This window comes from Sporosarcina sp. FSL K6-5500, from assembly GCF_038005665.1.
Lineage (GTDB): Bacteria > Bacillota > Bacilli > Bacillales_A > Planococcaceae > Sporosarcina > Sporosarcina psychrophila.
In genome coordinates this window covers 807,398-1,038,083 of sequence record NZ_JBBOTP010000001.1, presented here as the reverse complement: position 1 = coordinate 1,038,083, position 230,686 = coordinate 807,398, and the positions used below count along the sequence as shown (strand labels likewise).

Here is a 230,686-nt window from a genome sequence, read left to right as displayed (position 1 = left end):
TACACGTTTTGTATCATATTAAATCTATTTTTATTATGATAGATTCTTTATGTCGCACTATTTAATTAAGTGTGAATAAACGGGTAAAGGGGAGATGGGATTTGAAGAGGGGTAATTTCACTAAATTTTTCAGTGCATTTTTAGCTCTTGCAATGGTGCTTTCACTACTAACGCCATTCACAGCATCGGCAAATGCAGAAAAGGCAAAACCATTCAAGCCGAATAATCACAGCGAAAGCATTATGCAACAGAAAGCAGCTATCGCCGAACAATTAAATCTGTTGGATGGTGGTTCCAAGTTACACAAAGACTTACAAGGGTTAACTGGAAATGGACAAGTCGCAGTTATTGTTCATTTATCCGAAAAGCCAGTTGCACTTGAACAGGGGATTAAAGAGTTAGCGGGGAAAACATTCACTTCTGCAGAAGCAACGGCAGTGAAAAAGAAAGTGAAAACGCAACAGACAGCTATGAAAAAAGAGATGCAAGTGAAAAACATTAATTTTACTGAGAAATTCGCGTACGATACTGTACTAAATGGTTTTTCTGCGACTGTACAAGCAGGAGATCTTGAAAAGTTACTAGCTATTAAAGGTGTTACATTAATTGAACCGGATACTGAAGTGCATGCATTTGAAGCTCCAGTTTCATCTGGAACAGTAGATGCGAATATGAACACCAGCATTTCATTCCTAGGAATTGAAAGGCTTTGGGCTGAAGGAATTGAAGGACAAGGGATTAAAGTCGCTGTACTTGATACAGGAATTGATAAAGATCACCCTGACTTTGCTGGTATTTATAAAGGCGGAAAGAACTTCATTCCAAATTCTGCTACTTATACAAGAACCCGTGCAGATAATGATGCATCGGAAACGTCACCTGTTGAACGACCAGCAGGAACGCCTGAATTTAGCGCAACTGGAAGCGCTTTCTATACATCACATGGTACGCACGTGGCAGGAACAATTGCTGCAATCGGGGCGAATCCGTACGGAGTTAAAGGGATTGCACCGAAAGTAGATCTTTACGCATACCGCGTTCTGGGAGCTTACGGTAGCGGATCTACTTCGGGAATCATCGCGGCAATTGAAGAGTCAGTTAAACAAAAGATGGATGTTATCAATCTTTCCCTTGGTGGGGGAGCAAATTCTGAAACTGACGGAGGTTCATTTGCCATCAATAATGCGATGATGGCCGGAACGATTTCCGTAATCGCAACAGGAAACTCGGGTCCGAAACGTGGAACGATGGGTACACCGTCGACAGCACGTCTTGGAATTGCAGTTGGCAACACAACGAATCCTGAAGCAAATTTTGACAGCAACGTACATGTAACAGTCGGAGACTACCAATTATCAAAAACCATCAACTTAATGGGAACTACATTTGGAGCAGATTTAACAACACAATTGGCGGGTGAATATGAAGTCCTAGCAGTGCCTGGAATGGGTACTAAAGCTGACTATAACGGACTAGACGCTAACGGGAAAGTAGCACTTGTCTCACGAGGAGATATCGCATTCGTCGACAAAATTGCCGTCGCCAAAGAAGCAGGCGCAATTGCAATTCTTATCCATAACTTTGCAGGCGGTTCAAATGCACCGAACGCTTCTGGAACATTCTTAGGAGATGCATTTGAATTCATTCCAGCTTATGATTTGTCACAAACAGACGGAGATGCAATTCGTGCAGCTCTTAAAGGCGGTCAAGGAACTGTAACGTTCAGTAATTTCAATAAAACAATGACAATTGGTGATAATGTCAACGATTCCAGTTCACGTGGACCGTCGACTCCAAACTTTGATATCAAACCAGACGTTAGTGCGCCTGGAACGAATATCATGTCAACAATTCCAATGTACAAAGCAGATTTTCCAGCTGCAAGTTATGAAGAAGCTTTCACACGTAAAACTGGTACATCAATGGCAACACCGCATATTGCAGGAATTGCAGCACTTGTTAAGCAAGCAAATCCAGGTTGGAGTGCTTTTGACGTGAAAGTCGCGCTATCCAACAGTGCAAAAATTTTAGACACGACCAAATACGATGTCATGTCTCAAGGAGCAGGACGTGTGCAAGCTTATGCAGCAGCACATCCGACTATCCTTGCATATGCAATGGATGAGGCAGTGTTGGATACAAGCGGTGAAATTGTCGACAATATTAAAGGGACAGTCACTTTCGGTCCTCAATCAATCAAAGAAAAAAACATTTCCGTTACAAAAGACATTCTTGTAAAAGATATGAAAGGTAACGGAGGAAATTATAATGTAACCGTCGATGTTACGAAATCATTCGAAGATGCAAAAGTGACCGTCGACAAATCAGCATTCACATTGAATGGTGAGCAATTGTTAACAGTTACATTAACGGCTTCGAAAAAAGCAAACGCACCACCAGGTTCCGAAATTCTGGGCTATATTCACATTAACGGTGAAGGCACTGAAGTTTCATTACCATTCGCAGCGGAGTTTGGCGGAGCACCGGCATCTGCATTTGAAAACTTCGCAATCACGGAAACAGATCTTTCATTCAACAATGACGGTATAAAAGACTCGGCTGTTCTGTCATTTAAACTGACAGGCGATGTCACAACAAATTACATCGAACTATGGGATATCATGGATCCTGAAGGTGGAGAATATGGAGACGGCTATATCGGCTACTTACATGCAGGTACTTCGCTCGCAGCCGGTTCTTACACGCTTAACGTGGCAGGAAATTACAAACCTTGGACTGAAGGTGCAGCTCAAACAACAATTCCTGATGGACTCTACACAATTGACTTCACTGGACAAACAGTTTCAGGCGAACCAGCAATTCTTAGTGGCTACGTTGGTCCGGTCGTCGTGAAATCTGAAGCCGGTACAATTGAAGGAGCACTTAAAGGTACAGCTGCAACAGGTAAAATCATTGACAAGTATATTGACTACCAAGCTGAACTTGTAAACTATGATTTAGGTTATGACGTAAATACGAAACTCAAAGCAAGTTACGAAGTGATGGAAAACGACACGGTGAAATCGTCCGGTCCTGTTAAATTAGCACAAGACGGATCATTTACAATCGACGTTGGTACGTTAACAAAAGATAACAGTGTCAAAGTGAAATATGTTGACGCTGCAGGCAATGCCGCAGAAAAAGTACTAGTCGATGATGGAACCGGCGTCAAGTATTCTGTGGATAAAGAAGAACTAGCACTGCAAGTAGGCGGTACAGAAAACCTAACAGTAACTGAAACAACAACAAAAGCGGACGGAACAAAAGAAGACAAAAATGTCACAGCAGAAGCAACATTCGTGTCTGCTGATGAAAAAATTGTAACAGTTAAAAATGGTGCAGTAACAGCAGTCGCCGCAGGTAAAACAGCAATCACAGTAAGCTACAAAGAATTCACAGCAACAATCGCAGTCGAAGTGGCAGCGAAAGATGGTCAAGACCAAGTTACGTATTCTGTAAGCAAAACGAATCTTACAATAGGCGTTGGTCAACAAGAACAACTCTTCGTCACACAAAAAACGACAAAGGCTGATGGTTCAGTCGTTGAAAAAGACGTAACAGGAACAGTGAATTATGATGTCGTCAACAGCGATATTGCAAAATTCGAGAAAGGTCTCATCACAGCACTTGCGGCAGGTAAAACGCAAGCACGCGTCATGGTTCCAGGACAAGAAGATATGTACGCTTACCTTGAAGTGACAGCAGCACCGCAAGATCAGGTTACTTATTCAGTTAGTAAAAAGAACCTAACAATCGGTGTTGGCCAATCAGAACAATTTTACGTCACCCAAACGACGACAAAAGCGGATGGCACAGTCACTGAAAAAGATCTCACAGGAAATGGCAGCTACAATGCAGTCAACAATAAAGTTGCTACAGTCAAAAAAGGACTCGTAACAGCACTTGCAGAAGGCCAAACACAAGTGCGCGTCATGATTCCAAACGAGGAAGCCATCTACGTTTACGTTGAAGTAGTGAAACTTCCTCAGGATATCATTACGTACAAAGTGAATAAAACAAATGTGAAAATGAATGTCGGCGACCAATTACAGTTGAAAGTGACAGAAACAACGCTGACTCCGAAAGGACAAACGAGCAAAAAAGACGTCACAGCAACAACTTCATTCAAAGTCGTCAACAATAAAATTGCAAAAGTTCAAAAAGGTCTAGTCACAGCGATTACAGGAGGTCAAACACAAGTACTTGTCACAATCCCAGATCAGGATCCAATCCTTGTCTACCTGAACGTGAAAGGCGACGTACTAACTTATTCAGTGGATAAAAACAGCGTCGCACTTAAAGCAGGCGCAACTGAACAATTAACAGTAATAGAAAAAATAACAAAAGCTGACGGCTCTGTCAATGAGAAAAACGTGACAGCAGATTCTAAATTTAAATCTGCGAATTCTAAAGTCGTCACATTAAGTAAAGGGTTAGTCACAGCAGTCGGATCAGGAGAAACGGTCATTACAGTTTCACACCCGAACTTCACAACGACAGTCACAGCGATTGTCGAACAAGACGTAATAATCACAACAGAATTGATCACAAACCCAGCAGCACTTGAATTGGTAGTCGGGGAATCTTCTCGCATTTCAGTTCAATCGATTGAAACGAAAAATGGTGAGGCGACATCGACAGACGTGACAGAAATTGCTGCATATAGCGGGTTCGATTCAACTGTCATCGATGTTCAGCAAGGCCAAATCATTGCAGTCGGCGCTGGAGAAACAACAATCACAGCTTCTTATGGCAATGACGTTGCAACCATTTTCGTCAAAGTCGAAATGGTTTCAGTACCGGAAGCGCCTGAGGTACCTGAGTCACCAGGAGCTCAGAAATATAGTGTTTCTGAAGCAGAAATTGCAGCTTATGTGAACGATAAACAGGCAAAAGAAATCTTCATTGCACTACCTGAAAATGGAGAGGAAATCGCAATCGAATTCAACTCAACAATCCTAAATACAATCGTTAATGCTAAGAAAGGCTTAGTCGTCACTAGAGGCGAAACGTCATTCTTCTTCTCGAAAAAAGCAGTCGAGAAACTTATGCAACAAGCTGGCGGTGATGCTACAATCACGTTAAGCGAAGCAAATGCATCTTCTATTGCAGATGCAATTTCAGAAAACTTTATCGTTAATCTTGAGGGCGGTACTGGCGATAATCGATTTGCGTTGAATCAATTCAATGAAAAAATCGAAATCGTTCTCCCGATAGACGCGTCTAAAGTGATCAAGAACAACAAAATAGCGGTACGAGATCTACATTCAACTAATACGATAAAAGCGAAATACAACAATGGAGTACTTGAATTCACAGCGACTGGTCCAGGTAGTTTCGTTGTGATCAATACTTCCACAGCGAACCGCGCAGGTAACTTTGTTGCTATCAGCTATTAATTTAAAAAAGGAGCTCATTGAGTTTGATATGCTCCCCCATTAGGTAGATAGATTAAAAATAAAAGCTGGACTAAAGATTTTTTTAGTTCAGCTTTTATTTCACTTAATAAAAAACAATTTAACTTCTTCCTATTACAATCTAAAAACTCTATCATGAGACGAGTTTTAGACCTATTGCAGCACCTAAGACCATGCCTATAAAAATAAGTCTTCTCCAATCTTTTGATTCACCATATAAAAGCATACCTAAAATTGCTCCACCAGACGCACCAATTCCTGTCCAAATTGCATAAGCCGTACCCATAGGAAGTGTTTTCATTGAATAAGCAAGAAACACAAAACTAGCTCCAAACGCGAGAGTTAGAAATAGCACCGATTGCCAATTACGGTCTTTATGCAATTTACTTATCATTACAACACCAAACATTTCAAATAAACCTGCAACAATCAAAGAAACCCACGCCATTAAGATTCAGCTCCTTCTTTATCGCTATCTTGAGTCACTAATTTCAAACCAACGACTCCACCTAATAAAACCAAAATTAAAAGCACTTTTGCTAATTTAAATGGTTCATCAAAAAATATGATGTCGGAAAAAACTGTTCCTGCTGTACCTAGTCCAACAAAAACCGCATAGACAGTTCCAACAGGTAGTTTTTTTCCAGCCATAATCATTAAATAAAAACTAACGATAATAGCAATAATTGTTCCAGTCCAAGTCCAAAAGTCATTTGCATGTTTTAATCCAATAACCCAAAAAACTTCGAAAAAAGCAGCGATTATTACTTTAACCCAATCTGTATTCATTTAACTAACACCTCCGTTTATCTTTATTCAGCAGAAGACTCTCACCTCCAAAGGTGGAAGATGAATGCGGTTTTGTTTTCCTGTTCAGCGGGTATGCAATCGCCCGCTGAACAAAGATAAAGCCTCCGGCGGATGTCACAGATTTTGAAAGGAGTCAATCGAGCAAGCTCGATTCAAAATCTGGACGCAATTACGCCGAGGCGTAATTGATATTCTTCCCCAAAAAACAAAAAAAGCCCAAGAGATAACTGTTAAAAAACAGTTCCTCCCAGGCTTTTATCCTTCCGTGACACAGCATAGCTGTGAGTTTTCTCTCGGACCAGACCAACATTGACAGTTGCGGAACCCTAGAAAACATTCAAAGTATGTAATTACCTTGTATTATACACACTTTTAAATCGTAGTCAATTGTACAACATTATAAACAAGACATGATTTTAATTTACCTCATGTACAATCACTTGTCCTTAATGGTCCAAAGTAGGCTGCTTTTTTTATCCATTTTATTTGAAGATTAAGCGCTATAAAAAAGGGTATTAAATAGTATAAGGAGAATTACTACTAAACAAAGGACAATAACCGAAAAAAAGGAAGTGCACCCATGACAAGCTGGAATACAGAAGCGATCGAATTACTTGAAAGGAAACCGAAGCAACAAAATTGGGGAGCAAGAAGAGCCGCAAAAGATAAGAAATATAAATCATCCTCCCAATTAGTGGATGATTACATCGTACTCGATTTTGAAACGACGGGTTTGCGTGCTGGCGCTGATAAAATCATTCAAATTGGTGCCATTAGGTATGTAAATCATGAAGTGAAAGACATGTTTAATACGTTCATCAACCCCTTCCGTCATATCCCAGAGACAGTTACACGACTTACAGGCATTTCAAACGAAACAGTTGAATTGGCACCGAGTATCAATCAAAAAATTGAAGAACTACTCGAATTCATCGGAGATTTACCAATCATTGCTCACAATGCATCGTTTGATATGGGTTTCCTTTATGCACTCGACAACATCGATGGCATAAGCATTCCCGAGTATATCGTCATCGATACCGTCAAACTAGCTAGAAAAAAAATCACCGAAGCCCCCAACCATAAACTAACCACATTGACAGAATTTCTACAGCTCGAACACGATGCCCATGATGCCATCGGAGATTGTGTGGCAACAGCAGCCATTTATCAATATTGCGTGAAAAAGCATTTTTAAAATAAACTCGCATAATCTACTAAGTCGGCTCTGACTGGCGGCGGATTTTTGTTAAGGTAAGAACAGGAAATTAAATGAATGGAAAGGGGGAAATTAAAGTGAGGAAAAATGTGTGGGCCATCTGTACAGCATTAGTTATAAGTTTAGTTTACGGCACAATTGTAGGCGAGGCAGAGGTGAAAAAGCCGACACATTACATAGGACTTCATGATCGATTATTGGACTTTAAAGACGTCCAGGTCATCGATAACGATATGAAGATCCCACTTAGCGAAATCACAAAAGTACTCTACATCCCAGTAGAAAAAGAAGAAGGCATCACTTATCTTCGAAAAAGAGGCACCGTTATCAGCTATGATGCTTCAACAAAATTGACATCGAAAGACGGTGTGGAACTCAGTTGGACTCCAATCGTCGACGTCAACGGCACGCTTTTCATTAGCGCAAAATACATCGCAAAAGTGACGGGATTCAAAGTAGAATACATCCAAAAAATGAAAACGTTGCGTATTTATCGTGATGACTACGAGCATATGAGCCATGCAGATTACGAAAAACATGTTAAACAATTGTTGGATAAAAAACAGCCGGCCAAACCACCAGTTAAGCCAGAAAAGCCTGGAGCGAAATCCGAAACAACGATCTACTTGACCTTTGATGACGGTCCCAATAAATTCACAACAATCAACAACGCAACACTGAAAAAATATAACATCCACGGTACATTCTTCTTCCTAGGAAAACACATGAAAAAAAACGAGGACATCGTTAAAACAGTAGCTGCCGATGGTAACTACATTGGAACGCACAGCATGACACACGACAAAGACAAAGTATATAAATCCACAAAATCATTCATCGATGAAATGACCGAAGGAACCAAACTCATCAACAAAATGACCGGCAACGATGCTAAACTACTCCGTGTTCCATACGGCAGCAAACCGCACGTCACACCGGCCATGAAAAAAGAGCTCAACCAATACAACTACAAAATGTGGGACTGGGACGTCGACTCCAATGACTGGAAATACACCGACAAAGAAGCTGATAAAATCGTTAAAAACGTCCGTGACGGTGTCGATAAAGCCAATAAATCCGGCGACCGTAACATCATCGTCCTGCTACACGACCGCAGTCAAACAGCAAAAGCCCTACCAGAAATCATCGAATGGCTACAAAAAGAAGGCTATACCATCAAAACATACGAACCCGAGCACCACATCATCCAAAACTTCCTGAGCGACACCACATTATAACCAAAAAACCGCCTCTTGCAGGCGGTTTTTATGTGCGATCATATCTCTCACGCAACCGAGCATATCCACAGGCAATCGATTATATCTCCCACGCAACCGAGCATATCCTCAGGCAATCGATCATATCTCTCGCGCAACCGAGCATATCCACAGGCAAGCGATCATATCTCTCACGCAACCGATCATATCTCCCATTCAATCGAGCATATCCTCGGGCAAGCGATTATATCTCCCGCGTCCCCGAGCATATCCTCATGCAATCGATCATATCTCTCGCGTAACCAAGCATATCCTCATGCAATCGATCATATCTCCCGCAGAACCGAGCATATCCTCAGGCAATCGATTATATCTCTCACGCAACCGAGCATATCCTCATGCAATCGATCATATCTCCCATTCAACCGAGCATATCCTCAGGCAACCGATCATATCTCTCGCGCAATCGATCATATCTCCCGTGCAACCAAGCATATCCCCAGGCAAGCAATCATATCTCCCGCAGAACCGAGCATATCTCAGCGCGAGCAATCCAAAAATAATTAGAAAGGAAGCTTTTGGCCACGGCCAAAAGCAGATTTAAGTCAAACGCATAGATCTAAAATCATACCACCCGCCAAAGCGGGAAACCGATCATATAGGATGTTGAACCAATCATATAACCTGTTCAACCAAGCATATACCTATGCTACCGATCATATCTCCAATTGAACCGGGCATAACCCTGAGCAACCAATCATAAACCCCACAGAACCGAGCATATCCTAAGCCCAACCAATCATATCCAGCGCCCGACCAGCCAACGGTAAATCAATACACCGCCCACCAAAAAGAGCAAGTGCTCAAATCTCAAATATATACCCAAAAACCCTATCAAATATCAATCATGCCACTGTTTAACAAATACATAATTCGGCTTTGGCGAAAAGTATATAAAACCACCAAAAATTCTGATATCATTTTTAAGAGGTGATAAAAAATTGATTTATAAACAAAGAGCAATGCCGAAAATACTAATTGGATTAAGTGCATTAATGCCCCGATTACAGCCGTCACATGCCGAAATGCTTAGAGTCAGAGAGGACTTTCGAATACGAAAAGCAGGCTATGGTGGGGAGCAACACTTTGACAAGCATCTACTAGAATTCAAACCCCATTATCCACACGCTATCTTGCACGACGTCTGCTTGAAACAGAACGGCGTTTATTTTCAGATGGATTCGGTACTTATTACGCCAGCTTTCATTCTTATTATCGAAGTGAAAAACATTGCTGGGAAAATTATCGTGAAATCAAACCCCACACAGTTCATCCAAGAATCCCCGACAGGTGAACGAAAAGTGTTGAGCAACCCCATCGCTGAGCTCAATCGCAAGCAATTATTTCTCAATGAATGGCTCAAGCAAAGGAAGATCGATATCCCGATTAGCGGACTTGTTACTTTCGCATTCACCAATGAGTTAATCTTCGAAAACGTTCCCGAAACTAAAATCACATTCACCAATGAAACTCCGACTTATTTGTATTCCTTATCCATCGATAAAGAAATCATAAGCAAAGATACTATACAGAAATTAGCATTTGAATTAAGAAATAACCATCAAGAATATGATCCTTTCCCGTTAACCAAATTGATGAATATATCCCCAATTGATATTTTACCCGGAGTCATTTGTCCGGCATGCAACACTAGAGGGATGAGGTGGAAGCCAAGAAAATGGGCATGTCCAACGTGTAATCATACTGGACCTGACTGTCATATTGCGGCGCTTGCAGATTGGAGATGTCTCATGGGCAACCGAATAACCAACAGGGAATTCAGGAGTTTCATGTTGCTAAATGACAGACAAGTAACAACGAGATTCCTTGCCCGATCCGGACTATCACACGAAGGAAAGGGGAAAGGTAGTTTTTATATCATGAATGAAAATACAAATAAGCATGAGTCGGCGCTTCATGAACTTTGAAGCGCTTTTCTACGAATAAAACTAGTAATCCGTCCAATGAAAACAACATTTAAACTAGTAACCAATTATAACTAGCGCCAAACCAAGCATATCCCCGGCCAAGCAATCATATCTCCCATCCAACCGATCATATCCCCAGCCAAGCAATCATATCTCCCATGCAACCGAGCATATCCCAAGCCAAGCGATCATATCTCCCATCCAACCGAGCATATCCCAAGCCAAGCGATCATATCTCCCATCCAACCGAGCATATCCCAAGCCAAGCGATCATATCTCCCAAGCAACCGAGCATATCCCAAACCAAGCAATCAAATCTCCCATGCAACCGAGCATATCCCAAGCCAAGCGATCAAATCTCCCAAGCAACCGAGCATATCCCAAACTAAGCAATCAAATCTCCCATGCAACCGAGCATATCCCAAGCCAGGCGATCATATCCCACATACAACCGATCATATTCCAAGCCAAGCAATCATATCTCCCAAACAACCGAGCATATCCCAAGTCAACCGATCATATCTCCCATCCAACCAATCATATCCCCACATCCCACACCCAAAAGAAACTTCGCCTCCCTAAACACCTCCATCTCCAGTATAATAAACTCACAGAACTATCCAACATCAAAGGGGGAACCACCAATGGACTACCTTTACAACCCAAATCCATCCATACGCCATACCGCCTTCGCAAAAAACGGCATGGTCGCAACCTCACAGCCACTCGCCGCACAAGCAGGCATTGAAATTATGCGCAGGGGAGGCAACGCAATCGATGCGGCAATCGCGACCGCGGCTGCACTTACCGTCGTCGAACCAACATCAAACGGTATCGGCGGCGACGCATTCGCCCTCGTTTGGGTCAACAACAAACTGCATGGCCTCAACGCTTCCGGCCCGGCACCGCAATCTCTCACAATCGACGCCGTAAAAGCGCAAGGCCACGACAAAATGCCAGTCTATGGCTTGACGCCAATCACCGTCCCAGGAGTACCCGCAGCATGGGCGGAACTCGCACGTAAATTTGGCAATCTACCATTGAAAGAATCACTCGAACCAGCCATCCGCTACGCCGAAGAAGGCTACCCGCTCACACCAATTCTCGGTAAATACTGGAACGCCGCCTACAAAAAATACCGCACTTCATTCACAACAGAAGAATTCGACGCATGGTTCACCACATTCGCGCCCGACGGCAGAGCACCAGAAATCGGTGAACTTTGGAAATCACCAGATCACGCCGCCACACTACAATCCATTGGGGAGTCAAATGGAGAATCCTTCTACACGGGGGAACTAGCCGACAAAATCGACACCTTCATGCAACAACACGGTGGCTTTCTCACAAAATCTGATCTGGCAAACTACCAGCCGGAATGGGTAGAACCCATCTCTACAAACTACCGCGGCTACGACGTTCACGAAATTCCGCCAAATGGCCAAGGCATGATCGCACTAATGGCACTCAACATCCTATCGGAAATGAACAGCCCAGTGCCGCACGACACACAATCACTTCATGAACAAATTGAGTCTATGAAGCTTGCATTCACAGACGGACAAGCATTCATCACGGAACCAACCGATATGCCAATTAAACCCGAACACCTTCTATCCAAAACGTACGCACAACAACGCGCCGCCAAAATCACAGCAACCGCAACATGTCCAGAACCGTATGAACTTCCAAAAGGCGGCACAGTTTACCTGGCAACGGCAGATGGGGAAGGCAACATGGTATCCTTCATCCAGTCAAATTACATGGGCTTTGGCTCGGGTATCGTCATTCCTGGCACAGGAATCGCACTCCAAAACCGTGGCGCCGACTTCTCGCTAGATCCAAATCACCCAAATGCACTAAAACCGGGCAAACGAACATTTCACACCATCATTCCAGGCTTCCTCACCAAAAACGGACAAGCCATCGGGCCATTTGGTGTCATGGGCGGATACATGCAACCGCAAGGCCATTTCCAAGTAGCCATCAACACAATCGATTATAAATTAAATCCACAAGCAGCCCTCGACGCACCGCGCTGGCAGTGGATAAAAGACAATCTAGTCCACGTCGAACCGGGCTTCCCGAACCATCTTGCCCAAGCACTGACAAGACTTGGTCACCAAATCCAGCCAACCCTTGACTCAGGCTCATTTGGTCGTGGCCAAATCATCTGGCGAAATCCTAAAACCGGCGTCCTATCAGGCGGCACCGAATCCCGAACCGACGGAGCAATCGCCGTCTGGTAAAATATTTCATCGAACCCGCATAAGAATTACTTAGGCGGCTACTACCGCGCTTTAAAAGGTGTATACTTAAGCATCATCAAACCCGTCACATAAGAAATAACGTTGCGAAGTACCCAATAAACGTTGTTTACTTCTAGTAAAAAGTTGCCATCTTACCCTACAGTATTTCCAACAACCAATCATCACCAAATCACCAACTAAAGGAGGGGACTGCCCCATGTGGAGAATCTACGCACTCCTCACTACCGCAATGCTTATCTGGGGATTTAACCTGCCACTCCTCAAATATCTGCTCATATATGTCGGACCAGTTACCATGACAACATTCCGTATCCTGCTCGCAGGCATCACGGTATTCATCATTCTGGCAGCGTTCAAAATGCTTCGCCTGCCAACAAAAAATGAATGGAAATACATCATAGGAGGCGCGATGCTCAATGTCGTTCTCCATCATTATTTCCTGAACATGGGACTTGTTCGCACGACCGGCACAAACGCGGGACTGATACTCGGAACAGGCCCAGTCCTGACGGCGATCTCCGTCGCACTTATCATGCGGAATTACCCGTCTAAAGTGCAATGGCTTGGTTTCTTAGTCGGCCTAGGCGGCGTCAGTTCCGTCGTTTTAGCAGGCGGGGGAATTGGCGGTCTCGCGCTCGGTGATAGCTTCATCTTCATTTCAATCGCCGCTCAAGTACTGTCATTCCTAGTCATCGCAAAAGCAGCAAAAACACTGGATCCACGTATCATGACCGCTTATATGATGGTAGTCGGCAGCGCGGTACTACTCATCATTAGCCTGATTCAAGAACCCGGTGAAATCAAAGCATTTGCCACCGTACCACCCATGTTTTGGCTCGGTTTCGCAGCAAGCGCCATCATCGGCACAGCTGTCGGACACATGCTCTACAACTACGCAGTCGGAAAAGTCGGCCCAGCCAAAGCCGCCATCTTCATCAACTTCAACACCATGTTCTCCCTAATCGGCTCAGCACTATTCCTTGGCGAAATCATCACCTATCGCCATCTCATCGGCCTAGCCCTCATCATTGCCGGCGTTATACTAGGATCCGGCGCCGCAGAAGATCTATGGAAAAAACGTCGTGCACGCAAAGTTGAGAAGATTGATAAAAACGTTGTCTAGTCTCCTAAACCCGCCGTTTACATTCTAGATTAAGAGACCTTTCTTTTGAATAAACAATCACCACCCAATCAGCCATCCGGACCACCGGATGGCTTCCTTTATGCCCTTCAACTCTAAAAGTAGAAGTCAAAAGCTAATTAGAAAAGGGCAGTCCCGAATAAAATAAAGAAGTTCACAACGTATCCGAAAGACTAAGCAACCAATCAACGAAACTAAACAACACATCGATCCAACTAAACAACGTACCGATCCAACTAAACAACGTACCGATCCAACTAAACAACGTACCGATCCAACTAAGCAACATACCGATCCAACTAAGCAACATATCAAACAAACTAAGCAACATACCGATCCAACAAAACAACATACCAATCAAACTAAACAACACATCCCAAAAAGTAAGCAACATAACAACTAAACCAAACAAACACTCCCGCCAAACCCCTTGCCACCTCACCAAAAACCTGCTATTCTACGACTGAACAAAGAATATTCAGACCACCGAAAGGAGTGAATCCCTATCTACACAAAACGCCAACCGCCGGACGATCTCATACCCCTTAAACGATTGCTCGCCCGGCTCCCTGACAACCACCAGCAGTACAAAACAATCAGCAACAAACTATACCAGACGAAATCCGGCTATTCCGGCGAACTTAAAGTCGACCGTATCCTCAACGAAATCGACTTCCCCAAAGGTTCCGCCATCATGAAAAACATAACCGTGGACATCAACCCCAATTTCCGCGTCCAGCTAGACACTCTAATCCTAACCCCAAAACGCGCAATCCTATTGGAAATCAAAAATTACGCTGGCACCGTCCTGTTCGACGAAGCATCCGGAAAAACTACCAAAATCTCTGGCGACGGCGCAATCGAAAAATTCGACTGCATCATTCATCAGCTAGACCGCGCTACGTACGCCGTCGAAAAATGGCTCAACCAAAAACAAATCGATTTACCCGTAGAACCAATCCTAGTAATGGCAAATCAGCGGACCGAAATCCCCAAAATGCCCGTATCCACACCGCTCAAATTCGCCAAACAGCTACCCAGATATATCCGAGGACTCCCGGACATTCCAGACGAACTCACGCCGCGCCAAATCGCAACAATTGCCAACCAACTTTACACAAACCAAGTCAAATGGAAACGCATTCCCGCTAGCGAAAAACACAACATCTCACTATTCGAGTTAAAAAAAGGTGTCCTTTGTCCAGACTGTAACACCATCATGCCAAGAACCCAAGGCCGCACATGGATTTGCAACCCTTGCGGAAAACCCAACAAAGGTGCACTCGAACAAGCCGTCGCCGACTGGTACCTGCTCATCAGCCCAACACTCACAAACAAACAGCTCCGCCAATTTCTCAAATTAAACTCAAAATCCGCCGCCAGCATCATATTCCGCCAGCTGCGACTCAACCGAAAAGGCACACCACCAAGAACCATCTACACCTGGGACTACAAATTTCCCATGCATAAATAACAACAAAAAAAAGCCGCCCTCTCCACCGGGCGGCTACCTTTATATACAAATCAAACCCAAAACTCCACAACGTATCCAAGAAAGTAAACAACGCCCCCGCCAAACTAAACAACATTCCCGTCCAACAAGACAACATCAAACGAAAACTAAACAACGCTATCGAAAAACTAAGAAACATCCTCCAAATATAGAAAGGGAAGTTCAATAAAAGATAAAATACAATAGCGATTCAAGAACATACGTATGGTACAATAAGAGAACAATAGAATAGGTAGCTCAAGGGTGGTCAGCCCACTCCCGTATAGTTAAGGAAGGCAGACTAAAATCGCCGCGTCCTGCGGCAATGTCTGCATGACCCACATCCTGTGGGCCCGGGGTGGTGCCAATGTCAGTATTCGAGGCGCTAATGTTCGCAGTAGCTTTTGCAACATTAATCGTGTTAATACTCTCATTTGACCATAAAAATAAAAAATAACCCATCCTTGAGTTAGAGGCTCAGATGGGTTACTACTCCAGATGGGCTGATCCCCTTATAGGGAACCTAGCTATTGCTGACCGTTTGACGCTCGACACGTCAAGCGGTCCTTTTTATTCTTTACTAGATCTACTCTCAATATACAGTATGCTGCAGAAGACTTCAAGAACCAGAACCAAGAAATAACTTGAAAAGCAGAAGAAAGGGAAGTCTTTAGCGGGCAAAAAGACGGTTGGAAAAAGTCTTGGCCAATCAAATCCAAGAGTTCACAACGAATCAAACAAATATCACAACACTCCAATCCAACTAAACAACATCCCGCCGAAACATCGCAACACTCCAATCAAACTAAACAACATCCCGTCGAAACATCACAACACTCCGATCCAACTAAACAACATCCCGCCGAAACATCACAACATTCCCATCCAACCAAACAACACCCCCTCAACACCAAACAACACCCAAAAATCATCCCCCCACATCCCGCATATACTACTACCCACCAATCAAAAAGGGGGAACCACCATGTCACTCACCATCAACCCGCGCGTCCAACAAATAGAACCATCCGGCATCCGCAAAATCTCAAACCAGCTCATAAACTACCCCGATGCCATCAATCTAACCATCGGCCAACCCGACTTTCCAACACCCGAACCCATCAAAAAAGCCGCCCACAAAGCAATCGACGACAACAAAACTACCTACTCACACAACGCCGGTCTCCTCGAACTCCGGCAAGTCGTATCCACCTTCTTCACCAATAAATACAGCTTCACCTACAACCCACAAACCGAAATCATCATCACAACCGGCGCCAGCCAAGCAATGGACACTGTATTCCGCACGATTCTCGATAATGGAGACGAGGTCATCGTACCCGCACCCATCTACACCGGCTACGAACCGCTCATCACACTCGCCGGCGCCACACCCATCTATCTCGACACAACAACAACCAACTTCATCCCGGATCCAACCCAACTAGAAAAGCTCATCACGCCCAAAACAAAAGCAATCGTCTTCAACTATCCATCCAATCCAACCGGCGTCACCATCCCACGCGAAACGATGGACGAACTCGCCGCAACACTCGCCAATCACGACATCTTCATCATCTCGGACGAAATCTACAGCGAAAACAGTTACCAAGGAGAACACCGCTCTTTCGCTGAGTACCCTGATCTGAAAGACAAACTATTCCTCATCCATGGCCTGTCCAAATCCCATTCCATGACAGGCTGGCGCATCGGTTTCCTGCTCGCCGCCGAAAAATGGATGCAACAAGCCGTCAAAGTGCACGCCTATAACACCATCTGCGCAGGCGTCCCATCCCAACACGCAGCGATCTGCGCACTAACCGAATGCCAACACACGCCTGCGGCAATGAACCCGGACTATATCCTACGCCGCGACTACATCTACACCCGGCTCTCTAACATGGGCCTTCCGACAGTTAAACCGGGTGGCGCATTCTACATCTTTCCTTCTATTAAAGAGTTCAACCTAACATCCGAACAATTCGCCCATACTTTGCTCGATGAAGCCCGAATCGCCGTCGTACCAGGCACCGCCTTCACACCATTCGGCGAAGGCCACATACGAATTTCCTACGCCTACGCATTCGACCAACTCGAAATCGCCATGGACCGACTCGAAACCTGGATAACCAACTGGCGCAACAAAGAACGCCACATAGTTCCAAATCCACCGTTATTGTAATCAATAAAAAGTACCATTCTTGAAACAATCACCGAATAAAGGTATAATGTCTTTAGAAACGCATAACATAAAAAAGACCGAGTGCGCTAACACTCGGCCTAGCAACTGCAAACCGCAAGAAGAGCGGTTGATCCGGTTTTAGACAGAAATAACCGTCATACCTTATCAGCGGGGGACGGTTATTTCTTTTTTACGAAGAAAATGATCAATGTGACTACAATTGTAAAGGCTGCTAACATTACAGTGCAAAGCTGAATTAGCAAATTTATCGATTCGTAAGTCGACATTGGCATCACCTCCATTCTCATGGAAGTGACCAACCGCCCACACTTCATATGCAATTACCAACTCTATCATAACACAAAAAGAACGTTTGTTCTATCCTGCGACAACAAAAATCCATCAATCGATTACTAAGAAATCAATAAAAACAAGCCCCTCGCCACCAGCAAGGGGCTTTAAACTTTTTCAACCAAACAACAAACCTCTCAATACCCCCGCAAAACATAGTATAATAATAGAAAAAGGAGGCACTACCATGAAAAAACACATCCCAACCCTACTACTCTCAGCAACTCTACTAATCGCATTCCAACCAGCCGCACAAGCTGCCACATTTACAGACGTGCCAACCGCACACTGGGCACACAAAGCCATCAACAACATCTCCACCCGCGGCCTCATCAACGGCTATCCAGACGGAACCTACCGCGTCAATGAGCCCGTCACCCGAGCCCAAGCCGCAAAAGTCGTCGCGCTAGCCATCAACGCCAAACCGACAGCCGCATTCAAACCAAGTTTCCAAGACGTCAGCCCAGCCCATGGCGCATACGACCACATCCGCGCACTCACCGAACGTGGCATCTTCACCGACGGGGACAAATTCCGCCCGAACGAGCCACTCACCCGTGCGCAAATGGCCAAAATACTCACACTAGGCTATAAAATAATCGTAGACGACAATGACCTTATCAAATTCCAAGACGTCATTAAGCTCAACCAAAACTACGGTTACATCACAACACTCGCCGAACTCGGCATCACAACAACACCGCCAGGCGGTATGTACAAGCCAAACGATATCGTCACCCGCGCGCACATGGCGGCATTCATCGACCGCACCACCAAATTCGAACTTGAACGCGAAAAAGGCGTCATCTACTATGACAAAGCCCGCAGCATGTATATGGACAAATCCAAGCCTGATCCAATGCCGCCAGTAATAGACGATCAAGACAACTCCCTCAAAACCGTTGAACTTGTCAACAAACAGCGGAAACAGCTAGGCGTAAAAGAACTCATTCTCGACGCTGACCTCTCAGCAATCGCTAAAGCCAAAGCACAAGACATGGCGAAAAATAACTACTTCGACCACAAATCACCAACATATGGCACTGTCGATGAAATGCTGAAGAAGTTCAACTACAAATGGACCGCATACGGTGAAAATATCGCAAGAGGCTACATCGCACCCGAATCAGTCGTCAAAGAATGGATGATCTCGCCAACTCACCGCGCCAATATCGCAAACAACAACTTCACACACGTCGGTACTGGTTATGCAACCGACGACAAAGGAAAACCGTACTGGGTCCAACTCTATACACAAAAATAAAAATACACTAACCAAACAACATTTCCACCAAACTAAACAACAAAATACCAAATCCAACCATCTTACAAACTTCAAAACTGGGTATAGGTTATAATAAAAGAGAACATACCCGTGAAAGGGGACTCACCACATTGAAAAAAATCCAAACAGCATTCATCGCCATCATAACCCTGTTCCTATTTACACCAATCGCCCAAGCAAGTACACTCGACGACGTCAAATTCTTCGTCGAGACCTACTACTATGGTGACGTCCCTAAAAACCTCAACACCATGAAAAACGTAGACGAAATCGTCAACTCACTCGACGAATACTCGCGCTACATGTCCGCCGGGGAATACCGTACCTATCTATCGGCCGTTGCTGTGGATGAACACCAACCATCGTCAATCCAAAACGTAGCAGCAACAACACCGACTAAATCACCAGCAAAACCAGAGCACCCAATCACATCATCCATGCTCTACGGCAACATCGGTTACATAAAAATCGCCACGTTTTCCGCCGACCTGGGCAAGCAAGTGGAAGCACACTGGACGAAGCTCAAAAAAAATGGAGCAACCGGACTCATCGTCGACCTGCGCTATAACGGCGGTGGCTACGTCGACAGTGCCGAACAGCTTCTCGGCTTTTACCAAGGCGTGACAAACGCTTACTACCTATCTACACGCGAAGGCAACAAAATGATTAAACCGATACCAACCAAAACGAAATTCCCGAAACAATCATATGTGCTCGTCAATCGCTATTCCGCATCTGCATCTGAAATCGTCGCTGCGTCCCTCATCGATCAGCAAGCCGCTACCATAGTAGGTGAGACGACGAAAGGGAAGGGCAGTGTCCAATCCTTCTTTGAATTCAATGACGGTAGTGCACTCAAACTGACAATCGGGCACTTCACGGGACCCAAAGGAACGCTTGTCCATAAAAAGGGTATCCAACCTAGCATCAAAACCGAATCGAACAAAGAACTGATAGACATCCATCAGCGGCTCCTCAACGAGTCATTCAGCAACAAGCACTACAAAAAAATCGACAATCTCGACAATGTACCAACGACTAAAAAAATGACTATCCAATTTACACAGCCAATGAACTTTAACAACGCACAGACGTCCAATAATATAGAACTAGTTAAAGTAGGCGGCGTAGCCGTCCCAATCACCATCAACCAAAAGGCCAATAACACAATTGAAATTGTTCCTAACAAAAACCTGCAACCCGGCGCTTCCTATGAACTCATCATCCACCCGGGTTTGAAAAATACCAATGGTCGCACGGTTAAACAAGGCACATACGTCCCAATAACCGTCAAAAGCGCCAGCTGATGTACGCTAGCGCCTAGCAACCTAAACACCGAATGTGTTATAATCAACGAGCTGTCCGGTGCCAGTTACTGACACCATTTAGCACATTCACATTGTGACAGCAGTTGGCTTCACATTGAACCGCCATCAAGAACTCCTAGAAAAGAGGAAAATTACTATGAAATCCACTATGAATAAAAATATATGCGTCATCGGACTAGGCTACATAGGCCTACCAACAGCAGTAATGTTCGCCAACAGTGGCGTCCGCGTACACGGCATGGACGTTAACGAAAAAGCAGTTAACATGATCGCAAACAAACAACTTCATATAGAAGAGAACGGACTTCAAGAGCGTCTGGAAGAAGCAATCGACAAAGGGTACTTCACGGTTTCAACGCAACCTGTCGAAGCAGACGTCTACATCGTGGCCGTCCCATCGCCAATCAATCCAGACAACACAGCAAACTTGGAGTACATCCGTAAAGCAACAGCGTCAATCGTTCCTTACCTAAAAAAAGGGGCACTGGTTATTCTCGAATCAACTGTGCCACCAAAAACAGTAGAAAACGTTATGTTGCCTGAGCTTCGCAAGTCAAACCTAGAACTAGGCGTAGAACTATTCGTCTCACACTCACCAGAGCGCGTTATTCCAGGCAAGATCTTCGAAGAACTCATTAACAACGACCGCATCGTCGGCGGCATCACGCCTGAATCCGCTGAGATGACAAAAGAGCTATACCAAACATTCGTCCAAGGGGAAATCCACCTAACTGACGCAACAACAGCGGAACTCGTCAAAGTAATGGAAAACACGTATCGCGACGTTAACATCGCGTTTGCCAATGAACTCGCAAAAATCGCTGAAACAATCGACGTCGACATATGGGAAGCTATCCGCTTTGCCAACTTCCACCCGCGCGTTAACATCCATACGCCAGGACCTGGTGTAGGCGGACATTGTATCGCAGTAGATCCTTGGTTCTTGGTGGAATTAAGCCCGGAAAACTCCGACATCATTAAGAAGTCACGCCTGACGAACAACGGCATGCCGAAATTCACAGCGCAAAAAGCACAAGCACTTCTTGAACAGCATGGCATTCAGGGCGGTAACGTCGCAGTACTAGGTCTTGCATTCAAAGCCGACGTTGACGATTTACGAGAAAGCCCTTCGACGGTAGTTATTAAAGAACTACAAAACTTGAATCTGCAAGTAACGTCATTCGATCCACATATCAAAGAACTGCAACACCCGACACAACGCGCATCACTAGGCGAAGCGCTTCAAGACGTCGACCTGATTATCCTGACGACGGATCATACGGAATTTAAAAACCTCAATCCGGAAACAGTGAACACTGGCGACACCAAGCCACTCGTACTCGATACAAAAAACGCACTCAACCGTGACAAGTGGGAACAAGCCGGATTCCGTTTCTTTAAGCTCGGCGATGGCAAGAACAAAGGACTTTCTTCTATATGAAAGAGACCATTCTTGGCGTTCAAGTCAATACCGAAAACTACGACGAGTTAATACCGAAAGTCTTCCGCAACATCGAAGACAAGAAGAAATCACTCGTCGTAGCCATCAACCCGGAAAAGTTGATGAAAGCAAAAGAAGACCCGGGACTAAAAGCGCTTCTTAACAGAGCGGAGTTCCAAATCCCGGACGGCATTGGCGTTATCATTGCGTCTAAATTAAAAAAAGGCAGTATCTCGTCACGCATTACTGGAATTGACATGATGGACCGCATTGTTAGGGAAGCAGCACGTACTGGACGTGCGGTTTTCCTATATGGGGCGAAACCAGGTGTTGCTGATAAGGCGGCGCAACAACTAAAACAAACCTATCCAAATCTTATCGTGGCGGGAACACAGGACGGCTATGAATCAGACACTAGTAAAGTCTTAGAAACTATCAATAAGGCCAAGCCCGATATCCTATTCGTTGCGATGGGTTCTCCAAAACAAGAGCAATGGATTGAACAACACCGGGACAACCTATACCCAATGTTGTACCAAGGCGTTGGTGGTTCATTCGACGTCCTTGCAGGTAACGTCAAGCGAGCACCCGCCGCATTTCAAAGAATGGGAGCGGAGTGGCTGTATCGTCTATTGAAAGAGCCTAGTCGCCTCAAAAGGCAAATGAATCTACCAAAATTCTTATTTGAAGTTTTCAAACAAAAAAGAAGTTGACACTCTTGTATTCTTTTAAAAGAGGTGCTAGAATACTAAAGTGTAAGGATAATTTCCTCTATAACATATATAACAAACGCCATGCAGATCGAAATTGGTTGGTTGACCACACAAAAAAACTCGAACAGTTCCCATCTGTTCGAGTTTTTTTGTGTCCGAAAAGCGAAAGACGTCGTCTTAGATGCGGCAGGCATAAGACAGAACTACGTCGTGGCGTACTTGGCCACAGAGTAGGGCTGACTTATGACCCGAGCATCTGACGCCTGAAGTCTAGACATGCTTGAAAGGTGGAAGCGCCTGCTCAGCCCCGACAAGCGCTGGAGGGTTTGAAAGCAATGGCGCATTTTGCCATTGATTCAAAACTGAAGCGACTCGAGGGGCTAGGCGCTGGAACTAGACACCATAGAAAAGCGAAAGGCGCCATTCAAGTCCCTGGTGCCAGTACTGCTACCCAAAGTTCCCAAGCATCGGATTTCTAGAACTAGATCCCGAAAATGTGTAGGACACTTTTTTTAGGAACCATGAATGACAATCCTCCCCGTTTGGAAAGAAAACCATTTTCCGCCATAAATTCAAAACAGAAGAAATTAAAAGGATTTGAAGTTTATGTGGACCAAGAAAATCATATAAGTCCCACTTAAACACGCATAGGTAAGCCGAAAAGACTTAAGACTACGCAAGGAATTCCAAATACATAATCAGCAGTAACTAGACACTAACAATTGAAATGGTTCTGTAACTTGGAAGCAAAATCCGTAAAATACTTGATATATATCAGATATGCGATAGAATGGTAGAAGCGGCTCAGGAATCTAGTATTGTTTCCCAAAGGGATTTACTATATTACTAACTTGTAATTGACATCCTTGTCGTAATTATCTATACTTTAATCTGTAATGACTTCTATCTTTCATTTTGCCGTGGAAGTAGTTGACACAAATTTATTTTCTATCTAAGAGGAGGAAATTATTCAATGGCTAACCAACCATCTAAGTACAGCAAATTTTTAGTAGGGGCTGCATCAGCAGCACTAGTAGCATCCGCAGTAGCACCAATCGCAAGCGCGGCAGATTTCAAAGATACGAAAGGTAACACGCACGAAGAAGCGATCAACGCTCTTTCTGATGCAGGCGTTATCTCTGGATACCAAGACGGTACATTCTTACCAAACAAAACGTTGACTCGTTCTGACGTTGTGAAATTGATGGGTAAATGGCTTGTATCTGAAGGGTCAGTAGTACCAACAGATTACAAAACAAACCCACGTTTCGCAGATCTTAAGTCTACATCTAACGATGAGCTTCTGAAATTTGCTGCAGTTGTTAAAGACAACGGCGTATTCGTAGGAACTCCAGACGGTAAACTAGATCCTACTGGAAACATCACTCGTGAAAACATGGCAGTCGTTCTTGTTCGCGCATTTGACCGTGTTCATGAAATCGATCTTACAACTTATGTTGCAGGACAAGATTTCAAAAAAGACGTTACTGATCTAGGAAAAGCGAAAGCTGAAGCACGTCCAGCAATCGACGTTCTTGATTTCTTCAACATCACGAACCCGGCTGCACCAGCGTTCAATCCTAAGGAAACAACTACTCGTGGACAGTTCGCTACATTCCTTTACAAAACAACAAAAACGGACTTCTCTGATGTTACATCTGGAATTGTAGGATCTGCAGATATTAAAGCTGTTAACGCTACAACTGTTGAAGTTGCTTTCAAAGAGAAAGTTGAAAACCTTAACTCTCTTAACTTCAAAATCGACGGTTTAACAGTTTCTAACGCTGCTGTTAAACAATCTGATGACAAAGTAGTAGTTCTTACAACTGCTGTTCAAAAAGGCGGAGAGAAATACACAGTAACATTGAATGAAAAAGCTATTGGTTCATTCAGCGGTATTTCTTCAGTAATTCCTACGAAAATCGATATTACTACACAGTCTGTTCAAGGTAAAGTTGGAGCACAAGCAATCCTTTCTGCTGATGTAGGCGTTAAACAAGCAGGTATTCCTGTAACGTTCAACGTGAAAGCAAACACAATCGGAACACTTAACAAAGACCAAGTGTTTGAAACACTAACAAATGCAGACGGTATTGCAACATTCTCTTATACACAATACGCAGCGGGTACTGACTCAGTTGTTGCTTATCCAACTGGTGCACCAACTGTACGTAGCCTTGGGTATGTTTTCTGGGGCGTTGACACTATCCTTGCAGTTGAAGAAGTTACTACAGGATCAACAATTAACAATGGCGCTAACAAAACGTACAAAGTTACATTTAAAAATGCTACTACTGGAAACCCAGCTACAGGTCAAAATCTAAATGTTTCTTTCTTAGAGAACTTGAATGTAACAGCTGATAAGATTTCTAACGCTACTGTAAATGGTGTACAGCCAGTTCAGTTAAGCAATAACTCAGCTCCAGTTGCAACACAGATTACAACTGACTCAAAAGGTGAAGCTACATTTACTGTTTCAGGAACAAACACTGAAGTTACACCTATCGTATTTGAAGCAAATAACACTGTTGTTAACGGTAATGTAGTTAAGGACTTCAAATATGAAGCTTCAGACCTACAAGCAAAAGCTGCTAAAGTGAAATTCGCTGCAGTACAAGCAGATTACGTAATTGATGTAGCTCGTGATGGTGGAGAGACTGCAGCGTTGAATTCTTCTAACGGACGTAAGTACAACGTTGTTGTAAAAGACAAAGATGGTAAACTTGCTGCTAATGAAGTAGTCAACGTAGCGTTCAACGAAGACCTTGACCGTGTAATTGCTACAAATACAGAAGCGAAATTCATTAAAGTGAATTCTGACGATACTCAACAATATCACCCAACTAGCGCTGTAGGCGATACAGCGAAACAAATCTCTGTTAAAACAAACGCTAAAGGTGAAGCTTCGTTCGTAATCGGAAGCGATAAAGACAACGACTACGCGACACCAGTTGCTTGGATCGATGTTAACACTCCGAATGCTGTTGAAGGTAAATTGGATGAAGGAGAGCCGAAAACACTCGCTGCAATCTCTTACTTCAAACCGGCATATCTTGATGGCGCAGCATTGAAAGTTTACAAGGACGGCAAAGCAACAACTAGCGATTTCAAAGGTAGCGAATCTGCTACATTCAAAGCTTCTCTTGTGAACCAAAGTAATAAAACAGTGGCGAACACATCTATCAACAAAGTATCATACACAATCTTCAATACTGGTGCGAACGATGTGATTGTTGGAAATCAAATTATCTCTCCAAACCGTAGCTATACAGTTACGTATGAGACTCCGAACACTGACTTGGTTGTAAGACCGACTCAAGACAAAAACGCATCAGTGCGTGTAGTTGCAACAGGTATCGCAAAAGATACTGATGGCAAAGACTACGCATTCACAGCGAAAGAAGCAACAGCTACATTCGCAGCAACAAAAGCAGTTTCTGCACTTTACACTGGCGATGTTGAATCTTACAATTCGAAAGACGAAGAACTTGTATTCGTAGGTAAAGACCCAGTATCATACACTGGTTCAGGCTATGTTTACAAAGGTGTTGGGAACACTCCAATCGCAACAGCTGAAGACTTCATCAAAGAATTGAAAAAAGGTAAAGTAACTGTTACTCGCGAAGTCAAAGACGGCGTGACAACGTTCTATATCGTTGAACAAGTTAGTGGTACTACAGGACCTAAAGATACAGCGGTAGTTGTACCTGAACCAACACTGACAGCTAAAACAGTAGCTCGTACAGTGGTAGTTGGTGCTGATGCATTAACATTTACTGCAAGTGAACTTGCAACAAGTAATAAAGACCTAGTATTGTCACTTGTTGGCACAGCTACTTCTGATAATGCAACTGTAGCATCTGCAACAGTTACAGATAACAAACTTGTTATTACTCCAGGAACAACTGTAGGAACTGCGGAAGTTACAGTAAATGTGACTGACGGTAAATTGACTACAACTGCAACTGTGACTGTTAAAGTTGAAGCAGTAAATACAAATGTAACTCTATCATCACTAACGGGTGCTTATGAAATCCAAGATAATACTGACGTTGATAAATATGGCGTTGTATTAGAACTTAGTAAGCTTCCAGCTGCACTTCAAAATGCTACTTCTTACACAATCGATATCGGTGGCGTGAAGTACGAATTGACTAAAAACAGATTCAATGCTAACGTATTCAGCGGTCAAGTAGACAGCACTAAGCATACAAAAGCTCAAGTTGAAGCTGGTATCATCACTAAGAACTAAGTATCAAGTATAAATAGCAATAAATGTATAAGAGATAGTTGAAAAACTATCTCTTATATACTATATATAATAAAAAAACAGATGAGGTGTAACAACAAGATGACAAAAAAACCATTTAAAGTATTCTCAAAGACTGCAATCGCGGCAGCACTTGCAACTTCAGCGTTAGTTCCAACAGCTGTATTCGCAGCAGAAGAAAATGTAAATCTAAGTGTTTCTGATTATATCGTTGAACACGAAGGCCAATTATACTCAGTTGATACAGCTACGTTCCTTGAAATGAAAGCTGGAAAAGTAGCTCCAACACCTAAGTTTGTTAAAACTGCAGCTGGCAAAGTATATGATCTAAACGATTATCTTGAAGCTAAATCATCAAACATCGGTGCTACAATGCAAGATGCTCTTGAATTACTAGCGGCTGATTCATCATTAGAAAAAGACGTTACATACGGTAACGTTGAAATTGGTGAAGATGGTAAGGTGAATTATATTCCTGCACCATCAACTGACCTTAAAGTGGAAACTGTAAAGGCGATTAACGGTAATCAAGTTACTGTTACATTAACAGGTGTAGAAGGTGAAGTACCTGCATCAGCAGTTAAAGTATCAGACTCTAACGGTGCTGTATATGCAGTAACGTCTGTAGTAGCAGGTGCTACTGAAGGCGAATACCTAGTAAACCTTGGTACTGCAGTAGATGGTAAAGGTACATTAACAGTAGAAGTTAACGGTACTTCTGCAACTAAAGATTTTGATACAACACTTGCAGGTTTAACACTTGATATCTCTACTGATGAGGCAGACAGCGAGTTAACTGCTGATGGAGCAGACAATGCTGTTATCACGATTAAAGCATTAAAAGACGGAGTTCTTGATGAAACTTTCACAGGTTCTGTTAAGTTCCAATCGTTAAAAGGTGCTAAATTCGCAAAAGAAGAAGTTGCATTTGACAAAGGAATTGCCCAAGTTCAAGTAACATCAATCTCTTCACCAACTGCAATTGTTGATACAATTATCGCAACAATTTCAAGTGCAGACAATGCTGAATTTGTTGGTACACAAGCACGTATTAACATCAGCTATGTTCCTAAAGATGCAAACGAAGATGTTCAGAAAAAAGTATTCATTAACTATGCGGAATCAGATCGTGCAAGTGATGTATACGTTAAATTTAATGATAAAGTAGACTTCGACGTACTTCTTGCAGATTGGAAAGCAGACAAAGTTAAGTTTTCAATTTCAAACAAAAAAACTGATGGCTCACCTAATAATGTTGCTTCTACTGATATTCTAGATTTAGTAAAAGTAAACGATAATACAATCAAACTTGCACTTGCAAATGAAAATGCTCTTACGGATAACTCTGAAGTTAAAGTTGAAGTAATAGACGGTCGTACAAACGGAATTGTGCAAGATAGCGACATTAGCTTTAACCTTGTTGACAATACAGCACCTAAAGCTGTAGCAGTAAAAGCTGTAGACTACAAAACATTAGTTGCAGAATTCACTGAACCGGTTAACGACGAAGGTCTTGATGCAGTAATCAAAGCGTCAACTGCAGGTAACTGGGTATTAAACGGTCATAAACTAGATGCAGATAAAGATATCTTAAGCATTGAAGTGGGTAACATTATCAATGAAGATGGCGATGTATCTGCTTATGATACTGTTAAACGTCTGGACAACCGTCATTTCGTAACAATTAAACTTGTTGATAAAGATAGTGACGATGCTACTAAGGTTGGCGTAGAGCACTATAAAGCTACGGGTAAAAAGAATCTTCTTCAAGCATATAACATTTCTGATTATGCAGCATTGACTGATGCAACGGGTCAAAACAAAGCAACTACACAAGAATTCGAATTCGTAACACCAGCAGTACCTGCAGCACCAACTGTAAAAGTTACACAAGATTCACCAGAGCAATTTAAAGTTGCATTCTCAGCAGCTGTTGAGAAAAAATCTGGTGCTGGTGCAGACCTTACATTTGCTGACTTTACAATTGAATACCAAAATGGTTTTGAAGTAGATGGCACAACACCTAAATACAACGTAATGACTAGCTCACAAGTTGAAATCTTTAAAGATACTAACTCAGAGTACTACATCGAATTACTGCAAGACTGGACTCAGATTCACGAAACTGCAAACGAAAAAATTAATTACTACACACCTGGCTACAACAATGTACGTATTACATTAAATGCTAATGCTGCTAAGAGTACTCGTACGGGTGTAGTTATTGAAACTAAACACGAAGAACTACTGGAGTTGAAATTGGATGATGTATCACCTACATTCGTTTCAGCTGAACAAGTAGAATCAATAACTGGAGTTCCACAACAAGAAGTTGCAGTTGTAATGAGCGAACCAGTTAAATTCCCTACAGTTGGAACACCACCTGTATTAGTAAATGATGAAGGCGATACAGCATCAGAGCAACAAGAAGCATCAACTGGAGTGCCAGTTCCAACATTCTCATTCGTAAGCGCGGATCAGAAAACAACGATTGATGGTACACTGAAAACAAATAGTCTATCAGTAGATGACAAATCATTTACAATTGAACCAGATTCTCCACTAGCGGCAGGTGAATGGACAGTTTATATCCGTTCGATTTCTGATGACATTGGAAATACATCTGACACGATTAAACGCCAAGTTACAATTCTACCAACTGAAGATGAAGTAGGAGAAGCAAAAGTTATATGGGCACAGGCTATTGACAACACAGATACTAAAGTGAATAGCAAACTAGAGCTTCAAGACGTAGTATTCATTCAATATGGTACTGAGATGTCACTAGATGCATTGAAATCAAACATCTATACAATCAATGGTAAAGAACTTCCGGAAGGTGTAAGTATTACATCTACAGAGGAAAATTACAGTGGCGATTTAACTGGTACTCGCGTTATGATTACACTTCCACATACATTCCTTGGAGAGGTAGCAGAAACGTATGTAGGAACAGTTGCTACACCACATAACCTTAACATCAACAAACGTTTGACAGATGATAAAGGGAATACGATTCAAGGTAAAACAGAACTTGTAATGTCTTATGACTTTGATGGTTCAGAAACTGTTGGAGATATCCCAGCATTGAATCTTTTGATTACTGGTGATACTCCAGTTGCACTTGCAACGCAAAACTTGGCAGACGCTAAGCTTGCAATCGAAAATTTAGACCTAGAGTGGGATACTGATCAAACAACAACAGTTACAAATGCACAAACAGCAATTAATGCTTTAACATTACCAGCGGGCGTAACTGCAGTGGCTACTACTAACGGTGCTAATGTAGTTGTAACTATTACAAACAGTGCTGGTACAGAGACAATCACGTTGACTCCTTAACAAAAATAAACGAAACGTTGCTTTATAAGCTAGTCGTTTACTAGTGAAATAAGCGGGACTGATGTTTCATGTCTAACTTCAAGACTCTTAACAGGTTAGTAGTTTGACATGAGGCGCAGTTCTAACTGTTACAATCCAATTGATAGGTGAAATTCCTATCCTTGCTAAACAGTCTATATGCAAGTGCCTAATCCTCCTGGGTCCAGTGATGCGCTGATAATTACGCAAAAGGGACTAAGTCAGGTGAAGTCGTACTCGAAACGTTAATCGAGGCGGGGCTCTTTAAAAGACAACTATGGTCAGGTAGACGAATCCATGTAGGCAGGGTGAGGTAGTGGGTGTCGCGAAATTGCTAGGAGTTCGGCACTCATCCTTATATCTGAAATGATGTAAGGGGATTAGTATAATTGACTGTTAAACTGATCATTCTCACTCCTGAATAGTGGAGACCTAAGGTTGTCAAAATGAGGGATGGATGTAACGGAACGTTTGAAGTCTTGTCGGAAGAGGTGTCTCAGCACCCATGATGCCGGGAAGATGGCAGCAGGTTCATAGTAGTGTTGATTGTCAGCCGTTTGTACTTGCATGGTAACATGTAGGGAGGGTAAAACTGACAGGAGCGAAGGAACTTAGTCTGTGGTAGTTATTCTATGATGCTTATTTCCCTAAAATAATGCATATTCTAACTGCTAAAGAGACCAATTTCCATCAGCAGTCACATATAACAGAATAATGTTTTACCATTGACAGCACGCCGTATGCGGTCAAAGCCGCGTGTACGGTGTAGGCCCGGAGCGAAAGCTACATGCTTGTTTAGGTGTGTGGTATAAGACGGGAATAGCGTAGTAACAGCAACAATTACAAATGATGTAGCGTCAAATTACATCGACAATGGAGATAAAGCAGCTTACAAAGTATCAGGTACCGCTACGGCAAATTCTACAGTAGCGATTACATTAACTGATAAGGATGGACTCGTTATAACAACAAGTGCAACAGCTACTGCTGCGGGTACGTATACTGTGGATGTTGATACAACAAGCAGTGATAATGCGGGTGCGGCTTTAGCAGAAGGTAATGTGACGATTTCAGCAACAGCGAGTCTTGCTGGTAGTACTACAAGTACCCCTGTTACACTAGAAGTTATTAAAGATATAACATCACCAGAAGTTGCTACTAAACTTCCGGTAGCTGGAACTAATGCGGTAACAGCAGCACTAGTGTTCTCTGAAGCGATTGATTTAACTAGTCGTAATGCGGTTAAAACAGCTGTTGAAACAGCCTATACAGTTGTTGGTAATGCTGTAGTAGTAATAGAATGGGCTGCTGATAACAAAACCTTGAATGTTACAGTTACAAATAATACGGGTTCAGTAACTTCAACGGTAATTGCAAGTATTGGAATTAAAGATTTAGCTGGTCATACTGCTCCAGCTATTGTACAATAATCGTAATAATCGGTGCCAGTCACTCATACAACTTGGATACTATTCTGAATGTAGATAATTGATACCGAAAAAAGGTAGAGGGCTTCGGCTCTCTGCTAATTCTGAAAAGAATAAATACTATATAAGCTAGTTTACTAGTGACGGTAGTGGAAATAAGACCTCATGGATATGACTTTAATTAGTTTGCTTCCATGGGGTCTTTTTCTTGACTGAAAATTGAATGGTTTTTTGATTGATGAAATTCGATTGTTGAATATGTCCGGGTACTATGATAGGATATTTGTAGGGGAAATAAGCGATAGAAGAAACAACGACTGACGGCACGCCGTATGCGGTCAAAGCCGCGTGTACGGTGTAGGCCCGGAACGAAAGCCACAAGGGTTAGAGGTTTGTGGTATAAGACGGGAATAGCAATCAAGTATTACAAGCTGATTATATTGCAGCTAATAAGGTACCTGGTGTAGTTGCGGCAGATGTTGTAGGTGATCCGACAGCAGATGGTACAGTGAATAATGGGAAGATTAATGTATCATGGCAATCGTATGATACTGCTAACCCAAGTCTTGCACCGTTTACGGGTGTCACGTATACAGTTGAAGTGACGGACGCAGGAAATAATGTGGTTGCAACTGAATCAGGAATTACAGGAACAAGTATTGAAATTGATGGTTTGGATGATGCGGCAACTTACACAGTCGAGGTCATTGCAAACTTTAATACTACTACTACTTCACTAGTTGAAACAAAAAACGTTACAACTGTTTCGATGGAAAAAGCTAATCCTTGGTTTGGCGGTGGTTCTAATCTTGCCACTAGTTTAACTATCGGCAGCACGAATATATCGGATGGTTTTACTTTCACTTATAGTGATGATTCTGTGGCTGAAATCAGCGTCAATGTATCTGGGTACACAACTAGGGAAGAAGTTGTAGAAAAGTTGAATGAAGCACTTGTGGCTGCAAATGCAGATCATCTTGTTAAAGTCGAATATGATGCTAGTTTTATTAATCCTAAAGGGGTTACGTGGGAGCATGCTATCTTCATTTATGCTACTAAGAAAGGTAGTGATGTTACAATAGGTATTCCTGGACCTGGATCAGCGTTCCCTTCTTGGACAGGCGGTGCCAAAGAAGGTACATCAGTAGATGGTAAATATGATGAAAATAACCCTGAGTGGAATGGTTGGGGTTCACGTCTGTAAGAGTGGGAGATAATTTCCTTGTGCACTTGGGTTGACACCGTTTCTTTTATCTAAACAAATGAACAATAACCAAGTGTGTTTCGGAATGGTTGGTTCCTAAGTAGAAGTAAAAAAATAAAATCCTTCGTAGCGCTAACTTTAAATAGTTAGCGCTACGGAGGATTTTTTGTTCGATGAAATTCAATTGTTGTATAAGTCGGTTTACTATGATGCTTGTAGGGGAAATAAACAGTAGAAGAAACAACCCTTGACGGTACGCTGTATGCGATGAAAGCCGCGTGTACGGTATAGCCCGGGAACGAACCACATAAGGGATTGATGTGTGATATAAGACGGTAATAGCGCAACACCAGTAGATTTGGCTACAGCAGCTGTAGTGAAAGCGGAAGGAAGTAAAACGCAAGTTGATATTGATGCAGCGCAAGATCTGATTGCTCCTTTTTGGATGTTTCCCGATCGTTCTAGCCGTTACCTGCAATTATCTATAAAAAGAATGTGAGATTAGATGCAACGTAGCTTAATAATGGTCTGTAGAAGCGTTTGAGGGGTGTTGTTGTGTAGAAGATGGGGTGATTCTTCAAGTGATTTCCAAAAGGATGAATTTTCAACGGTGCGATGTTTAGTTTTTGTATAGAAAAGTGTGTTATGATATTATCAGGGAAATAAGAGGTAGAAGAAACAAAATCACCATTGACGGCACGCCGTATGCGGTGAAAGCCGCGTGTACGGTGTAGGCCCGGAACGAAAGCTGCAATCGCGGTATAAGACGGGAATAGCTTTATATCAAAAACAGACAGCACGACAGAAAATGATCCTGCAACACTCGGACTCACAGGTACTTCAGTTACTTCAAGTAATACAAATGTAGCAACAGCAACGATAACTAATGGGAAAATTACTATAACTTCAGTAGGTCCAGGTACAGCAACGATTACAGTTAAAGAAGATGCGAAAACAGCAACAATTGAAGTAACAGTAGCAACAGGTGGAGCAATCTCAGTTAATACAATTACAAAATACGATTCTTCAGCAGAAGATGCTGGCGTAGTAATTGCTCAAATTGCGGCATTGTCTCCAGGTCCGGTAACGCCGGCAGATGTACAAGCAGCGCGTAATGTATTTAACGATTTGACATTGGCCCAACAGGAATTGGTGACGAATTTAAATGACCTTGTCACAGCTGAAAATAGTGCATCAAAAATAGCGGCGGATAAAGCAACTGTTGATGTAACATACGCAACAGGAGAAACTTCTACCGCTGTGAAAAGCAATGTAACATTAAAATCAGCCGTCACGCAAGGTTCAACAGTTACATGGACATCTAGTAACTCAGCAATCGCAGGTAACGGTACAGTCACTCGTCCGATTTTTTCTGCCGGTGATGCAACTGGCGATGTAACAGCGACGATTAAACACGGAACTGTCCAGGATACAAAAGTATTCACGGGTGTGAACGTTCTTAAGAAAAGTTTTACGACTCCAACACCAGATGAAAAGGACCATACGTTTACACTTGTTCCTGATGGTTATGGATTAACTGATTTTACAGTAGGAGATTCAATCAAACTTCACAGTAGTGGAGTTAAAAATGGAATAACTTTTGAGTTAAGTTATGACAATACAACAGGCATAGTTACGGTGACGGCGATATCGGGTACTGTAACTGGACCGGGCACTTTAGGGATTGATATTATTAAAGATGGTAAGACATCCGTGAAAAAAATTGAGTTCGAACAGGGTTCAGATTCGTCATATAATCACCTTGTATTTACGGTGCATGATTTTAGCGGTAACTAATAGCTAAGTTAGACATCCTTCTGACGATTTGAAGTTAAGTGGAAAAGACTGAGGGCTTAGGCTCTCTGCTGATTCTGAAATGAAGAAGTGCTATACAACTAGTTTGCTAGCAAGTGTAGTGGAAATAGACCTCATGGATATGACTTTAATTAGTTTGCTTCCATGGGGTCTTTTTCTTGGCTTAAAATTGAATGATGAAATTCGATTGTTGTATATGTCTTTGTACAATGATATGCTGGTTGTAGGGGAAATAAGCGATAGAAGAAACAACCACTGATGGCACGCCGTATGCGGTCAAAGCCGCTTGTACGGTGTAGGCCCGGAGCGAAAGCCATGAGGGATATATGTGTGGTATAAGACGGGAATAGCATTGCAGATAATATTTTCAGCTTTGAATTATTACCATCCGTAAACGATTCTACTCTGGATAAAACAGTGAATACGACTAAGTTCGGTAATTATGATGTATTGGTACTTGCTGCAGGTCCATCAGCTCCAAGTCCAGTACCAGCTAGTGAACAAAATAAAAATACTGTCGCTGGCGTTTCTAATCATGCACCAGATGGTGATTTCAACTTCAAGTTAACGCAAAATGCAGGTGGTTTAGATACATCAAACTTTATGGTCTTCCATAATGACAAGAATGGTACTTACGGTGTTCACATCAATGAAGACGGATCTTCAATGAATGGTAACTATGTTGTTGATGTAACTAGTAAAACAACAGCATTTAAGCAACAATTTGTATATGGAACAGTAGGAAACGATGTAACATATGCAATTACTGCTCAAGACAGTGACCTAACAACAGCTGACTTATCAGCTGCTGATGTAACAGTAAAATGGAGTACGATGAAGCAAGATAATGTATCAAGTTCTAAAGTATTTATCCTACCAACAGGAACGACACTTGATGCAGCTAGTCATACTGCGCTTGCTGGTACTATAGATACTAATGGAGCAGATAATGAGTTTGTTGGAACAACAGGTTCAAACGATAGTACGGGCACTGCATTAGCTGATGGAACTTACGATGTATATGTTCAAAACCTTGATTCTGGTGGTTCTGTACTAGAAACATTAAAAGTCACTATCCATCTTGATGGTGAAGCAGGAGCACCAGTAAGCACAGATGCAACAGTAACATCAGGAGATTACACAGTAAGCAATAGTGGTACTGCTACTGAAACAATCACTGATGTTCCAGCATCAACTTCAAAAGCTGATTTCTTAGCTGCGATTACTCTTGGAGATGCAAGTGCAACGATCGACAATTCAGACTTAAGCGATCCAGTTGAAACTGGTGAAACAGTAGTTGTGACAGCAGAAGATGGAACAACTATTGTGACTTATACAATCACGGTAGATCCTGCACTAAGCGCAGATGCAACATTAGTATCAACAATTGGAACGGTTGATAACACGGCTGAAACAATTGTAGATGTACCAAGTGCAACAATTTTAGCAGAATTTATATCTGCTATCACTAAAGCTGCAGGTGCATCATTTAATGTATATGAAGCAGATGGTACAACAGTAGCAACGGATCTACAGGATGGTTACAAAGTAATCGTTACTGCAGCAGATGGTACTACTAAAAAAACGTACACAGTAACAGTAACTCCTTAATAAAACTAAACGAAACGTTACTATATAAGCTAGTTTACTAGTGAAAGTAGTGGAAATTTGACCTCATGGATATGACTTTAATTAGTTCCCTTCCATGGGGTCCGTTTCTAACTATCGTGCTGGATTCGTCAGGGAAGTTCTGACGCGTGTTGAACAGTTCCAGATTGCTCACGAGCCTAATCCTCCTGCATCCGGTGAGAGCCTATCTGCTCGAAGGGGTGAAGTCAGGTGAAGTCGTACCCGGTGGTCCCGGGGCGGGGTTCTTTAAAAGATGACTATGGCTAGGGCGACGAATCCATGTAGGCAGGGTGATGCGGTCAGGTGTGCGAAATTGCTAGGAGTTCATACCTGATTCTCTGTTTCTAAATAAACAATTGGTGATTCGACTAATTTGAACTGTTAAACGAATCATGCCCACATCTGGATAGTGGAAGCCTACGGTCATCAAAACAAGGGAACAGCACGATGGAACGTTTGAAATCTTACTAGAAGAGGTGAGTTAGCACCAGTGAAACTAGTAAGATGGCAGCGGGTTCATAGTAGTGTCGATCGCTAGCCGTTTGGACCTGTATGGTAACATACGGGGAGGATAAAACTAGCAGGAGCGAAGGAACCCAGTCAGTGGTATTCTTCTCGATTATTAACTTGCTATTCAGATGACAAGTGATTTGCTAGGGGAATAAAAAAACAACCACTGACGGCACGCCGTATGCGATGAAAGTCGCCTGTACGGTGTAGGCCCGAAACGAAAGCCGCTTCTGTGGTATAAGACGGGAATAGCATACAAAATATAGTATTCCCTGGTCCAGGAATAACTGTAAAAGGTGGAGACACTATTACTATCGTTTCTTCTGGTGATCCAGCAAACACTATTTGGATTGCACCAGTGGGTCAAACGACAGTACCGATAATAGCTAATGGAACAACTATAACAACTGCAATGGGTACAGCAACGAGTATTACTGCACCAAGCATTGGTGATGAGTATTTTGTTTATGTATCTGATGCTGCAGGTAATATCTCTGCTGCATCAAGAGCATCAATTTCTACAGATAGTACGGCTCCAGTAGTAACCATAGCAAGTGCATCGATTGCAACGGGTGTCATCCGTGGTGAATCTGATGAAAATGGTGCAACTGTTGAGGTATTCTCTGATGAGGCTCTTACAACTAAAATACCAGGTTTAGGTTCAGTTGTTTCAGATGTATTGACTTGGACTGCGTCATCTAACACATTGTCTGAAGCAATTTATTATGTTGTAGTAACTGATACAGTAGGAAATGAAACTATAAAAACAATACTGGCTTCTTAAATTCAGTCACTCACGCAACTCGGATACTATTCCGATAATGATGATTGATACCGAGGAAAGGTAGAGGTCTTCGGCTCTCTGCTGATTCTAAGAAGAATAGTCAACTGTCTTTCGGGTAGGTTGGTTCCCAAGTAGAAGTAGTACAATAAAATCCTTTGTAGCGGTCACTTTAAGTAGTGATCGTTGCGGAGGATTTTTTGATTGATGAAATTCGATTGTTGTATATGTCCGTGTACAATGATAGGTTATTTGTAGGGGAAATAAGCAGTAGAAGAAACAACCACTGATGGCACGCCGTATGCGGTCAAAGCCGCGTGTACGGTGTAGGCCCGGAACGAAAGCTACAAGTGTTTTTGTAGTATAAGACGGGAATAGTGATCACGATCTTATTGAGCTTACTGAGAAAGAGTATTATGATGTAGATCATAACGGATATATTGATCACATCAAGCTGACGTATAATAACTTAATTGATAATACTACTGTTTCAACAGGGGACTTTACAATTGGTACAGGTAACGATGGTCTACAGCAAATGGAAGAAATCCTAGCTGCTGAAGTGAATGATCATGAAATTATACTGACTGTTAAAGAAGTGTCAGGAACAAAAGAAACTTACACGGATGACACGATTGCATATGATGCTGCTGCGTTTAAAGGCGTAAACAACCAAGTAGTCTCTGTACAAAATGCGGTTACCATGACAGACAAAGCAAACCCAATTCTTATAGCTGCGTCTACCAGTGACAGCAATTGGAGTGAGATTACTGACATTTTGACAGTAACTTACAGTGAGGCTATTAATGCTTCAGCGAGAGGTAATTATGAAGATGGATTTGAATTTTGGTCAGGTGACATAGGGGCTGCGTTAGGGATTGAATTGAAATCTATGCCATTCAATATGATTTCTAATCCGTCTTCTGCAGCAAAGGTTGAGGGAATTGTTGTTTCGGATACTTTAACCTTAACTATTTTTGCGCATCATTTTATTGCTCAAGATGATGTACAACCGTTTGGTATTAAACCAGACCAGGTAATCCCTGTTATTGATCAAGAGAAGAATACGATTACAGATAATGCAGATAACAATATAGTTCATTCTATAGGTCATACAGTAACAATCACGACTAGTAATCATTAAAATCTGTCCCTGTGTTAGAAGTAGTTCTACACTATTCCGACAATTAACTACAATTCACTTATTTTCGAAAGTTTTGGGTAAGAGATTATAGAATAAATTATTACAATTCTATTCAATAGAATAGATTGCTTGAATATGGGATAGCCTTGTGGAGAGAGATCTCTGCGGGGCTTTTCTTTTGGCTTGAAGTAATTTGTTTGAAATAATTATAAAAATACAGGTTATTTTATCAGAATTTTTGTTTAACCTTCCATACAATGTACCTATTTGGTATAATGAGTAATGGGGAAATAGGATTGTAATTTATGAATAAAACTACCACTGATGGATCGCCGTGTGCGATAAAAGTCGCCTGCACGGTGAAGGCTCAACCGAAAGCCAATATTGGTATAAGATGAGAATAGCGAATTTGGAAAATTAGATTTAGAAAGCGGTTATGGTGGATATTTTATGGGTGGATCGATTGAATTATACAACAATCCTAAAAGTCATACGAACATAGTTCACCTTTCTTATAATGACACTTCTCAACCACAACTTATTTCAGGTATGAAACTGGTTGAAAGGGGAATTTATTTTGTATATTTAAGTGATCAAAAGTGGCAGGATCTACCTGATTCTGTACCAATGGATTTTGATCGAGTTTTATTTTTATTGGAAGAAGGTGAAGGTGTAACTGAGAGTAGTAAGAATGTAACCTTTACAATTAATAGTTTTCTTACTCCCCCATCTACATTCAGGGAAATAACAATTAGCCGTGCAAGTGATGTTGTTATGATTGATGGTGCTACCGAAACGGAAACTAGTAACCCAGAAGTTATTGCGAATGAAACAACTATTGGTATAGAAAATATTATTATAGACGAGAATATTTCGTTTGAATTTGATAGAGAGGCAAGAATCGGAGACCGCATTGCTCTACGCATCCCTTCATTGGAGTCAAATGATAATCTTACAGTTTATCTTTATGCTGAGAAAACTGAAAGAAGCTGGAAGCTGAAGCTACTTACTAAATCAATATTTGGTTCTGCCTCTAATGTTGGGGTAAATTAAATTTCTCTTCGCCTAAACTATAGATGCATAGCAAGGAAGAAATTTTAAATGATATGTTTATCCTACAATTGATACCATTCTACATGGACTACACCGAGTTATTGGGTGTTGTCCTTTTTTTCATTCAGTCATCTTAATATAGCAATCAACCCCTCAAGTGCAAATAAGAAGAAAGTGCGTAGGTTGGAAAACATGTAAATAATTTAGGGTGCCAGTTTCTCGCACAATTCAGACGACTCACTGCTATTATGTTTGGAGACTGACTACAAGTAAGTGTATGAAATTGGGGGAAATCCTCTTGCGTCCTTTGAAACTAAAACCAAGTGCCAGGAACTCACGCAATTCAAGCGCTATCCTGAAAATGGTGTCTGATACAACGAAATAACAAGGAGAGGTGGGGGGCTTCGGTTCTCTGCGGATTCTGAAATGAATAGCCAACTGTCTTTCGGGGATGGTTGGCTGTTTTTTTCTATGTGATGTCGTTTAGAGGATGAATGAATTGATTTTCCAATGACTTAATAGTGGAAATGTTATACAATGAAGAAGGGGAAATAAGCAAACAAAACTACCGCTGACGGATCGCCGTGTGCGGTGAAAGCCGCCTGCATGGTGAAGGCTCGAATCGAAAGCTACATACAATTTTTGTGGTATAAGACGAGAATAGTAATAATCAAATGACGATTACAATGGTACAGGGCGCTAGTATAGAATTGTTTCATGACTTAAGTGGTGATTTAGATACTCACTATATCGCCACTGGTGGCAATAACTATAATAAAAAATATATTGGAGATTTAGTAAATGTTCAGGTTAATGGACAATCTGGTCAATTTAGGTACGATCCATTGACTGATTCCTTTGAAGTGTTAGATGCTGAACAAATTAAACACGGAACAGTTGAAGTAACATCGTCTGACTTAGATTTAGTATCTGTTGTGGGGGATGATGATAATACTAGATTAGTACTTGATCCTACAAACGAAGCTGAAGCATCATCTGATGTAAATATTGTGTTTACTTTAAAACAAGGCAATCAAACTATAGGTTCGGTGGAAATTCCTGTTACATTTATTAGTTCTCAGCCTTCTCAATAAATCATGAAAGTAGTCTAATCATTTCGATTCCTCTATAACAGAAAGTGTGAAAATATAGTGTATATGACATTAGTACAGTTGGACAATAATAATTTGCATCAATTTGAGCACTTGATCTTTTTTCCTGCTCACAAGGAGAAAGTTAAAAGAGCTATCTTCAATCATTGGATTAGTTGCGATTTTGGAAGGTACAGCAGCTGCTATAGTTCTCTCAGAAGGAAATGGTAATTTATTTTACCTAAGAGTACTTCCACAATTTCAAAACATGGGGATAGAAAAGGAATTAATTACACGTTTGGAGCAATGGTACAAACAGCGAGGATGTAAATCTCTATCATTAACCTATGAAAGCGATTCTCCTCATGAAGTGTCTTTTTCTAAACAAATAGTGGAACTAGGATGGAAGGAGCCTAAATTGCTAATTCATCTTTTTATTGGGCAAGCAGATAAGTTAGAACAAGATGAATGGTTTCATAGAGACTTCACTGCAAGTAATCAAGAGTTGTTCTATTGGGGAGAACTAACAGAAGAAGAAAAGAAGTACCTTCAACTCCAAAAAGATATAATGTATTCAGATGTGTACGATCCTTTCTATAATAATGAGAAGATTTCTTATAAATATAGCTTCGGTTTAAGAGAGAATGATTATGTAGTTGGTTGGATTATTAGTGAAGAGATTTCACAGAATATGATATTTGTTCGCACAGTTTATACACCTGAACAGTTTGGAGCCAGGCGAGCAAGTCTGTCCTTATTAAATAGGTGTTTTGGAACAATATACTCTGAGAAAGAGTATCCTTTTGTGATGTTTGCAGTCGATAGTTCGAATACAACCGCTCGTAGAATTGTCGAAAAGCGATTTAAAAGTGGAATCATTCGAGAAAAACTGTATTTTAATACTCAGAAAATGATTGATTAAAAAGTTAGAAGAAGTTTTCTATTCAGTTAGATTAGCTATCTGAATTAAAATCGGGAAAATAAGTTTAGAGGATACTGACGGATCGCCGTGTGCGGTGAAAGCCGCCTGCACGGTGAAGGCTCGAATTGAAAGCCATAATAAAAATGGTATAATACAAGAATAGCGAATTACCAATAACTCGAATTCTTGATTGTGCAACTGCAGAAATTATGGATTCAAAGCTTGATAATATTATACTCAATAGGTCTGAAGGAAAGAATAAATTGGTATAATTGTAATCCATCTGAGGATGGTGCTGAATTATTAGAGATTTAGGAGACTGAAGTTTCTGTTTCGCTGGCAGAATAACAACCCCTATCTAAATACAGATGGGCAAATTTTTACAAACTAGAACACTGTCCAACTAAAAGCAGGCGAGAATGTCGATAAAATGACTATTCTCGTCTTTTATCTATCTATAATTACATAAATTATTGTCAAAATTATTGTTCAATTACTTATATTAATGGCTAAAGTCTTCATGTATAATTAACGTGGGGAAATAAGGAAGTAGAAATAATAAAATACTGCTGACGGATCTCCGTATGCGGTCAAAGCCGCGTGTACGGTGTAGGCCCAGAACGAAAACCACACAAGGGATTGATGTGTGGTATAAGACGGGAATAGCTCAGCAATCACAAGCGTTAGCGTAACACCAGGAACTGCAAATGTTGTACAAGGTGGAACTTCACAGTTATCTTCAACGGTAGCAGTAGTGGGTGGAGCAGCACAAACAGTAAACTGGTCATCTGGTGGTACAGTATATGGTGTAACAGTAGATACAACTGGTTTAGTAACAGTAGCGTCTTTTACACCACCAGGAAATTATACGATTACAGCAACATCAACATTTGACAGTACTAAAACAGCAACTGCAACTATTACTGTAAACTAATGAATTTCGGGTACTTAACATCAGGTGCCAGTCACTCACACAACTCAGACACAACTCTGAGGGCTGAGTATGAGACCAAAGAATGTAGTCCTTTGATCCTTTATGGGTCAAGGGACTTTTTCTTTTGCCTTCCATTTTCTACTTCTACTATAGCCTATTTAAAATCAACTAAACGGGAATCATGAAACTGTGAAAAATGTAATAGTATTGCATTATAATGATTTGATTCGTAATGAAATAGTTAATTTAGTGTCAAGGCTACTTCCATTCCGTTTCTACTTCACTTTCATTAATATATTATATTCCTGAATACAAATAGAAATGCCTTACTTCCATCGCGGTGGTAGGGCTTATTTTAATTTCAGGAGGAGATTAGTATGAATATATACAAACCACAAGCACAACAAATGGAATTGTTAATGGTGAAGGAAGAGGAGAAAAGAGTGCCTGCTAAACGAGTGGATATTGTATCGTTGCGGTTAGTGAAGGAAACGAGTCTGTTGTACAAGGATCGTGCGATTCGTAGTCCAGAAGACGGTTACAACTTGTTTAAGCAGTTTCTAGGTGAGTTGGACAGGGAGTATCTTGTCGTGATGTGTTTGGATGTGAAGAATCAGCCGACAGCAATAAATGTCTGTCACATTGGTAGTTTGAATGCTAGTATCGTTCACCCAAGGGAGGTCATGAAAGCTGGAATTCTTTCCAATGCGGCTTCGATTTTAATTTGTCACAATCATCCTTCGGGACAGCCAGAACCAAGTCAAGAGGACATTGACGTCACTAACCGATTAGCAGAGGCAGGCAGAATTATGGGCATTGAGTTAATCGATCATCTCATCATCGGAGATGGTCGCTATGTTTCACTCAAGGACAAGGGGTACATCTAATGGATGAGCTAACGAGAGAACTGGAGTGGTTCTTGGATACGCTAAAAGTGCGCTTCAATGTGGAGCTGTCTGCTAATGATGTCAGTGTAGAAGCAACCGAGTTAGGATTGTCAGAGGTTGAAAGTTCCTTTGTTCCGGGGGAGCTATTCGAGGTGGTTCCTGAAACGCTACTTTATGAAATCATCGTTGTAGATGATGAAGCTAAAGATGAATGGATTGGCGCAGTTGCTTTTTATCCTAACCGACCGGATTGGTGTTTACAGGTAATTACGAAAAATGGTGAGTTGATTCTCCGAAATATACTTCCACTTATCCAATGATACTCACGACATTACTAAGTGAATTCGGTTGGAAACTGACGACATTTCTTTCGACGTTCAAGTCATACAAGCAGGATTGTTGTCACTAAAGGAATATCAGCGTTTTTAGTAAGCAACAGCCCACTTCTTTATTATATGACTGTCGCTAGTGGCCGCGGTCTTGGTTAATTTGAAAGGAGGGATGTATATGTGGTGGGAATTACTGAAAATTGTTCTTGTTGCCGTTATTACAGTGACAATTGACTACTTAATGAATGAAAATCAGTTGGTCATCCGACGATTTGCGTGGTTTTAATTTGAAAGGTACGTCAATGGAATATCTTGCGGAGGGGATGGGAACGATTGATGTTTCTTCTCCCTCTTTTTTTAATTTCTAGAGGCATTCAATGTTTTGTGCATCTTAGGCTACTAGAGGTAAGGAAATCGAGGGAATCTCCATTTTTGATGGTACAGAAAGGATGGGACATATGGAGTCAAAATGGAATACACTGGAACGGTTTAAACGCTGGCTAGTGGAAGAAGGAAAGGCAGAAGCCACCATTGCTAGTTACGTTAATGATGTGAACCAGTTCAATCGCTACTTAGCGGCGAAGAATGTCGATGCAGGAGTATTCCTCACACGCTTTTACTTCACCACTTACTTGAAGGAGTTAGCGGTGGCAAAGATGGCAAACTCTACGATCAACAAGAAGGTCAATTCATTAAAAGTGTACAATGACTGGTTGTTTCAGGAAAAGATTGTGGAGAATGTGTTCATTAGCATTAAGAAAGATAGGGTGAAAATTGCGGCTGGAAGTGAGGCTGAGGTGAGCGTGCTAACGGACGACCAAGTTGAGAATTTTCTGTTTCATTTAGAGAAGGAGAGTCAACGCAACAAGTTGATTGGCTACCTGTTAACATTCACCGGTCTTAGGGTTTCAGAAATTGTCCACATTCAGCGAACAGACGTGGATCAACTCACTGGACAGCTGACGGTGAGGGGCAAAGGGGGCAAGCTAAGAGTCATTCCACTGCGGAAGGATGTGCTCGAAGCGATGCAACACTACCTACAAGACGAACGAGCCAGCAGCAAATTCAGCAACAGTCCTTCCCTCCTCGTCAGCCAACGAGCGGAAAAACTCCATAGGGATGCAGTTAGAAGATTACTTGAATCGACGGGCAAGAATTTAGGCTTTCATATTCACCCTCACATGATGCGGCATACATTTTGCACTCGCTTACTGCGTAACGGAGTAGATATCACCACAGTGAGTAAGTTAGCTGGGCATTCTAACCTAAATATGACAGTAAAATACTATATAAATATATCAAAAGATGAAAAACAATCGGCAGTAGATAGGCTGTAAGCAAGTAGCATCTACTGACAAATAATATAGAAAGTGAGCTGATACCCATGAGGATTAAGAACGGAACATTTTACATGACAAGAGCCATTAATGAGGAACTTAACCAAGAACATCTCCACTTCATTATTAAATACCTATTCGAGCATTCCGAACAACTAACCGATTACCTACAAATCTTTGAATTCTACACAGTAAATGACCAACAATGGCTACTGCAGCGACAAGAAGAACCCCATCGAGAAACAGTCATACCTGTACAATTAATCGCCACTGAACCCATCAATAGAAAAGTGTGGGTAATGGAACAAGGCGATGAAGGAATCATGATCCTATTCCCCGAGGATTACTAGACCGCCACTATCATATGAAACAAGACTCATAACCATGTTGGAGGGTTATGAGTCTTGTTGTTGTCGATGCTGCTCAATCAGTTCATCTAAGAAAGCTGAAATGTTAGGGATTGTCCCTTCTTTTTTTAATTGTTGTACATAGTCCATCTGTTCTTTCTGTAAATGAGCAGTAAATTTCACACGATTAGCTTTGTAGGTGTCAGCAACTTCTTTTTTTGGTCGACCTCTTTTGTCTGTGTACCCTGCATTTTTTAGTCGACCTAAAATAGTGGTGATTTGTTGTTCTTGAAAGTGAATTCTAGCTTGAAGCTGTCTTTGGAGATTCGGCTTGTCGGTTGCTGCAAGTTGTTGCCTGAAGTCTTGTAGGTTTAGTTTCACGTCTTGCAGTGCTTGTTGCTGTTGTTGGATATACCGCTTATTCTTTTGTATCGCTTGTTCCTTTGCTTGCGTTAATCGTTCTTTAAATGAAAGTTGTGTCCCCATCATTCATCGCTCCTAAATTAGAATAATAGGTTGTTTGTGTATTTTTTGTCGACTGAAAATAGTCAAAAGATCCACTGGAATCGACGGCAGGGCGATAAAGGAATATGCTAAAATGAAGCTACATAAGGAGTGACTGGAATGACTAAAAAAGAAGAAGAATCGAAGAAAATAAGTGTAGCAGCCATTGCAATAGAGTTAGAAGAGGAAAGTTATTTAAAATCAAAACCCAATAAAAAAGGGGAACTTAAGCCGGAATTCAGTGCTCGTACATATCAAAGAAACTTTAAAGCCTTGTTAGATTCATTAAATGTAGAAAAAGGACGATTTAAAAATAAAAGGAATCAGTACATGGTGAACAAAGGACAAGTACCTATGTTCAAAGCAATGCTAAGGGAATCTACAATTAAAGGAAGCTACTTTCATTATGCAATGAAAAAGCGTGAAAAAGAAGCATCGATAGAAGAAATTATCACAACTTACCATCGTATGAAGGGAATCCTCACAAGGGGATTAGATGAACCAATTTTAAAACATTTTTTAAAACTTATCGATAAAGCTGTTGGTTATTCATTCGCAGTCGAGCAACAGAGAATTCAAAAAGAATTAGCTGACTTTATGTCAACTATCGAATCTTTTGAATACCGTCAAAAAGTAAGGGAATTAAAGAAGTTTAGAAAACATTTTTTTGAACTAACCGAGGAATCGAAGAAGAGTATTGAGGAAGAATTAGCACAAGAGGAAAAGACGGAATCACCAAAAAATCAATAAAAAATTAAACATATATTACTAATCTAAGAACAGCGTGAGCCCTTGAGCTTACGCTGTTTTCTTATACGCCTAAATGATATTACTCATTGTCCATGACAAAAAAACTTTATAAATGTCGTCGAGATAATAAGCCTGATTTTTGTATGCTAAGAACCGAAGAACAAACAACGAAAGAAAGGAGTAAGGACATGCAGTTAAAACGACAAGCCAAGATGCCAGAAGTTCAATCCAGAGGAGGAACAGACATGACAAAAAAACTTTATAAATGTCGTCGAGATAATAAGCCGGATTTTTGTATGCTAAGAACTGAAGAACAAACAACGAAAGAAAGGAGTAAGGACATGCATGTAAAACAACAAGACAAGATGCGAGAAATTCAGTTCATGGGAGGAACTAACATGACAACAGAAAATCCTAAAGCAGCGGATTACTACACAATTAATTTGAAAATGGATTCTGATATACATGGATTAGGAGGGCATGAAGATTATTTTGCTCTATTTGATTGCTTCAAGTTTGAAGCAACTTTGCTGGGAACTGATAATCCTTTTGAAGGGTTGCCTAATCTACTACCATCTTTACACAAGACATTTCCAAACTTTTATTTAATAGATGCGAAGTCGAAGGATGGAAAGATTAGCCTCACGTATGAAGCAGGCGCAATGGATCCTTATTATTCGGTAGGTGAATTCTTTTCAGATGAATTTGCGACCAAACATGAGGTTTTATTGCAACTCATTCAAGAAAATCAACTAACAAATGTGGAAATTGAAACTTATCTTAGTCATACCTATTAAATAAGTTAGAAAATTCTTGAAAACCAAGTGATAACTACAATTAAATTAACAAACACAAAAGAAGGAGTGGTATTAATTGGAGACAACAATTAAAAAGTCAATCAAATTAAAAATGGGGAAGCCGCGCTTGCCGATAGGTAAACATTCTCTGGAAATAAAAGAATTGTCGGAGATTGAAGATGCAGTAAGCAAGTACGGCAATCCATGTCAAACAATCGAAATTTGTTTAGTTGGAAAAGTACTAGGTAGGGACATGGAAGTATGGCGGAAACTTTGGATTCACAGCAGCCCAAGCTCCCTCTTCCAACAGTTGGCTTTTGCCACTGGAATTGAAGTAGATGAAGATGAAGAAGGCAAAATTGACCTAGAAGATGCCATTGGCAAGTCAGTCATTGTCGAAGTGGAACAACAAGGGAATTTAGTGAATATTGTTGGGTTTATATCAACAAAGAGAGTTGCTGAAAGTATATTCAGGAGAATCTGAATCAGGACAGGGAGTAAATAGGTAGAGCTTTTACTTCCCTATCTACACTCCGAAAAGGAGGCATCCATCATGGGTGACAACATGATGTTCAAATTGAAATCAATTAACAAGGGAGAGAATAACATGCCAACAAAAGAAAATCCGTTTATCCAACATCCAAGCGAAATATTTAGGAATATACCACCTTCAAGTAGGTATGAAGTGATTTTGAAAACAGCATCGGATGTAATTAATAACACCGCCCGTCCTGTAATGTACGAAATTACAATGGAAGCTTCTTCATTAGTTGACGAGAAAGCAATTACAATACTACCTGAGATTCAAAAGTTTATGCATTCTGAGTTTGATGGCAGCTATTTGGTGAAATCAGACATCGTAAATGAAATTTTAACTGTAACGTATTGCATAGATAATCATAATTACCCCGATTCACTGTCAGTCTTAATTTCAAATGAATTACGTCCGATTCATAATGAATTAACAAAGTTGATTGAAGCTAACTTGCTGACAAATGTTAAAATAATTTGCAATATTGCATCGTTTAAAAAGGAGCTAATCAACCATGAGTAAAGTAACTAATCATAAGAAATCCATTAAAAAGAATCCACGTTTTAAGGATGGGAAACCATCTTCAATAAGTATAGATACAGTCATTGAAAACCAGCAGTCTACCATTGTCCCTACCACATTAGTTGAAACGGAGGAAATTAAATTGAATGAAACTCAAAGACTAGAACTAGAAACATTTGAACAGGAGCCAAACATGGCAACAGAAACAGACATGGAGGGACAGGCTGACCTTGAAGCCACATCTGACGGTTTGCCACAAAATTCAGAGCCAGAACCACCAACTTTGCCACTGAATTCTACAACAAAGCTGCCAGAGTTGGTTGAAGATGAGCTAGAGTCCGTGTCAGAATCAGAACTAGAACCCAAAGTTACTTCAGCAAAAGATGAGCCAATACCTGATGAAGTAAGCGTGTCAAAAGTATATAACACATTAGCTCAATCTTATGTGGAGGAGAAACTTAGTTCAATTGAACAAGATGATTCCCTACTAGATACTGCCATTGCTACGACATATAACATAACGAAAAGCCGACAAATGAATGCGGCGTTAACTGTCGTGAATCATAAGACTGGCAAGCGAAATAAAATTGGTAAAGATGTCTGTGATGAACTTGAGCTAACAGAGGGTAGCCTAGTTGATGTGTTCGTCAAGGATCAGAGTGTGCTCATCTGCAAGTCAACAAATGGGCAGGGACATACGCTAAGCAAAGGTAACATTATCTACAATAAAGAACTTGTAGAAATGATTACAGAAGCGTGTCAATTAGACTTCGAAGGACGTTCATCGAATAGCTTAACTCAAGTCAAATACGTGCAATCGCAAGGACGTAAAGTGGCAGTAATTAGCTAAGTATCATAGATGGACGATCTTAGGTGAAAAATAATAGTGAAAAGAACGAAAGTGGAGTATCTGATAAGATACTCCCTTCGATAATGGAAGGGGAAATAACAATGAATAACGAAACAACTAGCGTAGCAGAAATAACAGAACCATCATTAAATGCAAATGTATCACTTCCATCATCTTACATTAGTAAACGATATGGCGATTACCTTGCAGAAGAGGGTAAACTGTACTTTTTTAAAGAAAATCCTAAAGGTTCATCCAAAGAATTCCAGATTTATATCGGTGAACTCACAAGTGTGAAGGAATGCTGTGAAACGATAGAAACGGGGGCGATTCAATTAATACTAGAGTACTGGTATAAAGGGAGACAAAAGGAGGTAACGATTTCACGCGAACAGCTTCAAAAAAGAGAATTTGTAAAGCTGATGGGTGCCGGTGTAGACGCTGCCGAATCCAAGGTTAACCATGTGTTGTGTTTCTTGGATAAACAAGAGAAAGAAGATGCCCCTTTGACTTATATACATAAGGGTCTTGGCTGGGGGAAATACAACAATCAGTTCATTTTTAAGCACCACAACATTTTGGGCTCATCGGAAGTTGAGTCAACTTATAAGGGTCAATTTAACATCCAACCCAAAGGAACATTTGAAGCATGGCAAACGATTGTGGAGAAGCATATTTTGGGGCATACCTCACTGGAGTTTGCATTGGTGTTTGGCTTTAGTGCTACGTTAAATGCATACTTTTCAGAGTTTACAAGTATGGATACGCTTGTTGTGCATATTTTTGGTGACTCCTCTACTGGAAAAACAACAGCAACCCGTGTAGCCACATCGAGTTTTGGAAAACCAACAACTACAGACAACGGATTGGTACTGACCTGGAATAGTACAGCGAATGCTTTACTCAACCAATTAAAAGGAGTTCGCGGTATTCCGATAGGCTTAGATGAAGCCTCGATGAATGGTATGAAGGATTTCAGTAGAATGATCTATCAATTAGCAGGTGGTGAGGAAATGCGTCGGTTGAATGCTGACATCGAACTTCGAGAAAAAGGTACATGGTCCGGTGGATTCATCTCCAATGCAGAACATTCGCTTCAACATAAATCAAACCAAAACACTGGTCTGAAAGTGAGACTACCCGAGTATGGAAATGTTCGATGGACGAAATCTGCCGAGCATGCAGATGTCGTTAACCGAGGTTTTGAGCAAAACTACGGTCATGCAGGACCAATGTTTGTTGAATACTTGTTAAAGCAAGATCAAGAACAGCTGATGCAACGTTTAAAAGTTCATGAAAATGAACTACTAGATGTTATGACGGAACAAGATCAATTCACAAACCGATTAGCTAGTAAATTTTCGACACTACTTTTAACTGCAACGCTTATGAATGAATTATTTTCATTCCAAGTAGATGTAGATGCCATCCGTGATTTCATCGTTGAGCATGAGCAAGGTCAAGTGGAGGACCGAGATATCGGTAAACGAGCTATTGCTGCTCTTGTTCCACAGATTATCGAATACTACGCTTATTTTGATGCTAGAAACGTTGAACGTAAGACGTCTCAATGTTACGGGTCTATTCAAGAAAAGTCTGCTTATACAGAGGTAGCGATACTTAAGCATAAATTTGAAGAATGGCTAAGTGAAGCCGGGTTTTCAGATAGCTCCGTTGTCCTTCGTGCCTTTAAGGATTGTGAAGTTTTAGATTGTGAAGCTGGAAAAAATACTCGTAAACGCAAATTACCTGATGGGTCAGAGCAGAATGTAGTCTCAACACAGTCGGTCTATGTATTGAAACTAGAAAAGCATTCCCTTTCCAATCACACTCAACCAGTTGAGGTAAGTAGAACTTCTGGACGCCGACCTGTTCAGTCCGTTAAAAGCAATGCCGCAGCTGCTGATATCTTTAAACCTACTTCTGAAATTAAATGATTGTAAAGGTGTCCAAATCTGAAAAAATGGAGATAGGTAGCCAAGTAGAGCATGACTTGGCTACCTATCTAGTCGCAACAAAGAAGATTATGAAAATATATTATAAATAGGAGTAATGATAATAAAGGAGCTGATACAAATGGTAGTCACAAAACTGTTAACAACCTGCAATGAAGAGCTGGAGCAGCACCTCATACAAAAAGAAATGAGTCCAGAAACTATTCGTAGCTATAAGGGTCACAATGATATGGTAATATACTATTTTAATACCAAAAACAACTGTCCAACATTTGTCGATGATCTTTCGACAGAGGACTTGGAAGGCTATCTTCACCATTTGAAGCATGAAAAAGGGTACAAACCAGCGAGTCTGAATGTAGTGTTGAATGCGGTTCGTCGTTTGTACCAGTACGCAATACGTAAAAAGTATGTTCTCGCTAATCCGACAGCTGACATTGCACAAGCGAAGGTGCAGCGAGAGGAACGTCCCTTCCTCAATGCAGCGGAGATTAACGAGTTGTTGAAAGCCATCGATCACAAACTGATTAGATTGCTTGTCCGTACACTTGCCTACACGGGACTCCGAATCAGTGAATGCATTGACCTAACATTGAAGGATGTAGACTTTGAGCAGAAAGTGATTCGTGTCATTAATGGAAAGGGGGGTAAAAATAGATCGATTCCTTTGTCTGAGGAGCTTGCGGTTGATCTTAAGGCGTATGTCGACAACCAACGTCCAAAAGTAGCTAGTGAAAACTTCTTTGCTTTAAAGAAAACAGGCACAATTTCTGACCAATACGTCAACCGAGAATTAAAGGTAGCCGTGAAAAAGCTAGGATGGACTAAACACGTGACTTGCCATACGCTTCGCCATAGCTTCGCTTCGATACTTGTGAAGAACAATGCGAATATACCGACGGTTGCTAAATTACTAGGTCACGCTGATTATCGAACAGTTACCAGCATCTATATTCATGTTGAAACCGATGATTTAGCAGATGCCGTCAATCAAATTACATTAGTTTAAGGGGGAAGAATAATGACCAATCAAGCTGTATTGAACGTTTTAGAGGATGATCGTGTCCAAGAAATACTCACGGGGTTAGTGTCAGGCAGGACGCGTGAAGAATTGTCCAATGAATTTAATCATAAGACGTATAAAACATTGGATATTTACATGCGCCGAAAAGGGTTTACTTGGGATGCAGACCAGCAAAACTATGCATTGAAACAAGAGGACACAGCATCGCAATCAAGTCATGTGGACATGTCAAAAGCAAGTCGTATTCTTCAGCTGTTGAAGGACAATGCCGGCAATGCTAAAATCGTCGCCACCCAGCTAGGCTTCTCCGATCATAAGGAGTTGGCCACCTACATGTTAGGGCGAGGGTATTCGTGGGATAGCGAAGAAAATACCTATATGAAGAAGGTGAAACTAGAAGCATCAGTTGAACCTGTAACGATTGCAGAGACTGAACCTACACAGAATGCTGAACCAGCAGTAACTACTGAAGAAATGCACTTACTAGCCGAATACCTTCCGATTCTGAGAATGCTCAAACAAAATGAAGCTAAACTAGTCGACATCCTTAAGCCATACGGAACACTCGGCAGCATCCCTCGTTACATGATCCCGGGCATTGCCAAGACAAAGACTGTGCAGATGGTCCATTCATTGGATCAAATGGTCGTGGAGTTCGCAAATGAAAAGAGCATGACACAACGAGATGTATTTGAAGTGGCACTCATCGACTTCTTCAAAAACTACGGGTACCAACAACAAATGGAACAGTTACTGAGATAATCTTTTTAGCAGCTTCAGAAAACAAACAGAAACCACCGTCCTCGTGAAAATCCCGGGGCATTCCACGCTGAAATCACAAAACCCCCATGCCACAAATCCAATGGTCCCAAGGGTTTGTGGCGAAAACCCCGCGATTCCCTACAAAAAAAGAGAAGAGACACTAAGGCGGAAGCCAAAAAAGATGAAGTGTACAGGTAATTCGTTTGGGATATGTTCTGTTAACCAAACACAGTCACTTGTTACTTAGTCAATCCCTTGGTAGTACTAGCTTTATCTATCGCTGTTGAAAGCATTGCATTGATTTATATTGTTGCTGAAGGTAAACGGAATACTTAGAATCCTATTGAGAAAAATGGTATACTATAAAGAAGATGAGTGAGGTGAATTGCATGAGCAAAAAAGCATTAATGCGTATCCCATTAGAAAAGTTAATGGACCTGAAAATTGACTATGCGTTCAAACAATTGTTTGGTAGCGAGAAGAATAAGGCGATTACAATCGTATTTCTAAACGCTATTCTTAAACGAACTGGTCGTGATACCATTAAGGAAGTTACCTTTAAGAATATTGAAATTGGTGGAGAACACGATGGTGACAAACAATCTCGATTAGACATCTTAGTGACTACACAAGATGACCACCATATAAATGTAGAAATTCAATTCACAAATAAATATGATATGATTAAACGTTCATTATATTATTGGGCACAAATCCATAATGATCAGCTTGAGAGCGGTATTAGTTATATTCACTTAAACCCTACAATCACCGTGAATATTTTAAACTTCAACTTATTTCCAAAGACAGATTTATTTCATACAACCTTTCATCTTTATGAAGATGAAGAAAAGTTTAGGCTAGATGACCAACTAGAACTTCATTTTATAGAAATCCCAAAATTACTGAAGCAATGGAAAGCCCAACTTTTAAATCCATGGGACGATGTATTGGCACGCTGGTTATTATTACTGGGTATTGTTGACCATCGAAATGGTCGTGTCTATGAAGAACTTTATAAGGAATTGGAGGAGATCGCTATGGGTGACGAACATCTACAAAATGCCTTTGCAAGTTGGCAAGAAATAAGTGTTTCACCAGAAAGTCTTCCTGCTTATCGTGCCCGGTTAAAGCAAGTTCTAGATGATGAAGCGATGGTAATAGAAGCCAAGTATAGAGAAGAAGCTGCATTGGTACATGGAAAAGAATTAGGTAGTCAAGAAACAAATATAAAAACAGCACGTAACTTTTTAGGAATGGGCATAGATATTGAAACAGTTGCTAAAGGAACAGGTTTATCGTTAGAGGAAGTAAAAGCCATTAAAGAGAAAATGAACTTATCTTAACATGATATGAAGAAGCTAATTTACACAAAATAAGTAGATTAGCTCTTTTATCTGGGGATGTAAATGATGTAATTTTGATGGTGTCTTAGCATGATTGAAAAAAGAACAGGTAGATAAATAGTGTGAAATATTGATGTTAAACTAATGATTGTCATGATGACTCGTATTCAGAATAGGAAAAGGTATTTGATGAAAAATGGTGGCAATCTTGAAGAAAGTCAGCTATATTACGTGATCTATTCAGTATGATTTTCAGGTTTACATGGCAGTGCAACATGTCCAGCAACAATGTTTTTCTTTTGATTCAGCAAGGTTTCATGAAGTTCGATTTCCTCATTTACTTTTACAAAACCAGTTGTGGCAGTTCTCTTAATGTCTCTCCACTTTTTTTGCTGGGAATCGTGGGGTTTTTGGCGCAATCCCTTGTGCCGCATCGGTTTGTGTGAGTGGGGGTTTTGGGAATGGCGAGGAGTTTTCCCGGGGTTTCCCGTTCGTGTGTCGGGAATGATTGGGGTTTATTATTCAGGAAGCAATTGAGTTCCTTCATTAAAGTAGTAGTATATTGAAATGGATGTAGCAAGGTATGTATAAGTATGCCATGACGTAGTGACATATCTACTGGGTTAGCTTTCTATCTTCAAAAACGATGAGGGTCTTGTTGGGATGGCAGCCTGTTGCAAACCTTATGGAAACCTTTGCCTTGAGCAACTGTTATTGATTCCGTCTTGGTTTCCAACTTACTGCAACTTCTCCACTTGATTCGCTCCTGAGCAACAATTGGAATAGACTTTGGGCTGCAAGGAACGTTGAGTTCATTGGGTTTCCGGACTTCCAGTTTTCTCCTTGTTTCAAGTTGCTTTTAGGCGATTAACCCTACATCAATTCAAGTAACATTCAATAAAGATCTTACAGCTGCACAAGCTGCTAAAGAGAACTTCTCACTATCTAAAGGTACTGTTGAAGCAGTGACTGTAGCTGGTAAAGTAGCAACAATCTCAGTAAAAGGTTTAACTTATGGTAACGCAACTACTGTAACTGTTGCTAACCCAGCACACACAGCAACTGTTACTGTTCCACAAGTAAGTGAACTTTTCACACTTGACATCACAACAGATGCAAAAGACGATACAATCAAATCTGATGGTTCAACAAAAACACAAATTACAGTAACATTGAAAGATAAATTAACTGGTAAAACAGTTACTGACAAAGACGGAATCATTCAGTTCTCAGCTACACGCGGTGGACTTGGACAAACAACGTCAGCACTTCAAAACGGTGTAGCAACAGTACAATTGACATCAGAAGCATCAGCTGTTTCACACACATCAACCGTTACAGCTACTGTATCTAACGTACCAGGCGCAGCTGAATTTGAAGGACTTTCAGGCCAAAAAGCAGTTATCTTCTCACCAGAAGGATCTGGAACAGAAGGCCAAGTGAAGTTTGTAACAGCGACATCTGCTGACTCTTCACAAGGTGATCGCTTGTTCGTTGTATTCTCTGATGCGATTAAAGCAGCAGACTACAAAAAAGCAATAGCAGATAAAGCGACAATCAAAGGAGCACCAACTTCACTTGAATATGGTATCCAAGTGAATGGTAGAAATGTAGCTGTTTCTGATGTTGTTAATAAAACAGCAAACACTTTAGAATTCATCCTAGATACAGATGTTGTTGGAAATGCAACAACAGCTAATTATAAACGTATTGAAGCAGGATGGGCTGGAGTAACTACTCAGAAAAACTACCTACGCGACAACGTTGAGCACAAAGTTTCATTCGGAGCGAATGTTGGCAATCTAGTATTAGCTAACGATGGAACGAACCTTAAATTTATTTTAACTGACACATCAAAACCAGGTGTTCTAGGCGTATCAGCAAAAGATCAATTGGAGTTCTCTGTTCGTTTCACGGAATCAATGGATGAAACTACAATTGAGGAACTTGTTGGATCTAAAAACCCGAACTTCCTACTAGACGGTCGTGAAGTATTAGTTATACCAGCAGCGAGTGTTACACCAGGTGATGTGGCTGCTGCAAAAGCTGCTAACCAAGTGATCTTAACTAGCTTGCAAGTTGGAAACTATTCATTCGAAGATAAAGATGGCAAACCTACAAACGTATTTGCTAATGCTGTTAAAGCTGTAGATACACGTAATGTTACGACATTCAAAGTACACAAAGATTTCGCTTTAGCTGGTGGCGTACACCAAATTCAAATTGCAAAAGTTGGAGACTGGGCACAAGACGTTCACCCTGCTCAAAACTTAATCGCAACTGATACATTCGACTTTAACGTTGCTGTGGATGGCTCAATTCCAGCTGCAACAATTGAAGTTCAATCAGCAGAACAATGGTTAGTTAAGTTTGACAAACCAGTTTACACAACAGGTTCGAAAACAGCTAAAGATGTATTTGCACTTAAATCAGCTGACACAACAGATACATTTGTTTTCGATACTGATTATATCGTTTCAACTATTGATAAAGATGGTCTTACAGGTACTCAACTTGCTCCTGGTGCTTCAATTAGTGGTGCTCAATATTTCTTAATCGAGTTTAAAAATGACTGGACAGATAAATACAAAACAGCTGCAAATCCACTTAAGACATATTTCGCATCTACTAAGAACCCATATGTAGTGACACTAGATCACTTAGAGTCTGCAATTGGCAATAAAGTAGGCAAGAAAGAACTTGATGTAAGTCTTTCTTATGATGGTGAATCACCAAAAATTGCTAATGCAACACAAGTAAAAACACCACAAGGTGCGTTCACATCTGGTGTACGTGTTGTTATGAGCGAGCCTGTTAAAAATGTTGTTCCAGCATCAAACAATGAGGGTCTAACACCTTCACAGACGCAAGCTTTAGGTACGGGAGTTCCAGAACCAACATATGAGTTTGTAAAAGGCGATAAAGTTGTGAAAGCAACAGCAAGTCTTTCTTCATATGACAACAAAGCATTCACATTATCACCAGATGGTGGAGCTACTTTAGAAGCTGGCGAATGGACGCTCTTCATCCGTTCAATTTCTGATGACATCGGTAACACTTCTGCGACAGAATCTCATAAAGTAACAATCGTTGCAGCAGACCAAGCAGTAACAGGCACACGTCTTGCATGGGCAGCATTTGATGATGAAGCTGGTACAGGCAAATTGCTTAACAATGCTTCAGCAGACTTTGACGTAGTCTATGCTAAATTCACGAAAGTGATGAAAGCAGACGGATCAAATGGTGTATCTCGTACACAAAACTATGTGTTCATGGGTCAACCACTTCCAGAAGGTTCAACTGTTCAAAAAGGTATCACAGGCGTTACAAATGATTGGGATGGTGTTACAATCCTAATGCCTAAAGGTACTTGGAATGGTACGGATTCTGGAAAAGACTTCACAAACACATTAAACATTGCAAGCAACTTTGTATCTGCTGAAAATGAAGCACTTTCTGGCAAGTACGCAGTTGAATTGACTGATACTGATTTAACTACAGCTGTAGTTAACGGTATTTTCGAAGCAGTTTATACAGATGCTGGCGAAACAAGCAAACCAAGCCAAGCAACATTTGGTAGTCTTGCACAAGTTACAGGTGCTTCAGCTTCAGATGCTAGTGCTAATGGTAAGATTGATACAGTTACACTTAAATTGAACGCTAAGCACGGAGTAATTGCTGCAGGTATAGAAGTTCTTGTGAATGGTAAAACATTCGTAACTACTGCAGCATTAGCAAATGCTGGTTCAATTACACTAACTTCAAAAAATACTGCAACTGATCAGATTGATGGTACAACAACGAACGGTCTGAAAATCACTGGTAAAGATGGTTCAATCATCGTTAATACTGGTTCAGTTAAAGACCAAGTAGCTCCAGTTATCACAAAGGCAGTAGTAAATGCAGCTGGTGATCAGATTACAGTAACATTCTCTGAAAACATTCAATCTGCTGTAGTTGCAAATACTAACTTAACAGTAACTGGTACTGGTACATTAGCAACTGCTGGTGCAGTTGAAGTAGGGGATAATTATCTTGTGTTCAATGTGTCACCTACTAAATTTGTAGATGGTGATAAAATTGATGTTACAGTTGGTCAAACAGTAATTAAAGATGTAGCTGGAAATAATGCAGCTGCTATTGATGGTGCTGTTACTACTAATGATGTTAAAGTAACAGGAATCACTGTTGGTGGTGGTGGTGCATCAACTACTGGTGTGACAGCTACTTCTGCAGTACAAGGTGCTCCAGGTGTTGCGACTGTAACTCCTGTAACTGCTGTTCAAGGTATAAATACAATTACATTTACAGGTGCTGGATTTGTCCTTAATGATACAGTGACAATTGATGGACAAGTTTTAACTTTACCAGCTGGTCCTTACGCTGATGGTACAGCAGTTGCTACTGCTGTGAATACTTTAGTAGGTGCAAATCCTATATTAAATGCTAAGTATTCTACTGGAGTTGCTGCTGGTGTTCTTACTTTAACTCAAAAAGTTGGTCAAGAATCTCTAACGGCAACAACTGTTGCTACTAATGCAGCTGTTGGAAATACTGCAGTTGCTGCTAATCCTACACCTGGAGTAATAGGGGTAACAGGCGTTGTTGGAACAGCATCTACTGCTACATTCAAAATCGCTACTGGTGCAACTAAATCAGGTAATATTAAAGTAACTGTTAAGAAAACAGTTGGTGGTGTTGTAACACCTGTTGCAACTGACGTGTCAGTTGCTGTAACAGCTGGTATGACTAAAGAACAAGTTGCAGCTGCAATTGGAGCTATTGCTGGTCTTGATACAGCACTAATTAATACAACTCAAGTTGGTGTAACTGACGAGGTATTAATTACTGAAGTAACTCCATTCTCAGTAGCTACTTATACAGTGACTGTAACTAACTAATCAATAAACGAAACGTTACTTCATAAGTTCATAGAACGAAAGAAGTGAAGACAACCTCAAGAATGACTCCTAGTCTTCTTGGGGTTTTTCTTTAACTGTCTTGTCGAATTGAGAAGTGCAATTCTTATCCGGAATAACAGCCTTTTAATTTCCGTGCCTAATCCTCCTGCATCCAGTGAGAGCCTATCTGCTCGAAGGGGTGAAGTCAGGTGAAGTCGTACCCGGTAGGTGTTCCGGGGCGGGGCTCTTTAAAAGGTGACTATGGCTAGGACGACGAATCCATGTAGGCAGGGTGAGCTAGTAAATATTGCGTAATCGCTGTTAGTTCAGTATTTATCCTCACATTTGAAATAATGTGCAGGCGATCCGTATAATTTAGGCTGTTAAACGGATCGTTCTCACACCTGGATAGTGGAAGCCTAAGGTCATCAAAAGTAGGGATAGACAAGATGGAACGTTTGAAGTCTTTTCGGAAGAGGTTGGATAGAACCAGTGAAGCCGAAAAGATGGCTGCGGGTTCATAGTAGTGTCGATCGCTAGCCGTTTGGACTTGTATGGTAACATACGAGAAGGATAAAACTAGCAGGAGCGAAGGAACCCAGTCAGTGGTAGGTCTTATAGAAACTTATTTCCCTAAAATAAGTGCAATAGAAACGGTAGCCGGTTCAGGTGAAAACTTGTGACCGGCTATTTTTTACCTATTGGTAAGGACATCGCTGACGGATCGCCGTGTGCGGTGAAAGCCGCCTGCATGGTGAAGGCTCGTTCGAAAGCTACATGAGTGATTGTGTAGTATAAGACGGGAATAGCGCAATTTTTGCTACGGGAGTGACATTATCAGCATCTTCAAATGTTACGACAGGTAGTATTGGATCACCAGGAACAGCGGCAGTTAAAGTCGTCACAGTACCTCATGGAACGAGTCTGGCAGGATCTGCAACATTAAGTTTTAATGACGGAGATGGGATAGACGAAGACATTCCCGTTACGATAACTGGTCAGAATTCAAATTCAAGTTCTAGTCCAGACGGTGTCGTTATCAAAGATGCTTTATCGAATAAAGCTACAATCAATGCTAAATATATAATTGGAGCAGGAACTTTTAATGCCGATGAGATTTCAATCACACAAAGAAACAATACAGGTGATGTAACAATATCTGTAACGCTAAATCCAGTATCTCCTGTACTATCTATGGGAAGTCGTACTACTGGTGTTGCTGCAGTACTAGGGATAAAGGATAAAGATAAGTTTACTGTCACGAATGTAGCTACATCAAACGGTTCGATCATTGTCAGAATTAGTGATGACACAGGACTAGGTAACACAGATGTAACAGTATCCGGAATTGCAACTACAGATACAAAAGCTCAGATTGCTACGAAAATAGCGAATGCTTTAACTGCAAATTCAGCAATCGGAACTAAATATACGGTTACTGCATCCGGTGATGATGTTGAATTAGAAAAACAGTTGCCGGGTGCGAATAGTGTGACAGTAGGTTTGCAAAATTAAGCGATTCCTATGTGGATAAATTTCATTCCAAAGATTGAAAAGTCCTGTCTTAACTTGGTACAAACAGAAAAGGTCCTCTTTAACATCCGGTGCCAGTCACTCACACAACTCAGACACAATTCTGAGGGCTGAGTATGACACCAAAGAATATAGTCCTTTGATCCTTTAATGGGTCAAGGGGCTTTTTCTTTTACTTTCCATTCTCTATTTCTACTATAGCCTATTTAAAACCGACTAAACGGGAATCATGAAACTGTGAAGAATGTAATAGTATTGCATTATAATGTTCTGGTTCGTAATGAAATAGTTAATTTATTGTCAAGGCTACTTCCATTCCGTATCTACTGCTCTTTTATTCATATATTATATTCCTGAATACGAATAGAAATGCCTTACTTCCATCAACGGAGGTAAGGCTTATTTTAATTTCAGGAGGAGATTAGTATGAATATATACAAACCACAAGTACAACAATTGGAATTGTTGATGGTGAAGGAAGAGGAGAAGTGTGTCCCGGCTAAACGGGTGGATATAGTGTCGTTGCGGTTGGTGAAGGAAACGAGTCTGTTGTACAAGGATCGTGCGATTCGTAGTCCAGAAGATGGTTACAATTTGTTCAAGCAGTTTCTAGGTGAGTTGGACAGGGAGTATCTTGTCGTCATGTGTTTGGATGTGAAGAATCAGCCGACAGCCATCAATGTCTGTCACATTGGTAGTTTGAATGCTAGTATCGTTCACCCAAGGGAGGTCATGAAAGCTGGAATTCTTTCCAATGCGGCTTCTATTTTAATTTGTCACAATCATCCTTCGGGACAGCCAGAACCAAGTCAAGAGGACATAGACGTCACTAACCGATTAGCAGAGGCAGGCAGAATTATGGGCATCGAGTTGATCGATCATCTCATCATCGGCGATGGTCGCTATGTTTCCCTCAAGGATAAGGGGTATTTCTGATGGAAGAGCTAACGAGAGAAATGGAATGGTTCCTGACGACATTACAGCAGAGGTTTGGATTAGTTGTGACAGCTGATGTGATCGCAATTGAAGCAGTTGAACTAGGGATAGAGGAAGTAGAACATTTTTACATTCCCGATAGACTCCTAGATGATTTACCTCCAACATTACTTTGTGAAATCATGGTTACAGATGATGATGAAAATAATGAATGGGTTGGTGGAATCGTTTTTCATGAAGATTCACCTGAATGGCATCTGCAAATTGTCACGAAAAATGGGCAGCTCATTTATCGAAATTTACTTCCACTTCTCCAATGATACTCACGACATTACTAAAGATAGATGCTGAAAATCTCACGACATTTCTAATTAATAAAAGTCCTGATTGGGAGAACTTGATAAGTCTCAAGCATTCTATCTAAAAAAGATAGGATGAAACTGAATTCATTATTATATAACTGGCGTGAGCTTGGAAAGATTGGAGGAATTGAATATGTGGCCACAGGTAATAGCGGCAGTTGCGGTAGCGGTTGTAACGGCAGTAGCAAAAGAAATCATGGAGGAGAGATAATTATGGCTATCATGTGCAATTGTAGATTAGTGAAAGGTAAACCATGTCGCCTGTGTAGAACTGGTTTAGTCGTTTGGTGAAATGTTGAGCAATGGCATCCAAGCTATTGCTTTTTTTAGGAGGAGACAGAAATGCCGAGAACAATACTTGCACAATTCACAGAGTGGCTAGTGGAAGAAGGTAAAGCTGCTAAAACGATTGAAAGCTACACAACGGATGTACGTCTGTTTCAAAAATATCTAACTGATAAGGATGTAGATCTGGAAACATTGCTGACACGCTTCTTGTTTGTGCAGTACAAAGAGCATCTACAGGTGCTAGAATTGTCGGTGGCAACAATCAATAAAAAGGTGAATAGCCTAAAAGTGTACAATGACTGGTTGTTTGGCAAAGGGTTTGTTGAAGCGGTGTACATTAAGTTGAAGAAGGATAAAGTCACAGTGGCAAGCGGTTCAGAGGATGAAGTGAGCGTGCTGACAGAACAACAGGTTCAGCAGTTTCTGTTCCATCTCGAAAAGGAATCACAGCGAAATAGATTGATAGGCTACCTGCTTCTGTACACAGGCGTCCGAGTCAGTGAACTTGTAGGTATCAAACGGGCAGACATCGATCAAATAGGGGCTGTTTTGACGGTGACGGGCAAAGGAAAGCTGCGAGAAGTGCCACTCAGACAGGACGTGCTGGAGCACCTTCAAACTTACCAAAAGGGTGAGCGTGCCAACCACAAACACAACGACAGCCCTTCCCTTTTGCTCAGCCAGAGAGCACCAAAGATGCACAGGGACAGCGTTCGGAGATGGCTAGAAGCAGTCGGCAAGCAACTCGGCTTCCACATGCACCCACACATGCTACGACACACGTTTTGCACAGCCCTTCTTCGAAAAGGAGTGGAGCTGACGACTGTGTCAAAGCTTGCTGGACATGCCAATGTCAACATGACCGCCAAATACTACATTCAGACTTCAAAAGAAGAAAAGCAATTAGCAGTGGAACTATTATAATAGGAAGGAACGCTTCATTCTACATCAATATGGAGAACTTCATAGCCGTAAATAATAGTAAGAACAGTCGGCTGATGGGCTAACTGTTCTTTTTTTTGATGTGCAGTTACCAGTTCATCAAGGAACGCAGAAATATTGGAAATAGTGCCAGCAGCTTTCAATGCTTGTAGATAGGCTTACCTCGTAGCAGTCAGCATTGTCAAACTGGCTAGGCTGACTTATATAGGTAAGGTTTTATTTATCCTAATTACTTTGGAGCTGTTATACTTTTGATAGTGTGATTTACAAGAGATATTCTTTGAAAGTAGGTAGAGCACTGTGAAGTATAATTTAACTAATGTTGGCAAAGCGGCTTTCCCTGAAAAAAAGCCAGAATACCAGGTTCGTAAAACTTCTGGAATTATAAGGAGCTTGTTGGCAATACCATGGATTGATGAGACACAGTATCGGGCAATTGGTGCAAAAGAGTATTCATTTTCCAAACCAGCATTTGATATCTGGGTATTTATAGTGAAGAATTATGATAAATTCAGCGAGTACATAGAGGAAGGTAGTTCCAAGAGGGAAAAGCAAAAAATAGATGAATTCGTTTTGGAAATAATTGAATTCAAAAAGAAACTGGATGCATACTTGGGTAAAGGAAAATTGGATAACAAAGCAAAACTAGGTGACAAAGAGGAATCGGATGACATAGGGAAATGGTATGACAGTGAAAAATCGTATGACCAAAGGAAATTGGATGATGAAGAAAAATTAATTCGTCAAGAATATCAGCAACTCCCATATGGTGATTTTACAAATGTGTATATGCTGTTCAATGAAATCTATTATTCATTTCTGCAGCATAGTGATCGAATTGTTGCACGGTTGAAAATGAATTATATGGAGGAGGTCAATAAAGAAATTGACCAAGTATTAAGTCGGATATATAAATTTTCTAAACCCGATGACGTAACAATACGTGCAGAGATGTATATAGATACAATGATGAAAAACATCAAAGGTGATAGTGAGAAATATATTAAGATAATCGAATAAGTACAGCGAAACAAACGAGTGGTATCTTCCACTCGTTTTTTTATGTTCAGTACCTGTGAAAAACAGTGAAAATCAGTTTGATTTGCGCAGGCACAAATCAGAAATAAGAAACTACAATAAGAGAAGCAAGTGGAATTGCTAAGAAGTTTATACGAAAGAAGGTGAAAGAAATGTTGAAGGTCAAACAAGATGAGTCAATCACCCATACAACCCATCTAGGCGTGAAAAGCCATTTGCTGATTAAATGACATTAAGTAATTTAATTCCAAAAAAGTATAACTGTTTACAGTGTGCCTGTGAAAAACAGTGAAAATCAGTTTGATTTGCGCAGGCACAAATCAGAAAAAAGAAACTACAATAGGAGATGCAAGTGGAATGTGGCAGTTGCTACATTTCACACAATGAACCAAAAAAATTAGAAAGAAGGTATTAAGATGTTGATAAAAGAGATTGATGTATTAGATGTTCAAGAGCTAATTTGGAGTGTACCGATGAAATTTGTTTCCAAGGATCAAATTATTGAAGAATTACAACGAGATAATGGTAACTACAGATTTATCTCGATAGAAGAAGACCATGACTATGGGGAGTACTTAGTGAATCTGTCGGTGGTTTCAGCTTTCAATTTTGAAACAATCAAAGAGTTAATTACAGATTTCCAGTATAAGTTAGGTTATCTTTTTGATAAATTTACTATTCAAAATTCAATAATTGTACCATTTGTAGACGGTGAAATTTACGACTATATTTTTTGAGATGTGTTTAGCTAGCAAGAGCAAAACTATTCGAAGTATTTATGATGACCTTGTAGAAAAGGTGTTTCTTTTAACACCAATTCATAATTGGATTGAAGGGAGGTGCGTTACTATGATACGGGGGACTACATTCAATCGGTTGTTACATTGTTCATTGAACAAAAAGATCTCATAAGAGTTGCCGCTCTTATGAGATATGGAAAAGTTAAGCTCCTAAGCAGTATATCGTAGTGGAGTACAGTATGGAAAGAACTGAATCAATCAGTTACTAGAAATTACTACCAGTAAATAAAAATAATAAAATATATGCTCTGTACATTAGTGCGGAACATCGAAATGAAAGTAGGTCATCTCTATGTATAAAGAGTCGTTTCAAATTCGCTCGATCATTGAGCAGTTTTGCGAACTACTCCAACAGGTTCCAAAGTTCCCGTTCCGAATGGATCGCTTCACAATCACTGCCCATGCAGCTATCTGTGAGGAACTGCTTGAACTTTCAACAGTATACAACTACTGTTGTCGTGAATTTGGTGTTTACGAGCAAGTATTCGAAGGGATACAGCTAAATGGAATTTGTATTGACTTTACATTGCGCTGTCCCATCATCATAAAGGACTTTTATCAACTGGTGGACATACTAATCTTTTTTGAAGACAAGATGATGGTTTTCAATAAGAAATTGATTTACGACTATCAAATATAATATGTATGCTCAGCACTTAGTGTGGAACATCGAAATGGAGAGAATAACATGACGAAATTTAACCCGAATAGACGACCAAATAATACCGATAATGAGGAACCATACAATACAAACCGACGTATGAGCAATAGCGAGAGGCTCATGTCAGCACGACAAACGAATGCTGAGGGGTCGTACAGACCGGCTCGGCGGAAGAATGATGCTACCGCACAAGCCAAAACACGTAAACGTAAGAATAGAACAGGTATTCTGGAGCATGTTTTTCTCCCACTGCGTGTGTCGGGTTGCAAAGAGGGTTCAACTACCTCAAGAGGTACTAATACAATCCAGTTTGATCTACAACATATTGAGACGGGGGCAACTTTTACAACGCTAGTTTTTGAAGATATAGCGCCCGATTATATCGAAGATAAAATAATTTATAGTATTTTACCAGACGATGATCAGGACTTTAATCTGGAGGATTTAATCGACCATGGTTTTCTCGGTAAGTTACGATTCAATGAAAGAAACAATGTAACTTACATGAATATCATTGATGCGATGCCATTAGATGACCATTATGAAGAGTTGCTACAACAAACTTTGCGAAAAGAACAACAAGCAAAACGTGCGACGCAACAAAACATTCGAAGCGTTGAGGACGAAATGGAGGATTTCCTTGACCTTACTTATGATCCACCCAGCCGTAACCCAAGAAGAAAAGCAGTCGAACCATCTGATGAAGAGAAAATTCTTGACGAGGATTTAGACCTAACAGAGAAAGATTTAGAAATTGATGAGGATTTGAACCTAATAGATGAAGAATCAGATCGATTTTATGAAGATTTAGGATTAGATGAAGACGAGGATTAATAATCAATGGTTGCGACGTTTTTAGAAAATTATACCAATAAAAATATAAAGGATGGTTTAGATGAAAAACAACAAGAAAACTACTGTAAAAGCAAATGAAAACAAACAGGCAGAAGTTGTGGCAAGCGAACAGCAAGCAACAGCAACTGACCATGCAACCCATACTGGACTCGAAAAAGCACTAGTGCTGGAAACTGCAGAAGCAGAAGCCGTCTTGCAAGCAGACATCGAAGAAGTGGGCGCAGCACTGGCAACTGACCATGTAGCCAACACTGAACACGAAGCGACAACAGAAAACCAGCTCAAGGCTGACGACGCAGGGGCAGAAGCCGCCTTGCAAGCAGACATCGAAGAAGTAAACGCAGCACTGGCAACCGCAGAGACAAGCAGTGCAGCTGTCGAAACCGCAACAGGAACCCAACTCACAACCTGCACCGAAGCCGCCCTGCAAGCAGAGATTGAAGAAGTAGGCGCAGCACTGGCAGACCTGTTGTCATCAGCAGACTTCGTGTCGGGAAATTCTTCTGGCGTTGCACGACAAGCAAACTCTGTGCTAGCGATAGTGAATCATTCAAATGGCAAACGTGTCAAAGTCCATAAATCTGTAGCTCAGAAGTTAGGTATTCAAGACAGTGATTTGCTAAATGTTACTGTAAATAATAAGCAAGTCATCCTACTCCAAAGCAACGATCGTGAGGGTATTCCATTGAAGAAAGGCGACTGTCTTTATAGCAGTGAGCTAGTGAACGCCATCACAAAAGAATTTGCTTTTGACTTCACGAATCAAAGTACCCACCATTTATTGAATGTTTCGTATAAGAAGTGGAACGATCAAGTCATCGCAATCATTACTGAATAAGAACGACCGTTTATAGGGTAAATAGGGAATTAAATATATATTATAGCTATGACCATCAACTAATCCTACATTTCCGATATGCTTTCTGTGCCGGGAACGTATGGAAGGAGTGTAAGCATGAATCAACAACAAGCACCAATAGCAAAGAAAGAAACAATAGAAGAAACCTTGAACCAGGGCGAAATATTAACGTATGAAGAGTTCGAGCTTACACAGGAAGAATTGATTGCATACAAGGAACTAAAATCTGGTGAAACACTGAAGAAAGTGCTTTGTCCACCAATTTTTATCGAGCAACGTTTTCGAAACATCCACAACAATAATGTGGAAATGAGCTTGAAATTTAATGTAGATGGTCAGTATGTAACGGAAAAGCTTCCAATGGAAAGCCTTTTGAAATTAGGTAGCGTATTAGCTTCAAAAGGTTTTCCAATATCCAATCCAAACTTAGCAAGTGTCCTAGAATACCTGATAAAGCAACAAAGCACTGTTCCGCTTCAAGAGCAGTATCAGGAAGTAGGCGTTATCAAAAATTCAAACGGCGAATTGATGATTGCCTTGTCTGAAGCCATTAGTAAAAATGTAACGGGTCTAGTGTGGAATAAAGAAAATTCAGTTGCGGATGTTTCGGTGGGCGGTAGCTATGATAAGTGGCTTGAAACAATCGTAGCAGAAGTTTTAGGTGAGTCGCAATTAGAATTCATGCTGGCAGTAGCTGCGTCTGCCCCAATCGTTGGCTATTACTTTCAAACTCGTCAAGACATAGATTCACTAATGCTACAGCTTGTAGGTTCATCCACAACAGGTAAAACAACGGCTGCACAGTTAGCCATTTCCCTGTTTGGTCCACCAATCAAAGGACCCAAAACACTATTCCAATCCTTCAGTGGTACCGAAAATGCAATCCCACGTATGCTGGGTGGGAATTATGGTGTACCGTTTTTACTAGACGAGCTTTCACTAGCAACCTCTTCTGATTTAACCAAGCTACTGTATTTATTCGCAGAGAGTCGTGAAAAAGCGAGACTGAATGAACAGTCGCAATTTCAGGAACGATCGGTGTGGAGTACAACAATTATCATGACTGGAGAGCACGCTATTCTGGATCAGACGAATCGTAACTTGGGGTTGCAAGTTCGTATATTTGAATTTGCGATTGATGCATGGACCAAAGATGCTGCACATGCTAATAAGCTAAAAAAAGTGGTGAAAAATAACTATGGTCACGCAGGTATCGAATATGCGAATTACTTAGCTGAAGACTGGTCTAGAATTGATAAGAACGTTCAGAAGTGGATAACATTCTTTCAGCAGAAGATGCCAGCTAGTAAAGAAATGGATCGTGTTGGAGAAAAGTATGCCATCATCATGGCTGGATTGGATATGTTAGGCACAGCCATCAACGTACCATTCCATCTAGATGATGTAGCGGAATTCATTTTACAAAATGAAGAGCGTCTACTGGCTGACCGTGACAGTGCAGAAGCATTTTATCAAACCGTAGTTCAAGATGTTTGTGCTTCTGTTACCCAATTCCATTTTAATAATCAAATGTCCTACTCACCGGTTGTCAAAGGGTTGATTACATCTCCAAAAACAGGTGGTTACTACCGTGTGAACTATTTGAAGTCAGCTTTTTCTACATTAGTCCAGAAACAAAATATCTCGAATGAATCGACACTACTAACTGAACTAAAGAAGAAAAGTTACTTTGTGACCGAATCGGATCGAACGACAAAACGTGCAATAGTCCAAGGGGAGAAAGTTGCTACCTATGAATTTTTAATCCCTGTAAGTGACTTGAAACCATGGCTTCAATAAATTAGGAAAGGTATCAAACAAGTGGATTCACCGCAAACAAATCCCAAATAAACATATATTATTACTATAGTAATGGCAGGACAAGTAAGTACTTGTCCTACCCCAATTAATTGTTTGGAGGGAATTTTAATGACAAAACAAATTATACAGGATCTAACGCTATCTCAAGCTACGATAGCATTTATCGAGGCACTGAAAGCAAAACAGATGAGTAACGAGACAGTTCGTGGCTACTCAGTCGATTTGAAACAACTACAGGGATTCCTTGGGAAAGAAGCGAATGGACCAGTGTTCGTAGATGACATCTCAACAGAGCAACTGGAAGCCTTCCAGAAAACATTCCAAGATCGGCAATGTAAAACGGCTACAGTTAATCGCAAAATCAATAGTGTTTCGAGCTTTTTCAACTATGCCGTTAAGAAGAAGTGGGTCCCAATCAATCCAGCCAATGATATCGAGCGTGTCAAAGTACAACAAGCAGAACGTATATTTTTAACGAAAGAAGAGATGCATCGGATCGTTGAAAATATTGACCATCCAACCGTTAAGTATGTAGTCATCCTCATGTCGAATACAGGCTTACGCATTAGTGAATGTGTCCATCTAACACTGACTAACGTTGATTTGAAAAAGAAAGTGGTACATGTCATTGAGGGGAAAGGTGGAAAAAATCGCGATGTGCCGATGAATGATGAACTTGTTTTAGCGATGAAACGTTACCTCGCAGATGTTCGACCAAACACATCTTCAGTCAATTTCTTTGCGTTAAAGAAAACGGGGGCAGTTAGTCAGCAGTACGTGAATCGTGTACTGAAGGAGACTTGTAAGAATATCGGCATGAAGAAAGATGTAACGAGTCATATATTACGCCATTCCTTTGCGAGTCAATTAGTGAAAACGGACACGCATGTAGCGGTGATTCAGCGATTACTAGGTCATGCGAATATCAGAACAACTTCCGTCTATCTTCATGCCGATCAAAGTGATTTAGAGGAAGCAGTCAATACCATTAAATTCTTATAGATAATTGGAGGAATCACCATGATTGAAGATACAATGCAAGATGAAAAAGTACAGCAGGTTTTAGCCATGCTTGAAGAAGGTCAAACACGAGAAGACATTGCGGCACACTATGAGCAAGGTTGGCAAGCGGTTGATATGTATATGCGTAGAAGAGGCTTCTCATGGGGCAAACAGGAGCAAACTTACATCATCAAGCAAGAAGATGAGCCGACCAAAGCGATTGAACAAGCCAGCGTACAAAACACGAGGGCTGCACAAATTGTTCGGATGTTAGATGTAAAGCACCCAAACATTCGTCAAACTACTTCTAAGCAAGGGTTTGAAACGGTTGTTGACATGGGTGCTTACATGAAATCGCAGGGCTATGTATGGGACAATGAGTTGAATAACTATCGATATGATGAATTGAGTAGGCCTGTAGCGGTAGCAACTAACGTAAGAGAAACAACATCGACGTTACCCATAGGTGCAATGGGTCAAGAAGCACTTCTCCACTACCTTCTCCAGCATCAGCAGAAGCTAATTGATCTACTTCATTCCACTGATAATGGAAAGTTACCAACCTACACATTCAAAGGCTCAAAAGTAAGTAAAACAGTAGGAATGGCTTCGACAGTCGATGTATTACTAAGCGATTATAGCAAAGAGTTCAACGTTACACAGCGTGCAATCATTGAAACGGCATTGGCAGAATTCTTTCAAAGATATGGTTACGAAGAGCAATTACAACAGGCTGTTACTTAAAATAGAAATGGAATGAGCATGGTCCTAATCGTGCTCATTTCTTTTTAATTTCCCCGTTAGTCCCATAGTGAAATCCCGCCGCAAACCCTTGGTACGAAAGGGTTTCCCGTCAAACCCGTAGTTTTGGGAAGATGCGTCTAGCTGTGAAAAAGTTGTAGACTATAATAAATTATGACTATCAGTATCATTAGATCCAGTAGTAGTGAAACGTATTATTAGAGAATTGAATAGTAATCAATCATGAATGTGCATCTTTCAGCAATGAGAGGTATATATCTTTATTACAATAACATTGTTTCGGTATAGTCTGTTATCGAAACAAATGTTATTACTCTCTTCTCTAAATGCTACCTTTATAATAGAAGGAACTTGTTTTTTTTGTTCGTTTTTTTCTTTGTTCTGTGTCCCCCCTCTTTTTGACGGGTTTGACGGGCTTTCCATGTGCCCCATCGATTTGTGTCGGGAAATTGATTCGGGTGGAGCGGGCTTGCGGTATATTTTTGTTTTACCTATTTTATATTGCTTTCTACTGTACTCTCTAAAATTAGTATTAGCTTTCCATATACCTTTCCTAAACATCTGAAGTGTTGCCTGTCACAATTCCATGTAGGTCAAGGAATTACGTGAAATTAATAAAACGGTAGAAAGTGGTTAAGTTCAGGCGATTAACAAAACAACTGTTAAAGTTGTTCTTAGCCAAGAAGTTGACTCTGTTACTTCTGCTAACTTCGCAATTGAAGGTGCAAACGTAACTTCTGCTTCACTTGATGCAGACAAGAAAACGGTTATCCTATCTGTTTCAGGTCTTGCTTATGACCAAACATATACAGTGACTGCAAAGAATATCGTTGTTAACGGTGAAACGAAAGATTTCGGTTCGAAATCATTTACTTCACCAGCAGTAACAGATCTTTGGGAACTTCAAATCTCTACACTTGATGCTAGTCTACTAGCTGATGGTTCTGACAACACTGAAGTTACATTTAAATTAGTTGACAAAGTAACTGGAGAAGTTGATAAAACGGCTGATAACGTTGTTTTAGACTTAAACACTACTTACGGAACATTAGCTTCTAAACGTGTTACAGTTCAAGACGGAGTTGCTACAGTACTTATAACTTCTGAGTTCTCTAATGTTAATATCTCTGCAAAAATTGATGCACAAATTATTGAAGCATCTGGAGATCACAAAGACTTGATCAACCATGTTGTAGGTTCACTTCTACTTCCATTTAAAACAACTACAACTGAAAACGTTGAAACAGTAACACTTGTATCAGCGGAAGCAAACCAAGCAGACCGTGTTACACTATTCTTCGACAAAGAAATCTCGTTGAAGCACTTTGTTGCAACTAACTCTAAAGGTGAATTGCTTTATACTCAAAGTGGTGTAGCAGGTGATAAAGTTGCTAAAGACCTAGAAAACGTTAACGCATCTTTAATTAGCCATAAACTAATTAACAACAATAACGTTAAAATCACTCAAGGTTCACTACCATTTAACATCAAAGGTTTCAAACCAGTTGCAGGAAATTCTAAAGCAATTGAAGTGATTTTAGACAAAACTACTTCACTTAAAGATAATGCTGATGTGAAAATTGATGTTATTACTGTAAACTCACTGAAAAAGGAAACAAATTCGTCTTCAAACTTCACAGTAACAGACGCACGTAAACCAGAAGCAACTTCAGTAAATGCAGAAGGGCTAAACACTTTAAAAGTGAAATTCTCTGAAGCAATTGATGAAAGTACTTTCCAAATTGATGGTCAGTTCAAAGGCGTTCGTAAAGGTTCAGTAGCTATCGATGCAGCACCAGCTACTGCTGCATTAGCAAATAAAGACCAAGCATTTACGTATGAATTTGGTGAGTTCAACCCAGCAACACTTGCTGATAACCGTGATCTAGCTACAATTACGTTGACAGCACACTATTGGGAATCTGGCGACAAGAAACTGTCTGGTTTCTTTGGCGCAGGAGCACACGCTGTTCAAGCATCATCAACAAAAGACTTTGCATTTAAAACAGATCCAAACAATATTGGTTCAACACAAAACTTAAACTTTAACATTGCAGCTGATTCAGCAAAACCAACTGCAACTGTAACAGTTGAATCACCGGAGCAATTCCGTTTGAAATTCGATAAAGCAGTTACTGCAACTGAAGCTCAGGTACAAGCTTTCATCACTACATCTGACAAAGTTAAACTGCAAGTGAAAGATGCTACAACTGGTAACTATGTAGATGCTGAGAGTCTAGTTGCAAGCAAAGGTAAAGTTGCTAAAGCTACAGACCTAAAGGTTACTCAAGTAAGCTCTACTGAATTTATCATCGAGTTAACAAAAGACTGGACTGAAATTCATGATACTACTGCTACAAACAAAAACTACTATAACTATGAATACCGTCTATTGATTGCTAAAGAAACATTTACGAATATTGCAAACGGCTTACAAAATGACGAACTTCAGTTAAACCTTAATACTGCAGGTTCAGTATTAAATACACCTGATACAACAAGCCCAGTAATTGCGGGTGCTGTTCGTGTTGGAACTTCAAACGAATTGCACGTAACAATGAGCGAACCAGTTAAGTTAGTTAATGGAACAGTATTACCGGCAGCAGGAGCAAACCTTTCACGCGATAACGCTGGAGATACGATTGCTCAAGGTCAAGGTGTTCTAGCTAAAACTACAGTTCAATTCCTTGGGAAAGATAAAGATGGAAAAACTGTTACAATCAACGGTAATGTCGGTGATTATGTCGATGCTGGTAAAGGCTTAGATTCTAAATTCGCGGTCAACTGGACTGTTGGTGGTACTACTGTAACACCTCAAACAGTTGTAGACGAGGGTGGAAGCACTGAGTGGACAGTTGTTGTTCGTGCGATTTCTGATGATGTAGGTAACACTGCTGCTTCAGCAACATACAACATTACTCTTGATAAATCAGCTGCTGGAAATACTCCATTCTTCGTGGAGGTATATGCAACTGGAGCTGATGCTGGTAAACACAAAGTTGAAGGTAAAGGCAATGACACAATTGCTGCTCCAAAAGCGCTTGATACAGTCGAAATCACATTCTCTGAAGGTGTGCAATTCTCTGGAAACAGCGATGCTACTAACCCAGCGAACTATACACTAAATGGTGTAACACTTCCAACTGGAACAAGCATTTCAGTTTCTGATAAAGTTGTAGCAGCTAAAGGTTTGGAAACTGTTACAATTACATTACCGGATGGAACATTGAACATTGGTGCAACTGTTTCTAACGTAATTACAATTAATAAAAACCTTATCTCGCATGATGGTTCAAAAATCGAGCGTGATACTACTGTTCATGTGAACATGGCTGAAAATAATGCATTAGCAGCAGCTGTAAGTGTTGCGCGCCAAGATTTAGCCGGTGCAAAAGCTCTAGCAGCAACAACAGCTAGTGACTTAGCAACAGCAACTAATGCAGCAACAGCGGCAGCAACAGCAGTAACTGATACAACAGCTGAAGCAGCAACGGCAGCAACTACTGCAACTAATGCAGCAACAGCGGCAACAAATGCAACAGGTGCCCTTACTGCACTTATTGCAGGTGATGCAGATAAACAAGCTCTAGTAACTACTTATAATGCTTTAAATGCAGCAGATCCTGCTAGTAATACTGCAGAACTAGCTGCATATAACGCGGCTGCAGCTACTTTGGCAGATCCTGTACTTGTAGCATCATTAGAAGCTGCACAAGATCTAGTAACAACAACAGCTACAGCTAAAACAGCTGCAGATGCTGCTAAAGTTACAGCAGATGCTGCTGTAGTAACAGCAACGACTGCTAAAACAAATGCAGATGCTGCTGTAGTAACAGCAACGACTGCTAAAACAAATGCAGACCTAGATGTAGTAGCAAAACAAGCTGCATTAGATGCTTTATTAGTATAAGTTCGAATACCAGGTTCTAAAACAACTCAGATAATTGAGTTGTAAACTTTAACACTCGGTACTATTCACACACGACTCGGACACTAGTCTGATAATGCTGAATGACACCAAGAATATAGTCCTTTGATCCTTTATGGGTCAAGGGGCTTTTTCTTTTGCCTTCCATTCTATACTTCTACTATAGCCTATTTTAAACCGACTAAACGGGAATCATGAAACTGTGAAGAATGTAATAGTATTGCATTATAATGATCTGAGTTGTAAAGAAATAGTTAATTTAGTGACCAGGCTACTTCCATTCCGTTTCTACTTCACTTTCATTCATATATTATATTCCTGAATACAAATAGAAATGCCTTACTTCCATAAACGGAGGTAGGGCTTATTTTAATTTCAGGAGGAGATTAGTATGAATATGTACAAACCACAAGCACAACAATTGGATTTGTTGATGGTGAAGGAAGAGGAGAAACGAATGCCTGCTAAACGAGTGGATATTGTGTCGTTGCGATTAGTAAAAGAAACGAGTTTGTTGTACAAGGATCGTGCGATTCGAAGTCCAGAAGATGGTTACAACTTGTTTAAACAGTTCCTTGGGGAGTTGGATCGTGAGTATCTTGTCGTGATGTGCTTGGACGTGAAGAATCAGCCGACAGCGATCAATGTGTGTCACATTGGTAGTTTGAATGCGAGTATCGTTCACCCTAGGGAAGTGATGAAAATAGCTATTTTGTCAAATTCCGCCTCTATTCTAATTTGTCATAATCATCCATCCGGAAATCCGGTTGAATCACCAGAAGACATTGACGTCACCAAAAGATTAGCAGAAGCAGGGAGAATCATAGGGATTGAGTTGATCGATCATTTGATAGTCGGAGATGGTCGCTATGTTTCCCTCAAGGATAAGGGGTATATCTGATGGAGCTAACGAGAGAAATGGAATGGTTCTTGGATACGCTAAAAGTGCGCTTCAATGTGGAGCTGTCTTCTAATGATGTCAGTGTAGAAGCAACCGAGTTAGGATTGTCAGAGGTTGAAAGTTTCTTTGTTCCGAGTGAACTAATCGAGGTGGTTCCTGAAACGCTACTCTATGAAATTATGGTTGCAGAGGATGAAACGAATACTGAATGGGTCGGCGCAGTTGCCTTCTTTCCTAACCGACTGGATTGGTGTTTACAAGTAATCACGAAAAATGGTGAGCTGATTCTCCGAAATGTGCTTCCACTTATCCAATGATACTCACGACATAACTACGTCAATTCGATTGAAAACTAGCGACATTTCTTTCTACGTTCAATTCATACCAGCAGGATTGTTGTCGTTAAAGGAATCGTATCATTTTTAATAAGCAACAACTGACGCCATTATTATATAACTGTCGTCAGTCACTCATTTTATTAGCTTTGAAAGGAGGAGATTAACAAATGTGGATTCAATTATTACAGGCAGTTCTAATCGCAGCTGCAACGGCAGTCATCAATTATTTTGTTGAACAGCAATCACCATTGCGGTGGACTTAATGAGCCTCCTATTCATCCATTTGATAAGGCTTCATCATTTTAATGGAATTGACCAGAGAACATAATCGGAGGACATCAAACTGAACATAAAATACAGTGGAAGTCGTGATGAAATCATTCATCTTGGCTTCTATTTTTTTGAAAGGAGAATCATCTATGAATCTACACGAATCATTTTGCCGATGGTTAATGGAAGATGGAAAGAGTCCGAAGACTGTCGAATCATATGGAAATGACGTGAAGCAATTCCAGCTGTATCTAGAAGTGAAGGCATCCAATGAATCCGAACCACTTTCCCGCTTTTCATTTGTCCGCTACAAACAAGCTTTACTCGATGGCAACTTTAAGCCATCCACGATTAATAAAAAGATTAACAGTTTGAAAGTCTACAATGACTTCCTGTTTAGTCATAATCATGTGAAGGAGACGTTCATTCAATTGAAACGAGATCGTGTGCAAATTGCTTCAGGGAGTGAACGAATGGTTCAAGCCTTGAATGATAAAGAGGTAGAGAGAGTACTATTTTACATTCAGGATGAATCGAAAGTAAGCATCCGTAACCGCCTCATTGTTTATTTTCTACTCTATACAGCTGTTCGTGTGTCCGAATTGGTGGGCATTAAATTGAACGACATGGATCTTCTGAGACAAACATTGATGATTAGGGGAAAAGGGGGCAAGGTCCGGGAGATTAGCTTGCGACGCGATCTCATCGATTTAATGCAGCTGTACCGACAAGGTGAACGACAAGAAACCAAATACCAGGACAGTGATTACCTATTTGTGTCTCAACGCAGCCAGAAGATGCACCGGGACGCTGTTCGGAGGTGGTTGGCACTCATTTCAGAAGACATTGGCATCAAATTGCATCCTCATCTATTCCGCAGGACTTGTGCCACTCTATTGTTGAAAAGAGGCGTTCCAATTGTTACAGTCAGCAAAATTTTAGGGCATCATTCAGTGGACATGACTTCATCAATGTACATTCAAACGTCACGACAAGATAAGCAGGATGCGCTTGATTTATTGTAAAACAGACCATCAAAGGAGGAAAACAAATGTTTGAACACACTGACAGACGTTACGTTTCCAGTGCCATTGCAGAAGAATTACATCCAGAAATCATGGTGATCCTATGGCGATTGATTGACACGAAAAAGCATTTGAATGTTGAGCTAGATTACCAGCAAGTGTTTGAACTTACGGAAAGCAATGACAAGCAGGTAATCATCCATCGCCAGGAAGTACCACCCATGAAGTCCTTCCGAATCCTGCCATTACAAGATACCAAGCCTATCAATAGAACAGTTTGGTGCATGGACATGGGAGAGGAAGGGCAGATGATGCTTTTCCCGGAAGATTACTAATCTCTGAAGAAGGCAATGGATTGCCTGGGAACGTGAGAAATCCCGAAAATCAGGTTGCGTTCGAAAATGTGATGGAATGGTCAGAAAGCACAAGAATCGCTCGGGAAACGCCTGTAACAAGGTTTTCGGTGGACAAGAGACATGATAGAGAGAAGAAAATCCAGATAGGCTCGAAATCACTTAAAATGAAAAAGGCTCCTTAACAAATTCATAAGTAGATGTGTACGTAAACGTAGATGTACACGTCTGCAAATTAAATTGAAGGAGCGAATTAATTATGACTAGAGAAACCCTACTACTCGATGGACAGCAGAAAGTGGAATCCAAACTTGGGAAAATGATTCGTCAAAACAAAGAGAGACAAGAAAGAAAGGAAGCCCAGCAGGAAGGAGTGCTGATGCAGAATCCTACACTGGACGAAGCGGGGACATCTGAACAAGAAACAGAGGAACAGGCAGTGCAGCCACTAGCAGAGCTGCAACAAAGCAGGAAGCGAGTGAAATTTGAGGATGTGCATAATCGGGTTACGACCTACCTGAGTAAAGTGAATCATAGCAAGCTGAAAGAGTTAAAGGAGACTTATGGAATCCCAACTAGCAACTTTATAAACGAAGCACTTGAGGAACACTTCAAAAAGTATAAATTGTAAAATATAATCCCTGCATCTATCATAGGTGTAGGGATCATTTGTTGTAGCAGAAGGATAATAAATATGTATTTAAGGGGTGAAATATATGGAGATCAAAGACATAGAAGCTACTGATTTTGTTAGTTTAACCGAATTCTCTAGAAAGGTTTTCCCGGATCTCAGTAAAATAACAGCTGAACGTAAAGTGTCAAAGAATTTTAGAGACATATGTGACAAATATAATATTGATAAAGAATTATATAAACCTAATGGAAGAAAATCGTACAGGATTCCATTAATTGAGGAAAAAAGATGGTTACTGGGAGTGCGTCATATTGAATTTGCGTTAGGTCTAGACTTGAATAGGAAGCAAATAACAGCGTTTGTTGAAGATTTAATAGAAATGAAAAATGATTTAGAGAAGACTTTGATGGTAAATATTAGCCGAGATTTTAAAGAACTTAAAAACCATGACGACTATAAGATACCAGCCCTTTATTATAGTGATGGAGACATAAGTAAGCTGATTTTTAGATATAACTTTTTTGAATTAGAGGACCGAATTCAAGAAGACCTGGAGTACATATTATCGCGTGCTAAAAATGAGAGAAGGGTCGCTCATGCTGAAACTTATGTCAGAGAAGTGATGAAGCAGATGGAGTTTGTAAGTCAAGTAACAAGGCAACTAATTGAAGAGGAAAATAGTGAATTAGAATAACCGGTCATGTAAACAAAGAGCTTTCGGAATTAAGTAAGAGGCTGAAAACTACACCCAAACATATTCAGGGAGAGAAAATAATTCGAAGTTAATCAAATTATATAGGTTGGAACGCATGTTTGCGCACAGTTTTGGTGTTTTAATACCGAAGCTGTGCGTTTTTTCGAGATAGTAATTGTAATAATATTAAGGATGTAGACCGGAACGAAATGTGGTTTTAGAAACCAATGACTGATAGAATCTACAAAATTATTAAAGGGGGAACTACAAATGTCTACAAGCGCGTTAATAGAAGCTCTATTTAACAAAGATGAGCAGGAAACAATTCAAGTACCGGAAAGTTCTACTGGACCAAGTTATTTAACGAACTTAGTGCAAGAGTTCTTACTTAATACAAAAGTAGACACAGTAATACTTGAAAATACATGCATCAAATTCGGAAGTCATGTCGCTTTTGAATACGAAGCAGGTGGCGAGTATTGGTTGGGGGTGAGCAGGGCGAAAGTTAAAATTCCAAAGTACCCTCGAAACAATCGTTTTGACGCAACGGAATTAACGCATCATTTTAATGGGTGCCTGGACAATTGGTACTTGACGGAATATCAATTGTCTGAGGATACGATTGAGTTTGATCTCAAGTTCCATGATATGGATTTATACTACTCATTAAATGAAATAATCCAATCTGAAGTATTAGATCTTAGCCGTGGTTTAGATGCCTATCTGACATTGATGGGTGCTAAAGACTATGAGCTAGAAATTACAATAGATGAAATCTAACGTATTGATTTTTTTGAAGACAGAATGATGTCTTTTAAAAAAGATTGATTTAGACTATCAAATAAAAAATGGAAGTGGGTTTTCAAGATGATTAAAAGGAAAAATTCGACTAGAAAAAACATTAATAAAAAACTACTTACTCCAGACGTGAATAAGGATAAAGAAGAGGTGATGTCGGTGCCAGAGTCAGCAAGTGGAACGGAAGCATCCCCAGACATCATTGAAGCAAACGCCGAAGCAATGTCAGCAACGGGGAAACCGTCGATGCCAGAGCAAGCGGCTGAAACGGAAGCATCCTCAGACATCACTGAAGCAAACGCTGAAACAATGTCACCAACTGGAAAACCGTCGATGCCAGAGCAAGCAGTTGAAACGGAAGCATCCCCAGACATCATTGAAGCAAACGCCGAAGCAATGTCAGCAACGGGGAAACCGTCGATGCCAGAGCAAGCGGCTGAAACGGAAGCATCCTCAGGCATTACTGAAGCAGAGAGTGAAACAGTGCCATCACTGGAAAAGGCTTTGAAATCTGCCCCGATAGTGGAACAACCGCCCATTGAAGAGTTAAAGTCACTTGATTTAACTGGCTTCAAATCACCCAAAGTTACTGCTAATCAGCAAAAAACTCGTGGTGGAGCTGGAGCAATCTCCATTGTTGCTACTGAGAAAAGTGGAAAGCGTATAACGCTTAGCCATAAAATCAATAGGCATCTTGATCACCCGGGTAGCGTCCAAATTGCTTTGTCGGATGACAAAATGATAATTGCGGAAACGTTGAATTCCATCATGGGCAAATATCATTTGAAAGCATCGGGTAATAAAGCGGTTATTTATTCAACGCCTTTAGTGGAAGAGTGCATTGAGCGTTACAACTTGGACTATACAAATAAAACAACGATTACCTTTTACGAAGCTGAATATGGAATTAGTACTTCCGGTCCGTTCGTAAGCATCAAAATGAAATAACAAGTGGAATGAAGATAGGGTACTGGAGACGGTACCCCTTTAAAGGAGATGGAACACAAATCATGAGTAAACGTTATGGTAATCACCTAGCGGAAAATGGTGAGTTGTATGAGTTTAAGAAAGATCCTCAAGACCCATCTAAGGAGCAAAAATATTATATTGGTGAATTGTCACGTATTAAAGATTGCTGTATATCCATTGAAACTGGAAATGTCCAACTTACATTGGAATATTGGTATAAAAAAATACGAAGAGAGCGACCAATCTCACGTGGTCAGCTCCAAAAAAAAGAATTCACAAAGTTAATGGAGTACGGTGTAGACGCTACTGAAGGCAAGGTGAATAAAGTATTGTATTTCTTGGATAAACAAGAAAAAGAAGATGCCCCGTTGTCTTATTCACATAAGGGTCTCGGCTGGGGAAAATACGAAGATCAGCTCATTTTTAAACACCACGACATTCGTTGCCCATCAGGAGTTCAGTCAACTTATAATGGTCACTTTAACATCCAACCCAAAGGAACATTTGAAGCATGGCAAACGATTGTGGAGAAGCACATTTTGAAGCACCAAGCACTTGAATTTGCATTGGTGCTTGGATTTAGTGCTACGTTAAATGCATACTTTTCACAATTTACAAGTATGGATACGCTTGTTGTGCATATTTTTGGTGACTCCTCTACTGGAAAAACAACGGCAACTCGTGTAGCTACATCTGCTTTCGGAAGACCAACGACTACAGACGGTGGATTGGTATTGACCTGGAATAGTACAGCGAATGCTTTAATCAACCAATTAAAAGGAATTCATGGTATTCCAATCGGCTTAGATGAAGCATCGATGAATGGCATGAAGGATTTCAGTAAAATGATCTATCAATTAGCGGGTGGCGAGGAAAAGAGTCGGTTGAATGCTGACATCGAACTTCGAGAAAAAGGCACATGGTCCGGTGGATTTACTTCAAATGCAGAACATTCTTTGCACGCAAAGTCCAATCAAAATTCGGGCTTGCAAGTACGTCTTCCGGAAATTGGGAATGAACAGTGGACGGATTCAGCCGAGCATGCCGATTCCATCAAAGAAGGTTTTGAACAAAACTACGGTCAAGCTGGACCCATGTTTGCATCCCATCTTTTGAAGCAAGATAATGCAGACCTATTCGAGCGTTTAAAGGAAAAACAACAAGAACTAGTAGAGGTCATGGTAGTGCAAGATCAACTTACCAATCGATTAGCTGGTAAATTTGCTGTGATAGTATTAACCGCAACGCTCATGAACGAATTATTTTCTTTCCAAGTTGACGTAGACGCAATCCGTGACTTCATTGTCAAACATGAACAAGATAAAGTGGAAAACCGAGATATTGGGCAACGTGCCATTGCAGCGATTATACCGCAAATCATTCAGTACCAATCTTTTTTTGAAGGTAGAATGCTAGAACGTCCTGCTCATCAGTGTTATGGCTCTATTAGAGAGAAACCAGGATACACAGAGGTAGCTATATTAAAGCCGAAACTTGAGGAATGGTTAGCGTCTGCTGGTTTTACAGATAGTTCAGTGGTACTTCGTTCACTTAAAGATAAAGGTATCCTTGATAATGATTCTGGGAAAAATACAAGAAAACGTAAACTACCAGATGGAACAGAAGGAGCGAACTTTCCATCACAAGTTGTGTATGTCTTGAAATTAGACAAGGGCTTCCTTTCTAACTATAACCAGTCCGAAGAAGAGGAAAGGACACCCAGACAAAGAAAAGTCGTAAAGCAGTTACCGAAAAGTGAGTCCGATCCATTGGACATGCTTCAAGATAATTGACTATTACATCGATCGTGTAATCATTCGTCTATGCAACAAGCATTGGAATGTTCATCAAGCCCGAGAAACACACTAAAACAGCCATCATTGGAGCTTGTGATGGAATGGTCGGAAGGTGTAGGTTTCGTCCGATAAATGTCCATCACAAGCTTTCTTTAGATAACAAGTGAGCTGGAGATGAACGTCAGAAAACTCGGACAAGGGTGTGTCGCTCGACCTGACCATATGTTTAAGCGTAACGATACAATTTAGATATATATATTATATACCTGAACCAATCACATTGAAGGAGATGAACCAAATGTTACTGACAACCTGCAATGAAGAGCTGGAGCAGCACCTCATACAAAAAGAAATGAGTCCAGAAACCATCCGTAGCTATAAGGGTCACAATGATATGTTAATACACTATTTTAATACCAAAAATAACGGACCAACATTTGTGGATGATCTTTCGACAGAAGATTTGGAAGGCTATCTTCATTACTTGAAGCATGAAAAAGGATACAAACCAGCGAGTCTGAATGTGGTGTTGAATGCAATTCGTCGTTTGTACCAGTACACAATCCGTAAAAAATATGTTCCCACTAATCCGACAGCCGACATTGCACAAGCGAAGGTACAGCGAGAGGAACGTGCCTTCCTCAATGCGGCGGAGATCAACGAGTTGTTGGAAGCTATCGATCACAAACTGATTAGATTGCTTGTTCGCACGCTTGCCTACACGGGGCTTAGAATCAGAGAATGCATTGATCTAGAATTGAAGGATGTAGATTTTAAGAATAAAGTAATTCGTGTCATTAACGGTAAAGGTGGGAAGAATCGATTAATCCCACTATCGGATGAATTAGCCGTTCCGTTACAAACATACGTCAAAAATAAGCGACCAAAAGTATCTTCCAACAACTTCTTTGCCTTGAAAAGAACAGGTACAATCTCGGATCAATACGTCAATCGAGAGCTAAAAGCAGCGGTTGGAAAATTAGGTTGGACAAAGCATGTGACCTGTCATACGCTACGTCATAGCTTTGCCTCTATGCTTGTGAAGAATAACGCCAATATACCAACCGTCGCTAATTTGTTAGGACATGCCGATTACCGCACTGTTACGAGTGTTTATATCCATGTTGAAAGTGCTGAATTAGCAGATGCTGTGAATCAAATTACTTTAGTATAAGGGGGAAGATTAATGACCAATCAAGCTGTATTGAACGTCTTAGAGGATGACCGTGTCCAAGAAATACTCACAGGTTTAGTGTCAGGAAGGACACGTGAAGAATTGTCCAATGAATTTAATCATAAGACGTATAAAACATTGGATATTTACATGCGCCGAAAAGGGTTTACCTGGGATGCAGACCAGCAAAACTACGCATTGAAACAAGAGGAAACAGCATTACAATCAAGTCATGTGGACATGTCAAGAGCAAGTCGTATTCTTCAGCTGTTGAAGGATAATGCCGGGAATGCTAAAATCGTCGCTGCCCAGCTAGGCTTCTCCAATCATAAGGAGTTGGCTACCTACATGTTAGGTCGAGGGTATTCTTGGGACAGCGAAGAAAATACCTATGTGAAGAAAGCGCACCTAGAAGCATCAGTCGTTCCGGAATCTATTGCAGAGGATGAAGTTAAACTGGACGCTGAAACAGCGGTAACTACTGAAGAGATGTACTTACTTGCCGAATACCTTCCACTACTGAAAATGCTCAAACAAAATGAGTCAAAGCTTGTCGATATTCTAAAGCCATACGGATCACTCGGCAGCATCCCGCGTTACATGATTCCAGGCATTGCCAAGACAAAGACTGTGCAGATGGTCCATTCATTGGATCAGATGGTCGTGGAATTCGCAAATGAAAAGAGCATGACCCAACGAGATGTGTTTGAAGTGGCGCTCATCGATTTCTTCAAAAATTACGGGTACCAACAACAAATGGAACAATTACTGAAATAATCTTTCCAGCTGCTTCTGAAAACAAACGGAAACCACTGTCCTCAGGAAATCCCCGGGGAATTCCCTGTTGAAATCATAAAACCCCCATGCCGCAAACTGAGTAGTGCCAAGGGTTTGTGGTGAAAACCCCGCGATTCCCTACGGAAAAAGAGAAGAGACACTAAAGGGAAACCTGATGAAGATGAATTGTACAGGTAATTCAGTTGGGATATGTTCTATTAACCATACAATAGAATTCGGTAATTAGTAGATGCCTTGATAGCACAGGCTTTATCCATTACGCTTGAATGAGCAACAATGGTTCTAAATGTTACTTAGAATAAGTTGATTTGTGTAGTTTATGCAGATCAGCTTATTTTTAGATGTTCATCTAGTATGTCTGTTATCCTAGCTTGCTATGTTTGATTATAATAAATCATAGATGAAGAAATAATTGTAAGGAAATCTTATGAGTAAATTTCCTATAGTTTATTAGAATCGGATATTGGCATTTATACGATTGCTGAAGTAATGAGATTATATTCATAATACGTGACTATATTTACTGTAGAAGGTGTTAGTCATCATATTCCATTAAATTAGCTAGTTGATTGATATTTAAGCAATACAAACAGAATATAGATACAACTTTATATCGGGTGCAAACATTGATGCCGAGTCTTTGTTTAACAACAATGCTTTTCTATTGATTCAGCAAGGTTTCATGAAGTTCGATTTCCTCATTTACTTTTACAAGATCATTCGAAAAGATTTTCTATTTATGTCTCTACCTCATTTCCGCTGGGAATCGTGGGGTTTTTGGTGCAATCCCTTGTGCTGCATCGGTTTGTGTGAGTGGGAATTTGGGAGTTGGTGAGGAATTTCCCCGGGGTTTTCCCGTTCGTGTGTCGGGAATGGTATGGGCTTATTATTCAGGTGAAAATTGAGTTCCTTCATTAAAGTAGTAGCATGTTGGAATGGGGATGTCAGGGTATGTACAAGTTTACTTTGATGGAAGGGCATATCTATTGGATTAGCTCTCCATCATCAGAATCGATGCAGATCTTGTTGAGTCGGACAGCCTATTGCAATCCTCATGGAAACCTTTGCCTTGGGCAGCTTTTATTGATTTCGTCTTGGTTTCCAACTTACTGCAACTTCTCCACTTGATTCACTCCTGAACAACTGTTGGACCAGACCTCGAGGTGTGCCGGACGTTGAGTTCATTGAGTTTCCGACCATCCATTTTTATCCTTACTTCAAGTTACTTTTAGGCGATTAACAAGACAACTGTTAAAGTTGTTCTTAGCCAAGAAGTTGACTCTATTACAGCTGCTAACTTTGCAATTGAAGGTGGTAACGTAACAGCAGCATCACTTGCTGATGATAAAAAGACTGTTACTCTAGCTGTTTCTGGACTTAACTACGATACTGACTATACAGTTGTTGTTAGCGATGTTCTTGTTGGTGGAGAAACTGTGGACTTCGGTTCAAAATCATTCAAATCACCGGCAGTTACTGATCTTTGGGAACTTCAAATCAAAACAAGTGAAGATTCACTTGTAGCGAACGGTTCTGACAACCTTGAAGTTACATTCAACCTAATCAGCAAAGAAACAGGAACAATTGACAAAGACGCTGACAACATTGTACTTGACCTTAACACGACGCACGGAACACTTGCACAAAAACGTGTTACAGTTCAAGACGGTACAGCTACGGTTCTTTTAACTTCTGAGTTCTCAAATACTAACATCAATGCTAAAATTGATGCTCAAATTATCGAAGCATCTGGTGACTATAAAGAGCTAATTGGTAAAGTTGTTGCAACATTAAACGTACCATTTATTACATCAACAACTGAAAATGTTGATACATTGACACTCGTTTCAGCAGAAGCAAACCAAGCTGATCGTGTTACTTTATTCTTTGACAAGGAAGTTTCATTGAAGCACTTTGTTAAAACAAACACAAAAGGTGAATTGCTATACCTAGTTGGTGGAGTTGAATATACAGCTGAAAACATTCCAGCTAACACAGCACCAGAAAATATCAGTCACGTATTTAAAGTAGCTGGCAAAACAGTTGAACTTGCACAAGGTTCAAATACAAACTTTACAGTCCAAGGTTTCAAACCAGTAGCCGGCAACAGTAAAGCGGTTGAAGTAATCCTTGATAAAGCAACTGTTCTAAAAGATAACGCTGACGTTAAAGTGGATGTAGTAGCAGTTAACTCAATTGGTAAAGAAACAATCTCATCTGCTGACTTTAAAGTAACAGATGCACGTAAACCAGAAGCTACAGCTGTAAATGTGGAAGGTCTTAACACGCTAAAAGTGAAGTTCTCTGAAGCAATTGCTGATGCGACTTTTAAAATTGATGGGCGTTTTAATTCACCAACACACTTTACTTATGATTTTGGTGAGTTCAACCCAGTAACTCTAGTAGATAATCGTGATCTTGCTACAATTGAATTGACTAATCAATACGATGAAGATGGTATTGCTGATAATGATCCAGCTAATACTACACTTGAAGGTTACTTCTCAGCAGGTGAGCATACATTACAAATTTCTTCAACGAAGGACTTTGCATATGCAACAGATAAAAACAACTTAGGAACTACGCAAAACTTGAAGTTTAACATTGCAGCAGATTCTGCAAAACCAAATGCAACAGTAACAGTTGAATCACCAGAACAATTCCGTTTGAAATTTGACAAATCATTGTCAGTGGCTAATGCAGCTGGACTTCAAACATTGATTACAAATGGTGATATCCAACTCCAATTCTTGGATACAGACGGCGAGTATAAAGATGTTACTGGACGTACACCCGGTGAAGGTCAAGTAAATACAAATGAATATAAAATTGTTCGAGTATCAGCAAGTGAGTATGTTATCCAGCTAACAAAAGACTGGACAAAAGTTTACGATACTGATGCAACAAATAAAAACTATTATAATGACAAATTCCGTCTATTTGTTAAGAAAAATGTGTTAACTAGCGTTACAAATGGTTTGAAAAACGATGAAATTAAACTAGACTTGAACTATGCAGGTTCACCGTTAAATTCAGCTGATACAACTAGCCCAGTTATCAACACAATTGAGCGTGTAGCTGCATCTGATACATTCCATGTAACGATGAGCGAACCAGTTAAATTAGATGGACAAGTAGGTGGTAACGATACACTTGCACAAGGTCAAACTTCATTACCGGTTACAACTGTTCAGTTCCTTGGTAAAGATAAAAATGGCGCTGCTGTAACTGTGAATGGTACTGTTGTAAAGTATGCGGATAAAAATGCAGCTGACAAAGTACTTGAGGTTAAATGGGACTCTGCAAATACTCCACAAAATGTTGTTGATAAAGGCGGTAGTGAAGACTGGACAATCGTTATCCGTTCAATTTCTGACGATGTAGGTAACACAGCTGCATCGGCAACAAAAGCTTTCAAAGTTGTAAAGTCTGCTTCAACGGATACACCATTCTTTGTACAGAAATATGCAGTTGGCCATGCTAAAGCAGGAAAATACATGGTTGAAGGTGCAGGTAATGGCACTTTAGAGGATACACTTGAAATCACATTCTCTGAAGGTGTTCAATACAGCGGTCTAAGCGATGCTACAAACCCAGCGAACTATACACTTAACGGTGTAACACTTCCAGCAGGAACGAGCATTGCAATTGCAGATATCGATGCAGATACTACTAATGGATTTGAGAAAGTTGAGATTACTCTTCCAAATGGTACATTAAACATCGGTGCGAACGTATCTAACGTAATCACTATCAACAAAAACTTGGTTTCTTATGATGGTTCTAAATTAATTGGTGAAACTGAATTGGTTGTGAATGTTGATGAGAACGTTCAAGCAGCAACTGATCAGTTGGCAGTTGCAACAGACAAAGGTCTAGTTGAAGCTGGAACTTATGCAATTCCATTTGCAAACCAAACAGATCAAACTACAAAAACTGCATGGGTACAAGGCGAAGTAGATGCACTACTTGCTAACGGAACAACAGCTGTAGTAACATTCAACGCTGGTTCATACGATGTAGTTATTACATCAGGTACGGAAACTGCTAATGCTACAATTACTGTTACAGAAGTAGCACTTACTCCATCAGCTATCACGTTCGCAGATGTGGGACCAATTGCAAAACAAGTTGGTGATGCAGCATTCACAAATACAGTGACAGGTGGAGCCGGAGCTGGGGCAATCACTTATACAAGTGGAACGCCAGCAACAGCTACAGTAAACCCAACAACTGGTGAAGTAACAATTCTTGCAGTTGGATCAACTGTAATCACAGCAACAAAAGCTGCAACAGCAACTCATGCAGCGGTTACAGTTACTTATACAGTGAATGTTACTCTTTAATAAAACTAAACGAAACGTTGCTTTATAAGCTGATCTATTAATCTAGAACTAGTGAAATAAGCAGAAATTTGACCTCATGGACTATACTTTAATTAGTAATGTTCCATGGGGTTTTTTTCTAACTATCGTGCTGGATTCGTCAGGGAAGTGCTGACGCGTGTTGAACAGTTCCTTATTGCTCACGAGCCTAATCCTCCTGCATCCAGTGAGAGCCTATCTGCTCGAAGGGATGAAGTCAGGTGAAGTCGTACTCGGTGGTCCCGAGGCGGGGTTCTTTAAAAGATGACTATGGCTAGGACGACGAATCCATGTAGGCAGGGTGATGTGGTCAGGTATGCGAAATTGCTAGGAGTTCATACCTGATTCTCTGTTTCAAAATAAACAGTTGGTGATTCGACTAATTCGAACTGTTAAACGAATCATGCCCACTCTGGATAGTGGAAGCCTACGGTCATCAAAACAAGGGAACAGCACGATGGAACGTTTGATATCTTACTAGAAGAGGTGAGTTAGCACCAGTGAAGCTAGTAAGATGGCAGCGGGTTCATAGTAGTGACGATCGCTAGCCGTTTGGACTTGTATGGTAACATACGAGAAGGATAAAACTAGCAGGAGCGAAGGAACCCAGTCTGTGGTAGTCTATAAACTTATTTCCCTAAAATAAGCGTAATAATCATAGTCAGTCCAGATTATGTCTGCGACTGGCTTTTCTTATCGATTATTAACTTATTACTCAGATGACACTTGATTTGCTAGGGAAATAAAAAATCTACCGCTGACGGCACGCCGTATGCGATGAAAGTCGCCTGTACGGTGTAGGCCCGAAACGAAAGCCGCTTCTGTGGTATAAGACGGGAATAGCATACAAAATATAGTATTCCCTGGTCCAGGAACGACTGTAAAAGGTGGCGCCTCTATTACTATCGTTTCTTCTGGTGATCCAACAAACAATGTTTGGATTGCACCAGCGGGTCAAACGACAGTACCGACAGCTAATGGAACAACTATAACAAATGCAACTGGTACAGCAACGAGTATTATTGTACCAAGCATTGGTGGTACTTATCATGTTTATGTATCTGATGCTGCAGGTAATATCTCTGCTGCATCAACAGAATCAATTTCTATAGATGATGCGCATCCATCAGTAACCATAACGAGTGCATCGACTGCAACAGGTGTCATCAGTGGTATATCTGATGACAATGTTGTAACAGTTAAGGTATTCTCTGATGTGGCTCTTACAACTGAAATACCAGGTTCAGGTTCAGTTGTTTCAAGTATATTGACTTGGACTGCGTCATCTAACATATTGTCTACAGTAATTTATTATGTTGTAGTAACTGATTCAGTAGGAAATGAAACTGTAGAAACAATAATGGCTTCTTAATATTCGAGCACAGTCACTCACACAACTCAGACGCAATTCTGATGGCTGAGTATGACACCAAAGAATATAGTCCTTTGAACCTTTATGGGTCAAGGGGCTTTTTCTTTTGTTTTCCATTCTCTACTTCTACTATAACCTTTTCAAAACCGACTAAACTGGAATCATTAAACTGTGAAGAATGTAATGATTTTGCATTCTCTTTAAATGATTCTTAATGAAATAGTTAATTTAGTGTCAAGGCTGCTTCCATTCCATTTCTACTGCACTTTCATTCATATATTATATTCCTGAATACAAATAGAAATGCCTTACTTCCATCGCGGAGGTAGGGCTTATTTGATCGACTTTTCTATCTCTATAGTTATCCGAATATTTCAATATGGTAGTGACAAGTCTTACAATCTATTTTATAATATAATCAGGGAAATAAGTAAAGACAGACAACACCACTGATGGATCGCCGTGTGCGGTGAAAGCCGCCTGCATGGTGAAGGCTCGTTATAAAACTGAGAGATAGAGAAGGTATAAGACGAGAATAGCATACAAATAGGTGCAATGATTACAGGTGTAGGAACGCCTACAACAGTTTTACAATTAGGTGAGACAACTACTAGAACAGTAGCAACAACTGAAACAGGTACAAAAACGTGGTCATCAAGTAATACTGCAGTTGCAACAGTTAATGCAACTACGGGTGTAATCATAGCCGTTGCACCAGGAACGACAACGATTAGTTACACATCGGGTACCTCTATGAGTAATAGTGTGAGTGTTACGGTTTATCCAGCAGCAACAGCAACAAGTCTAACATATGCTCAATTATTACAAATGAGTGAGGTAACAACAGCACTAGTGGGTGCAGGCTTATCCGCAACAGCAACTAATAAAAACTTTACATCTGGTACACCAGGAGTAGCGACAGTTAATGATACAACAGGTCAAGTATCGGCTGCGGGAGCAGGTACTTCAATTATTACTTATGTCGGAAAAGATGCGAATGGAGTGGTGATTGAAAAAGGGACTGTAACTGTGACGGTTCATCCACAAGCAGCTGTAGGAACAGTACCAACAGTTCCAGCGCCTTTTTCAGTAATTGGATGGGGTTCTGCAGCAACTGGTTATACAGCTCCAGGAATTGGTCAATCCATCATTTGGAGCGTAACGAATGGCACAGGTTCAGCGACGCTTAACCAAAGTATGGGTGCTATAAGAGGTGTTACAGCTGGTGATGTAACTGTAACCTATAAAATAGTGGATAATGCTACAGGTATAGTGGCTTATAAGTCTACTCCAGTAATAGTTACAATTCCTAATACACCGAGAGTAAATATTTCAGCACCATATATTGATGGTGGGACGATCCCTGGAACTTATGCGATGTCAACGAATGTGAATTTGACAGTTGCGATAATAGGGGAAAATAACTCAACTGTTACATTCAGTAATCCAAGAAGTAATGATACAAGTATTGCAACTGCTACGATTACTGGTCCGAATCCTTCAGGGCATGTATATTTAAATGTAACAAAAGTTGGTCCAGGTCCAGCTTATATAACATTTGATTATACAGATAGCAATAATGTAACGGGTACAATGACTTGGACATTTAATTTTCAATAATACAAAAGGCTCAACGCAAGAATAAGTTCTTTTTAAATACCTGGTGCCAGTCACTTATACAACTCAGACACAATTCTGAGGGGTGAGTATGACACCAAAGAATATAGTCCTTTGATCCTTCATGGGTCAAGGGGCTTTTTCTTTTGCTTTCCATTCTCTACTTCTACTATAGCCTATTTAAAACCGACAAAACGGGAATCATGAAACTGTGAAAAAAGTAATGGTTTTGCATTCTAATGACCTGAATTGTAATGAAATAGTTAATTTAGTGTCAAGGCTACTTCCATTCCGTTTCTACTTCACTTTCATTCATATATTATATTCCTGAATACAAATAGAAATGCCTTACTTCCATCGCGGAGGTAGGGCTTATTTTAATTTCAGGAGGAGATTAGAATGAATCGAATTTGGAGCAGTTGGGATTTTTGGTTGTTAAGGAAAGAGGGTACATCTGATGGAGCTAACGAGAGAAATGGAATGGTTCATGCAAACGCTAAAAGAGAACTTCTACATGGAAGTGTCTGCTGAAGAAATCAGTGTAGAGGCAGTGGAGTTGGGAGTGTCTGAGGTTGAAAGTTTCTTTGTTCCGAGTGAGCTATTCGAGGTGGTTCCTGAAACGCTACTTTATGAAATCATGCTTGCAGTAGATGAAACTGAAAATGAATGGGTCGGTGCAGTTGCTTTTCACCCTAACTTGCCGGATTGGTGTTTACAGGTGGTTACGAAAAATGGTGAGCTGGTTCTTCGGAATGTGCTTCCACTCATCCAATGATACTCACGACATAACTAAGTAAATTCGATTGGAAACTGACGACAGTTCTTTATACGTTCAAGTCATACAAGCAGGATTGTTGTCACTAAAGGAATATCAGCGTTTTTAGTAAGCAACAGCTCACTTCTTTATTATATAACTGTCGTGAGTGGCCATGGTACAAGCATATTTGAAAGGTGGGATGAGTATGCAGCAACAAGTAGTAGTAGCTGTCGCTGTCGCAGCAGTAACAGCAGTCGCAAAAGAAATTATTGAGGAGAGATAGAATGATCATGTGTAATTGTAGATTGGTGAAAGGTGAACCATGTCGCCTACGCAGAATTGGTTTAGTCGTTTGGTGAAATGTTGAGCAATGGCTTCCAAGCTGTTGCTCTTTTGTGCGCTTGGCAGCGCTTTTCTCTAATGGGTGTAAGTCCCTAACATGCCGTAGTGGCGGAAATGTATAGCTGACTGGTAGTGCGGGTATCGCGAGATTCCGTGCGGAGGACCAGAAGGCGAAACTCGGAACAGATGGCATTAACCATGTTGGCTGGTAGGATAGGATAACCTTGCAAAAGGTGGGGAAGTCCAAAACCACACTATATTCTATTAGTTACGAGGACTGGATTCGGGGGAAAGAGAATTGACGTGACCCAAGGAGATCTCATCATCTCCACCTTAGGTGGTAAGGGTCTTTCAAAGCCGCAATGGACAAGAAGGATTTTACGGAAGGTGAGAAGTCAGAGCAGGGGATAGTAGTGAATAAACTTACCGGAAAAGCCATAAAGGTAAGTGACTTGTCATCTGATTGACAAGACAAGCATTGACTCAAAAGGCAGTGACTTGATGCGAAGCCGGTCTGTCCATGCAAGAAAAGCAAGTGCATTTTAGGCTCTCCATGTACTAAACAGAAGCCGACGAGGCAGATAGCCGAAGAATCGGGACCGAATAGAAAGTAGGTTGTTTAGGGGCGGAGTACTATTTCAGATACTGGTCAGTGCAAACTAGTCAACCAGTCGAAGGATTAGGAAGGTAACGGATACATGAAAGAACTAACAGAAAAGCAAGGCTTACGTGTAGGAGGAATATCCACAAAGAAACGAAAGTGGTACAGCCTTATTGATAAGATTTGGTCATACCCAAACCTGGAACAAGCCTTTTATGATGTGAAGAAAAACAGAGGAGCGCACGGTGTAGACACTATCACGATTAAGGAATATGAACTTGAACTGGAACTGGAACACAACTTAAGAGTGCTCCAACAATCATTGCGTGATAAATCGTATCGTGCGAAACCGGTAAGAAGAGTCTACATTCCAAAAGCAGATGGAACGCAACGTCCACTGGGGATTCCTACTGTCGGTGACCGTGTCTTACAGGCAGCGGTCAAGCGGAAGTTAGAACCAATCTTTGAAGAGAAATTCCTTCCATGCAGTTTCGGATTCCGACCAGACCGCAGTGCACATATGGCGATAGATGCAATCCGTAAGGATTTGATGGCGGGATACACGTTCGTTATTGATGCAGATATCAAGACCTATTTCGACTCCATTCCTCACGAGAAGTTAATTGAATTAGTTCGTGAAGAAGTAGTAGATAGTAGTGTGATAGCTTTACTTGTACAATTTCTAGAATCGGGAATAGTAGAAGATGGAATTGTTAAGGAAAGCACTAGCGGTAGCCCGCAAGGGGGTGTCATCAGTCCGTTGTTAGCTAACATCTATTTACATACACTGGATGTAATGATGACAGCGCGTGGGCATAGAATTACACGCTATGCGGATGACTTTGTCATCTGTTGTAAATCCCAAAAGGGTGCTGAAAGAGTTTTGAAATCAGTGAAGAAATTACTCGAAGAGAATTTAGGGCTGGTCGTTCATCCGACGAAAACCAAAATCGTAGATAACATGTCTGAGTCTTTCACTTTTCTTGGATACACTTTCAAAAAGGGATATTTCCATACACCCTCGAATAAAGCGGTTCAGAAACTCAAACAGAAAATTAAGGACATTACGAAAAGAAATTTAACAGTGAACATGGAAGATTTTATTAAGCGTCGTCTCAACTCTGTGATTAGGGGTTGGGGGAGGTATTTTGGGATTGGATTCTGTAAGACATTGTTTAGAAACTTAGATTCATGGATTAGGCGAAGATTGCGGATGATTCAGCTACGAAGCTGGCGGGAAATAAATAAACTCCATAAGGAGCTTAGAAGAAATGGTTGGAAAGGAGAGCTCCCCCGTCTTAGAATGACCAAATGGAGAAGTTCTCTTTCCCCGCCAGTTCATTTCGCCATTTCCAACGAAAGGTTCAGGGAACAACGATTAATTTTCTTAGTAGATATTTATCAAGACTTGCATCCCCAAAGGGGATAAACATGGAGGAGCCGTATGCGATGACCCGCACGTACGGATCTGTGAGAGGCGCATGAATTTATTCATGCGCCTACTCTATTTTGAGGAGGAGAAAGGAATGCAGAGAACAATACTTGCACAATTTACTGAGTGGCTAGTAGAAGAAGGAAAAGCTGCTAAAACGATAGAGAGCTACAAAAGAAAGAATTGTCAGTGGCAACGATCAATAAAAAGGTGAACAGCCTAAAAGTGTACAATGACTGTTTGTTTGACAAAGGCTATGTCGAAGCTGTGTACATCAAGTTGAAGAAGGACAAAGTCATGGTGGCAAATGGTTCAGAGGATGAAGTGAGCGTTCTGACAGAGCAACAAGTCCAACAGTTTTTGTTCCATCTTGAAAAGGAATCAGAACGCAATCGGTTGATGGGCTACCTGCTTCTGTACACTGGCGTTCGAGTCAGTGAACTTGTAGGCATCAAACGGGCAGACATCGATCCAGTTGAGGCTGTTTTGACGGTGACAGGCAAAGGCAAACTTCCGAGAAGTGCCGCTCAGACAGGACGTGCTAGAACAGCTGTAAAACTACCAAAAAGGAGGGCGTGTCAGCAACAAACACAGCGACAGCCCCCATCATTTGCTCAGCCAGAGAGCACCAAGAATGCACCGAGACAGCGTTCGGAGATGGCTAGAAGCAGGTGGCAAACAGCTCGGCTTCCACGTGCACCCGCACATGCTACGACACACATTTTGTACAGCCCTTCTTCGAAAAGGAGTAGAGCTGACGACCGTGTAAAAGCTCGCTGGACATGCGAACGTAAATATGACCGCCAAATACTACATTCAGACGTCAAAGGCTGAAAAGCAATTAGCGGTAGAGTTACTGTGAAATTGATTGAAAGAGGGAAAATGAAATGAAAATCATTCAATATTTAAGTGATATTGAGTTTCTAAAGGCTGACCTACCACTATCACTAAGAACAGAGATGGAACAAGACTTCCTTGGACGATATGAATCAATAAAACATGATAATACCTATTTATTAAACTTTTGCTTGCCATTAGTGCAAGCTCTTTTTGTTTTGGAAAAAGGTGATGATGTACTTGCTGAATTTAATGAACCATTTGTATTAGAATACGTATAAGCACGAAAAGATGATGAAGTGAACTACTATCTCTGTGCTTTACGGATCCATGCCAGCAGGGTATAAAGTGCGGTATCGGTGCGAACTTAAAGCTCAATGCGCTGGATAAACAACTTGACATGGAGCCTCTCCATGTCAAGTTGTGCGGGAAAGAATTGGTAGCATTCCCCAGTCGTTGCATATTCACACTCCTCACACGAGAATCTATTATATACAGCTATTCCTATCGGTTCCTAGGGTGTATAGTGGCTCTTCGTTCCGCAAAGCCAGGCTCAAACCTCCGCCTAAGTGGCTCAATTCATCTGCAATATTCATGTAGACAACGTGTCATTACGGTTAGTGAAAGAATCGAGCCTATTGTACAAGTGCCATCCGAAACCCAGAAGACTGCTAGAATCTGTTCTAGCAGCTCCTAGGTAACAGGTACAAACCAAACTTACGAAAAATAAAAAATACATTTTGTTGAAGAATTTCTTTTTTTCCTTTCTGGGTTAAACTGTATCTAGTACTGTTATTTTTAAGTGACGCAACGCTAGTGGTGGTGCACTGTGTGCTACACTACTTTTTTTCACTGATATCGAAAAACTCTTCAGTAATTGTTTTGTTACTATTTACTTACACAATGATTCATAATATAGTTAAATGGTAACGTGCATGAAAATTTAAGTTAACAATGACTATAGTTGCAGAGAGGGGAAGAATCTATGAGGAAATGGATGGTTGGTTTATTGATTTTTACAATGTTTAACATGGTGAATTCAAATTCAGCAATGGCGGCTGCGTTTCGTGATGTTTCAAAGAACCATAGTAATTACAAAGATATTGAATATTTAGCGGGTAAAGGGGTCATTAGCGGATACCCTGATGGAACCTTTAAACCAAATGAGCCTGTTACTAACCGACAGGCTGCGGCGATGCTTGTGAAAATGTTAGGTCTAAAACAAAACATTTCCAATTTATCTCCTTATAGCGATGTCGGGCCTGAAGATCCTTCCTATCGGGAGATCTATATTGCGGCACATTCAGGATTGTTTCCGTTGGGCGGATCCTTCAAACCGAATGCCCCTTTGACGAGAGAAGCATTAGCGAGGGCTGTCTCTGTGGCCTTCGAATTAGAGGGTGATTCAATGATTGTATTTAAAGATGTTGCCAAGTCACATAAGTCCTACACATATATCAATCGATTGGCGGCAAACAAAATTACGTCCGGCTATCCCGATGGTACCTTTAAGCCGAATGGTACTGTCACACGTGCTCATTTTTCTGCATTTCTTACACGTGCTACAAAACTGAATTCTGACTCTATCATGCTGGAAAACGTAGTATTGTCGAAAAAAGATGGTGCGAAGAAATTTAAAATTGGTGATGATGTTTATATACTTGACGAATATTACTATGCATCTAAAGAGGATACTGCAAGTTTTGGTAAAGATCAGCATACGTATAACCTGAAGGGGACGAACGTTGATATTTATATAACAGAATACCCGTATGCAAATCAAGCTGAAAAAAAAGCACTCGTTCAAGAACTTAATGCGAATTGGGGAAATCAGGAAAAGGTTATCTTCAAAGGAAACGGCTATGAAGAATTTATGAGAGATTGTACTTTTACCACAACTAGGTGTAAGTTTGGACTTACTCGTGTTGACGACGATTCCGTTGATTACTGGTCAATTAACTATAATAGTTCTGAAAAAATGAAAGGGATTACTAATATCTTGTCAGACATCAAAGGGACAATCGGTGAAAAAGAAAAGATGAAAGCCTATGTGGAAGCAATTGGTTTATCAAACGTAGACTACACATTTATGAGCTACTATGATGAAGAAGATAAATATACCTATCGGACAGACTTTTTATATGCTCCAACAGATGTGAATGAGGAACAGTTCTCAATTCAGATATTAGAAGGGAAAATGACAACAACTGAAATGGATCAACTACTACGTAGAGCTGAAAAGGAGGATTTCCTTACAAAAGAAATGATTGACTCCCATACCGCTTTAATCACTACAAATGATGCAGACACAAATGATAACTATAGTATTGTCAGCCACTTATATGCTCATTCGACTTATATTAACACCAAGACTGGGGAGTATGTAAAAGTTGATTCTCGTAAGTGGGTTAAACATCTAGACTATTATCACAGTAAAGAATATCGTATCAAACATAATGGAATGATAATGGAGATGTTTCCAATGACCAAGCAGGCAGCGACGGAGATTTGGAATGCTTCATAATAAATGAATCTAAACAGTGCCTGTACTACAGATAAAGTCTTCTGTTATACCTAATTGTGTGTTGCACTGTTCGTCAGACGATTTTTTAAAAATGAAGTTTGATAAAGTTGGGAACGTACGTGTAGTATAAGGTGACTCAAGGAAGGTAGATAAATTTATTCTGATTATTGCGTTTTAACTTGGCGCAAATAGAAAAAGTCCTCTTAATTTGTTGTGCACCCCAAAAGTTAGAGTCAATATCTAATTTTGGGGGTGTTTTATTATGACTAAATATAGCGATGAATTTAAGTTGATGGTTGTGAGAGATTACCCGAATAGTCCACTTGGTTTCAAACTACTAGTCCGTAAATACGAGATGAAATCATATTCGCAACTTAGAAACGGGGTGAATATATACAAGAAACACGGCGCAATTGGACTTTTTAAGAAAGAAAAACAATGAAGTTTATTCTGTTCAATTCAAGCTGGATGTACCAAGTTTTATGAAAAGGACAGGCGCTTCTCTGACTGAAACAGCTCTTCACTTCGGGCTAACAAATCCATTGATGATCGCTTCGTGGAAAAAATCATTGAGGGCGTTGCTGAAGCCCTGCACAAACCGGAAGGACGGCCAGAGTTATCTCGAAAAGCGAAAATAGCGTTATCATTCGAACTCAAAGATAACTTCCCGCTATAGGCCGTCCTTCAGGTCATAGGCATCCCTGAATCTTCTTACCATTATCGTCTGAAAGGAATGAAGACGGAGCACCCTAAGCAAGAGTTGGAAGAAAAGATTCAAACTATTTTCGAAGAGAATGATGAAAACTATGGTTACCGTCGAATTCAGTTGGAGTTGAAAAATAAAGGGATTACAGTGAACCACAAGAAAGTTCAGTGTATCATGGGGAAGCTCGGACTCAAAATGGAGAAATCCCGAAAATCTCGTCGCTATAGATCTTATCAAGGCAATGTGGAGACTGTTGCGAAGAACCCTATTTATCGCCGTTTTTATACAAATACGGCTTATCAAAAGCCGACGACAGACATTACAGAATTCAAGTGTACAGATGTTTTGAAATTTTATCTTAGTCCTATTGTGGACATGTATAACGGAGAGATTTTTTCATACGTCATTTATATCCAACACTGTACTTTGTGAAGAACCCGTTAGAAGTCGCTCTTCAAATCGTAAAATAGTCAAAATATCGAATCACTATACACTCTAATTAAGGCTGGCATCATCAGCATAGTAAATGGGTGAAGACGCTTAAACGTCACCATGTTTTCCAAAGCATGTCCCGTAAAGTAAACTGTCTTAATAATTCACCAAAGGAGATCTTCGTTGGTCTTTTGAAGCAGGAGATGTATTATGGGATAGCCCTTCGCAGATATAAGGAATTAAAATGAGATATCGAGTCTTGTATCAATTATTTATAATAATAAACGTATCATGCAAAAATTGGCTGGTATGATCCCGGGTCAATACCGTCTTAACACCACCCAATTAGCTGCGAGCTATTTATGGAAACGCACATTCGCTACACCACCTATATTAGTAAGGATGGTATTCTACTCAGCTCATCATTGTCCATAAATGAGGATAACGAAAGTGTGAAAATATATGCTCCTGAACAAAGTTACAGACCAGGGGATACTTATATTCTATATGTGACAAACGGTGTTAAAGACCGTAGTGGGAATCCGTTAAAACACTTAACGACTATGGAATTTACAATTAAGGAAGATGATAGCTCTCCTGATAAAGTCATAACGTTAAACGGCGTGAAAGAACGAAACCTTATGGCTATAGTAACCGACAAACAGTTCCTTATGCACCATACAGGTTATATAATTGATGATGGTGAAAAGCGTCTTTTAGAAAAAGATGAAACAAATATGTACTATTATGTTGATACAAGTGAAACTTCTATTTTAAACAAATCGGTAAGGCTATCTCCGAATAGATTACTCCCTAAACCTATAAGAAACATCAGTTATGGTTTTTATGTCCCCGAAAATGAAGACTATTTGCATCGCTCTATATCCCTAGTATACCTAGATAAGTTTCTAAATTCTGTTGTTTATCAAGAGGAATATAGAAAACTAACTAAGGCTAATATACAGATACCCTCCTCCGTGATAGAAATTAAAACTCCTGCAATTAATAATTATATTTTTGACTAGTTGTATTATCAACTTAGCCACCTGAATTTAGAAAAAATAGTTGTATTAAAATTGCGTGTATCATTGAAATTACCGAATTTATAATGAGAGGAAGGTTTAAGTGGCACACACATAGAATACGATTTTAAAAAGGTTTGTTTAAACAGCTCACCCCTTATGAGAGTAAAATATTGCCACTTTGCATTAAGAAGGATATTCTAACCGTGAATTGCGAAACGCTAGAAAACTGTCCTGTCCTCTTCAAAAAGTCTACCGGAGAAAATTTAAGCTAATTTCTCGGGGGAGACTTTTCTTTTTTTGTTTAGATAAGATTAATTAAACGGAAAATAGGAATAATAAGTTAACTGTGAAGAGGTGAGAAAAAGAAGACATGACAAAAAATCCTGTCTCAAAAGTTTCTTTAATACAAATTCATATAGGCAAGTAAAGCTACTTTTTAATAAGTATGATTTAGTCCATTCAATACCATTATAGCTACTAATTATGTGTTTACTGCCGAAGGAATTGGTGTTTTGCCTGTTATCCCTTGATGTGTTCGATTGGACTTTTAATGGTTGTAGATGTGATTTTAGAATAAGTGTCAGCAATTTATCGGGTGAATGATTATTCAGATTTAATTTCTGCTCTTGCTGATGAGTCTTTTCACATACAAACTGAACTCTTTTCCCTTCTCCTTTTTATGGCAAGACTGAAATGTATTAAACCGATGCTAATTTAAATTGAAACATCTGGTAAAGTTGTTCTAATCATAGAAGATATTTGAAAAATCTTCGGAAATAAACTTAGAATTCTTCCGCATCTAGGTTTGTCTAAATACCTGGTAATTGAAAATGCTAACTCATATATTCCGTTACTAATGACTTATGTAAAAAGGTGCATTTCTATTGTACTATTAAGTTGGATTATTAAATGATTACGGAAGACGAAAAGGTAGATTACTAAATGTGTTTTTGGGGGGCTTGAGATTTGAATTGGTTCATAACTACGGTCTTCGGGATAGTGTAAATAATATTAACAGATCTCAAAATTAAATCATAATAGGAGGTTCATATGTTTCAGAAACCATTTTTCTTAATTTGTATGGCATTCACATTACTATTTACGGCTAATGATTCTACCTATGCTGCTACCCCGAATGTGGAAAAGTTCGATTTTCAAATTCAACATGATGTGGATGAAGAACGATTTACATATGGGGCGGGAGCATTTGAAGAGATTACAGCGCTTCAGCCCAATGAGTCAATAACGAAGAGTGAAGTTATGCCTTCTAATAGGATACTGCAAGGAAAAGCAGTAATTCCAGAGCTTCAATCTGCAACCCAGTGGGAACCGCTTCAAACAATTACGGACCCTCAAAAAGAGTGGACAATTACATTTAATACACCCGTAAACGTAACGGAACAAAATACATATAGAGTGAAAATTTTAGATGCTGCTGGTATAGAAATCTTTACTAACATTAGAATTAATACTGCTGGAATTAAAATCAAACCATCACCTGCATACTACGAAGAAGGTGAAATATATACACTATTAATCCAAAAAGAGTTAGATAATCATAAAGAAATCCAATTAGGCAAAGCCGTCTATTTACAATTTGTCTATGAAGCACCGCCGACTGAGCAAAAGCCGGACATAACAGAAGTCACTGATGTGTATTCAGCTATTTATGTAGGGCTGAAAAATCTTGAAGATACAATTAATATCGGGGAGTACTCAAAAGATAGTAAAGTTGTTTTCGCAGAATTGAATAAAGTTTTGAAAGAGCATCCAGACATTTTCTATTACCAATATAGTGGAAGTCTTTTCTGGACGGATGGTCGATTTGAGGTTAAATATGCATATCCTAAAGAGAAGATTAGGGAAATGCGAGGTGAACTTGATTGGTCAGTTGAGAAACTGTATGAATCGACAATAAACGCAGGCATGTCTGAGTACGAAAAAGTAAAAGCAATTCATGATTATGTCGTATTACACACAGCGTATGATTATAATAACTATCTAAATAACACAATCCCGAAAGAATCCTACTCTCTGTATGGTTTAATGGTGAACCAAACAGCCGTTTGTGAAGGGTATGCAGTGACAATGGTTTATTTATTAAACCGGATAGGAATTGAAACGCTTTACGTCAGTAGTACTCCGGCAATGAATCATGCTTGGAATAAAGTTAAGATTGAAGGTGAATGGTATAACTTGGACGTCACATGGGACGACCCTGTCCCTGACCGTGAAGGGAAAGTGGGCTATGGCTATTTTTTAGTTTCTGACAAACAATTAGCTAAAACACATTCTTGGAATAATGCCAACTTGCCAACAGCGACAAACACAAAATACGAGTTCAGAACTAACATATGGACATCTGATCTTGACAATGGTTGGATTTACTATGCGAATAATAAAGATGCCATTAAGTTGTATAAAATTAAGGAAGACGGCTCAGGAGATCAAAAAATAGCCGATGTTCGGGCAAATGAATTAGTTGTCTTCAACGGCTGGATTTACTTTAGTAACTACTCTCATGGCGGTTATTTATTTAAAATGAAAATAGACGGTAGTGTACTTATACAAATTACCGATTTCCTAACAACTGATTTATCCCAAGAAGGAGGTACCCTTTACTTTACTAACAAGAATTTGAAAAAAAGTTATAAAATTATGATTAATTAATAAATTATCATCCGGTGTCAGTGAGGTCGAGATATATGGTAAATGACTCTACTCAGACAACCATGATAGATATCAAAGAATATAGTCCTTTGAACCCTTAATAGGTCAAGGGACTTTTTTTGCTTTCTATAATTTTAAAATTTCCTCTTGAACAAGGACAAAACAGAAATCATGAAACGTAGTTTGTAATGATCTTGCATTCTCTTGATATGATTCGAAATGAATTGTTTGATTTAGTCTTCAGGTAACGTCCATTACAATCTTAATTCCAACTATATATTATAATCCTGAATCAATGATTGAAGCCCTAATTTCCATTGCGATTCGAAATGAAAAGATGGTTACAACCTGTTTAAGCAGAACCTTAGGGAGTTGGATTAGGAGTATTTGTTGTCATAGATTTAGATGTAAAGAACCGGCCAACGTCTGTTAATAGTTTCCGCATAGGTAGTTTGATTGCGAGTATTGTTCATCCACGGCAGGTGATGAAGAGTGCTATCTTATCTTACTTTGAAAGGATTTTAGTTTCCACAACTATTGTGCGGCAGGTAAAGTCGGCTGAAAGTTCTCATAGTACCATTTTGTAACCGAAATCCAACCAGAGGTGGTCGGGGCAACTGATAGGCTGGGCCGCAAAGATATGAGTAGGGCTTGATGAAAGAATCAATTGCGTTCCGTGCGCGAGTATCCCTATACCTATGGTGGTGGAGAGGACCTCTGGCAAGAGCGAGCACCTACGTTATAAGGGGATGTGGAAAGCTAACAACATGGAGGGACACATTCTATATTGAAATGTTTGGCTAACTAACAGAACAAGGATGTCCTTCCTATCATATTTAGAGAAAATCAGTTAAAATTGGTAATGAAGTAAATCGTTAACGCGTTTGAAAGAAGGGCTAGAAGAATGAATAGAAAACAGACAATAGTAATAACCATCATCGCAGTAATTGTTGTAGTGCTAATTGCAGGAATCGTAACAATGAATAATAAAGAAAAGAATGGATCTGTAGATGGAGAACAAAAAGGAATTGCAGAAGGTCAGCAAGATGTAAATGAAGGAAAACTAGATGAGGCTGGGACTAGTAAGACAAACTCTGAGCAGTCTACCGAAAGTGAGCCAACGGGTAAAGGCGAAGAAAGGACTCAGGCGGAAAACAAAGGAAAAGATTCAGTAAAAGTCCAGGGATTTAAAGAAGATAACGAAACAATTGTGGGTAAAAAAGAAAAAGTACGGGGGACGGTATTAAATTCACTACCTAAAGTATCATACGAAGTGCAGGATAATACCGACACGGATACATGGGGAGTAGTACTGAAACATGACCAGCTACCAAATGGATTAAAGGAAGCTGAAAGCTACACGATAACAATTGGCGCTAAAGTATATGACTTGAAATTAAATAAATTTAATGCAAATGTATTTAATGGCCACATATCGAGTATTGAACACACAAAAGAAGAAGTGGAAGCAGGTATTGTGAAAAGAACAGATTAGTATCAATTCACTGTAACTTATTTATAATTGAGCAAGCTGTGTGAACAGTGTATAATATAAGATGATTCATAACTTAACAATAGGATCAATTGAGTGACTATAAACTACTCTTGTATTGTAGAGTATGATTGGTTGATAAGAAAGGACAAGATATTAAATGACACAGAGCGAGGTAATATTAAATACTTTATCCGAAACTACTTACGAAGTACAGGATAATACAATTACGTATACATGGGGAATTGTTATAGTGGTAGAAAACCTCCCGGCAGGTCTAAAAGATGCCCAAGGTTATACAATTACTGTTGGAGATATGGCATATGAATTGAAAATTAATAAGTTTAATCCCGACGTTTACAGTGGTCAAATTTCAAGTATCAAACATACATTGTCTGAAGTTGAATCAGGTATCCTAGCAGGGAAATAGTAGTGTTGTAAACTTAGTTTGAAGTGAATGTATATATATTGTATGATGAGTATATTCGGTAAAAAAGAATGGGGGGCTTACTAAATGTTTAATAAATCAACTACTGCAAAAACGTTGACTATGGTATTAGCAGCTGCAGCAATAATCCCAGTGGTAATCGCTGTATCACCGGTAGAAGCAAGTGCCGCGTCTGTTACTGACTACGTTATCGAAAAGGATGGCGTACTTTATGCCATAGATCTAGGGACGTATCTAGATATGAAAGCTGGGAAGGCAGAATTTTTGCAAGGCACATCTGTGAAGTACATTGAGTCATCAAATGGTAAAGTTTACACGTTACTAGACTTTCTCGATGCAAAAGCGGGAAGCGGCGGAAGTCTTAGTGGGGCTTTACAACTACTTGAACAACACGGAGAACCTGCTAGTGTTGATATCGGACAGGTTATTGTAGACAAAGATGGGAATGTAACATTGCAACAACCAGAATCGAGTGCTGCAGTTTTCGAAGTACTTAGTATCGATTGATACAATTTCATTAATAGTGGTTGTCATTCACGTAAGCTGCAATTATGAATAAATATCCTAATATGAATTTTGATAAAAAGGTGAAACAAGTTCAAAAGCGAACTTGTTTCACCTTTTATTATTTTTGACTAATATTAAAGCTCTTAAGTTCTTTTGGTGAGTGTATCTTTGCAACTTTTTCCGGAGACAGGAATTCTAAAACGGAAAGTTTGTTGAATGAGATGAAAATATTTAATTTAGACGAAAATGTTCACGTCCTTCATGAGGAACGTACAAATGAAGAACTCTTTTTATCGTTGAAGTCGATTCATCATAAGCACTATGCCCTTCCTGTCAGAAGATGTCTTGTTGTGCGTACAACCGTTACTACCTTCATGTTGATGACTTACCCATTTCAGATTCTACTCCACATGTGGCTTTGTGATGAATCCGGAACGACACAACACTGTTCGAGTCAAGGCGAATGCATTTTCATTATGACAGAAAATCATTCAGGTGATTTGGGATTTCAAAAAAGGTGATCATATGGAACGAATTCATCAATTGCATCCCACACTTTTAAAGGGATTTCCAAAAATCAAAGAACTCGATGAACTCGTTCAAACCTTCCGAAACTTATTTGCGGAAAAGAGAAGTGGGAAATTAGTAGATTGGTTAGAGATATATGAACAAATTGACTATCCTTTTATTACAAGCTTTCATCCGTGGTATCCAACAGGATATGAGTGCTGTCATATTGAGTATTCAGGAGCTATGGAGTAACGGCCAGGTAGAAGGGCATGTCGAGTGATTAAAAACAATCAAACGATTGATGTATGGATGAGCAGGATTTCAAGTACTGAAAAACAGCGTTCTTTATGAATTTTAACTATATTAAAATAATTCCTACACCTAATAAAGGAACGAAATAGATTGATTCACCAAAAGAGCGTAAGTGCCAGTAATGTATAAACCGTATTACTGTTTGGCACATTTGTATAAACATAAACAGTTGCTTTTGCTGCATTGTACTCGCTTGAACAAGCTACTGCAAAGCCATATACCTTAACGTCTTTTTTGAAGTACAAAGTAACACGGTCTGCTTGATCAGCTGAAATATCAGTTAACGTTGCACCTACTGTTTCTTCTTGTCCTGTATCAGGATTTGGACCCCTCAGAATGTTACGTTCGGCTTTTAAGATGATTAGGTTGCGGTTTGTAGCATCTACAACCTTTGCATTGATCAACACTGTTTTATCAGATGAAAGTGACTCAGATGTTAGCAATGCTGAAGTTAAACCATTTTGAAGAGGAACACGTTTTTCAGTAAAGTTACCAAAAGTTGATGTGAATGCTACATCTACATTACTTGCATCTGTAATTACATTACCTACTACATCTGTCAACTTGAAAGTAACAAGTGTGCTTTCTTTTCCGTCTGCTTTAATAGTCGTTCTATCATTCGCAGTTGTCAAAGATGTTTGGTAAAGTGAAACTGCGTTTGGCATTGTAAATTTAGAAAACAAGTCAGCTTACGTTCCGGCATTCACTTTAAGACTAGTAGCTGTCAGTGTGTATTCTTTAGCAATCTCAGCACCACTCACTTGTAGTTGTACTTCTTTTTTATGGTGCTAAATGTTGCACCTAGAATTGTCATAGCAGGTATAGAGAAGTTATCAGTAGTTGCAGAATCGACAGCTACTAATAACTTAACAGTAAGTTTTGTATCGGTAATCGAACTTACCCCCAAAAAGCTAATCTCCAACAGTGGGCATTATAATTGGTATAAAAGATCTAGAAGAATGAAATGAGCGGATATACATTTAAAAACGATGAAAACAAACAATTATTTTTTGAACATTTGTAACGGCGATGGATATAAGAAGGATCTTGAATGCTTTCGGACATTCACAATGTTTTTAATCCTGATAAGAGCATTTAGGATTAAAAGGAGGTAAGTTGATACGCTTTTGTACGACAATTTAGAAATATAAAGGAGTAGAGATTTATATACTCTGCAAAAAAATGTTAATATCTGCACCTAGTGTAAATTTTTAGTCGGATCTTTCAGCATTAAATCTATATAAATCGGTTAATTTAGATAAATTAAGTAAATGGAGTAGGGAGATATAACTTTAAAGAAGAAATTTGAACAGACTTTCTTGAATAATTAACCACTTGTGTAGTGCAAAATAGAAGTACATAGAATTGCAAAGGAAAAGTACATAACGTTGCAACACAAGTTTCAACAAAAAAAGGCTTGCCAGCCTTCCAAAATTTCTCTACTGTATTGGTGTCGAATCAAATCAGTGGAGGTTGAAAGGAATGCTGGCAATGCCTGAAATTAATTGTATCAAATTAATGAGGAATCAGAAATCATTATCTATTAATCACATATCAAAAACTCTTGGAATCAATTGGAGAACTGCTAAAAAGTATGCAGATGAAGATGATTTGCCTGTAGAAATAGAAAGAAAAAAGTCAGGAATGATGTATGAACAAAAATGGGGAGAAATTGTTGGAGATTGGCTTTGGGAAGATCAAAAGCTCAAAAGAAAAGAAAGAAGGAATAACAAAGGAATCTTTTCTGCCTTACAAGAAATGGGGTTTAGGGGGTCCTACCGGACTGTCTCATATTTTATTAAAGAATGGCGCGAAGGAAGAGAAGATGTTGAAGATGAGACTAAAGATAAAAACTACGAGCGCTTAATCCACCCTCCCGCTGAGGCACAATTAGATTTTGGATTGATGCAAGCTGTTCAAGATGGAAAATATAAAGACATCCATTGCCTAGTCATGTCTCTTCCCTTTAGCAACGCTGCTTATGTAATTCCATTACCGGCGGAAAATCAAGAGTGTCTTTTACATGGCATGAAAATGATATTCAAACAACTAGCAGGGATTCCTAAGAAAATCCGTATTGATAACATGAAAACAGCCGTCATTAAACCAAGGAACAGAAATGAGGAGGCTGTATTCACAGATGAATTTCTTCACTTTTCGAATCATTATGGATTTGAACCCCAAGCCTGTAATCCTTATTCCGGCAACGAAAAAGGAAGTGTAGAAAATAAAGTCGGCTACGTTCGATATAATTTCATAACTCCAGCACCCGTCATAGAGGATTTGGAACATCTAACCCGGCTACTTGAACAACAGCTTACAACGGATCGTCAACGCATACACTATAAAAAACAAGTACCGTTACAAGAGCTATTGGAGGAAGAGCATCAATATCTTTTGGAGTTACCTGAAGAAGAGTATCCTGTTTTCAAAGAAGAAAAAGTGAAAGCAAATAAATATGGAGAAATCACTTTAGACAAAGTAAAAGTCTATGTTCCGAAAGCTTACAATTATACAGGTTTATCTATCGTAAAATATTGGAATCGATTCAAGGTACTATCTCCACATGGAGAAGTCTTGTATGAAGATAATCGTCCGTATATGCACAAGAATCGTGAGATTCCGTGGAAATCCATCTTAAAAGCGTGGTTAAGTAAGCCGCGTTCAGTACCCTATTCTCGTTTTTCAACTTATCTTCCAGGTCGAGTATATGAATACTTTAATATCTCGAATCTTTCGATTCGTAAGGAACGCATAAATTGGGTACTAGCACTACTAGCCACTCATGATATGAATGAAATCAATAATGAGTTTTATGAGCTATTGAATGGACAAACAGACGCTTTAAAAGACCCGGAAGCACACCCTTATGACGTTGATTGGAACAAGTATGATCAGCTTCAGAAAGCACCAGAGATTGAAGGTGAGGTTCGTTGACTACAAATTTAGATACTATGTGTAAAACTTTACGTTTAGCTCATGTCAACGATATTTATTCTGGTATATCATATGAAAATCCAACTCAATTTCTAGATGATTTATTTCAAAAAGAGCTTCAGCTGCGAGAAGAAACGAAAGTCGAACGGTTAATAAAGCAGGCGAAATTTCATCAAAAGAAGTCACTTTCATCATTTCAATGGAAAGAACAGATTCATTTCCCCGCTCACATTGACTCGCATGAGCTATGTACACTAAGTTTTATAGGCCGTAATGAAAATTTAATTTTAACCGGTGCTCCTGGAACTGGAAAGTCTCATTTAGCGACCGGTATTGGATATGAGGCCTGTAAGCAAGGTTTAGAGGTTCGCTTTTATAGAGTTTCTGACTTGGGAGAAGCGCTCGAAAGAGCATGGCGAGATGGCAAGCTATCTCAGTTTAGAAGCCGCTTTAAAAATGTGGATTTAATTATATTGGATGAAATGGGTTACGTTCCATTCAATAAAGAGGGAGCAGAGCTCCTCTTTCAGCTCATCTCGGATTGGTACGAACAGAAAAGTTTAATTATCACTTCAAATTTAGAATTTAGCCAATGGAATCGTGTTTTTAGCGATTCTAGATTGACTGCTGCATTGGTAGATCGAGTGATACATCATGCTCATATTTTGAATTTTACAGGAGATAGTTTTAGAGTAACAAACGCTTTATCACGTCAGAAATAAATACTGATTTGAAGGCTGGCAGGCTTGTGTATTTTCCTTTGCAATCTTCTGCACTTTTATCTTGCAAAACACACCACTAGCAGTCGAGCTAGTATCTGAAAAACATAGCCTTATATCTTGATCCATTCTATACTATTAACAATGGATCATTTTAACAATAAAAAGGGGATGTTAGGAATTGGGGGAAATTAATTGTAAATTTAATACGCTGAAGATATTCCTTACTACTATTCTACTTATATCGATAGGTAATTCATTTTTATTAAGTAAAGCGACTGCAGAACAAGCATACTTCAATGATATAAATGAAGAAACGGTATCATTGAATTCAATTAAATCGGAGGCAGAACAGGAAATTATCAAAGGGTATCCCGATGGAACGTTTAAACCGGATATTCATATAGATGAGAGTGTAAAAGATGTAAAAACGAAGCAGGACTCAGTTAGTAAAGTGGATATTCACCAGACGAAAGGAAAGGTTCAATCTCTGAAGCCATTAGAAAGATGGGTACCGCTCCCTGCTTCCATTAGAGCACACAGGGAGGACACGGATGCACCGGCAGGATCAGTAAGGAATGTTGCGTATCAAGGGGGACGTTATTTAATTTTCGAGTATGATCATAAACACAAAATAATTGATTTAGAGACAAACAAAGTTTCTGCAGTGCTCGGGTCAGATCTTAATCCCTCTATGGGGGGAAATATGGCCTCATGGATATCAACAGATTCAAAAAAAATAGTCCTGTATGATTTGGATACAAAAAAGTTAAAAGAGATAAAATGTCCCAATAATGATACTTGTCGTACCTCCAACATTTCGAAGGACGGGAGATATGTTACGTTCTTAGCTCAGCTGCAAGTGGGTACGAAAAATGCCGCAGGAGCTACCGTAACTCAACGTTATATATATGATGTGGGAAAAAAAAATGATTCCTTTATATTATGATAGTGGTTCCAACACATCAAACCCTTGGAATGGTAAGGAGTTGGTTTACAGCGGCCATCCAAATTATGAGCTTGAATACGGAACAGTTATTATTCGGAATGGTATTAAGATTACAATGCCCTCTCCAACAACAGTACTTTCGCCCTTGGACCAAGGATTTTATGCGTATAATATAAAAACTGGAAAACAGCGCAAATTAGATGTGCCGAGTAAAATCATGAATCCGGTCAACTACCAAGTAGCGGGTCAATGGATGGTGTTGGAAAACTCCGGAGTCTATTTATATAACTTGGAAACTGGTGAGTTAAAAACGGTGGTTGAAAGAGGAATCTATGGGAAATCCGTCATCGCAAATGTATACTTCCCGTCCATCAACCACGATAGTGTTGTTTATACGAAAAAGGGTCAATACATGAAATATGATATCAAATCTGGAAAGACTAGCCAACTTCTTCAATTGAAGAATCCTCCAATAAACGAAGTAGATAATGATTTTAGCTCCAGACATAGTCTGTTGGTTGACGATGTGATTGTACTTTATGGAAGTAATGTTCCGATGACGATAATTAAACTGAAATGATAATAAAAAGATTAGATGGAAGAGAAAGTTAAACGGCAATTCCATAACTTTCTAGAATAGTGCGATTCGCCAATTCCTTTGTTGTGTATACATTGGAAGCCTTGTAGAAGTAAATCAGGTCGAAAAGAGGAAGCTAAGCATGTGAAATATGGTTTAGGGACAGAAAAAGCCAAAAAGGGTTGGATTCGACGCACATATCGGAAAGGAATAGACATCACCAAGTTGACTCAAAATGGGGTCATGAAATTTATTTTGAATTTCAATCAGCTGCTGTGTTCGAATTAACTTGACAATTTATAAATAAAAATTAAGCCTACATTCACTATTGTAGGCTTAATTTTTTCTGGTGTTGAAAACTATATTTGAAGTAGCAATCTTTAATTCCCGGCATTGTTATGTCCTCTTGGGCGAATTTAAAGTAACTGTTCAAGCTATATTTGATTATCAAACCTTTGAAAGACGTAGAAGATTTATCCCAAAGACAAATTGCACTTAAGCTTGGAATCCCGCAAAGCATAGTTGACAAAAGCTTAAAGATAAACAAGCTGCCTACATCGATTCAAAATCAAACTGTTTACAGCGAGAAAGGGTACTATGACGAAACGGAGCAAGTTTCACTAGCTTCTTAAGCTCTAGAATAAGATTCCAAATAAATTTAGCATATATTTATAGTATTTACCGTGGCTAATAATTGGAATATAGAATTTTTCTGCACTTTAGTATTTTGACCTACGGACTATAGGGCTGTTAAATGATTAATAGTAGGAATAGTGTAAAGTAATAGATAAATGGGGAGGGGGTGAAAATAATGACCCGGAAAACTAGAAGCGATTGTACTGTTGGAACTTTTGAAAAGAAACAGGGACTCCCAGCGGGAACGATTAGAAAAGACGATGGAAGCGATAAAAAGATTGGAACGATCCGAAAAGAAAGAGGTAAGTAATGAAAAGTATTTAGTTTTGGATGTCTAAATAATCGGAGTTACAGTTAGTTAAATTATAATAGGTAAATGTTAAATTAATTCATTAAGACAAATATATTTTAAAGGGAGTCCCAAAAATTGAAGAGTTTAGTTAAAGTTATCATAACAACAATTTTATTTTTATCCTTCATAGGACCGATACAAGTATTTGCAGACAATGAATTTTTCGCATATGGTATTAATGTTAAATCAAAAGAAACAGAGCCTACTAGGAAAAGCGACGATGAACTACAATTGTTTACAAGTGATGTCTGGAAGGATCTCCCTACTCATACAGATGTAGCTTTGGATAAAGAATGGGTTGTAACATTTAATCACGAAGTCAATCTAGACACTGCAAATGAGAACGTATATGTGACTAAATCTTACGAAGGGGTAAGTCAGATTCAAGATGTAAGAGTGGTTCAACACCCCTCATCTTTAAAAAAATTGTAATCCAGCCACCTACTTCTGGTTGGGAAAGTGGTCAGACTTATGATATTTCTATAAATAATAAAGTGAAATCACTCAGTGGTAAGTATCTAAATCAGCCTACTACAATGAAATTCACAGTGAAAGCAAGTGTACAAGAAACAAATAATCCGCTTTATGTTATCCAAGTAAGCGGGAAATATGGTTATATGAATAAAAGTGGAGAAATAATAATTACTCCAAAATATGTGGATGCATCTAATCATCTCTATAATGAAACCGAAGACCTTGCCGCGGTCGCGGTAGATAAAGAGAGTTGGGGCTATATCGATAAGCAAGGAAATATTAGTATTGATTTTAAGTATAAAGCTGCTGGTGAATTTTCAGAAGGGCTAGCGCAAGTTCAAAATCAAAATCGGAAAACTGGATATATAAATAAAACTGGAGATACAGTCATACCATTTCAATATGACCGAGCAAAATCATTTTCAAATGGACTTGCGCCAGTACTACTTAATGAAAAATGGGGTTATATCGATAAAGCAAATAAAGTTGTAATCGATTTTAAGTATGAAGATGCTGAAGGATTCGCAGAAGGGCTATTACCAGTAATGAAAAATGGACAATGGGGTTTCATTAACACTTCTGGAAAAACGATTATAGACTTCCAGTTCGACTTAGCTTATGGATTTGGTGAAGGTTTAGCGAGTGTTAAAAAAGGTGACCTTTGGGGATATATTGATACTACTGGAAAATTTGTTATCGAACCGCAGTATACAAATGCATATCTATTTTCAGAAGGATTAGCAAATGTAGATAAAAACGGAAAGTTTGGCTTCATAAATAAAGACAACGAGATGATTATCAAAGAACAATATGATAGGGCTATTAGTTTTCAAAATGGATTATCTAGAATTAAGCTAGGAGATAAATGGGGATATATCAACACCATGGGAGAAGTCATATATCATCCAACAAATTAAAAATAGCTCTTTAGTGACAAGTTATCTGAATACGTATTGGTCAAAACCTCCATCCTTACAGATATATTTCGTCGGGGAAGTTTGGAGGAGATTGAACAAGGAATTCGCTCAAAAAATGGAATTCGGAAGGGGGCTGGATTCGATCAGTGAATCCTACCCGGGACACTATATAATCCAACATTGTACTTTGCCGAAAATCTCGGCGACAAACCACGTAGATAACTGCCAATTCTAATATGAAAAGCCCCTCGATTGATTTCTTGATCGAGGGGCTAAATTATTTGGAGTACATCAGCATCGTGTTAATCGTGTTTGAAATGTATTGTTGCTTTTATTGTGCACTTATTTCAAATTCTTTTGTATAATTTTGCTTCAGCTGTTTTCCATCTTCAGAGACAAGTCGGTTGTTAACGACTACTTTATATTCACCTGCTGTATAATTTCCTGTTGGAGGAGCAATTTGTACTTTTTTACTTGTTGAATCTAGCGTAAGGGTATTTTGTAATTTTTCTCCGCTTACTGTTTCAATATAAATATAGTCATTATTTTTTAAAGATTTTGCATCTATCACTTTATTAAACGTTACAGTCCATACTTTGTCAGTTGGATACCCATCTTGTTCTGGCTGCTCAGTTTCATTCGTTAAGTCAAACGCAATCAGTCGATTCGGCTCATTGTTATACGAATATGTTGTTAAGTAAAGCGTTTGTTTGGAGTAATCGGTATAAACTTCGACCCCTTCTAACGACTCGATATCATGTGTCCAAAGCAACTCTCCTTCAAGTGTGTACAAATATAATTTTGAAAGATAACGAATATCGGGATTTATCCAGGTTGCCCCGACAACCGGTAGGAAATTGATTGAGTCTTCTCCTAAAATTTTGTAATTCGTTTCGTCATTCTCGGGCAATGAAATCGTCGTTTTGAGCGTTAGATCAGATGCATATTTCATGATTTTATTCTGGTCAAACCTATAAAAACTATCGTCTTGATCTACTTTATAAATATGGTTAAACTCTAAATTACCGGATATTGTTTCCCCAGACGTTAAATCGTATTTATAGAGTTTGTCATTCGCAGAAATATAAAAATACTGATTGCCTAATGCCGTCGCCGGATAATAGGTATTCAGATTCTGACTAAGTGTTGTTTCCCCCTTTGAACCGATTACCGTAATTCGACTAATACCATTTTCATAGTCGAGTGGCTCTTTTAAAAAGAGGGAACCTGTTTTTTTATCCACATTCAACATTGTGGCAAATTCACTCTCTTTTTCATAAATTAAATTTCCGTCGGAATCAAATTTACTGAAGTAATTTGTATTCCATTCTTCTTCATCAAGATGTGAATGATTTATATAAACATTGTTTTGATTGTCAAAACTTATTTTCTCAACGAAATTAATATTTGCTCCGACAATATAGTCCTCTTGGACAGTTCCATCGAAATGAACCTTTACAAATGTACCTTCATTTTCTTTTTTTATATAGACATTACCTGCAAAATCACCTGAAAAAGTAAGCCCGTTGCCTAATTGGAATGATTTTGACCATTTTATAGACCCATCCATATTGTACAAGGAAAATTCAGATTGTTCTTTATTTTGTTGTTTATATACTAATAAGTGATTGCTTTGCTCTGTTTCAATGTACCTATATCCATTTGCTTGAATCGGCGTTGCAGCCCCACGATTTCCATCTTTGTCAATACTCATTAAATCTAAATGATAGACAGATTGCGTAATAGAACCGACTTCTTCAAATGATTGGTCTCTGTTTTTTAAAAAAGTAATGGAGTCATCCTTGTTCGCAAAAAGTTTTTGAATATGCTGCTCACCGTACTCATAAGTCCATTTCACCGGCGAAACTTCCGCTGCTTGTCCAATAGAGGAAAAGATAGGTGAGAAAAATAAAATGACTGCCATAATGTAAAATAATCCAGTATATTTCTTCAAGTCGCATCTTCCTTTTCAGTTAATTATTACTAATATACAGTACTTTATTTCTAAAGTAAATAATTAGTTCAATAGTATTATATAATCATGTGTCGTATACTATTTAAAGAAAGGGAGGATTCATTTTGCATTATTTATTACTGTTCCCGACAGCAATGGCTTTATTCTTTTTCACAGGCGGATTGTATGAGATAGAGCCATATTATAGTAGCCTATTACTACTCTTTATATTGACAATTTTAACGGTCTTATATAGAATTATTCGCCAAGAAAGGTGGCATTGGAGTGCTACTTGTTTAGCAGTAATTCCCCTCCTGTATCTACCCTTTTTCCATCAACTAGAATCGACCAACGACACATGGGTTCAATTCATACGAATGGCTGCCTATGCATCGTTTTTCTTCTTATTGCTGACAGCGAATCAGAAGGTCGCCAACAATCAGATGTTACCTAATAGTTTCACTTCATTCAGCTATGTCATTTTGGTTAGTACATATATAGGGATTGCAGGCTTTTTTTCGATTTCTCATTTTTGGCTGATTTTATCGGAAGATATTTCAGGTCTAGGGATGCGTCTTGGCTCTTTCCTCCAATATCCAAATGCGTTCGCTATTCTATGCGTAGCTCTCTTTCTATTCCATGGGTTACAAGTTGTCCAACAAACGTCCCCGAAGTGGAGGTTCATCCATCTAGCGCCGCTGTTGCCTTACCTTTTGCTGATTCTGTTGACTGAATCGCGCGGGGCATTGTTAGTGTTGCTACTCGCAGTCTTGCTATCAATATTTATGTTGCAACAGAAAGATCAGTCTTTGTTTCTAATCTCCATGCTTGCTTCCGGCTTGTTGGCGATAGTACTCTATCGTTTTTCCTGGCTTTTAAATAGCTATCCCGCGGTTTACATTTTAATTACAGTCATAACAGGTAGCGTATTCAGTGTTGTAATGGGGCGATGGGGAAATTTCAACTTTCACTGGAAGTCCCAATTATTAATGCCGTTGGGGGCTACCGTTTTATTTGCTGCTGTGATTTTGGATATTTTGTTTCAAGGTTTATTATTTAAACTGTTGCCTACCGTTTTACAAAGTCGATTGGCTATGGGAAGCGGTACATTGGAAGACCGCTTTTTGTATATCAGTGATGCTTGGCGCGCATCCGATCAATTCTTGTGGTTTGGCGCAGGCGGAAATGCATGGAAATCGTTCATGTATCAAGTCCAGACTTCCCCCTATATTAGTCATGAAGTCCACAGCTCTATCATGGGAAGTTGGATGGAAGTTGGATTAATCGGCCTGTTGATAATCGGTGTTTTGTTTATATCAGCCCTTTACCAAATGTTTCGATTGCGCTCACTCCATGTCATTCCTTTTTTAGCAATCATCGTACATAGCTTTTTTGACTTCACTTTGTCCTATGGATTGCTCGTTTTTGTTCTTTTCTACTTTTTTGTGCTAGCTGTTGGTGAGCCTACCACAAAAAAGGGTAGCACAATAAACAATAAAAAATTTTTGACCTACGGTTCAACCGGACTCTTGCTTATTGTAATGACGATTGGCTCCATTTATGCATTTCGTTTTCAGCAGGCAGAACAAGCATATGTGAATGGAGAAGTGAATCAGGCATTGAGATGGAATCCATATAAAATGGAGTATAATCTTGCGTTGAAAGGTTCTATCACTGACTTAGAGAGGGGTCTTCAATATGAGCCGCATCATGCCTATGCTATCTATCAATTGGCTTCATTGTATCGGGAAGATGGAAATACACAGAAGACACTTGTACTGTATAGACAGGCAGTTAAATTGGACTCCTTCGATGCTTATAAACACGAAGGATATATCGAATATTTACTCGAAATAGGGGAAATTGAGCAGGCGAAGAAAGCCTATGCGGAGTATAAAAAGTTAGGATCACGGCCATTTCCAACCAACAACCAACGAAACTTCCACTTGACTGACAAAACGATACAGATGATGGAAGAGATTCAATAAAATAAATTAACGAATCCGAAGCCAACTGACTTATATAAAGAGCATCCTTAAGGCTGATGGTCATTCATTGGAATCAGTATATAAAAAGCAATCTTGGTAAGGGGAACCAATCCGTATATTGTAGAAATATTGAAAGATAAAAACCAGAGCTCAGCTTATTCACTTTGGCTGGGTTATTCACTGTATATTTATAATGGTTGATGAATTACGACGATTTCACCTTGCACAGGCAACCAAACAATTTGTCTTTATATCAAACGTAGGCACCCTTCATTTGTCACGCACAGTGCATCTTTAACTATGTATCAGCTTGTACGCAAAGTAGTACTGACAATAAGTCTGGTTCTTTATCAAACAGTTGTGGAAGGAAATTGGCTACGATGGATGTAGCTATTGATGGTAAGTATTGCTTGCGAACCGTCGGCTTGTTTTGAAAAGTATCATTAGATAGTATGATTGTTGTCTAGACTTCAGGTGCCAACTCCTTATGTCATAAATTTTTTCGTTACAAGGGAGTGGGAAACGCCCACTGTGCAAACCTACTTATGATTGTTGGAGCTGTACGGCACCTTCCGCTTATCTCATGAAGCGGAGTGATTGGGATTACGATATGGAAGGCGGCAAGATAAACCGCGGTCGCCCTCACTAGTGATTGGTTCGATTATCGGTTCATCTCGTTTGAAAGTAGATGATTCGTCGTAAACGAGTTTGCAACTATTACTTTTCTTTTAGTTAAAGGTCTTTAGGTCAAAAAATTCTTGTGAGCTGTGTGTTAGTCATCTGTTGATATGACTGTTACGGTCTCATCTAACCATCGATAAACTCCTTAATTTACAATGGTTATAAGTCTATTTTACGATGTTGATTGGTATGTTAGAAAACCGTTTATAAGCGCTTTCTATCGAAAGTAAAACCCTTCAACAGCTACATCATAATCCATAAAAGCATCGCTAAATAATGCCTTGTCGATGAGTCCGCGCAAGACACCTAAGTAATAACCAGGAAGATTCTTTACTATTTTGTGTTTCGTTGTTTGGACTGAGATACGTAGTGCTAGTGTTTCGAATAGCTCAGCTTTATCTTCATGAATACTAAACTTGAGCATTTGCATAGACTGGTGACGGTAGACGCCGTAAAAATTACGTGCTAATTTGCTTTCTCCGATTGTTGAAGAAAGGAAAGATTTCATCTTCCCAAATAGCGTTGTAGGCAACACTTCTGGAGGAGACATTCTTTTAAAATCTTTAGAACTTATAGCTTTAGAAAGAAATGCTTCGGTCTACAAATCCGCGGGGTGGGGCTTATTGTCAGTGGGCTTCTCAGTTTTCTCCGGACTGTTCAATTTCGACTGGTCATTAGTAGGTTTAATGACGTAAATAGTAGCGATAGCTCTGTTCCGCGCAACAATTGGATTCACGCTATCATCTTCTTTTTAGTGTTCTCTATTATACGGGTTCGCGCTTAAGTCCCGTCCGTACGTTAGAGAGAAGCCATGTTCGTTTGGCAGATCGCGTCATTTATTTTCCGAAGGTAAAGGGGGCAAGGATTTGTATTTGCCCCTTCATGATCAGTCAAAAAGGGTTATTTGAACAGTATTTTGCAAAGTATGATCTAGAGGAGCATGGTTACGTATTTCCGTCTACGCGTTGTCCAGATCGGCCGCACAGTGCATCGGATATTCGCAATAAGCTTCGTTGGACTGCCAGTCAAGCAGGGCTAAATTCTTTAATTACTCCACATATATTGCGTCACTGTACGGCAACACATTTAACGATACGCACGGTTCCGCAGCATACCATCGCTAGCATTTTAGGGCATGCTGATTTACGTTCGACAATGCGGTACCAGCACCTAGTTGTAGACCATTTACGCGATTCGTTGAATATGCTTTAAGAGATGGGCATGATAAAAGTGACAAGGGCCGATGGTTGGTCCTTTTTTCTTTGCTTACAATCAAGTAATTACTGATGATTGCGTGAGTTGATAGGTTAGGGTGGTATAATAGGCGCATAGAGAAGATAGAACAGGGTGTAAAGAACTGAACGCTTGCTGTATTCATTGGGCGTATAGTTTAAGCGCATTTCATTGGCTATACACGAGTTATTTCTTCTAAAGCTAGAGAGTTGATACAAAAAATAGATGATGAGGATTGGAAGGGGGATAGATATGAGGAGTACATTATTTAGAGTAATGGCGGTCATTTTGTTAGTGCTATCATTCGTGATGCTACCAACTATGAAGACGATTCATGCCGATGTAGCGACAAATGCTACAAATGAATTGCTTGTCAAATACTCGAGTGATTATCGCTCGTTGGCTAGTACGGAAATCCTACAAGATGTTGAGACTATGGAATCAATTGCACCACAAGTTGAGCTTTTGACATTTTCGGATGATGCGGATATGGAAGCGATTAGAATACAGTTGGAAAATAATCCGTCTATCGAATATGTAGAGCCAAACTACGAACGTCATTTACTTACTGTTCTAGATGATCCGTATACGAGTAGCCAGTGGTGGCTTCCTCATGTGAAGGCAGAAAGTATGTGGAAACATGTGGCGGCTCAAAAGAACAAAGTGGTAGTTGCAGTAATTGACTCTGGAATTGACATGAATCATGAGGATTTGAAGAATCGGATTGAACCAGGTGGATATGACTTTTTTGCGAATACTACAATGATGACGGATCTACATGGACACGGAACTAAAGTTGCAGGCGTTATTGCGGCTGAAGCGGGGAATGGGCGAGGTATTTCTGGGGTTGCAGGTCCGTTTGAAATTTCGATTTTCCCTATTAAAGTGCTAGGTAGTAGTGGCACAGGCAGTACCTCGTTAATAATCAAGGCGTTAGAGTACGCAATTGCAAAGAAAGTCGACGTCATCAATCTAAGTCTTGGAGGTGCTAATTCTTCAGCAATAGAGAATGAAGTTATTCAGCGTGCAGTCCGTGCAGGAATCGTTATCGTTGCTGCCGCTGGGAATGATGCACTAAAGGGGAATTCAGTTTTTTATCCCGCATCATATGAAAATGTCATCTCAGTTGGAGCAGTGGATGAAAATAATAGTAGGTCAAGTTTTTCAAATTACAATCAATATGTAGATCTCGTCGCACCTGGTGAACGGATACTTACGACGTTCCCGAAGCAATCGTATAATAAGGATGGAGGAACTTCTTTTTCCGCACCCATCGTTTCAGGAACTGTGGCGATGATGAAAGCGTTGAAACCACAGTTATCGCCTAGTGAGATTGAGGATTTATTGAAAACGACGGCTCAAGATTTTGGGGCACTGGGGTATGATTCTTTTTATGGACATGGTGTATTAGATATTGAGAAATTGACTGACCGGCTTGTGGGTGCACAGTTTGTAGGTGATTTCTTAGAAATGACTGTTCCAATTACGAAGGAGTTCATCGTGTCATTCAACCAAGAGCTTGTTCTTGGTAAAGACTACGCGCAGGATGTCATCGTGTCACGGAAATCTGACGGAAGTGAACGAGTTACTTTGTTCACCACAACAGTTGATCCAACAACACCCACGAACCTACTTATTGCACCGCTAACAAATTGGGACTATGGGGAATATTATTTGAATATCACTACCGGAGTACAGAGCAAGGACAATAAATCATTAAAGAATGATGTCCGAATGAAGTTTATTGTGGAATGAAATAGAAACTTAGCTATCTATTTACCTTTACTCAGTTTCCAATACGCACTAAGGAAACAAAGATAAATATTGAAGAAAAACAATGTCTTGGTCTACACTTTTCATATAAAATGCTCCTTCATTTGTAGTATAGGGAACTGATTTGGTTATCAGTATCTATTCCACAGAAGGAGCATTTTTTTGTATCATTATTCAGATCAATATACATATATAGTTTAAATCACTTCAATTTACTTCCATGCAATGCTTTTGACTACTCCTTGTAACTAACACAACTTGATTTTTAAATAGCCTAAAACTTGAAAGTTAGTCCTATTCAGAAGCTCCTACTGATATCCCTACTGGTGTTCTTTTGGCTATAACTATTCGGATTGAAATGGGGCTAGCTACCCTTATCTCACTCCTCTTCGAGCCATTCCTGATTGTTTAAGATCATATCATTGATCTGTTTTTCACTGACAACCGCGTCTTTTCGGAAGAGTAGGTCCAAATAGGCTTTATGCGTATGGAGTGTCCGCTCGATGCTGCTAGATTGTTTGGAGGCAATCATTTTTGGCTTATACAATTCGTAAATGGTTTTGCCAATCTCGATAACAAATGCATTTTCGGTTGCTTCAAGAACCGCATAGTGGAATTCCAAATCGATAACTGCCAGTTCTTCAGGGCTTAACTCCGGCTTTAGCCGCTGGGCTTGACTATGATAGACTTCCTCAATTTTTTTAATCTTTTCTTCAGACCAATTGGTACGAATGATATTAATCATAAGAATCTCGAAATGCTGACGGAATTCGATCAGCTTCTGCGTATTATTACTGTGCATGATCAAGCTGAAAATCAAGGGATTCAAGGAAAAATGGGAAGGGTTATTGGTGATGTACATGCCTTCACCGCGCTTAATCTGAATGACTCCGATCGATTCCAGTATCTTTATAGCTTCCCGGACTGGTGTCCTGCTAACGCCAAGTTGTTCGACCATTTCAGATTCTGTGGGTAGTTTATCACCATTTTTAAGTGTCCCGTCTAGTAGCTTTGCCTTTATGGCGGAGACAATCTCAGTTGATATTTTGTCAGAAGTTGTTAGTTTTTCAAAATGCATAGGGTGAATCCTCCGGTTGAGTTTACTTTCTTCTCTATAGATTATATCGGATAAACAGAGTTTCACCTAAGTTTTATCAATATCATGATTATATTAAATATTCTGTTTACACGGAATGAAGAAGGTGATATCATTTATATCTACTACATCATATGTAGTATGTAGTCATTTTGGAAGGAAGTGTCGTGTTTGGAGAAATACACAATCGCTAGTATTCCAGGAGATGGAATCGGGCCAGAAGTAATCAAGGAAGCTATCAAGGTCTTGAAGGTAGTGGAGGAGATACATGGAAATTTGCATTTTGAAATCGATTCTTATGATTGGAATTGTAAACGGTATCTTGAAACAGGGCGTATGATGCCTGAAAATGGAATAGAAATATTGACTCCATATGACGCCATTCTATTCGGTGCAGTAGGTTCACCAGAAGTCCCTGATCATATTTCCGTTTGGGAGTTAATCCTACCGATAAGAAGAGAGTTCCAACAATATATAAATTTAAGACCTATTAAATTATTAAAGGGAATTGAAAGTCCTTTAGCCAATAAAGGTATAGAAGATATTGACTTTGTCGTAGTGCGTGAAAATACGGAAGGTGAATATTCAAATAGTGGAGGTCGTTTGCATGTTGGCACTCCATATGAAGTAGTTGTGCAGAATAGTGTTTTTACAAGAATGGGAAGTGAACGTGTCATAAAATATGCTTATGAATTGGCACGAAAAAGAGGTTCTAAGCAGTTATCTGTTGCAACAAAATCTAATGCCATTAATTTCTCCATGCCGTTTTGGGATGAAGTTGCGAAAGAAGTTGGCATTGATTATAAAGAAATAGAACCTATTTTTCACCATATAGATGCATTGGTTGCCTTCTTTGTATCGAAGCCAGAAATCTTTGATGTAGTGGTGGGTAGTAACTTATTTGGGGATATCTTAACAGATTTAGGTGCAGCGATTTCAGGTGGACTTGGAATTACACCTTCAGGAAATATTAATCCAGAAAAAAAATTCCCATCTATGTTTGAAGCAATTCACGGTTCTGCACCAGATATTGCTAATAAAGGCATTGCAAATCCAATAGCACAAATTTGGAGCACTTCCTTAATGCTAGAACATCTAGGTTATCCAGAAATGGCTAAACTAATTGTCGATGGAATAGAAGCCACATTAGTAGATGGTAAGGTGAGAACACCCGATTTGGGTGGAACTGCTTCCACAATAGAGTTTGCAGATAAAATTATTGAAAACATTAGAAAGTATACATAAGGGGGGATTTTTATATGGGACAATTAGAAGCTAAAGTTATTGCCGTCACAGGAGCTGGCGGTGGAATGGGTAAAGTGGTAGTAGAAAATCTGTTAGCAGAGGGCGCCATTGTAATTGGTCTTGATATTAATACAGATTCCCTATCTTCTATTGAAAATGAAAATTTACGTATCAAAAACATAAATCTACTAGAAGAATCGAGTATTAAAGAAACTTTCAAAGAAATATACAATGAGTTTAATAAATTAGACGGTCTTGTTAACGCAGCTGGGATAGCGCAAGCAGGAAAACCAATAACAGATGTAGAATTATCGGAGTGGCATTTGTTAATGGATATTAATGCGACTGCAGTATTTTTAACAAATCGTGAAGCGGTTAGGTATATGAAGAAAACAAACAATGGATCTATTATTAATATAGGCTCCGTTTCCGTTACAAGACCACGTCCAGGATTACAAAGCTACGTTGCATCTAAAGGAGCGGTAGAAGCATTTTCCAAAGCTTTAGCACTCGAAACAGCACCATTCAATATTCGTGTTAATGTAATACACCCTGGTCCAGCTGATACACAAATGCTAGGTCAGTTTTCTTCTCAACAGGCTGGTGAAGTAGTATTAAATAAAGACATTTTTGCGGAAAGTGTTCCATTAGGTAGATTGATTAGACCAACTGATATTTCTGCAACCGTTACACATTTATTAACAGATGGGGCACAGATTATTACAGGTGCAGTTATTCATGTAGATGGCGGAAGAAGTATCTAGAAAGGAAGTTCTAAATGGAAAAAATACAAATACTAATTGATGGAACATGGGTTGGAGATGAAAACGAACAATGGATAGATGTCATTAATCCCGCCTCAAGTGAATTAATCACACAAATTGTTCGTGGAAATGAAAAACATGCAGAGCGTGCTGTACAAGCTGCAAGGAAAGCATTGAAAAGTACAGAGTGGAGAGCTTTTAAACCATTTCAAAGAGGGCAATTTTTACAAGAAACGGCAAGATATATTAGAGAGAATGCGGAAGAATTAGCGGATCTTGAATCATTGGATATAGGTAAGCCAAGTGGACAGGCAAAAGCAGATATTGAAGCTGCTGCTCGCTATTTTGAATTTTATGGTGGCTTAGCAGACAAAGTGTTCGGTGATTCTATTCCGATTGAAGAAGACTTATTAAATGTAACGGTTATTGAGCCAATCGGAGTTACACTTCATATTGTACCTTGGAATTATCCTATCCAAATTACTGCGCGCAGTGTAGCTGCTGCAATTGCTACAGGAAATGTAGTCATCGTGAAAAGTTCTGAAGATACGCCACTTACTACAAACTTTTTAGCAAAATGGTTCCATGAAAAACTTCCTAAAGGGGTATTTCAACATATTACAGGATATGGCGCAGAAATTGGATCTGCATTGACTTCTCATCCTGGTATCAATCAGATTACTTTTACAGGTTCGGTTCCAACAGGAATTGCAGTAATGAAATCAGCCGCCAACAATGTTGTACCTGTAACGCTTGAGCTAGGTGGTAAGTCACCAAACATAGTATTTAAAGATGCAGATTTAGAACGTGCAGTTCCTGCAATCGTTAATTCAATTGTGCAAAATGCAGGCCAAACCTGTTCTGCAGGATCTCGTCTATTAGTAGATGAGACAATCGCGGACGAATTACTAGAAAAACTAGTAGAAAAATTCAAAGATTTAAAAGTGGGACCACCAGCTAACAATGCAGATGTGGGACCCATTATAAATGAAAAACAATACGACCGAATTCTAGGGATTTTAGAGACTATTGATAAACAAGCGAAGATTTTAGTAGGTGGGGAAGCAGTTCAGGTTGAAGGTTATGAAAATGGCTTTTATATAAGTCCTACAATAATCGAAGCACCTAATCATAATAATTCTATTGTACAGGAAGAAGTTTTTGGGCCTGTGCTCAGTGTTGTACGTTTTAGTAATGTGGAAGAAGCCATTGAATTAGCGAATGCCACTGAATATGGCCTAGTTGCTGGTGTTTGGACTAAAGATATTGATATAGCACATTATGTAGCGTCACGCATTGAAAGCGGTCAAGTTTTCATCAATAGTTATGGAGCTGCGGGCGGTGTTCAGATGCCTTTTGGAGGATATAAGAAAAGTGGAATTGGGCGAGAAAAAAGTCATTTAGCCGTTCAAAACTATATTCAAATAAAAAATATTGCTATTCAAGTTCGACTATAAAGTATTAAGAAAAGTGGCTAGCGCCTTGAGTTTAGCCACTGGTCCAGGTTGAAAAACGTATGCTTTCTTATCTATTCAAATTGACTCTAAAAAGGAGGTTTAAAATGAAAGCTCTTAGCAAAATCAGTAGTTTAGCTGGTAAACATTTTGCGCTTATAGTAATCGTGTTTTCAGTCCTGGCTTTTATGGTTCCAAACTTGTTCTCTTCATTTGGTGCGTATATCACTATCTTACTCGGGGTCGTAATGTTCGGTATGGGACTTACGTTGAAAGCATCCGACTTTAAATTAGTATTTACCAATCCAATCCCTGTTCTAATAGGAATAGTTGCACAATTTTCTATCATGCCAACTATTGCATTTCTCATTGCTTATTCATTAAAATTACCGGCTGAACTTGCCGCTGGTTTGGTTTTACTTGGAAGTGTTCCTGGGGGTACTTCTTCAAACGTAATGGTGTATTTGGCAAAAGGAAATGTTCCTCTATCCATCACCATGACAAGTGTTTCTACATTACTGGCTCCAATTATGACGCCATTACTATTATTAATTTTTGCAGGTCAATGGTTGCCAATTGATCCAATGTCTATGTTTATGTCCATTATACAGGTGATCATTATACCGATTATATTGGGCTTATTAGTTAATAAATTCCTACCTACTGTTACTAGTAAAAGTGAATCTGTTTTACCTCTGATTTCCATTGTTGCGATTACCATTATTGTATCTGCAATTGTTGCAAACAATAAAGAAAATATTGCAACTGCAGGGATACTAGTGTTCGTAGCGGTCTTACTGCATAATGGATTTGGACTTTTATTGGGATACTATGCAGCGAAAGCTTTAAGACTATCTCGTCAAGACCAACGTGCAATATCGATTGAAGTAGGAATGCAGAACTCCGGACTTGGTGTAGCTTTAGCTGCTGCTTATTTCACGCCACTAGCTGCATTACCAAGTGCATTCGCTTCCGCATGGCAAGTAATAACCGGAACTATTCTCGCTTCCTACTGGACAAAACACGAAGTACCAAATGAACCTACCTCTACTTTAGAAGTGCAACCACTTCAAGATCCTTTCCCAGATGTAGAAGAGCTATCGAAATAATACAAAAAGAAGCGCTTGATGATTTAGTATCAAGCGCTTCTACTAATAAAAGAACTAATCATGGAAGAGATTATACGAAAAACTTCATTTGTACGGCTCCATGCAAGCGCAAATCTGAGCGCACTCACTAATTGTCTTTTTGATGATCATCTTCAGGAGGGGACGGACCTCAATTCTATCCATGTTTCGCAAGAATCCCGGAGACTCAATGAAATCAGTGAAGCATTTACCCCTCACCCAGTCATTTCCTTTCTCAGTTTAGCAAGCATGCGCTCCCGCCGTTTCTTCACTCCCGCAACTGTAATTCCGTATTGCCCAGTAAATTCAGAAAGTGTGAACCCTTCGATGAATAGGCGTTGGACGAGTTGCAGTCCGGCAAAAGTCAGCCGCCCCATAGCATTTACAAGATAATCTTTCCATTCAGCAGTAACCGGGGTTGCTATATCATTAATGATTTGAAGTGACTCTAGCGTAACGGTTCTTCACATGTCCGCATTGACACCTAGTGTCGAGCTAAGCGGCCAAGATCGGCCGTATTTAAATCAATGAGTCGACGACTAATTTGTGAGTGACCAATTGACGTAAGCCCCAAATCTCGTTGTAACGACTTTTTTGACCGAATGCCTTCTTCGATTTCACGAAGACTTTCCCACTTACATAAGTTGGCCATAATCAAGATTTGCAAAAGGGAAAAGTCAGTTAGCTTTTTCGCATCATAATTCATCAATGGACAAGCCAAAATGTTAGCTGACAATAGAGATTAATATTGGAGAAAGACTAAGTTTTCGTCTACCATTTTCATAAGGAAGCTCCTTTCTGTAGAGTAGGTAACTGATTAGTCGTCAGTTTTATTTTACAGTAGGAGCCTTTTTTCGCATTATTCAAACTCATTTTTATTAGCTAGTGACATAAAAATCATTATTTTACTGCTATGTAACGCTAGTGGGTACCGATTTTAAAGGGTACCTTAAAATTTTGCTATCTACTCTTGTTCACAAGCAGTTCTTTACTCTGTTCCTAGGCTTACTAGTATACTTAACTGATGATTGAACTCCCGCGTATAATTGTGTGTAGAAAAATACAAAGTATAGAAATCAATTGACTTAACTAATAGAAAGTAGGAAGATACGTGGCAATTATTCAAGTGTCTCAGCGTGAAGGATCCAACTACAAAACCATTCAGGTTGCAGTAGAGGCAGCTCTACCAGGAGATACAGTGGAAGTTGATGAAGGTGTTTATGATGAACATGTGACAATCGATAAGCAGCTCGTTCTTCGAAGTTCAGAAGGTGAAGCGAGCTCAGTTCGTCTAACAGGAAGTGTTCGTATCGCGACAACGGAAGAAGTGCGTATCGAATCGATCAGTATTGGTGGAGGCACTGGTCCAGTGGACTATGGTTTACATATCGAATCAGGAGATGTAACTCTTCACCACTGTCTTTACTATGAGATTCAAGGAGTTGCAATGCGAGTTGATGCAGCTGCAAAAGTATCCGCAGAGCATTCGATCTTTCAAAAAAACATACAAGGGATTGAGGTATTAGGGCGTTTGGCTTTGTTCGAATGCATAGTAGAAGACACGATCAAGTCTGCACAAATTAGTGTGCGCGCGGGAGGAGAAGTCGCGGTAACGAATTCCGGAATTTTAAGTGGGCAAGAAGAAGGCCTTTGCTTGTATGAAACGAGTCGAGCAACAATCACGAAAAGTTCATTCATCGGAAATCGCGGGGTTCAACTTCGTTTGGAACAAGACAGTTCTATGGACGTAGAAAGTACGAATTTTTATTTTGGACATGTCCAAGGAATCTATTGTGATCATTCTAAGGGTGTCCTGAAAAATTGTGTCTTTAAAAACCAAACTTTGGAGCATGTAGCATTTACGAATGGATCCCATATCGAAGTCGAGGCAAGTACGTTTGAAAATGGTGAGGCTGAAGGAATGAACGTCAGTGGTTCATCAGTTGAGCTATCCGACTCACAGTTTAAAAACCAAAAAGGAGATCAAATTTCCTGTAACGAACAAAGCAAACTCTCGATTACAAAAACACAGATCCTTTCCGGTGAGTCTAGAGGAATTGTGTCCGGAAATTCCACGTGTACACTCACCGAATCTGAAGTGAAGTACAATCAGATGACGCAACTCTCTGTGTTTACTCAAAGCGTGTTCACGATTCTGGGTTGTGAAATTGAGAGTGGAAACAATAAAGGAATTTACGTGACAAGTAGTCAAGTGACTATTTCGGATTCTCTTATTAGCCATCATAGTGGTGTACAGATTTTTGCTTCTGAACAATCGGAAGTAATTCTGTCGGCGACCGAAGTAAAGAGTGGGGATAGTGCAGGGATAACTGTGAAAGAATCCGAGTTGACGGCAGCCAATTGCATCATCTTCGGTCATAAGGGATCCAACGTTTTACTCAGTGCTGCGGCTAAAGCAGAAATTACCGATTGTAAAATATCGAGTGGCGATAAGAACGGCATACTTGCAGGTCCTGAAGTAGTTATTTCAGTAGAACGGTCAATTTTGTTCAATCATAAAAGGCCACAAATAAGAGCAACGGAATCTGCAGAAGTCTTTATAACGGAGTGTGAAATCTATGACGGTAAATCGTCAGGAATCGTCTTGAGTCAGGTGGAGCGTACTGAAGTGACGGTAACTCGAGTACATGGTCATCAAGATGATCAAATCATCTTGCAAGATTGTTCGGATGCTGTATTCACTGGGGTGCAAGTGATGAAAGGAAAGAAGGCTGGACTGAGACTCGAGCGTTCGGTTCCGGTTCTTAACGACTGTTCTGTTGAGAACAACCAAGCAGGAGATTTAGTCCGCTTTGATGACAGTGTTCCTGTGCTCACCGATACGGACTTGCAGGTTCCACCAATCACTAGTAAATTAGGCGGCAGTGCTGGACATTCCTCTACTGTAGATTCATCACCTATTGATCAGATGGATGTTTTCATGAATGGTTTGAACGGGTTTATTGGACTGGAAGATGTGAAAAACAAAATCCAGGAGTTTAAAAACGTAAGCGACATTAATCAATTCAAATTAGAGCGTGGAATGAAAGCTAATCCGATGGTAGCGCCTCATATGGTCTTTCAAGGTAATCCGGGTACTGGTAAAACGACAGTCGCTCGGCTTATAGGAAAGATTTTTAAGGAACTAGGTTTATTAAAGACAGGGCACGTAACTGAAGTGAAGCGAGAAGATCTCGTTGGAACGCATGTTGGTGAATCAGAAGAACGAACGAAAGTAATTATTAAGGAAGCGATGGGTGGCGTCCTCTTTATAGACGAAGCGTATACGCTTGCAGCAGGGGGCAATTCTAGTAATGATTTCGGAAAAAAAGTAATTGAAACGTTGCTTCCTGCAATGGAAAATTCTCGCGGTGAATTCATTGTCATCGCGGCAGGCTATACCGAAGAAATGACCCGTTTCCTAGCGTCTAATCCGGGATTGAAAGATCGTTTTACTGAAAAGATTCACTTTCAAGACTATACACCAGATGAGTTGCTTCAAATCTTCTTAAGCCAGTGTGAAGGAAGCTATGTGCTTACTCCTGCTGCCAAACAAGCAGTTTATGAGGAGTTCGTGGAACGTTATCGTATGCGCGATGAAACATTTAGTAACGCTCGAATGGCACGAATACTATACGATCAAATCGGGCTTGCTCAGTCGATGAGAATTGCGAAACTTCCGCGTGAAGAGTGGACGGAAAAGGTATTGACCACATTTGAAGAACAAGACGTTGTACAAGCGGTACAAGAGCGTGGCGTGAAGACGTACGAAGTTCCAATCGATGAAGTACTACTCGCCCATAAACGTGCAGAACTCCATCAGTTTATCGGCCTTGGTTCTGTGAAGGATGAAATAGATAAAATGATTGAATTAATGAGATACTACAAACGAGAAAATCATTCTACAGAGAAATTGATGAACCACACGCTGTTGATTGGTAAACCTGGGACAGGTAAAACCGAGGTCGGTCGTGTGCTCGCTGGTATTTATCAAGCGCTTGGATTATTAGAACGAGGCGATCTGATTGAAGTAGATCGCAGCGATTTAGTCGGTAGCCATATTGGTGAAACGGAGAAGCTGACAGCCGGGCTGATTGAACGAGCGATGGGTAGTGCGTTGTTTATTGATGAAGCGTACACACTTGCGAGTGGTGGAGAGAATGACTTCGGGAAAAAAGCAGTGGACGTGTTGCTGAAAAAAATGTCCGATCGACAAGGCGAGTTCCTATTAATTGCCGCAGGGTACGAAAAAGAAATGAATCATTTCTTAGACAGCAACCCCGGACTCCGTCGACGTTTCGGACTAACGCTCCACTTTGAAGATTATACACCAAAGGAATTAATGGAGATTACCGACCTCTATCGTAAAGGGTACGGCATAACAGATGAAGCAAAGCGTGCATTAGTTCATCACTATGAAGAGATTTATGCGCGTAGAGATAGTCATTTCGGAAATGCCGGTCTTGCTAAAAAAATAGCGAAAGAAATGACGCGTAAAGTCGATTATCGAATGGCTGTGGCGACCAATAAACAAAATAGGCCTGCGCTCGAAAAAGAAATTACGAAGGATGATTTAGTTTTGTTGGAGAGTTGAATGATTTGTTGTTTTAATACACAGGTACTGCAAAAATTTCAGGTGCCTGTGCAAGAAACTATTTTGACAATTCACTACAATTACATATTTATGAAAAGGAGATTAGATAGGTACCTAACTATCTAATCTTTATTGGGTTTTTATACTATTGGTTGAATTGTTTGTTGTATTTTGTTGCACAGGTACACAAACAATTATACTTCATCATCATGAACAAAGAGTTGAAGGACCAATAATTGAGATGCCTAGTAGATACCATGATCTAGGAAACAAAAGACAGCATCCATTTGGAAATAAGGGTGGAGTTGGCGGTGGAGAAGCGAGGCAGGAATTCAATAAATGGCGTAAAGAATATTGGAAAGCAAGATATGCCAATGAAATGATTAAAAGGGGGATAATTGAATGAAAATAGAATTGTTAAATGCAATTGATGAAGAGTTTGAAATGTGCCCTGAAGCCTTTGGAGGGCCTGTTAATATTGAGGAAGTAATACAAGCTGAAGATGAACTCAAAGTAAAATTACCAGAGGATTATAAAATTTTTCTTTTGAGGTAGGGTTCGGGAGCAGTTGGTGAAGCAATTGTTTTAGGATTGAGAGAGGCGGAATTTTTTGCTACACCTTCATTTGTAGAGAAATCTCTACAGTTTAGAAATATTCTTCCTGAAGGGCATGAGAATTTTATTGTTATTGGACTAGACGGTGCAGGAAATCCAGTAGGTTTTAATTCTTCTAATACAGAAATCATTACATTTGACTTTGATTTTGGTGGAAAAGAAATAATAGCAGGAAGTTTTGAAGAATATTTAGAAAAAGCGATTCGAGAAGAATTAAATATACATTTTTAATCAAGAGCTTATAAAAATGTTACTATTAGAAAGTATTATGAACAAAATCAACTGTGCGGATGAAAGCAATAAGCTTAGCGAGATGACAACTTTATTATTACTGGTAACAAGACAATAACTTACGAAATTAAATAGGCTTGTTGGTTTAAAAATAGAATTAGTAATGAATTACTTTATATAAACATTTGATTTTTGTGAGAAATTTAAACATGGGACGACATGGATGATGCTTTACTGAAATTCATAACTCATGAAGGTTGTACCATCAAAACATTCGTGCTGAGCCAATGGGATGTCCTTAAGTTTAGAAGTGACATTAGAACAGAACTTTTCCCAAATTAGTGTCAGGTACCAGTGCATGACGCTATTCCGTCAACTCGCTACAATTACATACTTATAAGGCGTGGACTAGGTATTTACTGCGATTTCTAATTCATTGGATTTTTTATGCAATTTCGTGAATCGTTCGTTGTTGTTTGTTGCACAGGTGCAAATTTTATGGGTAAGCCAAATCAAATTCCAAAAAAGTAGGAGGTGAATAATATGAACTTAAAAGATTTAAAAAATAGACATATAGAGTATGACTGGAAAACTATTTTTGTAGGTGTCCAAGAAAATTATTTTAGTAAAGACGTTATTTCTGACTATGCGGTAGAGTTGATGGAGATTGGTGATGAAAGTGGGTTTGTTAGTGAACTTGCATGGGGAGTATCTAGTGAAGATTTAGGTAAAGTGATGTTAGAAATAAAATCTAATTATTTCCCTCAATTAAATGAAGAAAGCACAATATTAGTAGAGGAGAATAGAAAACTCAGATTTGTTTGTTTGGCTGAAATGAGAAAAAGATGTAAAGAAGACAATGAATTATTAAATAAAATTGCAGAGTTTTATGGAAATCATCACTACCCAGAAGATATGGTGAGTTTTGTTAATTATATGCCTCAAGAAGTCCCAACTACGAAAGAAAATATGGTAAATAGGTTAGATGAATTTTTAAAATTAGAGAGTGTGAGATTTAGTTAGCTATTTTACTTGATTCTATGGGCAGAGAAAGAAGAACTTAAAAGAACAAGAGAACAAGAGAAAAAGTAAACTATGGGCATTTTTAGCTGAAACAGTGGTCAAGGACTAAACAAAGTGTTAACTAATTTACCAGTTTAGTAATCGTGTCTAATGGTTGTGTTACTACCACTTAAGACGCCGTTAATTGAAAAATTGGGACTGAGTTTTGTGAGTGGCACCGAAACTAGTCAAAGAGCATTGGCTGGCTCTAGGTCATTTACTTTCTGACGTTGAAATTGAAAATGCGTAATAGCGAGCGAAAAGGGCGCCACTTCAGTATATTGTTGTGACGCTTTTTTTGTTTGTGAAAAGCATAAATATACAGATAACATAGTCCATCAGAACATCACGATGCTTGATCGTCTAGGCAATGAAATGGAAACCATCCAAGAAGGAGTTCAAGGACTCGTTGTGATGGAAGATTCGTTGAAAGGCGAAGGGGAAACGCTGGTCCACTACAGGCTTGGCAGTAGGAACTGTAAGCAGGAAGCAAGGTTGATTTTTTTCTCATTAATGTTTGAAAGGATGTAATAAAGGTTAAAGAAGACTATAGCGAAATATTAAACTACAAAATAGGAGATGGACAGTATGAGTTTCATTTGGTTTTTAATAATTGGCGGGATTATCGGTTGGCTAGCAGGTATGATTTTGGGGAAAGATATCCCAGGTGGAATTATTGGTAATATTATCGCAGGTATTATCGGTGCATGGATTGGTGGTATGCTTCTTGGAAGTTGGGGGCCTAAAATTTCTGATTTCTACATCATCCCTGCTTTCATTGGAGCAATTATACTTGTGTTCATTGTAAGCTTAATTATGAGATCAATGCGTAAAGTTTCGTAATGGTAAATAGACCTTTCAGTTTATTTCTATACGGTTAAGTGAATCATGTGTAAACGACAATTAATGGTGACTGTGTATATAATAAAAAGCGGCCTTCCACGATCTAATCTGTGGAGGACCGCTTTTTACTCATTCTATAAAACCAAAAAAGGAAACACGTCCGTAAATGACGAATTGTTTTGTTTTTTTTACATTAGAGTTTTTTCTTGAAAAATGCTCTTTAGTAATCGGGCTTACAATCGCGAAATCTTCTCCAAAACGGATTTCTATCGGTTTGGAATCAGGCAACCTTTGCCTTCCTTTGCTTTTCTTTAACCGACGTTTACAGGTAGTTAAAAGTTGGCTGATTGGATTGAACATATAGAGACGAAATACCCTTGAAAATTCCCATACTGATTTTTCAGGTTGATGAATGAGTCGCATGATTTCAATAAGGGCAAAGGTAATCAACGTGATAAACAGCTGATTCCAAATACCTGCGGGCAAATGGCTAACCTTTAAATACTGCTTAATCCATTAGATGAGCTTGAAGTACCAGCGGTTCTTGTATGTCTCTAAAAATTTGCTTCAGTTAAATCGATACGATTCGTGAGTAGATGGAAAAACGTGCCTTCGGAATCAAAAAATTCAATGTAGCGTAACGGTTCTTCACGTGTTCGTATGAATTGTTCGTTGTTGTTCGTTGAACTGGTACCAAATCTCAAATAGAAATTGCGAAAGGCGATCATTCATGAAGAATGATCGCCTTTTTCTGATAACCTTTGACAGCATCAGAGTGCATTTTATTGGAAGTTAAGTATAACACTATTCGGTTTGTTCTGTCAATGGCGAATTAATTTTAGGTACCGATTTTTAACCTTCACACGTCTTCTTATTTTTGGAATAAATGAAAAATAATAAAAACAATGGTATAGTAATAGTCAAGGAGGAAACTTCTGGAAGATAAACATTTGAAGAGTTGCATAGAATTGATCAAATTACTGGGGGGATTTTTATGAGAATCACAGTTGTAGGAGCAGGACATGGTGGAACAACAATCGCTGCTGATTTAAAACGTAAGGGTCATCTAGTCACTTTGTTAAAGACTTCAAAGAGTTTGCATAACGAAAATTTTGATTACCTAACGAATAATAAAGGTCAAATCACCATTGTGGATGGCAAGGAAGAAAATACCGTATATCTAGATGTAGTGACGACGGATGTTGAGGCGGCAATCAAAAATGCTGAAATAATTATCATTTATGTACAAACGAATTACCATGAACAAGTTATTAAACGTATATTACCTTTCATGAATGAAGACCAAATCGTGTTGCTAGAGCCGGGCTATTTATCGACAGCTTATTTCTTGAAACATGAAAAGAAAAAGCGCTTTACAATTGTTGAAGCACAAAGCTCACCAATTGACTGTAGAATTATTGAACCTGGTAAAGTGAAGATATTGTTTAAAAATGTTAGAAATCCGGTTGCGATCTATACGGAAAAAGATAAAGCAGTTATTCAAGAAAAGTTAAATACGCTACACTATCATTTTGTTTACCTCGAATCAGTCATCGAAGCTGCTCTCCAAAACCCCAATTTAATTGTCCATACGATCGGAGGAATTATGAGTATTCCTCGAATTGAATATACTGAAGGCGACTATTGGATGTACAAAGAAGTGTTCACACCCCACGTCTGGAATATGGTAGAAAGCCTCGATAAAGAAAAAATGGATGTGCTGGAGAAAGTGGGATTGGAACGATTGTCTTACGTGGAAGCCTGCAAATTCCGTAACTTTGAAAATCCAACAATTGATGCGAAAGAAGCATTTTTAACATATGCTAAAAACAGTTCACCAGAAGGTCCATTTGTAGCGGATTCAAGATTTATAACAGAAGACGTTCCCGAAGGTCTCGTATTGCTGGAATCATTGGGGCTAATGTTAGACGTCGAAACGCCTACATGCACAGGTTTAATTAACATCGCGTCTGCTGCTCTTGCTACGGATTTTAGAGAGAATGCGAGGACTGTCGAATTACTTGGTAAAGAAAACTTGGAGAAGATAATCGGTACTTTTGTTGTTTCAGTAGATTGAAAAGCGATGCCTGTGCACCAAAGGAGTCCTCTGGCCGAAACATGGCTGGAGTTTTTTATTTCTTATACAATTTCCCACCACCTGTTGTTGTGTTGGCGATGTAATCGAACTTATTTTCTGGGTTCGGTGTTGCACTTCAAGCGATGCCTGTGCACCGCGCAATTAAGACGCTAATTAGACAATCCGATTACATATTTATAAACAGGGGATTAGATAGGTAACTGATTATCTAATCTCTATTGGCTTTTTATATAATTGTGTAAATTGTTTGTTGATTTTTTGTGTACCGATCAATAATTTTTTCTTTATACAGGCGTCTTCACAATTAAAATCTTTTTATTTTCCTCTGTAAATTAATTCTCTGTGCCAATTTAAATAAGTATGTTGCTTGTCAGTAAAATATATATTTTCTTTATTATCTATATTTAATAGCGACAGTGTCTTTTCATCAATTTCGTCAGAAATAAGTAATTCTCCTGTCGGGTTAAAACTAATATAACCTTGATCAAATAACGAATCATGGTTTGGACAGAAAAGAAGTCCGTTGTCTATCGATAGTCTTTCCACATTATTACAATCTCTCCATGGCTTAATATGACTCGCGATTAAAAAACGCCTATCTGATAGCTTGCATAATACACATTCACACGAACGACTTAACAATCTTCTTTTGAACACGCCTTGACCAATCCTAACTTTAATAATGTTATCCCTTTCAGTTTCATTTTCAATCGAAATTGAATTCACAATGTTATTAATGCTAATTCTTTCTTCTTCCAATTCGTCATCATGTACTAAGGATTCCTTTTTATGTCGAGCATTTAAGACTTCTCTAATCAACTCTAAGTCATACTGTGTTTGATAGAATTCTTGTGCTAACTCGTACATATAGTCAATAGGATTTAGTTCAATCTGCTTTAGGCTTTTCTCTATCCCTAGCCATTTTGCAAGATAATCAATAAGTGTATAGACTTCAATTTCATTTAGGTTATTCGCACTGCTTTTCCGGATTTTTGCAACTATGAAAAGTAAATTATCAATATCAGTTTCTCTTCTTAATACTCGAAGATTAAGCATTGATATTTGATAATGTAAAACATCACTTAAAATTTTTCGATTTTTTTCGAGAAATTCGCTTCTTTCTTTTGACAAGTTGACACTTTCACCGAAGTACAGGGTAGCCAATATCGATCTTCCTTCCTTTTTCGTTTTTTATTAGTAGTAAATTATTGAACTAATTTTTTATTACAAGAACAGGTGTCCCGAATTTACTTTTGCCGTTATTCTGCGTATTCATACTTAGAAATGGAATTTAATTTACTTACGTTCAGTCAAGTACTTTTTCGTACTTTATTTCCGAATATTATTTATCCAGGTTGGGGCAAGTAGAACTCTAACGATATAAGCTTTTTTAAGCAAACTAAATAAACCTAGTGAGTTTGAAGTTGTTCATTTAATAGAAGATATTAATGAGGAAAAAGAGGAATGGTAAGTACTTGTATTTATCGATGATAACGCAGAGAATCATGGTGAAATAATTAATGATTTACCAGTTCGCGGAGGAATTGATTGGATAAATGAACTAGTCCTACTGCAGTGGCGATGGGCATAGGATCTCCGGTTGCAAAGAAAGCGATTATGACAAACTTAAATGGGTTAAGCAATGTTACTTATCCAAACTCACTCCATCCATCAGTGAAGTTTCTAACATTTAACACTATTGGAAAATGTAATGTAATTCGCGAAGACAATATATTGACCACTAATATTGATGTCAAGGATTTTGTAATGATAAACTTGAACTATACAATTGGGCATGACACGCTTATAGGTTCATACACTACAATTTCACAATATGCTTCAGTTCAGGAAATGTCGTATTTGAAGAGCTCGTTGATTTCGGAACAAACGCAACAATGATCCAAGGTATTAAAGTTGGCGAAGGAGGAATTGTTGGAGCAGGTTCAGTGGTAGTAAAAGATTTACCAGCGAATTGTACAGCGGTTGGTATGCCAGCGAAACCTATTAAATTTTAAGAGAAATGAGATTTGTAAAAGTTGTAACATTATGTAGTTTAATGTATGCTCAGGATGATAGTGTTTTGAATAGTCTTAAGTTTTAATGTGCCTTAGAGGGTTAGGGATCTAAGGGATAAGCGTATTCGATGTCAAGCTGAAGCAAGCCGAGCATCAAATCGAGCGTTAGTAGAGAGATGCAGATAAACATTTCGATACCACCTCCTTTGTAACTACAATTATACATTGTAGCGTATCCAATAATAATGACGGGTAGGAGATTAGACGATAAGCTCATCGAATGTTAATAGATACAGAGTTGCCTGTCAGTCTATTTCGATGAGCCCTATTGGGGTTGAATATATGAAAAGAAGAAAAAGTACATATGATCGTAATTATCTACACTTTGACAGAAGAAAAAAATATGTAAAATGGAAAGACTATGTTTCCGATGCTAAATGGGTAAAATCACATGGATTTTATCCTTTTATTCACTTTGAGCTGAAAAGCAAAAGGATGGATTTAAACAGCCCTAATGGGAAAAAAGCATTCGAGACTAAAAGTCGTCCAATCATGTATGCGGCTCATATTGATCGATTCATCTATAAGTATTATGGTTCAATATTGAATAATGACTACAATGAATATATGAAGAAACTCGAAATAAATGAAGTGGCAACTGCCTATCGCAGCAACATGAATGGAAAAAATAACGCCCATTTTGCCAAAGATGTTTTTGAGTTTATCGCCTCACAAGATAATGCGTTTGTATATTTAGGGGACTTTAAAGGCTTTTTCGACAACTTGGATCATAAGTATTTGAAAGATAAGATTCGGAAAGTCCAAAACGTCAAAGGTTTAGGTGATGCAGAGTATGCAATTTATAAAAACCTAACGCGTTATTCCTTTATTAAACTTGCCGACATTCTGACAGCCAAAGGCGTTACTGGAAGAGAAATAAATTCGTTAGACTTGGAGTCAATCTTTGATACGTCAGAGCTTCGGGAGTTCAAGACTAACTATCTCCATGTACACAGAAAACAAAAGGGAATACCACAAGGATCGTCCATTAGCGCTGTGTATGCAAATGTTTATTTGGTTGATTTTGATTTAACAATAGAGGAATATGTTAAGGAATCTGGCGGTCTTTACCGAAGATATAGTGATGACTTTGTAATAATTCTACCATTTGAAGAACAATCCATGTTGAATCATTACGAGGATTTTATTAGTAAAGCTGTTAACAATGTTCCTGAATTGGAGTTATCCGAAGGGAAAACTGAAGAATTTATTTGGGATAAAAGTAGGGAGCATAAGCTGACTGATTTAGCGGGCGAAAAAAAAGTCATGAACTATTTAGGGTTCGCATTTGACGGTGAAAAAGTAAGAATACGCGATCGAAGCCTTTTTAAATACTATACAAGGGCTTACCGGAAAGCACAAAATGTAGCACGCTATAAAGGAACAAAGTTGGGCAAAAAATTAAAGAAAGAGTTATTAAACCACTATACTTATTTAGGGGACCACCCGAAAAAGAAAGGGAACTTCCTGACATATGCAAGAAGATCAGATGCGCTTTTTAAGGAAAGCAAGATTTTGAGTAGTGAAATTGCTAATCAAGTAAAAAGACATTGGAAGAATATTAACAAAAAAACAACTTTGAAAGCGATGCCTGTGCACCACACAATTCAGACACTAGTTAGACAATTAGAAAAGTGAATAAAAGGAGTCCTCTGGCCGAAACGTGGCTGGAGTTTTTTTATTTTCAATCCAAATTTCCACCACTACTACAAACTCCTGAAAAAATAGTTTCAGTGCTCAATGATTACGGCCTCATATTTTCTAGATGATTAATGTGAAAAACATACATTATTGATATACTTGTTGTACTAATTTAACTGATTTTCAATAAGAACTGTATTCAACAAACGGACCGCCATTTAGGTAAAGGTTTTAGGAGTGAAGAAATGAACAACTTTTATACAGCATTAACCTATGTAAGTAAAATCATTTATGAGCCCAATCACTTAACTGTAAAGTCGATACAAGAAGAAAAACAAAATTTTAAGTATGGTGCGGGTACATTTGAATTATCTTCTAGAACAGTTCGATTCAGAGTTGCGAATAGTACGCCTGCCAAAGTAGGGCAGTTTGTTGCATTTTGGGAAAAAGATGAAAACAATAAAAATCAAGCCTATTCATATGCGGAAGCACCGGATTTATTAGTCATTACTACCTTTAAAAATGAAAATGAATTCGGGCAATTTATTTTTCCGAAAGAAATTCTTTTCAAGCAGAACATTCTTAGGTCCAGTTCAACAACGGGGAAAATGGCAATAAGAATTTATCCTAGCTGGGATAGTCCAACAAGTAAACAAGCGATAAAAACTCAAGAATGGCAGTTACCCTATTTTGTTGATATGAGTAACTCGAATAACTTAGCTATAGAGAAAATACTAGAACTATATTCTTTGTAATTCTCTGCAATCAGAATGAGTAACGCAGTAAATTAATGTTATTTATACTTTGCTACGGGGGTACTTATGAAAACTCACTATTATTTAGGTTGGTTTAGCAATTTTTTTCCAGAGAATCTGGGTAGGGTGTTACAGGAGGATATAACTGATAGAAAATCGCTTGCTATGATTAGCTCGAATCCATCTATTTATGGAGATGATGGTGCTACAGAACGCTCGTGGCTTGATCAGGCTGGCATTATGTTTGATGAATATCATTTAATCAATTATCGCGTACAGAAGGAAGATGCCCAAACGTTAATTCAAAATGCTTCCGTTATTTTCTTGTTGGGTGGGAATGTTCTTAATCAAAATCGGTTTTTGACGGACTATGAATTATCGGATTCGATTAAAAAAAGCAACGCTGTTGTGATGGGAGCAAGCGCTGGAGCAATCAACATGTCCGCTAAATGGTTATGCTCGAAAAACTTTGGAGATGAAGTTGAAATGAGTTCTGTTTACGACGGAATCGGTCTTGACAATTTTTCCGTCCTGTCTCATTTTGATCTTGAAAATAACATGGCGCTGGTTCAAAGCGAACTATCTCCCTTATCGGAAAAAATGAACATTTATGCGTCTAACAAGGATTGCGCTCTACGTATAAAGGGAGACAAAATCGACATTTTTGGCAATGTATATTTAATTTCCCAATCAGAGATTCAGAAATTGGATGAGACGTTCTAGTTGAAAAGCGATGTCTGTGCACCCAAGGAGTCCTCTGGCCGAAATATGGCTGGAGGTTTTTTTATTTTCAATCCAATTTCCCACCAACTGTTGTTGTGTTGGCGATGTAATCGAACTTTTTTTCAGGGTTCGGTGTTGCACTTCAAGTCCTAGCAACACTGTAACGATATTGAATCTTTACTGCAAAATGTATGGAGTCGAGTTAAATGTTCTAATTACATATCCGGGATTGAAGCATTAACATTTCAATCCCGGATAAATTGGGAAGCCGTTTTCCAAATGAAACAGCAGCCCCTCGAGTCGCTTCAGTTTTGCCGAAAAGGCAAAGAGCGCCTTTCTCGTCAAGCCTTCCAGCGCTTTTCGGGACTAAACGGCGCCTTGCGCTTTTCTAGGTTAATGCACGTTTCAATTTCGCTAGCGATCGGTATCTTCGTTTCCTAACCCCTTCAACCGTAATTCCAATTCGTTCAGCACATTCTGTAAGCGTATACCCTTCGATGAATAGCCATTGCACAAGTTCTTGCTCGGCGGGGGACAACACGTCCAGTGCATCCGCAAGTCGATTTAGCGCTTCGTGCTGGTCAGCGATTTCCGGCACCATTATATACGCCAAGGACTCGTCTTCCATCAACGTGATATTCTTTTCAAATACGTTTTCCTTTTTTAATTCATCGAGCATGCTACCCCGTATACTTCGATAAGCAAATGGCGTGAAACTCCCTTTCGCTTCGTCAAAGCGGCTCCATGCTTGCCATAAAGCGACTCTTCCTGCCTGCCTGAAACTGTCATGGTTACGGTGAATATTCAATTTGCGAATAGATGCAGAAATCATCGGTTCATACTGCTCCAAAACATCTTCAAAAGTCATCATTTGTGCGGCCTTCCAGACCGTGCACGGTGCTTTGTATTCCCGGGTGACTACATCGTAGTGCATTTGAAATAGGGAATCCAATGGGCGTTTTGGATGTTTGGGCTAGCAATAGATGATAAAAGCGTAGATGAAAGATGATGATTTGCTAGGTGAAATTTTGAATATCTAACGATTTTTACAATTGATTATTTCAATCGTATGTTTATACTTCACAAATTTGAGTTTGCACAATGGCGTAAACTACTTTTGCCCAACTGTCTTCGTACTAGTTGTTGGGTTAGTGCGCATTGAATATGATAAAATGAAAGATACAGTAAGTCGACTGAAAAAAAGTATTATAGGGGCTGGATGTGAAATATGGACATTAATAAACTTCTTTTTCATATGACACATATCAAGAACATCCCATCTATCCTCGAAAATAAGGGGTTATTAGCTAATTCAGAGATTGGTGAGAAAAAAATTTCATACCAAGATGTAGCTAATTTGGATATTCAGTCACGTAGATCAGGAACCATTGTCCCGCTCCCGCCGCATGGAGATTTGCACGAATATGTACCTTTCTATTTTGCGGAACGCTCACCTATGCTGTATTCGATAAACAACAATGGAATAAATCAACGGGAAATCGTCTACTTTGTAACAAAAACAACCATATTACATGAGAGTGGATTGCCATATGTCTTTACTGACGGTCATGCGATTATGTTCTTAACTGAATTTTACTCCCAGTTGAATGATTTGGATAAAGTTGATTGGACAATTATGAAGGAAAAGTACTGGGCTGATACTGAGGAAGATCCCGATCGTAAACGAAGGCGACAAGCTGAATTTCTTGTCCATCGAAAAGTTCCAATGGATGTATTTCTTCGTTTTGCTGTAAAAGACGCAGCGATGCAAGAGGAACTTGAAGCACTTTTACAATTGCACCATATTGATAAACCTGTGTACATTCGACCAAATTTCTATTATTAAGGAGGTGAATGAAATGATTGTTTTAACCACTGGAAACTTACTTGAGGATCAGTCCGAAGCATATGTCAATACAGTTAATACAGTGGGTGTGATGGGAAAAGGGATTGCATTACAGTTTAAACAGGCTTTTCCCGATGTCTTCAAACAATATGCGAAAGACTGCAAGCAAGGACTTGTAGAAGTGGGAAGTATGCATGTTGTTTCTGTCGAAGGTTTGACAAATCCAAAGTATGTCATTAATTTTCCAACGAAGAGGCACTGGAGAGATCCTTCCAAAATGGACTATATCGAGTCTGGTCTAAAGGATTTAGTTAGGGTGATAAAAGAGTTAGGCATCCAGTCCATTGCGATTCCTCCTTTAGGCTGCGGAAATGGTGGCCTTGATTGGAGTGAAGTACTTCCAAAAATCGAGCAAGCCTTTATAAATGAACAGGTAAAGGTTCATTTATATGGTCCGGCAGGTGCTCCACAGCCTGAGCAAATGAGAATTGGTACGAAACCGCCACAGATGACGAAGGGGCGCGCGTTGCTTTTATCATTGATGGACAGTTATTCAGTTCCAGGTTATCGCCTTTCTCACTTAGAAATCCAAAAGTTGGCCTATTTTCTTCAAGAAATCGGGGAACCCATGAAATTACGCTTTGAAAAGAACAAGTACGGTCCCTATGCAGATAATCTGAACCATGTATTACAGAGAATGGAAGGTCACTTCATTCGTGGTTATGGCGATCGGACAAGGGAAGTAGATATTTATCCCTTGGATGATGCTTCTGAAAAAGCAGCTAAATTTCTGCAAAAAGATCAGCAATCATTGGATCGACTGAGTAGAGTAAAAGAAATCATTCATGGTTTTGAGACTCCTTATGGTATGGAATTACTTGCAACAGTTCATTGGGTAATGAAGAAAAATCCGGAAAAATCGAGGGATTTAACTTTTGTGACGGAACAAATCCAAAACTGGAATGTGCGTAAGAAGGAGTTATTCACGGCGAAACATATTGAAAAAGTTTGGCGTTATCTTAACTCGACAAATCTTGTACTATGAATTAGCGGTGGAACTGTTAAACAAAATCGGTTTGACGACTAAAAGTATTAATTTACAGATGAATAGCGCTAAAACCCCGGTTCAGACACTGCCTCTGAACCGGGGTTTTTAGGTTCCGCGCAATAACACTTGCGACTTAGTCTAGAAAATTTAGTACCTTTCCTGAATCTATAAAAAAAATATATATAATAATGTAAATACGCAGATTTGTAAAGGTTCTAGTAAAAAAAGAACTTAATTTATAGCTTGTCATTAAAGTGACTGAAGATTACGGTAATAGTTAGACAGTTGAGGAGGTGACGTATATAATAGGCAGAATGGAATAGGAGGGATAAGGTATGTCTAATACAGGAGTACTAGCGAAAATGAGCGGAAAGATGTATAACCAGTTCGGGAAACGGGTTCTATCTACCCAAATGAGGTTTGCGACATTAGAGGCGATGTTTGAAATAGACCATGAAGTACAACGTGAGCTTGATCCTAGAAAAAGGGCTGATATTCGGGATTTTATCATTGAATCTATTGAAAAAAACGACCACTTTTATTTCTCAGCATTTATCTTTTCGAGCAGAAAAGGAGTTCAACAAGTCGATGGAGGATTTGAACTGGAGTCAGGGAGTAAGGTGTATGTCCTCGATGGACAACACCGAACGTCCGCTCTGTCTTCTGCGATTAGTCACCTGAAATCCAAAAAAGAAATAGCGGAGGAATCGAATAATTATGAGGAAGCAAAGGTGGTACAAGGGCACATCGAAAGCCTTATCAATTATCCGATTGCGATGCAAGTCTACTTGGACTTAAGTCAGCAAGAAGAAAGACAACTATTTACAGATTACAATACAGAGCGAATAGACGCCCATAAAGGACTTGTCATGCAATACGATCAGCGTGATGCATATATAGAACTCACGCGACAAGTGGCAAATAGGTTGAAAAGTGGTATGGATATTGAGTTCGAGCAATCAAGACTAACTGCTCAAAACTCAGCGATTACCTCCTTAACGACAATGCGCAAATGCCTTATCGCACTATTTGAGGGAATCATAACAGTCAAATCGGGAAGTCCATATTACCGAAATTGTAAACCTAGCGAAGTACCTGGGATAGCAACACAGTTCTTTCAGTCATGGACGGGCTTGTTTCCGCGGCAAATGGCTAACCGGAAACAGTATGTTGCAGGACTTACAGGAATACAAATTGCATTGGCAAGCACTGTCTATGCACTAACAAGAGAGGAGTCAATTACTCATTTGGAAGCGATAGACATGTTGAAACTCATAAACAAGCAATGTACATGGCAGCATGATGATCCGCTCTTTGCACATATGTATGATCCTTCATCCAAAAGAATTAAAAGCCATTCAACAACAACGGCTATCAATAAAACCGTGCTAGAATTTTTGTTGGTTATCAATGAGGAAAGGGGATTAATGGAATGATTATCAGTGATGTATTTACCAAGCGCCAGACAATCGTAGTTTATACACTTCAAGAGTTGCTTAACATGCTGGAGGACAATCGCTTAACAGTACGGAAAATGAATAATCTTCAAGTTAGAAAGATTCGAAGGTATATATTCAATAATGTGCATACGAAACAAATCTACTTGCCGCCGATTGTTGCTTGGCTTGAAGAAGGGAGTCTAGATGAAGGAAAGCCAGATAAGATTTCCGTTATCGATGGAACGCAAAGGGTAATGGCTTTGTCACAATTGCGATCAGTTGTGCTTCAAACGATGAACAGTGAGGATGAAGAAGAACAGAGAAAAGCGTTGAAATTGCTTTATATGTTCGACAAGATTGAGGTGGCAGTTCAAATCTTTGAAGGTCTTTCCCGGAGCGAGGCCGATCAGATGTATGTGGATTTGAATACGAAGGGTAAAAAAGTCTCCTTATCGAAACGGATTGCCTACGACTCACGCAATGATATCAATCAAACGACGAATCGTATTTTACAAAGTAACCACTTGTTAAGGCAGGCAGGCGTAGAACAGGAAAAACATGCCGTCATGCGTCCAAAAAACAAAAATTTGATATCCCTTTCTCAACTTCGTCAGCTAGTAGCATTATTTATTACAGGGAAGGCAATTACAAGCAATTTAGCACTAGATACGGGTATGCAGCTGCAAAGTGAAGAGAATATTGAATTGATCAATACATGGTTTGAGGAACTATTCAAACTGTATCCGATCGAATCAATCGGAAATTATGAAGTGTCGATTTTAGCAAGTTTTCCTATGCTGACAGCGATTGCTACTTATGCGGTTGAAGGAATGGAAGAAAATTCTTTTAACGAAAAGAAACAAGGTATTATTGACCGGATGAGAAAGTTGAAAGCGATTTCGTGGCAAAGGGAAAGCCCAATTTGGAGAGAATTTGAAGGATCTGAAAGAGGAAGGGAAAAATATTATTACTTAGCAAATGATAAGAAAAGTATTGAAACGCTGGTCGCTTGGCTGCGCCACAAAGGAGGTGAGTAAGGTGTGAAGTTAAAGCATAACAAGGAAAACCCCGAGTCACAATAGTCTGGGCAGACTGACTCGGGGGACAGATTGGAGTATACCAACCTATGGCTAGTATACTCCCTTTTATGCAAAATCGATAGAAACAAGAAAAAAGGGGAGATGGGAGTATGCCGCATTCAACTAACTTTGTACTCGATCATGACACCATTTTGTTTTTACCTAGATATGATGAATCTGGCTGTTTGCAAGCGATTGTGAGGGATGCTAGCGGGTCTTTCGATGTAGACCTAGCTCCGACTTTACTAATCGATTATAACTTGCGCTATTACGGTTCCAGTCTAAGAGGCGCAATAGACGGGACTAATATGATTTTAGGGTATGGTCACATGAACCCAGTGATTGTAAATGAAAAGCTCAGTCTTTATTGGTTTCCAAGTAAATCACCCTATAAAGACGACTGTGAATGGTTTGCATTACATCATATTAAGGATTATTTCGATATTGGTGGGAAGAGAACAAAGATCATCTTTAGTGACGGCAGTACCCACATCATCGATATGAGTAGATCCTCATTCGATTTAAAAGTGCAAAAAGCTTATAAACTAAAGGGCAAGCTTGAATATAGGACAATGGGAACACCAATGAAAGTGTGAGAAACGAAAGAAGGAAAACGTTATAAAGGTACAACTCAAAACAGAAAATACATGGTGGGCGACAGTATATATATTTGTTGCTCATCATGTAAGTTTTAGTTGTACAGGCGTCTAACGAACCTATCGAAGTGTTCAACAAAGCCCGGCAAGTGTGAAACGAATCCATCGAAGTGTTCAACAGAGTCTAGCAAGTGTGCAACCACGCCCGCAGAGTGTCCAACCAACAGGGAAGTGTCCAACGAACCCATCGAAGCGTCCAACAAAGTCTAGCAAGTGTGCAACCATTCCCGCAAAGTGTCCAACCAAGAGGGAGGTGTGCAACGAATCCATCGAAGCAACCAACAAAGCCTAGCAAGTGTGCAACCATTCCCGCAAAGTGTCCAACCAACAGGGAAGTGTCCAACGAACCCATCGAAGCGTCCAACAAAGTCTAGCAAGTGTGCAACCACCCCCGCAAAGTGTCCAACCAAGAGGGAGGTTTCCAACAAACTCTTCGAAGTGTCCAACGAAAGCTCGGGGCTGTCCAACTAACATGGCGAAGTGTCTAACGAAAGCCGCAAAGTGTCCAACCAAAGCCCGTAGATGCCAACTATCCGCATTCTGCTCTAACCAACCTCCTCAGATTTCCGACGGGCTATGTTTTTGTTAGTGAAATTGACAGCAACGTAGAGAAAACTCGTTTGCGACTATTATTTTTCTTTAAGTACTTGTCAGATGTTGGAAGACGGTTAGTCGCCAGTTGCTCGCCTGCCAATGTGCTTGTTACCGTCTCATCTAACCCTCGCCAACCGTCTCATTTGGCAAAGGTTATGGGACTATTTTATGCTGCTAATCGGTCTGTTGGAAACGCGAATCTAGTACTTTATTTCATCGGCAGAAAAATCCCTCAACTGGCACGTCATAATCCATGAAAGCCTCGCTGAATAAAGCCTTGCCGATTAGTTCGCGCAAGACGCCAGAATAATAGCCAGGCAGATTCCGGATTTTTTTCTGTTTGGTTGTTTGAACCGCAATACGAAGGGCGTGCATGGCTAATTGCTCGAACAGTTCTCCTTTGTCTTCGTGAATACTGAATTTCAGCATTTGCAGGGACTGTTTCCGATAGACGCCGTAAAAATTACGCGCTAATTTACTTTCTCCGATTGTTGAAGAAAGAAGCGATTTCATTTTACCGAAAAGTGTAGTAGGCACAATTTCCGTAGGAGACGTTCTTTTAAGATCTTTAGTACTAATCGCTTTAGAAAGAAAAGCTTCGTTTTGCGGTTTAACAGGTTCAACCTTACTGCCAGAAGGCTTTTCGTCCCTCTCCGGGGTGTTCAATTTCGACTGGTCATTAGTAGGTTTAATGACATAAATGTTAGCGCCTAGACCGCTCATAACGGGGCGGATATAGTGAATGCGTTCGATGATTTCGAGCTTTTCTAACTTGCGGATGGCGCGTCGAACAGTTGCATTTGATTTCTTGATAGCCTTTTCGATTGTTTCGTGTTTCAAATGTGCAGCACCGTATTTAACGGAGTAACGACGAATCATATCGAGAACAGCCCGCTCTGTTTGGTTCATATCGTTCCAGTTCGTGAGTACGTGTTGCCTTGTTGCTGCGTCTAAATCGTGTTTGTTTGTGAAGTGTGCGTATTCAGATAGGTAAGTTGTCATAAAGAATATCCCCTTTATTCTTTATATAGAAGGGAATTGAGATTTAGGGGACAATGTTGTGAAAAAAGTTTTTGTGATTTTTTTAGAAGATGGCAAGCGCATTAAATGAAAAAATCCAGTGAGAGGGAATGGAGCATACTACCGCGTTGGCGGATACTACGTAGTACAATTTCTAAGAAGTTCGTACAAATTTAAAGTTCTATATGAAAGGGCTTTGTTCTTTTCGAAAACGCGTATATTAGAGTAGGACCAAACGGGGTAGTAAAAATACTTGAATAGTTTTTTAGGTACGTTGTACGTGAAGGTATTCAGAACATACAAGGAAGTCTCCAACAAAGCCCGGAAACTGTCCAACCAACTTCGCAAAGTCTCCAACCAACTCAGGAAAGTGTCCAACAAACAGGGAGGTTTCCAACAAACTCTTCGAAGTGTCCAACGAAAGCCTAGAGCTGTCCAACGAACTCGGCCAAGAGTCCAACGAAAACCTCAAAGTGTCCAACAAACTAGTCCTAGACTCACTCGTAAAAGCCCAATTGCTCATAAAAATGAGCAATTGGGCTTTTTCATACTTATTATACCTCGGCACCAATGACCACATTATCTTTCGCCACTTTAGCAAGTGCAGCTGTCGTCAACTTCCCTGGAATTCCGTCTACAACAAGTCCAAAAGCCTTTTGAAACGACTGAACCGCGGACTTTGTAGCTGGCCCGTTTAGTCCATCCACAGCAATCTTGTAACCTATTTTGACGAGCAAGCTTTGTATTTCTTTTACTTCATGATCGACAACATAATATAACGGATCAACCGCATTCGTAAACTTGTTGTTCCAACGACCAATGTGGACCTCGAAATGAAGATGGATCCCTGTACTTTTTCCAGTCGTACCTTTCACGCCGATACGTTCGCCCTGTTTGACAATCTGCCCGACTTTCACACTGATAGAATGTAGATGTGCATACACGGTTTCAAACGTCTTTCCACCGATTGCGTGGACAATCATAACCGTGTTGCCATAACCATTTGTAGACTTAGAAAAAGTAACTTTCCCAGCAGCTGCTGCAACGATCGTATTGTTTGAAGAAGTATTTCCGTAATCCACACCCCAATGCATCGTTCGCAAATGCGTAATCGGATGGATGCGGTAACCGAAAGGAGACGTGACACGACCCTCGCATGGTTTAATAAACATTAATTCCCTCCTTTCTCCAAATTAAGTTCAACTAGTACCCAGCAACGCAACGCGAGCGAGTAGTCCTACTGAAATTTCCATTGATGGGAGATGATTAAAATTCACTGCATTTTTAATGAAACCAACACATCATGGATCGCAACGAGTTTTGTTTCGAGCCGGTGCAAAAGATAGAATGATACGAATATCGGGAAACCGACTTCCTGTATGAGACTCATCCATTGTTCCATCTCATTTCCTCCTCTCTAAATACATAAAAAAACCGGTCCCCAGTCCGAAAACTGGTGAACCGGTCGTTGCTGTTTGTTAGCCGTTTACAAGTTCTGTTACATTGCGCTCAATAACCCGAGCGCTAACAACTGTTGCGAGTGGAGCGCCGTTTACTTCGAATACATTTGCAGCGATGATCTCCTGCATCGCCGCTTCGATGCTTTGCGGCGTCAAATCTGCGCGGGGTTCATCCACCGTCAAACTCACCCTTTTCCCGCTTGCTGTGTTGAAGTTCAATTGTAGTGTTTTAGCCATTTTTTATCCCTCCTTTTCCATTGTCTAGACTTCGGGCGCCACGTCGCTAGATTGACTTATGCCCGTCGCGTCTAGCGGGCGCCCTGCGCTTTTCCTAATTTGTTAATTGGTTAGTCAATCAAACTCGATGTTTCCACGAGATCCGCTCCGATGAACAACAAAGTTGAGAGCCGACCAAGTTGCTCCAGCGCTTTGTACAAGTCCTCAGCTGGTGCATTTTCTTTGATATAGCGGTACGTCTTCGATTTACGGATAATCTTTCCGTCCTCTGTCAAACCACCGTCGAAGAGAACGCGGCCCGCCGCGTGTTGAAATTCGATTGTTGCAGCCATGTAATCACCTCCTTTCACCCTCTATATAGAGTGATAGGGAAGGAAAGGGGACATTGTTTATGAAATGTTTGGTGTTTGTCGAACATTTTTATAAAGGCCTTCTTAGAGGCAACATCTCTAAAGAAAAGGCGATTTCAGATTTTACTTGGGATGCAATGAAACTCATTTATTAAACATAAAAAAACGCTAGTGTTAAGTAGCCTGTAGCGTTGTAAAGAAGTGGAAATATGTAAAATACCCTCAATAAGGAAATGGGTACATAGATTAATAACTTGCAGAAACAAAAAAAGCTCCTAATGTAGATAAGGAAACGACGACTAAATTTCAGGTATTTGGTGTATGACGCTATCCTAGTAACTCACTACAATTCCATATTTATAAGGCATGGACTAGGTTTTTACTGCAATTTCTAATTTTATTTGAGTTTTATGCAACTGCGCGAATCGTTCATTGTAGTTTGTTACACAGGTATCGATTTTATTTCACAAAGAAATTCAGCGTTGAAATAGCGGTAAAGGCGGGGGAGAGATTAGCGAAATTTCATGAATTTCACAAAACACTCTTGTTTACATTGTGGCGGGATGTTATATGAAGGAGATAGCTACAAAACAGGCTACGCAAAAGTCGCTTTACGGTGACTTCTTCGTAGCCTTTCTGTAGGTAAGAATTCCAGGTGCGCTGTGCATAAAATTATTACGACATTTCATTACAATTATATATTTATAAGGCGTGGATTAGGTATTTACTTCAATATCTATTCCTCTTTGAATTTCTGTGAAATTGAGAGAAGAGTTGTTTGTTCCACAGGTACCGATTTTCAAGCCGCTATAGCCATGTAGCATACAATCCTGCAGAGCCGCCACAGACTATTGAGTTTCCTCTATTTTTGGGAGGCTTCAATCAGCCAATCAGCCAAACTGTTTATTTGTCCTTCCACGGCAATCGGGTCGCGAAACCATGACTGGCTTTCATTCCACAGGTACGCTTTTCCATCTCGAATCGCAGGCAAGTTGCCCCAAATCGGATCAGCCTGAAGTTGCTCCAACGTCGAATCTGTCGTCAGAATCAAATAATCCCCAGTATATTCAGGCAACATCTCTAATGAAAACTCATGATATGAGCCTGTTAACATATCGTCAGGAATCGTAGAAGGTGGATTTGCGCCTAACATTTCATACATGATCCGACCTCCGCGACCGGACTTCGGTCCGAACAAAAATGCTGTGCCGTCGTATTCTTGCATGATAGACACGGTTTCCTCCTCATCGAGCGCTTCCTGTACTGCATCGTGCAATTTACCGGTTTGATTCTCAAAATTGGCAATCCATTGTTCGGCGTTATCCTTTTTATCCAACAAATCACCGAAATAACGCATTTCCTCCTGAATGGAAGTAAAGCTGTCATAAGGCATGGCAACCGTCGGCGCAATTAGCGAGTACTTGTCCACTGTCTCTGCTTGGGCAATTTGCGTAATTATTAAATCCGGTTCCAATTCAAGTAGCGCCTCTAGTGAATCCTCGACATTAGTCACACCATCGAGCATACCTTCCAAATACGGACTTTTCATTAAAAAATTTTCAGCTGCGACCGGCTGGACACCAAGTGCCACCATGGTACCTAAAAAAGCGGGCGCCGCTACACGTTGCGGATGCGTAGGTACGTCTACATCGCCCATCGCCATCTTAATTGTTCGCATTTCGACGTTGGCGGGTACCTCGTTATCTGCTTGACTCGAATTTGATGCATTATTTCCGCCCGTGCCTTGCGCTGACGGCCCGCATGCCGACGCAACCATGGTCAGACACAACAGAGCAGTCGCTAATAGATTTCTTTTGTTACTGGCCATATCATTTCCTCCATCCACTATAAAATGAGAATGATTATCATTATCATTATCATTACTATTAACATGATACATCGGTGGACGAGGTGCAACAATGGACAAATCTAACCTCTTCATTGTATTTTTTGAAACTGTATGTTGATATTTCTTACGGTATTGCCCTGGAGTTATACCTGTATGTTTCTTAAATATACGGTTAAAATACATGGTATCCGAATAACCTACATAAGTAGCTATTTGTTGTAGCGTCGCTATGGAATCACGCAGCAATTTACGCGCCAAGTCCATGCGCAACCGAACCACATAATCAAGGGGACTGCATCCCATCTGTTCTTTGAATTTCCTCGAAACATATTGTGGGGTGTAATTCAATTGCTGAGCCAACTGCTCCATGGAAATTACCCCACGATAATTCCTTGCAAAATAACGGATCACTTGCTCAACCATTGACGGCACGCGGGCATGCTCTGTCCGCTCCCGCAATGCTGCATGCGCGAAACGGATGAAATCCCCTTGGGCCTTCATCCGGCTCAATCCATCAATTTGCCCGATGTTCTTCACTGTGTCGAGCTGCCCGTTGTCCCTTCCCGTTACTTGTTGCCAGTCCTCAAACATTGTTTCAAGCATCTCCATCAAAGCAAGCGGTTCAAACGGCGATACCCCCCAACTTTTCATAAACGGATTATCAGTTTGCATCATCATATGAAACTCAAGCATTGCTGAAGCCGGCAACGAAGCTTTGTATAAAATCATATAGACATCAAGCAAGTCTTCGGATTGAACGGTTACCCGTTTCCCTTTGCCGATATGCAACAAATGATAACGCTCGGACAGCCACACGTCACCGTCCACCCACAATTCAGCACGACCATTAGCCGTAAATATAAACATACTTGCCGGCGTTACATAATCATGAATTTCATCGCCACGCCCAATTCGTTTCACCCGGACATCCAAAACTCGAACGATGACTTGATTCCACAGTTGAATTTGCTCGACTATGTTCATATCAATGCCTTGTAACTGACTGTATTTACTCTATCCATCAGATCGCTCCTCCAAATAAATTACGATTAAAATAATTATGAATCTTATTATATTTTGATGTTACAATAACGAATACTATCAGATTATGTCAAGCGACGAAAATGTCAGGTACCTGTTCGTTAATTCACTACAATTACATATTAATAAGTCGTAGATTAGGTATTTAGTATAATATCTAATCTTCTTTGGATTATTATAAAATTGTGTAAATTGTTCATTGTTGTTTGTTGCAGGTACCGATTTTACAAATAAAATAAGGGGGTTGAAGCCGCTCTAACACAGGAGTTTCTTCCAAATCTTTGTTACTATATAAGCATATGAAATAAAAGAATGGAGCTTTTAAGTGGATAACAAACGTACAGATAAATTAGAGCAATTTCAAAATGTATTCCAAGATGTTTTTGGGAAAATGAAAGCAAAACAAAACTTTTATCCTAAAACGGAATATAAATTAAGTAATGGTCATATTACGATTCTTATACATTTGCATCATGTAGAAAAATGTAGAGCAAGTGATATTACTAATTATTTAGGCATCACTTCGGGTGGATGTACTGTTTTAACAGAAACGCTTTTAAAACATAATTTAATTCAAAAAAAGCGTTCTCCGAAAGATAAACGAATTGTGGAATTGACTTTAACAGTAGAAGGTGAAAAGATTGTTGACCAAATAATTAAAAGTCGTGTTATGAGTTTTACGCAGCTACTAGTGGATTTAGAAGAAAATGAACTGGATCAAATGATTTCAGTATTTCAAAAACTGAATCAAAAATTATAAAATACATTAGAGAATTGTTGTGAAAAGTGGTACACTTTTTCTATAAGTAATTATCTTACTAGGTAAGATAATTAAGGAGGAGTATTTTGAGAATTAAAGCACGCTATAAACAATTGATTTTTGCTTTTTTAATGGCTTTAAGTATTAGTATGTTTATTTCGTTTGTATTAGTTTCAATTAATATTGGGTATGGAAGTACCTTTTTGAAAACGTGGTTAATAACATGGAGTAGAGCTTTCATATGTGCCTTTTTTGCAGCTTACTTTTTCCCACGCTATATCCAGAAAGTTATGGCCAAAATTGAATTTATCTAAGAAATATACGCTGCATGATGCTAATCAAAAAACTCGAAATCCAAAAAAGTGAGTTTTTTTAATGTATTAGATAAACTTGTAACTAAAGCTGTAGATCTCTAGTTATAGATTTAGAATAAGGTGATTACAGTTTTTCCCTATTTACTTGGAATGGATTTCTTGTGATTTTTCAACAAAAAGGAGAGTCAATATGGAAGTAGTATATTTTGCAGGTGGATGCTTATGGGGTGTACAAGCTTTTATAAAAACGTTACCTGGAGTTACGTTTACAGAAGCAGGAAGAGCTAATGGAACAAGTTATACACTTGAGGGTGATTATGATGGGTACGCCGAATGTGTAAAAACAGGATTTGATCCGACAATTGTAACGATCAGGGAATTAATGGGGTATTTATTTGAAATCATTGATCCATATAGTTTGAATAAACAAGGACAGGATGTTGGCGAGAAATACAGAACAGGCGTATATAGTGAAAAGCCTGAACACTTAAAAGAGGCAAAGGCGTTTCTTAGTGAGAGAAATGATTATGACCTCATCGTTGTTGAAGTATTACCTCTTACAAACTATGTGAGAAGTGCAGAAGAACATCAAGATAGGTTAGCTAGATGTCCAAATGATTATTGTCATATTCCAGAAGAATTATTAACTAGGTATAAGTAAGGGAGCATATTAATTTCAGATACTGTGTCGACATTCTGACTACTCGTTACTATTACATATTTATAAGGCGTGGATTAGGTATTTACTACATTATCTAATCTTTTTTTGCGTGTTTATACAATTTCGCGAATTGTTTTTTATTACACAGCTTTGCTACAAAAAAATTATAGATCCATGACGTCTTATGCCTAGACGAACGATGCTCTCATACTCTATATAGACAAACCATTCGAAAAAGGATACAACGTGATGACATTTACTTTTTCTTCACGATGGTAATGATTATGACCATAAGAACGAACCACTTCTGCCATGTTTTTTTCCAGCGATTGCCGTTAGACTTACCATTCGGTGCCAATGAGTTTACCAGTGGCGGAACGATAAGAAAGTGGAAATTTACAGTGTTAAGGGTTTTGAAAGATAAAAAAGCCTAACCCCTCTAGTCTTTGTGCAATTATGTGAATTGTACGTTATTGTTTGTTGCATCCACACATTTAATAGGCAAATATAAGCCTAAACTATTTATTTATTCCGAATTTATGATACTATAGACTTATAAGAAGCACGTGCATAAATTCTGAATTATGTCCGAGTTATTCAACATAAGGCTAACTTTCTGCACTTGAATATGGTGTTTATTAAAATGGGAAGTGGGGTTATATGGATGAAGAGAGCTTTTATTATATTGGGTAACAATAAAGACACACAAGAATTAATTGATAATCTGAGAAAGAGGGATAGTGGGACGATTACCATCGTTGATGAAGAACTTGGAAATGGGCTTTCTAGAAGAGGCGATCTTACCTATGTGAATTGGACTTATGTAGAAAGTGTCAAGGACATGGATCTCCCATTCGTCTATTACCACCACATACCACCAACGCATCGTAGGGATGGACGGAAATGGAGAAGGAGTTTAAGTAGTGTAGGGTGAATGGTGACGGTAGATTATATTTAGGTTCCTGTGCATAAAGCTATTCTAATTTTTAACTACAATTGAATCAATTTCATAATGCGTACTTTTAAAAAATCATAAAGAAACAGAATTTGAAATGATTTCTTAAAAAAACGAATGAAATAGACGATTATGCTGTTGCGGATAGTTGAAGCTGTGTAAGACGATCAACTGCAAGTTTACTGGCATTGTATGCAATATGAACCAAGTCGAAATGAACTTTGGCTTTGACTCCGGTACAATGATAAATCTGATCTAGCAGAAAAAAGCCTTTTAGATAAGCATTTACACGTTCAACGGAACTTCGTTCCTTATAAATTTCATCCCATTTCATTGACCCACGTGCTGGTGCTGTGTAACGTCTTAGATCGCCAGAAATTTTCTTTTTATAGATTTTCTGACATAAACTGTCGTTAGCTAATGGGCAGTCCTTACATTCGTTTGGCCGTGTGTATTTCAACGTTTTGTACTTCGCATCGAAGCTATCATAACGATAGGAATGTTCCCGCACGCATGTGGGTGCGAAATGCTCATCAAAGCCTATTGGCTCGGGCTCGTTCTTCTTATTATAAGCAATGATAGATTGCGCTCCATTACGATAAATCTGTTCATAAATTGGTTGGTAGTCGTAACCAGCATCCATTGTCACATGTTTTATTTTCAATAACGGAAGGCGTTCTTTAGTACCTTTTAATAATGGGATTGCAGCTTTTCCATCGTTAAGATTACCAGAGGAAAACAGAGATTGAAGAATGTATTGGCTCTTCGTCCCAACTGCCAGATGACATTTGAATCCGTACCAAAATACGTTTTTCCCTTCACTGTTCTTCTTTATTCCCCACTTTGGTTGTGTGGGAACTGAGGAACGAAGTTCCTTAAGCGGTATATCAAGTTGGTATTCAATTTTCTTTTCGTAAACCGGAAGATTCGCTTCTATTTCGGCTTTATCAATTAGCCATTGTTCACGTTCCTCTTTCTTTTTACGCCCTCGTTTTTGGGGTTCTTTTTCAACCTTATCTGATTTATATGGAGCACGATCACGTGCTTCTACATGCGTTGCATCAATGGCTATCGTTTCATCTGAGACGAAACCTTCTGATATAGCCTGAAGAAGTAGGCTTTCTTGAACAATTTCTAACGCATCAGAATCGCTAATCAATGTGATCATACGTGAATAAGAAGCTTCGGATGGGATTTCATCTGATACCAAGAATCCACAATCAACTTTAAATCGTAAGTCTGTAGAGAGACGTTTTACTAAGTCTTTAATAAAAGGAATACGCTCGGTGATTCGGATGATCAATGAATAGATCATTGCAGAGTAATTAAGCGATTGTTTAGGTCCGAATCTAGACTTTTTCATTACTACGTCAAGGATCGGATGAATCTCAATACCGGATAAAATTGAATTAAATCGATGGGTAGGTTCCAAATCAAATAAAACTTTCATGTCAAACAGGCTTTCTTGTCGTATAATAGGCATAGAGCATTTCTCCAGTCTGTTAATGTGTGTGTCAGAACTCTCATTATACAGGATTTGGGGAGGTGCTCTATTTTCTTGCCGTTTTATACTTAGAGCCGCAAGGGCTCAGAGATATGAAATTGATTCAATTACATATTTATAAGGCGAGGATTAGGTATTTACTATAATATTTAATCTTCTTTGGTTTTTCATTCAATTGAGTAAATTGTTCATCTTCTTGTTGTGATAATTACTATTATTAATCAATTTCAGTCATGGACGCAGGTATCTATCGAGAAAGGGGCATTCCTTCAGTGAATTGTGGACTTACTTCATATAATATGGGAAATATATATAGATTAATGAATTAAAAGATGTAGCTAAAATTCATACGCTAACAGCTTTTGATTATCATTCTAGGGGAATGAAACTATGAAATAAACCTTAAAAGTAACTCTGGAGTTAAATCAGAGTTACTTTTTTTAATAGAATAGTTGATGAAATTTCAGGTACCTATTTTCAAATCTAATAGAGGTTAACTTTCACTTTCGGTAAAAATTGGGGAATGAGGTTATATTTAATAGCTGAATTGGAAAGAGTGATAGTGATCGTGATTTTTAATTATCTGAACTAGAGAAAGTGGTGTCAAGATGTTGGAATTTATGAAGGATATGCTCCTTATATTAGGAAGAATAGTTACTATTATACCGTTGTTATTGTTTACCACACTATTTATGGGGAAACGTGCCATTGGTGAATTGCCGGTATTTGACTTTTTAATCGTCATTATATTAGGGGCACTTGTTGGAGCTGATATTGCTGAACCTGATATTAAACATTTGCCGACTGCTTTTGCTATCATTGCGATCGGCGTTTTTCAAAGGATTGTTACGAGATGGAAAATATCTAATCGTAAAATAGGCAGATTACTAACATTTGAACCAACCGTTGTTCTTCAAAATGGAAAATTTGTGAATGAAAACTTAAAGAAAATTCGTTATTCTATTGATAATATCCTTCAAATGCTTAGAGAAAAAGATGTATTTGATATTAACGAAGTAGAAACAGCAATTATTGAAGCAAACGGGGCATTAAGTGTATTAAAAAAACCACAAAAGAATTCGGTGACGCTAGAAGATATGAATATCATAAAACCAACGTCTACGATTTCCTTTCCTGTTATCGTAGAAGGAACACTTTACACAGACGTGTTAAGAGATGTTAATTTAGATGAAGCATGGCTAAAACAAGAATTAGACAATCAAGGTGTTAATGAGCTAAAGGATGTTTTTTTTGCCTCTATCAATCGCAATCGTGAACTGCATATTTCTTTAAAAAATGAAAAGAACTTAGCTATTCCGACTATAAAACACTGAGTGTCAGGTAGCTGCGCGCGAAACTAATCAGTTTGAATGTCAGGTACCTATGGTTTGCCCCCTATATATCGGACGCAGTTAAATACTAGCTTTGAGGTAACAAGTGCGCTTCCAAGAAGGCTTTAGGTGTCTTATACCCTAAACGTTTTTGGCTTCTCTCATCGTTAAAGTAGTTGCGGAAGGCCAGTAAGTCGATTTTAGCCTGTGCATAATTATTCAAAGGATAATGAAAATCAAATTCGGTTTTGAAGTGAGAAAAGATACTTTCAATGACCGCGTTGTCCCAACAGTTTGCTTTTCTCGACATACTTGGCGTAAAGCCAAGTTCCTTTGATTTCTTATGGTGCTGAAGTGATGTAAAGACACTTCCTTGATCGGTATGGAAGAGAATGCCTTTCATTGACTGAAGATCACGTTCGTTCATTGCCATATGAATAGTAGCTTCCACTAGCTCATAAATCGGCCTGGAACCAACAGCCAGCGCAATTAGTTCTCGATTGAACAAATCAACAATAGCTGAAATGAACAGTTTTGCGCCCTCTGCTTTGATTTCGGTGAGGTCCATAACCCATTTTAGATTCGGAGAATCTACATCAAAATTTCGATTTAATATATTTGGATAAACATGGCCAACAAGGTTTGTTCTTGTTTCTCTAGTGATTCTTGCCTTTCTTATCTTAGATGCTAAATTCAATTCATGCATTAATCTGGCCACGCGTTTATGGTTTATAATATGGCCTCTTTCTTTAAGTTCTCCTGCAATATGTTTACAACCATAAGTACCTTTGCTCTTATTATACGTTCGTTTTATAGCTTTAATATCTCGAAGATCGCGTTCTGATGGTCCTTGTTGTGGGCGCTTCATGTAATCATAATACCCACTTTTTGATACACCAAGTGTCTTGCAAAGTCTTTCAACCGAATATTCCTTTCTCAAAGAAGTTATGGCATCATATGACTTTTGTTTTCGTTCTCCTTGAGAAAGACCTGGAACTTTTTTAGAATTTCAATCTCCTCTTGTTGTTGATAATATTTCGTCTCAAAGCAACGTAGGCGTTCTAATTCAATCCTATCATCTGATAGTAAGTCTGGGTTTTTCGATTGAAGACCAGTCTCACCGTGCTGTTCAAAGGTTTTGACCCAATTAATTACTGAATTTACACTGAAGCCAATTTCTTCGGCAACAAGCCTTTTGTTTCGGTTGAACTCTATCACTTGTGTAACCGCATATAATTTTGTTTCAAATGTTGAACGACGCTTTTTTAACTTTTTCCGGATATACATAATAACCTCTCCTTTAAATAGAATAATAAGGCTTTGTATATTCTATACCCTATTTTGTCCGTTTTAAGGGGGTCGACCACTGCGCTCCGTGCTATTCTGACAATTAACTAGAATTACATATTTATAAGGCGTGGATTAGGTATTTACTATAATATCTAATCTTCTTTGTGTTTTTATACAATTGGGTGAATTATTCGTTGTTGTTTGTTGCAGATACCGAATATTAAAGTTGTCCAACCAACTAAGCCGAGTGTCCAACGAAAGCATTAAAGTGTCCACAAACGGAGAGGTTTCCAACGAACACTTCGAAGTGTCCAACAAAAGCCTTAAGGTGTCCAACCAACTGGGGTAAGTGTTCAACGAAAGCCTGAAAGTGAATGTAGTATAGAAAGTGGACATAATCCAATGAGCGTGTTTGGATAAAGAGAACAAACTAACTGAATGGAGCGTGTCCATTATGAAGAAACGAATAGATAATCAGCTGAAAGAGCATTTGGTCAAGCTGGTGGTGGAAGACGGAAGAAAACAGATTGAAATTTCACGGGAGATGGATGTGCCTGTCAGTACCTTGCGAAAGTGGGTAAGTCACCATCGAAAAGAACTGGAAGGAAAACGTAATGGGGAAGAATTTGTAACCTCTACCGAGCGGCTAAGGCAGCAACGAGCGCTTGAAAAAGAAATCCAGGAACTGAAGGAAGAGAATGAAATCTTAAAAAAAGCCATGCACATCTTTTCAAAAAACCCGCAGTGATCTATTCATTTATTGAAAAGCACCGGGAAGAATACCGCGTGAATAGGATGTGCGAAGTTCTAAAGGTTTCAAAGAGCGGCTACTATAAATGGCGTGAAAAAGTACAAAGTGCCTCGCAGAAGAAAAAAGAAGGGGCATTAAAGTTAATCAAACAAATTTTTTGCGAGAATCGGGAGGTCTATGGAAGCCCCCGAATCCAACGGATTATGAAGAAACAAGGGGTACCACTTTCAGAGAAGACTGTCTCAAACTATATGAGAGAGCTGAGTTTATGCGCTACAGTGCCTTTTCACTATACGGTGACAACTCAATCTAATCATGAACATCCGATTTATCCTAATTTGTTAAAACGAAACTTCCATGCGGATCATCCCAATCAAGTGTGGGTCGTGGATATCACCTATATCTGGACAACTCAGGGGTGGCTATACCTGGCTACGGTGATGGATTTATTCTCTCGTAAGATCATTGGTTTTAACTTAGCGAACACCTTATCCACGCAGCTGCCTCAACTGGCGCTGGAGCGTGCTTTTCATTTCCGTTCCCCAGAAGAGGGGTTGATTCACCATTCAGATCAGGGCTCCCAGTATGCGTCTGTTGCTTATACTGGACTGCTTAAAGAGAAGCAGTGCCAAATCAGCATGAGTCGTAGAGGTGACTGTTACGACAATGCGTGTATTGAATCCTTCCATGCGACAATCAAGAAGGAACTGATTTACCGAATGAAGTTCAAGACACGAAAGGAAGCAGAGACGGCAGTGTTGGATTACATCATCTCGTTTTATAACGAGAAACGCATCCATTCCACGTTAGACTATGTCTCCCCTAATTTTTTCGAGTCACAGTATCAAGAATTGAAAGAGAAAAATGTCCAGAAACCACTCACAACTTTCGTGGAAGAGCAGTTGGCTTTTTAACTGCTCTTCCACGAAAGTACAGCAAGCGCAGCGCGGTAGGCTTTTTAAAATAACTGCTCATTAATTCATGTCCACTTTCTTGACAGAATACCAAAAGTGTCCAACAAACAGTGAGGTTTCCATTGAATTCTAACTAGTCTAGATACCTGGCACTTATAATCCGCTCTCCCTAGACCGACTCATTGTATATAAAAAGTTTCTTCTCCCCAGTAATTTCTTTAAATTGATCTCCGCGGCAAGTACCCCGAATAGCACCAGGACAGCCCCTACATATCCTTTATTTGTAAGGATTTCACCTACGAAAATAAAAGCAAAGAATGCTGCAAATACAGGCTCTAATGAAAAAATCAGACCAGTACGTGTAGGTGTTGTATGTTTTTGGGCTACAGCTTGGCCAATAAATCCAACTGCACTGCACAGAATGCTTAATGCCAAAATCGCACTCCAAGACTCGACGTTGCTTGGAAGTTGTGGTTTTTCAAATAATAGTGAAAAGAGAAGTCCCCATGCACCTGCAACCCCAAGCTGTATGATCCCAATGGAGATGGCATCCACATTTTTTGTTGCTTTCCCTGTAACGATGATGTGAAGGGCATAAAATAAGGCACCTAAGATGCACAAGAAATCGCCAGCATGGATGTGGAATGCCTGGTTTAACGTTAAAAGACCGATTCCAGTAATCGAGATACACAAGCTAATTATCACTCTTTTTTTAGGTTTCTTTCGAGAAAAGAGTGCTATTAACAAAGGAACAAAGATAACCGCGAGACTAAATAAAAATCCGGCATTTGAAACTGAAGTCGTTTTTAAACCGATTACTACAGCGGAAGTGCACAAGAATAACAGCGATCCGAGTAAAAATCCATATGTGATCGTTTTACCATCAATTTTCAGAAGGCGTCGATAAAATACGAGTGCAGCTACAAGAAAAGCAATCCCAAAACGTAATGCAATTAGGTTATACTCTTGAATCGAATGGAGGCCCATCTTCATAAACAAATAGGATGCACCTCATAACATTGTCACCATGACCATCATCAAGTCCGCTTTTACTTGTGTGCCCCTACTTATTGGATTATCCATCTTACACCCTCCAGTTCCATTCATTGTGCCAAAATTCAACGAAAGTTATTGATTGTTTTTTAGTATACATGTTAAGTTTAGATAATAAAAATGAATGTTTTTAAGCTGTTAGATGAATAATATTCATGTAAAGGGAGTGGGGAAGTTGTCATTGGTCAAGTTTGAAATATTTAGCACTGTTGTAGAATCAGGGAGTCTCAAACAAGCAGCGGAGATTCATGGGTTAACTCAATCCGCCGTGAGTCATGCAATTGCCAGCCTTGAATCCGAATGGGGATTTACCATCTTAATTAGAGGACGTGCGGGGATCAAGTTGACTAGTAATGGAGAACGCGTATTAAGGCATATCCATGAAATGTTAAAGTGGAATGAACAAATGATGCAAGAAATAGCGAATATTAAGGGTCTTGAAATTGGCACCGTCCGCATTGGGACTTTTTCGAGTGTTTCCGTTCAATGGCTACCAGAAATCCTGAAAAGTTTTAATGCAGATTTACCTGCTATCGAAATCAAGTTGTTAGAGGGGGATTACGATACGCTTGAGCACTGGATTGCAACGGGTGCGGTTGATTTTGGCTTTGTCTCATTACCGACTTCGAAGTCATTTGAAGTGATTTTCTTAAAAAAAGACCGTATGTTGTGCGTTCTTCCTGACGAGCATCGCCTCGCAAACCAACAGGAGGTCAGTTTTGCAGACATTAAAGAAGAGATGCTGATTATGTCGAAGAAAGGGAGCGATAATGATTTAAAGCGGATTTTTCATGAAAACAATGTAACCCCTCATATTAAATTTGAACTTGCGGATGATCAAGCAATCATTTCGATGGTTCAAAATGGGATGGGCATTAGTATTCTTCCTGAAATGGTTTTGTACCGTGTTCCGCATAATGTTCGCATCCTGAGCTTGGAAGGAGAACATTATCGCTCCATCGGTATCGCAGCCCCATCCTTCAACACTATTTCTCCAGCCGCTCAAAAATTTATTGACTATATGAAAGCATGGTTGAACACCTCCCACCGCTAAAGTGGGGGGAGGTCAAGGTACTCATGAAAGGTCCCAATTACCTACTGCATTCTGAATTGCCTGGGTAGCTCTTATCTTAAATTGACTTAATCATATGGAATAAAGTCGGGATGTTACGTAATGACGATATGACCCCACTTTAACTATGAAATGGCGATCGAATTTTAATTTCGGGTCGAAAATAGAGTGTAATTATTTTGAGGTTTTTTCAGTTATAGCATGAATTTCAGGTGCCTGGACGAGAATAAAAAGAGTGACCGTGATAAAGATGTAATTGTGTGTGAACGATGATGCTAATAAAAGGTCCAATCCAGAATTCGTATCTGGATTGGACCTTTTTAATGTCTATTTTTTCTTTAAAACTTAAATACTATATATGTTGAATTAAAGAATCCCATTGAATCTATTGTTGCGCTCATTCAGAGAGAGTTTTAATTCGGAATGTGGATTGTAGAACGCTTGGCGTTTCGGCGATGCTTTTGTCGCGCCTGCGCTAGGTTGTTCATTATCGAGAGAAATGTGATTTTGAGATGTCTATGCCAAGATTATAAGGTGGTTACTAGTTGATACCACTTATATTCAAGAAAGATGTACTCCAGTTTGCAGATTTCATCACAGATAATGAAATACGCTTTCACACATAGACCATCTATCGCGGGAGGCATCCACAAAGCGTCGAAGCCGTATTGCTAGGAGTTCTATTTCATTCAGAGTATTAGAACTTTTCAGCGGCCTCCCAAAAGTTCTTGTAAAGCGCATAGGCCGTATTCATTTCTTCAACATCTATAGTAATGCCAATTTGGAAAAATGTGAACGTATGTCGGAGAAGTGAATAAAATTCGTTCAATATAATGGCTTTGGTTCAATTGATGCAGTTAATCTGTTCTCATACCGTACAACTTCGCATAGAGTGTTGGTAACGGTTGCGCGGATTCATCCGTAAAATAAGGAATACTTGAAAGCAGCGATTGATGAAGCGGAAATAATCGTTATTAGGCTGAGCAAAAAATTGTAATAAGAAAAATAAAGTCCAATGTGACATACCATTAATTTTTACTGGAAAATGGGAGGGAAATATGAAAACTGTAAAAAAGGTCATTATACCTGCGGCAGGTTTAGGAACTAGGTTTCTTCCTGCTACGAAGGCCATGCCGAAAGAGATGCTTCCTATAATAGATAAGCCTACTATTCAGTACATTGTTGAGGAAGCAATCGCCTCTGGAATAGAGGACATTATTATTGTAACTGGTAAAGGTAAAAGAGCGATTGAAGATCACTTTGATCATGCGTTTGAATTAGAGGCAAATTTAGTGAAGAAAGAAAAGTTTGACTTGCTTTATAAAGTAATAGCGTCATCTTCTATAGAAATTCATTATATACGACAAAAGGAACCATTGGGGCTAGGTCATGCAATTTGGTGTGCCCGGAAATTTATTGGTGATGAACCATTTGGTGTTCTTTTAGGGGATGACATTATCAAAAGTGATACCCCAGCTTTGAAACAATTAATTAATCAATTTGAAAAAACAGGTTCGAGTGTATTAGGTATACAGGAAGTTAACGAAGAAGACATACACAAATATGGTGTAATTGATCCTGTTTCCATCGAATCCAACCTGATAAAGGTAAGAAGTTTTATTGAAAAACCTTCAAGGAATGAAGCCCCATCAAATTTGGCAATAATCGGACGTTACATCCTGACTCCGGAAATATTTCAATTTTTGGATGAAAAAAAGATTGGCAAGGGTGGAGAAATCCAATTGACTGATGCTATCGAGCAGTTAAATACTATGCAGGATGTTTATGCCTTTAAGTTTGAAGGCAAAAGATTCGATGTAGGGGATAAACTTGGGTTCATCGAAACTACATTAGATTTTGCTTTGGACCGACCCGAATTGAAAGACGGAGTTCTTGAGTTGATGGGTAAATTTATCAATGAAAACAATGTGAAGATTACGCTATGATTAGGCAGTTAACTGTAAGCAATGAGCAAAATCGCTGACAGTGGACAAGCCAATATAGTAAATCAAGTGTCCTACTCAATTATGTGGAGCTTAATAAGGCGGTAAGTAAGGCTTAAAATAGTTAACCTACTTAGTGTCTGTAAATTAACATTCTCTTTTTAGGGGGCTTTCACAGCATTTGTTCTGTCAAGATTATATTGTTTTATAGCTTTGATGTGATAATTTGTCCTTGGTCATTAATACTCACTTTCCATTTAGTTCCGTTCGGAGAAACTAACTTCACGGATTGCCCTTTTTGTAGTTCTAAATCTCCATATAATGTACCGCCTGTAGTTGGCAACCAAGAGGCACCATGTTGTAATGATGATTTAGCAAATATCCGATTAATACGAAATCGTTTGTGCTCTTGCGTGTAACCGCTTAGTGTTAACTTAACTTTATACAACGTAGCTGCTCTTACCTCCGAAATAACAGTGTTTCCGACATTAAATGGGACATTTTTAGCCACTATCCATGGTCCATTTAAACTTTGTTGGTATTCAATTAACACATGGCTCGGACTTTCATTCCATCCAAAATAAATACCAAAGCAATTCAGCATTTTAATAGGCTGTTTTGAAAAGTCTAATTCGATGACAACTGGCTGAGAACTAGGCACCTCCAAGTAATTCACGCTTTGCTCATCTAGTAAGTTAAAACAATTATTTATAGTTCCTCCATAGGGGGCTTTACCCAAAAGTTGACGTACAGTATATCGGACGTGTGCATTTACTAATATATCATCTTGGTTCCCAACCAGATGTGCTTTCCCTAATGCAAGAGGGGGATATACAGGAAGGGATTCTTCATGAGGTGACGTGTAACGATTGTATTGACCAAGATCTAGAATGGATGTGGAAACTTGATTCGAGAATAGGTAATTATGATGAGAAATGGAGGAAAATTCAATGACAAGTGGAGGATCATCCATACGGTTGGTATCCCAAATCAATCCTTCAAATACATTATAGGCACCCGAGCAGCGGATTACCTTTTTTGTTTGTTTCCGGCATTGAACTTGGATATCGGTAAAGGTGTTACCAGAAATTTCATATGGTAAATCACTATTTCCGTCAATCTCTATACCGTACTGACAACCATCTATAAAAATAGAGTGGAAGGAGTTCGCATTAATCCAACACGGGGTATTTATATTTTGAAGTTTTTCTGTTTTAAAATAGAGGGCCGTATGAAAGTTTGTGATTTGTATGGAGTTTGCTTTAAAGAAGCTGATGAAATCCCATGCATTTTTACAGTATAGTTGAATGGCTATACCCTGGTATGTTGTTGTACGGTTTATAATATTTATATCGGAAATAGAAGTGTGATTATGAATCTCTATTTGTTGGGCACCAGAAAGGAAGATAACAGTTGAATTAAAGCTATTATCCATGATTTCAATCGTTCCACCCGAGATTGAAGCATCTTTTTGAAGCTCAAACACTTGGAAATCACCTTTGACAAGTAATGTAACTGTAGAATCAATTTCGAGACTTACATTTGACTTAATGACAATGGGGGAGGAAAGGATATATTGTTTCTTCCCTGTTATGACAACTTTTGAGTGATTATTAGCTATACAATTATTAATGGCTTCTTGAATGGCTGGGGAATTGTCTGCTGAATTTGGATCAGCTCCAAAACAATCAATATTAACAACATCTCTATTCTGGCAGTCTTCAGAGTCCATCATTTTAAAACACTCCTTTTCTAGTGGGGTGTTATAGAATATGCTTTTTTAAAAAAGATGCATAGGTATAAAAAAACAAACGAATGTATCGTTTGTTTTTTAAATTTGATAGGTTTTCAATGTAGAATGAATCATATTTGAAAGAGAAAAAGATTCTTCTACTTTTTGTCTTGCAGTGCTTCCCAAATCTTGTCTTAAATTCTCATTATCGTGGAGCATCATGATTTTTTCTGCGAATTCTTTTTCTGAATGATGTGAAATGAGAATCCCTGTTTCATGATCTATAATTGCTTCTTTAATGCCACCAACATCTATAGACACTATCGGCGTTCCTGTAGCCATTGCTTCAAGGACAACCATTGGAAAAACTTCTCTGAAGGATGTTAGGAGTAGCAAGTCCATATTGCAAATAAATTCATATGGATTGGAAGCCTGACCTAAAACATTTATTTTATGGCTTAACTTTAACTTTTTTATCTCTTTTTCGACAAATTCCCTCTCAGGTCCATCACCCGCAATGTGAAACGTAAAGTGGTCCATATACCTTAATTCATTGGCAATAGTTAAGAATAGTTTATGGTTTTTTTCTTTTGATAAACGAGCTAAGATTCCGATATTGAATGTTTTCTGAGCTTGCTGTGGTTGAAAAGGAAATTGATCCAAATCGACTCCATTATAAATGGTCCGAATAAGTTCTTTCCTTACTCCAAGTTGTTGTAAGTTCTCCGTTTCAAAATTGCTAACCGAGATAATTTGATCAACATGCCGATTCAACACTTTTTTAAAAAGGAAGGGAATCTTTTTTTCAAGCATTGTCACATTATGTTTGGTATAGACCAACTTGATTTCTCTGTTGGTAATTTTCTTTATTGCGATGGAATAGAGCAACATTCTTAAACTATTTGCATGAATGACATCAATGGCCTTTTGAATTACTTGTTTTCTCAGTGTCTTTAGATTACCAAGGTGATTTTTTAAGCTTAAAGGAATAAAGTTACTTTTATTATGAATTTGATTGTACATCTCTCCAGCTGCGGCTGCTGAGTAAAACGTCATGTTTTCATCCTTGAGGTGGTTTTCCAATTTACAAAAATACATCTCGGCACCACCTGTTATGAGTTTATCAGTTAGTAGTAGAACAGTGTACATTCTTTATTTACCCCCATTTGGTAAAGACACTTTGTTTTTATTGTATGCATGATAGGCATATTTACCAAAGTAAAAGTTGGATTTTACAAGGTTTAACTTTTCTTGGCTTCGTAAGAGTTTCCAATATCGATAGGCAGCTTTGAATTTATTCCTTGAGGCGGAGTTACAAACAATACGATATCTTGATAAAACCTTTTGTAAGCCATATGCTTTATGCCCTTGCCGAAGTAACAACAACCATAAGGCAGTATCCTCAGGCTGAATATCTGGCATTTCTATCTGTTTAATTTGTTGTCTATCTAACATTACAGTTAGGCAGCCAATAATTGTATTTCCAATCAGATACTTATAATCCACTACTTTTGGTGCTTTTACTTCTATATGCATATGATTACCATCTTCATTAATCAACGAATAGGAAGTAAAGGAAAAAGTAAGATTCCCCTTTTGCATAAAAGCAACTTGTTCTTCTAATTTAGTAGGTAACCATAGATCATCGCTATCAAGAAACGCTAAATAATTTCCTGTGGCCATTTTAATGGCTGCATTTCTAGCCCTAGCTGCACCACTATTTTGGGTTAAGGAAATTAGTTTAATCCGTTGATCGTTTTTTACATATTGTTTAATTACATGGATTGAGTCATCCTTCGACTTATCGTCAACAATGATCATTTCCCAATGGGGATATGATTGGGCCTGAACGGATTCAATGGTCTCTCTTATAAATGTCAAGCTGTTATAAGAGGGAGTAATAATGGAGACCAACGGAATATTATCCTCTTGGGCGTTCATCATAAAATTCAGCTCCTTTTTTATCAAATACAGAAATATATTTGAAAGCCAGTGCTAGAAAAATAAAAAATGCTTCATTAATTATGAGGGACAGGGACACCATCTGTAGTGAAAAAGCGAAGAGTGTAAGTACGATGTAGGGGCTTTGTTTATGTAGCTTAGTCCTAAAGAAGGCGATAACTAGCATCACCAGAAAAGAACAGTAAAAAAGAAATCCAATAATTCCTGATTCCACCAAGATCTCTAGATACGTATTATGAACATATAGTTTTACATTATGATCAAATGCGTAGTAATCAGAAAAGTTGAAAGCACCAATTCCAAAAAGAGGATGTGCCATAAAATAGTTTAAGGCTTGACTCCATAATTCAAATCGGCCACTTCCTCCGTCAGTAGAAAAATCAGTGATGCGACTGGTGAAAATCTGATTAAAATCTACTTGAATGAATGACCCTGCAGCATAGAGAAACGCTAGGCCTAACAAAGAAACGGTCATCATTTTTATCTTTTTAGAAAAATTCACTAAAATCATATACAAAATGACAACTAGTAGGAGAGCGACAATCCCACCTCTTGAAAAAGTAAGAAGGGAAGTAATTACACATAAGGTAAACCCGATTGAGTGTTTGAATCCCTTTAAATGCGTTAGATAATAAGAGAAGAACAATGTATTGAAAAAAATGAAAATATTTGGATCGTCAAGTAATCCAATAAGTCTTGGATAATCTCGGTCTACTAATAATCCATAAGAGATAATCTCAACACCTTTTGGTGATCCTCCTGTCACCTGCAACCCAATTAAGTACAATAACAGGCTAATGGCGTTAAAAACAATGCCAACAGTGGCAATAGAAGTTTCAATTATAGGAATCGAGGTTTGTTCCAGGATAAATCTCATGATGAAATAACAGCCAAGGATGAGAATTACGCCTAGAATGACCCGAATGCTTTCTTCTGGATACTGTGAAAAAGCACCACTTAGGCAATAGATAAAATAAAATAACAACAGTAAAACTTCATAATGATAGAGGGGACTAAAGTGAAAAAATCTGAAATAAATGCACAGGAAAAAGACCAGAAAAACCATATATATTTTCAATGAAAAACCGATAGACAAATTATATTTACCGAGTGTAATAAAAAGTAACAAAAGGAAGACTGGCCAGGTAGAGGTGTTTTTGTTAATGTGCATTATTTTCATCCTCTCGTTGTCTCCCGTTTGTTACATGGGATATTTCCTGTTGCTTTTTCTTTTTTATAAAGCCCTTGATTAAAGCTCGAGTCGACTTATCAAATAGATAAATCATCGCAGACACGGAGATGAAAGTAGTTAATATAGCCATAAAAGGGTACTTGGATAATAAATAGTGTAAAAGGATAAAACTTATAGAAAAGTAGGAACCATATGGAAGTATAACCTTGGTTAAAATCATATTTCTTGTTGGATGTGTCAGGATATACCCAACGAATGATACAATTTCCATGGCTAAAACTGCAAAGGCTGCACCGACTACTGCATAGGAAACGCTCAGATAATAGAGGGACATAACACCAATAGTAATGGTGATAAACTGTACAATAGTACGACGGTTCTGCAATCCCCGAGTCGTAAGGCCGTCTGCAATGGCAATGTTAAATCCTTGTAAGACGATAATGAAGGACAATATTTTTAAGGGTTGAACAGCAGAGGCCCATTCATCCCCGAACAAAATAGTAACTAAGAATCCAGCCAAATAGAATAAGGATATGGTCATACATACTCCAATATAGGACATGATCTTCATTTGCAAGATAGTTAAACGTGTATGTTCCTCTAGCTTTCCTTGGTTGAAAGTCTTAAATAGCAAAGGGAAAAATGCACCTGCAATAACCCCTGGTACTTGGTATAGAGCTGAAGGAATCCGGTAAGCTACCGCAAAGAGACCTACAAGCGTTAAGGGGAGTGTCTTTTCTAAAACTAATGGGCCTAATTGGGGAGTCAACATAATAAATAACCCACTTATTAAGAACGGACTAAGATTAGCTACTAACTGGTTTTGAAAAGGAGACTTCCATTTTACTTTTACATTTTTTTGAAGTAAATACAGGCTGTAAAGGCCGGCTATAAAATAAGAGAAACCGTATAAAAAGGCTGTCAAACGGACATCTACTTTTAAGGCCATGCACAAAGTGATTGAAACGATTAATACAATCGCCGAAAAGATTTTAATGGATGCGATGAACTGCATTCTTTCAGTTAATTGAAAATAAGTGATTCCTATACCTTGCATCATTAGGCCAATAACCATGGGAATCAGTAAGCTATACATCATATAAAGAATCTGTAGTTCTTGATAAAAGGTATGAATACCAACCGAAAAAACAATAATTGCTAAAAGTAAACAGACAACCCGGATCTTTATATAGGAAGAAAATGTATTGCTTAGGCTTTCCTTCTTCGATCCTTCTCGAAGGAACGTGTTACTTACTCCAAGGTCTGTAAAAAAGTTCATGATCATAGCAAGCGCAAGAGCCACACTAAATATTCCATAGTTCTTAGAGTTGAAAAAATTGGCCAATAGTATGAGCGTGGTAGCATTTAAGATATTGGCTAGAATCGTACTGTAAAATAAATGAATTATATTTCTAATTATCGAATTTTTCTTATTCACTTGTTTTTCACTCGATTTGTAGCAATACATTCGTAGATTGCATTGTTGTTGAAGGTTCTTCAAACGAGGTACTAGCAGGCTGATTTTTCTTAAGATAATATTCGTATGTATTCGCAAGACCTTCTGGTAGCGAATATACAGGTTTCCAATCTAACTTTTGGATACTCTCTTTATTACAAAGCAAGCTTTCTTTGATATCTCCACTTTTGGGTGTTTTGTAAATAGGATAGATATCATTTTGACTTAACGATTGAATAATGGCGTATAGTTGATTGATATTTGAACTAGTTGTTTTTGAAATATTGAAGATGCCACTTCCTTCGAATCTAAGGGCTTGAAGGTTGGCACTCGCAACATCCTCTACATAGATAAAGTCTCTAGTTTGTGAACCGTCGCCATAAATAATGGGCTGCTGCTTGTTTATTACTTGATTAGTGAAAATTGAAATGACCCCGCCTTCACCGCCTGCTGTTTGCCGTGGCCCATACACATTACTATAACGAAGTATTACATAGTCTAAATTGAATAATTCCTTTGCGAGTATTAAATAATCTTCAGCTGTTTTTTTCGAAACACCATAAGGGGATAAGGGTTGAATAGGGTGTGAGACTGGAATAGGCAGCACACTAGAATGTCCATAGACAGCCGCAGAAGAGGCAAATACGATCTTTTTTACGGCATACTTCTTGGAAAGTTGGATGAGGTTTATTGTACCCATGATATTGATTAGTGCATCATTCGAAATATCAGAAATGGAGTTTTGTATACTAACCTGTGCGGCTTGGTGAATCACATAGTCGGGCTTGAACGTCACTAATGCCTTTTCTAGCGACCCCTTATCTTCAATATTCCCTATAAAAACTCCAGCTTCTGAATGGACATTCTTAATAGACCCAGTGGATAGGTTATCATAAACGGCCACTTCATAATTATTATGAATTAATGTATCTACAATATGTGATCCGATAAATCCAAAGCCACCCGTTACTAGTACTCTCGGCATTTTCAAAATCCCCATTTCATCTTTTATCTAGCACCATTTCCAGTAAAGACAATTAACAATGTTAGTAACAAAATCTTGATATCCATAGCAAGCGATTTATGCTGACTATAATATAAATCGAGAGTCAACTTCTCTTCAGGGGTTAAATCGTATCCGCCATTCACTTGTGCCCACCCGGTTAATCCAGGTTTTTCAAGTAAGCGGTTTTTAAAGGTAGGGAGGAACTTATCAATTTTTTTATAGAAATATTCTCTTTCCGGTCTAGGACCAATCAGTGACATATCCCCTTTTAAAACCATAAGAAGTTGAGGTATTTCGTCAATGCGGGTTCTTCGTATAAAAACGCCGACTTTTGTAACTCTAGGATCTTCTTTATTTGCCCACTGAGGGCCATTTTTTTCGGCATCTAAACACATAGATCGTAATTTTACTACTGTAAATGTTTTTCCGTTTTGACCCAGGCGTTGTTGAAAAAAGAAGGGATTACCGGTTGAGAAAATAGGGATTAGAATACAAAATATAGCCAAAATGGGAGATAAGAGAAGTAATAAAAATAATGATGTGATAATATCCATAGAACGTTTAAAAGCGTAATAGGCTGAGATCGATTGTGGTCTTGTTAGTAATTCTTCTTGTATATTAACCTTAAACTTTGAACTCAATGGTTCGCTTCCTTTTTAATTAATTAGTACCGTACCGGTTATTCCATATTTTGCACGTTCAAATTGTTTTTTTACACTTACAATCTTTTCTAACTTGTCTTTACCTTCTTTAATCACTAAAACAATACCATCACAATATTTTGCCGCGATTTGTGCATCAGGTGTATTTTGACTGTTGGATGTGTGGAATAGGATGATATCAAAATGCTGTTTCCACTCCTTAGCGAGGATAGGAAGGGTCTCTTTGGATAACAAGGTCGATGGCTCATAAAGGACTTCACCTGTTGGTAAACAGAATAGATAGTCAGTTATCAATATCGTATTATCACTATGCTGGAGCTGTTCACCTAAAAGTAAGGATGTTAGACCAGATGAGTTATCAATCATAAACAAATTATGCAGCGAAGGTTCACGAAGATTACCATCTACTACTAACACGCGTTTTCCTTGTTCTGAAAATGCAAGGGCTAAATAGGCTGTAGCATTCACTATGCTTTTTGTTTGTGTAAGTGAAGTGACCATTAATAATGTTGGATTGACCTTGGTAAGGTTAGATTCAATATTGTTACAAATGGTATAAAACTGCTCTTTAATTTTGATATTCTTTGGCTTAAATGAATGTTTCCTCTTAAATATAATAGTCAAAGTATTCACCGCGTTTCGCTGAGTTTAAGGTGTTAAAACGTGTTTTGCGTGTTTTTTTATTTCTATGGGTGTTTAAGTTCACTCTGCCTAACAAAGGAAGACCAAGTCGGTCAAGTTCACGATCACTAAAGGCTGTATCATCAAAATGTTCCCGGATAAGCGCCAATGCTATTCCGGTAAAAAAACCTAACACGATTGAAATGGCTATAACGAATTTAGGTTTTGGAAAAAGAAGCTCAGATTCTTCAATGACATTAGGATCGATTAGAATAGTAATTTGGTTTACGTTTGCAAAGTCTTTAAACTTAGTTATTGACTGATTTGCGACAGACAGTGCAATGGCTTTAGCTAACTTTGGGTTAGAATCTTTGACGGAAATAGTAATGATTTGTGAACTATCTCTATTGGTAACGGAAACTTGCTTTAGTAACTCATAATTTGAACGAGTTAGCTTTAACTCTTTTTTTACGCCCATCATGATTTGAGGGCTTTTAATAGCATCCATATAGGAAAGTGCGAGCTGCCTGTTTTCTTGCACTTTATTTATCGAGGTTTCCTTACTATCCATACTTAAAGATCCTGCCAGAACCTGAGTAGAGTATTGATAAGCAGGTTTCATTAGAAATAGAGTCGAAGCAATAATGAGACCAGCTGTACAAATTGCAATAAGTATTATGATTAAGAATCGTTTCTTTAAAATAAGAACTAAATCTTTTATCTCTACTTTTTCATTCATCATTATTACCTCTTTTTTGAGTTAGTAGGAGAATTTACACTCCTTCACATTTATCTATCTTGTTAGTGGATGATCCGCTGGTATTGCTAAATCCACTTTCTTAGCTCTCTTAGTTAAATACCGCCCAAGACTTATGCATGGTTTTTCTACAAATAGATAAGACAATGAAGACAATAGGAAAGAACATATAAAAGAAAGCATCAAAATTACGGTGATAGATAATTTATCATAAAAGAGATAGATGAATGAGTATAAGGAGATTAGATGATACAAATAAAGACTATATGAAATTTTTCCGAGAAGTATGAGTATTCTATGCTTCAATAATGAACCAAAAGTTTCCGAAGAAACACTCATTATAAATAAGATACAGACGCCGAAAGAAACTACATAGTTTCTAAATATATAGTTATTTAAAAAATTTATTTCACCAATCAATCCTTCATACATAAAACAAGTAATCGCTAATGATAGAAGTATAAATTTCATTGGTTTTTTAATTTTCAAAGTAAACGTAATGAGTATATGGCGATATTTTGCTAGTAAAGCGCCTATTAAAAAGATAGTTACGTAGTGAAAACTTAAAAAAATACTAGTTAGTTTTACACCTGAGCCAAGCAAATATAATCCCAAAACAGAAGAAAAACATAATGCAATTAAATATACTAAGGATTTTTTGAGATTTTTCCCGATAAAAGGGAGTATTAAGAATGGAAATACTATTGAGATTCTCATTTCATGAACAAGAGACCATATAACGTTGTTATAGATGTCTGTATTGTACTGCCCGATAAAAAAAAGATGGCGTACTAATATGGCTGGCGAATCTGATACTGTCCAGGATTTACTAAACCAGTTACTAATAAATGGTAGGTTATTATGACTTATAAGCATTTTAGCTAAAATAGCAATTATGATGGCTACGAGATACGGTATATAAATTCTACAAATTCGTTTAATTATATATGTGGGATAATGGAACTTGGAATTATTTATTGATACATACAAAACAAAGCCACTCAATACAAAAAATAAAATGACAGATTCATTGCCGCTACTGAAGAACATGCGAAGAGGGGTTTCCTTAACCAAATAGACTATGAAAGGACTATTTAGTTCATACCTGTAACTCTCATAGGCAGGAAATATCATCAAATAATGTCCAATTAGTACAATAAGTGCTGCTACTCCTCTTAAAGAGTCTAATTCTCCATATCTAATCATCCTATTATCCCTCGTTTTGAACTGTATATTTTATTTTTTGTTATTTGCAGCATTTCGATTATATTAATTAGTTTCCTCCTTTCTTCATTATTTTCCAAACCATCATATAACTACCATATTATTAATTAGTTCTAGTTATCATACAAATTGTATAAAACTATTTGGAATTTATCTGTTTACCATTCGGATGGAGGCGCCAAATACTGCCACGTTTAACTTGATTCAAATAATCCAAAACAACACCCCCGACTAAATTATATTCAGACAAGCTGTGGAATATTTCATTTTGTACTAATTCATTTTGTTTGGCTTAATATATCCTCTAGTAACAGTCATCCCGAAAAAATCTCATATATAAAAGTGGCAATTGACGATGCAGAAATTATCGTTGCTGAGTCGATGGCGCATGTTGCACCCCCTGACAGCGCAGCTTTGTATAATTAATGCGGTACCATTGAATGAAGCGTATGGAATCTACAGCTGGCGATAAGGATGAAAAGTATGTTGCAAAACACATTGCTGAACGATTTGAGGGGAATGATAGATTTGTGTTTTGCTGTCAAACTGCAGGTGGATATAAGATAATGGTGATATATGTGATGGGCATACTCCAAAGAGAAGGAAGTGTTAAACGATGAATGTAGAGATGGTTATGCAGGAGCTTGAAGCCCTTGGCAAGGAACGAATGAAGAAAATGTACATGTCCAATGGTGCGCATGAGCCGCTTTTTGGCGCAGCTACAGGAGCTATGAAACCAATCGTTAAGAAAATTAAAATAAATCAGCCTTTAGCTGAAGAGCTTTATGCCACAGGGAACTATGATGCAATGTACTTTGCAGGTATTATTGCCGAACCAAATGCCATGACGGAGGCGGATTATGATCGTTGGATCGATGCGGCGTATTTTTATATGCTGTCTGATTATGTAGTGGCTGTAACTTTATCAGAGTCAGATATCGCACAAGAAGTTGCTGATAAATGGATCGCAAGTGGTGAAGAGTTGAGAATGTCGGCGGGCTGGAGTTGCTACTGTTGGCTCCTAGGGAATCGACTGGACGTTGAATTTTCAGAGGTCAAGATTTCTAGTATGCTTGAAATTGTGGAAAATACGATTCATGATTCACCAGAACGAACGAAATCCGCTATGAATAATTTTCTATACACCGTGGGGATTTCCTATTTGCCGCTCCATGAAAAGGCAATTGAGACCGCAAAGGCAATTGGAATAGTAGAAATCAAGCGGGACAAGAAAAAAAACAGTTTCCTAAATGCTTCCGAGAGCATTCAAAAAGAAGTCGATAGAGGCAAGCTTGGTTTTAAACGCAAGCATGTAAGATGTTGAAATTAATTATAGGTACCTGTTTTGAAAATACAAAAGGCCTGGAAACCGGATACTTTAAAAGTGTCAGGTTTTCGGGCTTTTTACTAAATTAGCAGCTAACAGTACTGGATCTTAATTAATTTCAGGTATCTGTGTATGAAGGAATTCAGTGAAAAACCCAAGCCGTTTTTACGTGAACTTAAATGTTGATTTAATGATGAAAGTAACGTGATTATTGTTGAGATTTACTATTTTGCACCTAACAAGTGAACCTGTTATTGGACGTTTATGAAGAAATAAAAAACCAATCGATTTAGGATATTTATTGTCTTTTTCATTGTATCCGCTTATTATCTCACATCACACAGGCACCACTATCATTACGTTTACAGCTTAAATATAGCGAGAAAATTATAAAGAAGCGTATAACATGACATACTGTTGTCGAGTTATACGCTTTATACTATTGTTGAGGTGAGTGTATGCAGATAAGTAGGCTTTTTGAAATTATATATATTTTGCTTAGTAAAAAAAATATAACAGCTAAAGAACTGGCAGAACGATTTGAGGTATCTGTACGAACGATTTACCGGGATATTGATACGCTGTCTTCAGCGGGAATACCCATCTATGCGCGTCAAGGAAAAGGCGGTGGCATTTCACTGCTAGATGGATATGTCCTTAACAAAATGGTTCTTTCAGAAAATGAACAAAATGAAATATTATACGCATTGCAAAGCCTAACCACAACACAAAATCCGGAGACCGACAGAGTGCTTTCAAAATTAAGCAGTCTGTTTAATAAAAACAAGGCCAATTGGATTGAAGTAGACTTTTCTTCTTGGGGCAGCGATAAAAATCAAGCATGTGAATTTACTATCCTCAAGAATGCCATCCTTAACCGCCAAATAATTGAATTTGACTATTTTAATGCATCCGGAGAAAAAAGCAATCGAAAGGTTGAACCTGTAAAGCTTGTCTTCAAAGTGAATGCATGGTATTTGCGAGGGTACTGTTTATCTCAGAATGCATATAGAACCTTTAAAATTTCACGTATGTTAAAGGTTCAGATGACACCGGATCAATTCATAGAAAGAGCATCAGAAGAGCTAGTTGAAGACACTCAAGAGAAGGGGGCACAGCAGTGGATAAATGTGCAATTGAAGATTTCTTCTCAAGGAGCCTACAGGGTATTTGATGAGTTTAGTGAAAAAGAAATCACGAAAAATCAAGACGGTTCTTTTACTATTGCAGCCTCGTTGCCTGAAAGCAAGTGGTTGATTGGCTATCTCCTTTCCTATGGTGCTGATGTTGAGGTCTTATCGCCTCAGAATATCTGCGATAAGATTCGAAATCGAGCAGAAGAGATACTTGGCAACTATAAAAATAAAGAATCATAACTTGACGTGATGTAGTCAGGTTATGCTCGCTATAATCGAAATAGGGTTAGCAACCTTAAAAATAATGAAAACAAGGGGATTAGAGAATGGGGATTTCAACTAATATCGTCTTCAATACGAAGGAGCTGGACAACAAGCGCGTTCTAGTCACAGGCGGGACAAAAGGAGGTATTGGTGAAGCGATTGTGGAACGTCTAACTCATGCTGGGGCAACGGTTATAACGACTGCACGCCAGACACCTGATGAGCTGAAAGGTTCAGATTTATTCATCGAGGCGGATATTAGCACAGCGGAGGGAACGACAACGATTATTAATCATGTAATAGAACATTTTGGTGGTGTGGATATTCTTGTCAACAATGTCGGGGGATCCTCTGCCCCATCAGGTGGAGTTCTTGCACAAAGCGATGCTGATTGGCAGCATGCATTCGAAACCAATTTATTTGCGGCGATTAGGTTGGACCGAGGATTTCTGCCGTTAATGCTCAAACAGAACCATGGTGTTATCGTTCATATCACATCTATTCAGCGGCTACTTCCCGGTGATAATACCATGGCATATTCGGCAGCCAAGGCAGCACTGACAAACTATAGCAAGGGATTGGCAACCGAACTTGCACCAAAAGGAATACGTGTAAATACTGTCGCACCAGGTTTTACGGAAACAAAAGGCGCACAGGGGCTTATCAAGAAAATAGCGCAAAACTCCGGCACTGATTATGATGGTGCACGGCAAGCTCTGATGGATTCCCTCGGTGGTATTCCAATTGGACGTACCGCACGCCCGGAAGAAGTAGCGGAACTTGTTGCCTTTTTGGTATCTGACCGCGCTTCCTATATTATTGGCAGCGAGCATATCATTGACGGCGGCATTATTCGCACGATCTAAAAATAGCCTCAAATACAAAGGAGAATGATTATGATTACAAAATTACCTCAATCCATCGAAACTTACTTCCAGGCAGCAAATAGTCATGAAAATAGTCTACTGGCAGACTGTTTTACTGAGGATGCTGTTGTACACGACGAAGGGAAAGATTACCACGGTCTTGCAGCAATCAAGAAATGGAACGAAGCATCCAGTAAAGAATATGACTTTACTCTAGAATTAATCTCAGCAGTTGAAGAAGGCGGACAGACCATTGTTACTACCCAAGCTTCCGGCAACTTTCCAGGGAGTCCTACAGCTATTAAATTTCATTTCACAATCAAAGATCAAAAAATTACATCGCTAAGCTGTGGATAAACTGCGTCCAGCTTGATGAAAAAATGCGGTAATACTGAAAGTTTCGGGTGCCTGATAATCTAATCTCTATTGTTTTTTTGGTGCACAGGCATCCACACAAATATGGGGAAACCTTACACTATTTTGAGGATCATAAAAGCCTAATTTCTCGATGTTAAATGAGAAATTAGGCTTTTAAAAAATGGGGATATCTTCATATTTATACGATATCTCTTGAGATAGTGAATTAATTGAACACCATACCACCATCTGATAAGATGTTTTGCCCAGTGATGTAATCAGCGTTTGATGAAGCCAAGAATGAGACAAGATTAGCTACATCTTCAGGAGTTTGTGAACGACCAAGTGCAATTCCTTCAGTGAATTTCGCAAACGCTTCTCCTTTTTTCGTTCCCATGTGTTCCATCATTTTTTCATCTAGCCTATCCCACATACCTGTCCCAACAATCCCAGGGCAATAAGAATTGACGGTGATTTTATCTTTCGCAAGTTCTTTTGCGGCAACTTGTGTTAACCCTTTAACCGCAAATTTACTTGCTGAATAAACACCTAACATTTCGAATCCTTCTTGACCAGCAATCGAACAAGCGTTAATGATTTTACCGCCAGTCCCTTGTTTCTTCATCTGATTTGCTGCCGCTTTAATGCCATAAATCGTCCCTTTAACATTAACGTCAAGCGTAAAATCAACCGCTTTCGGATCAACATGAGTAAGCGGTGCAACTTGTCCTTCTACACCTGCATTGTTAATAAATACATCAACGCTGCCGAACGTATTAACCGCATGTTGAACAAGTGCTTCTTGATCGTCGGGATTGGCTACGTTACCAACGAACGATGTAACTTCAAATCCATTATTTTTAAATTCTTTTTCGGTTTCAGTTAGAATTTGTTCGTTAACATCGCTTAACACAATTGAAAATTCTTCATTCGCTAAACGTTCAGCTAACGCTTTCCCTATACCTTGACCTGAACCTGTAATGACTGCTACTTTTTTCTTGCCCATAATAAATTCCTCCCTATTTTTTTCACGAACCATCAAAACGCTACATTCAATTGCATTCCCCAAAAACTAAAACCTCAAACGATATGGAATATAGTGTTTTTCACAATAGAGGATTCTTTAGTTAGTAGGAATTGAATTTATGTAATCTAATATATAAGGTATGGACTAGGTATTTACTTCAACATGATTCAGAGCATTGAAAGGGGGAATTGTCCCTTTAGATTTTGATGTTTGTTATAATGACGAATATGTAGCTTAAATTATGTACTAAATAGGGGAGCGGAATATGGAAAATAACGTTTTTGAACAGATGGCAAAAAGATACGACACAGAGGAAAGAATTGAATTAGCTAAAATACTAGTTAAGGAAGTAAGACCAGAATTACGAAATAGTAAATCGAAATCTTTAATAGACTATGGAAGTGGTACTGGTCTAGTTAGTTTAGAATTATCAGATTTAGTAGATTCTATTTTGCTGGTAGATTCATCAAAACAAATGTTGGAGGTTGCGAAAGCTAAAATTTCTCACAAAGGAATCCTCAACTCAAAAGTACTTTATTCAGATTTCACGCAAGAAACTACTGAACTTAAGGCAGACATCGTTTTAATGTCATTAGTCCTTCTTCATATTCCGGATACTAAAAATATTCTACAAGGATTGTTCAACATTTTAAATGATGATGGCAAGCTAATTATTATTGATTTTGACAAAAACGATGAAATATATCATCCGAAAGTTCATAACGGTTTTTCGCATGATGAACTGAAAAATAGATTATCCGAAGTTGGATTTAAATCAATTGAAATTAAGACATTTCATCATGGAAATCGTATTTTTATGAATCAAGATGCCTCAATGTTTATATCCAGTAGTATTAAGTGATTTCTTGTTTTTTCTTGAAACACAGGCACAAAATTTCCATAAAGTAAAAGAGGGATGCAACCATATCTACAAATGGTTGCATCCCTCTTTTTTTTTATTCGGAGCGTTGAGTTGACGGAATGCAGCCATTCTCAGTTACCCTTCAACTTGGCTATCAACAAATCATGGAAAGCGTCCAACCAAGTTGGAAGAGTCTGCAACCAATCCCGGAAAGTGTCCAACGAACGGGAAAGTCTCCAACGAACCAAACGAAGTGTCCAATCAATTCAGGAAAGAGTCCAACGAACGAGGAAGCCTCCAACAAACCAATCGAAGTCTCCAACCAACCCCGGAAAGTTTCCAACCAACCCCGGAAAGTTTCCAACCAATCCCAACAAGTCTGCAACCAATCCCGGAAAGTGTCCAACGAACGGGAAAGCCTCCAACGAACCAATCGAAGTGTCCAACAAACCTCGAAGAGCCTCCAACCAATCCAAGAAAGTGTCCAACGAACGGGGAAGCCTCCAACAAACCAATCGAAGTGTGCAACCAACCCCGAAGAGTCCCCAACCAATCCAGTAAAGCGTCCAACTAACTGGCAAGTCTCCAACGAAACAATCAGACTAACAAGTTATTCAATAAAATTGTTGTTGTTTTTCTTTTGAATATGTTCTACAATACAGAAGCAGTTGATAATGATAATCGTTATCAGTTAAGCGGGTGATTGTAACGGAGGTGAAATATTGAAGAAAAAGGATCTAAGCAAGATTGGGATGGGCAAAAGTTATTATGTATTTATTTTTCTTCTCGTAGGCATCATTTTGCTATCGGCTGTCTTTTCAGTATCAATTGGACAAGTTAATATTCCTTTCACGCAGGCTATGGATATATTATTGCATGCATTAACAAATGGAAGGCTTGGATCACTCGATCATGTCCAAAGCGAATCCTATTTAAATATTATTTTACAGGTGAGGATGCCACGTGTTATTTTCGCACTGCTTATCGGCATAGGGCTTGCTTTATGTGGAACGGTTATGCAAGCAGTCGTGCAAAATCCACTTGCTGACCCATACATACTTGGTATTTCATCGGGCGCATCATTAGGTGCAACTTTTGCAATTCTCGTTGGATTTGGCAGTAGCGCATTTTTGTCGCAGTTTGGCGTGGCATTCGGAGCCTTTGTTGGTGCGATGATAACATCAATGGCAGTACTTATTTTATCGAGCATCGGCGGTAAAGCAACATCTGTGAAACTCGTTTTATCAGGGGTTGTAATCGGTGCATTGTGTAGCTCGTTCGCTAGCTTAATTATCTATTTTGCCAATAATGCAGAAGGGATTAAGACCGTTACTTTTTGGTCAATGGGAAGTCTAGCTTCAGCAAGTTGGGATAAAACACCGATTTTAGCCATTGTTGTTCTGCTTGGATCAGCCCTATTTCTTTTCCAACATCGCGTGTTAAACACGATGCTTCTAGGTGACGAATCTGCTATTACACTAGGCATTAACTTAAGTGCATTCCGAAAACTTTATATGATCATCACTGCTCTTGTTACGGGAACAATGGTCGCCTATTCAGGAATGATTGGCTTTGTTGGTTTAATTATTCCGCATATCACTAGGGGGATTTTCGGAGCAGATCATAAGCGTTTAATGCTTGGAACGCTGCTTTTAGGAGGACTTTTCATGATTTGGGCCGATATTTTGTCACGAACGTTAATACATAATGTTGAATTGCCCATCGGAATCATTACCTCTGTTATTGGATCTCCATTATTTATCTACATGATTGTAAAAAGAGGCTACAACTTTGGAGGGTAGAAAATGGAATTGATTGCAAAGGGAATAGATATTACTATCGGGAAAAAAGAGATTGTGAAAAACATTTCAATCCTTGTGAAAAAACAACAATTTGTAGGGCTGATTGGACCAAATGGTTGTGGAAAATCAACGCTGTTAAAGGCTATCTATAAGAGTCTTGTTCCTCAAAAAGGAATGGTTTTTTTAGATGATGTTGATGTACTGAAAAGTTCAGAGAAAAAAATTTCACAGCGATTAGGTGTAGTGGGGCAATTTAATGAAATGAGTTTTGATTTGTCCGTTCAACAAATGGTGATGTTAGGCAGAACACCACATAAAAGAATGTTGGAGTCAGACAAACAAGAAGATTATGTGATTGTGGAGGAAGCTTTGAAAACCACAAATTTACTCGATTACAAACAGCGTGGTTTCTTATCGTTGTCTGGTGGAGAAAAGCAAAGGGTTATTTTAGCGAGAACCATTGCGCAACAGCCAAAAATCATGGTGTTAGATGAACCGACAAACCACTTAGATATACGCTATCAGCTTGAAATTTTATCATGTGTTAAAAATTTGAACATTGGTGTATTAGCAGCTCTCCATGATTTAGAAATGGCAGCACATTACTGCGACTACTTGTATGCCATAAAAGATGGAGAAATCTATGCACATGGAACCCCAGAAGAGGTTTTAACGCCAACTACAGTTGAAGCATTATATCAAATTAAATGTCAAACATATACCAATCCTGTTACAAATGGATTAGGTTTTGCATATGGCATATAGGAGGAGCACCATGAAAAGAAAATTATTGCTTGGTATCGGTTTAGCTGCACTTCTAACATTAACGGCTTGTGGAGATTCGAGTAAGGGTACTTCAAAGGAAGCCGAAGCGAAAGGGCATTACCCGTTAACGATTCAAAACTATACGAAAGCGGAAGGCGGAACAACTTGGGATAAGAAAGACCAAGTATTTGATGCAGCACCTGAAAGAATCATGGCAAATACGCGTCCGGCAGCGGAATTATTATTGCATTTAGGCTTAGGCGATAAAATCGTTGGGGTAGGGGCAAACTTCGGAGCTCCTGACAAATCAGTAGAGGAAGAATACTTGAAATTAACTATTCTAAGTGATGAATATGTCGGCAAAGAGGTGACATTAGGAACCAATCCAGATTTAGTTTTTGGTCGAGGCGGCTTGTTTGATAATGCGGATTGGGGTGTAGGTACAGTAGATACACTCAATGATATGGATATTAAAACGTACGTAATAGAGTCATCTGTTACAGGCGGAACATATGATTCTATTTATAAAGATATTGAAAACATCGGTAACATTTTTAGTGTCCAAGACAAAGCGGACAGCTTTATAAAAGAGCTTAAAGACAAACAAACATCGATTACATCAAAATTAGAAAGTATTCAAGACCATAAAACATTTGCTTATTTGCATACAAATGATCCAAATGAGATTTATGTCTATCCAGCAGGCGATGAAACATTCTTCAACGATGCCTTTAATATGGTCAAGCTAGATAACATATTCAAGGAGGATACTGCTGATGTAAGTATTGAAACGCTTATTGAGGCTGATCCAGATGTATTAATCTTACCGGAATGGGATGACGCAGACCTTGAAAAAGTGAAAGAAGGGATCTATGCAAACCCGAAATTATCAAGTATGAAGGCCATCAAAAATAAGCAGATTTATGTAGTGGATTACAATTATATGTTTGGCTATGGTTATAACACGATCGATGGAATGGAACTATTAGCAAAAGAAATTTATCCAGACTTGTTTAAGTAAAATATGAAAGGTGCCAGTTTTGAAAATACTTCAGACTTATTTTTAAAAATGGTGCGTTAATTCAGATATAAAATTACTCTAATAACTTACTTCAATTGTATAGTAATAGAATGAAGACCAAACAGGTCACGACTGTTTGGTTTTTTTGTATGTTTATTCAGGCGTTTGATTTGTTTGTCGTTACTTCACATCTATTTACTGCTGCGCATCTCTAGTGGACACCGCGCAATAATATTCACTTCCATCATTGAGATAACCCACCTTCGTATTCAAAATGAATTAATACCTAGCACTAAAAATGGGTGAATGTTATAATACTTCTAATAATTAACAAGGTGGGAGGTGAATCAATTGAAGAAGATATTCCTTTTATGTGTGACTTGCTTCAGTTTATTCCTAATCGAACCTACTATAGTTCATGGTGAAAATCCGAATGCTTCCATTAGTGAAGATGTTGGAAGATCACGAATCACTTTGTTTGGCAACGTAAAGAAGGTAGATAATGTATTGAAAGATAAAACGGAGTCTATTGATACAGTTCTTCAAGAAACAGTGAATGGTATGCAAAAAACAGAAGAAAATTCTGTTACTTCTGAAATGAAGAATACAGGGGATTTACTAAATAAGACAGTTACCGATACTGTGGGGAAAACAACCTCTGAAGTAACAAATGTGGTCAATGACACAGTGAATTCGGTCGTATATGGATTACCAACTGTTCCTGTCGTCACCCCGGTCGTTAAGGATATAAATGAAACAGTTGAGAAAACAACTTCTTCTGTTCAAACGATCGTAGAAACCACAGGGGAATTTGTTAATGAAACTCTGAAATCTACAATCGATGTTTCTGAAGATGAGGTTATTGAACCTGTTGAAACAGTGGATACCGTTCCTAAAGTTATAGAACTTCCTCTTGAAATCTTTGAGGAAGATAAAAAAATCAGTAGTGGGAATGTAAATATCTTCACTAAGTTAAAAGAGTGTAGTCGTGATGTTAGGCAAGTGCCGAAACAGGAACCTATTACGCCTTTAGCGCCTGAAATTGAGACAGATGTATTGAGTAAACAAGTTGGTACTAGTGAACTAGAGAAACATAGTGACATCGGCTTGGATAATAAGAGTGAAAGTAGTATGAATGACGAGGTTTACCTAGAAGTAGATTCTATTTTAGTGGAAAATTATGTGAATGAGCAGTCGATTGGTAAGAAAGTAAAAGTGCATGAACAGGGGAATGGTTTGATTGAACCAATTATTAATTCTAAAACTGACGTGTTAGAAAAGAAAGATGTTGATAATCCTAATCATTCAACTAAATCAAGCCAAGAGGAGGGGAGTCTACCGCCACCTATCATTATAGGAGCACCTTCGCCTACAGCCTCCTTAACTTTAGAAATGGGCGGACAAAGTGATTTGAGTTTTTATGGAATCGTTGATGTATTCACGCTAAAATCTTCAGGCGGGGGAACGTGGATACATTTGAATGAGGTTGCAATGGTTAAATGGGCACATGCTCCTCCCGGGAAACCGCCACAACAATCTCCTTTTTAAAATGTGTGATAAACATTATAAAGGGGATGAAAACAAATGAATAACATCGTGGAAATTAGGGATTTATCGGAGAGAACAAAGATTAAAGATATGATACAAAGTACAGACCAACATTATGTTGTTGGACAACTTGCGGCAAGTATTGCCCATGAAATACGAAATTCATTAACAACTATTAAAGGGTACACGCAATTAGGCAAACAGGAGGCACCAACTAAAAACTTTGATGTAGTTATGTTGGAGATCGAAAAGATCGAAGAAATAATAAATGATTTGTTACTTTTAGCTAAACCGCAAATTTCCACTTTTGAAGAATTGGATATACAAAAGGTTCTCGATAATTATATGGAAATTTAGGCACCCATGCATAAAGTGAAAGGCAACCATAACAATATTTGGTTGCCTTTTTTTTGAGTTTTTTTGTACTATTACATTGACATAAATCAACTATGCTCAGGAACCTTTCGCTATTAACTGTAGGTATGCTGTGCATGATACTATTTCGGCAATTCACTGAAATTCCATATTTATAATGTTGGTCAATTTAACCATTCTTAATTTATAAACACTGACATCATTGTATGCTTTTATTCATACTATATTTTGGGGTGAAAAAATGCCAAGAGTGAAATACCGAGATTCAGACATCGACTTACTGGCAAGGATGATGAGAGCGGAAGCTGAAGGTGAAGGTAAACAAGGAATGCTATACGTTGGCAATGTAATTGTTAATCGTCTCGTGGCAGATTGCTTGGACTTTACAGATTTAAGATCAATTGATGATGTCATTTTTCATGTGCAAGGAGGAAATTATTCTTTTGAGGCTGTTCAAAAAGGTAATTTATTTTATGAAAGAGCGAGACCTGTTGAAAAGAGATTAGCAAGACAGACATTGGATTACTGGAGAGACCACCCAGGGAAATATGCCCTTTGGTATTTTAATCCGTCTGGTCCATGCCCTCCAACTTGGTACGGTCAACCTTTTACTGGTCAGTTTAAAGAACATTGTTTTTATGAACCAGTAGCTGGAACATGTGAAAGTGTTTATATCGGTTAGGTTGACTAATGAAGATTATTAATTCTGGAGTTTAATTATAGTTTTGCTTTCTGGGAATACAAATACAACACTTTCAGTGGCTTCTTAATTCGGGGTGTGGATTGTAGAACGCTAGGCGCTTTTAGGGATACCTTTCTCCGTAAGTCAGGATTAGCTGCTTCGCATCCAGTCTTACGGCTTCGGCGACCCCTTTGCCGCGCCTGCGCTAGGGTGTTCATTATCGAGAGAAATGTAATTTTGAGATGTATATGCTGAGATTATAAGGTGATTACTGTTGATACTATTTATATTCAAGAAAGATGTACTCCAGGTTGCAGATTTCATCACAGATAATGAAATGCTCTTTCTCACATAGACCATCTAGTGAAGGCGCGACTTCGTGGTAGCCGGAGCGATAAGACTGAAAGCGATCTTCTTTCTGGCTTATCGCGGGAGGCATCCACAAAGCGCCGAAGCGGTATTAGTGGGAATTCTAAACCGTTCCAAGTACGAGGGCTTTTTCAGTGGCCTTCCAAAAGCCCTCGTAATGCGCATACGCCGTATTCATTTATTCAACATATATAGCCAACAAAACACGTTTCATTCAGTTATTGAATGAAGCGTGTTATTTTTATTGTCTAATTACGGAAGAGGGAAATCAAAACTGTTTTTCAAAATAATAACCCGTAGAAACAAGCTGACTATCTACCCGGAAATCAATGTCAATGTAGCCAAGAAAACGTTGTGGAAATGGAAATAGGAAAAGGAAAGTATTGAACGCTGGATAGTAAGAATCATACTTGGCGGTGAAAGCGCTTATTTCAGTGATGTATATACAACCGGTTTGGTATAAACGTTTTTTGTTGCTTGAAGAAAGACAATCATAGAAACATCCATGTGACATCTTAATGAGCTAATCGAATAAATGGTTCCTTATGAATTCCTGCATAGTACTCATGCGCTTATACGGTTGTTTTGCTGACAAATGATAGTTTATGGGATAATGATGATGTATGCAAAGGTAAACTAGTAGAGTGGAAGTTCCGAAAAAAGGTATTGCTAATCGATTATTGACTGATAGTCTTTTTAAAATGAATTACTTACACAGCGGAGATAAGGGGGAGCTGGGTTTTGAAAACGACATATGATCATGCATTATCTTTTGTGTCATGCAAGAAACATACATTTAAAATTGGATTTGCATTAAAGAAGATAACTGTACAAACGAATGGATTATTTTATATTACGCGCGGTAGCGCGATAGTCAGCATTAACGGGGTAAAACATCATATTGAACCAGGTACTAGCATTTTTCTGGATTCTAACGCAACAATAGAAATAGGCGTTACGATAATGAACGAAATCCACTTTTATTATTTGAAGTATAGGAATATACCTGCATCTAACCTAGATGAAACCAGCTCTTTTAACATGATAAGCTTACAAATTATCGCACAAGCAAGAGTGATATCTTTGTTAGAAAAAATTAGTGAAAAAGTTAGTGATGACCCATACATATCATGGTTAAGGAAACAGGCATTGCTTTACGAATTGCTGTATGTGATTTCTAAAAACAAAGCAATACAAGAAAAGAATAAAAATTCCCCAATTAAGCTCACAATTGATTATATGATTAAGCATTCTGAAGAACATTTAACGATAAGTGATCTTGCTCGTTTAGCATTTATGACACAGAGTTCCTTTTGCCGTGCTTTTAAACGTGAAACTGGATTAACGCCAAGTGGATACTTACGCAACTTACGAGTAGCACAAGCAAAAGATATGCTAAAAACATCCAGTTATTCGATTAAAGATGTTGCACGCACTGTTGGAATTGCAGACGAGTTATATTTTAGTCGTTTATTTAAAAATTCGGAAGGCATATCACCTAGTATTTACCGCAAGAAGTATGAACCTAGAATTGCTATTTTTAGTGATCTTTTTCTACAAGATCACTTACTTGCTCTTGGTATTAAACCTGTGGCAGCTCCTTGTTTTCCAACAGAATGTCCAACTGAAACTGGATTTCCTATATACTTGGAGAATCAATTGCAAGGGACAAAAAGATTAAATGCTGAGATTCCATTAGATTTAAAAGATGGATTGACATTGGAGCCCCATTATCTACTGAAACTAAATGATAGGAATAATAACGATAATAATAATGAAGTTCTTATTCATACAGATACGAAAATTATCCATTTTGATAGATTTCTTAACTGGAAAGATTATCAAAGGTTTATTGCGAAAGTAGTGGGGAGAGAAGTACTAGCGGAAAATGTTATAAACGATATTGGTAAAGTGGAGCAGATGGCCAAAGATAAATTAAATAAAATAACGAGAAATGGTAAATGGACAATTATGCGCATCTTGAAGGATCGTATACTGATCCATGGTGTGACGGGCCATCCCATAAGTGATTTAATTTATGAAGGTTTGGGATTCCAATGTGATGACAGGTTAAACTATTCGAGTTGTAGAAATTATTCAGTAGATGAAATGGTTGAGCTTAATCTCGAAAGAATAATTATTCTTTGGAGTGAGCAAGAGTCACTAAATGATTTATTTGAAAATCCATTATGGCTTGAATTACAAGCCGTTAAGAAAAACCATATATACATACCAGAGAGTTTTGCTTGGGATCCGTGGGGACCATCTGGTAGGAGATACATTATAAATGAATGTGTGAAGTATTTTCAGGCACGTTATTTGTGAGGACAAACTTGTCTATATCCATAGGGCAAATTTGTCTATAGATAAGTAAAGGGCAAATTGATAGTATTATAAATGAGATTGATTATCATTATCAATTATATTTATAGGGAGGTTATCAATTTGCTAAAAGAAATAAAGAGTAAATTTGAAAAGAGGATTTTTATATTCTCGATTTTAGCCATAATCATGCTCGTACTTAGTGGTTGTGGAGCTAAGGAGAATAATACGGATAGTGCCAAGGATACTTCAGCGGTAAGTGCTGATGTAGAAACTGTAGAAGCTGAAGAAGTTGAAGAAGTTCGAGAGATTCAGCATGCAATGGGTGTTACAGAAGTAAAGGGGACACCGCAACGTGTTGTAATCTTAACGAATGAAGGAACAGAAGCATTACTAGCATTAGGAATTAAACCAGTTGGTGCTGTGAGGTCATGGACTGGAGAACCTTGGTATGATCATATTAAAGACGAGATGACTGGTGTCCAGGAGCTTGGTTTTGAAAACGAGCCTAATTTTGAAGCCATTCTTGAATTAGACCCAGACTTAATTATTGGCAATAAAGTAAGGCATGAAGAAGCATACGAACAACTAAGTAAAATTGCACCAACTGTGTTTTCTGAAGATTTATCAGGTCAGTGGAAGATCAACTTTGAATTGTATGCAGACACATTAAATAAAAAAGCTGAAGGTGAGCTGGTCATGAAAGCATTCGATGATCGTGTTGCTGAGGCAAAAGAAACATTAGGCGATAAGGAAGAAATTAAAGTATCCGTCGTAAGATTCTCTGCTAAAGATGTCCGCATATACCAGAAGGACACATTTAGTGGGGTACTACTTGAACAAATGGGTGTGGGTCGCCCAGAATCTCAGGATGTAGATAATTTTATGGAAACTGTTTCCGAAGAGGCAATGGAAACGATGGATGGAGATATACTGTTTTACTGGGTTACGGAAGCAGATGTATATGAAAAGGCTAACCAATGGTTGGAAAATCCAGTATTTAAAAGCTTAAATGTCTCAAAAACAAATCAAGTATTTGAAGTAAATGAAACAATTTGGAACACAGCAGGTGGTATTAAAGCAGCAAACTTATTACTAGATGATGTAGTAGAACGATTAAAATAAAAATAATAATTCAGGATAGAAGTTTATTCAAAAGGCCCTTACACTAAGGCTAATTGTTTCAACTTCTATTTTATTAATTTCAGGTACCTATTCACTACACTACAATTATATAAAAATAGAAGGAAGATCAGACAAATCGGCGAATGTCTGGTCTTTTTATGTTAAATAAAATGTGTAAACTATTTGTTTTGTCGTCAAGCACAGTTTTCCTACGTTAATCTATTCATTCTTAGCGAAAATCTCACCAGCGATACCCATTGCCTGAACGGCTTTAGGGAAACCGACATATCCGGCACACTGGATGATGATTTCGATAATTTCATCTTTTGTGAGGCCGACGTTTAAGGCTGCTTGCAGGTGAACTTTAAATTGCTCAAAAGCTCCCTGTGTGATGAGTGAAGTGAGTGTTATGAATTCCCGTTCTTTAAGGGTAAGAATTTTTCTAGAGTAAAGATCACCAAAGCCGAAGGACACAATCATCTCCCAAAAGTCAGGTGAGATTTTTTTTATGCCTTCCATGCCCGTCCGTACTTCTTGCGAGAATAATTCCTCCATTGCATGTAAACCGTACTCATACCGCTTGTTATTTTCCATATTATTGCCTCCCCATTGTTGGTGGAATTTCATTTTCAAGAACTAATGCTTCAATTACAATCGGTTTGTTGGTTTCTTTAATCATATGTAACGCTTCTTTTATAGCGTCGGTTAAATCATAAGGGGTATGGCATGTAGTTGCTGTTAATCCCATTGATTCGGCAAATTTAGCTACGTCGAGTGGAGTTTCATAAATACCACCGATGGACGTGCCAATCATTTTTTGCATTCCTTTTTCCACCATGTCTAATCGTCCATTATTCAAAACGATGAACAGGACAGGGGAGTTATAATTGTACGCTGTCGAAAGTTCCGTACCGTGCATGAACATACATCCGTCACCAACTAAACAAATAATTGTTTTTTCGGGGGCTGATAGTTTTGCACCGATGGAATAGCCGATTCCGTTGCCCATTGCACCGAATATATCATCAAAGAAGAAAGTCCCGGGTTTGTAAATATCAAAGTATTTAATGCCGTAGAATGAATGGCTTCCATCATCTCCAAAAATAATCGCGTCATCTGGAAGCGTATTTCGCATCGCCCGTAATACTTGAACTGCGGACATGCGCTCACCTGGCTGATTATCCTGAAGTGGGCTCAATTCAATTGGTGATAAAAATGCTTCGCTGTTTGTTTCCGGTATATCCTTTAAAATCGCTGTTAGATTAGATTTTATGTCGCCAAGCACAGGAGTAGTTGGTACTTGAATTGATTTCCCGATAAAGGTTGGGTCATAATCAAAGTGGATGATATGCTCCGGATACATCGCTTCGGATAAGCCAGCGATCGACATGTCACTTAATCTTGATCCGATGATAATAAGTAGATCAACCTGCTCATTAAAGAATTCTGCTGCTTCCACGGTACCGCCCAAACCGAATGCTCCTAAAGAGAGCTTATGATTGGATGGAAATGTACCTTTTCCACCTGGTGTGGTAATGACAGGAATGTTCCAATGCTCAGCAAGATGCTGCACTTCTTCGTAGGCTTTGCTGGAATGAACGCCTTTTCCCAGAAATAGGAGGGGACGCTTGGCCGCATTCAGTGTTTCGATTACATCATCGGTTTTGAGTGAAATCATTTCATTGGAAACTGGAAATTCCAATTGGAATGGTTCGATCTCTTGCAATAAAATATCAAACGGAATGGACAGGTGCACAGGTCCTTTTACACCTGATAATGCTTTTTCAAGGGCATGCTGCAGGAACGGCTGTAGCATATCACCGCGTTCTACCCGTGCACTGAACTTGGTGACAGATTTGAACATATCCACAAGATCAGTACCGAATATGCTGGAGTCTTGTCCCATTGCTTTTCCAGTATCTTTCAGTGAAGGGTGCCCTGTGATAATTAATAGAGGGAGATTGGAGGCTTTCGCCTGACCAGCAGCTGTTAGTAGGTTGGTCCCGCCAGGTCCAGACGTACCAACTGCAACCCCGATCTTCTGATTCATTAAGGCATAGCCGGAAGCTTCGAACCCAGCAGCTGCTTCGTGTTTACTTAATACAAATTCCAGATCATGTGCTAATATCTCGAATAATATGGGGGAAATTGCCTTTCCCGGAATGCCGAAAATGTGATTAATACCCCAATATTTGAAATTTGCTACTAATACGGATGCAGTCGTTGTCATGCTGTTTGCTCCCCCTATTATCCTTATTGTACTAAATAAATTTCCTCAATCTCCTTAATTGGAAGTGGCTTGCTGAAGAAATAGCCTTGCGCTATATCACATTGGTGATTTGTCAGGAAGTCGAGCTGTTCCTTTGTTTCAACACCTTCTGCAATCACTTCCTTATGAAGGTTGTGTGCTAACGTGATAATGGCGTTTACAATAATGGCATCATTCGGATCGTTCATTAATTCACTAATGAAGGATTTGTCGATCTTAATATAATCAATCGGGAAGTTTTTAAGATAGTTCAGCGAGCTATAGCCCGTTCCAAAATCATCAATACTAATGCCGATGCCGAGCGATTTCAGCTTATTCAATACGAGAATAGAGTATTCGTACTCCATCGCCATATATTCGGTGATCTCGACTACGAAATAGTGCGGGTCGAGTGCTGTACGTTCCAGAACTTCCTCCACAAATGTAATGAGATTTCTAGTAAGAAATTGCTGTGTAGATAGGTTAACTGAAACTTTTACAGGTACCATTCCAGCATCCTGCCATTTTTTGTTTTGGGAACATGCCTCATTGATGACCCACTCTCCAATTTGGGTGATCAATCCATTTTCTTCAGCCAGTTTGATGAATTTCCCAGGAGGGAGCAGACCTAGCCTTGGATGCTGCCAGCGAATTAACGCTTCAAACCCAATCAATTTACCGGTCTGGTTATGAATTTGCGGCTGATAATGAAGTACAAATTCATTATTATCAAGTGCTTTCCTTAAATCAATCTCGAGACTATATTCGTCCATCATATCTTCTAGTAATTCAGAGGTATGTACGACATAACGATTTTTACCCCGTGATTTTGCCTGATACATCGCATTATCTGCGTATACCATGAACCTCTCCATTGAAACGGGATAGGCGGGATAAATCGCAACTCCGATACTCGCTGTCGTATGCAACTCTTTCTTGCCGACTTGAAAAGGTTCATGAAACAAATTGAGTATCTCTTCGGCCTTTTTCGTCGGATAATCAGGACTACTGAAATCTGTAAGCAGGAAGATAAATTCATCCCCACCCATTCGGGCAAGTACATCCTGTTCCCCAAGACAACCACATAAACGCTCGCTTACCTTGGTAATGAGTTCATCCCCATATGAATGACCAAAGTTATCGTTAATGACTTTAAAGCGGTCCAGATCCATGTACAAAAGAGCCATCGTCCGATTTTGGCCTGCTTTTAGTCCCTGTATGATGATTGCTAGTTCCTTATTAATATATCGTCTGTTTGGTAGGTTTGTTAAATCATCATGATAGGCTAAGTAGTTAAATTTTTCCTGCAGTCGGTAACGGTCTGAAATATCCCTGAACTGGCCGAAGGCACCAATCATTTTATCATCTTCATAAATGGGCTGGGCATCGAACAGGCAGACAACCTGGTTACCCGCGTTATCTTTAAATTTGATTTCTTCGTTTTCGATTATTTTTCCCTGTTCCAATACTGCTTTAAAATAGTCTCCCGTTATTGAAGATTCATAAATGTTTCTTCCAATAACCGATTCTCTGCTGTTATTCGATATTTTTTGGGCAAAATCATTAAACTCAGTAGTGATTCCGAACTCATCTGTAATAACAATCCCATTTCTTGTTCTGCTTAACATGATTTGATTCATAATATTAAGTTTTTTATTTTGTTTTCTTAATAAAAGTTCCCTTTCAATCGAATCAACCGCCTGGGTTAACATCGTAAGAAAAAGCGGGTTTTGAAATGCGATGGGCATCATGATGGACACACTACCAAGTAGGTTATTGTCATCAGTATAGTGAAATGCAGCCCCATAACACGCAATATTATGAAGAAACGTATGATAATGTTGTTCGCCAATTAGACTGATTGGGTGTTTTTGTTGCAATGAAAGACTGACGACACTCGTGCCTGTATCTTCCTGGGTGAACAGGCTGCTTAGTCTGATCCCAAATTGTTCGATGGTAGACTTTATAGTTTCATCTCCTTCAATTTCAAGAAGATAACCGTTTGCATCCGAAACAACAACGAGTATCGGCGTGCCCTTTAAGGAGTTCAGTAGCTTATTCGAGAAAAAACTCACAATTGATAGAATTTCACTATATGATTTTCTTTTCTCGGCAAACTCCACTTCGCTCAAAAAGTTCTTTGGCCTCGATACCTCATTCGGATCCATTCCGGACGCTTTACACATTCTTTTAGACTCAGTAATATAGTATGGTTCCGTCATATTTAAGTCCCCCTTCCAATATCCTTGTAAGAATTATATATTTCCTTGCCTCAATTAGTAGCTGGATTATTAATGAATAAGTAAAAAAAATCCTTTTCTGCCGAGGTTAAATCAATAAAAATAACCAGTAGAAAGGATTCTTATAATACCAATTTTACCGTAATTTCAGCTTAATATCAATCTGAGTATTTGCATAGCAGCTAGCTAAGTTGGGTTACTATTAAAAAGTGCTAAAGTTGTATAAAAATAGAATGATAATAAGGCTAATTAGCTATTTTGAAGTTTTCTGTATAATCATTTAGTCACGGGGTGGTGGCCTTTAAACATCGCTCTAACTATTTAGTCCTTAAAGGTTATAAGTCTAATTTGTAGTGTTGACTGGGCGGTTAGAAAACCATTCCTAATTGCTATCTATTGATAGTATACCCCTCAACTGCCACATTATAATCCATAAAAGCGTCACTGAATAATGCCTTGTCGATGAGTTCGCGCAGGACACTCGAATAATAGCCAAGGACATTCAAGATTTTTTCTGTTTGGATGATTGAATAGCAATAAGGAGGGCTTACATGGCTAATTGTCCGAATAGCTCACCTTTATCTGCATGAATACTAAACTTGAGCATTTGCATGGACTGGTGGCGGTAGACGCAGTAAAAATTACGTGCCAATTTACTTTCTCCGATTGTTGAAGAAAAGAAGGATTTCATTTTCCAAAAAGGCGTTTTAGTGAATTCGTTTAGCTATAGAAGGAAAAATTGATTTCCATAAGTACCACCCAAAAAACTTAATTTACTAGTTTTGAAATTTAGATTGTATAAAAATGCATAAAGATATATAATTATAGATAAATCATTGTAATTATAGGAGTGAATGCTATGAACAGAAAAAATATAATTATTATAGGCGCTGCAGGAAGGGATTTCCACAATTTTAATACGTTTTATCGTAATAACGAAGCATATCGTGTTGTTGCTTTTACGGCAACACAAATTCCCGATATCGATGGACGTAAATATCCAAGTGAATTAGCTGGTGAACTATATCCAGAAGGTATCTCGATTTATTCAGAAGACCAATTGCCAGCGTTAATTGAAGAGTTGGAAGTTGACGAATGCGTGTTTGCATATAGTGACGTAAGTTATGAATATGTAATGGGCATAGGTGCGATTGTGAATGCAGCGGGTGCTAACTTCACACTGCTAGGACCAAAAGGCACGCAGTTAAAAAGTAATAAACCTGTCATTTCTGTTTGCGCTGTACGAACTGGAACCGGGAAAAGTCAAACGTCACGAAAAATTATTGAAACGTTACTTGAGCATGATTTAAAAGTCATTGCAGTTAGACATCCTATGCCTTATGGCGATTTAAATGCACAGCGTGTTCAGCGCTTTGCAACAGTGGAGGACTTAAAGAAACATAATTGTACGATCGAAGAAATGGAAGAGTATGAACCACATGTGGAACGTGGAAATATCGTTTATGCTGGCGTAGATTATGCAGATATTTTAGCAGCAGCTGAAAATGATCCAGCTGGTTGTGACGTTATTTTATGGGACGGGGGAAATAATGATTTCTCGTTCTTTAAGCCTGATTTAGCCGTTACTGTCTTGGATCCACATCGCCCGGGTCATGAGTTGAAATACTATCCTGGCGAAGTTAGTTTGAGAACAGCCGATGTTGCCATTATTAATAAAGTTGATAGCGCAACAGCAGAATCCATTCAAATCGTGGAAAATAATATTAAACTCGTAAGTCCTAAAAGTAGCATTATTAAAGCTGAATCAAAGATTACAGTCGATCACCCAGAACTTATTATCGGTAAACGTGTATTAGTCGTTGAAGATGGCCCGACATTGACACACGGAGAGATGAAAATTGGTGCGGGAACAGTTGCGGCCGAACGTTTAGGTGCGAAGGAAATCATTGATGCACGTCCATTTGCAGTTGGTACAATAGCAGAAACGTTCAACAAATATCAACATATTCAAAACGTTCTCCCAGCGATGGGCTACGGCGAACAACAATTGAAAGATCTTGAAGAAACCATCAATAATGCTGACTGTGATGCAGTGATCATTGGAACACCGATGGATTTAACGCGAATTATTTCGATCAATAAACCTTGTACACGTGTACACTATGATTTAGATGAAGTGGGTAGTCCGAATTTAAGCGATATTTTAAAAGGTTTTATCCAAGAACATAAACTTGTACGGTAAACAAATTTCACTGTGCGCGACGCTGTTCTGAAAATGCACTTCAATTTCATAAACATACAATGAAAATCAGACATATTGGCGAATGTCTGATTTTTTTTGCGTTCATTTAGGTGATTCTTTCATGTTGCAGGTTTTGAATTAAATAATTGTCACTTACATGTGTTACTTTCTGAGATTTGTCTAAATACTGTTTATGACCCATTACTCGCTTGAAATATAGAGAAACTTTTCTACACCATTATACATAATCACCTAAAATACTATGTAAATTTATAGGATGTGACCTACTAGAACTTATTATTATGTCGAAAATCCATTAATATGTCATAATAATTAAATTAATATAATACTAATAGAATTGTATGCTTGTAATGGGTATATGTGAGATAGAGATAAACTATTGACATTATGTCATATACGATGAAATTTATGAAAAGGAGAGGATTGAGGAATTCAAATAAAATGGACAGCTCGACAGTAATCTCAATAAATTTACACGTCTGTTGACTAACCATCTTCTTGCATAAAGAGCAGGTAAAAAAGGCTTGAAAAAATCGCCCCACTATTCTTTCGTCCCGAAAAGCTTTAGCGCTTTGTGTACGTGTGAATTTGGAGCTCGAGGGATGAATAAGAACCATAAGCATCCCTACACATCAAGACATCTCGGTAATCGGATAGAGGTCGTTTAATTCCAAAGCAATTCCAATCATACTGTACACGAAGCGCCTAGTATTGATTCAGTTATTTGCTGGTTATTTTTGGTTAATCAACACATGTGATAAATTTAACACTTTTTACAATGAAATAACAATACACCCCAATGTTAATAATCACTTAACATTTAAAGGGATTTAAAATGGTAACCTTAATTTAAGGATTAACTCAATCCCTAAATTACACATGATTAAAGGAGGTCAGTAAATGAAGAAGCATACCAATTCATATCAAAAAATATTCGGGGCGTCATTAGCTGTAGCGGTAGCAACTGGAACACTTGCAGTAGGTGCACCATTATATATAAAAGCTGATGAGGTAAAAATTCCCACGTTTTCTGATGTAAAGGATATTGAAAGTCATCATTTCTATGACAGTGTTAGAAGTCTGGCTTCTAGAGGTATAGTAAAAGGTTTTGCCGATGGTACTTTTAAACCTAATCAGTCAGTAACTCGGGGACAAATCGCAAGCGTTTTAGCGCAAACAATTGGATTAGACACAAAAAACGTGAAAAACCCGGGATTCAAAGATTTGAAAGTGACTGACCCGCATTATGGATCAATTGCTGCCCTTGTTGAAGCAGGCATAGTAAAAGGGTATGACGATAAGACATTTAAGCCTGGTGGGTCACTGACACGTGCGCACATAGCCAAGATGATAAGTATCGGATTTAATCTAGAAGAAGCCAAGCTTACGAATAGCCCATTTAAAGATGTAAAAGTTGAACACTGGTTTGCAGATTATGTCCAAGCTTTGATCACAAATGAAATTACAACTGGCACCACACCAACTACATTTGAACCGAATGCTTTCGTTACAAGAGGGCAAATGGCTTCTTTAATCGTTCGAAGTGAAACGGCTTCCCATGTTGATCAAAATGACTCCACAGTCAAAAATACGGGAAAACTGGTTAGCGTAACAAATGAGTCAGTTGTGCTATCGACTGGAACATATGCGTTGTCCGCGGACATGAAGAAAGTTTTAAATGCTTCCAATTCGACAGCTCTTTCAGGAGCAGTGTTAGACTATACAACTAAAAATGGCGTAATCATTGAAATGGCTTCAATTGAACTTACAGCGAATGGCAATGAAACAAACGATGTTGTACTAGATGGACAAAGATCTAAATTTGCAGGAACAGTACGTGTGAATGGTGATTATGTTTCATTGAAAAACTTAACGATTGCAGGAGATTTGGAGATAGGGGCAGAGGTAGAAAATAGTTTTAAAGCGAATGAAATGACGGTTTTAGGGAAAGTAAGTATTACTGATAATACCTCACTTAAGAGAGATGGAAAAGTGTTCGGAGCAGCTGCTGTAGGAAAGAAAGAACCAAGTGTTGTATTCACGAACGCTATCATCCAATCTGTTGAATTGTCTAAGAGCAAAAAAATAATCATTGAAGTAAAAGGAAATTCAACAGTACAAGGATTCACCCTTTTATCGAACGTTCATTTAAAAGCTGATAAGGGAATTACATTGCCAAAAGTGACTGTCGAAAAAGGTGCGACGAACGTTACGCTTGATGCGTTAGTTGGAAGCCTTTCAGTGGACACGCCTAATGCATTATCGATTGATGGAACAGCCACTATCAAAAATGTTGTCGTCGAATTTAAGATTAACTTGAAGCTCTTAACAGTAGGGGAAATCGAAAAAGTTATTGTTAAACTTAAAGGTACGACAATTACATTAGGAAATAGAACAAAAGTTGCTAGTTTTGACCTGCCAGAGGGAATAACGTTAAAAGATGTTATTGTGAATTTTGATGGATCCAATAGCGGTGGTACTTCTAATGGTGGAAACACAAGCCCGAATCCGCCAATTGGCGGTGGAGAAAAAGCGTTTAACCTTTCTTTGATGCACATAAATGATATACATGCTAATACTGACAAAGCACCAAGGCTTGTTACAGCAGTGAAAGAAGTACGTACAGTTAAGCCGGATGCATTGTTATTAAATGCAGGGGATGTTTTCTCCGGTACTTTATATTTTAATGAATTTCTAGGCCAAGCAGACTTAGCATTTATGAATTTAATGAAGGTCGACGCTATGACATTTGGTAACCATGAGTTTGACCTTGGTTCATCAGCGGAAGGTCATCAAGCATTGGTCGACTTCATTAATGCAGCAAACTTCCCGTTTGTATCATCGAACGTAGATTTCTCGAAAGATCCATTATTTGATGGATTGTTCAATACGAAAATCTCAACAACACCTAAAAAAAGCAATATCTATACGGGAATTGTAAAAGAAATAAACGGTGAAAAAGTTGGTATCTTTGGACTTACAACTGCTGAAACGGCAGACATTGCAAGTCCAGGGAAAATTACATTCTCAAACTATATTGCAGATGCGAAAAAAATGGTTGCTGAATTTGAAGCAATGGGCGTAAATAAAATCGTTGCACTTACACATATTGGTTTTGATGATAATGCCGCTATGGACAATGACCAAGAACTAGCTGCTCATGTAGCTGGGATTGACGTAATTGTAGGTGGACATAGTCATACGCAATTAGACAAACCTGTAGTTGTAGACAAAGATGGAAATGGGAAAGCGAAAGATAAAACAATTATTGTACAAGCGTATCAGTATTCAGATTACCTTGGGACGTTAGATGTTGAATTTGATAAAAATGGTGTCGTAATCGGACATGCAGGTGAGTTAATTGCCACTGCTGGTAAAGCAGAAGATGCTGAAGCAGTTAAGCTCTTAAAACCTTATAAGGATCAAATCGCAGCTGTAAATGAAAAGGAAATTGGAGTAACACTTGATAGTGCACTAGTAAGTCCTAGAATAACTGATAAAGATTATGTGCCAGGCACAAGTGTACGAGCTAGTGAAACGATTCTAGGGAACTTAATTACAGATGGCATGCTAGCAAAAGCGCAAGACTATGCAAAAGACAAAAAAGTAATTATGGCATTCCAAAATGGTGGTGGAATTCGCGCTGGTATTGGAGCAGGTCCAATCACAGTAGGTGAAGTAATCACAGTACTTCCATTTGGTAACACATTAGCGACAATGGATCTAACAGGTTCCGAACTAAAAGATACATTTGAAATTAGTTTTAAAGAGTATCCAAAAGAAAGCGGTGGGTTTTTACACATAGCTGGTGCGAAAGTAGAATTCGATTCTTCGAAACCTACTGGAGAGCGTATCGTTTCAATTGCCTATAAAAATGCAGATGGTACGTATACTGAAATCCTAGATTCTGAGATGTACACAGTAGCAACAAATGCATTTACTGCTAAAGGTGGAGACGGCTATGATGTTCTTAAAAAAGCTTATGAAGCAGGCCGTGTAACGGATCTTGGACTTTCAGATTGGGAAAACTTAAGAGAACATTTAGTATCACTAAAAACAATTCCAACTGTCATTGAAGGTCGTATTGTAGATCTAGCCGGTGTTGTCGAAGAACCGGGTACTGAACTTCCTGGTGGAGATGTTGCAGGCGAGGATTTCTCTGGTACAGTTAATGCGCCAAAAGTGTACAAAGGGGATGTGAAAGTATTCATTACAGACGTAGCTTCCCTTAAAAATGCAGTTGTCAAAGGAAACTTGATCCTTACAGGTATTCCAACGGGAGATGTGTCATTTGCAAACATTACCGTTGAAGGAAATTTGGATGTTTCAGGGGTTGATGGGAAAAACTTTGACCTTGATGGTATTACTGTCGATGGAGAAACGAATTTTTAAATCTAGTAAAGAATCTTCCAGTTTCGGCTGGGAGTATTTCCATGAAAAACTTTAGAAATGACGGGAGCGGAATTATGAAGAAAAATAAGCGGAAAGTAATGAATATAGGTTTAATATTCCTATTACTACTTAGCCTGATTACTCCGATGACTACCCAAACAGCTAAAGCAGCTGAAGTAATAAATGTGTCAGATGCAATTGCGAATAATACAGGAAAAGCAACGGTTAAAGGATATGTTGTAGGATATACCACTGGAAGTAAATCGATAACAAATGATCCTAGTAAGTTTAAAGATGATTTTAATCTTGTCTTAGCAGATGGTATTGATGAATCTGATAGTGGTAAAGTAATTTCAGTTCAACTTTCAGCGGCATTTAGAGCTGAATTTGGTTTAAACTCTAATCCTAGCAATATTGGTAAGGAGCTAATTATTACAGGAAACCTAGAAACATACAATGGTTTAGCTGGTTTAAAGTCTCCGACAGAAATGAAGTTCGCAACAGGTGGAGAACCTGAAGAACCAACAGGAATTATTTCAATCTCAGAAGCCCGTGCTTCAAAAATTGGCGAAACAGTTACAATCAAAGCCGTAGTGGCAGCAAACTTAAAAAATACAATGTCAGTTCAAGATGCAACTGGCGGTATCGCAGTACGACCTGCGAGTTTGGCAGCAACAGTTGGAGATGAAGTGACACTGAAAGGTTCATTAGCAGATTACAATGGCCTTCTTCAATTGGATGCAGCTACAATCGTTGAGAAAGTCGAAAACGTTGGAGCACCAACACCTAAAGTTGTCACTGGAGCAGAAGTAAATGAAGCACATGAATCACTTCTAGTTCAAGCGAATAAAGTCACATTAACTGCGGTAGATGCGAATAATAACTTTACAGCGACTGACGGGACAACGGAATTTATTGTCCGTGATGAGAATAGTACATTAGGGTTAATTGTAGGAAGTAACTACGAATCGATTGCAGGAATCGTCCAGCAATTTGGTACGGCTTATCAAATCATTCCACGCTCACAGCAAGACATTGTTGTAGATAGTTCAATTATGCAACCTGTTACTGCGAATCCAGGGAGTGGAACGTTTGTCGGAGGGACGACTGTAACATTATCAACTAGTACGGCGAATGCACAAATTCTGTACACAGTTGATGGTAAAGATCCAATCGTTGATGGTACTGAATATGGTACGCCAATTGAAATCAAAGAAAATACAACGATTAAAGCAGTTGTAAAAGCTGAAGATGGAACTACTAGTGAAGTGAAAACATTTGACTATACAATTACGGATAGTCTTCAAATTCATGATATCCAAGGTGAGGGACATACGTCCACATTTGAAAATAAAACAGTAGAAGGTATAGAAGGAATTGTTACCTATTCTTTCGAGTTAAGCGGTTCAACATATTATACTATCCAAACACCGGACGCATTAGCGGATAATAATCCGAATACATCAGAAGCGATTCTCCTTTACAGTGGTAAAAGTGCTTGGCCAATCCAGGTGGGAGATTTAGTAGCCGTAAGCGGAAAAGTTAGCGAATATGCAATCGATGGCTATGATGATCGACAAACAACTGACATGAAAACAACGCAAATTAATGTCCGAGACGATCAAAGCGGAAAAGTAAAAGTTGTGAAGAAAAATGTAGAATTACCGGCACCAATCATCATTGACAAAAATAACTTGCCAACAGAGCATATTGATAGCGATAATTTAGCAGTATTCAACCCGGACGTAGATGCACTTGATTTCTGGGAAAGCTTAGAAGGTATGCGTGTACAAGTTGGCGATGTAAAAGCCGTAGCACCACAAGATAATGGGGACCTTGTAACCGTTCTTGAAAGCAAGAAAACGAACTCCTTACACGGTGGACTCCTATTAGAAGAAAATAACCAAAATGCGGACCGCATCCAATTTCGCTTAGAGCCAAATGGTACGGCACGTAGCTTTGAAGTTGCGACTGGTGACAAATTCAAAGGGCCAATTGTAGGTGTAGTCGGCTACTCATACCAAAACTACAAAATTTATGCTTCGTTGGATGAAATGAAAGCGAAGCATTCAAAAGGAAATGCGAAGCCAGAGGAAACAACCATTGTAAAAGCAGATGACAAGTTAACGATTGGTTCTTACAACTTGGAGAACTTCTCAAATAATAAAAAATCTACAACCGATGACAAAGCTGAAAAATTGGCAAGAGCTATTGCTACAGACATGCAAAGTCCTGATGTTGTTGGTGTAACAGAAGTACAAGACAATAATGGTCAAGATGCGGGAAACTCAGACGCGTCCGAAAGTTATGGGAGACTGATTGCCGAGATTAAAAAAGCAGGCGGCGTAAACTATGAATACGCAAATATCGACCCCGTTAACAATCAAGATGGCGGCGCACCAAATGCGAATATTCGCGTTGGATTCCTCTACAATCCAGCGCGAGTAACGTTAACGAAAGGTAATCCCGAGGGGGATGCAACAACGGCAGTCGGGTACAAAGATGGTAAGTTAACAGTAAATCCTGGCCGTATTGATCCGGCAAATGCCGCATTTAACAGTAGCCGTAAGCCTTTAGCAGCGCAGTTCGATTTCAAAGGGGAAAGTGTTATCGTCATTGCCAACCATTGGAATTCAAAAAATGGAGATACTCCATTATTTGGACAAAAACAACCACCGGTCTACGGTAGTGAAGTACAACGCCATAAAATAGCAAACATCGTAAATGATTTTGTGAAGGATGTAAAAACACAAAATCCGAAGGCGAACATAGTATCTCTTGGTGATTTTAACGACTTCCAATTCTCTGAGACCCTAAAGATTCATGAGGGTGACAATATGACAAATATGATTAACAAAGTGAACACGGCTGATCGTTACTCATACGTGTTTGGAGGTAACTCACAAGTATTGGATCACATTCTAGTTACCAATAATTTAGTTGATAAAACAGAAATAGATATCCTCCATATCAACGCGGATTTCACTGATATGGCAGGACGTGCAAGCGATCACGATCCAGTTCTTGTGCAAATTGACGTTGCAGGTAAGGATGTTATTATTCCAATCGTTGCAGAAAAAATATACAACATTAAAAATCTTAAAACGAAAAAATTAACAATTGGTAAGCCGAGCGTTTCTGTTACACTCGACGACAAGTCAGTTATTATCGATGGTATTGTGTTCACAGGTGCTTATGCAGAATTCCATGGTGTAGGATTTGCAAGCACAGCAGTAACACTTAAGCCGGTTGAGTCTGGAGCGATTATTGATTTCAAGGGTACTCATGTAAAAGAAGTCATCATTGATGGAGCGAACGTAAAAGAAGTTAGAGACGCTGAAAACATTCAAGACATTAAATTTATCAACGGTGCAAGTCAGGAAAACATTATATTCACAAATGCGAAAGGGGAACCCATAGAGGTTCCTTTTTTGCCTGCTGGAAACAATGTGCCGGTTGTCAAGAATGCTATTCCGAACCAAACAGTTAAAAGTGGAGAATCAATTACTCTTGTATTGACTGACTACTACTCTGACCCTGAGAATGATGAGCTGGTATTTGTATCTACTCTGGGTACAATTGAAGGAGATTCATTAAATCTAACACTCTCTGAAGGCGGCCATATCATAGGAGTGACAGCTTCAGACGGGACCAATTCTGTTACAACTAGTTTTTTGGTAACGGTAACTGCTGATATTGGATCGCTAACAGATATTGATCACCCTGAATGGGTGGAATTTATATGGAATCAGGTTGGTCCAGCTGATATGCAAATTGCATCTTGATGCTATATTAGTGGTTTGGAACATTAATTGGTGGAATTCCTGCAATTGCATAAAGTGAAAAAGAGAACTTAGAAATTTGTTCTTGGGCTGAATTTTTCCTTTTATATATAATCCAGTGACTTGTTATAATCACTCCTTACGTAGGTAGTTAAACAAGCAAAAGGAGATTAGACATCTACGTATTTGTCTAATCTCCTTTTGCACGATCCCCTATATCTATGAATTGATTTCCTTTATGTCGTGCACTTTTTTGCGGGGAGATAGAAAAATATTGGACTACTTCTCAGTGAAATAATTTCACCATAACTGTAAATATAAATACCAAAAAGCCCTTCAATTGATTTCATGATTGAGGGGCCATATTATTTGGCATCGATCTTTGTAGATGGGATAGTGACCGAGTAACGAAAGTGGTTAGGAAATTAATAAAGGGGCTGTTATGAAACCGAGTAAACGATTCCCCCGTATTTCTTGAAATTCACTCTACTTTCAACGCAAGAAGTGCATCATGAATTGCCACAAGCTTCTTTTCGAGCTGGTGCAAAAGAAAGAATGATACAAATATCGGAAAACCGATTTCATATATAAAACTCAACCATTGTTCCATCTCGTCAGTTCCTTTCTTTGAGTAAATAAAATACGGAAGTTCTTGTGGATACTTTAAGTGGGGGAATTACTCCTTTCATATTTACCTATAATTGGATACAATTAGAATAGGATAAGGATACAGGGGGAAATGGAAATAAAGAAGTCAAAAAGATGGACAACTACTCGAAATACTAGAAAAACCATTACATAGGGTAAGGAAGGAAGTTATTTATAATGAAAAAACATCTATTTAAAGCTACATTATCAGCGGCTATAACACTCGTTTTACTTATTTCACTCCTACCGTTACAGGTTAAAGGAGCAAGCGTGACTCCCCCTAAAAACGAGATGCGTGCAGCTTGGATTGCAACCGTTCAAAATGTGGATATGAAACCTGGCATGAATGCAGCTCAATATACTGCTTGGGTACAGAAAACATTGGATCACTTGAAAGCTAATAAATTCAATGCAGTTATTTATCAAGTAAAACCAACAAATGATGCGTTATATCCTTCAAAATTGGCGCCGTGGTCATCCTATATAACAGGGGGTAAACAAGGGAAAAGCCCTGGTTACGATCCTTTATTAATAATGATTAATGAAGCGCACAAGCGTGGTATGGAGCTACATGCATGGGTCAACCCTTACCGAGTTACAATGCCTGGCCAAACATTGGCAAGTCTTGCGCCTAGTAATGTAGCCCGCACAAATCCTGGATGGGTAGTTAAATATGGTAAGCAATATTATTTGAATCCTGGACTTCCTGAAGTACAAAATTATTTAATAGCTACAGTCAAAGAATTAGTAGCTAAATATGATATTGATGCTGTTCATATGGATGATTATTTTTATCCTTATAAAATTAAAAATGAAACATTTCCCGATCAAGCTGCATTTAAGAAATATGGATCTTCTTTCAAAAAAATAGCCGATTGGCGTCGAGATAATGTCAACCAACTTGTCAAAAAGGTTTATTCATCAATTAAAACAACTAAACCGCATGTGCAATTTGGGATTTCTCCATTTGGAGTGTGGCGCAATCAATCAATGGATCCTACTGGCAGCAGTACGCGAGCTGGTGTAACAAATTATGATGACTTATATGCAGACACAAGACAATGGATTAAAGACGGCAGCATTGATTATATTACGCCACAAATCTACTGGTCTAAAACGCTGTCAGTAGCTAAGTATTCAACTCTATTGGATTGGTGGAGTAATGAAGTAGACACCTATGCTGACAAACATCCTGTTAATCTATATATTGGTCTAGCTGATTATAAAGTTGGCGTTGACGCCGATAAAGCATGGAAAAATAAAATGGAGTTACCCAACCAAGTAATTGCTAACAGGACAAACCAAATAGCTACGGGGCAAATGCACTTTTCTTTAAAGAGCATCCAAAAAAATCAGCTTGGTTATGCAACAATCCTGAAGCAACAACTTTATAATTATACTGCTTTAACTCCAGCAACTTCTTGGAGCAACGCGGCCATTCCTGCAGAACCAACATGGGTACAAGCTAACAAGGATATAGCTGGAATGAAGTTAGTCATCCAGGATCAAACGACTACACAACCAAGAAAATATGTGATCTACCGTTTTGAAGGAAATCAAGTAGGGTCCTATGAAAATCCTCATAGCATAGTAGACGTTGTCTATAATACAAAAGGAAATACCGTATTTTTAGATAAGACAGCAAACCGCAACAAACAATACACATATGGAATTACTTCCGTATCCGCCACTGGCGTTGAGAGTGAGAATGCATATGTTGTGACGTCTGAAGAGGTTAGGCGCTAGGGAAATAATACTAATTTGACAGCTACGAATTCGTTAGTGGATTGCTTGAGTATGGATATTTACGGGTTACAGTTCGTACGCTCGTTATGTTTAAAGTACTTAACCCAAAATTGATTGAAGACGCCTTCTACTTGATCACCGTAAATGATCAGGTGGAAGGCGTCTTTTTTTGTCATGGTTTTATGGGTATTAGTAGTCTCGGGCAATTAAAATCTAGGGTCTTCGGGGAATCGCCTGGAAGTGTCCAACGAACTCAAGAAAGTTTCCAACCATTCTCGAGAACTGTCCAACGAACAGTGGAGTGTCCAACGAAGTCCTCGAAGTGTCCAACGAAGCTAGAAAAGCCTACAACCAATCGCTGAAAGTGTCCAACCATTCACGAGAACTGTCCAACGAACAATGGAGTGTCCAACGAAACCCTCGAAGTGTCCAACGAAGCTAGAAAAGCCTACAACCAACCGCTGAAAGCGTCCAACCATTCATGAGAACTGTCCAACGAACAGTGGAGTGTCCAACGAAACCCTCGAAGTGTCCAACGAAGCTAGAAAAGCCTACAACCAACCGCTGAAAGTGTCCAACCATTCACGAGAACTGTCCAACCAACGAAAAACCTCCAACAAACAGAAATCCAATTATCTACTAACCACATAAATCCCTTCATATCAAGGTGTTTTCCAATTCTTTGAAATCAGGGAAATAAACCTAAAGTAATGGTTACGGGGTAATCAACAAGGTATCTTACTGTATAAGTAATAGCTTACTAGAATGGAATTTACTAATAGCAGACAATTGTTACTCGTTTAAATGGAATGGCATATTTTGTGTGGGTTAAATGATCTAAGCTTATATCATTGTATATTGTCTTTATTTGACAGTTGGTTATCCTAGTGGTATGTATTAGTCTTATGGAAAATTCATGTAAATCATTGATAGCGCTTTTTATATAGAAGAGGGACAACAATCTACTATAGACATTTGAGGTGTATTCATTGAATATTGGCTATAAAAACATACTGGCACTAACATTGAGCTCCTCATTACTAGTAGGAGGATGTACAGGTATGGATAATTTAACCAACAATGAAAAAATTGAGGTTAAGAAACCGTCGACTGAAAACAAGAGAAATGCGTACGAAATAGAGAACTTCGTACGTGTGCAGGACTACACCGGTGAAGGTTATAAATTGCGCGACAGCAGACCAGAAACAGGAAAACTGGCTGAAGAACACCGGGGAGAAATCGAAGAAGCGGTCCAAAAGTATTTCTTAAGCACCTATAAAACAGAAGTGATTGTCCATAACATCATCGGGGCAGTCGATGGTGCAACCATATTTGTGGAGTCGGTAGGTGAACCCCATTTTTATACGTATGCAATTATACCAATCGATGTGGATAGTGAAACCGTGGAAACTGATGAAGTCTGGTCCGAAGAAGGGCAAGTTGAAAATGCGATTCAAGGCGCATTATATGCAATGATTTATGAACAAGAATTTGCAACGCTAGATGAATACTTGGATAGTATACTTCAAAAATACCCTGTTGTCGGAATACCAATAGAGGCAATAGAAAAAGTCGGAGGGTCTGGATTCTCAAGTTCAGTGTACAGAACAAGCAAGCTCGGTAACGAATTTCAAGGGATATATGATATGTATTTAGAAAACCCGGAAATTAGTAAAGAAGAAATAAAAAAGAATTTGAGTAAAGCTGATTTCAAGCCCGATCAAATGTTGATTCTCATAGAATTATTTATGAAAGAATCTGACACGGAACCCGATCAGGCGGTCTTTGATAAAATCGTTTCAGATATTAATGAGCTGGAAGGTATACCTAGAGGTGCATATACAATTATTTTGAATGATAACTTGATTGATAAAAGAAGAGGTATAGGAACAAAGGATAATACGCTGGAAAGTATGAATCCAAATGAAATTTTGAAAGAATGAGGAGGTAGAGAAAATCCCTCAAGTCTCATATTCGGTGGATGAAGAACCCTCCCTCTGATTGAAGATTAACTTTATATAGCGATAAAGATTTAGTCGAATTGACTGGTTAATCTAAGCTGAGTACTCCCTTGTATTTTGGATTTTTTAGTTCTGGCAAGATTAAATTCCATGATGAAAACCTCATACAAACCTACTAAAAAACGAAGGGTTCCATTGGAAGGAGACTACGAATTGAAACGATTACAAATGACAATCTTGATAGTTTTTTCGGTTTTGATAGTGGGCTGCACAGGCATGGAGAAATCGAGCGATAATGAGGAAACAACAACGGTGCTTCCAGATACAATTGCAGCACAAGATGAATACACACGCTCTTTCCTCGTTTCAACTGACGAAGTTGCGGAAGGGCATTATGCTTTTAAGCCATGGACAGAGGCATATACGATGTGGATATCTGTGGATGCTAAACTATCCCAAGGGTTTTATGAAAAGCGAGAAAAACACTGGGAACGATTTTCATATGCATGGCTAGATAACGAAGAAAATCTTTCCTACGGCTTGTTTGCTCAGTTTGAAGACCGACCAGATTCTGAAGAGATAGGATTAGAACACTTGTCTGACTTCTCTAAGTTTGAGGGGGAATATAGTAAAAGCGAAGATGAAAAAAATATCTATTATTATGGTGAAAGAATTTATGAGGCTGGACTAGAAAGAGAAGTGAAAATTCCGGTCTATTCACATATAGGCTTTATCAAACATAAAAACAGTGATAAAGCATTGGGGATAGTATTTGATCATCATTGTAGTGATTGGACTACAAATTGTAATGCAGATACAAAAAGCATTAAAGATCATTTTTGGGGATTGGTCAAATCAGTAAAATTTGAGGATTAAGGTAAATCATGAATTAACTAGCATGAGTAATCTAAACGGTATACTCAGGAGTTATTAGATTTATTTTGCAAATTTGCATTTCAGGAATATTGTATTCCCATCATGAAAAATACATACAAACCAACTTAGAAACGAAGTGTTCCATTGGAAGGAGACTACGAGTTGAAACGATTACAAATGACAGTCTTGATAGTTTTTACGATTTTGATAGTGGGCTGCACAGGCATGGAGAAACCGGGCGATAATGAGGAAGCAATGACGGAACTTCCAAATACAATTGCAGCACAAGATGAATATACACGTTCTTTCCTCGTTTCAACAGATGAAGTTGCAGCAGGGCATTATGCATTTAAACCGTGGACAGAAGCATATTCGATGTGGATTCCGACGGATGCAACATTGGATTCTACATTTTATGAAAAAAAGGAAAAACATTTTGAACGATTCTTATATGCATGGGAAGAAGAGGAAGAAAACATTACCTACCTATTGTATGGCCTTTTTGAAGAACGACCTGATTCTGAAAAAATAGGTTTGGATCACCTATCCTTCTACGCAAAATATGAAGGAAACTACGAACGTTTCGAAGAAGGCGATAATATTTATTACTATGCAAATGATATTTTTGAAGTTGGAGAAAACAGTATATCTGTATACGCTCATATAGGTTTTATTAAACATAAAGAAAGTGATAAATCGGTTGGAATAATATGTGAACGGAATTGCAGCGATTGGACAACGAATTGTAACGCAGATACAAAACGTATAGAAGATCATTTTTGGAAACTAGTTAAGTCAGTAATTTTTGTGGAGTAAAATAGGTAATAAATTAACTTTTCAAGTATTAGTCGAGGGGGGACAAGATGAATAAATCGAATGACGAACATCTAGATATACTCAATTCCGCTATGCCCCAAGAATAAAAAACCTCAGTCAATTTCCAAATCAAATACATCCCTTCATTTCAAGCATCTTTATATCGAGATATTATTTTAATTTTCAAAAACTTAAAATGAATCTAAAGTAATAGATTAGGAGTAGAAATCTTGATTATCTATTAAATAATAACTACTTAACTAGATTGATATCAACCAATTATTACTCCGGAAAATAGATTTTAAATAGTTAAGTGGGCTTAAAGGGCTGAGTCTAATTTGCTGAAAATTGGTGTTCTTTGACAGCGGCTTATCCAAGTGTTATTTATTAATATAATGGAAACCTATGGGAATTAATTGAAATGAATTTTTAGCAAATAAAAGAGTCAGTAAAAATCAATCGAGTAACATATTCGTCGGCTAGCGATAAAGACTTAGTAAAATTGGCTGGATAATCTAAGCGGCGTACTCCGAAGTTATAAGATTTCTTATACTAAGCCGTATTCTATCAAGATTGAATTCCATCATGAAAAACACATGCCACCAACTAAGAGGCGAATGGTTCTATTGGAAGGAGACTACAAGTTGAAACGATTACAAATGACAATCTTGATAGTTTTTTCGATATTGATAGGGGGCTGCACAGGCATGGAGAAATCGGGCGATAATGAGGAAACAAAAACGGTACTTCCAGATACAATTGCAGCTCAAGATGAATATACACGTTCTTTCCTCATTTCAACTGACGAAGTTGCGGATGGGCATTATGCCTTTAAGCCATGGACAGAGGCATATACGATGTGGATTCCGACAGATGCAACATTGGATTCTGTCTTCTATGAGAAAAGAGAAAAGCACTGGGAACGATTTTTATATGCGTGGCTAGATAACGAAGAAAATTTATCCTATGGCGTTTACGGTCAATTTGAGGACCGACCTGATTCTGAAGAGATGGGCTTAGAACATTTGTCTGACTTCTCTAAATTTGAGGGTGAATATAGTAAAAGTGAAGATGAGAATAATATTTATTACTTTGGCAAAAGAACTTCTGAGGTTGGAGAAGAAGGAGAAGAAAAAATCCCTGTCTATTCACATATAGGCTTCATAAAAGATAAAAACAGTGATAAAGCATTGGGGATATTATTCAATCACCATTGCAGTGATTGGACCACAAATTGTAATGCAGATACAAAAAGTATTGAAGAACATTTTTGGGAACTGGTCAAATCAGTAAAATTTGAGGATAAAAGCTGATCGTGTATTCACTATCCAAGTCTTGCTAGAGGGGAGGACCAGATGAATAAATTAAATGACGAACAACTAGACGTACTCGACTCCGCTATTCTTAAAGCGCGAATTGCAAAATTAGAATATGGAACTATAGATGATGGGAAATTCACTTCAATTTCAATTGAGGATATACGACGCATTTATATTGAAGAAACAGGTGCAGAACCACCAAGCGCGATTACTTTATATAAATCCAATGATTTCAAAAGAGAGGGAAGAGATAGCGGTTTCGATGGGACGGTCATTCATTTCTACGATTCAGAGAAGGGCATAAATCAAAGTTATATGATACCTCGTGGCTCTGAGCACGCAGAGAGTGGTGGAGAGGGAGACAGGCAACCGCTCGACTGGATATACAATGGGTTAGGTATTTTCACTGGGGAAGTAAATGATCAATTACAAGATGCGAAGGATTTCGAGAAATGGGCAAGTGAAGAAATAAATAAAGTAATTAAAACGGGAAATACGAGTGGAAACGATATGAGAATTCCTGAACTTAGAAAAATTGGCATTGGGCATTCACTAGGTGGTAACCACATTCAAATGCTGCATTTATTGGGGGCAGATTTTGACGGAGTCTATGCATTAAATGATGCAGCGCCGACCGTCTATCAACTTGCTGCAAATGACGCGGACTTTTTTAATGGAATTCGAAAAAAGTTCGGACAACAAATCCAGAAGGTTTCTGAACTTTACAAACTCGAGCCAAATCAACTCCGTACTTTCGCATTAAACTACTACAAATCAAAGGGCAAACACATCGAACATATTACGTCTGAAGAAGATGCGCTCTATCCCTTACATCTTACCAGAGGATTTATACGTTTTGGAAATGAACAAGTAGTCGATACGGACCCTAACATAACAGGACTTCACGATGTAATCAGTAGAATTCCGGATAAGCAGTTGCAATCATTGCAAAAGTACGTAGCGACAGCGGCACCTTACTATGAGGAGGCGGGTATGGATGGGTTATTCTACTTTGCAACGGGCATCGATAATAACTTCCTTCAAAATGTTAATGTCTTGCTGACTGGAGATCCCGAAAGTGAAGGGGCTTTAAGCCTGAAAAACATTGCGAAATTTACAATCTCCAATCCATTCAAGGCGGCAAAGAATCGGCATGCGGCTTTCAAGGGAATTGTTAACCAAATTCCTGTTATTCAAGAACGGCTGCTAACGTTGATCAAGCAGCTTCCGACGCTTATAGTGATTGCCGATGCAATGTCGGGGGAAGAGGGACAACGGATTTCCGATTATTTGAGAAGCATACAGGAGCGTGCGGAGAAGGTGGCGAATGTGTTGCTTGCAATTTCGACATTTGATATCACGACAATAAAAGGGTTCAATGATAGCTTCAAGGGAATTAAGTATGCGATTCAACAATTGGATGGTATCGTATCTGACTTTCATCTTTTATGGGAATCAGGGAAGGACCTTCTAGCAGATGTATTAGGATCATTCGATGCGCATGCATTAGAGGCTCTTATCAACGGGCTTTCCCAACCGAATCGGCGCTATGTAGGGAATGACCTCATTTATTCCGCAGGAGGGAGAGCTTCCATTATCGAGGTGAATGTATCTTCTGCGACCCGGTTGTATTGGATGGGATTGGATAACTACGAAGAAAAGAGCCATGTCATCCAGCGTATACAACGTGCTTATATCGAGAAGTTTGAACAACCTTACGAGTCCAGACGAAAAGACTTACTAACTCAAATAGGCTATATGGAAACGAATCCTCATTCATACAGTTATTTGCTTGGCGGTGGTGATCGCGAGATGATCGGTATTTCTGTTCAAGAACACATTCCGCCCATGCCGTCGCAAATTACAAATGTGATGGATGGAATTCAAAGTTTCTACGCAGCCGATATAGAAAAAGGGAAGCTGTTATTCAGTCAAATGAAGGATGCAATTATTCAACTTTTTTCTGAAGATCAGCAACTTACGGTGATGTTTGAGCTTCGCTAATGGAGGGGGAGTTGAAATTGGGACAAATCAATATGGATTATTGTTTTTTACCAAACGAAGACATGCAGCCCAGTGGTGTATATGTGAATGGTCTGCTGGGCGAAATGGAAGAATTGGCGCTTCGATTGAATCGGTTGGTTGATGCGGAATTACAGCATGCAAAAGGCACGATTGTTGAAAAAATAATAGCTGAAGTCAATGAACGCGCGATTGAACAAGTAAATGTCTGCAACTTCCAAAAATACTATGTGACGGGCGCGACCCGGGAATATAACACGATTTACAATGACCTTGCGACTCAACCAATCACAATCACTTATCGGATTAGGGAAACAGTAGAGACTACATCGATGATTCTTGCACCATAATCGCTCATCGAAACGGAAAGGAGGTGATGCCGCAAAAAAACGGGAGTCTAAATTCAGAAGTTTCTGTATTGCGATGAGAAATTGTTGTTATCCATACAGTTATTTTATACATGCACTAAAATTCAAGGAAAAGGGAGATGTTTGGAATGTCAGGAATTATTCGCGTAACACCAGCAGAACTGGATGCAATGGCATCACGCTACAATCATGAATCAGGGGAGGTTGCTTCACAAATCGGCCGTTTGGACGGAATGATTGGTGAATTGCAATCCATGTGGGAAGGGGCTTCTAGTGCAGCGTTTGCGGAGCAATATGAGCGCCTTAAGCCAAGTTTTAACGAAATGCGTGAATTATTAAGTGAAGTCGGCGTACAGTTAAGCCGTGCAGGACAAGCATTACAAGACGCGGATCAGCAAATCGCTGGTCAAATTCGCGGCTAATTGTTCAGATTCAGAAGTTGAAAATAGTGGAGCGTCATTCCCTAAAAGGAAGGCGCTTTTCCTTCATTGAGGTGGAAATTATGTATATCGAAATTACTGTAGATCTTTCAAATTACGAGGGCGATATAATCGATCTTAGATTGTCCGATTACTATACTATGAAAAAAATGATAGACATTGCTTGGCAGGCAAATTCTATTTCAATAAATCCGCGTGAAGGTCACTGGATACGGGTAGTTAATAAAGACAAGCTATTTCCAGGGCATTTGACACTGGCACATTGTGGGATTAGGACAGGTGACCGTATTGAAATCATTTGAAGGAGAAAAAAAGATGCCGACTCATGTACATACATATTTAAAAGATTTGATAGGTGTAGAGATCAATGAAGAAGAGAACAAAAGAACATTCATCTTTCAAAAAGAACGTTTCGGATTTAAAAGAAGTACTGAGATTGTCTTTTTAAAAGAAGTCAATCCTGAAATCAGAAAAGAAATTGTCATAACAGATGACGAGTTAATCATACAAGCAGACATTCCAAGTTCGTTGAAACAGTTTGATGAAATTCAAACGGAAGATGCTAAGTCAAGATGGATGTTTGCGCATCAGCTTGTAGAAAAGGTTGATGCTCATCCGTATCCCCGTCTAAATCTTATCGTTTGTCCCGAAAATATAGTGTATAGCAAAGGCATGGCCCCTGTTTTCATCTATTACGGGGTGATGGAGAGTTTGCCGCCATTTAGGAATGATGCAGAGCGCGTCTGGCTGGAAACAAGGGCGGCAGTAGCTGCGGCAGTAGATGGCTCATTCACATATGAAGAATATTTAAAGTATAACGAGGTCCTGGAGCTTAATGAGACAAGTGCGAAAGTGATGTCCATTCAGGATAGCCGAGCGTTACTCGACTATATTGAGCAACAACTTGAAAGTTTGGATATCAAAGAACAAAGCTTTGTGAAATTACCGCGTAAAAAGTGGAAAATGACTAAATGGTTATCTATCGGTCTTAGCGTGCTACTTATTCCAGCACTACTATTTGCATTTATTTATTTCATACACGAAAAGCCGAAAAACGAAGCGTACATTGATAGCCATGAATACTTTTTGCAGCGAAATTATAGTCAGGTTGTCACCGTACTAAGCCCGTACAGCATAAAGTCGATGCCTTATGTGATGCTGTATGAACTGGCTCATTCGTTCGTGACAAACGAAAAATTGGATGAAGAACAAAAAAGAAATGTGCTGTCGAATATCACATTGCAAACAGATTCGGACTACTTGAAGTATTGGATTTATCTTGGCCGGGGGGAAGCCGCGAATGCGGTTGATTTGGCTAGGTCAATGGAAGATGGTGAACTCATCACTTTTGGATTACTTAAAAGACGTGAAGAACTCCAAGCTGATCTTACGCTTACAGGCGAAGAGAAACAATATCTGTTAGAAGAAGTAGATAGAGAAGTGGAAGAGTATGAAAAATTGATGGAGCAGAATGAGGAAGACGAGGCAGAAAAAGCCGAAGCCGAAGCAGAAATAGAGAAGCAAGAAAAGGCAGCTAAAGTAGTAGAGCAAGAAAAGCTAGACAAAGTTGAGAAGCAAAAAAAGGCAGCCGAAGCAGAGAAACAAGATAAAGCAGACAAAGTAGAAAAGCAAGAGAAGGTAGATAAAGTTGAAACAGTAGATAAGGAATGAAATTCGTAAGCGAAAACTAGGAACTAAAAAAAGAAGGTGTACATGATGAAACAACTATGGGTGTTTTACGGGGAACATTATCAACGTATCGATGTGGATGAAAATTCTTTTACTTCGCTAACTATCGGGCCAGCTATCGAAAATGATATCACAATCCTGTCGTACCCATTTACATCGGGCCATTTCACAGTAGCGAAGGAAAAGGATGGTTTTACGGTTCATGATGGAGTCGATCACGTCGGTCGAATATCGGACAAAGGGAGTTTGTCGATTGAACAAAAAGAACTAATTCTTCATTTATATGTCTTAACTGCTCCCGCTTCTACAAAAACGTACTATCTCGACTATGAAAATGAAGTTTCGTTTGATAGTCGACTTGAAACGGCAACATTCAATCGGGAAGAAGTTACTTTTTCAAATGTAGAATCCGGTCATTTTTCATTGAATAAGACATTGGCTGGCTGGATTATTAAGAAAAATTACAGTTGCCCGCTCTATGTGAATGGCAAACGAGTTGACATGAATGAGCCCCTTCAAATCGGAGATGTAGTTCAGTGGGCGTTCATGGAAATGAAATTAATCGAACAAGACATTTTAGAAGTCGTTACTGCTGCCCAGTACGAAACCCGACTGTCAGAAATTGACGTACCACAGTCTGAACTCGTTACGATGTATCCCGATTACAGACGGACACCCAGAATGATCTACGACTTGCCTGAAGACAAAGTGTCACTATCCTTTCCAACGCAGGAAAGTGATGATTCAGGGCGCGGTCTTTTGCTTATTATTGCACCGCCGCTAGTTATGCTCATCGTCATGGGGCTTGTTGCCATTTTGATACCCCGTGGGATTTTCATCATCATTTCCATTTCGATGTTCCTCATGACCTTGGTCACTTCAACTGTGCAATTTTTTAAAGATCGAAAAAGACGTAAGGTAAATGAAGCGAAAAGACGCCGTGTCTACACAATCTACTTGCAAAATATGCGTCAAGAACTATATGAATTATCCAAAAAGCAAAAAGAAGTATTGGACTATCATTTTCCACCGTTTGAACAGATGAAGCAATTGACGAATCAGTTGTCGGGTAGAATTTGGGAAAAGACATTGGAAAGTCATGATTTTATGGAATTTAGACTTGGTACCGGCAATGTGCCCGCTAGTTATGACATTAAGTTGTCATCGGGGGATTTGGCGAATAGAGAAGTCGATGATTTGTTGGAACAAGCACAGCGTATGGAAACGGTCTATAAGGAAATTCCAGGTGCCCCAATCACTGCCCGTATATCGCAAGGAATTTTAGGACTTATCGGAAAAGCATCGATTATCAAGCGTGAATTACGCCAGATCGTTGGGCAGCTCGCATTTTCTCATAGTTACCATGATACACGTTTCATCTACATCTTTAACAACAAGGACTACGCAGACATTGAATGGATGAAATGGTTGCCACATTTCACACTTCCAAATATGCATGCAAAAGGATTGATTCATAATGAAGAGACGCGCGATCAGTTGCTGTCGTCACTCTATGAAATAATTCGCGAACGCGATATGGATGACATGAAAGGGAAAGTGAGATTCACACCACATCTCGTATTCATCGTTTCCAATTACTCGTTAATTGCGGAGCATGTCATTCTAGAGTACTTGGAAGGGAAAAGTAATGAGGATCTCGGCATTTCTGTCATATTTGCTGAGTCGGCACAAGAGCGTATGACTGAAAATGTTCATACGCTTGTCCGTTACGTAAATGACTGGGAAGGCGATATCCTCATCAATGCTGGAAAAGCAGTTAATACGCCATTTCAACTGGATGCCTATGATGAGAAAACGAATGAACGCTTTGCCCGAATGCTGAAGTCGCTCAATCATCAGATTGGTATGAAGAATTCGATACCGAGTTCGGTCAGTTTCCTTGAAATGTTCGGGGTGAAGGATGTTAAAGATGTTCCGATTGGAAGCAATTGGCTGACGAACGAATCTTCGAAGTCACTTGCCGTTCCAATCGGTTTAAAAGGAAAAGAGGAACTTGTTCATTTGAATCTACACGAAAAAGCGCATGGTCCTCATGGTTTGCTGGCAGGGACGACGGGTTCAGGGAAAAGTGAATTTCTTCAAACGTATATTCTATCGCTTGCCGTCAATTTCCATCCCCATGAAGTCGCTTTTCTATTGATTGACTATAAGGGTGGAGGAATGGCGCAACCGTTTAGAAATATTCCTCATCTATTAGGCACCATCACAAACATTGAAGGCAGTAAAAACTTCAGTATGCGTGCACTTACTTCTATTAATAGTGAACTGAAAAGGCGGCAGCGTTTATTCGACCAATACGTCGTCACACATATCGATGATTACACGACGCTCTATAAGGAAGGAAATGCAGCTGAACCCTTGCCGCATCTGTTCCTGATTTCAGATGAATTCGCAGAGTTGAAAAGTGAAGAACCTGAATTCATTCGCGAGCTAGTTAGTACCGCCAGAATTGGCCGAAGCCTGGGGGTCCATCTTATTTTGGCAACACAAAAACCGGGCGGTATCATCGACGAACAGATTTGGAGTAATGCCCGTTTCCGTGTCGCATTGAAAGTACAGGATGCATCGGATAGTAAAGAGATTTTGAAAAATGGCGATGCTGCCACAATTACTGTAACCGGTCGAGGCTATTTACAAGTGGGGAACAATGAAGTCTATGAATTGTTTCAATCTGCTTGGAGCGGCGCGCCGTATATGGAGGAAACATTGGAGGGCGAAGATGACATTGCGATTGTCACGGACCTTGGTCTGCATTCTCTTTCCGGTATCGAAACAAATATCAGCAAAAAAAGAAGCGGTCTAACGGAAATGGAAGCCGTAACAGCAAAAATTGCACAAACACAAGCGGATATGTCCATCCGGAAGTTAGCGAGTCCGTGGTTACCGCCGCTGGCAATGCGAATCGAAACGATGGAAGATCGTTCTGCAATACAAGTTGGCTTTCCGCTCGGGATGATTGATGAGCCAGAAAAACAAAGTCAAACACCAATTGGTTATGATTGGACGAAGGATGGCAATCTGGGTGTTTTCGGATCATCAGGGTATGGAAAGTCGTATACACTGCTGACGACAGTTCTTGGAATAGCTGATCATCTACCGCCGAGCGAAGCGAACTTTTATATTTTGGACTTCGGCAATGGATCGCTACTACCACTCCGGCAACTACCGCATACAGCTGACTATTTCACGCTGGATGAAGAGTTGAAGCGGGAAAAACTCGTTAAGTTGATGAAAGATGAGATTACGAAAAGGAAATTGGCATTCCAACAAGCGGAAGTCAGCAATATTAATATGTACAACGAATTGTCTGCGCATCGTTTGCCGCTAATCTACATGGTTGTCGATAATTACGATATCATCCGTGAAGAGATGGAAGAGCTCGAAATGCAACTGATTCAATTCGGGCGTGACGGACAGTCGCTTGGTATTTATCTGTTTATCGCTGCGACGCGCGTGCAGTCAGTTAGACAATCACTCATGAATAATTTGAAAACGAAAGTTGTTCATTATTTAATGGATGCGACAGAATCATTTACAGTCATTGGACGTGTCCCATTTGAGTTGGAGCCGTTCCCTGGCAGGGCCATTATCAAAAAAGAGGATCCACATTTCGCGCAAGTTTTCCTTCCGGCGCCGGGGACAAATGATTTCGAAGTCCTGGAAGCGATTAAAATGATTGCCCGAGAACTGAAGGAGAAATACCGTGGGCAGGAACTTCCTCAACCGATTCCGATGTTGCCGTTCGAATTGACGTCAACCATTTTCCCTTCTTATGTATCAGGGGAACAGGAAAATGGACTTGTTGCAATCGGATTGGATGAAGAAACAGTACGGCCGATAAAGATCGACTTCAGGAAAAATCGCCATTGTCTGCTAGTTGGACAAGTACAGCGAGGAAAAACAAATACATTGAAGTGGATCCTTCATACGCTGATGGAGCAAGACGTTGGCTTCATCGCGATATTTGACTCATTTGACCGGGGCTTATCCATGTTTTCTGGAGACTCGAAAGTCGACTACTTGGAAACGAAAGAACGTCTCATGGAGTGGCTAACGCAAGCTGAACAATTCTACATTCAGGCCGAAAATGCGTATCTGGAAACCGTCCAGTCAGGAAATAGGGCAGCTGAACTTGTCCCTTCTTATTTCATCATCGATGGCTATACACGGTTTTTACAAGTAGCAGATATTGGCATACAAGATCGCTTATCGAAGCTGATGAAAAAGTATTCCCACTTAGGGTTCAATGTCATTATCTCTGGAAATAATGCGGAAATCACGAAAGGCTACGACGCATTCACGAATGAATTGAAGCTGGTTCGCCAAGCGCTTATCTTCATGAAAAAATCGGAGCAGACATTATATACCGTTGCGTACGAACGCAAAGAAATGGATCTTCCGTTAGGATTTGCACATTATATTTTGAATGGCAATGCTAGTAAAATACAAATTCCGTTAAGTGAGATTGAGAGGAAGATTCTGCAATGAAAAAGAATAAGAGTTTACTGAAAATTGGTGCGGGAATTGTACTGATACTAGCTGTTCCCATTTTGTTTTTTCAACTACTAGGTGTGAATCTGTTTAACGCGGATAGTTCCAATAAACGAATTATAGCGATTGTCAATGAAGACCAAGGTATGTCCAAGGATGATGAAACCGTCGATATGGGAGAAGAGGTTGTTTCCATTCTAGCCGAAGATTCAAAGTATGAATGGAAAGTCATGAGCCGTGGTACCGCTGTTAACGGGTTAAAATCGAATCAGCATGAAGCGATTGTGTATATTCCTTCAGACTTCTCGGAAAGCATCATGTCATATGATCAGCAGAATCCTGAGCAAGCGGAATTCTCCTATGAAGTACAACGCCAAAAAGCGGGTTCAGAAAAAGAAAAAGTACTCCATGAAATTGAAACGGCCACAAACCGTGTAAACGAAAAGGTTTCGACACTCTATTGGAGTTATGTTGCACAAGAAATGGATCATATTAAAAAAGAGTTCACAACTATTCTGGGCAAGGAAACAGAATTCCTTACTGCGATGTCCGACTATTATAAACCAGGGTCCGAGAAGCTAGCGGAAGAGATGAAGAGCCAGAAAAAACAAATGGAAGGACTGCGCTCCGTAATCAGTGATGCAAATAATGGTCATAATGCCCGAATTGAAAATGCCGACTCATTCGGACAGCAAATGAACGGTTTCATCACATATGTACAGCAGTATAAAGAATTTCAACAACAGCAAAAAAATATTCTTCAACAAGTCCAAGATGACAGTCTAGCTAAGATTCATGCTGCTGCGGCAACTCAAGCGAGCCAGTTCAACGAATCGGTCCAGATGCTTGAAGAAAATAACGAAAAGTTAAACGGTGAAATTGTCAAAGTGAATGAAAAAATTGACGCGAATAAGGAGAAATTCAATGCACTGTCCGATTTGCGTAAAAACGAAGTCGATCGACAACTAGTGGACCTTCTTGTCGTCCAAGGAACTGCAATTGACCGCTATAATAACTCGATTTTAGGTAATTTAGAAAAAGGAATTGCGGCTGGAAAAGACGGATCGGCTGTAGGTGGCACAACTAATCCAACAGCTGATCAGCAACAAATGAACGCAATCAAAGAAGAAATGGACCGCAAAGCCGGTGCTAAGCTCGCAGCTGCATTGCCAGGGCTCGAAGAAGAGCAAAATAAAGTGACTGCGATTTTAGCAGCATTGACCGCGATGAAAGCGAGTGTTGCCGAAGCGACTCCCGATTCCACATTCATAAGTGAATTGGAACAGCTTGAAGGCGAGCTATCATCGATGAACACAGTCATGTCAGAAAAGGAAGCACTTTGGAGCGGTACAAAGAAAGAAGGAACGGATGATTATGTAAAAGCATCCACCGACTACAAGGATCTGGTTGGTGATTATGATGTATTGAACAAAGAATATGAATCGGTTCAACAAATTTTGAATTCAGCCCCTGCAGATACAGCGCAGATGATTTATCAAATCAAGCAAAAAGAAGCATCCCTTCTTAAGCACGATGGATTGTCGGGGGATCAACGGAATAGATTAGCAGACTTGTTTGCGAAGGGTGCTGCTAGCACGGAAACTAAAACATTGTTGAGCTATTATGCAACGCTCGAACAATTTGGATTTACCCTCGACGAACAGGGGCAAAGCACGCATAAAGATGGCGTTCTAAAAGATGAAATCTTAACCGCATTATTGAAAAACGTTGTCGAGATGAATGAAATTGAACTCGAAGGCTGGACTTCTGTAGGGGACGGTATCCCTGAAACTGAGCTCGGTATGAGTGAGTTGAGTACAACGTTTGCTGCAATCATGTCCGGTTACAAAGAAACAGTGCAAGAGCAGCATGCTGCGCTATTGAATGATTTGAGTATGATTGATGAGCAAGCAAACGTTTTACTTAGCCAGATTCAAAATACTGCAGGCGAACCTGTTGCGGCAACAAGTGAAGGCGAAGTTGCTGCTAGTCAAAGAAATGTGAGTGGTCAACTTGTTTCGCTCAGCGGCATGATGGATTCATTATCAGAGAGGCAAAAAGGTCTTGTCAATTACGCGAGTGATCTAACTGCAAAAGCGGATAATATGAAAGAAACGTCTACCGCATTCAGCGATAAGTGGGAAACGAATGTGGATGCAATGTCAGCATTTGATACGGATATTCAAGACTTTCTTGGTAACACCTATGTTGACGGGCAAGAGAATGGCTATGTGTTCAATCATTTTGTCAATCCACTCCAGGTAAAAGGAGAGGCCGCATTTGCGGATGAAGTGAGGAAAGTACCTCCTGTTATTCTACTACTCATTTTGCTTATTAGTAGCCTGTTAATTGGTTTCTTTAGTTATCAAATTAAAGAAGGTCCAATTGGCTTCCGCTTAGGATTGACTTGCATGCTGTCTTTACTCGTAGGTCTTATTATCAGTCTCTACAGCATAAACATGTATGTGCTGAATGACCAACGTGCAGTTGAATGGACAGTATTCACCATCCTTCTCCTATTGGCTAGTGCCGCGGTTATTCGGGCAGCACTTGAATTCGGGCAAACAGCAGGATGGATTGCGAGTGTCGTACTGATGTGTCTATACATTACGCCGCTTCTAATCCTTGCAGTACCTGAAATAAACATTCCAGATATTTTATCGACTGTTTATATGTCCATAAAATATGAACCTGAAACGAACTTCATATGGGGAGCGGTACTTACAGGAATCATTGCGATTGCGATGATCATGATTTCTTATTTGATCAATAAATACAAAACAAATGACACGTCTACGGCAGAACAAGCTCATGACAACTAAATCGACTTGGCTGCTACTTGTAATCCTGTTAATCGCTTGGACGGCGGGTCATAGTACCGTTCAAGCAGCTCCGGATGATGAACCCAATCTCGATTTGGAACCAGTTGTTTATGAAAAACTAAAGTTCAAGAAAAACACCGATTATTTGCATGACAGTAAAAAGGTTGAGATGAAAAACACAATCCCTGTTAAACAGTTTGATATTTACTTTGATGGTAGAAGGCAATTACCGAAGAGAAGCAATGGATCCTATCTTTTCCAAACTAAGGAACGTGGAGAGAAAAGTACTGTCGCAGCAAAAACAGCCGAACTCGGTCTCTTTACCAGTGCTGAAAAGAGTGGAAAGAAAACCAACGCTGTCAAGATCGTAGAAGAGAATACCGCTACTAATAAGCCGAGGACACTGATTTTATTGGCCATTATTGTGGCTGGGCTTGTTACCTTGTTTACGTTTTTCTTGCCAAAGCTAGTCAACACTTCTGAAGGGGATCAACGAAATTTACGGAGTGATAAAACAACAGGATAGGAGGAAAAGACTTGCTGGCTTATTACAATGAACTATTACGGAAAAAGCTGGAAGAAGTGAGGCGTCTCACCAAATGCCAATCAGACTTAGGGATAAAAAAATCGGAATTTCAATCGGATGAAAAAAAGTGTCTGGAACCAGAATTATCTACGAGTACATGGCACGGTACGCTGGCCACTGCTTTTCAAGATATTCGTGAAGCGGGAATCCATACACCTTTCCTGGAAATAACCGGAGCCCAGTTCACGAACGTGTTTACTGCAATTGCTGACAAGATTAATTCGCTTAACGCTGAAATCGTTTCTATCGAACAGACCATTGCGCGTCTTGAGGCGGAAGCTAAGGAAGAAGCAGAGGAGGCAAAAACTAGATGACTACCGAAGTGAAAATAGTGTATGCAGATGTTGAAAGTAAAATCAGTGACATGAGCAATGCAACCACATTGCTTAATCCGAAAGCGGAACCACCAATTACAGGGAATACACTGGATGTCGTGACGAAATTGACGGAGCTTTCGACTAAGCTAGAAACGTTACTAACGAGTTATCAAACGGTGCTTCTTGCTAATAGTGTAACGACTACCAATTCAGTCAAGTTTATGAGTGAATCGGATGAAAAAGTAGCATCTGTCATGCAGTGCACACTTGCAGGACCGAAGCAGGTGTCACAATGAAGGTACTGGACGTCAGCCCATTTGAAGAAGGTTTGCAGAACAATATTACTATGCTCAGCCGTTTGGAAGGTGAGATGAAAGCAATTGAAACTGCCGTTGGAGGACTCGTTGCGCTGGATGATTCCCTGAAGGGACAAGGCGGGAACGCTATCCGAGCATTTTATAACGATTGTCATATGCCGTTCTTACAGTTTTTCACGACCTTTAAATCTTCTTATGACAGCGTTCTAAGCCAAATGAAATCCGCTCTCGACACGCTGGAATCGGCTTCGAACGGTTACATCCAAGAAAGTTTTCTCGAAGCGGACGTTAAACAAGGACTGACAACAATTGACCAATTAACGCTCACTTTGACGGACGAAGCGAATGCTATCATGGATGAAGTCAGTGACATCGTCGCTCTTCCGCACTTGAATGACAGCGAAGTGCACGAAGGCGTGAAACGTGCACAAACGAAGCAGGAAAAAACGGTCACTGATCTCCATGAATTCGATGCAACGCAGACAGCCGCATTAACGCAGATTGAAGCGGATTTGCTGACAATGGAACTGTGGTTGCTTGAAATAGAAGGTATGATGAGCAATGGCCTGACCGATATAGATTTTCAACCTGAACAGTGGGCGGAGCAATCGGAAAACCAACCGCTCAAAACAGAACTGCAACACCGAGTTGACGTTATGAATGGCGTTGTCGAAGACGGTTCAGAGGATGTAACGGGAGAGGTATCAACAGCTTCTGCCAATGGCTATGTAATGATGTTGAAAGAAGCTGTCGGTTTGGCAAAAAAAGCGAACAGTACGATTACTGGAGGGCTTTCTAGTTTTGGCATGTATGTTGCAGGTAAAGACGGTGGTTTGAGTACTTCAAGACACTTAAATCTGCAAACAGGCAACTATTCATATCGCATCAATGCAACCCAA

Annotated in this window: 187 protein-coding genes, 2 pseudogenes and 1 riboswitch (1 of these 190 only partly in view); of the genes and pseudogenes, 149 read left to right on the top strand and 40 right to left on the bottom strand. The window is 39.3% G+C overall.

Annotated elements, in window-relative coordinates:
- Positions 1-101: 101 nt before the first annotated feature.
- Entirely contained in the window at positions 102-5,399 is a 5,298-nt protein-coding gene (locus MKX62_RS04450) for a S8 family serine peptidase (protein WP_340740889.1), read from the top strand.
- Positions 5,400-5,550: 151 nt separating this feature from the next.
- Here MKX62_RS04450 and MKX62_RS04445 read toward each other — a convergent pair whose 3' ends face one another.
- Entirely contained in the window at positions 5,551-5,865 is a 315-nt protein-coding gene (locus MKX62_RS04445; protein WP_067213040.1) for a DMT family transporter, read from the bottom strand.
- Entirely contained in the window at positions 5,865-6,206 is a 342-nt protein-coding gene (locus tag MKX62_RS04440) for a DMT family transporter (protein ID WP_187045909.1), read from the bottom strand. The genes MKX62_RS04445 and MKX62_RS04440 overlap by 1 nt, the downstream gene beginning before the upstream one ends.
- Before the next feature lie 263 nt (positions 6,207-6,469).
- A riboswitch (guanidine-I (ykkC/yxkD leader) is annotated at positions 6,470-6,568 on the bottom strand.
- 239 nt (positions 6,569-6,807) lie between these two features.
- Here MKX62_RS04440 and MKX62_RS04435 point away from each other — a divergent pair.
- From MKX62_RS04435 to MKX62_RS04415, 5 genes are all read left to right on the top strand, one after another.
- Positions 6,808-7,425 (top strand): 3'-5' exonuclease, encoded by a 618-nt coding sequence (locus MKX62_RS04435; RefSeq protein WP_187045908.1) that lies wholly within the window; start codon positions 6,808-6,810, stop codon positions 7,423-7,425.
- A gap of 98 nt (positions 7,426-7,523) precedes the next feature.
- A complete protein-coding gene (locus tag MKX62_RS04430) occupies positions 7,524-8,684 on the top strand; it encodes a polysaccharide deacetylase family protein (protein WP_340740888.1) in 1,161 nt (386 codons plus the stop codon).
- A 980-nt stretch (positions 8,685-9,664) separates the two neighbouring features.
- Positions 9,665-10,651 carry a nuclease-related domain-containing protein gene (locus MKX62_RS04425; protein ID WP_340740887.1) on the top strand — a complete coding sequence of 329 codons (987 nt, stop codon included), beginning with the start codon at positions 9,665-9,667 and terminating at the stop codon, positions 10,649-10,651.
- Positions 10,652-11,295: 644 nt separating this feature from the next.
- Positions 11,296-12,900 carry a gamma-glutamyltransferase family protein gene (locus MKX62_RS04420; protein ID WP_340740886.1) on the top strand — a complete coding sequence of 535 codons (1,605 nt, stop codon included), beginning with the start codon at positions 11,296-11,298 and terminating at the stop codon, positions 12,898-12,900.
- A 217-nt stretch (positions 12,901-13,117) separates the two neighbouring features.
- Entirely contained in the window at positions 13,118-14,044 is a 927-nt protein-coding gene (locus MKX62_RS04415) for a DMT family transporter (protein WP_340740885.1), read from the top strand.
- Between the two features lie 172 nt (positions 14,045-14,216).
- Here MKX62_RS04415 and MKX62_RS04410 read toward each other — a convergent pair whose 3' ends face one another.
- Positions 14,217-14,474, bottom strand: a complete 258-nt coding sequence (locus MKX62_RS04410) for a hypothetical protein (protein WP_340740884.1) — start codon at positions 14,472-14,474, stop codon at positions 14,217-14,219.
- A gap of 141 nt (positions 14,475-14,615) precedes the next feature.
- Here MKX62_RS04410 and MKX62_RS04405 point away from each other — a divergent pair, with 141 nt between their 5' ends.
- The 3 genes from MKX62_RS04405 (at position 14,616) to MKX62_RS04400 (ending at position 17,736) form a co-directional block, all read left to right on the top strand.
- Complete coding sequence (locus MKX62_RS04405) at positions 14,616-15,536, top strand: nuclease-related domain-containing protein (RefSeq protein ID WP_340740883.1); 921 nt, start codon at positions 14,616-14,618, stop codon at positions 15,534-15,536.
- Between the two features lie 385 nt (positions 15,537-15,921).
- Positions 15,922-16,011, top strand: coding sequence for a putative holin-like toxin (locus tag MKX62_RS24415; protein WP_222617995.1), 90 nt, complete (start codon positions 15,922-15,924; stop codon positions 16,009-16,011).
- A gap of 528 nt (positions 16,012-16,539) precedes the next feature.
- Positions 16,540-17,736 carry an aminotransferase class I/II-fold pyridoxal phosphate-dependent enzyme gene (locus tag MKX62_RS04400; RefSeq protein ID WP_340740882.1) on the top strand — a complete coding sequence of 399 codons (1,197 nt, stop codon included), beginning with the start codon at positions 16,540-16,542 and terminating at the stop codon, positions 17,734-17,736.
- A gap of 179 nt (positions 17,737-17,915) precedes the next feature.
- On the opposite strand, the gene MKX62_RS04395 is transcribed toward MKX62_RS04400, so the two are convergent.
- Entirely contained in the window at positions 17,916-18,023 is a 108-nt protein-coding gene (locus MKX62_RS04395) for a putative holin-like toxin (RefSeq protein WP_222617994.1), read from the bottom strand.
- Positions 18,024-18,274: 251 nt separating this feature from the next.
- On the opposite strand from MKX62_RS04395, the gene MKX62_RS04390 reads away from it, so the two are divergent.
- From MKX62_RS04390 to MKX62_RS04295, 20 genes are all read left to right on the top strand, one after another.
- Positions 18,275-19,351 (top strand): CAP and S-layer homology domain-containing protein, encoded by a 1,077-nt coding sequence (locus tag MKX62_RS04390; RefSeq protein WP_340740881.1) that lies wholly within the window; start codon positions 18,275-18,277, stop codon positions 19,349-19,351.
- A gap of 131 nt (positions 19,352-19,482) precedes the next feature.
- Positions 19,483-20,679, top strand: coding sequence for a S41 family peptidase (locus tag MKX62_RS04385; protein WP_340740880.1), 1,197 nt, complete (start codon positions 19,483-19,485; stop codon positions 20,677-20,679).
- A 169-nt stretch (positions 20,680-20,848) separates the two neighbouring features.
- Entirely contained in the window at positions 20,849-22,141 is a 1,293-nt protein-coding gene (locus MKX62_RS04380; protein ID WP_340742545.1) for a nucleotide sugar dehydrogenase, read from the top strand.
- Complete coding sequence (locus tag MKX62_RS04375) at positions 22,138-22,854, top strand: WecB/TagA/CpsF family glycosyltransferase (RefSeq protein ID WP_340740879.1); 717 nt, start codon at positions 22,138-22,140, stop codon at positions 22,852-22,854. Before MKX62_RS04380 ends, MKX62_RS04375 begins: the two co-directional genes overlap by 4 nt.
- A 973-nt stretch (positions 22,855-23,827) precedes the next feature.
- Positions 23,828-27,106, top strand: coding sequence for an S-layer homology domain-containing protein (locus MKX62_RS04370; RefSeq protein ID WP_340740878.1), 3,279 nt, complete (start codon positions 23,828-23,830; stop codon positions 27,104-27,106).
- Positions 27,107-27,205: 99 nt separating this feature from the next.
- A complete protein-coding gene (locus MKX62_RS04365; RefSeq protein WP_340740877.1) occupies positions 27,206-30,466 on the top strand; it encodes a hypothetical protein in 3,261 nt (1,086 codons plus the stop codon).
- Positions 30,467-31,488: 1,022 nt separating this feature from the next.
- Positions 31,489-31,914, top strand: a complete 426-nt coding sequence (locus MKX62_RS04360; protein WP_340740876.1) for a hypothetical protein — start codon at positions 31,489-31,491, stop codon at positions 31,912-31,914.
- Between the two features lie 505 nt (positions 31,915-32,419).
- Positions 32,420-33,115, top strand: coding sequence for a hypothetical protein (locus tag MKX62_RS04355; protein ID WP_340740875.1), 696 nt, complete (start codon positions 32,420-32,422; stop codon positions 33,113-33,115).
- A 1,068-nt stretch (positions 33,116-34,183) separates the two neighbouring features.
- Complete coding sequence (locus MKX62_RS04350; RefSeq protein ID WP_340740874.1) at positions 34,184-34,912, top strand: immunoglobulin-like domain-containing protein; 729 nt, start codon at positions 34,184-34,186, stop codon at positions 34,910-34,912.
- 435 nt (positions 34,913-35,347) lie between these two features.
- On the top strand, positions 35,348-36,541 hold the full coding sequence (locus tag MKX62_RS04345) for a hypothetical protein (RefSeq protein WP_340740873.1): 1,194 nt from the start codon (positions 35,348-35,350) through the stop codon (positions 36,539-36,541).
- An 886-nt stretch (positions 36,542-37,427) separates the two neighbouring features.
- Positions 37,428-37,853 (top strand): hypothetical protein, encoded by a 426-nt coding sequence (locus MKX62_RS04340; RefSeq protein WP_340740872.1) that lies wholly within the window; start codon positions 37,428-37,430, stop codon positions 37,851-37,853.
- Positions 37,854-38,388: 535 nt separating this feature from the next.
- Positions 38,389-38,994 carry a hypothetical protein gene (locus tag MKX62_RS04335; RefSeq protein WP_340740871.1) on the top strand — a complete coding sequence of 202 codons (606 nt, stop codon included), beginning with the start codon at positions 38,389-38,391 and terminating at the stop codon, positions 38,992-38,994.
- A gap of 450 nt (positions 38,995-39,444) precedes the next feature.
- Complete coding sequence (locus MKX62_RS04330) at positions 39,445-40,047, top strand: hypothetical protein (protein ID WP_340740870.1); 603 nt, start codon at positions 39,445-39,447, stop codon at positions 40,045-40,047.
- Positions 40,048-40,721: 674 nt separating this feature from the next.
- A complete protein-coding gene (locus MKX62_RS04325; protein WP_340740869.1) occupies positions 40,722-41,141 on the top strand; it encodes a hypothetical protein in 420 nt (139 codons plus the stop codon).
- Between the two features lie 124 nt (positions 41,142-41,265).
- The gene (locus MKX62_RS04320; RefSeq protein ID WP_340742544.1) at positions 41,266-42,060 is read left to right on the top strand and encodes a GNAT family N-acetyltransferase; all 795 of its coding nucleotides are present in this window, start codon (positions 41,266-41,268) and stop codon (positions 42,058-42,060) included.
- A 673-nt stretch (positions 42,061-42,733) separates the two neighbouring features.
- Entirely contained in the window at positions 42,734-42,994 is a 261-nt protein-coding gene (locus MKX62_RS04315) for an Ig-like domain-containing protein (RefSeq protein ID WP_340742543.1), read from the top strand.
- Between the two features lie 377 nt (positions 42,995-43,371).
- The gene (locus MKX62_RS04310) at positions 43,372-43,881 is read left to right on the top strand and encodes a JAB domain-containing protein (protein ID WP_340740868.1); all 510 of its coding nucleotides are present in this window, start codon (positions 43,372-43,374) and stop codon (positions 43,879-43,881) included.
- On the top strand, positions 43,881-44,201 hold the full coding sequence (locus MKX62_RS04305; RefSeq protein ID WP_340740867.1) for a hypothetical protein: 321 nt from the start codon (positions 43,881-43,883) through the stop codon (positions 44,199-44,201). Before MKX62_RS04310 ends, MKX62_RS04305 begins: the two co-directional genes overlap by 1 nt.
- Before the next feature lie 467 nt (positions 44,202-44,668).
- On the top strand, positions 44,669-45,547 hold the full coding sequence (locus MKX62_RS04300) for a tyrosine-type recombinase/integrase (protein WP_340740866.1): 879 nt from the start codon (positions 44,669-44,671) through the stop codon (positions 45,545-45,547).
- 47 nt (positions 45,548-45,594) lie between these two features.
- Positions 45,595-45,897, top strand: coding sequence for a DUF960 family protein (locus tag MKX62_RS04295; protein ID WP_340740865.1), 303 nt, complete (start codon positions 45,595-45,597; stop codon positions 45,895-45,897).
- A gap of 45 nt (positions 45,898-45,942) precedes the next feature.
- Here the strand turns inward: MKX62_RS04295 and MKX62_RS04290 are convergent, their stop codons facing one another.
- Positions 45,943-46,380 carry a hypothetical protein gene (locus MKX62_RS04290; RefSeq protein ID WP_340740864.1) on the bottom strand — a complete coding sequence of 146 codons (438 nt, stop codon included), beginning with the start codon at positions 46,378-46,380 and terminating at the stop codon, positions 45,943-45,945.
- A 138-nt stretch (positions 46,381-46,518) separates the two neighbouring features.
- Here MKX62_RS04290 and MKX62_RS04285 point away from each other — a divergent pair, with 138 nt between their 5' ends.
- The 35 genes from MKX62_RS04285 to MKX62_RS04115 all read left to right on the top strand — a co-directional run bounded on the left by MKX62_RS04285 (position 46,519) and on the right by MKX62_RS04115 (position 89,720).
- Positions 46,519-47,148 (top strand): hypothetical protein, encoded by a 630-nt coding sequence (locus MKX62_RS04285; protein ID WP_340740863.1) that lies wholly within the window; start codon positions 46,519-46,521, stop codon positions 47,146-47,148.
- A 188-nt stretch (positions 47,149-47,336) separates the two neighbouring features.
- Entirely contained in the window at positions 47,337-47,945 is a 609-nt protein-coding gene (locus MKX62_RS04280; protein WP_340740862.1) for a hypothetical protein, read from the top strand.
- Positions 47,946-48,021: 76 nt separating this feature from the next.
- Positions 48,022-48,429 (top strand): hypothetical protein, encoded by a 408-nt coding sequence (locus MKX62_RS04275; RefSeq protein ID WP_340740861.1) that lies wholly within the window; start codon positions 48,022-48,024, stop codon positions 48,427-48,429.
- Positions 48,430-48,498: 69 nt separating this feature from the next.
- Complete coding sequence (locus MKX62_RS04270; RefSeq protein ID WP_340740860.1) at positions 48,499-48,999, top strand: hypothetical protein; 501 nt, start codon at positions 48,499-48,501, stop codon at positions 48,997-48,999.
- A complete protein-coding gene (locus MKX62_RS04265; RefSeq protein ID WP_340740859.1) occupies positions 48,992-49,849 on the top strand; it encodes a hypothetical protein in 858 nt (285 codons plus the stop codon). The genes MKX62_RS04270 and MKX62_RS04265 overlap by 8 nt, the downstream gene beginning before the upstream one ends.
- Before the next feature lie 101 nt (positions 49,850-49,950).
- On the top strand, positions 49,951-51,786 hold the full coding sequence (locus MKX62_RS04260) for a DUF927 domain-containing protein (RefSeq protein WP_340740858.1): 1,836 nt from the start codon (positions 49,951-49,953) through the stop codon (positions 51,784-51,786).
- A gap of 139 nt (positions 51,787-51,925) precedes the next feature.
- Positions 51,926-52,813 (top strand): tyrosine-type recombinase/integrase, encoded by an 888-nt coding sequence (locus MKX62_RS04255; protein WP_340740857.1) that lies wholly within the window; start codon positions 51,926-51,928, stop codon positions 52,811-52,813.
- Positions 52,814-52,825: 12 nt separating this feature from the next.
- Positions 52,826-53,590 (top strand): hypothetical protein, encoded by a 765-nt coding sequence (locus MKX62_RS04250; protein WP_340740856.1) that lies wholly within the window; start codon positions 52,826-52,828, stop codon positions 53,588-53,590.
- A 389-nt stretch (positions 53,591-53,979) separates the two neighbouring features.
- Positions 53,980-54,936 (top strand): Rpn family recombination-promoting nuclease/putative transposase, encoded by a 957-nt coding sequence (locus MKX62_RS04245; RefSeq protein WP_340740855.1) that lies wholly within the window; start codon positions 53,980-53,982, stop codon positions 54,934-54,936.
- A gap of 965 nt (positions 54,937-55,901) precedes the next feature.
- The gene (locus MKX62_RS04240) at positions 55,902-59,837 is read left to right on the top strand and encodes a hypothetical protein (RefSeq protein ID WP_340740854.1); all 3,936 of its coding nucleotides are present in this window, start codon (positions 55,902-55,904) and stop codon (positions 59,835-59,837) included.
- 828 nt (positions 59,838-60,665) lie between these two features.
- Positions 60,666-61,352 (top strand): hypothetical protein, encoded by a 687-nt coding sequence (locus MKX62_RS04235; RefSeq protein ID WP_340740853.1) that lies wholly within the window; start codon positions 60,666-60,668, stop codon positions 61,350-61,352.
- Positions 61,353-61,796: 444 nt separating this feature from the next.
- Positions 61,797-62,306, top strand: coding sequence for a JAB domain-containing protein (locus MKX62_RS04230; RefSeq protein ID WP_340740852.1), 510 nt, complete (start codon positions 61,797-61,799; stop codon positions 62,304-62,306).
- Positions 62,306-62,626 (top strand): hypothetical protein, encoded by a 321-nt coding sequence (locus tag MKX62_RS04225; protein WP_340740851.1) that lies wholly within the window; start codon positions 62,306-62,308, stop codon positions 62,624-62,626. Before MKX62_RS04230 ends, MKX62_RS04225 begins: the two co-directional genes overlap by 1 nt.
- Positions 62,627-63,010: 384 nt before the next feature.
- A complete protein-coding gene (locus MKX62_RS04220) occupies positions 63,011-63,880 on the top strand; it encodes a tyrosine-type recombinase/integrase (protein ID WP_340740850.1) in 870 nt (289 codons plus the stop codon).
- A 318-nt stretch (positions 63,881-64,198) separates the two neighbouring features.
- Complete coding sequence (locus tag MKX62_RS04215; RefSeq protein ID WP_340740849.1) at positions 64,199-64,918, top strand: hypothetical protein; 720 nt, start codon at positions 64,199-64,201, stop codon at positions 64,916-64,918.
- Between the two features lie 434 nt (positions 64,919-65,352).
- A complete protein-coding gene (locus MKX62_RS04210; protein WP_340740848.1) occupies positions 65,353-65,673 on the top strand; it encodes a hypothetical protein in 321 nt (106 codons plus the stop codon).
- A 355-nt stretch (positions 65,674-66,028) separates the two neighbouring features.
- Positions 66,029-66,376 carry a hypothetical protein gene (locus tag MKX62_RS04205; RefSeq protein WP_340740847.1) on the top strand — a complete coding sequence of 116 codons (348 nt, stop codon included), beginning with the start codon at positions 66,029-66,031 and terminating at the stop codon, positions 66,374-66,376.
- 48 nt (positions 66,377-66,424) lie between these two features.
- A complete protein-coding gene (locus MKX62_RS04200) occupies positions 66,425-67,231 on the top strand; it encodes a hypothetical protein (protein WP_340740846.1) in 807 nt (268 codons plus the stop codon).
- Positions 67,232-67,292: 61 nt separating this feature from the next.
- Positions 67,293-68,090 carry a hypothetical protein gene (locus MKX62_RS04195; RefSeq protein WP_340740845.1) on the top strand — a complete coding sequence of 266 codons (798 nt, stop codon included), beginning with the start codon at positions 67,293-67,295 and terminating at the stop codon, positions 68,088-68,090.
- Between the two features lie 117 nt (positions 68,091-68,207).
- Positions 68,208-69,911: a DUF927 domain-containing protein gene (locus tag MKX62_RS04190; RefSeq protein WP_340740844.1), complete on the top strand. Its 1,704-nt coding sequence runs from the start codon at positions 68,208-68,210 to the stop codon at positions 69,909-69,911.
- A 129-nt stretch (positions 69,912-70,040) separates the two neighbouring features.
- Complete coding sequence (locus tag MKX62_RS04185) at positions 70,041-70,934, top strand: tyrosine-type recombinase/integrase (RefSeq protein ID WP_340740843.1); 894 nt, start codon at positions 70,041-70,043, stop codon at positions 70,932-70,934.
- An 18-nt stretch (positions 70,935-70,952) separates the two neighbouring features.
- Positions 70,953-71,678 carry a hypothetical protein gene (locus MKX62_RS04180; protein WP_340740842.1) on the top strand — a complete coding sequence of 242 codons (726 nt, stop codon included), beginning with the start codon at positions 70,953-70,955 and terminating at the stop codon, positions 71,676-71,678.
- 829 nt (positions 71,679-72,507) lie between these two features.
- On the top strand, positions 72,508-75,606 hold the full coding sequence (locus tag MKX62_RS04175) for a hypothetical protein (RefSeq protein ID WP_340740841.1): 3,099 nt from the start codon (positions 72,508-72,510) through the stop codon (positions 75,604-75,606).
- 409 nt (positions 75,607-76,015) lie between these two features.
- Complete coding sequence (locus tag MKX62_RS04170) at positions 76,016-76,525, top strand: JAB domain-containing protein (RefSeq protein WP_340740840.1); 510 nt, start codon at positions 76,016-76,018, stop codon at positions 76,523-76,525.
- Complete coding sequence (locus tag MKX62_RS04165; protein WP_340740839.1) at positions 76,525-76,842, top strand: hypothetical protein; 318 nt, start codon at positions 76,525-76,527, stop codon at positions 76,840-76,842. The genes MKX62_RS04170 and MKX62_RS04165 overlap by 1 nt, the downstream gene beginning before the upstream one ends.
- Before the next feature lie 440 nt (positions 76,843-77,282).
- Positions 77,283-78,158, top strand: a complete 876-nt coding sequence (locus tag MKX62_RS04160; RefSeq protein WP_340740838.1) for a tyrosine-type recombinase/integrase — start codon at positions 77,283-77,285, stop codon at positions 78,156-78,158.
- 26 nt (positions 78,159-78,184) lie between these two features.
- Positions 78,185-78,493, top strand: coding sequence for a DUF960 family protein (locus tag MKX62_RS04155; protein ID WP_340740837.1), 309 nt, complete (start codon positions 78,185-78,187; stop codon positions 78,491-78,493).
- Positions 78,494-78,770: 277 nt separating this feature from the next.
- Positions 78,771-79,142, top strand: a complete 372-nt coding sequence (locus MKX62_RS04150; RefSeq protein WP_340740836.1) for a ribbon-helix-helix domain-containing protein — start codon at positions 78,771-78,773, stop codon at positions 79,140-79,142.
- An 85-nt stretch (positions 79,143-79,227) separates the two neighbouring features.
- A complete protein-coding gene (locus tag MKX62_RS04145) occupies positions 79,228-79,839 on the top strand; it encodes a hypothetical protein (RefSeq protein WP_340740835.1) in 612 nt (203 codons plus the stop codon).
- 270 nt (positions 79,840-80,109) lie between these two features.
- Positions 80,110-80,619, top strand: coding sequence for a hypothetical protein (locus tag MKX62_RS04140; RefSeq protein WP_340740834.1), 510 nt, complete (start codon positions 80,110-80,112; stop codon positions 80,617-80,619).
- Positions 80,620-80,706: 87 nt separating this feature from the next.
- Positions 80,707-81,585, top strand: a complete 879-nt coding sequence (locus MKX62_RS04135; RefSeq protein ID WP_340740833.1) for a hypothetical protein — start codon at positions 80,707-80,709, stop codon at positions 81,583-81,585.
- A gap of 62 nt (positions 81,586-81,647) precedes the next feature.
- A complete protein-coding gene (locus MKX62_RS04130) occupies positions 81,648-83,399 on the top strand; it encodes a DUF927 domain-containing protein (protein WP_340740832.1) in 1,752 nt (583 codons plus the stop codon).
- 301 nt (positions 83,400-83,700) lie between these two features.
- Positions 83,701-84,576 carry a tyrosine-type recombinase/integrase gene (locus MKX62_RS04125; RefSeq protein ID WP_340740831.1) on the top strand — a complete coding sequence of 292 codons (876 nt, stop codon included), beginning with the start codon at positions 83,701-83,703 and terminating at the stop codon, positions 84,574-84,576.
- A 12-nt stretch (positions 84,577-84,588) separates the two neighbouring features.
- Positions 84,589-85,353, top strand: a complete 765-nt coding sequence (locus tag MKX62_RS04120; RefSeq protein WP_340740830.1) for a hypothetical protein — start codon at positions 84,589-84,591, stop codon at positions 85,351-85,353.
- A 1,457-nt stretch (positions 85,354-86,810) separates the two neighbouring features.
- Entirely contained in the window at positions 86,811-89,720 is a 2,910-nt protein-coding gene (locus tag MKX62_RS04115) for a hypothetical protein (RefSeq protein ID WP_340740829.1), read from the top strand.
- A gap of 1,071 nt (positions 89,721-90,791) precedes the next feature.
- Here MKX62_RS04115 and MKX62_RS04110 read toward each other — a convergent pair.
- On the bottom strand, positions 90,792-91,031 hold the full coding sequence (locus tag MKX62_RS04110) for a hypothetical protein (protein WP_340740828.1): 240 nt from the start codon (positions 91,029-91,031) through the stop codon (positions 90,792-90,794).
- 634 nt (positions 91,032-91,665) lie between these two features.
- Between MKX62_RS04110 and MKX62_RS04105 the strand changes: the two genes are divergently transcribed.
- From MKX62_RS04105 to MKX62_RS04030, 15 genes are all read left to right on the top strand, one after another.
- A complete protein-coding gene (locus MKX62_RS04105) occupies positions 91,666-92,730 on the top strand; it encodes an Ig-like domain-containing protein (protein WP_340740827.1) in 1,065 nt (354 codons plus the stop codon).
- A 454-nt stretch (positions 92,731-93,184) separates the two neighbouring features.
- Positions 93,185-93,502 (top strand): hypothetical protein, encoded by a 318-nt coding sequence (locus tag MKX62_RS04100; protein ID WP_340740826.1) that lies wholly within the window; start codon positions 93,185-93,187, stop codon positions 93,500-93,502.
- A 1,022-nt stretch (positions 93,503-94,524) separates the two neighbouring features.
- Complete coding sequence (gene ltrA, locus MKX62_RS04095) at positions 94,525-95,856, top strand: group II intron reverse transcriptase/maturase (protein WP_340740825.1); 1,332 nt, start codon at positions 94,525-94,527, stop codon at positions 95,854-95,856.
- A gap of 192 nt (positions 95,857-96,048) precedes the next feature.
- Complete coding sequence (locus tag MKX62_RS24410; RefSeq protein WP_445683519.1) at positions 96,049-96,693, top strand: tyrosine-type recombinase/integrase; 645 nt, start codon at positions 96,049-96,051, stop codon at positions 96,691-96,693.
- A gap of 53 nt (positions 96,694-96,746) precedes the next feature.
- Complete coding sequence (locus tag MKX62_RS04080; RefSeq protein ID WP_340740824.1) at positions 96,747-96,977, top strand: hypothetical protein; 231 nt, start codon at positions 96,747-96,749, stop codon at positions 96,975-96,977.
- A 704-nt stretch (positions 96,978-97,681) separates the two neighbouring features.
- Positions 97,682-99,220, top strand: coding sequence for an S-layer homology domain-containing protein (locus MKX62_RS04075; RefSeq protein WP_340740823.1), 1,539 nt, complete (start codon positions 97,682-97,684; stop codon positions 99,218-99,220).
- Positions 99,221-99,482: 262 nt separating this feature from the next.
- Positions 99,483-99,662 (top strand): transposase, encoded by a 180-nt coding sequence (locus MKX62_RS04070; protein ID WP_340740822.1) that lies wholly within the window; start codon positions 99,483-99,485, stop codon positions 99,660-99,662.
- Between the two features lie 291 nt (positions 99,663-99,953).
- Positions 99,954-100,358 carry an IS3 family transposase gene (locus MKX62_RS04065; protein WP_340740821.1) on the top strand — a complete coding sequence of 135 codons (405 nt, stop codon included), beginning with the start codon at positions 99,954-99,956 and terminating at the stop codon, positions 100,356-100,358.
- 452 nt (positions 100,359-100,810) lie between these two features.
- Positions 100,811-101,383: an Ig-like domain-containing protein gene (locus MKX62_RS04060; RefSeq protein WP_340740820.1), complete on the top strand. Its 573-nt coding sequence runs from the start codon at positions 100,811-100,813 to the stop codon at positions 101,381-101,383.
- 1,050 nt (positions 101,384-102,433) lie between these two features.
- A complete protein-coding gene (locus MKX62_RS04055) occupies positions 102,434-104,053 on the top strand; it encodes a DUF5050 domain-containing protein (protein WP_340740819.1) in 1,620 nt (539 codons plus the stop codon).
- 395 nt (positions 104,054-104,448) lie between these two features.
- Positions 104,449-104,640 (top strand): hypothetical protein, encoded by a 192-nt coding sequence (locus MKX62_RS04050; RefSeq protein WP_340742541.1) that lies wholly within the window; start codon positions 104,449-104,451, stop codon positions 104,638-104,640.
- Positions 104,641-104,957: 317 nt separating this feature from the next.
- Positions 104,958-105,548, top strand: a complete 591-nt coding sequence (locus MKX62_RS04045; RefSeq protein ID WP_340740818.1) for a hypothetical protein — start codon at positions 104,958-104,960, stop codon at positions 105,546-105,548.
- A 157-nt stretch (positions 105,549-105,705) separates the two neighbouring features.
- On the top strand, positions 105,706-105,975 hold the full coding sequence (locus tag MKX62_RS04040; protein ID WP_340740817.1) for a hypothetical protein: 270 nt from the start codon (positions 105,706-105,708) through the stop codon (positions 105,973-105,975).
- A gap of 84 nt (positions 105,976-106,059) precedes the next feature.
- A complete protein-coding gene (locus MKX62_RS04035) occupies positions 106,060-106,500 on the top strand; it encodes a hypothetical protein (RefSeq protein WP_340740816.1) in 441 nt (146 codons plus the stop codon).
- Positions 106,501-107,025: 525 nt separating this feature from the next.
- Positions 107,026-107,262 carry a hypothetical protein gene (locus MKX62_RS04030; RefSeq protein ID WP_340740815.1) on the top strand — a complete coding sequence of 79 codons (237 nt, stop codon included), beginning with the start codon at positions 107,026-107,028 and terminating at the stop codon, positions 107,260-107,262.
- 155 nt (positions 107,263-107,417) lie between these two features.
- Here the strand turns inward: MKX62_RS04030 and MKX62_RS04025 are convergent, their stop codons facing one another.
- Positions 107,418-108,005: a hypothetical protein gene (locus MKX62_RS04025; RefSeq protein WP_340740814.1), complete on the bottom strand. Its 588-nt coding sequence runs from the start codon at positions 108,003-108,005 to the stop codon at positions 107,418-107,420.
- Positions 108,006-108,079: 74 nt separating this feature from the next.
- Positions 108,080-108,229 (bottom strand): hypothetical protein, encoded by a 150-nt coding sequence (locus MKX62_RS04020; protein ID WP_340740813.1) that lies wholly within the window; start codon positions 108,227-108,229, stop codon positions 108,080-108,082.
- A 575-nt stretch (positions 108,230-108,804) separates the two neighbouring features.
- Here MKX62_RS04020 and istA point away from each other — a divergent pair.
- From istA to MKX62_RS03985, 7 genes are all read left to right on the top strand, one after another.
- Positions 108,805-110,259, top strand: a complete 1,455-nt coding sequence (gene istA, locus MKX62_RS04015) for an IS21 family transposase (RefSeq protein WP_340740812.1) — start codon at positions 108,805-108,807, stop codon at positions 110,257-110,259.
- Between the two features lie 17 nt (positions 110,260-110,276).
- Positions 110,277-110,981 carry an IS21-like element helper ATPase IstB gene (gene istB / locus MKX62_RS04010; RefSeq protein WP_445683545.1) on the top strand — a complete coding sequence of 235 codons (705 nt, stop codon included), beginning with the start codon at positions 110,277-110,279 and terminating at the stop codon, positions 110,979-110,981.
- Between the two features lie 178 nt (positions 110,982-111,159).
- A complete protein-coding gene (locus MKX62_RS04005; protein ID WP_340740810.1) occupies positions 111,160-111,927 on the top strand; it encodes an S-layer homology domain-containing protein in 768 nt (255 codons plus the stop codon).
- Positions 111,908-112,507 (top strand): hypothetical protein, encoded by a 600-nt coding sequence (locus MKX62_RS04000; RefSeq protein ID WP_340740809.1) that lies wholly within the window; start codon positions 111,908-111,910, stop codon positions 112,505-112,507. Before MKX62_RS04005 ends, MKX62_RS04000 begins: the two co-directional genes overlap by 20 nt.
- Before the next feature lie 808 nt (positions 112,508-113,315).
- Positions 113,316-113,450 carry a hypothetical protein gene (locus MKX62_RS03995; protein ID WP_340740808.1) on the top strand — a complete coding sequence of 45 codons (135 nt, stop codon included), beginning with the start codon at positions 113,316-113,318 and terminating at the stop codon, positions 113,448-113,450.
- Positions 113,451-113,567: 117 nt separating this feature from the next.
- A complete protein-coding gene (locus MKX62_RS03990) occupies positions 113,568-113,924 on the top strand; it encodes a hypothetical protein (protein ID WP_340740807.1) in 357 nt (118 codons plus the stop codon).
- Between the two features lie 104 nt (positions 113,925-114,028).
- Positions 114,029-114,883 (top strand): WG repeat-containing protein, encoded by an 855-nt coding sequence (locus tag MKX62_RS03985; protein ID WP_340740806.1) that lies wholly within the window; start codon positions 114,029-114,031, stop codon positions 114,881-114,883.
- A gap of 331 nt (positions 114,884-115,214) precedes the next feature.
- Here MKX62_RS03985 and MKX62_RS03980 read toward each other — a convergent pair whose 3' ends face one another.
- Positions 115,215-116,837 (bottom strand): hypothetical protein, encoded by a 1,623-nt coding sequence (locus tag MKX62_RS03980; protein ID WP_340740805.1) that lies wholly within the window; start codon positions 116,835-116,837, stop codon positions 115,215-115,217.
- A 125-nt stretch (positions 116,838-116,962) separates the two neighbouring features.
- On the opposite strand from MKX62_RS03980, the gene MKX62_RS03975 reads away from it, so the two are divergent.
- Positions 116,963-118,825, top strand: coding sequence for a hypothetical protein (locus MKX62_RS03975; RefSeq protein ID WP_340740804.1), 1,863 nt, complete (start codon positions 116,963-116,965; stop codon positions 118,823-118,825).
- A gap of 898 nt (positions 118,826-119,723) precedes the next feature.
- Here the strand turns inward: MKX62_RS03975 and MKX62_RS03970 are convergent.
- Entirely contained in the window at positions 119,724-120,056 is a 333-nt protein-coding gene (locus MKX62_RS03970; protein ID WP_340740803.1) for a hypothetical protein, read from the bottom strand.
- 176 nt (positions 120,057-120,232) lie between these two features.
- On the opposite strand from MKX62_RS03970, the gene MKX62_RS24405 reads away from it, so the two are divergent.
- A complete protein-coding gene (locus MKX62_RS24405) occupies positions 120,233-120,718 on the top strand; it encodes a tyrosine-type recombinase/integrase (RefSeq protein ID WP_445683518.1) in 486 nt (161 codons plus the stop codon).
- A 273-nt stretch (positions 120,719-120,991) separates the two neighbouring features.
- The gene (locus tag MKX62_RS03965; protein WP_340740802.1) at positions 120,992-122,494 is read left to right on the top strand and encodes a S8 family peptidase; all 1,503 of its coding nucleotides are present in this window, start codon (positions 120,992-120,994) and stop codon (positions 122,492-122,494) included.
- A 397-nt stretch (positions 122,495-122,891) separates the two neighbouring features.
- Here the strand turns inward: MKX62_RS03965 and MKX62_RS03960 are convergent, their stop codons facing one another.
- Positions 122,892-123,590, bottom strand: a complete 699-nt coding sequence (locus tag MKX62_RS03960) for a FadR/GntR family transcriptional regulator (protein ID WP_340740801.1) — start codon at positions 123,588-123,590, stop codon at positions 122,892-122,894.
- A gap of 189 nt (positions 123,591-123,779) precedes the next feature.
- Here MKX62_RS03960 and MKX62_RS03955 point away from each other — a divergent pair, with 189 nt between their 5' ends.
- From MKX62_RS03955 to MKX62_RS03940, 4 genes are all read left to right on the top strand, one after another.
- A complete protein-coding gene (locus MKX62_RS03955; RefSeq protein ID WP_340740800.1) occupies positions 123,780-124,853 on the top strand; it encodes a tartrate dehydrogenase in 1,074 nt (357 codons plus the stop codon).
- Positions 124,854-124,867: 14 nt separating this feature from the next.
- Entirely contained in the window at positions 124,868-125,617 is a 750-nt protein-coding gene (locus MKX62_RS03950) for an SDR family NAD(P)-dependent oxidoreductase (RefSeq protein WP_340740799.1), read from the top strand.
- A 14-nt stretch (positions 125,618-125,631) separates the two neighbouring features.
- Positions 125,632-127,074 carry an aldehyde dehydrogenase family protein gene (locus MKX62_RS03945; RefSeq protein WP_340740798.1) on the top strand — a complete coding sequence of 481 codons (1,443 nt, stop codon included), beginning with the start codon at positions 125,632-125,634 and terminating at the stop codon, positions 127,072-127,074.
- 104 nt (positions 127,075-127,178) lie between these two features.
- Entirely contained in the window at positions 127,179-128,180 is a 1,002-nt protein-coding gene (locus MKX62_RS03940) for a bile acid:sodium symporter family protein (protein WP_340740797.1), read from the top strand.
- Positions 128,181-128,682: 502 nt separating this feature from the next.
- Here the strand turns inward: MKX62_RS03940 and MKX62_RS24400 are convergent.
- Positions 128,683-128,904, bottom strand: coding sequence for a DUF4372 domain-containing protein (locus MKX62_RS24400; RefSeq protein ID WP_445683433.1), 222 nt, complete (start codon positions 128,902-128,904; stop codon positions 128,683-128,685).
- 405 nt (positions 128,905-129,309) lie between these two features.
- Between MKX62_RS24400 and MKX62_RS03935 the strand changes: the two genes are divergently transcribed.
- The 6 genes from MKX62_RS03935 to MKX62_RS03910 all read left to right on the top strand — a co-directional run bounded on the left by MKX62_RS03935 (position 129,310) and on the right by MKX62_RS03910 (position 135,543).
- A complete protein-coding gene (locus MKX62_RS03935; protein ID WP_340740796.1) occupies positions 129,310-132,792 on the top strand; it encodes a right-handed parallel beta-helix repeat-containing protein in 3,483 nt (1,160 codons plus the stop codon).
- A gap of 148 nt (positions 132,793-132,940) precedes the next feature.
- Entirely contained in the window at positions 132,941-133,198 is a 258-nt protein-coding gene (locus MKX62_RS03930; protein WP_340740795.1) for an HNH/ENDO VII family nuclease, read from the top strand.
- Complete coding sequence (locus tag MKX62_RS03925) at positions 133,195-133,347, top strand: hypothetical protein (RefSeq protein WP_340740794.1); 153 nt, start codon at positions 133,195-133,197, stop codon at positions 133,345-133,347. Before MKX62_RS03930 ends, MKX62_RS03925 begins: the two co-directional genes overlap by 4 nt.
- A 36-nt stretch (positions 133,348-133,383) precedes the next feature.
- Positions 133,384-133,638, top strand: coding sequence for a hypothetical protein (locus MKX62_RS03920; RefSeq protein ID WP_340740793.1), 255 nt, complete (start codon positions 133,384-133,386; stop codon positions 133,636-133,638).
- A 543-nt stretch (positions 133,639-134,181) separates the two neighbouring features.
- Entirely contained in the window at positions 134,182-134,661 is a 480-nt protein-coding gene (locus MKX62_RS03915) for a DUF2247 family protein (RefSeq protein WP_340740792.1), read from the top strand.
- Between the two features lie 627 nt (positions 134,662-135,288).
- Positions 135,289-135,543, top strand: a complete 255-nt coding sequence (locus tag MKX62_RS03910; RefSeq protein ID WP_340740791.1) for a GlsB/YeaQ/YmgE family stress response membrane protein — start codon at positions 135,289-135,291, stop codon at positions 135,541-135,543.
- A 129-nt stretch (positions 135,544-135,672) separates the two neighbouring features.
- Here MKX62_RS03910 and MKX62_RS03905 read toward each other — a convergent pair whose 3' ends face one another.
- Positions 135,673-135,831 carry a hypothetical protein gene (locus tag MKX62_RS03905; protein ID WP_340740790.1) on the bottom strand — a complete coding sequence of 53 codons (159 nt, stop codon included), beginning with the start codon at positions 135,829-135,831 and terminating at the stop codon, positions 135,673-135,675.
- A 706-nt stretch (positions 135,832-136,537) separates the two neighbouring features.
- Between MKX62_RS03905 and MKX62_RS03900 the strand changes: the two genes are divergently transcribed.
- Entirely contained in the window at positions 136,538-137,620 is a 1,083-nt protein-coding gene (locus tag MKX62_RS03900) for an NAD/NADP octopine/nopaline dehydrogenase family protein (RefSeq protein ID WP_340740789.1), read from the top strand.
- A 336-nt stretch (positions 137,621-137,956) separates the two neighbouring features.
- Here the strand turns inward: MKX62_RS03900 and MKX62_RS03895 are convergent, their stop codons facing one another.
- Positions 137,957-138,805 (bottom strand): HNH endonuclease, encoded by an 849-nt coding sequence (locus MKX62_RS03895; RefSeq protein ID WP_340740788.1) that lies wholly within the window; start codon positions 138,803-138,805, stop codon positions 137,957-137,959.
- A gap of 1,193 nt (positions 138,806-139,998) precedes the next feature.
- Here MKX62_RS03895 and MKX62_RS03890 point away from each other — a divergent pair.
- The 3 genes from MKX62_RS03890 (at position 139,999) to MKX62_RS03880 (ending at position 142,835) form a co-directional block, all read left to right on the top strand.
- Positions 139,999-141,354, top strand: coding sequence for a reverse transcriptase domain-containing protein (locus MKX62_RS03890; RefSeq protein ID WP_340740787.1), 1,356 nt, complete (start codon positions 139,999-140,001; stop codon positions 141,352-141,354).
- Between the two features lie 248 nt (positions 141,355-141,602).
- Complete coding sequence (locus MKX62_RS03885) at positions 141,603-142,112, top strand: MepB family protein (protein WP_340740786.1); 510 nt, start codon at positions 141,603-141,605, stop codon at positions 142,110-142,112.
- 66 nt (positions 142,113-142,178) lie between these two features.
- Positions 142,179-142,835 (top strand): Type 1 glutamine amidotransferase-like domain-containing protein, encoded by a 657-nt coding sequence (locus tag MKX62_RS03880; RefSeq protein WP_340740785.1) that lies wholly within the window; start codon positions 142,179-142,181, stop codon positions 142,833-142,835.
- Positions 142,836-143,223: 388 nt separating this feature from the next.
- Here MKX62_RS03880 and MKX62_RS03875 read toward each other — a convergent pair whose 3' ends face one another.
- The gene (locus MKX62_RS03875) at positions 143,224-143,706 is read right to left on the bottom strand and encodes a sigma-70 family RNA polymerase sigma factor (RefSeq protein ID WP_340740784.1); all 483 of its coding nucleotides are present in this window, start codon (positions 143,704-143,706) and stop codon (positions 143,224-143,226) included.
- Between the two features lie 357 nt (positions 143,707-144,063).
- Here MKX62_RS03875 and darT point away from each other — a divergent pair, with 357 nt between their 5' ends.
- From darT to MKX62_RS03850, 5 genes are all read left to right on the top strand, one after another.
- Positions 144,064-144,681, top strand: a complete 618-nt coding sequence (darT, locus tag MKX62_RS03870) for a type II toxin-antitoxin system toxin DNA ADP-ribosyl transferase DarT (RefSeq protein WP_340740783.1) — start codon at positions 144,064-144,066, stop codon at positions 144,679-144,681.
- 13 nt (positions 144,682-144,694) lie between these two features.
- Positions 144,695-145,726: a type II toxin-antitoxin system antitoxin DNA ADP-ribosyl glycohydrolase DarG gene (darG, locus tag MKX62_RS03865; RefSeq protein ID WP_340740782.1), complete on the top strand. Its 1,032-nt coding sequence runs from the start codon at positions 144,695-144,697 to the stop codon at positions 145,724-145,726.
- A gap of 338 nt (positions 145,727-146,064) precedes the next feature.
- Positions 146,065-147,165: a DNA sulfur modification protein DndB gene (locus MKX62_RS03860; RefSeq protein ID WP_338655234.1), complete on the top strand. Its 1,101-nt coding sequence runs from the start codon at positions 146,065-146,067 to the stop codon at positions 147,163-147,165.
- Positions 147,162-148,205: a DNA sulfur modification protein DndB gene (locus MKX62_RS03855; RefSeq protein WP_340740781.1), complete on the top strand. Its 1,044-nt coding sequence runs from the start codon at positions 147,162-147,164 to the stop codon at positions 148,203-148,205. Before MKX62_RS03860 ends, MKX62_RS03855 begins: the two co-directional genes overlap by 4 nt.
- 152 nt (positions 148,206-148,357) lie before the next feature.
- Positions 148,358-148,843 carry a competence protein ComK gene (locus MKX62_RS03850; RefSeq protein WP_340740780.1) on the top strand — a complete coding sequence of 162 codons (486 nt, stop codon included), beginning with the start codon at positions 148,358-148,360 and terminating at the stop codon, positions 148,841-148,843.
- An 867-nt stretch (positions 148,844-149,710) separates the two neighbouring features.
- Here the strand turns inward: MKX62_RS03850 and MKX62_RS03845 are convergent.
- From MKX62_RS03845 to MKX62_RS03820, 6 genes are all read right to left on the bottom strand, one after another.
- Entirely contained in the window at positions 149,711-150,499 is a 789-nt protein-coding gene (locus MKX62_RS03845; protein ID WP_340740779.1) for a helix-turn-helix domain-containing protein, read from the bottom strand.
- A gap of 572 nt (positions 150,500-151,071) precedes the next feature.
- Complete coding sequence (locus MKX62_RS03840; RefSeq protein ID WP_338655239.1) at positions 151,072-151,689, bottom strand: peptidoglycan DD-metalloendopeptidase family protein; 618 nt, start codon at positions 151,687-151,689, stop codon at positions 151,072-151,074.
- A 101-nt stretch (positions 151,690-151,790) separates the two neighbouring features.
- A complete protein-coding gene (locus MKX62_RS03835; protein ID WP_082786727.1) occupies positions 151,791-151,919 on the bottom strand; it encodes a YvrJ family protein in 129 nt (42 codons plus the stop codon).
- A gap of 76 nt (positions 151,920-151,995) precedes the next feature.
- Positions 151,996-152,214, bottom strand: a complete 219-nt coding sequence (locus tag MKX62_RS03830) for a DUF2922 domain-containing protein (protein ID WP_187045791.1) — start codon at positions 152,212-152,214, stop codon at positions 151,996-151,998.
- Between the two features lie 110 nt (positions 152,215-152,324).
- A complete protein-coding gene (locus MKX62_RS03825) occupies positions 152,325-152,546 on the bottom strand; it encodes a DUF1659 domain-containing protein (RefSeq protein WP_067212838.1) in 222 nt (73 codons plus the stop codon).
- 880 nt (positions 152,547-153,426) lie between these two features.
- Positions 153,427-155,397: an AraC family transcriptional regulator gene (locus tag MKX62_RS03820; RefSeq protein ID WP_340740778.1), complete on the bottom strand. Its 1,971-nt coding sequence runs from the start codon at positions 155,395-155,397 to the stop codon at positions 153,427-153,429.
- A 382-nt stretch (positions 155,398-155,779) separates the two neighbouring features.
- On the opposite strand from MKX62_RS03820, the gene MKX62_RS03815 reads away from it, so the two are divergent.
- The 4 genes from MKX62_RS03815 to MKX62_RS03800 all read left to right on the top strand — a co-directional run bounded on the left by MKX62_RS03815 (position 155,780) and on the right by MKX62_RS03800 (position 158,123).
- On the top strand, positions 155,780-156,214 hold the full coding sequence (locus MKX62_RS03815; RefSeq protein WP_067212805.1) for a MarR family winged helix-turn-helix transcriptional regulator: 435 nt from the start codon (positions 155,780-155,782) through the stop codon (positions 156,212-156,214).
- Positions 156,215-156,300: 86 nt separating this feature from the next.
- The gene (locus tag MKX62_RS03810; RefSeq protein WP_340740777.1) at positions 156,301-156,528 is read left to right on the top strand and encodes a DUF2798 domain-containing protein; all 228 of its coding nucleotides are present in this window, start codon (positions 156,301-156,303) and stop codon (positions 156,526-156,528) included.
- A 190-nt stretch (positions 156,529-156,718) separates the two neighbouring features.
- Positions 156,719-157,189 carry a peptide-methionine (S)-S-oxide reductase gene (locus MKX62_RS03805; RefSeq protein WP_340740776.1) on the top strand — a complete coding sequence of 157 codons (471 nt, stop codon included), beginning with the start codon at positions 156,719-156,721 and terminating at the stop codon, positions 157,187-157,189.
- Between the two features lie 664 nt (positions 157,190-157,853).
- On the top strand, positions 157,854-158,123 hold the full coding sequence (locus MKX62_RS03800; protein WP_340740775.1) for a hypothetical protein: 270 nt from the start codon (positions 157,854-157,856) through the stop codon (positions 158,121-158,123).
- A gap of 151 nt (positions 158,124-158,274) precedes the next feature.
- Here MKX62_RS03800 and MKX62_RS03795 read toward each other — a convergent pair whose 3' ends face one another.
- Positions 158,275-159,627 carry an IS1182 family transposase gene (locus MKX62_RS03795; protein WP_338652378.1) on the bottom strand — a complete coding sequence of 451 codons (1,353 nt, stop codon included), beginning with the start codon at positions 159,625-159,627 and terminating at the stop codon, positions 158,275-158,277.
- Between the two features lie 629 nt (positions 159,628-160,256).
- On the opposite strand from MKX62_RS03795, the gene MKX62_RS03790 reads away from it, so the two are divergent.
- Positions 160,257-160,982 carry a DUF421 domain-containing protein gene (locus tag MKX62_RS03790; RefSeq protein ID WP_340740774.1) on the top strand — a complete coding sequence of 242 codons (726 nt, stop codon included), beginning with the start codon at positions 160,257-160,259 and terminating at the stop codon, positions 160,980-160,982.
- An 85-nt stretch (positions 160,983-161,067) separates the two neighbouring features.
- On the opposite strand, the gene MKX62_RS03785 is transcribed toward MKX62_RS03790, so the two are convergent.
- On the bottom strand, positions 161,068-161,919 hold the full coding sequence (locus MKX62_RS03785; protein WP_187045316.1) for an IS3 family transposase: 852 nt from the start codon (positions 161,917-161,919) through the stop codon (positions 161,068-161,070).
- Between the two features lie 5 nt (positions 161,920-161,924).
- The gene (locus MKX62_RS03780; RefSeq protein WP_187045315.1) at positions 161,925-162,266 is read right to left on the bottom strand and encodes a transposase; all 342 of its coding nucleotides are present in this window, start codon (positions 162,264-162,266) and stop codon (positions 161,925-161,927) included.
- Between the two features lie 457 nt (positions 162,267-162,723).
- Here MKX62_RS03780 and MKX62_RS03770 point away from each other — a divergent pair.
- A pseudogene (locus MKX62_RS03770) lies at positions 162,724-163,934 on the top strand (IS3 family transposase).
- Positions 163,935-164,087: 153 nt separating this feature from the next.
- Here the strand turns inward: MKX62_RS03770 and MKX62_RS03765 are convergent.
- Positions 164,088-165,017 (bottom strand): annotated as a pseudogene (locus MKX62_RS03765) (DMT family transporter).
- A gap of 145 nt (positions 165,018-165,162) precedes the next feature.
- Between MKX62_RS03765 and MKX62_RS03760 the strand changes: the two are divergent.
- A complete protein-coding gene (locus MKX62_RS03760) occupies positions 165,163-166,041 on the top strand; it encodes a LysR family transcriptional regulator (protein ID WP_340740772.1) in 879 nt (292 codons plus the stop codon).
- A gap of 1,076 nt (positions 166,042-167,117) precedes the next feature.
- Entirely contained in the window at positions 167,118-168,005 is an 888-nt protein-coding gene (galU, locus tag MKX62_RS03755) for a UTP--glucose-1-phosphate uridylyltransferase GalU (protein WP_340740771.1), read from the top strand.
- Positions 168,006-168,207: 202 nt separating this feature from the next.
- On the opposite strand, the gene MKX62_RS03750 is transcribed toward galU, so the two are convergent.
- The 10 genes from MKX62_RS03750 to MKX62_RS03705 form a co-directional block, all read right to left on the bottom strand.
- Entirely contained in the window at positions 168,208-169,737 is a 1,530-nt protein-coding gene (locus MKX62_RS03750) for a hypothetical protein (RefSeq protein WP_340740770.1), read from the bottom strand.
- Positions 169,738-169,833: 96 nt separating this feature from the next.
- On the bottom strand, positions 169,834-170,883 hold the full coding sequence (locus tag MKX62_RS03745) for a glycosyltransferase family 4 protein (protein ID WP_340740769.1): 1,050 nt from the start codon (positions 170,881-170,883) through the stop codon (positions 169,834-169,836).
- A 3-nt stretch (positions 170,884-170,886) separates the two neighbouring features.
- A complete protein-coding gene (locus tag MKX62_RS03740) occupies positions 170,887-171,678 on the bottom strand; it encodes a glycosyltransferase family 2 protein (RefSeq protein WP_340740768.1) in 792 nt (263 codons plus the stop codon).
- Positions 171,656-172,867, bottom strand: coding sequence for an O-antigen ligase family protein (locus MKX62_RS03735; protein ID WP_445683517.1), 1,212 nt, complete (start codon positions 172,865-172,867; stop codon positions 171,656-171,658). Before MKX62_RS03735 ends, MKX62_RS03740 begins: the two co-directional genes overlap by 23 nt.
- Entirely contained in the window at positions 172,857-174,326 is a 1,470-nt protein-coding gene (locus MKX62_RS03730) for an oligosaccharide flippase family protein (protein WP_340740766.1), read from the bottom strand. The genes MKX62_RS03735 and MKX62_RS03730 overlap by 11 nt, the downstream gene beginning before the upstream one ends.
- A 7-nt stretch (positions 174,327-174,333) precedes the next feature.
- Positions 174,334-175,329, bottom strand: a complete 996-nt coding sequence (locus tag MKX62_RS03725; RefSeq protein WP_340740765.1) for an NAD-dependent epimerase/dehydratase family protein — start codon at positions 175,327-175,329, stop codon at positions 174,334-174,336.
- A gap of 23 nt (positions 175,330-175,352) precedes the next feature.
- Positions 175,353-175,904 carry a sugar transferase gene (locus MKX62_RS03720; protein WP_340742540.1) on the bottom strand — a complete coding sequence of 184 codons (552 nt, stop codon included), beginning with the start codon at positions 175,902-175,904 and terminating at the stop codon, positions 175,353-175,355.
- Positions 175,905-176,006: 102 nt separating this feature from the next.
- Positions 176,007-176,645, bottom strand: a complete 639-nt coding sequence (locus MKX62_RS03715) for a CpsD/CapB family tyrosine-protein kinase (protein WP_340740764.1) — start codon at positions 176,643-176,645, stop codon at positions 176,007-176,009.
- Complete coding sequence (locus tag MKX62_RS03710) at positions 176,620-177,372, bottom strand: YveK family protein (RefSeq protein ID WP_340740763.1); 753 nt, start codon at positions 177,370-177,372, stop codon at positions 176,620-176,622. Before MKX62_RS03710 ends, MKX62_RS03715 begins: the two co-directional genes overlap by 26 nt.
- Before the next feature lie 54 nt (positions 177,373-177,426).
- On the bottom strand, positions 177,427-178,596 hold the full coding sequence (locus tag MKX62_RS03705; RefSeq protein WP_340740762.1) for an acyltransferase family protein: 1,170 nt from the start codon (positions 178,594-178,596) through the stop codon (positions 177,427-177,429).
- A 458-nt stretch (positions 178,597-179,054) separates the two neighbouring features.
- Between MKX62_RS03705 and MKX62_RS03700 the strand changes: the two genes are divergently transcribed.
- From MKX62_RS03700 to MKX62_RS03680, 5 genes are all read left to right on the top strand, one after another.
- Entirely contained in the window at positions 179,055-179,234 is a 180-nt protein-coding gene (locus MKX62_RS03700; RefSeq protein ID WP_340740761.1) for a hypothetical protein, read from the top strand.
- A complete protein-coding gene (locus MKX62_RS03695) occupies positions 179,231-179,938 on the top strand; it encodes a DNA alkylation repair protein (RefSeq protein WP_340740760.1) in 708 nt (235 codons plus the stop codon). The genes MKX62_RS03700 and MKX62_RS03695 overlap by 4 nt, the downstream gene beginning before the upstream one ends.
- 461 nt (positions 179,939-180,399) lie before the next feature.
- Complete coding sequence (locus MKX62_RS03690) at positions 180,400-181,317, top strand: helix-turn-helix transcriptional regulator (protein WP_340740759.1); 918 nt, start codon at positions 180,400-180,402, stop codon at positions 181,315-181,317.
- An 86-nt stretch (positions 181,318-181,403) separates the two neighbouring features.
- Entirely contained in the window at positions 181,404-182,207 is an 804-nt protein-coding gene (locus tag MKX62_RS03685) for an SDR family oxidoreductase (protein WP_340740758.1), read from the top strand.
- Between the two features lie 30 nt (positions 182,208-182,237).
- Positions 182,238-182,564 carry a nuclear transport factor 2 family protein gene (locus MKX62_RS03680; protein WP_340740757.1) on the top strand — a complete coding sequence of 109 codons (327 nt, stop codon included), beginning with the start codon at positions 182,238-182,240 and terminating at the stop codon, positions 182,562-182,564.
- A gap of 226 nt (positions 182,565-182,790) precedes the next feature.
- Here MKX62_RS03680 and MKX62_RS03675 read toward each other — a convergent pair whose 3' ends face one another.
- Entirely contained in the window at positions 182,791-183,570 is a 780-nt protein-coding gene (locus MKX62_RS03675) for an acetoin reductase (RefSeq protein ID WP_340740756.1), read from the bottom strand.
- Between the two features lie 286 nt (positions 183,571-183,856).
- Here MKX62_RS03675 and MKX62_RS03670 point away from each other — a divergent pair, with 286 nt between their 5' ends.
- From MKX62_RS03670 to MKX62_RS03630, 9 genes are all read left to right on the top strand, one after another.
- Positions 183,857-184,453 (top strand): class I SAM-dependent DNA methyltransferase, encoded by a 597-nt coding sequence (locus MKX62_RS03670; RefSeq protein WP_340740755.1) that lies wholly within the window; start codon positions 183,857-183,859, stop codon positions 184,451-184,453.
- A 752-nt stretch (positions 184,454-185,205) separates the two neighbouring features.
- On the top strand, positions 185,206-186,255 hold the full coding sequence (locus tag MKX62_RS03665) for a FecCD family ABC transporter permease (RefSeq protein ID WP_187047982.1): 1,050 nt from the start codon (positions 185,206-185,208) through the stop codon (positions 186,253-186,255).
- 3 nt (positions 186,256-186,258) lie between these two features.
- Positions 186,259-187,020 carry an ABC transporter ATP-binding protein gene (locus MKX62_RS03660; protein ID WP_067212740.1) on the top strand — a complete coding sequence of 254 codons (762 nt, stop codon included), beginning with the start codon at positions 186,259-186,261 and terminating at the stop codon, positions 187,018-187,020.
- A 10-nt stretch (positions 187,021-187,030) separates the two neighbouring features.
- A complete protein-coding gene (locus MKX62_RS03655) occupies positions 187,031-188,041 on the top strand; it encodes an ABC transporter substrate-binding protein (protein ID WP_340740754.1) in 1,011 nt (336 codons plus the stop codon).
- A 351-nt stretch (positions 188,042-188,392) separates the two neighbouring features.
- Entirely contained in the window at positions 188,393-189,589 is a 1,197-nt protein-coding gene (locus MKX62_RS03650) for a hypothetical protein (RefSeq protein WP_340740753.1), read from the top strand.
- 36 nt (positions 189,590-189,625) lie between these two features.
- The gene (locus MKX62_RS03645; protein ID WP_340740752.1) at positions 189,626-189,946 is read left to right on the top strand and encodes a histidine kinase dimerization/phospho-acceptor domain-containing protein; all 321 of its coding nucleotides are present in this window, start codon (positions 189,626-189,628) and stop codon (positions 189,944-189,946) included.
- A gap of 259 nt (positions 189,947-190,205) precedes the next feature.
- The gene (locus MKX62_RS03640; RefSeq protein WP_067212729.1) at positions 190,206-190,646 is read left to right on the top strand and encodes a cell wall hydrolase; all 441 of its coding nucleotides are present in this window, start codon (positions 190,206-190,208) and stop codon (positions 190,644-190,646) included.
- Positions 190,647-191,756: 1,110 nt separating this feature from the next.
- Positions 191,757-193,340 (top strand): helix-turn-helix domain-containing protein, encoded by a 1,584-nt coding sequence (locus MKX62_RS03635; RefSeq protein WP_340740751.1) that lies wholly within the window; start codon positions 191,757-191,759, stop codon positions 193,338-193,340.
- A gap of 186 nt (positions 193,341-193,526) precedes the next feature.
- Positions 193,527-194,462 carry an ABC transporter substrate-binding protein gene (locus MKX62_RS03630; protein WP_340742539.1) on the top strand — a complete coding sequence of 312 codons (936 nt, stop codon included), beginning with the start codon at positions 193,527-193,529 and terminating at the stop codon, positions 194,460-194,462.
- A 219-nt stretch (positions 194,463-194,681) separates the two neighbouring features.
- Here MKX62_RS03630 and MKX62_RS03625 read toward each other — a convergent pair whose 3' ends face one another.
- From MKX62_RS03625 to MKX62_RS03615, 3 genes are read right to left on the bottom strand one after another with little or no spacing between them, the layout of a single operon-like run.
- Positions 194,682-195,056 (bottom strand): carboxymuconolactone decarboxylase family protein, encoded by a 375-nt coding sequence (locus MKX62_RS03625; RefSeq protein ID WP_187045753.1) that lies wholly within the window; start codon positions 195,054-195,056, stop codon positions 194,682-194,684.
- Between the two features lies 1 nt (position 195,057).
- A complete protein-coding gene (locus tag MKX62_RS03620) occupies positions 195,058-196,692 on the bottom strand; it encodes a thiamine pyrophosphate-binding protein (RefSeq protein ID WP_340740750.1) in 1,635 nt (544 codons plus the stop codon).
- A gap of 23 nt (positions 196,693-196,715) precedes the next feature.
- A complete protein-coding gene (locus MKX62_RS03615; RefSeq protein ID WP_340740749.1) occupies positions 196,716-198,932 on the bottom strand; it encodes an EAL domain-containing protein in 2,217 nt (738 codons plus the stop codon).
- 877 nt (positions 198,933-199,809) lie between these two features.
- On the opposite strand from MKX62_RS03615, the gene MKX62_RS03610 reads away from it, so the two are divergent.
- The 3 genes from MKX62_RS03610 (at position 199,810) to MKX62_RS03600 (ending at position 209,351) form a co-directional block, all read left to right on the top strand.
- Entirely contained in the window at positions 199,810-201,153 is a 1,344-nt protein-coding gene (locus tag MKX62_RS03610; protein WP_340740748.1) for a cyclic 2,3-diphosphoglycerate synthase, read from the top strand.
- 921 nt (positions 201,154-202,074) lie between these two features.
- Positions 202,075-205,566, top strand: a complete 3,492-nt coding sequence (locus MKX62_RS03605; RefSeq protein ID WP_340740747.1) for an S-layer homology domain-containing protein — start codon at positions 202,075-202,077, stop codon at positions 205,564-205,566.
- Between the two features lie 41 nt (positions 205,567-205,607).
- The gene (locus tag MKX62_RS03600) at positions 205,608-209,351 is read left to right on the top strand and encodes a DUF6359 domain-containing protein (RefSeq protein WP_340740746.1); all 3,744 of its coding nucleotides are present in this window, start codon (positions 205,608-205,610) and stop codon (positions 209,349-209,351) included.
- Positions 209,352-209,829: 478 nt separating this feature from the next.
- On the opposite strand, the gene MKX62_RS03595 is transcribed toward MKX62_RS03600, so the two are convergent.
- Positions 209,830-209,958: a YvrJ family protein gene (locus tag MKX62_RS03595; RefSeq protein WP_340740745.1), complete on the bottom strand. Its 129-nt coding sequence runs from the start codon at positions 209,956-209,958 to the stop codon at positions 209,830-209,832.
- A gap of 215 nt (positions 209,959-210,173) precedes the next feature.
- Between MKX62_RS03595 and MKX62_RS03590 the strand changes: the two genes are divergently transcribed.
- From MKX62_RS03590 to MKX62_RS03515, 16 genes are all read left to right on the top strand, one after another.
- Positions 210,174-211,742, top strand: a complete 1,569-nt coding sequence (locus MKX62_RS03590; RefSeq protein ID WP_340740744.1) for a glycoside hydrolase family 10 protein — start codon at positions 210,174-210,176, stop codon at positions 211,740-211,742.
- A gap of 1,061 nt (positions 211,743-212,803) precedes the next feature.
- Positions 212,804-213,685: a DUF1672 family protein gene (locus MKX62_RS03585; protein WP_340740743.1), complete on the top strand. Its 882-nt coding sequence runs from the start codon at positions 212,804-212,806 to the stop codon at positions 213,683-213,685.
- Between the two features lie 231 nt (positions 213,686-213,916).
- A complete protein-coding gene (locus MKX62_RS03580; protein WP_340740742.1) occupies positions 213,917-214,579 on the top strand; it encodes a hypothetical protein in 663 nt (220 codons plus the stop codon).
- 162 nt (positions 214,580-214,741) lie between these two features.
- Entirely contained in the window at positions 214,742-215,395 is a 654-nt protein-coding gene (locus MKX62_RS03575) for a hypothetical protein (RefSeq protein WP_340740741.1), read from the top strand.
- Between the two features lie 644 nt (positions 215,396-216,039).
- Positions 216,040-216,708, top strand: coding sequence for a hypothetical protein (locus MKX62_RS03570; protein WP_156476097.1), 669 nt, complete (start codon positions 216,040-216,042; stop codon positions 216,706-216,708).
- Between the two features lie 42 nt (positions 216,709-216,750).
- Positions 216,751-218,718 carry a DUF6792 domain-containing protein gene (locus MKX62_RS03565; RefSeq protein WP_340740740.1) on the top strand — a complete coding sequence of 656 codons (1,968 nt, stop codon included), beginning with the start codon at positions 216,751-216,753 and terminating at the stop codon, positions 218,716-218,718.
- A 17-nt stretch (positions 218,719-218,735) separates the two neighbouring features.
- Positions 218,736-219,086, top strand: coding sequence for a hypothetical protein (locus MKX62_RS03560; RefSeq protein WP_340740739.1), 351 nt, complete (start codon positions 218,736-218,738; stop codon positions 219,084-219,086).
- Positions 219,087-219,232: 146 nt separating this feature from the next.
- Positions 219,233-219,526: a WXG100 family type VII secretion target gene (locus MKX62_RS03555; protein ID WP_067212644.1), complete on the top strand. Its 294-nt coding sequence runs from the start codon at positions 219,233-219,235 to the stop codon at positions 219,524-219,526.
- A gap of 80 nt (positions 219,527-219,606) precedes the next feature.
- Positions 219,607-219,846 (top strand): EsaB/YukD family protein, encoded by a 240-nt coding sequence (locus MKX62_RS03550; RefSeq protein ID WP_067212643.1) that lies wholly within the window; start codon positions 219,607-219,609, stop codon positions 219,844-219,846.
- Between the two features lie 13 nt (positions 219,847-219,859).
- On the top strand, positions 219,860-221,215 hold the full coding sequence (gene essB / locus MKX62_RS03545; RefSeq protein WP_340740738.1) for a type VII secretion protein EssB: 1,356 nt from the start codon (positions 219,860-219,862) through the stop codon (positions 221,213-221,215).
- Between the two features lie 45 nt (positions 221,216-221,260).
- Positions 221,261-225,742 (top strand): type VII secretion protein EssC, encoded by a 4,482-nt coding sequence (essC, locus tag MKX62_RS03540; protein WP_340740737.1) that lies wholly within the window; start codon positions 221,261-221,263, stop codon positions 225,740-225,742.
- Positions 225,739-228,567 carry a type VII secretion protein EsaA gene (gene esaA / locus MKX62_RS03535; RefSeq protein ID WP_340740736.1) on the top strand — a complete coding sequence of 943 codons (2,829 nt, stop codon included), beginning with the start codon at positions 225,739-225,741 and terminating at the stop codon, positions 228,565-228,567. Before essC ends, esaA begins: the two co-directional genes overlap by 4 nt.
- A complete protein-coding gene (gene essA, locus MKX62_RS03530; RefSeq protein ID WP_340740735.1) occupies positions 228,557-229,093 on the top strand; it encodes a type VII secretion protein EssA in 537 nt (178 codons plus the stop codon). The genes esaA and essA overlap by 11 nt, the downstream gene beginning before the upstream one ends.
- Positions 229,094-229,104: 11 nt before the next feature.
- The gene (locus MKX62_RS03525) at positions 229,105-229,467 is read left to right on the top strand and encodes a DUF5082 domain-containing protein (RefSeq protein ID WP_340740734.1); all 363 of its coding nucleotides are present in this window, start codon (positions 229,105-229,107) and stop codon (positions 229,465-229,467) included.
- Entirely contained in the window at positions 229,464-229,766 is a 303-nt protein-coding gene (locus MKX62_RS03520; RefSeq protein WP_187045863.1) for a YwqI/YxiC family protein, read from the top strand. The genes MKX62_RS03525 and MKX62_RS03520 overlap by 4 nt, the downstream gene beginning before the upstream one ends.
- Positions 229,763-230,686, top strand: the 5' portion of a protein-coding gene (locus MKX62_RS03515; protein WP_340740733.1) for a ribonuclease YeeF family protein. It continues 654 nt past the right edge of the window; the window shows 924 of its 1,578 coding nt (coding positions 1-924); its start codon is at positions 229,763-229,765; its stop codon lies beyond the right edge, outside the window. The genes MKX62_RS03520 and MKX62_RS03515 overlap by 4 nt, the downstream gene beginning before the upstream one ends.

Bases quoted from the DNA above. Each gene is read 5' to 3' on its own strand.
- MKX62_RS03520 (WP_187045863.1), top strand. From the start codon at position 229,464: ATGACTACCGAAGTGAAAATAGTGTATGCAGATGTTGAAAGTAAAATC.
- MKX62_RS03805 (WP_340740776.1), top strand. From the start codon at position 156,719: ATGGAAGTAGTATATTTTGCAGGTGGATGCTTATGGGGTGTACAAGCT.
- MKX62_RS04245 (WP_340740855.1), top strand. From the start codon at position 53,980: ATGAGCAAAAAAGCATTAATGCGTATCCCATTAGAAAAGTTAATGGAC.
- MKX62_RS03610 (WP_340740748.1), top strand. From the start codon at position 199,810: ATGAACAGAAAAAATATAATTATTATAGGCGCTGCAGGAAGGGATTTC.
- MKX62_RS03735 (WP_445683517.1), bottom strand. From the start codon at position 172,867: ATGCACATTAACAAAAACACCTCTACCTGGCCAGTCTTCCTTTTGTTA.
- MKX62_RS03620 (WP_340740750.1), bottom strand. From the start codon at position 196,692: ATGACAACGACTGCATCCGTATTAGTAGCAAATTTCAAATATTGGGGT.
- MKX62_RS04225 (WP_340740851.1), top strand. From the start codon at position 62,306: ATGGAAGAGCTAACGAGAGAAATGGAATGGTTCCTGACGACATTACAG.
- MKX62_RS03685 (WP_340740758.1), top strand. From the start codon at position 181,404: ATGGGGATTTCAACTAATATCGTCTTCAATACGAAGGAGCTGGACAAC.
- MKX62_RS04110 (WP_340740828.1), bottom strand. From the start codon at position 91,031: ATGTTAGATGACGCAGTCCAAGTCAATATACTTGAAACAACTGAACCT.
- MKX62_RS04435 (WP_187045908.1), top strand. From the start codon at position 6,808: ATGACAAGCTGGAATACAGAAGCGATCGAATTACTTGAAAGGAAACCG.
- MKX62_RS03860 (WP_338655234.1), top strand. From the start codon at position 146,065: ATGTCTAATACAGGAGTACTAGCGAAAATGAGCGGAAAGATGTATAAC.
- MKX62_RS03595 (WP_340740745.1), bottom strand. From the start codon at position 209,958: ATGGAACAATGGTTGAGTTTTATATATGAAATCGGTTTTCCGATATTT.
- MKX62_RS04280 (WP_340740862.1), top strand. From the start codon at position 47,337: ATGCAGTTAAAACGACAAGCCAAGATGCCAGAAGTTCAATCCAGAGGA.
- MKX62_RS04300 (WP_340740866.1), top strand. From the start codon at position 44,669: ATGGAGTCAAAATGGAATACACTGGAACGGTTTAAACGCTGGCTAGTG.
- MKX62_RS04100 (WP_340740826.1), top strand. From the start codon at position 93,185: ATGGAGCTAACGAGAGAAATGGAATGGTTCATGCAAACGCTAAAAGAG.
- MKX62_RS04140 (WP_340740834.1), top strand. From the start codon at position 80,110: ATGTCTACAAGCGCGTTAATAGAAGCTCTATTTAACAAAGATGAGCAG.
- MKX62_RS04440 (WP_187045909.1), bottom strand. From the start codon at position 6,206: ATGAATACAGATTGGGTTAAAGTAATAATCGCTGCTTTTTTCGAAGTT.
- MKX62_RS03640 (WP_067212729.1), top strand. From the start codon at position 190,206: ATGCCAAGAGTGAAATACCGAGATTCAGACATCGACTTACTGGCAAGG.
- essA (WP_340740735.1), top strand. From the start codon at position 228,557: ATGACAACTAAATCGACTTGGCTGCTACTTGTAATCCTGTTAATCGCT.
- MKX62_RS03690 (WP_340740759.1), top strand. From the start codon at position 180,400: ATGCAGATAAGTAGGCTTTTTGAAATTATATATATTTTGCTTAGTAAA.
- MKX62_RS04070 (WP_340740822.1), top strand. From the start codon at position 99,483: ATGACTAAATATAGCGATGAATTTAAGTTGATGGTTGTGAGAGATTAC.
- MKX62_RS03675 (WP_340740756.1), bottom strand. From the start codon at position 183,570: ATGGGCAAGAAAAAAGTAGCAGTCATTACAGGTTCAGGTCAAGGTATA.
- MKX62_RS03995 (WP_340740808.1), top strand. From the start codon at position 113,316: ATGACCCGGAAAACTAGAAGCGATTGTACTGTTGGAACTTTTGAAAAG.
- MKX62_RS03670 (WP_340740755.1), top strand. From the start codon at position 183,857: ATGGAAAATAACGTTTTTGAACAGATGGCAAAAAGATACGACACAGAG.
- MKX62_RS03555 (WP_067212644.1), top strand. From the start codon at position 219,233: ATGTCAGGAATTATTCGCGTAACACCAGCAGAACTGGATGCAATGGCA.
- MKX62_RS03960 (WP_340740801.1), bottom strand. From the start codon at position 123,590: ATGCATTTTGAAAAACTAACAACTTCTGACAAAATATCAACTGAGATT.
- MKX62_RS04285 (WP_340740863.1), top strand. From the start codon at position 46,519: ATGACTAAAAAAGAAGAAGAATCGAAGAAAATAAGTGTAGCAGCCATT.
- MKX62_RS04390 (WP_340740881.1), top strand. From the start codon at position 18,275: ATGAAAAAACACATCCCAACCCTACTACTCTCAGCAACTCTACTAATC.
- darG (WP_340740782.1), top strand. From the start codon at position 144,695: ATGATTGTTTTAACCACTGGAAACTTACTTGAGGATCAGTCCGAAGCA.
- MKX62_RS04045 (WP_340740818.1), top strand. From the start codon at position 104,958: ATGAATAGAAAACAGACAATAGTAATAACCATCATCGCAGTAATTGTT.
- MKX62_RS04130 (WP_340740832.1), top strand. From the start codon at position 81,648: ATGAGTAAACGTTATGGTAATCACCTAGCGGAAAATGGTGAGTTGTAT.
- istA (WP_340740812.1), top strand. From the start codon at position 108,805: ATGCTGGCAATGCCTGAAATTAATTGTATCAAATTAATGAGGAATCAG.
- MKX62_RS04310 (WP_340740868.1), top strand. From the start codon at position 43,372: ATGAATATATACAAACCACAAGCACAACAAATGGAATTGTTAATGGTG.
- MKX62_RS03945 (WP_340740798.1), top strand. From the start codon at position 125,632: ATGGAAAAAATACAAATACTAATTGATGGAACATGGGTTGGAGATGAA.
- MKX62_RS24415 (WP_222617995.1), top strand. From the start codon at position 15,922: ATGTCAGTATTCGAGGCGCTAATGTTCGCAGTAGCTTTTGCAACATTA.
- MKX62_RS04305 (WP_340740867.1), top strand. From the start codon at position 43,881: ATGGATGAGCTAACGAGAGAACTGGAGTGGTTCTTGGATACGCTAAAA.
- darT (WP_340740783.1), top strand. From the start codon at position 144,064: ATGGACATTAATAAACTTCTTTTTCATATGACACATATCAAGAACATC.
- MKX62_RS03950 (WP_340740799.1), top strand. From the start codon at position 124,868: ATGGGACAATTAGAAGCTAAAGTTATTGCCGTCACAGGAGCTGGCGGT.
- MKX62_RS03825 (WP_067212838.1), bottom strand. From the start codon at position 152,546: ATGGCTGCAACAATCGAATTTCAACACGCGGCGGGCCGCGTTCTCTTC.
- MKX62_RS04255 (WP_340740857.1), top strand. From the start codon at position 51,926: ATGGTAGTCACAAAACTGTTAACAACCTGCAATGAAGAGCTGGAGCAG.
- essB (WP_340740738.1), top strand. From the start codon at position 219,860: ATGCCGACTCATGTACATACATATTTAAAAGATTTGATAGGTGTAGAG.
- MKX62_RS03940 (WP_340740797.1), top strand. From the start codon at position 127,179: ATGAAAGCTCTTAGCAAAATCAGTAGTTTAGCTGGTAAACATTTTGCG.
- MKX62_RS04120 (WP_340740830.1), top strand. From the start codon at position 84,589: ATGACCAATCAAGCTGTATTGAACGTCTTAGAGGATGACCGTGTCCAA.
- MKX62_RS04030 (WP_340740815.1), top strand. From the start codon at position 107,026: ATGGAACGAATTCATCAATTGCATCCCACACTTTTAAAGGGATTTCCA.
- MKX62_RS04180 (WP_340740842.1), top strand. From the start codon at position 70,953: ATGATTGAAGATACAATGCAAGATGAAAAAGTACAGCAGGTTTTAGCC.
- MKX62_RS04375 (WP_340740879.1), top strand. From the start codon at position 22,138: ATGAAAGAGACCATTCTTGGCGTTCAAGTCAATACCGAAAACTACGAC.
- MKX62_RS03750 (WP_340740770.1), bottom strand. From the start codon at position 169,737: ATGATGGACTCTGAAGACTGCCAGAATAGAGATGTTGTTAATATTGAT.
- MKX62_RS03795 (WP_338652378.1), bottom strand. From the start codon at position 159,627: ATGCCTATTATACGACAAGAAAGCCTGTTTGACATGAAAGTTTTATTT.
- MKX62_RS04190 (WP_340740844.1), top strand. From the start codon at position 68,208: ATGAATCAACAACAAGCACCAATAGCAAAGAAAGAAACAATAGAAGAA.
- MKX62_RS03605 (WP_340740747.1), top strand. From the start codon at position 202,075: ATGAAGAAGCATACCAATTCATATCAAAAAATATTCGGGGCGTCATTA.
- MKX62_RS04295 (WP_340740865.1), top strand. From the start codon at position 45,595: ATGAGGATTAAGAACGGAACATTTTACATGACAAGAGCCATTAATGAG.
- MKX62_RS03900 (WP_340740789.1), top strand. From the start codon at position 136,538: ATGAGAATCACAGTTGTAGGAGCAGGACATGGTGGAACAACAATCGCT.
- MKX62_RS04135 (WP_340740833.1), top strand. From the start codon at position 80,707: ATGATTAAAAGGAAAAATTCGACTAGAAAAAACATTAATAAAAAACTA.
- MKX62_RS04000 (WP_340740809.1), top strand. From the start codon at position 111,908: ATGATTCCTTTATATTATGATAGTGGTTCCAACACATCAAACCCTTGG.
- MKX62_RS03820 (WP_340740778.1), bottom strand. From the start codon at position 155,397: ATGAACATAGTCGAGCAAATTCAACTGTGGAATCAAGTCATCGTTCGA.
- MKX62_RS03700 (WP_340740761.1), top strand. From the start codon at position 179,055: ATGAAGCGTATGGAATCTACAGCTGGCGATAAGGATGAAAAGTATGTT.
- MKX62_RS03720 (WP_340742540.1), bottom strand. From the start codon at position 175,904: ATGGATATTATCACATCATTATTTTTATTACTTCTCTTATCTCCCATT.
- MKX62_RS03890 (WP_340740787.1), top strand. From the start codon at position 139,999: ATGAAAAGAAGAAAAAGTACATATGATCGTAATTATCTACACTTTGAC.
- MKX62_RS04075 (WP_340740823.1), top strand. From the start codon at position 97,682: ATGAGGAAATGGATGGTTGGTTTATTGATTTTTACAATGTTTAACATG.
- MKX62_RS04065 (WP_340740821.1), top strand. From the start codon at position 99,954: ATGAAGACGGAGCACCCTAAGCAAGAGTTGGAAGAAAAGATTCAAACT.
- MKX62_RS04325 (WP_340740869.1), top strand. From the start codon at position 40,722: ATGACGATTACAATGGTACAGGGCGCTAGTATAGAATTGTTTCATGAC.
- MKX62_RS04210 (WP_340740848.1), top strand. From the start codon at position 65,353: ATGTTGATAAAAGAGATTGATGTATTAGATGTTCAAGAGCTAATTTGG.
- MKX62_RS03585 (WP_340740743.1), top strand. From the start codon at position 212,804: ATGGATAATTTAACCAACAATGAAAAAATTGAGGTTAAGAAACCGTCG.
- MKX62_RS04335 (WP_340740871.1), top strand. From the start codon at position 38,389: ATGGAAGAAATCCTAGCTGCTGAAGTGAATGATCATGAAATTATACTG.
- MKX62_RS03660 (WP_067212740.1), top strand. From the start codon at position 186,259: ATGGAATTGATTGCAAAGGGAATAGATATTACTATCGGGAAAAAAGAG.
- MKX62_RS03550 (WP_067212643.1), top strand. From the start codon at position 219,607: ATGTATATCGAAATTACTGTAGATCTTTCAAATTACGAGGGCGATATA.
- MKX62_RS03725 (WP_340740765.1), bottom strand. From the start codon at position 175,329: ATGCCGAGAGTACTAGTAACGGGTGGCTTTGGATTTATCGGATCACAT.
- MKX62_RS03745 (WP_340740769.1), bottom strand. From the start codon at position 170,883: ATGTACACTGTTCTACTACTAACTGATAAACTCATAACAGGTGGTGCC.
- MKX62_RS04035 (WP_340740816.1), top strand. From the start codon at position 106,060: ATGTTTAATAAATCAACTACTGCAAAAACGTTGACTATGGTATTAGCA.
- MKX62_RS03780 (WP_187045315.1), bottom strand. From the start codon at position 162,266: ATGTATATCCGGAAAAAGTTAAAAAAGCGTCGTTCAACATTTGAAACA.
- MKX62_RS03830 (WP_187045791.1), bottom strand. From the start codon at position 152,214: ATGGCTAAAACACTACAATTGAACTTCAACACAGCAAGCGGGAAAAGG.
- MKX62_RS03710 (WP_340740763.1), bottom strand. From the start codon at position 177,372: ATGAATGAAAAAGTAGAGATAAAAGATTTAGTTCTTATTTTAAAGAAA.
- MKX62_RS03835 (WP_082786727.1), bottom strand. From the start codon at position 151,919: ATGGAACAATGGATGAGTCTCATACAGGAAGTCGGTTTCCCGATATTC.
- MKX62_RS04330 (WP_340740870.1), top strand. From the start codon at position 39,445: ATGGGTGGATCGATTGAATTATACAACAATCCTAAAAGTCATACGAAC.
- MKX62_RS04205 (WP_340740847.1), top strand. From the start codon at position 66,029: ATGTATAAAGAGTCGTTTCAAATTCGCTCGATCATTGAGCAGTTTTGC.
- MKX62_RS03625 (WP_187045753.1), bottom strand. From the start codon at position 195,056: ATGGAAAATAACAAGCGGTATGAGTACGGTTTACATGCAATGGAGGAA.
- MKX62_RS03855 (WP_340740781.1), top strand. From the start codon at position 147,162: ATGATTATCAGTGATGTATTTACCAAGCGCCAGACAATCGTAGTTTAT.
- MKX62_RS03790 (WP_340740774.1), top strand. From the start codon at position 160,257: ATGTTGGAATTTATGAAGGATATGCTCCTTATATTAGGAAGAATAGTT.
- MKX62_RS03630 (WP_340742539.1), top strand. From the start codon at position 193,527: ATGCTCGTACTTAGTGGTTGTGGAGCTAAGGAGAATAATACGGATAGT.
- MKX62_RS03885 (WP_340740786.1), top strand. From the start codon at position 141,603: ATGAACAACTTTTATACAGCATTAACCTATGTAAGTAAAATCATTTAT.
- MKX62_RS03705 (WP_340740762.1), bottom strand. From the start codon at position 178,596: ATGATTAGATATGGAGAATTAGACTCTTTAAGAGGAGTAGCAGCACTT.
- MKX62_RS04200 (WP_340740846.1), top strand. From the start codon at position 66,425: ATGACGAAATTTAACCCGAATAGACGACCAAATAATACCGATAATGAG.
- MKX62_RS04055 (WP_340740819.1), top strand. From the start codon at position 102,434: ATGTTTCAGAAACCATTTTTCTTAATTTGTATGGCATTCACATTACTA.
- ltrA (WP_340740825.1), top strand. From the start codon at position 94,525: ATGAAAGAACTAACAGAAAAGCAAGGCTTACGTGTAGGAGGAATATCC.
- MKX62_RS04260 (WP_340740858.1), top strand. From the start codon at position 49,951: ATGAATAACGAAACAACTAGCGTAGCAGAAATAACAGAACCATCATTA.
- MKX62_RS04040 (WP_340740817.1), top strand. From the start codon at position 105,706: ATGACACAGAGCGAGGTAATATTAAATACTTTATCCGAAACTACTTAC.
- MKX62_RS03985 (WP_340740806.1), top strand. From the start codon at position 114,029: ATGAAATTCACAGTGAAAGCAAGTGTACAAGAAACAAATAATCCGCTT.
- MKX62_RS04265 (WP_340740859.1), top strand. From the start codon at position 48,992: ATGAGTAAAGTAACTAATCATAAGAAATCCATTAAAAAGAATCCACGT.
- MKX62_RS04445 (WP_067213040.1), bottom strand. From the start codon at position 5,865: ATGGCGTGGGTTTCTTTGATTGTTGCAGGTTTATTTGAAATGTTTGGT.
- MKX62_RS04270 (WP_340740860.1), top strand. From the start codon at position 48,499: ATGGGTGACAACATGATGTTCAAATTGAAATCAATTAACAAGGGAGAG.
- MKX62_RS04165 (WP_340740839.1), top strand. From the start codon at position 76,525: ATGGAGCTAACGAGAGAAATGGAATGGTTCTTGGATACGCTAAAAGTG.
- MKX62_RS03965 (WP_340740802.1), top strand. From the start codon at position 120,992: ATGAGGAGTACATTATTTAGAGTAATGGCGGTCATTTTGTTAGTGCTA.
- MKX62_RS03850 (WP_340740780.1), top strand. From the start codon at position 148,358: ATGCCGCATTCAACTAACTTTGTACTCGATCATGACACCATTTTGTTT.
- MKX62_RS03840 (WP_338655239.1), bottom strand. From the start codon at position 151,689: ATGTTTATTAAACCATGCGAGGGTCGTGTCACGTCTCCTTTCGGTTAC.
- MKX62_RS04290 (WP_340740864.1), bottom strand. From the start codon at position 46,380: ATGGGGACACAACTTTCATTTAAAGAACGATTAACGCAAGCAAAGGAA.
- MKX62_RS04365 (WP_340740877.1), top strand. From the start codon at position 27,206: ATGACAAAAAAACCATTTAAAGTATTCTCAAAGACTGCAATCGCGGCA.
- MKX62_RS03970 (WP_340740803.1), bottom strand. From the start codon at position 120,056: ATGTCTCCTCCAGAAGTGTTGCCTACAACGCTATTTGGGAAGATGAAA.
- MKX62_RS04145 (WP_340740835.1), top strand. From the start codon at position 79,228: ATGGAGATCAAAGACATAGAAGCTACTGATTTTGTTAGTTTAACCGAA.
- istB (WP_445683545.1), top strand. From the start codon at position 110,277: ATGTGTAAAACTTTACGTTTAGCTCATGTCAACGATATTTATTCTGGT.
- MKX62_RS03925 (WP_340740794.1), top strand. From the start codon at position 133,195: ATGAAAATAGAATTGTTAAATGCAATTGATGAAGAGTTTGAAATGTGC.
- MKX62_RS03600 (WP_340740746.1), top strand. From the start codon at position 205,608: ATGAAAAACTTTAGAAATGACGGGAGCGGAATTATGAAGAAAAATAAG.
- MKX62_RS04160 (WP_340740838.1), top strand. From the start codon at position 77,283: ATGAATCTACACGAATCATTTTGCCGATGGTTAATGGAAGATGGAAAG.
- MKX62_RS03800 (WP_340740775.1), top strand. From the start codon at position 157,854: ATGAAGAGAGCTTTTATTATATTGGGTAACAATAAAGACACACAAGAA.
- MKX62_RS03665 (WP_187047982.1), top strand. From the start codon at position 185,206: ATGGGCAAAAGTTATTATGTATTTATTTTTCTTCTCGTAGGCATCATT.
- MKX62_RS03740 (WP_340740768.1), bottom strand. From the start codon at position 171,678: ATGATGAACGCCCAAGAGGATAATATTCCGTTGGTCTCCATTATTACT.
- MKX62_RS04250 (WP_340740856.1), top strand. From the start codon at position 52,826: ATGACCAATCAAGCTGTATTGAACGTTTTAGAGGATGATCGTGTCCAA.
- MKX62_RS03880 (WP_340740785.1), top strand. From the start codon at position 142,179: ATGAAAACTCACTATTATTTAGGTTGGTTTAGCAATTTTTTTCCAGAG.
- MKX62_RS04185 (WP_340740843.1), top strand. From the start codon at position 70,041: ATGACAAAACAAATTATACAGGATCTAACGCTATCTCAAGCTACGATA.
- galU (WP_340740771.1), top strand. From the start codon at position 167,118: ATGAAAACTGTAAAAAAGGTCATTATACCTGCGGCAGGTTTAGGAACT.
- MKX62_RS04080 (WP_340740824.1), top strand. From the start codon at position 96,747: ATGAAAATCATTCAATATTTAAGTGATATTGAGTTTCTAAAGGCTGAC.
- MKX62_RS03695 (WP_340740760.1), top strand. From the start codon at position 179,231: ATGAATGTAGAGATGGTTATGCAGGAGCTTGAAGCCCTTGGCAAGGAA.
- MKX62_RS04395 (WP_222617994.1), bottom strand. From the start codon at position 18,023: ATGTCGACTTACGAATCGATAAATTTGCTAATTCAGCTTTGCACTGTA.
- MKX62_RS03655 (WP_340740754.1), top strand. From the start codon at position 187,031: ATGAAAAGAAAATTATTGCTTGGTATCGGTTTAGCTGCACTTCTAACA.
- MKX62_RS04105 (WP_340740827.1), top strand. From the start codon at position 91,666: ATGATTACAGGTGTAGGAACGCCTACAACAGTTTTACAATTAGGTGAG.
- essC (WP_340740737.1), top strand. From the start codon at position 221,261: ATGAAACAACTATGGGTGTTTTACGGGGAACATTATCAACGTATCGAT.
- MKX62_RS03590 (WP_340740744.1), top strand. From the start codon at position 210,174: ATGAAAAAACATCTATTTAAAGCTACATTATCAGCGGCTATAACACTC.
- MKX62_RS03910 (WP_340740791.1), top strand. From the start codon at position 135,289: ATGAGTTTCATTTGGTTTTTAATAATTGGCGGGATTATCGGTTGGCTA.
- MKX62_RS04415 (WP_340740885.1), top strand. From the start codon at position 13,118: ATGTGGAGAATCTACGCACTCCTCACTACCGCAATGCTTATCTGGGGA.
- MKX62_RS24400 (WP_445683433.1), bottom strand. From the start codon at position 128,904: ATGAATTATGATGCGAAAAAGCTAACTGACTTTTCCCTTTTGCAAATC.
- MKX62_RS03645 (WP_340740752.1), top strand. From the start codon at position 189,626: ATGAATAACATCGTGGAAATTAGGGATTTATCGGAGAGAACAAAGATT.
- MKX62_RS04420 (WP_340740886.1), top strand. From the start codon at position 11,296: ATGGACTACCTTTACAACCCAAATCCATCCATACGCCATACCGCCTTC.
- MKX62_RS04155 (WP_340740837.1), top strand. From the start codon at position 78,185: ATGTTTGAACACACTGACAGACGTTACGTTTCCAGTGCCATTGCAGAA.
- MKX62_RS04195 (WP_340740845.1), top strand. From the start codon at position 67,293: ATGAAAAACAACAAGAAAACTACTGTAAAAGCAAATGAAAACAAACAG.
- MKX62_RS04125 (WP_340740831.1), top strand. From the start codon at position 83,701: ATGTTACTGACAACCTGCAATGAAGAGCTGGAGCAGCACCTCATACAA.
- MKX62_RS04380 (WP_340742545.1), top strand. From the start codon at position 20,849: ATGAATAAAAATATATGCGTCATCGGACTAGGCTACATAGGCCTACCA.
- MKX62_RS04170 (WP_340740840.1), top strand. From the start codon at position 76,016: ATGAATATGTACAAACCACAAGCACAACAATTGGATTTGTTGATGGTG.
- esaA (WP_340740736.1), top strand. From the start codon at position 225,739: ATGAAAAAGAATAAGAGTTTACTGAAAATTGGTGCGGGAATTGTACTG.
- MKX62_RS03565 (WP_340740740.1), top strand. From the start codon at position 216,751: ATGAATAAATTAAATGACGAACAACTAGACGTACTCGACTCCGCTATT.
- MKX62_RS04230 (WP_340740852.1), top strand. From the start codon at position 61,797: ATGAATATATACAAACCACAAGTACAACAATTGGAATTGTTGATGGTG.
- MKX62_RS04150 (WP_340740836.1), top strand. From the start codon at position 78,771: ATGACTAGAGAAACCCTACTACTCGATGGACAGCAGAAAGTGGAATCC.
- MKX62_RS04400 (WP_340740882.1), top strand. From the start codon at position 16,540: ATGTCACTCACCATCAACCCGCGCGTCCAACAAATAGAACCATCCGGC.
- MKX62_RS03875 (WP_340740784.1), bottom strand. From the start codon at position 143,706: ATGATGACTTTTGAAGATGTTTTGGAGCAGTATGAACCGATGATTTCT.
- MKX62_RS03680 (WP_340740757.1), top strand. From the start codon at position 182,238: ATGATTACAAAATTACCTCAATCCATCGAAACTTACTTCCAGGCAGCA.
- MKX62_RS03845 (WP_340740779.1), bottom strand. From the start codon at position 150,499: ATGACAACTTACCTATCTGAATACGCACACTTCACAAACAAACACGAT.
- MKX62_RS04220 (WP_340740850.1), top strand. From the start codon at position 63,011: ATGCCGAGAACAATACTTGCACAATTCACAGAGTGGCTAGTGGAAGAA.
- MKX62_RS03615 (WP_340740749.1), bottom strand. From the start codon at position 198,932: ATGACGGAACCATACTATATTACTGAGTCTAAAAGAATGTGTAAAGCG.
- MKX62_RS03915 (WP_340740792.1), top strand. From the start codon at position 134,182: ATGAACTTAAAAGATTTAAAAAATAGACATATAGAGTATGACTGGAAA.
- MKX62_RS04370 (WP_340740878.1), top strand. From the start codon at position 23,828: ATGGCTAACCAACCATCTAAGTACAGCAAATTTTTAGTAGGGGCTGCA.